The organism is Parasphingopyxis sp., assembly GCF_028279465.1.
Lineage (GTDB): Bacteria > Pseudomonadota > Alphaproteobacteria > Sphingomonadales > Sphingomonadaceae > Parasphingopyxis.
The window spans coordinates 57,202-248,352 of sequence record NZ_JANQNS010000014.1 but is presented as its reverse complement, the minus strand read 5'-3'; the positions used below and the strand labels follow the sequence as shown (position 1 = coordinate 248,352).

Genomic DNA, 191,151 nt, shown 5'->3' with positions numbered 1-191,151 from the left:
ATCACTTACGGACCGGGAATGTAGTTTCTGGGCATGTAAGTGTTGGCGCGAGCCACAACAGAAGAGGGGCTGGTCGCAAGACCGGCCCCTTTTTCTTTGTACACCAGATAGTTAGGCCTGCGTCAGCGCATCGCGAAAATATCGATCGTCCGGTCGACCATGGCCGTCATCGAGAAACGATCCGCTGCCCATGCCTTGAGAGCTTTACCGGCATCTTTGCGGTCTTCATCGCTTTGCGCGGCGAGTTTCGCGAGATGATCCGCCGCTTCCGCTACATCGGGCGATGCCGCATCGGCGAGAACGCGATTGGCCGGATGCGGCGCGACCGCTTCGGCCGCCCCGCCGGCCGGCGTCGTGACCACCGGCAATCCTGCGAGTTGCGCTTCGATCAGGGCATTGGGCACGCCTTCATGGCGCGATGTCAGGGTCAGCGCATCCATGGTATTGAGCCAATAGCCGACATGCGATGTGCGCCCGACGAATAGCGTGCGATCCGCAATACCGGCTGCACGGGCGAATTGCTCGGCGGCCGGCCGTATCGGCCCGTGCCCGGCGATCACGAAACGCGCATCGGGCAGACGCTCCGCCAGCGCCGCGCATATCTCCAGCCATAATAGTGGCCGTTTGTTGTCGTCGAAGCGCATGACGCCGCCCAGCACGAACCCCTCGGAGCCGGTCGCGCGATCGAAGCGCCGCCACACGCCCTGCTCGGCTTTGGGCGCGTCGGTAGCAAGCGGCGCGACGCCGTTCGCGACGGTGAATAGGCTGTTCTGCGGCAGATCCAGCCAGTCCTCATAGGCCCGGGCGGCGATGCGCGAATTGGCGGTCAGCGACACGCCCTCCGCCTGCAACAATCCGCGATAGAGGGTCCGCTGCTCGGGACGCTGCCGGTCCGTCCGCGCATTGGGCGGCATGGTCCGCACATTGAGTATGATGCGCGGCACATCGGCCATCACGGCGGCGAGCCCGGCCGCGAATATCATGCCGTCCTGCCAGATCTGCACGACCTCGGGCGATTCATAGCGCAAAATGTCGGTCAGCCGGATGATGCCCTCGCGCATTCGGTCCGGCAGCGCGGCGATCAGGCGGGCCGAATCCGCTGGGGCGCTGACCTCCCGGTCACCGCCCCAGGGCTGCGCCGAGAGATAGTCGGCGACGCGAATATTCGCTTGTTCCAGCCGCGACAGGTAAAAATCGTTGCGGCGGCGGCGGTCGAGCTTGCGGCAGAAAATGCTCACCGGGCCGTGCAAGCTATCGCTCTTTTTCGCCCGTTCGGCGAGGCCGAGCGCGGTATTTGCGAGTTGCCGCTCGGCACCGCCGCCGCCCAGCGTTCCGCCAATCAACACTATACTGCCCAATATACTCTCGGGCCGGGCGGGTGGCCGCTCCGATCTGCGTTCCAGGGCGTTCTCCAGCACCATCTCCAGCGCGGCAAGGCTCGGCGGTCCATGCGTATGCCGTCCGCGAAACAGTGTCGCCGCGCGCTTAATGTCCTTCGCCAGTGCTGGGTCGTGCGCGGCGGTGTCACCGTCTTTCAGCAGGTTTAGCGCTTCGTCGAACTGGCCCGACATACGCAATATCTTTGCCTTCTCGACCGCGATCCGGGGTGCATAATCTGTATTGCCGTCGACCGCGTCGAGCGTGGCAAGCGCGCGTTCGGGTTCACCGCTCAGCACCCGGCATCGCGCGATCAATATTGCCCGTTCGGGATCGGCGCGGGCGGCGCCGTCGCGCTCATAGCTGTCGAGAATCGCCATCGCGACAGGTGGGTCGAATGCCTCCAGAGTCATCCGAAAATATTCGGGTAAAATATTGGGCGAATTGGGAAATCTCTCGGCGATCCCGCGCCAGCACAGCCGCGCGCTATCGCGATCGCCGGTCAGCTCCATGAGCTTGCCGACATGCCATTGCAGCGCCTCGCTATCCGGATGCTGGACGGTGAGGTCGATGGCGCGCGAGAGCAGCCAGCGCGAATAATCGCCGCGATTGGCCTCTTCGAGCAGCGCGGCCGCTTCGGCCAGCGCTTCGCTTTCGGTGAGGCGCGAAACGACGGGCTCGAGCGCGCCGCGGGCCAGCGCATCGCTGAGCATGTCCTCCATCGGCGGCGCGGCCGGGCGTTGCACGGGGGCGGGTAAGCTGCCAGTCACGCGCAGAGCAATAGGATGCGGCGGCGCGCGCCGCAATTCCGACAGGAGAGGGATTCTGCCGCGATTTCTCAGTGACAGGCTGCTCACCGGGCTTGGGGCCTTGCCGATGCCGCCGATCCGGACATGGGCGGCGCGCAAGGCGGCGGAGCGGACGATGCACTGGGCGGCTCTGGCCGGGGAGCCCGACGACCCCTATGTGCTCGCCCGTCTCGGCCTGTACCCGCTAGCGCTGGATTGTCCTGAGCCCGATGCGAAGGCCCGGTTCGGCCGCAATCTGGCCAAGGCCGCGCTCGGTCACGCCGATGCTTCCACGCGGCGCGCACTTGCGTCTGCCGATCGCGGTCAACGGAAACTGGCGGCGAAGCTGCTCGCGCTGCACGATTGCCGGGCCGCGCTCGAACTGCTCGAACCGAATGATTATGCGGCGCGCGCCTCCTGCCATCTAGCGCTCGATGACCCGGCAAAGGCGCTGCAGCTTATCCATGCGGTCCCGGCCGAGACGCGGGAGACCGCTGCTATCCGGGCGAATGCAGCAGTCGGGCTGAACGATCATGGCGCCGCGCGCAAGGCGCTGAACGCGATGTTCGCGCATGACAGGCTCGGCGCGGTGCTCTCCGATGGAACCGGTCCGTTCGGTCTTGACGATCTTGGCGGTGATACCGCGGCCGTGGGGGAGGGGCCGAAAGTCTCGGTCATAATCCCCTATCGCGATGCGGAGGCGACGCTCGAAACGGCGATCCGATCCATAGCCCGGCAAAGCTGGCGCAACGTCGAAATCCTCGCCGTCGATGATCGATCGACCGATACTGGCCCGGGGATCGCGCAGCGGCTCGCGGAATCGGATGAGCGGATCGTCGCCTTGTCGAACCGGCGCGGGGCGGGGGTCTATGGCGCGCGCAATACGGCCATCGATGCGGCGACGGGCACGTACATCACTTTTCTCGATGCCGATGACTGGTCGCCGCCCGAGCGCATAGCTCGGCAGCTTGAAGGGCTATGTGATCACGCCGTTGCCATCGCCAACCATATTCGCATGGACGAGGCCGGGCGACCAGTCGCACCGCGCATATTCCCGATCGTCCGGCCCGTGCCGATCACGATGTGTTTGCGTCGCGAGACGCTGATCGCCGCCGGGCCGTTTGAGGAAGTGGCGACGGGTGCGGATACCGAAATGCTGGGGCGCCTCGAAATGATCGGCGGCAAGCAGTCAGTCTATCGCGACAGGGCCGTGCTGCTCGTCGCGCGCTGGCAATCCGGATCGCTGAGCCGCGCGGCCGAGGGCGGCCTGTTCGGCCAAGAGCGCTATGCCTATCGCGCCGAATGGATGTTCCGGCATGCGGGGCTGGACGCGCCGCGCTTGCCAGAGGCGCCGAGGGCGGCATAGACACGCGCACCGGGGACATCGAGGACATAAGCGATTAGTGAAGACGAGAACAGCAAGCGCGAAAACCCGCCATCCAAGGACGCGCTGGAGCAGGAGCGGGCGGCGCGTGAAGCGGCGGAGCGCCAGCTTCTGGCGCTGACCGCGGAGAAGCGCATCCTCGAACATCGCGTTATCAATGCCCGCCGTACGCTGGCCTATGGTCTGGGCCGGGCCTTTATCGAGGCGCGCAGCATCAAGGGCATTGTCGCGCTGCCCGGCAAAATCCGGCAGTTGCGGATCAAGCAGAAGGCGAAACGCCGGGAACGTGTGCCCAACAGTTTCGTCGAGAATCCGGCGGCATTGATGCAACTCGTCGATCCGGCGCTTGAGCGCGCCGCAGGCGATGGTCCTGAAGCCGCCGAGAGCTGGATTGCCGCGCAGAATGGTACGTCCGAGGCCAAGGCGCGCGCGCTTGCCGAACTGGCGCATTGGGTGCTCGATAACGATCCGGATACTGCCGGACGAATTGCGCTCGACGCGGCAGCTCTATCGCCGGGCGACCCACGCCTGTTCCCACTGGCGATCCGATTGTACGAGACGGGCCTCGTAGCGGCGCCGGCGCGTTTGTGCGCGACCATCCGCGATCATCTGACGCTCTCCGATGCGCAGCTTCGAACATGCGATTATATTGCAGAGGACGCCGCGCTTCTGAATCGCGGCGTTTGGGAGATGCCGCCGCGTTCCGCCACCGATGATGCGGTGCGCGAAACCGATCTCGCGATACTGTGCGCACCGCGATGGGCGGCTTCGCCGCAGATTGCGGCGGCGCGAGCGGCTGCGTCTGCGGCCGGCATGTCGGTCGCGGTGATCGACCCTACGGAAAAGGGCGATCTCTCCTGCTACGCCTGCGCACATATCTTCGTCGATACGCTCGCCATGGCGTGTGCCTTAGCAACCGATGCCTGCGCAGCGGGATGCCAGATACTCGTCGATCTTGCGCACCCGCCTTTGCCGCTGGTCAAATTGCCGGATAGCGAACGCGCGAAAGCGGATTCGCTCCGATTACGGGGTTTGGGCGGCGGCGCTGATGCGATCCTGACGCGGAGCCGGTCGATGGCGCGTCATCTGGATACTCTGGGTGTCGAGCACAGCCTAGTGAACAATGGCGACGAAACAGCCGTCCCGCAGGTCAGCGACGAGGCGGTCGCCGCGGCGCTGACAGAATATGGCGCGCGACCCGGCGTGCGGACGATCGGCTGTATCGCGACGCTCGACGCGGACCCGGGGCTACAGGTATGCCTTGAGAGCTTCAATGCGATCACGCAGGACGACGAAGCGGTTCAGCTGATCATATTCGGACGAGGCTCCGGCAGCGCATCTCCTGCGCGCGAGGCCCGGCGTCTCGGCATAGATGATCGCGTGCATTTTGTCGGACTTCCGCCACCGGCCCGCTGGCCGGCGCTGCTTGCGGCGTGTGATTTCCTACTCGCGCCGCGTTTTGGCGAGGAAGTGCTCGGTTCAGAAACCGGATCGATCATGGAGATCGCGATTGGCTTGGGTCGGCCGCTTCTCGCGACCCGGGCTGGCTGGGATGCCCAAGCAATCTGGAACGCCGATGCAGTCTCGATCCTGCCGGACACAGGCGAATGGCATAAAATCCTGCGAAAGCGTCTGGACGAGCCGGAAAGCGGTCGCCCGATACGGGCCAAGGATGGCATATCTCTCGCTGCCGTTTATCAATCGATCTTCAAGGTATAGCAGTTGACCTCTATGCTTGCCGGGGTGGCGCTCTTTTGGCGCCTGTTGTAACAGCGGCCGGGTTTTTCTAGGACATTGACGATGCGTATTGCGATGATTGGCACGGGCTATGTGGGGCTCGTCTCAGGGGCTTGTTTTTCGGATTTCGGCCATCAGGTCGTCTGCGTCGACAAAGATGCGGACAAGATAGCCGCGCTGCACAAGGGCGTGATGCCGATCTACGAACCGGGTCTGGAGGCACTGGTCGAGCATAATGTGCGCGGCGGGCGACTGACTTTCACGACCGAACTGGCCGAGGCCGTGGCCGGGGCCGATGCGATTTTCATCGCGGTTGGCACGCCATCGCGGCGCGGCGACGGGCATGCCGACCTATCCTATGTCCATGCGGCTGCGCGCGAAATCGCCACAGCGCTGACCGGTCCGGCGGTCGTCGTCACCAAATCGACGGTGCCCGTTGGCACGGGCGACGAGGTGGAGCGGCTGATCCGCGAAACTGCGCCGGAAGCTCAGGTTTCCGTCGCCTCCAACCCGGAATTTCTGCGCGAGGGCGCCGCTATCAATGATTTCAAACATCCCGACCGCATTGTTGTGGGCGTCGAGGATGACCATGCGCGCGATGTGCTTGAGGCGATCTACCGGCCGCTCAATCTCAACAAGGCCCCGCTGCTCTTCACGACACGGCGCACGGCCGAGGTTATCAAATATGCGGCCAACGCCTTTCTCGCGACCAAGATCACTTTTATCAACGAGATGGCGGATCTCTGCGAAGTCGTCGGCGCGGATGTTCAGTCCGTATCGCGCGGCATAGGCCTCGATAACCGCATCGGCCCGAAGTTCCTGCATGCCGGACCGGGTTATGGCGGTTCCTGCTTTCCCAAGGATACGCTAGCGCTGTTGAAGACGGCCGAAGACGTGCAGGTGCCGTTGCGGATCGTCGAATCGGTGGTGAAGGTCAACGATGCGCGCAAACGTGCGATGGGACGCAAGGTCATAAAAGCGATGAACGGAGATGTGCGCGGGAAGACAATCGCGCTATTGGGCCTTACGTTCAAGCCGAACACCGACGATATGCGCGATTCGCCGTCCATATCGATCGTCCAGGCGCTGCAGGACGAAGGGGCCCGGGTCCGGGCTTATGATCCCGAAGGCGTGGAACAGGCCAAGCTGGTGCTGGAAAATGTTGAGTTTTGCGAAGATCCCTATGTCGCGGCCGAAGGCGCGGACTCGCTCGTGATTGTGACCGAGTGGGACCAGTTCCGGGCGCTCGACCTTTCGCGTATGGCGGACATATTGAACCAGCCCATTCTCGTCGATCTGCGTAACATCTATTCCGGCGAGGAGGCGGCCCAAGCAGGCCTACGCTATGTTGGCGTCGGTCAGCCGAGTATAACCGCGTAAGAGAATGGTCGATCCGCTTCCCAGCAGAGATGTAGACCGCGCTCCGTTCAGCGCGGCATGGTTCTCCGAGTTGAGCCGATCGCTCGCGGTCATGGGCCGCGTAATCCACGCAATCATGATACGCGAGGCGCGTACGCGCTATGGCAGTTCCAAAATCGGCTATACCTGGGCGATCATCGATCCACTGGTCACGACCGCCATTTTTGTCGCGATTTTCTCGCTGCTCGGCCGGTCGTCTCCGATCCCCGGCCCAATTGTCGTATTCTTCGTGAGCGGTATCATTCCGCTATTCTTTTGGCGTGGTGCCGTTGGGCAGGCTGCCAGTGCCGTCAGCGCCAGCCTTGGCTTGTTGACCTATCCGCAGGTTATGCCGGCGGACGTCGTAATCGGCCGGTTGCTCCTCGAAGCGGCGACGACGGTGATCGTGTTCGTCCTTTTCTTGATCGGGCTCAACATTCTCCTCGGCATTTCGCCGACATGGTTCTTTGGCGATCCGCCGCGATTGCTTCTCGCTACGCTTGGTTTGCTCTATTTCACGCTCGGTTGCTGTTTTTTGAGCTCCAGCCTCGCGCGCATATTGCCCGTCTGGCAGAATATATGGTCGTATATGAGCCGCCCGATCTGGATATTGTCCGGGATCTTTTTTACGCTGGAGCAGCTCCCGAGCGGTTTCAGGCAATATATGGCCTACAACCCGGTTGCGCATATGGTCGAATGGTTGCGTTCAGCGATGATCCCGACGTTCGACAGTTCTGTCTATTCCATTCTGTTTCCCATGACCTTCGCCACGATCGCCCTGATTATCGGTCTGATTATAGATCGTATGCTGCTGCTTACCGGCGACGAAGAGATTGTAAGCTGACCATCATGGCTATCGAACTTCATAATATCACTAAGGTATATCGATCCAGGCGCGCGGGTAAGAAGACTGTATTGAACGATGTAAATGCGGTGTTCGAGCGCGGGCACAGCTATGGCATTCTCGGCATTAACGGCGCTGGCAAGTCGACCTTGTTGCGCATTATCTGTGGAGCCGAGCGGCCGACCTTCGGTGATGTGCGCAAAGACGTGTCGATCAGCTGGCGGCTGGGTTTCGTCTCCTCGTTCAACAGCTCGCTGACGGGTATGGAGAATTTGCGTTTCGTCTGTCGCATCTATGATGCTGATATTAAGGAAATATCTGATTTCGTGGAAGACTTTGCCGAAATCGGTAACGCGATTCACGAACCGCTTAGAACCTATTCTTCAGGCATGAAGTCTCGATTGGCATTCGGTCTCAGCATGGCTATCAGATTTCAGGTTTATGTGATCGACGAGTCGCTGGCCGCAGGCGATTACAGATTTCAGGAAAAATGCCGGGCTGAGTTCGAGCGCCGCAGGGAAGAATCCGACATATTGATGACCTCTCACATGCCGAATGCGATCCGTAATTTTTGCGATCGTGGAGGTGTCGTCCATAAGGGCCAGTTAAAATTGTTCGATAGCGTCGAAGAAGCAACCGATTATTATGAAGAGGTAACGGCTTGATGAATCGCGCCGAACTGCTCGATCGCGCAAAAGCGTGGTTTCGAGTCTCGCCGGACGAGGCAGGCGATCGTCACGCCCGGCGCCGCGTGCGTTTTCGCATCGTTGCAGCTGGCATCGCGATACCGACATTGCTGGTGTTCATCTACTATGCCCTTATGGCCCGTCCCGAATATCGCACGGAGATGATGTTCACGGTTCAGGGTCTCGATCAGCAACCGCCCGATCTGCTTGGCGGCATCGGGTTGCCTGCGGTTACGCCGACGGCCAATGACGGGCTCGTCATCACCGAATTTGTTATGTCGAGTGCGCTGGTCCGACGGCTCGAGGCAGATTACGGTTTCGATGCCGCGTTCGGCAATTGGAGCTTTGATCCCTTTGCCCGCGTTTCGCCTTCGGCTGCGATCGAGGACAAGACCCAATTCTGGCGCGGTCAGGTCGTCGCCAATTATGATGCGACTTCTCGAATTATTACCGTCGATGTGCGGGCGTTCACGCCACAGGATTCGCTGCGCCTTGCCGAGGGCGTGCTAACCGAAACGGAAAATGTGGTGAATGCGTTGAACGGTCGGGTGCAAGACGAAGCCGTCCGTGTGGCAGGCGAAGAGGTCGCATCTCGCCGCGACGCTTACAATGAAGCGCGGCAGCGCGTGATCGAATCGCGTGCCACTCGCGCCACGACATTGGAAGGCGAGGCCGCGCAGCAAGTCGGGCTGGTCGGGCAGATCGAAGGGCAGCTCGCCAATGCGCGTGTCGAGCGCGCGGCCGCAATCGCCCAATTCCGACCGGATTCTCCACAAATCCGGGCGATGGATGAGCGCATCGCGGCGCTGGAACGGCAGCGCGAGGTTGCGCTCGATGACGCGCGGGGCGGTTTCGGCGTGTCCGAGGCATCGCGAGACGTGCGCGCGCAGACCGCCTTGCTCGACTATGAATTCGCTCAACAGGCCTATTATGCCGCGATCCAGGCGGAGCGCCAGGCCATCGCGCAAAGGGCCAACGAACGGCGCTATCTCGTCGCGTTCGTGCCGCCGCGCCTTGCCGAGATTTCCAATTATTGGGAACGGTTCATCAACATATTCGCTTTTGCTCTCGGGGCGGCTGTGTTGATGGCTATCGCGATGCTCGGCTATTCCGTCGTCAAGGACCATATGGAATGACCCTGTTTGTGCATCTCTTTGCCCGCTTGTCCGCCCTGCTAATTGGCTTGATCCTCGCATCCTCTGCGGTTCCGGCCATTGCCCAGATTGACGATGACTCGGGGGCCAGTGCGGTTGGCGCGGGTTCGGCACCGGCCGCAGTGATTACCGACGACCAGCGCGGCGCGGAACGTCAGCAGCGGACTTTGCGGCAGGACCAGCTGGCTGGGCGTCGCCCTCCGCCGTTCGGGTCCGAGCTGTTTCAGAATAATACTGCCGCTTCCGCAGAAGGCGTTTCCGATCCGAATTATGTGATCCAGCCCGGCGATGTCGTGTCGGTCACGACCTACGGGTTGGTCAACGAAACGGCGAGCCTCGTCGTAGACCCGGAAGGCAATATCGCCCTGCCCAATGTAGGGCCAGTTCAGATTGCCGGAACCCGGGCGGCCGATGTCGACAGCGTCGTTGGCGCTGCCGCCTCGCAAGTCTATCAGTCGACCGTTCAGGTCTATGCGACAGTCGCCAATGCGGGCGAGATCCAGGTGTTCGTCACCGGCCCCGTTCTCCGGCCCGGCGGTCATACGGCGACCAGCCAGGCATCCGCCATCGGGTTTCTGCAGAATGCCGGCGGAATCGATCCTGATCGCGGCAGCTATAGGCACATCATCATCCGCCGGAACGGCGAAACGATGGCATCGATCGACCTGTATGACTTCCTGCTTAACGGCGATCTCGCGGCCGTAGACCTGCGCAATGGCGATGTGATCGTGGTCGGCCAGCAAGGGCCGGTCGTATCGGTGAGCGGCGATGCCCGTGCGCCCTACACATTCGAATTCGCAAATCTCGCGGCAACTGGCGCGGAACTGCTGCAATATTCGCGGCCGCGGCCAGAGGTCACCCATGTGTCGATATTGGGCACGCGCGACGGGGTGCCGTTCAATGCCTATGTGACGCGTGAGGAGTTCGCCATGATGGCGCTCGCCGATGGCGATCGTGTTCAATATGAGGCCGATGCCCCGTCCGGCACCTTTATAGTCCGCGTAATGGGCGCGCATGACGGGCCGTCGGCCTATGTCGTGCAGCGCGGAGACTATCTTGGGCCGCTGCTCGCGCGGATCCCACTCGATGTCTTGGCCGATGTGCCGATGATCCATCTCGAACGGCAGAGTATTGCGGAAACGCAGCGTGTGTTGCTGCAGGAGAATCTCGCGCGGCTGGAACGCGCGATTTACACCGCGCCATCCACCTCTGCGGCATCCGCGCAGGCGCGTGCAGCGCAGGCGTCGGCGCTGGGCGAGTTTATCCAGCGGGCTCGGCTGGTCGAACCGCGTGGCCTCGTGGCCTTTCCCGATGACGCCGATCTCAACGGCGTTTTGCTCGAACCCGACGATGTGATCGTGATTCCCTATATCAATCAGACGGTTGTGGTTGCCGGTGAGGTCGAACTGCCGCAGACGTTGCTGTGGACGCCGGGCAACGATGCGCGCGACTATGTGCGCAGGGCAGGGGGCTTCACCAATCTGGCGAACCGGTCCGACACGCTCGTGATCCATCCGGATGGCAGCGTCCAGCGCGGCGGGGCCGTGCGCGCTGGCGACCGCATTCTGGTGCCGCCGAAAGCGCCGGGCCAGACCTTGCAATTCATCCGGGATATCACGCAGGTCTTTGCCCAGGTCGGCATCGCTGCCGCCGCAGTATTCCGCTAGTTTTTCGAGACTTGCTTCGCGCTATTTCCCGCGGGTCCAGTCGATACCGGCGAGTGTACCGGGGATCTTGAGACGACGGTAGAAATTGCCGTTGAGCTGGGTCCGGTAGATGATCTGGCTACGGAAATTGCGATACAGCTCCGGGTGCACCGTAAATGCATCGGCTGTCGTCCAGAAGGCATCGAGCGAGGTCGATGCGGTCAGGCCGTCGATACAATAGACGGCGTCCCCAAGCGCGAGCGTCGGCTTGCCATGATGGATCGACGACAGGCCCGTGGTGCTGTTGATCGTGACCATGCCCTTCGCGTTCTGGATGAGCGTCGGCAGATGGGGATCGTGAACATAGATGAGCCGCCGTCCCAGCCCCGATTTTTCGCGTAAAGACCGGACCAAGCGGGAATAATCGGCATATGGCCGATCCATCGGATGGTGCTTAAGCACCAGCAGCGTATCCTCTGGCGCATGATCCGCGAACGAACGGACGACGTACCGGATAAAATCCTCGACCGTTTCGAACTCTGAATGCACCCCGATCTGCGCGTCGTTATGCACTTGCAGCGGCACGAGGAAGAAGGGCGGCGGCGCATCGCCGGACAGCATCGCGATGTCCGAACTGTTTTTCCAGCGGTACCAAAATTTGCGCCCGGCGCCGAGCACCCAGGCTAGCCCCTCGAACCAGCTCAGCGGCCTATGGTGCCGGTAGCGCGGGAAGAAGGGCCAGAGGATGATCGCCCAGAAATAATAGGTGAACGCCCAGCCTGTCGCATGCCAGATCGATTTGCCGACCGTATTGGTCTGGGGTGGCTCGGGCGCATGCGCATTGAGATAGAAAATTCCCGATCGCGGCATATTGCTGCGGCCGTTCACGCCATGGCTTTCCATCGTGATGTAATCGGGCCGGATATACCCTTCTTCGAACACGAGAACTTCGATATCGCGCTCGGCCGCCACCTCGCTCGCCAACCGGTGCATTTTTCGGCAATCGCCGAACAGTATGATCGTATCGATCCGCTTTTCTTCGCAGACCCGGTTCAGAAATTTGGGAAATTTGTCGAGCGAATCGGAAAAACTTGTCGCATTGGCCGGAAAATAGAACCAGTCGCCGCCATTGAAATTGATCTTGTGGACATTGGCGCCCGCCCATTGCAGGTCTTTGGCCAAGCGCAGGAAAAACGGCCCCACGGGGCCCTGAAGCATCAAAATGTTGCGGTCGCGAAAACAGTAAGGCGCATCTTCCGGGATCGCCGGGAGGGTATCGGGAAGCGGATCCTGTTGTGTGGATATCGCGCTATTGTCGGATACCAGCTTGGGCGGTAGCGCTGAGCTACGCATAATCACTCACTCCCTCTGCGCCCGCGAGGTCATGTACTATTGTTGCGCAACGGCAAAGTCATCAGTAGAAGCTGCAAAAGTCAGTAATTTATCGATTAGATCGGCGAATTGTGGCTAAAATGCTGCAGACCGGTCGCTAAAGGGGCCCGAATGACCGACTCAGTAGTGCGTACTCATATTGATTCGCGGGACCGACTCACAAGTCCGATCAAGGTCGCCGCACACGCGCTTTCGATAAATGCGGCCGCCGTTGCAACGCTTGCGAGCCGGATCGACGATCATTTCGGCGAGGCCGTGAACCTGATTCTGGGGCGCAGCGGCCGCGTCGTCGTCTCGGGCATGGGCAAATCCGGGCTCGTGGCGCGCAAGATCAGCGCGACGCTAGCCTCTCTCGGAACACCGAGCATCTTCGTGCACAGCGCGGACGCCGGCCATGGCGATCTCGGCATGATTACGCGCGGTGACAGCGCGCTCCTGATTTCGGCGAGTGGCGAGACCGACGAGGTGCTCGGCCTCATTCCCTATCTCCGGTCTCTCAAAGTGCCGATCATTTCGATTACCGGCAATTTGCGTTCCACGCTGGCCCGACAGTCGGACATCGTGCTCGACGGATCGGTCGAGCGCGAAGCCTGCATGCACAATCTGGCACCGACAACGTCGACGATCGTCGCCATGGCGATGGGCGACGCGCTGGCGATCGCGCTCGGCGAAGCAAGCGGCTTCCGGGCATCGGATTTTGCGCAATATCATCCGGGCGGAAAACTTGGGAAACGCCTCAAGACGCCGGTGCGCGATGCGATGCACAAAACGGATCTTCCGCTCTGTGCGCCCGATATGACGGTAAAAGAAATGCTCCCGATCATGTCGGATGGCAGCCTTGGCCTTGTGTTGGTCATGGCGGATCAAACGCTCTGCGGCATCGTCACCGATGGCGATTTGCGGCGCGGGCTGGAGCAGACCGAAGAGTTCGGTCAAATGCAGGCCAAGGATATCATGACGCCTGATCCGCTGACGATCGGACCTGATGCGACGCTTTACGAAGCCGATGCGAAGATGCACGAAGCGCGTATCACAGCGCTCGTCGTCGCCGATCCGGCGAAAAAAGTGCTGGGCGTCATCCAGATCCATGACTGATCCGCTGCCCTCGCCCTGGGCGGGGGAAAATCTTTTCGTACTCGCCGGGCCATGCGCCATCGAATCGCGCGGTTTCGCGCTGGAAACGGCCGAGCAGCTGCGCGATATCTTCGCCGATGCCGGTGTGGGGCTCGTTTATAAATCCTCCTTTGACAAAGCGAACCGGACGTCCGCGAGCAGTTTTCGGGGGGTCGGGCTTGATGAAGGGCTTTCGATCCTCGCCGAAATCCGGGAAACGCTGGGCGTTCCCGTTATCACCGATGTGCATGATACGAGCCAGGTCGCGCCAGCGGCCGAAGTGGTCGATATGCTCCAGACGCCGGCCTTTTTGTGCCGCCAGTCCGATTTCATTGCGGCGGTTGCAGCTGCAGGCAAGCCGGTGAATATCAAGAAAGGCCAGTTTCTCGCGCCCTGGGATATGGCCAAGGTCATTGAGAAGGCGAATATCGCGGCCGACGAAGCCGGCGTGCCACGCAGTTTCTTCGTCTGCGAGCGTGGTTCGACCTTCGGCTATGGCAATCTCGTCGTCGATATGCGCGGACTGACGATTATGCGCGAGACAAGCGGTTGCCCGGTTGTTTTCGATGCGACCCATTCGGTGCAATTGCCGGGCGCCAAGGGCGAAAGCAGTGGCGGTGAACGCCAACACGCTCCCGCTCTGGCGCGCGCGGCGGTGGCTACGGGCGCTGTGTCTGGCGTTTTCATGGAAACGCATCCCGATCCCGATAACGCGCCGTGCGACGGACCGAATATGCTACCGTTCGAATGGCTGCCCGATCTTCTGGCGGACCTCAAAGCCATCGCGGCGATCTCGAAAAGCCGGTAAAGGCCCGGCGATGAAAGTCGTTGCCATCATCCCGACGCGCTGGGCATCCTCGCGCTTTCCCGGCAAGGCGCTGACGCCGATAGCCGGAACGCCGATGATCGAGCGCGTGTGGAACATAGTATGCGCGGCGAAGGAAATAGACGCGGTGATCGTCGCTACCGATGATGACCGGATTGCATCGGTCGTGCAGGATTTCGGCGGGCAGGTGGAAATGACCCGCGCCGACCATGAAAGCGGCAGCGACCGCATCGCCGAAGTTGCCGCGTGTATCGATGCCGATGTGGTTATCAACGTGCAGGGCGACGAACCGCTGGTGCGTCCGAGCGATCTCGATCGGCTGGCGATGCTGATGCGCAGTGATGCGGCGGTCGAGGTTGCGAGCCTCTGCCATCCGCTATCGGCGGAGGAGGCCGAGAATCCGAACCGCGTGAAGGTCGTTCGCGATGCGATGGGCGATGCCCTCTATTTCAGCCGTGCGCGCATACCCCATCCGCGCCATGCCGAGGATGCGCGCTATTTCCAGCATGCCGGGATTTACGCTTATCGCCGGGATGCCTTGCTCGGTTTCGCTAAGCTCCCGGTTCCGGCCGAGGAACGCGCCGAAGCGCTCGAGCAATTACGCTATCTGGCGGCGGGCACGAAGATCCGCCTCATCGAGACCGAACCGACCGGGCCGGGCGTGGATACGCCCGAGGATGTTGCCGTCGTCGAAGCCTTGCTGGAGCGCTAGAGCGTCCAGCGATCGACTCCGCCGAAATTCCGGTCGCGCCACATATTTTTCAGGTCAGCGATGAGCCCGGCCTCTCGGACGAGTCCGATAATCGCCTCGTCGGGCATCTCGCGATAGGTCCGGTGCGGCACAGCAGCGAAAACCAGATCGTGAGTGCCCGCAGGTGCTCCGGTTTCCAGTGCGACCCCATATTCCGCTTCAGCCTCGTCCGGATCGGCGAGCGGATCATGCGCGCGCACATCATGGCCCAGCGATTTGAGCCGCTCGATCACATCGATCACCCGTGAATTGCGCAGGTCCGGCACATCTTCCTTGAACGTAAGGCCTAGCACCAGAACAGTGCCAGCCTCTCCGCTGCGCCGCGCATGAAGCTGATCCGCGACCCATGCGCCCATCGAGTCGTTGATGCTCCGGCCCGCCAATATGACCTGCGGATCATGGCCGAGCTGCTCCGCGCAATGGCTGAGATAATAGGGGTCGACGCCGATACAGTGGCCGCCGACCAGCCCCGGCGTGAAAGGCAGGAAGTTCCATTTGGTCTGCGCTGCCTCCAAAACATCCCATGTCGACAGGCCCAAAGGCCCGAACACCCGCGCGATTTCGTTCATGAAGGCGATATTGATGTCGCGCTGCGCGTTCTCGATAACCTTGGCCGCCTCCGCCGCCTTGATCGAAGCGGCCTTGAACGCGCCGGCCTCGGTGATTGCGCCGTAGATGCCCGCGAGCCGATCGGTGACCTCCGCATTTTCGCCCGCGACGACTTTGACGATCCTATCGATGCTGTGTTCGCGATCGCCGGGATTGATGCGCTCGGGCGAATAGCCGAGGAAGAAATCGGAACCGCGCGTGAGCCCCGATTCCTGTTCGAGCGCAGGCCCGCAGATGTCCTCGGTCACACCCGGATAGACAGTCGATTCGTAAACGATGATCGGATGGTTCGCGGCGTCGAGCAGCGGCGCGACCAGCCGTGTTGCTGCGCGCAGGGCGGTCAGATCGGGCTGTTTGTCGGCATCGACCGGCGTCGGTACGGCAACGATGAAGATGTCCGCCCCGGCCGCTTCGTTCGGCTCCGCGCAAATCTGTAAGGTCGAGCCGCTGAGAACGGCATCGTCAATCTCCCCGGTGCGGTCGTGCCCGTCGCGCAATTCTGCGATCCGGCTGGCGCTTGTATCGATCCCGAGGACCGTGAATTTCTCGGCCAGGGCGATCGCCAGCGGCAGGCCGACATAGCCGAGGCCGATCACGGCAATGCGCAAATCCGGCGCTGCGTTCATTCTGTTGTCCTTGTTCTGCAGCGAAACTCTGTCGCGCGACCCTATAGCGTCCGGGTGCCGGAAAATGCCATAGGCGATCGTTGCCGACGCCAAGGCCGCTTCCGCGAGGGGTTATCGCCGCAGGTCAGACATCGATTTCTTCGCCAGCCGCTTTGGCGCGTTCCACGACGGTGCGCTCCGCTTCGGGCACAGTCCGGATTGCGATCAAGAGCAATACCGTGCCGATAGGCGCAGCGACCAGCAGGCTCAGCACGCCGGTAGAGAGGCTGCCCGTTGCCGTGGAAACCTGGCCAGCCAAATATGGTCCAAGCGCGAGTCCGATCAACGTGGTCGACAGGAAGAAGGTTGCCGTGGCCGTACCGCGCATGCGCGGCAGCACGAGATCCTGCGTCGTTGCCGCGGCAGCGCCGAGCGCCGTGCTGGCGAGCAGGCTAATAACGAAGCTGAGCACGTAAAAGGCGATCAGGCTTGATGTCGTAAAGGCGATGATCAGCGGGATGACGGGCGCGAGCAGGCCGAACAATATCACATAGATGCGGCCGGCATCGCTCTTTTGCCGCAGCCAGTCCGCCATGCGGCCGCCAAGGATCACACCGAGGAAACCGGCCAGCGCGGCCGGGCCGCCGATCAGGAAGCCGACCATGCTGGGCGATTCACCGAGCACGCGCATCGCATAGGGCGCGGTCCAGAAGCCGACGGCATAGGCGATGAAAGCGACCATGCCGTAGCCGAGGATCGTCGTCATAAAGGCGCGGCTGCCCCAGATCAGGGCAAAAGCCGGTGGATCGCGATGCCGCAAGCTGACCGCCCAAGAGAAGATCGCATAATAGCCGACGCCGACCGCGATCCATTGCGGCAGGTTGCCGGTGACCTGCACCATCGCATAGGCGATCGCTGCGGCGACCAGCGCGGCAGTCACGTTGACCATCAGCGCCTTCGGGCTGCGCTGGGCCGCTGCGATAAGTGTGAAGGGCGGAATGATTGCGTAAAGTTCGCGGAAAAAACCGCGGAACGGATCAGGCGGGGGCGGGGTCGGTAAACCCTCGCTCTCCCCGCGCATCGGTTCGCGCAGGGTGAGGACGAGCAGCGCCAGTAGAAGACCCGGCAGGCCGACGATAAGAAAGGCCGCCTGCCAACCGGCCAGCCCCAGCGGCGCATCGACCGGATAGGCGGCGTTCCAACGCTCGACGATCAGGCCGCCGATCAGCAGCGATATACCGCCGCCGATATACAGGCCGGACGAATAGATGGCGAGCGCCGTCGCCCGCATCTTCTTCGGAAAATAGTCGGAAATCAGGGAGTAAGCGCTTGGGCTGGCGCTCGCTTCGCCGACGCCGACGCCGATCCGCGCGACCGACAGGATAGTGAAATTCTTCGCAAAACCTGACAGCGCGGTCATCGCCGACCAGAGCGCAAGCCCCGCCGTCATCAGCCGGACGCGGTGCCAGCTGTCCGCCAGCTTGCCGAGCGGAATGCCGAACAGCGCGTAGAATACGCCGAAAGCCGTGCCGTAGAGAAAGCCGAGCGCCGCATCCGAAATACCGAGATCGGCTTTGATATCTTCGGCAAGGATCGCAAGGATCTGCCGGTCGATGAAGTTCAGGATATAGATAACAACCAGAACGGACAGGACATACCAGGCATAAGGCGTGGCTTTTTCGGGGTCTTGCGCGGCCGCGTCGGGCGCAGGACTTTCCGCTTCGGCGCCGTCGCGCCCGTCAACCGTATCCGTCATGAAGCAATCCCACTCTCAGATTTTTCTTTTTCGTGTAACAGCGTCAGCGGCTTTGGCAAAAACTTTATGGAGATTCGCGCGCAATGGCCCAGTCGATCCTGTTCGTCTGTCTCGGCAATATCTGCCGCTCTCCGCTCGCCGAAGGCGCATTGCAGGCGGCCGCCAGGGATGGAGAGGCGACGCTCGAGATCGACTCCGCCGGTACGGGCAGTTGGCATGTCGGTCATCCGCCGGACGGGCGGGCGCGGGCGGTGGCACTGGCCAATGGTGTGGACATCGGCGCGCAGCGTGCCCGTCAGGTCCGGGCTGCGGACTTCGACATGTTCGACCATATCGTCGCAATGGACCGGTCGGTCCTCAACGATCTGAAAGCGCTGCAACCGAGCGGATCTTCGGCCCGGCTCTCACTGTTTCTCGATCATGTCGCGGGCAGGGAAGGGGAAGATGTCACCGATCCCTATTATGGCGAGGATGAGGGCTTTGCGACCACCTGGGACGATGTGACGAAAGGCGCAGAGGCCCTGCTGGCGGCTATTATACGCAGCTAGCCCTTCGCGTTGAGCGGATAACGCGCGATGCTCTCATAATGCGCGCCGGCGCGGCCAAGATGGCTCTCGAACAGATGGAATTCGCCGACGGCGAAGTTCGGGCCAACCAGCCCCGCATTATGTTCGAGGAAATTTTCGATCGGGCCGGTCGACGCGTTGAGCCGGGCGATCGTGATATGCGGCAGGAAGTTGCGATGCTCGACGTCGAGCCCAACCCGCCGGCAACAGCGTTCGATCTTGGCCTGCAGTTTTTTGAGCGAGTCAGACGGAGCGATACCGGCCCAAAGCGCTGAAGGCCGGCCTTTGCGTTCGAAAAAACCAATGCCATCGAGTGCGATTTCGAACGCTGGCACGCTCACGCCTTCGAGCGCCATGGCGATATCCTCCGCCGGCCGCGGCTCGACTTCGCCGATAAAGCGCAATGTCAGATGCAATTGCCCGTCATTCTGCCAGCGCGCGCCGCGCACGCCCTGCATCAACATCGACAGTCGCTCGCGGACGGGCCGTGGCGGGCGGATAGCGGCGAACAGTCTATGCATCGCGATACTGATAGAGATATTCTATCCCGGCGATAGGGGCGATTCGCCTTGAAAAACCGCCCTCAATCACCGATATTACCGAGAAATCGGTGATTTTGCGCCGATCTCATTAGGAGAATAGTTCACATGGCTAATTGGTCCGACCAGAATGCCGGCCTTCAGGGCCAAGCCCGTGGCGGGCTCGATGCCGGCACTCGGGACGTCGCGTTCGACGCGGGTCTCCGATCCTACATGCTCAAAGTCTATAATTATATGGCTTCGGGCATCCTGCTCACCGGCATCGTCGCGATGGCGTTTGCGATGGGAGGCGATCAATCGCCTGCCTACCAGATCATCATGTCCGGCGGTATCTTGAGCTGGGTTATCATGCTTTCGCCGCTCGCTTTCATCCTCGTGATGAGCTTCGGTCTCAATCGCCTGTCGACGGGCGCGCTACAGGCCTGCTTCTGGGCCTTTGCGGTCGTGATGGGTCTCTCACTGTCGACGATCTTCCTGCGCTACACAGGAACATCGATCGCACAGACCTTCTTCGCCACGTCGGCGGCCTTCGTCAGCCTTAGCCTTTGGGGCTACACGACGAAAAAGGATCTGAGCGGTTGGGGTACCTTCCTGATTATGGGCGTTGTCGGCCTGCTGGTCGCGATGGTGATCAACATCTTCCTGCAGTCCGCGGCGATGGCCTATGTCATCAGCGGCATCGGCGTGCTCGTGTTCGCCGGTCTCACCGCCTATGACACGCAGAAGATCAAGTCGATGTATGCGCATGTCGCAGGCACGGACATGATGGGCAAGACGATCATCATGGGCGCGCTCAACCTCTATCTCGACTTCATCAACATGTTCCTGTTCCTGCTGCAGTTCCTGGGCAGCCGCGAATAGAACAACGAAGTTTCGCAAGAACGCGAAGGCCCGGCGGGGAGACCTGCCGGGCCTTTTTCGTGCGCCGAACGGACGCTAGAATTCGAAGGACAGTCCGATCGAGGCCGATGTCGCGTCGCCGAACCGCAACCCGGCGGTGCGCGATAGGAAGAGGTCGAGGAAAATGGCGTCTGAGAGGCCGAAGCTCGCGCTCGCGCCATATTCGAACCAGCTGTCACCGTCATCGGCACCTGCGACCGGCCGTGCGGCGTTAGCCGCCGATCCTGCGCCGCCGATCCGGGTCGTGGACGCGGCGTTGGATGTCGTGACAAAGGCGGCATATAGCCCGAGGCTGTGCTGGAAATTCTGCCCGAGCGCATATTGCAGTGTGCCGCCGCCTGAACCCGTGACGCCCGATTCCTCGACCCGGCGGCCGACAATCTCGCCGGTCGGCCCGACAAGCGCCTGCACCGTATCGATCTCGCTATAATCCAGCGCCAGGAACGGCGCGAGAAACCAGCGTCCGCCGAGCGGCGCCTGATAGGTGATCGCCGCGCCGGTCGCCCAGCTGCTGCCATCGGCCTCGAACTGCAGCGGTGTGCCGTTCGGGCCTCTGAGGTCGATACTGTCGAAATCCCGGTCGCCGAACGCGACATAAGCGTCGATACCCAGCGCATCGGTCTCATAGCCGATCCCGATCACCGCCTGGCGGGTTGTCGCCGGTATCGTGTCGCCGATCGCCGGGGCAGGGCCGTCATAGCCCACCAGAACGCCGCCAAGGCTGACATAGATGTCGCCGAACGAATGGCGCAGCGATGCCGAGACATAGGGCTGATCTTGGTCTCCCGCGAAGGTCGTGATGCCGCCGGAGATATCGAGGCGCCAATCACGATCGTCGTCGGTTTGCGCATGGGCGGTGTGCGAAAGTGTTGCGAGCATCAGCGCGGTACACGGCGTGATAAGGCGCATGAATTCCCCCTTTTTCGGCGTCGACATGCTCCATTAACGTCGCACAGCATAAAAACCTTCGCGCAGAACGAAGGAAAAATGCCGCTCGCGCGTTGAAAGGGGGAATACGAGGCGCAGTGTTGAAATATGACCCGAGCCGAATGACGCCGGATTCGGAACCGGCGAGTGCGGCTCCCGAGGGAGCCGAACCAACCGATCGCGCGCTCATGGCGCGCGTCCGGACCGGCGACGCTGTGGCCTTCGGCGCTCTGGTCGAACGGCATTCGCCTCTCATCTATCGCGTCGCCTATCGCCTGCTGGGCGACGGCCACGAAGCGGAGGATGTGGTGCAGGAGACTTTCACCCGGCTTTGGACCAATGCGCCGCAATGGAAACCGAATGGCGGTGGGCTTGGCGCATGGCTGCGCCGCGTCGGCATGAATCTGTGTTTCGACCGGCTGCGCAAGACGAAGCGAATCGCGCCGGAAGAGCCGCCCGAAGCGCCGGACGATACGCCGCGGGCGGATGCGGCGATGGTGTCGGACGAAATCGGCAAGACGGTCGACAAGTGCCTGCGCGAACTGCCCGAGCGCCAGGCCGCGGCGTTAGTGCTCAGCTATTATGAGGGTCTTTCGAACATCGAGTCGGCCCAGGCACTGGAAGTAAAGGTGAAGGCGCTGGAATCGCTGCTTGTACGCGCGCGCAAGAAGATGCGCGAGCTACTCGAGCGCGAAGGCGTTCTCGCCGCCGATGTGGAGCAACTGACATGACCGGCGACCCGCACATGACCGATAAAACACTCGATAGCGCGCTCGCAAAGTCTCGCGATCCCATGGTTCCGGCGGGTCTTGCGCAGCGAGTTGCGGCCGAGGCGATGGCGCAGCCGCAGCGGTCCATAGAAGGGCCGTTCCAGGCGCGCCGGACGCGCCGTCCTGCACGCAAGAGGCGGGCGCGGCGACCGATCGTTCTGGGTGCGATCGGCGGCGGCCTGATGGCGGCGAGCGCGGTGGCGGCGGCGCTGGTCAGTGACGGCACGTTCGAACTTGCCCGCATCACCAAGCCCGTGGTCGAGCTTTTCGTTCCGGAAGCACCGCGTGAGACGGTCGAAGCGCCGGCTACACCTGCTGCGCCACCGGTACGCGCTGCGGCGGATGCCGAAATGGATGCGCCTTTGGCCGAGCGAGCGGTAGTCGCTCAGCGCCCGGGATGGCGGATCCGCCAAGTGCGGCGGGCCATGATCGTACGGCAAAGGCTCGAACGTTTGCGGCAGGCGCGCGCCGAAGGGACAGTGTCCCCGGAACAAGGCCTGCCGCGGCGGACGGTTGCGCCCGTTCGTGCGTTAAGCCCCGAACAGCGCGCACGGGTCCGGCAGCGGATCGAATCGCTGACGCCTGAGCAGCGTCAGCGTCTCCGCGAGGTGCGCGAGCGACGCATGGCGGCACCGCCGGCCGTTCGCGAACGCATAATCGAGCGGCGCCGGGATCGTATCGGTGAGCGGCTGCGCGATCGGGGACTGGACGCGCCCGTGCAACGCCCCGGATCAGCAACGCCGGATACGCCCGATCGGCCGGCCGCGACCCAGCCTTCGCGCACTGCGCCGGCTGCGTCAGAAGCGCCGGCGGCATCCAATGCGCGGCGCTCGATGACCATCGAGAATACGCCGCCCGGACCCGAAGCGGCGCCGCTTGATCAGATACGTCCCGAGCTTCCGGCGGCCGACATGCCGGCGGCGACCAGCGCGCGCCGGGACGCCATTCAGCAAAGAATCCGCGCCGCCCGGGCGGCCGAACGCGCCCGGGCGGCGCAGCGGCGCAACGGCGCGCAACGCCCCGCACGACCGCGCGTTCCGCCGCGTCGCAGATAGCCGCGAAGGGAATCCGACACTCCCGCGTTAAACTGGATGAGACAGCGAGAGACGCTGTCGCGTATCCAGTTAGGAGAGTAGGAATGAAGCCCACATTTTTGACGACCGTTGCGATTGCCATGCTGTTGCCGGCTCCGGCGTTAGCCGATCCCGTGACACGCACCTACACCGTCGATACGCCGCGGGTGGAAGGCGAGCGCGTCGTAACCCGCGATCGTGATGCCGGGTCGCGTTCGGTCGATTCAACGCTGATCCGCAAGGAAGACGGGGCGATCGCCACGCGTAACCGGAATTCGCAGCGGACCGATACGGGCCGCACATTCTCCGGCACGACGACCCGTTTCAACGGCGATACGCGCAGCTATGAGGCCGAGCGCGTGCGCGACGGAAACCGCTACCGCACGACGGGCTCGGGCGTCGGATATAACGGCAATGAATATACTTATGACGCGCGGGGCCGGGCGACCCCGAACGGGTTCAACCGGCAACAGCGGGTCCGCAACGCCGATGGCGAGGTCGTTGCGGGCCGCAATATCCGGGTCCGCGAGCGCGGCAATACGCGCGTGCGCCGCGCGACAGTCGGCAATGGTGATGGAGCTCGGCGGACGACCACGACACGGCGTACGGTCAACCGTCGATCGCGTGGGGGGCGGTAAGTCCGGCGCATAGCAGCCGGAATAGTCCTCCAGCTGGCCCGCTCTCCTCCACGATGCCCGTGGGAGAGCGGGCCTTTCTTTTGGGCCTACGACCGTAATTTCCGAGCGCGCGAAGGGAATTCCGCACCAGCGCGTTAGATGGATAGGGCGGCAAGACCGACACAATGCCGCTCCTGGGCCGACCCCCAAGGCCTGCAAGACCCTGTGCCGGGCGTCTCGCCTTGACCCCGATATGCCCGTGCGCGACCCGGTCCGCTCTCTCACAGCCTCCTGGAGAGAGCGGACTTTGTCTTTGGGAACGGGGTCTTTTCTAGCCGGCTGCCGGTTGTTCCGGCATCAGGGCGGCGTCGATCGCCTTCGCGCTCTTATAGGCATCGCGTTCCCGCAACCGCGCGGCATAAGCTTCGAAGGCGGGCGTCTTTGGCAGTGTTTCGAACTGTATGCCCCAATCGATCTGCGATCCGACATAGACATCGGCGGCGGTAAACCGGTCTCCGCAAATATAGTCGCGCCCGGTTACCGCCGTTCCAAGCGCGGCCACCGCGAGGTCGTAATTGCCATAGCCGGCCATGCGCTCCTGCTCGTCATCGGTTTTGAATCCGAAATTCCGGTTGGTGATCGCCTGTTCGACCGGACCGGAGGCGAAGAACATCCAGCGATAATAATCCGCGCGCTCCGCATCGTCCTTCGGCGCCAACTCGGCTTCGGGAAAGGCGTCGGCAAGATAGGCGCAGATCGCCGCGCATTCGGTCACCACCTTGCCGTCATGCCGGATTGCCGGGACTTTCCCCATGGGATTGACCGCGAGATAATCGTCGCCCTTCATCGTCGTGCCATATTCGAGCAGCACCTGCTCATAGGGCACGCCGACCTCTTCGAGCATCCAGCGGACGATCTGCCCGCGCGACATGGGATTGGTGTAGAATGTGAGTCCGGCCATTGTTGCGTCCCTCCATAGCTTTGCCCGTATTGCGACGAGCCTAGAGCAATATGCTCTGCACCGGAATGATTGCAGCAGGATTACCGGCCGGACTGTTCGGTTTCCTCGCCCGTGCGTTCGAACTGATCGCCGACCCGCTCCAGTTCGTCGAGCCGCCGGCGCGTTTCCTCGCCCGGTTCCACGGCCACGCGATCGCCCTCGATGGTGATGCGGGCATCGGCAATCCCGGCGTCGATGGCGATGCTGCCATCGGGTTCGATCGAGATTTCCGGCTTGTCGAGCGCGGGTTCCTCTTCCGCGGGCACCGCCGCGCGACGCGGGGCAGGGCGGGGGACCGTGCCGGGTATCGCTTCGCCCATAAAGGCGCGCCAGATCCGCGCCGGCGCGCCGCCGCCGCTTGCATTGCCAAGCGGGCTGTTATCGTCATTGCCGATCCATACGCCGACGACGAGATCGCCCGCAAACCCGACAAACACGGCATCGCGGGCGTTCTGCGTGGTGCCCGTTTTCCCGAAAGCCGGAATGTTGAGCCGCGCTGCGGTGCCTGTGCCTTCACCGATCACGGCTTCGAGCATTTCCAGCAGCTGATCGCGATGGCGGCTGCCGATCACGGGCCGTGTATCGAGCAGCCATTCGAAAAAGCCGCGGCGGCCGCGATCGAGCCCATGCGGCTCGACCGGCACGTCGCCATTGGCGACCGACGCATAGGCGGTGACGAGCTCTATCAGCGTCATCTCGCCGCTGCCGAGCGCGACGCTGGCATTGGCCGGAAATTCGCGCTCTAAGCCCAGTGTGCGCGCGGCTTCGGCGATCGCCTCGCTGCCGAGCTGCCGGTAGAGCCGCACGGCGACGACATTGCTCGAATGGGCAAAAGCCTCGCGCAGCGTGATCTCGCCGCGATAGCGCTCGCCGGCATTGGCGGGGCGATAATCGCCGGTCTCGATCGGGCTGTCGTCGACCAGCGTGTCCGGGTCCATGCCGCTTTGCAGCGCGGCCAGATAGACGAACAGTTTGAACGTCGAACCCGGCTGGCGTTCGGCCTGGGTCGCCCGGTTGAACGGTGAGGTCGCATAATCGCGCCCGCCGACCATCGCGACGACCTCGCCATTGGTGCGCATGGCGACGAGCGCGACCTGCGCGCCGGGGGGCGCACCGCTGCGCGTCACCCGTTCGGCCAGCGTTTGCAGCTCCCAGTCGAGCGTGGTCGCGACTTCGATGGTCTCATAGCCGGTGCCATACGCAGCCCGCGCTTCCTCGATGACCCATTCGGCAAAATGGCTGCCGCGCGGCATGGGCGGCGGCGGGCGGTGATCAACGGTCGCAAGCGGGATCTCGCTGGCCTCCTCGGGCGCAAGATAGCCGGCGTCCACCATGGCGGCGATCACCACGCGCTGGCGCTCCTGCGCGCCTTCCAGATTGGTCGTCGGGGCCAGCCGGGACGGCGCGCGCACCAGTCCTGCGAGCATCGTCGCCTGGCTCAGCGTCAGGTTTTCGGGATGCCGGTAGAAATAGTGGAGCGACGCCGCGCGCAAGCCATAGACATTGTCGCCGAAATAAGCGTTGGAGAGATAGCGCTCCAATATCTCATCCTTGCTCAGCCAGATTTCGAGCCACAGCGCGATCGGCACCTCCTGCGCCTTGCGGAACAGCGTCTGGTCCGAGCTGAGATAGGTGAGCTTGGCGAGCTGCTGCGTGATCGTGCTCCCGCCATGGCGCGCATCGGATGTGAGGTTGGTCCATAGCGCCCGGGCGATGCCGCGTGGGTCGATGCCCCAATGATCGTCGAACCGCCGGTCTTCGATGGAGAGGAAGGCCTCGCGCACATAGGGCGGCAGCTCGGCCATCTCGACCGGGCGGTCCATCACCGGGCCCATTCGCGCAATCGGATTACCGTTCGAGGCCGTCAGCACCATCGGCGGGGGGACGAGCGGCTCGGCGGTGCGCGAAATCGGCGCGAAGACGATCAGCCAGAGCAGCAGCAGCGCGAACAGGCCGAGCGCGATGCGGAATCCCCATTTGAGAATGATCCAGCGCTTCTTGCGCCGTGGCGGCTCTTCGTCGGTCTCCGGATAATCGGGCCCGGGCGGATAGTCGCCATAGTCCTCATATCCATATTCGTCCGCATAATCCGGCTCGCGCGCATATTCGGTATAGCCCTGATAATCGGGATCGACAGGCTGCGGGTCCGGCTGGCGGCGTGGATCGCTGCGATAATAGGGGTCGAATGCCGGGTCGTCGGCATAGGGGCCGATCAGCCGCGAATGCCGCTCTTGATAGCTTTTGCGCCGGAACGGGTCGTCGGATTCGGCCATAGTGTATTAGTCATATACTACACAGAAAGGCATAATGCCAGTTGTGCTGCCCCAGATCGCGACCCAAGGGAAGGTGTAACGGCAGAATGTGAAGCTGGGCTGTACGAGTGCCGTACCGCGATTTCGGCGATCAATCGCCTGCCAGCGCCGCCTCGATCTTGGCGATGTCGATTTTCTGCATCTCCATCATGGCCTCGAAAGCGCGCTTGGCGGCCGCCGGATCGGGATGAGAGAGCGCCTCGGTCAACACCTTCGGCGTGATCTGCCAGCTCAGCCCCCATTTATCCTTGCACCAGCCGCACATGCTCTCCGCGCCGTCATTGGAGACGATCGCGTTCCAATAGCGGTCCGTCTCTTCCTGCGTCTCGGTCGCGACCTGAAAGGAAAAAGCCTTGCTATGTGTGAACGTCGATCCCCCGTTAAGGCTAAGGCAGGGGATGCCGAGCACGGTGAAATCGACGGTGATGACATCACCTTCCTCGCCCGACGGATAGTCGCCCGGTGCCCGCGTCACCCGGCCGACTGCGCTGTTGGGGAACGTCTCGGCGTAGAAGCGGGCGGCTTCCTCCGCATCTCCGTCATACCAGAGGCAGATCCTGTTCTTTGCTGTCATGGCGGGGCCTGTCTAAAGGCGTTTGCCGACGAGCGCGAAGGGCGCACCTTGCGGGTCCATGGCGCTGATCGTGAATTCGTCGCCGGGAATTTCCATCGGTTCGGTGAACGGCTGGCCGCCTTTTTCCTTCACGGTGGCGAGCGCCGCATCGATATCGGGCACGCGGAAATAGAAGGTCCAGGCCGATACCGGCATCTGCTCGGGCTTCTGCATGACGCCGCCGAGGCCATAGCCATGGCCGAGCATGTGATATTTGCCCATTGGCGGCATATCCATCTCCTCGGTCTTCTCCCAGCCGAACTGCGCACCGTAAAAGGCGATCGCGGCTTCCGGATCGGTGGTGAGTAGCTCGTTCCAGGCGCAATGACCGACCTTGGGTTCGGTGGCGGCGAAGCTATCGCTTTCCTCGTCCGATGCGCCGCGCATGATATAGAAGAATGCGCCCTGCGGATCGTTGACCATGGCGAAGCGGCCGACATCGGGAATGTCGGTGGGCGGAATATGGACGGCGCCCCCGGCAGCCGCGATCGCCTCGGCGCTCTTATCGACATCGTCGACGCCGATATAGCCGAGCCAGGCGGGCACCGCGCCATTTTCGCGCATCTCGTCGGTCAGCGCCATCATCCCGCCGACTTGCGTGCCGTTCATCGAAAAGAGGTAGTAGGGCATATCGGGCTGCCCTTCGGACGTCTCCCAAGTCCAGCCGAGCACTGCGCTGTAGAAATCCTTGGCCGCATCGGCGTCCGACGTCGTCAGTTCATACCAGATGAAATCGCCATGTTTGTTGGGCATTATCTCTCTCCTGTCATATTGCGTCTTTGAAACCGCCTTCAGGGGCGTCATGGGGAATGTTCCAGCCGAAATAGACTTCGGCGGCGACGAGCTGGCCGTTCTCCACGGTCAGGATTTCCGTGTTTCGGAACGTCCTGCCGTCGTGCATCTCCAGTTCGTAGGTAACCATCACTTCTGCGCCAATCTCGATAGCGCGAGGGAAGCGATAGTCTTTCACATTTTTGTGTGTCGGCCAGCAGCGCGCCAAATATGTCTCGCGATCGAGTCCATTGTCATAGGGGCTCATGAAACGAAAATTCGGCGCGATCAGTTTCTCGATCGCTTCCCTGTCGTCGTCGGCATAGGCACGGAACACGCCCTTTGCGATTGCGACGGGCGACACGTTGTTCATGCCGCTGGTTCCTGTTGCGGTGTGTGTTTTTCGAAAGCGGCCAACTGATCGGCCAGCGCTTTCTCGAAGCTGGGCCGCGCCAGACAGCGATCGACATAGGCGGCGAGGGCAGGGCGGGTGGCAACGAGATCGGTATCGCCCGCCTCGCGTAAAACGGTCGCCATCGCGATATCGGCGACGGTGAAATCGCCGACCAGATAGCCCTTCTCGCCCAGCGCATCTGTGAGCCGGTCGAACCGCGCGCCGATCGTCTCCAAAAGGCTCGGGCGGCGCAGCTCCGCCCATTCCTCGCCCTTCGCGAAGATATCGACGGTCGCCAGTTCGAACATCCAGGGTTCTATACTGTTGAACGCCGCGAACAGCCAACTGATCGTGCTCGCCCGGCCCTGGGGATCGCGCGGCATCAGCCGTTCGTCCTTTTCCGCCAGATGCATCAGGATCGCGCCGCTTTCGAACAGATGCACGCCGGTATCGTCGAGTACGGGCACCTGGCCCCAAGGCTGTTCACTGAAATAGCTTTCGGGTTTCGGATCGCTGTCGATGAGCCGCTCTTCATAATCGAGGCCGATCTCATGGCAGGCCCAGCGCGGCCGGAGATCGCGGACATAGCCCTGGGCAAAATCCGGTACCCATTTGAAGGCGGTGATGGTGACGGTCATCGCGTCGCTCCTGTTTTTCGCCTATTTTTCGAGCGTGACGACAGGCGTGAAACCGCCATAGATGAGCCGCGCGCCGTCGAACGGCATCGGGTTCTTCTCCGGGTCCATGCGCGGATCGGCCGTTGGGTTTTCCATCATCTCTTCCATCTTCTGCATGGCCGCGTCGCGCGTCGCCTTGTCGGGCCATTCTATCCAGGAAAAGATGACGGCCTCGCCATCTTCGGCTTTCACAGCCTTGAAGAAATCGGTGGTCTTGCCCTCCGAGACGTCGTCCTGCCAGCATTCGAGAATGCGCGTGGCCCCAAGGTCCATGAAGACCTGATCGGCCGTTTCCGCATGGCGGACAAAAGCGTCCTTGTTGTCCTCCCGACAGGCGATCACGAATCCGTCGATATAGCTCATTCTGTCTCTCCCTTAGCGTCGTTCGGTTACGGTTTGGGGGCAGTCGTCCCGGTCGCCTCCCAACGACTCGCTCTTGGCATATGATGACAGAGTAGTTATCAAAAACAACTGTGAAGTTAGAAAAAAGAACCAAAAGCGATGAATCGAACCGAAAACGCTGGTATAACGATGCGTGTGGGACAGCCTTCGCGCTCGATCTGATCGGCGAACGCTGGTCGATCCTGATTTTGCGCGAGCTGATGTTTGGGCCGCGGCGGTTTTCCGAACTCCGCGCCGGGCTACCGGACATCAGTGCGAATATTCTGACGCAGCGGCTGGAGCGGCTCGAAGCGAACCGTATTCTCACGAAGCGCAAGCTGCCGTCGCCGGCCTTGGTGCAGGTCTATGAACTGACGGAGTGGGGCTATGAGGCGGAACCGCTCGTGCAGATGCTCGGCCGCTGGGCGACGCGGCACCCCGAACACGATCCGAGCCTGCCACTGAGTGCGGCGTCGATCATGATGTCGTTTCGCACGATGATCGATGCCGAACGAGCGGGGGAAATGGATGCGCGGTTCGGTTTCCGGCTCGGCGACGACAGCTTCGTCGCGCATGTCCGCGACGGCGATATCGCCGTTGAGCGGGGCGATCCGGACACGGCGGATGTCCGCGTGGCGGGTGCGCCGACGATGCTGGCGGCGGTCGTCTATGGCGGCGAAGCGCTTGGCGATCTGGAGACGAACGGCCTGCTCACAGTCGATGGGGACCGCGCGCTGTTCGAGCGGTTCGTCACACTGTTCGTCTTGCCGGACAAGCTTTCCGAACAGGGCTAGATACAGTTCGGGCGAGCGGCCCGAAGAACCGCTCGCCCGAACACATGATCAAAATGGCTGTGGCCTAGCTCTCTTTGGCCGCCTTCTTTTTCTTTTTCTTCGGCGGTTTGCGCTTGGGCGGGGCCGGGGTGAGCTGGAAGTCGAGCGCGTCGTCCTTCACGGTCACATCGACTTCGCCGCCATTGACGAGTTTGCCGAACAACAGCTCTTCGGCGAGCGGCTGTTTGACCTTTTCCTGGATCAGCCGGCCCATCGGGCGGGCGCCATAAAGCTTGTCATAGCCGCGCTCGGTCAGCCAGGTCTTTGCCTCGTCGTCGAGCTTGATATGCACTTCACGGTCGGCGAGCTGCAGTTCGAGTTCGAGGATGAACTTGTCGACGACGCGGGCGACCACGGCCGGCGGCAGATAGCCAAAGGGCACGATTGCATCGAGACGGTTGCGGAATTCGGGGGTGAACATCTTTTTCACCGCTTCTTCGCTTGCATCCTCTTTCGAGATATCACCGAAACCGATGCCTTCGCTCGCCATGTCTGCGGCGCCCGCATTGGTCGTCATGATCAGGATAACGTTGCGGAAATCGACCGTCTTGCCGTGATGATCGGTGAGCTTGCCATTATCCATGACCTGCAACAGCACGTTGAACAGGTCTGGATGGGCTTTCTCGATCTCGTCGAGCAGCAGCACGCAATGCGGATGCTGATCGACGGCGTCGGTCAGCAGGCCGCCCTGATCGTAACCGACATAGCCGGGAGGCGCGCCGATGAGGCGGCTCACGCTGTGCCGCTCCATATATTCGCTCATATCGAACCGCTCGAGCGGAATGCCCATGATCGAGGAGAGCTGGCGCGCAACCTCGGTCTTGCCGACGCCGGTCGGGCCGGTGAACAGATAATTGCCGATCGGCTTGTGGGGCTCGCGCAGACCCGCGCGGCTGAGCTTGATCGCCGAGGCGAGAGTCTCGATCGCCAGATCCTGACCGAAAACGACGCGCTTGAGATCGGTATCGAGCGATTCCAGCGCCTGCTTGTCATCGGTTGACACTTGTTTGGGTGGAATCCGCGCCATCATCGAAATAACCTGCTCGATCTCGTTCGGTGTGATCATCTTGCGGCGCTTGGACGGCGCAACAAGCATCTGGCTCGCACCGGTTTCGTCGATCACGTCGATCGCCTTGTCCGGCAGCTTCCGGTCGTTGATGTAGCGCGAGGAAAGTTCCACCGCGGCCTTGATCGCATCCTGCGTATATTTGACGTTGTGGTGCTCCTCATAATGCGGGCGCAGGCCCTGGAGGATCTTGACGGTTTCGTCGATCGTCGGCTCGTTGATGTCGATCTTCTGGAAGCGCCGGAGCAGGGCCCGGTCCTTCTCGAAATGGTTGCGGAACTCCTTGTACGTCGTCGAGCCGATACAGCGGATAGTGCCGCTCGACAGGGCGGGTTTCAGGAGGTTGGACGCATCCATCGCTCCGCCCGAAGTGGCGCCAGCGCCGATAACGGTGTGAATCTCGTCGATAAACAGGATCGCATGCGGCTTTTTCTCCAGCTCGGCGACAACGGCCTTCAAGCGTTCCTCGAAATCGCCACGGTAACGCGTGCCCGCGAGTAGCGCCCCCATGTCGAGCGCATAGATCACGGCGGGTTCGAGCACATCGGGCACGTCGCCTTCGGTGATACGGCGGGCGAGTCCTTCGGCGATGGCGGTCTTCCCGACGCCCGGTTCGCCCACATAGAGCGGATTGTTCTTCGAACGGCGGCAGAGAATCTGCACGGTCCGGTCGACTTCGGTCGTGCGGCCGATCAGCGGGTCGATTTTGCCCGCCTCGGCTTTCTCGTTGAGATTGACGCAGAACTGTTTGAGCGCGCTTTCGGTCTTTTTCTTGCCGCCGGTTTTCTGTTCGGGCTGCTCTTCCTCTTCGGTGCCGCTGATCTCGCGGCTCTCGCTGATCGCTTCGCCCTTGCCGACGCCGTGCGAGATATAGCTGACCGCGTCGAGCCGGCTCATATCCTGCTGTTGAAGGAAATAGACGGCATAGCTTTCGCGCTCGGAGAAAAGCGCGACGAGCACGTTCGCGCCCGTCACCTCATCGCGGCCGGAAGACTGCACGTGCAGGATCGCGCGTTGGACGACGCGCTGAAAACCGCTTGTGGGGGAGGGGTCGGTCGCGCCATCGATGCGCAGCGCCTCAAGCTCGTTGTCCAGATAGACGGCGACGGCTTCCTGCAGTTCGGAAATCTCGACCCCGCACGCGGTCATCACTTGGGCGGCATGGTCGTCGTCCGTCAGCGCGAGCAGCAGATGTTCGAGCGTCGCATATTCATGTTTGCGGTTCGCGGCTTCCGCGAGCGCATTATGCAGCGTCTGTTCCAGTTCACGAGCAAAAGAGGGCATTAGTTAACTCCTTGCCGGTCTCTACACAGCTGAGACGCGGTAAAGCCTATATGGGAATGGTTAACGAAAAAGTTAACAAAAGGAATATTTTCAGTCGGAAAAGTCCCGGAATTCGCCGGTTTCGGCGAGATTTCGGCGCCTGTCCTCATCGCTTGAACAGCTCGTCCGCGGCTTTGCGATGGGATACGGCCCCATCGATTTGAGCCTTTACCCGCGCGATTTCGCCCTTGAGCGCTTCGACTCTCGCTTCCAGTTCGTCGACGGACAGCGGGTCGAGATCCTCCTTGCACAACAGGGTCAGGGGATCGCCGGGCCTTTTGGCGAAAAGTTCGTCCAAATCCATGTGCCTAACGTTGACCCTCGACCCCCGCCTGTCAATATGGCAGCGCGCGCTCGACGTGCAGAACAGGGGGGACAGGCATGGCGGCGCTGCCCGAACAGATGACGGCTATCGACATGGAAGATCCGGGCGGACCCGGGGTGCTTCAGCCGGTGACGCGCTCCGTGCCAGAGCCTGCCGCAGGCGAGGTGCTCGTCCAGGTGGCGGCCGCCGGCGTCAACCGTCCCGATATCGTGCAACGCAAGGGTTTTTATCCGCCGCCGCCCGGCGCGCCATCGATCCCAGGTCTCGAGATCGCCGGTACGGTCGTTGCACTGGGCGAGGGCGTCGACGATGCGGTGATGGGGCAGCAGGTCTGCGCGCTCGTCGCCGGCGGTGGTTATGCCGAATATTGCGTAGCGCCTGTCGTGCAATGCCTGCCCGTGCCGGAGGGCCTGTCGCTGCAGGAAGCGGCCGCCTTGCCGGAAACGCTGTTCACCGTGTGGCACAATCTGTTCGAACGCGCCTATGCGCGCGAAGGCGAAACCGCGCTCGTCCATGGCGGCACAAGCGGTATCGGCTCGATGGCGATCATGCTCGGCAAGCTGTTCGGGCTGACGATCATCGTAACCTGTGGCAGCGACGAGAAGTGCGATGCGGCCAAGGAGATCGGCGCGGCGCATGCGATCAACTATAAGAGCCAGGATTTCGTCGAAGAGGTGAAGCGCATCACCGACGGCGCAGGCGTCGAGATCGTTATCGACATGGTCGCGGGCGACTATGTGGCCCGCAATCTTCAATGCCTGAAAGAGGATGGCCGACATGTGACGATCGCTGTCCAAGGTGGTCTCGAAGCCACGATCAACATGGCGCAGGTCATGAGCCGACGGCTGACCCTGACCGGATCGACGCTCCGGGCGCGGTCGGCAGAGTTTAAGGGCCTGCTCGCGGATGAAATCGAAAAGACGGCTTGGCCCTATGTCATCGACGGCAAGCTACGGCCCGTGATGGATCAAAGCTTCCCGCTGGTTGATGCCGCTGCCGCGCATGAACGTATGGAAGCGGGCGCGCATATCGGGAAGATCATATTGGTCACATGATGCCGAAACGGGGACTAATTTCGGTTATTTGCTGCGTTCGCTGAGCATCTCTTCGGCCTCTGCGCGAATCGACCGGATGGCGCGCTTTTGCGGGTCGGTTTCGGGAGCGCATTCCCGCAGGGTGTCTATAGCAGCCTCCGGATTACCCGCGGCGAGCTGACACTGGGCCAGTTCGATAAACGCCATGATCTTCGCGAGCGGAGAGTCGGCAGCGCGTTCGAGCCGATCGAGTGCGGCGTCGAGAAAACCCGAGTCGCGCATTGCCACGCCGCAATGCAGCTGCACGACATGGGGTATGCCGATCGCGGCGGCGCGCCATTTCTCTTCGATCGCTTCCAGTTCGTCCAATGCGGCACCGCGCTTGGTGATCGCCTCCAGCAGAACCCGCCATTGCGGCACGCCCTTATGGCCCGCGTCGCAGACCCGTTCGGCGGCCTCCGTCGCTGCCTGATAATCGCCGGCGTCGATAAAGCATCTCGCCCGGAGCAGCTGTGCTTCTACACTGTCATGCGGCGCGAGAACCGCGACGGCTTCGTCATATGCTTGGGATTTCTTCAAGAGCCGGGCATATTCGATGGCGAAGGCAGCCGACGAATCGACGGCGTCACGATGCTCTTCGAAAAAGGCATTGTCGCCGCGTAGACGGGCGTGCCGGGCCTCCTCGGCGAGAAAGCTTGCCTTGACGTCCGGCGCCGTCTCCCGCGCGGGCAGGGGTAGGGCGATTTCGGCGCGTTTCCCGGTGCCGGAAAAGGCTTCGACCATCCGGTCGACATTGAAGGCGACCATCTCGTCCCGCACATGGACAAGATCGTCCATCCAGGCGAGCTGCCGGTCGCTGATCGTCACCGTCTCATAGCTCGGGAAATAGCTAACGCGCTCATATTTCTGAACGATATATTCGGACACCACACGCAGTACGGATTTGGAGTAGGCATTGGCTGTCATCACATCGACCGGTCGGTGGGTCGCGGTCATCGGTACCGGCGACACGGTGAGGATGACGCGGCTGTCTGCGCGGCCGTTGCGGAAGATCGTGTCGAGCGCCCGTTCGAGATAGTCCATGCATTGCGCGACATCGAGCACGTGCAGTGAAAAGCGGTCGGGCGATTTGCGCTGGACCGCGCGTGGCGGCTGGGTGTTAAGATATAGCTGAGTCTCCTCGTCCCACCAGATCTCGACGAGTCCGAGCGTCATGATGATGACACGGCAATCCGCGAGTGCGCGGGTTGCCGTGAACAGTCCCTCACGTCGCGCCCGCAGCGTTTCGAGCGGCGCCGGGCGCAATGACGAGACCATATGCAGGTCGATATATTTGTTCCGGCCAAGTTGCAGAAACGCCTTGTCTTCGTCGAACCGCTCCTCGCCGAAGGCCCAGGCGATTTCGTGATAGATGGAGGGCGTCCCGAAATTGTTGACGATCGCCGGTTCCAGTCCCTCGAACGCGGGCGTGCTGAACAGCCTGCGCACCGGCAGCTCATATCCCTTCCGGATCAGCGCGGTTTCGACATTGCGCGCGAAGCAGGAACCGATCGTGTAGATCTTTTCGCCCGGCTCCAGTTGGAACGGAACCTCGAATGCGGGCGCGGCGATGGGTTCGACACGATTGGCGATCGATCGATTGCCCCAACTCGCCGCCTTGTTCTGCTTCAGATAGCGTAGCGCCTGCTTGCCCGGGATTTCGACGATGGCCATGCGCGCACTGCTATGGGCGCGAGCGCGCGATGGCAACATGACAGAACGAAGACAGTACGTCGCTTAGCTGTAACAGAGAATCGGCATAGGCTCTGAGGCGGAGCAACGAACGGAGTTCGTCATGGATGCACCGCAGGATTATCTGAAAGACGCAGCGATATTCAATCTGGCGGACAAGCGTCTGTCAGGTCCCGAGCCGGATTCGAAAACGGGGCGCGAACGCAAGAAATACCGGACGATCTGGGTGTCCGACATTCATCTGGGCACCAAGGGTTGCAATGCCGAGATGCTGATCGATTTCCTCGACAGCACGGATAGCGATACCATGTATCTCGTCGGCGACATCATCGATGGCTGGCGGATGAAGAAGAAATTCTACTGGCCGCCCGAGCATAATGACGTGATCTGGCGCGTGCTGAAACGCGCGCGACGCGGCACGCGCATCGTCTATATTCCGGGCAATCACGACGAAATGTTTCGGCAGTTTACGGGCCTTAACTTCGGGAAGGTCGAGATTCGGCGCAAAGCAATCCATGAAACGGCGGATGGGCGGCGCCTGCTCGTTCTGCACGGCGACGAGTTCGACGCGATCATGCTCTCGCATCGCTGGCTCGCCTATCTCGGCGACATCGCCTATACGACCGTGATGGCGCTGAACCGCTGGGTCAATGCGGCGCGCAACCGGCTCGGGCTCCCCTATTGGTCGCTCTCGAAGCACGCCAAGCACAAGGTGAAGAACGCGGTCGAGTTTATCTCGAAATTCGAGGAAATTGTCGCCGAAGAGGCCGGCAAACGCGGCGTCGATGGCGTCGTCTGCGGCCATATCCACACCGCCGAAATCCGCGATATCGATGGCGTTGAATATTATAATGACGGCGACTGGGTCGAGGGGTGCACGGCGCTTGTCGAACATTTCGACGGCCGGATGGAAATCCTCCACTGGGCCGACGAAATGGCTGCGCGCGACGCTGAGGATGCGCCGATACCGGCTGCGGCATAGAGTGGCGAGAGAAGGAGACGGCCGATGCGGATCGTGATTGTGACCGATGCCTGGAGTCCGCAGGTCAACGGCGTCGTCCGCACCTTGCAATCGGTCCGGCGCGAACTCGAAAAAATGGGTCATGACGTGACCGTCTTTTCGCCCGACCAGTTTCCCTCGGTGCCGCTCCCTACCTATTCGGAGATCAAGCTCGCGCTTGTCACGGCAGATAAACTGGGCGCTTCGCTCGCCGCAGCCGCGCCGGATGCACTGCATATCGCGACCGAAGGCCCGCTCGGCTATGCCGCACGGCGCTGGTGCCGCCGCACCGATTTTCCCTTCACCACTGCCTATCACACGCAATTTCCCGACTATGTTTCCAAGCGCACGGGTGTGCCGTCGAGCTGGATCTGGCCGCTGATGCGCCGCTTCCACGCGCCGTCCCAAGCCGTGATGACAGCGACGGACTCCATCCGGCGGGAGTTGCGAGCGAACGGCATCCACCATGTCGTCCCTTGGGGGCGTGGTGTCGATCTGGAAGCCTTTTCGCCCGACGCATCGCCGCATCCGGCCTTTGCCGGTCTGCCCCGGCCGATCATGCTCTATGTCGGCCGGGTGGCGGTGGAAAAGAATATCGCGGCGTTTCTCGAATGCGGCCATCCGGGTTCGAAGGTGATCGTCGGAGATGGGCCGGCCCGGGCCGCGCTCGAAGCGCGCTATCCGGACGCCAATTTTCTGGGCGCGCTGTCTGGCGCGCCGCTGGCGGGCGCCTATGCCGGCGCCGACGTTTTCGTTTTTCCGAGCAAGACCGATACGTTCGGCCTGGTGATGATCGAAGCGCTCGCCTCGGGCACGCCGGTCGCCGCCTATCCCGTCACCGGTCCGGTCGATGTGGTTACGGACGCCGTCGCCTGCCTCGATCCCGACCTCGATACCGCGATCGCCGGCGCGCTGACCCGGGATCGGGCCGAATGCGCGCGCTATGGTGCGCAATTCACCTGGGAACGCAGCGCGCGCGAGTTTCTCGCCGCATTGACCCCGGTTTCGGAAACATTCGACCAGGCTGCCTGACTCGCGCTCCCGGCGCGTCGCTCTTGCCCTAGCGCCCGTGTCGGCCTAAATGATCCTCATATTCGGCCGTCCCGTGAGGGGCGGCCCTTTTATTATCCGGAGTTCATCATGGCCCATCCTTTGATGCCGCATGCCACCGCGAGCTGGCTGGTCGACAATACGGCGCTGTCTTTCGAGCAGATCGCCGAATTTTGCGGTTTGCATATCCTCGAAGTCCAGGCGATCGCCGACGATACCGCCGCGACCAAGCTCACGGGGCGCGATCCCATCGCCGCACACGAAGTGACGATGGACGAGATCGAAAAGGGCCAGGCCGACCCCGAATATCGGCTTGAAATGCTCAAGGGCCCGGAACAGGTCCGCCGTACCAAGGGCCCGCGCTATACGCCGGTCTCGAAGCGGCAGGACAAGCCGGACGGCATCGCGTGGCTGCTGCGCAACCACCCGGAAATTTCAGACGCGCAGATCGGCAAGCTGATCGGCACGACGCGCAATACGATCAACGCGATCCGGGACCGCACGCATTGGAACATTGCCGAGATTACGCCGAAGGACCCGGTGACCCTCGGCCTGTGTTCGCAGCGCGAGCTCGACGCCGTCGTCGCCAAGGCGGCGAAGAAGGCCGGTATCGAAGCGCCGAAGGACGAGACGATCGAAGGCGATCGCGAGGCGCTGATCGAAGAGTTGCGCAACGAACGCCGGGTTGCCGCGGCCGAAGCCGAAGCCGCGCTTGCCGCGGAAGCCGCCGAAGCGGCGGGCGAGGCCGCACCCGAAGCCGAACCGGAAGCCGGATCGGCCTGGCCCGAACTGCCGGCCGAAGATGCACCGGCCAAGCCGCTGCCCGAAGGCGCCGAGGAACTGTTCAAAAAAAAGGACGAATAGAGGGACTTCGCCCTACTTACAGGGCTGTAAGTAGCTTGATTTGTGGCGGCGCCTTGGTATAGCTTCGCCATGGTCGACATTCCCGATATTTGGCGCACCGATTTCCGGCATCCCGGCACCTGGGACAAGAGTTTTGCGCCGCTCACCGTGCCGCAGATGTTCGCCGAAAGCGCGGCGAAGCATCCCGACGCCTATCTCGCCGATTTCATGGGGCGGAAATATAGCTATGCCGATGTTCGGCTCGGCGTGAATCGCGTCGCGCGCGGGCTGCAGAAGCTTGGCATCAAGAAGGGCGACCGGGTCGGTCTCTTCCTGCCCAACGTGCCGCATTATCTCGCCGGCTATTATGGCGCGATGAAGATGGGCGCGACGGTGGTGAACTTTTCACCGCTATACACGGTCGACGAGCTCACGCATCAGGTCGAGGATTCGGGAACGAAACTGCTCTTGACACTGTCGGCGAAAGCGTTGCTGCCGACCGCGCTCGAAGTGCTCGACAAGAGCTCGCTCGAAAAGCTCGTCGTCGGTACGGTTGTCGAAGCCCTGCCGCTGGCCAAATCGCTGATGTTCCGCGTCTTCAAGGGCGGGGAGTCGGTCGATATTCCGAAGCGTCGGGACGTTATTCCGTTCAGCGAGCTGGTCGACAATAGCGGCGATTGCGGCCGCGTGCCGATCGATCCACGCAAGGATGTCGCGCTCATCCAGTATACAGGCGGCACGACCGGCGTGCCCAAGGGCGCGATGCTGACGCACCAGAACATTACCGCCAACGCCCGACAGATTCAGGCGCTCGACCCCGATCCCGAGGCCGAAGACCGGATCATGGGCGTGCTGCCTTTCTTCCACGTCTTCGCCAACGCAACGGTGCTCAACCGCACGGTGCTGCGCGGTGGCGAGATCATCATGCTGCCGCGCTGGAACGCGGCGCAGGCGCTGAAGGCCATCGAACGCACCAAGGCGACGGCGCTGCCGGGCGTGCCGACCATGTATACGGCGCTGCTCGAGCATCCGCAGACCGCGAAAACCGATTTTTCGTCGTTGCGCGTTTGCATTTCCGGCGGCGCGCCGCTGCCGGCGGAGACCAAAACCAAGTTCGAGGATCTGACGGGCGCCAAGCTCGTCGAGGGTTATGGACTGACCGAGAGCTCGGGCGTCGTCTCCTGCAATCCCTATGATGGCGAGAACAAGACAGGCTCGATCGGCCAGCCCGCGTCGGCGACCATCGTCAAGCTCGTCGACAAGGAAAATCCGAACGAACCCGCGCCGGAGGGCGAGCCGGGCGAAATCGTGATCGCGGGCCCGCAGATCATGTACGGCTATTGGAACCGGCCCGATGCCGACGATCAGATCCTGCATGACGGCTTCCTGCGCACCGGCGATGTCGGCACGATCGACGAGGACGGCTATATCTTCATCGTCGACCGACTGAAGGACATGATCGCCGTCTCCGGCTTCAAGGTCTTCCCGAGCCAGCTCGAGGATATTCTCTACAAGAATCCGGCCGTGAAAGAGGCGCTCGTGATCGGCGTTCCGGATACCTATACGGGCGAAAAACCCAAGGCTTTCGTGGCCTTAAGCGGAGACGCGACGGTCACGGGCGAAGAGCTTACGGCGTGGCTCAACCCGCAGCTTGGCAAGCATGAGCAGGTGACCGAAGTCGTGGTGCGGGACGAACTGCCCAAAACGATGATCGGCAAGCTCGACCGCAAGGCCCTGCGCGCGGAAGAGGGCGTCTAGCCGCGCTGCGCCATCAGGCGATTGTGCGTGGATTCCACTTCGCGAAACGCCGCGAAAACAGAGCGTTCCGGTGCGGTCCTGCCTTCGCGTCCGAGCGCGTAGAGCTGGCTGTAGAACCAATATTGCGTGGCGAATCCGTCAATCGCCTTGAGCATTTGCAGGCGCTTCAGAAAGCCCAGCCAACCGGGGATCAGCGCAAGTTCGTCTTCGGGCGTCGGTAGCTTTTCGGCGCCTTCGAACAGCCGGTTCGCCGCATCAGGCGTGTGGCAGAAGGGGCGGCCGATGCCGATCACATCGGCCGCGCCGCTGTCCAGCGCATAGTCCATGGCCTCCCGGCTCCGGAACCCGCCCGTCACCATGAGCGGGATCGAGACCTTCTCCTCCATCGCTAGCGCAAAATCGACGAAATAGGCCTCGCGTCGCGCGGTCGAGGGCGCGACATTCTGTTTCTCTTCGGACTCCATGCCTTCGATGCCGAGCAGCTTGGGTTGCTCATAATTGCCGCCCGAAATTTCCAGTAGATCAATGCCGGCATCCGCGAGCCATTCGGCCACCTGCAGGCTGTCCTCGAACTGGAATCCGCCGCGCTGGAAATCGGCGCTGTTGAGCTTGACCGAAATCGGGAAATCCGCACCGACCGCGTCGCGCACCGCCGCGACCGTCTCCATCAGGAAGCGCGCGCGGTTTTCGAGCGATCTGCCATACTCATCGTCGCGCTGATTGGCGCGCGGCGAGAGAAATGACGACAGCAGATAGCCGTGAGCCGCGTGAATCTGCACGCCCGTAAAACCTGCATCGCGGACCGCTTTCGCGGCGATGGCGAAGCGATCCCGAATGTCGACGATCTCCGGCACTGTAAGCGCGACCGGCTCGCCAAACTGGCCGCCGGGCAGGCCGAGCTTGACCGCGGATGGCGCCTTGGGATGCGGATTGACCATTGCCTGAGTCTGTCGCCCGCCATGGCTGAGTTGCGCCCAGAAATGATTGCCGTTCCGCGTCGCCGCCCTGGCCCAGTCCTTGAGCCGCGTCATGAGTTCGGCATTCGGTGAGTCATGCATGACGACATTGCCGGGTCGCTCCAGATGATCGCGATCGACCTGGATATTGCCCGAGAGCAGCATGCCCGCGCCGCCGTCCGACCAGATGCCGTAGAGCCGCTCGAGCGCTTCGGTCGGCACGCCATGAGGCGTCCCCAGCCCCTCCGTCATCGCCGCCTTGGCGATCCGGTTGGGCAGCGTCGCGCCGCAGGGGAGGCTGAGCGGAGAGCTAAGCGCGGGCTCGCTCATTCGGGCAGCATTACGTTTTTGAGATTCATGAATTCATGCAGGCCATGCGAACCGAGTTCGCGGCCATGGCCGGATCGTTTGACGCCACCGAACGGCGCATAGGGATCGGAGGCGAGCATCTGGTTGATCGCCGTCATGCCCGCCTCGATATCGCGGATGAAGCGGGCCTTTTCAGCCTCGTCGTTCGTCCAGGCGCTCGACCCGAGACCAAAGGGGATATCGTTCGCGACCTGAATCGCTTCGTCGATATCCTTCACCTTGAAGACCATGGCAACAGGCCCGAAAAACTCCTCGCGCGCGACCGGGGCGTCTTCGGGAATATCGGTGAGGATCGCCGGCGTCATCCAGGCGCCCGGTTTATCCGGAATATCGCCGCCATAGAGCTTGGTCGCGCCCGACTGGACGGCCTTTTCGAGCTGTTCGGCGATATCGTTGCGCGCATCTTCGCTCGATAGCGGACCCATCTCGGTATCTTCCGCGGTCGGATCGCCGATCCGAATCGTCTTCACGCCCTCGACGAAGATCTCCATGAATTCGTCATAGACATCCTCATGAACGACCATGCGCTTGCCGCAGATGCAGCTTTGCCCGGCATTTTGCAGCCGCGCGGTCACAGCGGTTTCGGCCGCCATTTTGACGTCCGCGCTCGGCATGACGATGAACGGATCGGAGCCGCCCAGCTCGAGCACCACCTTTTTGAGGTTATGCCCGGCCGCTTCGGCAACTTTGATGCCCGCACCCTCGCTGCCGGTGATGGTCACGGCGACGATCCGGTCGTCGGCAATGATGCCCGCGACCTTCGACGCGCTGATATGCAGGTTTTGAAACAGCCCCTCTGGTCCGCCCGCGCCAATGACCAGCTCTTCGAGCGCGGCGGCACAGCCGGGGGTAGAGCTCGCATGTTTCAACACGCCGACATTGCCCGCCATGATTGTCGGCGCCATGAAGCGCACGACCTGCCACAGCGGATAGTTCCACGGCATGACGGCCAGCACCGGCCCTTGGGGCAGCCAGTGCGAGACGGATCGGCCGCTAACCAGCTCCTGCTCGACCGGTTCGAGCATGGCGGGGCCGTTCGCGGCATAGAAGCGGAACGCTTTTTCGCATTTGTCGACTTCGGCCCGGGCTTGCGTCACGGGTTTGCCCATTTCGGTCGTGATCGTCGCGGCCAGCTCATCCTTGCGCCGTGCGAATTCGTCGGCGATTTTCGAGAGCAGATCGGTGCGCGTCGCCATGTCCGTAACGCGCCATTTGCGGAACGTTGCGGCCGCCCTGGCGAGTTTCGCCTCGATCTCTTCGTCGCTCAATGCCGGAAAGTTTTTCCCTGTCTCGCCTGTGGCCGGATTGACTTGGGTGGGCATCATCCTCTCCTTCAAATGCTGACCGGGAACTGCCGAGCGCGTCGAATCGGATATAGCGTGCGGCTCTTGCTTGACCATAGCTCGCTCGCTCGCCCATAGCGACTGCATGACTGACGAAAGCGCCACCGATATCGGCTCCCTTTCTTTCGAGGCCGCGCTCGAAGAACTCGAGGCGATTGTCCGCAAGCTGGAGACGGGCGAAGCGCCGCTCGACGAATCGATCGATCTCTACACACGCGGGGACAAGCTGCGCGCGCAGTGCGAGGCCCGGCTCAAGGCCGCAAAAGCGCGGATCGACAAGATCCAGCTCGATTCCGATGGCAAACCGACCGGCGTCGAGCCGCTCGATCCCGCATAGCCGATGCCAGTCGTTTCCATCGGATTGAAACCGGCGCTCGAGCGCATGGCCAAGGATGTCGATATCCTGTTCGACACTTGGCTGCCCGTGCCGGACGATTCGCGCGCCAAGCTTTACGAGGCGATGCGCTATGCCGGGATAGGGGGCGGCAAGCGGTTGCGCCCGATGCTGGTCGTGGCGGCATCCGAAGTCTTCAATGTCGATCGCGACAGCGCGATGCGCGCCGGGTTCGCGGTCGAGTGCATCCATGTCTATTCGCTGATCCATGACGATCTGCCGTGCATGGACGATGACGATATGCGCCGCGGCAAGCCGACCGTGCATAAGCAGTTCGACGAGGCGACGGCGGTGCTGGCCGGCGATTGCCTGCTCGCGCTCGCCTTCGAGATATTGGGCGACGAGGCGACGCACTCTGATCCGTTCGTACGCGCCGAACTGATGGCGGCGCTTGCCCAGGCGAGCGGCCCGGCGGGCATGGGCGGCGGTCAGATGATGGACCTCGAGGCCGAGCACCGGCAGCTCGACCTTCCGGCAGTCACCCGGCTGCAGCGGCTGAAGACGGGCGCGCTAATGGGCTTTTGCCTCGAAGCGGCCTGCATCATGGGCCATATTCCACCCGAAAACCGGACGCATCTGCGCGGCTATGCGCGCGATCTGGGCCTCGCCTTCCAGATTGCCGACGATCTGCTCGATGTCGAGGGTGACGAAGCGGTGACCGGCAAGCGCGTCGGCAAGGATGCCGAGGCCGGCAAAGCGACCTTCGTCTCGCTGCTTGGCGTCGAGCGGGCGCGGCAACAAGCCCAGATGCTCGTCGACCAGGCGATCGATCATCTGCGCGATTATGGCGAGGAGGCCGATATGCTCCGCGCCATCGCACGATTTTCCATTGAGAGGACACATTGATGGGGGCCAACAGGGTAGGGGTGTATCCCGGAACGTTCGATCCGATCACGCTCGGGCATATGGACATCATCCGGCGCGGCGCGAAACTCGTCGACACGCTGATCATCGGCGTGACGACTAATCCCAGCAAATCGCCGATGTTTACCGATGACGAGCGGCTGGAGACGGTGAAACGGGAGGTTGCTGCCTGCAATGGCGATATCCGCGTCGTCCATTTCAACTCGCTGCTGATGGACTTTGCCGAGCGGGAGGGCGCGACCGTTATCGTGCGCGGCCTGCGCGCCGTTGCCGATTTCGAATATGAGTTTCAGATGGCGGGCATGAACCAGCAGCTGAACGATGATATCGAAACGCTGTTCCTGATGGCCGATGTCGCGCTGCAGCCCATTGCTTCGCGGCTTGTGAAAGAGATCGCCATGTATGGGGGCGATATCCACAAATTCGTGACGCCTGCAGTCGAGGCCGAGGTGAAGGCGCGGGTCGAAAAAATCGGTCGAAAGGGCGACTAGGAATCATTCCCTTCGTCATCGTCCGACCATTCGAAATCGAGAATATCGCCGGGTTTGCAGTCGAGCGCCGCGCAGATTTTGGCCAGCGTTTCAAAGCGAATACCGCGCACCTTGCCCGTCCTCAGCAGTGACAGGTTGGTCTCGCTCATGCCGATCTGCGCCGCGAGATCCTTGGCGAGCCGCTTACGCCGCGCCAGCATCACATCGAGTCGGACGACGATCTTCAAGGCCTAGAGAATCTCATCATTCTCGCGCTTGAGCGCCAGTGCGGCCTCGACGACGGATTCCATGATCCGCCCGATCATGACCAGCAGCAAGCCGACGCCGGCCAAGGCTAGCCAGCCCGGATCGAGCGAAAATTCGAACCCGTCGCCGCGCACCCAGATGACCAGGGGTCTGGCGGCCAGGCCGAGCAGGCCCGCTGCGACAAGGCCGCCGCCGATTCCAAGCAGCGTCCGCTGGGTCGCCGGCAACCAGATTTCGCCCTTGCGCAGACGCGCGAGATATCCGCGCGTTTCCCACAACACCCATAGCAGCGCATAGGCCGGCAGCGCCGCGAGGACATTGTCGCGGACATGCACCAGGGCGAGCTCCATCGGATAATAGCCGTTCGAACTCATCGACCATATGATCGGCTGTAATATCGCGTCTCCGATCAGCAGGAAGACCACTATGGTAAGAACGCCGGTCGCCCAAGGTTCGCACCGGCCGGCAATTGCGGCGGTGCTGCCGCCATCCTGCTGTGCATTATCCGTCATCGTCGAAGACATCGCGTATCCCGGGAATGCGTTCCTTGACGGCATTAGGCGCAAAGGGTCGCTCCATAAAGGCCCCGCCCGGAAGCGGTGTGTAATACTCCACCGAGAAACGCTCCGGCCGGCCGGCGACCGGATCGTCGAACATGGAAGCATCGAGCGCACCACGTCTTGCCGGATAGGCAACGGAGGCGATGACGAGTATCGGGCCGACTTCGTTCCCGAAATGCTCAGCGGCGATACCGTCTTCGGGCCGGCCGGCGTCGCGCAAGAGCTGGCGATGGTAGGAATGGTCGTACCAACGCAGCACCGCCGCGCGGTCTTCGAACCAGGCCAGGATCAATTCCGATCCGTCATGTGAACGGGCGGTGTGCACGCCCAGGCATCCGTCGACCGACTCGATTGCAGCGACCAGTCTGGTGCTGGCGGTTCTCGCTTGCTCATAGGCATCGGGCAGTGCTTGCGCGGCGCCCGGAATCGGCATCGCGGCGAGCACTGTTGCCGCGAGGCCGTAGCGCAGGCAACCGGCGATTCTTTTGACCTGAACCATCAACAATCTCCATGTAATTTAAATAATACGTAAATTACTTTACGATTTATGTTGATTCGTCAACCGCCCTTACCGCCACAGCCTTTATGCGCCGGGGATATTCAGCGGGCTTTCAGCCACGGTCTGGTTGGGCTAAAGCATCGACAACCCGATCCGCCGCACCATGAATCGGGCGGCGTCTGAAGTTTACGAGGATAGTATGCGTTTGAAGATATTCCTGTTTTCCGTGCTTGCGATGGCCATGGGCGGAGCTGCCCATGCGCAGGACGATGAGGGCGGCGTTACCGATGTTAGCGCGACGTCTGACATTCAATATGCGTCTGGTGAGACGCCCGCTGCCGATCCCGAAAATACGCTGCTGCTCGATCTGTCCACGGGCGGACGCGTCACGATCCGGCTGCGGCCCGATGCCGCGCCGAACCATGTCGAACGGGTCAAAACGCTGGCGCGGCAGGGCTTCTACAATGGCGTCATCTTCCATCGCGTGATCGACGGCTTCATGGCGCAGACCGGCGATCCGACCGGCACGGGGCAGGGCGGTTCGCAGCTCCCCGATCTCAACGCGGAATTCACGACGCTGCCGCATGTGCGCGGCACCGTGTCGATGGCGCGCGCGACCAATCCGAACAGCGCGAACAGCCAATTCTACATTATGTTCATGCCCAATCTTGGTCTCGACCGGAACTATACGGCGTTCGGCCGGGTGACGGATGGCATGCAATATGTCGACGCCATTCCGCGCGGTGAGCCGCCGGCGAACCCAGCGCTCATAATCCGCGCTTCGATCGCGGCGGACAATGTACCGCCGCCGACAGCGGCCGAGATAGCTGCGATCACGCGGCCGGCCGCTAACGATCAGGCAGCGGCGCTCGAAGCCGCGCTCGGCGAGCTGTCGGGCGATACACCGCAATAACGCTTTCGTGCGCGTCGATCTTTTCGATTTCGCGCTCCCCGAAGACCGCATAGCGCTCCGCCCGGCCAGCCCGCGTGACAGTGCGCGAATGCTGGTTCTGGAGGGAGACGCGACGCTTGACCGGCTCGCCCGCGACCTGCCGGACTGTTTGCGGCCGGGCGACATTCTCGTGTTTAACGACACCAAGGTGATCCCGGCGCAGCTCGAAGGGCGACGGGGAGCGGCGAAGATCAGCGCGACGCTGCACAAGCGCGAGGGGTTGCGGCAATGGCGTGCCTTTATCCGCAATGCGAAGCGCGTGCGCGAGGGCGACCGCGTGGAATTCGGCGGGGGTGTCGCCGCGATTGCCTCGGATCGCGGCCGAGACGGCAGTTTCCTGCTGAGTTTCGAAGGCGACGAACCGGTCGAGCTGCTGCTCGAACGTGCGGGCACCATGCCGCTGCCGCCCTATATCGCCGGCAAACGGCCCACCGATGAGCGCGACGCCGAAGATTATCAGACGATGTTCGCGAAAGAGAAGGGGGCTGTCGCCGCGCCGACCGCTGCGCTCCATTTCACCCCGGAGCTGATCGAGCGCCTCGAAGTGGCCGGGATCGGCCATGTCACGCTGACCCTGCATGTCGGCGCGGGCACCTTTCTGCCGGTGAAGGCCGAGGATAGCGACGATCACGAGATGCATTCCGAATGGGGCCGGATCGATGCGGATACGGCGAAGCGCCTCAACGATGTGCGTGCGGCGGGCGGGCGCATCATCTCGATCGGTACAACAAGCCTGCGCCTGCTGGAGAGCGCGGCCGATGACGACCGCGTGATCCATCCCTTCGAAGGCGACACCGATATCTTCATCACGCCGGGTTACCGCTTCAAGGCGATCGACGGGCTGATGACCAATTTCCATCTCCCGCGCTCGACGCTGTTCATGCTGGTGAGCGCGCTCATGGGGCGCGAACGGATGCTGGCGGCGTACGAGCACGCAATTGCCGAAAACTACCGCTTCTACAGCTATGGTGACGCGAGCCTCTTGCTGCCTAATGGCGACTCGGCGGCATCGCCTGCACAAGCATGACGCGCGCCGCGAAAGCAGGGGTCTTCTATTTTCTGTGCGTGTTCGCTGCGGGTTTCGTACTCGGAACGATCCGCGTTCTCATGCTTGTGCCGGCGCTCGGCGAGTGGCCGGCGAATCTGATCGAACTGCCGATAATTCTGACGATCTGCTGGTTTGCTTGCGGATGGGCGATCCGGCGTTACGCCGTAGACACGGCCTTCGCGGCGCGCGCGACGATGGGTGCGATTGGGTTCGGCCTGTTGATGCTGGTCGAAGTGGCGCTCGCCACGCTGCTGCTCGGTGAATCGATCGCCGAATATGGCGCGCGCCTCACCGCGCCGCTCGGGCTAGCAGGGTTGGCTGGTCAGTTGTGTTTCGCGCTTTTTCCGCTGTTACGCTTGCGCTAACGACTGTCGAGTTCCCTTCCGCTAGTCGAGAATTCATGTCCGAAACCCGCTTCGCCTTTTCGATTGCCGCGACCGACGGTGTCGCGCGTACCGGTGCTATACGGATGCAGCGTGGTGAAATACGCACCCCGGCCTTTATGCCGGTCGGTACGGCGGCGACCGTGAAGGCGATGAAACCCGCCGATGTGCGCGCGGCGGGCGCGGATATCATCCTCGGCAACACCTATCACCTGATGCTCCGGCCCGGTGCGGAACGGATCGCGAAGCTGGGCGGACTGCACGATTTCATGGGCTGGGAGCGGCCGATCCTCACCGATAGCGGTGGCTATCAGGTGATGAGCCTCTCCGATCTCACCAAGGTCAGCGAGGAGGGGGTCGCCTTTGCCAGCCATCTCGACGGATCGCGGCACATGCTGAGCCCCGAACGTTCGATGGAAATCCAGACCCTGCTCGGATCGGATATCGTTATGGCCTTCGACCAGCTCGTGAAGACGACCGATACCCCCGAGGCACAGGCCGAGGCCATGGAGCGCTCCATGCGCTGGGCGAAGCGCTCGCGCGACGCGTTCGACGATCTCGGCAATGAAGGTGCGCTGTTCGGCATTCAGCAGGGTGGGTTGGATGAGGCCCTACGCAAGCAATCCGCCGATGCGCTGTGCGATATCGGTTTCGACGGTTATGCGGTGGGCGGATTGGCGGTCGGCGAAGGGCAGGAGGCGATGTTCGGCTGTCTCGATTTCGCGCCGGCGCAGTTTCCCGAGGACGTGCCCCGCTATCTGATGGGCGTCGGCAAGCCCGACGATCTGGTCGGCGCGGTCGCGCGCGGCATAGATATGTTCGATTGCGTGCTGCCGACGCGCAGCGGACGAACCGGCCAGGCATTCACGGCCGACGGACCGATCAACATCAGGAATGCGCGTTTCGCCGAGGATAAGGAGCCGCTCGATCCTGAATGCGACTGCCCGGTCTGCCGCCAATGGTCGCGCGCCTATATCCACCATCTCGTCCGCTCAGGCGAAATTCTTGGCGCAATGCTGATGACCGAGCATAATATCTGTTTCTATCAGTCGCTGATGGCGAAGATGCGGGATGCTATCGCCGAAGGGCGGTTCGCGGCATTCGCGAGCGACTTTGTTGGCCGTTACACACAGGAGAAATAGGCGATGGCGCTTATCGAAATCGAACGCTGCGATGGCTATGCGGTGCTGACGCTCAACCGGCCCGAGGCGATGAATGCGCTGTCGGCGGCCTTGCGGGCAGAACTGGCGCGCACGGTGCTCGATATGGAAGCCGACACCGACATTCGCGTGTTGATCCTGACCGGTGCCGGGGAGCGCGCCTTTACCGCCGGGCTCGACCTCAAGGAACTCGGGTCGGGTGCATCGAGCATCGGCGAAGCGGTCGATGTCGAGGATCCGGTGACCGCGTTAGGCCGTTTTTACGGCCCTGTGATCGGCGCGATCAACGGTGTCGCGATCACCGGCGGGTTCGAGCTGGCGCTGGCCTGCGACGTACTGATCGCGAGTGAGAATGCGCGCTTCGCCGATACCCATGCGCGGGTTGGCATCATGCCGGGCTGGGGTCTGAGCCAGAAGCTGAGCCGCGCCATCGGCATTTCGCGGGCCAAGGAATTGTCGCTGACCGGCAATTTCATATCCGCCGAACAGGCCGAGCGCTGGGGCCTCGTCAATCGCGTCGTACCGGCGGCAGAGCTGCTCCCGCAGGCGCGCCAGCTTGCCGAAGACATGTTGTCGGTCGAGCCCGATATGCTCGTCAGTTATCGCAAGCTGATCGACGATGGCTTCGCCGCAACGTTTGGCGAGGGGCTGGAGCTCGAGCAGGAGCGCGCATCGGCCAATGCCGGGGTGTCCGCCGAAGAGATCGAAAAACGCCGCGCCGCGGTCCAAGCACGCGGACGCGGGCAGAGCGGCTAAGCGCTATTCCGCCGCGATGGCCTCGGGCTCTTCCGACTGGCTGGGGCCTAAGGAGATCGACCCGGCCTTGGCGAACACCATCGCTTCATCGGCGATCGGCGCTTCGCGTATCTCTTTCACATCCTTGCGGTAATTCTGCAGGTTGCGCCAGACACCGCGATCGCCCTGCGCGGGCAGCTTTTTCTCGGCGCGCTTGAAATAGCCCGACGAGAAATCGACCCAGGGCAGTCGCTCGATCCGCTCATGCTCCGGCAGGCGCGGTACGGCGATATCGATATCCTTCTCGTCCATATAGTTGAGAAGCCGGGCGACATACTCGCAGGTCAGATCGGCGCGCAACGTCCAGGAGGCGTTCGTATAGCCGAACGAGAAAGCCATGTTCGGCACATCGTCGAACATCATCGCCTTGTAAGTGATCTTGTCGTGGAAATTCACCGCCTCGCCATCGACGACAAGATTGGCCCCACCGGCCATCTGCAGATCGAGGCCGGTCGCCGTGACGACAATATCAGCATCGATCTTCTCGCCCGATTTCAGCAATATGCCGTCCTCGGTGAACCGGTCGATATGGCCGGTGGCGACCGAAGCCTGGCCGTCGCGAATAACGCGGAAGAAATCGCTGTCGGGCACGAGGCACAGCCGCTGTTCCCAAGGGTTGTAGCTCGGCGTGAAGTGCGTTTCGATATCGTAATCGGGGCCGAGTTCTTCCTCGACCTTGTTCAGCAGAAAATCGCGGACCTTTTCCGGCTTATTACGCGCCCGCCGGAAGATGATGTGCTGGAGCAGGGTGTTGCGCCACCGGATCAGTTTGTAGGCCATCTTGCTCGGCAGCCATTTGCGCAGCGTATTGGCGATCGCATCCTCCGACGGGCGCGACACCATGTAGGTCGGCGAGCGCTGGAGCATGGTCATATACGCGGGCGGCCCTTCACCGTCGATCATCGCCGGGACGAGCGTAACGGCCGTCGCGCCGGAGCCGATCACGACGATCTTCTTGCCCGCATAGTCGAGATCCTGCGGCCAGTGCTGGGGATGGACGACCGTGCCCTCGTAACTCTCGAACCCGTTCCAGTCCGGCGTGTAGCCGGCGTCGTAATTGTAATAGCCGGTGCACATGAAGAGGAAATCGCAGCTGATCCAGACAATCTCGCCGTCGCGCTCGGCCTCGACGCGCCATTTGGCTTCTTCTGACGACCATTCCGCGCCGTTCACATGGTGCTTGAACCGGATTTTGTCGTAGAGATTATTCTCGCTTGCCGTTTCGTCGAGATAATCGAGGATCGAGGGGCCGTCGGCGATCGCCTTTTGCGCGGTCCAGGGTTTGAAGTCGTAGCCCAGCGTGAACATGTCGGAATCCGAACGGATGCCCGGATAGCGAAACAGATCCCAGGTTCCGCCGATATTCTCGCGTCCTTCGAGGATAATGAAGTTTTTCTCAGGGCAATCGCGCTGCAGATAATAACCAGCGCCGATGCCGGAAATGCCCGCGCCGACAATGATGACGTCAAAATGTTCGGGTGCGTCTTCGCGCGCCATGAGCCAGCCTCCATGAAATCCGTTGCAATGTAGAACGGATTGACGTTAACGGCAAGTTGGCCCCGGCGGGCGCGGCGAGCGTCTCTAGTCGCCCAGTTTCACGCTTAGAAAATCCGGCATCGGGCCGTTCCAGTCTTCGTCGTCCGTTTGGCTGCTGGCGGCAGTGGCAGGCGCCGCTTTTCGGCTACTTTTTTTCGGTTGCGGCTTTTTCGGCTTCGGCGGAGCGGGTTTATTTCCGGCGCTCTTGGTTTTCGCGCGCGATGTGCGCTTTGGTTTCGGCGGTTCGTTCTTATCCGACGGTTCGGATTTCGGTTTTTCTTTGGGCGCGCCTTTGTCGCCGCGTGCGATCGTCTGCCCGGTTAGTTTCTCTATATTCTCGATGGCTTCCGCATCGGCGGGCGTGACGAGGGTGATCGCCGTTCCTGTCGCACCGGCGCGGCCCGTGCGGCCGATGCGGTGGACATAGTCGTCGGGATGCCAGGGCGCGTCGAAATTGAACACATGGCTGACGCCCTTGATATCGAGCCCGCGTGCGGCGACGTCGGAGGCGACGAGAATGTTGATCTCGCCGGTTTTGAACAGATCGAGTTCGCGCATCCGTTCCGGCTGACTCATATCGCCATGAATCTGGCCGGTGCGAAAGCCGTCCTTCTTCAGCTGCCCTTGCAGGTCGCGCACCGTCGTCTTGCGGTTGGCGAAGATGATCGCGGTGCTGATATCTTCCGAGCGCAGCAGTTTCTTGAGTGTCGTTTTTTTCGAACGCGCGCTGGTTTCCACTAGCCGCTGGTCGATATTCGTCGCAGCGGTTGCTGGGCGGGCCACCTCGATATGCTTGGGATTGCTGAGAAATTTGTCGGAGAGTTTCTTGATCGGCGGCGGCATCGTTGCCGAAAAAAGCAATGTCTGGCGGTTCGTCGGCAGTTTTTGGCAGATGCTCTCAATGTCCGGGATGAAGCCCATGTCGAGCATCCGGTCCGCCTCGTCGATCACGAGCAGGCTGCAGCCGGACAGCAGAATCTTGCCGCGATCGAACAGGTCCATGAGCCGGCCAGGCGTCGCGATCAGCACGTCGACACCCTTTTCCAGATCCTTCATCTGGTCGCCCATGCTGACCCCGCCGATCAACAGCGTCATTTCGAGCTTCTGATATTTGCCGTACTTTTCGAAATTCTCGGCAACCTGAGCTGCGAGCTCGCGTGTCGGTTCCAATATGAGAGAGCGTGGCATCAGCGCGCGGCTGCGGCCATGGCTCAATATGTCGATCATCGGCAGCACGAAACTGGCCGTCTTGCCGGTTCCCGTCTGCGCGATGCCGACTAGGTCTTTCATCATCAGGATCGGCGGGATCGCTTCGGCCTGGATCGGCGTCGGCTCGGTATATCCCGCGTCGTCGACGGCGCGCAGTAACTCATTGGAAAGGCCGAGATCGGCAAACTTCATGTAATATCCGAAATGGTTGATAATGCGCGGTCTCTACGCGGCGCGCTTGTGGCGCTGGCGATTGGGCGTTGGGGGTCGAAAAGTCAAGCGAAAGCGGCGTTTTTCCGGGATATCGCTATGGATCAGTTGCCCGATCGCGGTTCGAGTATATGGAATCCGGAAATCGCGCATTCATTGCCGGCGCGCGAGACGATATTGTCGCGCGATGCGCATATCTGCCCATCCTCGCCGGGCACCATGTAGAAAGCCGAATAATAGCCGAGCGTCACGCACTCGGAATCGAGCCGGGCGCGGATCAGTCGCCGGTCATGCGTCAGGAGGTCCACGACGCCGGGGCGCGTGAACCGGGCGCGAGCGATTGCGGAAACGGGCTGGCAGCTGTTCGTCTCCCGCTCGCGCCAGACGATGCCGGACGGCGCCCGGCGGCGCGGACGCAGGGTGCGGCGGGTCGGGATACGGATGATAATCCGCTGCTCGACCGTCTGCATAGCGAATTGCAGCGAGACTGCCGGCACCGGTCCGGAAGACGCACTCAACATCAGCAATGCAGGTCCCAAGATCGACACGGATGTTCCCATGATTTGCGGTTCTGTCGCCTCTTGCCGTTTAACCGAAGATGAATTGGCCGCGCGCGCCGTTGCCGCTATCGTCGGTGCGATGACGCAAGACGCAATTCTCGAACGGCTCAGCGCTGCGCTCGGGCCGAAAGGCGTGACGGCCGATAACGAGACGCTTGCGCCATGGCTGACCGATTGGCGTGGCCGGATAACGGGCAGCGCGATCGCGCTCGTTTCGCCGAAAAACCGCGAGGAAGTGCAGTCGGTTGTCCGGATCGCTGGGGAGGCAGGCGTCCCGATCGTACCGCAAGGCGGCAATACTGGGATGGTCGCGGGCGGAGTACCGCGGCCGCACGACCAGGCAATTCTGCTATCCCTGCGCAAGATGGATGCGATCCGCTCTGTCGATCCGGGCGACAACAGCATCACCGTCGAAGCGGGAACGATACTGAGCCGGGTACATGCGACCGCGGCCGAGCATGACCGGCGCTTCCCGCTCTCGCTGGGTGCCAAGGACAGCGCGACGGTCGGCGGGCTGATCGCGACCAATGCCGGCGGCACGCAGGTGTTGCGCTTCGGATCGATGCGGGCGCTAACGCTCGGGATAGAGGCCGTCTTGCCTGATGGCAGCCTGTTTGAAGGCCTGTCCACGCTGCGCAAGGACAATCGCGGTTACGATCTGCGGCAGCTGCTGGCCGGCGCCGAGGGTACGCTGGGCGTGATCACCGCAGCCAGTCTCCGCTTGGTGCCGGCCGCGCCGCATCGCTGCGTTGCCTGGCTCGGATTGGAGACTGCGCCGAATGCGCTGGCAACGTTGCGCAGGCTGGAAGCGGCGCTCGGCGATGCGGTCGAGAGTTTCGAGCTTGTCCCTGAAGCGGCGCTTGCGCTGGTCCTGCAGCATATCGCCGATACGCGCGCGCCGCTTGAGAAAGCCCATCGCTGGAACGTGCTGGTAGAACTCCGCGCCGCCAGCGATCCGGAGGGTCTGCGCACGCGTTTCGAAACGGCGCTCGGCGAGATACTCAGTACGGGTCTGATCGCCGACGCCGCCATTGCCGAGAGCGAAGCACAGGCTGACGCGCTGTGGAAATTGCGCGAAACGATAGCGGAGGCCGAGCGGATCGACGGGATGGCCGCCAAACATGATGTATCGGTGCCCGTATCGGCCATGCCGGATTTCGTCGAAGACGCCACGAAAGCTGTTGAACAGCGTTTCGCCGGTGCCCGGGTTGTCGCCTTCGGCCATCTCGGCGATGGCAACGTCCATTTCAATGTCCGCGCGCCGGCCGGTGCCGACGACAAAGCCTGGTTCGCGGAAACAGGGGGTGCGGTGAACCGCTTCGTCCATGATCTCACCCATGCAGCGGGCGGGTCGCTGTCCGCCGAACATGGTATCGGGCAGCTCAAACTGGCGGAATTTGCGCGGCTCGCCGATCCCGCGCGGCTGGCGGCTCTGCGCGCGATCAAGCAGGCGCTCGATCCCGGTAACATTATGAACCCGGGCAAGCTCATACCGCTTGATAATTCTGCGGAGAATCCATAGAGGGCAGTGCAATCGGCGCGGCCAAGTCAGTGGCCGCCCATATATCTCGTCCATAGGAGACTTTTCATGGCCAGCGCTGCCCCGCAGCAGAATTTCCCGCTATTGTATAATGACGTCATTCCGCTTTCGAGCCAGCAGCATGCGGAATACAAGCTGCAGGTCCGGCCGAAAATGCCGTTCCTCGCCGATACGCACGCGGTGCCGGTGACGATCGACGAATTCGTCATGGTGCAGCGCCATATGCCGATCGTGTTCTCCTCGGGCGACAATGCGGTGCCGCTCGCGCTGATGGGTCTCAACCAGGGCGTGAATGTGTTCCTCAACGAAGAAGGCGAGTTGGCCGGCAATCCGGTTTACATGCCGGCCTATGCGCGGCGCTATCCGTTCCTGCTCGCCCGGCTGCGCGAAGATTCCGAAGAACTGTCTCTCTGCTTCGATCCGACGACCGATATCGTTGGCGAATATGACGAGGGTGAAGCGCTCTTCGACGGCGCCGAAGCGACCGAAACGACGAAAAGCCTTTTGCAGTTTTGCGAGCAGGTCGAAACGTCCGGTCATCGTACGGTCGCTTTCGTCAACGAGCTTGTTGAGGCCGAGTTGCTGATGGAAGGCGAAGTGGCGATCGATACGCCGAATTCCGACAAGCCGTTCGTCTATCGCGGCTTCCAGATGGTGAACGAAGAGAAGCTCAAGGAAATACGCGGCGATCAGGCGCGCAAATGGGTGCAGAATGGCATGATGGCGCTGATCTACGCGCATATGATGTCGCTTCAGCTCGTCCGCGATATTTTCGCGATGCAGCTTCAGCAGGGCAAGGTTCCGCCGCAGCCGGACGCGAATGTCCCGCAAGGCATGCCGGAAAGCTAAATGCGTTTCTTTTCATGCGGTTGTCAGTTGCCGCTTGAAACTGTTACGGGCTGTTAATATCTTAATAGGGCACATCGCTGCGTGCCCCCCTTTCGCAGCTTTGTGCGGGCGCATCCCTGATGCGTCCCCTCCCTGAACCTGGCCGCCTCGCGCAATTCGCGCGGGGCGGTTTTTTATTCGGCCGCCAGAGACTGAGGCGGGGAAAGCGCTTCCTCAGCTAGCCCGCGCGCGATCGCCCGGACCGTATCGGCGATCCGTTCGAACTCCGGCCCCAGCCCGTCATGCGCCGGATCGAGGTAGAGCGAGCGGCAAATTTCCAGCTGAAGGCCGTGAATGTCGCGTTCGGGTTTGCCGTGGCGCGCCAGGATATGCCCGCCGGCATAAGGCGTATTGATCGTCGTCCGGAGGCCGGCCCGACGGGCGATGTCGACGGCGCGTGCCGCGAAGGAGGGCGCCGCACTCCGCCCGTTTCGGTCACCGATCACGATTTGGGCTGGGGCCGTGCCGCGTGCCGGGCGGAGCGGCGGCATAGAGTGGCAATCGAGCAGAACGGCGATGCCGAAGCGCCGACGCGCGGCATCCAGCAAGTCCGAAATGAGCATGTGATAAGGCCGGTGAGCCCGGGCGATGCGCTCGGAAAGGTCGGACTGCGCGATCGGCTGGCGATAGATGTCGCCATGTCCGGCCAGCCGTCTCGGCACCAGGCCAAGCCCGCCGCGCACCTTGGCGGTCAGTTCTGTAGCGGCGCGCGCCGGGCGCGGCCGGATCATGGCGGGATCGATCTCGCGCTCGGAACGATTGAGGTCGATCCAGGCGCGCGCGGCGGTGCCGACGACCAGCGTGAATCCATCGTCCGCCAGCGGCGCGACGAGGCTGTCGACATGCCGGTCTTCGAGCGTTTGCAAATCGGCCTGTGCAATCCGGCTCTGTTCGATCAGCGAACCGGGATAGAGGCGCCCGGCATGCGGGACGGACAGGATTACTGGCGATTCGATCTCGTCCGGCCCGTACCGGCAGAGATAATTGCTTGTGGAACCGCCTTTTTCCATGATTTCAGGCCTATTGCGGGCCCGGTGCGAAGGCAAGCGGCATAAATTTGGCGCGAGGCTGGAAATTTTTAAGGCCTGTGCCCTATAGTGGTCGCAAGAGAGCGCCAGGGGGTTGGCGTGCAGACAGGCGATGGGACCAAGATGATCCGTATCCTTTTGGCAGAGGACGACACATCGATGCGCGAATATCTGAAGCGCGCGCTCGAACGGACCGGCTATGCGGTGGATGCCGCCGATTCCGGGCTTTCCGCGATGCCCATGCTGGAAAAGGAAAAATATGACCTGTTGCTGACCGATATCGTCATGCCGGGCATGGACGGGATCGAACTGGCGCAGGAAGCCGGAAAGATCGCGCCTGATATGCGCGTCATGTTCATTACGGGTTTCGCCGCCGTTGCGCTCAAGAACGGCAAGACACCGCCAAACGCCAAAGTCCTGTCCAAGCCATTCCATCTGCGCGATCTGGTTCTTGAAGTGGACCGCATGTTCGAAGTCGGGGATGCATCGGGACTGTAGTTGCCGGGCGCGCGTACGCCGGCTCCCAATCGTGTAAATCAGCAGTTGCGCATGGCGGGCCGCTCTACTAAATAGCCCGTTCGCGTGGGCGCGTAGCTCAGTGGTAGAGCACTGTGTTGACATCGCAGGGGTCGCTGGTTCAATCCCAGCCGTGCCCACCATTTTTCCTGAAAATCAACAAAAAGCTGCCGGGTCAGGCAGTTTTCCGGTTTAACGGAAAAACGGCCATCATGGTGTCCGGCCGGGTCGCATAAAACCGGATGAACCATGATGGCCTTGGCGATGGTGCTTTGGAGTGTCGCTACCGCCGCAAACAGCTATCGGCGACCCGCGCGATTCGCTCTGTGACGTACGTCACACAATCTCGAAAAGACCGGCCGCGCCCATGCCGCCGGCCGTACACATTGATACGACGACATAGCGGACCCCGCGCCGCCGGCCCTCGATCAGCGCATGGCCGACAAGGCGGCTGCCCGTCATGCCGAAGGGATGGCCGATGGCGATCGCGCCGCCATCGACGTTGAGCTTTTCCCGATCGATGCCCAGCGTATCGCGGCAATAGAGGCACTGGCTGGCGAACGCCTCGTTGATCTCGAACAGGCCGATTTCGTCCATCGTCACACCTGTACGCTCCAGCAGCTTCGGAATCGCGAAGACCGGGCCGATACCCATTTCCTCCGGATCGCATCCCGCCACCTGGAAACCGCGATAGATGCCGAGAATATCCTTGCCCTCGGCCTCCGCCGTGGCGCGATCCATCAGTATCTGCGCCGAAGCGCCGTCGGAGAGCTGACTCGCATTGCCGGCGGTGATGTGCTGGCCTTCCTTGATGACCGCGCCGTCCGACCAGACGGTCTTGAGCCCGGTCAGCGCCTCGGCCGTTGTGCCCGGACGTAGGCCCTCGTCGCGGTCGAGCGTGACCGTTTCGGTGCCCGCCTTGCTGCCGTCCTTTTCGTAAAGCTGTTTCTCTACCGTGATCGGCACGATCTCGGCGTCGAGCCGCCCGGCCTCGGTCGCTTCGACGGCGCGTTGCTGGCTCATCGCGCCGAACGCGTCCTGAGCCTCGCGGCTGATGCCATAGCGTTCGGCAACGATCTCGGCCGTTTCTATCATCGGCATATAGGCGTGCGGCACATTTTCGACGACGGATTCGTTTACATAGCGCGGGGCATCCTTGGTAACGGTATGGGTGATGCTCTCCATGCCGCCGGCCATGGCGACATCCATTTCGTCGCAGATGATGGCGCGGGCGGCGAGCGCGACGGCGGTGAGCCCTGAACCGCATTTCCGATCGAGCGTGAAGGCCGGGACGCTATTGGGCAGGCCAGCCGCGAACAGCGTCATGCGCCCCAGATTACCGCCCTGTGTGCCCCATTGGTTGCCCGCGCCGAAGAAGAAATCGTCGATCCGTTCGGGATCGATACCGGCCCGTTCGATTGCGGCATTGACGACATGGGCACCGAGCACCGGGGCCTCGGTGGCGTTGAACGCACCGCGATAGGCTTTGCCGATCGGCGTACGGGCGGTCGAGACGATAGCGGCTTCACGCATGGCACTTCTCCTTTGCCGGACGCTCCTAGGCCATGGCGTTTCGAAAAGCACGGGCCATTGACGGTCACGGCTGCGCGGCTAGACGCAAAGCGCGAGGGAAGGAGATGCGATGATCAGCACGATCGGCCTGATAGGCGCATTGGCGCTGCTCATCTGGATGACGGTGCGCGGGGTGAATATCCTGATCGCCGGTCCGGTTGCCGCTGCCATCGTCGCCGCAACCAGCGGAATCGCCTGGCTGCCGCCGCTGGCTGAGACTGATGCCCCCGATTTTGCGACCAGCTATATGGCCGGCTTCACCCGCTTTTTCGCCGACTGGTTCTTCATGTTCCTGTTGGGTGCGATCTTCGGCGAGGTGATGGGCGCCTCCGGCGCCGCCGCCAGCGTCGCGCACTGGATCATCGAGAAGATCGGGATCAAACATGCTGTGCTTGCCGTTGTCGCAGCCTGCGCGCTGCTCACCTATGGCGGGGTGAGCGTCTTTATTGTCGCCTTTTCGGTCTATTCGCTTGCGGTCGGGCTGTTCCGCGAGGCCAATCTCCCGCGCCGCTTCATTCCGGCGGCGCTCTGCTTCGGCTCCGTCACCTTCACCATGACGAGCGCGGGCTCGCCGGAAATCCAAAACCTTATTCCCATGCAATATCTTGGCACGACGGCTTATGCGGCGTGGGAGGTGAGCCTCGTCGTGGCGATCCTGATGGCGGTGCTCGGCTTTGTCTGGCTGCAATGGATGGTGAAACGCGCAGTGGCGCGCGGGGAGACTTTCGAGGGACGCGATAGCGACGATGTAATCGAGGATGACCGGGTGCTGCCCAATCCGTTTCTCTGCCTCCTGCCGCTGGTCGCCGTGCTCGGCGTATTTCTGATCTTCCAATACCCGCAGCGCCTGGGGCCGCTGTCCGCGATCATGCCGGCGGATTCGCTCGACAAATGGGCGCTCGTCGCGGCGCTCGGCGCGGGAACGATCGTCGCCCTGCTGGTCGGTTTCCGGAGCAAAGCGAAGATGCCAGAAGCCTTTTCGAAGGGTGCGACGGGTGCGGTCGTCGCGATTACCAATACCTGCGCGGTGGTGGGTTTCGGTGCAGTCGCGGCGCTCTCTCCTGCCTTTCAGGAAGCGCTCGTGCTCGTCCAGAATCTGCCCGGCGACCCGCTGATCGGCGCGGCCATTGCGGTGACGGTGATTGCCGGGCTGACCGGCTCGGCATCCGGCGGCCAGACCATCGCGCTGCCGCTGATCGCGCCGCATTATCTCGATGCCGGGGCCAGCGCCGACGAACTCCACCGCACGGTCGCCATCGCCTCGGGCGCGCTCGATAGCCTGCCGCATAACGGCTATGTCGTGACAACAATCCGCGCGATCTGCGGTGAAACCCATGCCGCCGCCTATGGCGCTGTGGGCGCGCTGACGGTGATCGTGCCGCTGATCGGATTGGTGGTCGCGCTCGCGCTGTTCGCGATCTTCTGATCGGTATCTATTTCGATGGGGGCTCGGGCTCCGGTCCGGGCGGCACGGGCGGGCCATAATAGTCAGGATTGGCCAGTTCCTCCCGATAACGGTCGAGCGTCTGGCGGGTCATTGCGCGCTGACCGGTACAACCGCGCGCCTCGAGTTGACCTTCGATCGCGCTCAGCTTTTCGATGACCTGACGGACGAAGGCGGACCGCTCGAGCGTCGGATCGATACCCTCGAACGGATCGATATCGAGCTGATGGAAGGTGAGGGTGACGGTCTCGGGCCTTTCCGACGGCGCGTTGGTCGCAAATTCGATCCGGAACCGGTCACCCGGTTCTATGCCCAGCCCGACCGGCCAGCCTTGCAGCCAGCCCCGGTCGTTGACCAGTCCGTCCATATCTGCGTCGTAGCGGAACACCGAAACCGCATCGTCCCGCTCACGCCGGAACGTGACGGCGCGCAGGCCTTCGATCTGATAGCTGCGTAACTGCGTCTCGATTAGGCCCTCGAAGGCGTAGCAAATATCGGCCGATTGGTTCAGGTCGATCCGCCACAGATAGGCGAAGGAGCGCAGGATATCGGGCGCTGGTGGCCCGATTTCCATACGCGCGACGGCGACCCGGGGCCGTTCCGTCTGGCGGCCCAGCAACCAGAAGAAATTTTCGGCGAGGCTCGGCAGGTCGGCGACAACGAAGCGGCCCGGCCCATCAAAGCGCCGCGTGCCTATATTGGTGAGCAATGTCACGCGATCGCCGGCGACCAGTTCCAACACGCTGTCCACCGGTATTCGGATGCCCTGCGGATATTCACGCGCGATTTCGCCCGAAGACCGGGTGACGAGAAATTCCGCATGGGCGGCCGGTGCGATCGCGCCGCACGCCAGAGCCAATGCGAGGCCTTTGCCAAAAAAGCCGATCCGCATGATATTCCCCTCCATGCGCATATGTATCGCAGCGCTGCGCGTTCCGAAAGGCGGCGCTATCCGCCCGTGAAAAACTCATATCTTCTTAACCATGTTTGCGATAGAATCCGTGGCCATGGGGACGGTGATCGACTTTGAAACCGGTGCGGTCGCGCAATTGCAGCGCCGCGTGGCGCAGGCCGAAGAGGATAATCGCGATCTGCTCGCCTTTGCGCGCGGCCATTCGGGCGCGACGGCGGCGATCCATAGCGCCGTTCTGGCGGCGATCGAGGCTGACGGGCTCGACCATCTGCTGCATATCGTCACCCAGCAATGGCCCGATATTCTCGGCGTCGATGCGGTCAGTCTCGCCCTTTATGTCGGCGATACAGGCATTCGCGCCGATATCGCTGGTATGCAATTTGTCGAGCGGCGCCTGATCGAAAAGGCAGCCGCCGATATCGACGGGGTCGTGCTGCGCGATTGCGATAAGGGACATCCGTTGCTGGGTCCGGCTTCCGAATTCGTGCGGGCCGAGGCGCTCGTGCGGATCGTCAACGACGCGCCGCTGCCTTCGGGCCTGTTGGCGCTCGGACAACGCGAGAGCCAGAATATGGAAACGCATGAGGGCGCGGAGCTGCTGGGCTTTCTCGGCGACAGCCTCGCGCGACTATTGGGCCGGTGGCTGCTGCCCTGATCCCCGACGATCATCCGGCGACTGCGCTGGCTGAAGACTGGGCGGCGCATCTCGGCCGCGACCGCCGCCGCTCTCCGCATACGATCCGGGCCTACACGGCCTCAGCGCATCGGCTGATCGCGTTTCTTGGCAAGCATCGGGGCGAAGCGGTGACGGGCGCAACGTTGCGGCAACTGGACGTCGCCGATTTGCGCGCTTTTCTCGCGGACCGACGGCAGGATGGACTGACGAACCGCTCGACGGCGCGGGAGCTTTCGGCGTTGCGCGGTTTTCTTGCCTTTGCGGCCCAAAGGTCAGGGGAGCAGGCCGACATTCCGCGGATCAAGGGGCCGAAGCTCAAGCCCGGCGTACCGCGCCCGGTATCTCCTGATGAGGCCGTGGCACTCGCCGAAGATGTCGCGGCGCAGGCCGACGAGCCCTGGATCGCTGCGCGCGACTGGGCGGTGTTGCTATTGCTTTATGGCGCGGGACTGCGTGTTGGCGAGGCGCTGGGGCTTACAGGCGCGGTGCTGCCGCTCGGCGAGACGCTGTCCGTGACCGGCAAGCGCGACAAGACGCGCGTCGTGCCGCTGCTCGACAAGGTCCGCGAAGCGATCGAGGACTATGTAAAACTCTGCCCCTATGCGATCGAGCCAAGCGATCCACTGTTTCGCGGCGCGCGCGGCGGCCCGCTCGGCAGCGATATCGTGCGGCGGGCAGTGCGCGGAGCGCGGGCGCGGCTTGGCCTGTCCGGTCGCACGACGCCGCATGCCTTACGCCACAGCTTCGCAACGCATCTGCTGGCGCGTGGTGCGGACTTGCGTTCGTTGCAGGAGTTGCTCGGCCATGCCAGCCTCAGCTCGACGCAGATTTACACGTCCGTCGATGCGGCCCATTTGCTCGACGTCTATCGCAACGCCCATCCCCGGGCTTGAACACACGGAGCAACAATGCCGACGGTAACGGTGACATCCATTTTTGACACCCCGGCGGATCGCGTCTGGGAGGAGGTTCGCACGTCGCAGCTGCTCACCTATGTCACGCACGGCCGAATCGCATTCGACCCTGTCGACCCGCCGCAATTTCCCGAGGAGTGGGCGGAAGGCGAGTATCGGGTTGCGATGCGCGGTTTCGGTTTCGTGCCGCTGGGGCAGCAGACCATCGGTATCGAGTTTCCGCCGCCCGAGGGCGAGACGCGTATCCTGCGCGACAATGGCGGAGGCGGGTTATTTCGCAAATGGGATCACTGGATATTCGTTGAGCCGCTGGATGATGGCCGCACCAAATATACCGATCGTGTGGAATTCGATGCCGGTCTGCTGAGTGGGGTCGCCAAGCCGTTCGTGCGGGACTTTTACCGCCACCGCCAAAGCCGCTGGAAAAAGCTGATCGCCAACGATTTCCGCTACTAGAGCTTCGCCTCGATCGCGTCCCAGATTTTGCCGCCGGTATCCGTGCCGTTGAACGCGTCGATCGAAACGATGCCCGTGGGTGAGGTCACGTTGATCTCGGTCAGATAGCCGCCGATCACATCGATCCCGACGAAGAGCAGCCCGCGCTTCTTCAGTTCCGGCCCGAGCGCCTCGCAGATTTCCAGTTCGCGCGGGGTAAGTTCGGATGCCGCGCCCGATCCGCCGACCGCGAAGTTGGAGCGGATTTCACCTTTCTTGGGCAGCCGATTGACACCGCCGGTCGGTTCGCCATCGACGAGGATGATCCGCTTGTCGCCCGCGCTGACATCGGGGAGGAAGGCTTGCACCATGAAGGGTTCGACCCACACATCGCCGAACAACTCGGTCAGCGCGGCGAGATTTTTGTCGTCATCGCCGACGAAGAAGACCGCCGATCCGGCATTGCCGTAGAGCGGCTTCACGACGATCGCGCCATGCTCGCGCTGGAAAGCGCGCGTATCGTCCAGGCTGCGCGTGATCATCGTCGGTGGCATGAACTCGGCGAAATCGAGCACGAACAGTTTTTCGGGTGCATTGCGCACCGATGCGGGGTCGTTGACCACAAGTGTATCGGGCTGGATGCGCTCTAGCAGATGCGTCGCGGTAATGTAGGACAGGTCGAACGGCGGGTCCTGCCGCATCAGCACGACATCGATATCGGCGCGCAGGTCTATCGTCTCGAAATCGCCGAAGCTGTAATGATCGCCCTCGACACGCTGAACCGTGACCGGACGTGCGCGCGCCGTCAGCCGCCCGTCTGTATGATGGGTGAGGGCGCCGACATCATAGTGCCAGAGCCGATGTCCGCGCGCCTGCCCCGCGAGCATGATGGCGAAGCTCGAATCCCCGGCGATATTCACCTTTTCCATGGGATCCATCTGGATCGCGACATTGAGCGGCATCGGCGTCTCCTGTTCGGCGCGTATCCGGCTTTAGCGCGGCCCGGCGCGCTTTCAATAAAATCCTGCTTAGGGTTCGGACCCCGTACCAATACCGCTGCGGCGTCAAAATGGCGAACATATCGGGCGGAAATGCACGCCGGGAACAGTGGTTCTGTTTCCAAGTGGATTTCCGTTCGAGATGGAAGCCATTTTGTCGTCCCTTCGGGATTTGACCGATTTGACCCATTGCTGCGTTGGGAAGGCTTGAAATATGCCGATATTCCATCGCTTCCCCGCCTTGCACTGAGCCAAATCGCCTCAAACCGCAGTGGAATTGGTACGGGGTCCGAACCCTAACCCATCCAAGCATTCTCGATATGGCGCGGCTTGTGGCGCGGGGCGATCAGGATCACGTCGATCCGGATATCCTCGCCATTGGGCGCAAATTTCGGCGCCAGTATTTCCGCCGCCGCCGCGACTCGCTCCAGTCGATACTCGTCGATCGCGAAATCAAGTTCGGCTGGCGTTGCGCGCGTTTTGACCTCGACGAACACGATGAGATTGCGGCGGCGCGCGACGATATCGATCTCACCGCGCGGGGTCCGTTCGCGCCGGGCGAGGATGCGATAGCCCTTGCGGCGCAGAAACCAGGCCGCGCGCGTTTCCCCGCGCCGACCGCTTTTTTCGGCTTTCTGGCGCTTCATCCGCCGGTCTTGAGGGCCATGGCGCGTTCGTAGAGCCCCTCGCTTGGCAAATGGAGCGCCTTGGCGACTTCACGCGCTGCTTTACCGGGCGGCAATCGCTCAAGCGCTTCGGCCAGGGCAGCATCTATGTCCGCCTCGCTCGCCGCATCGGCTTCACCGGGCGGCCCGACGACGATCACGATCTCGCCCTTGGGCGGCGCATCGGCATAGCGCGCCGCCAGTTCGTCCAATGTCCCGGTCACGCACTCTTCGAAGGCCTTGCTGATCTCGCGCGCAACCGCCGCCTCGCGGTCGCCCAGTTCTGCCGAAAGGGCCTGCAGCGATTTGGCGAGCCGCGGTCCGGAATCGTAGAAGATCAGCGTGGCGCGGATGGCAGCCAGTTCGCGGATCGCGTCGGTCCGCGCCTTGGCCTTGGCCGGCAGAAATCCCGCGAAGACGAAGCGATCGGTCGGCAGTCCGGCCAAAGTCAGCGCGGCAATGGCAGCGCAGGGCCCGGGCACTGTCGTCACCAGATAACCGGCCGCGCGCGCATCGCGCACCAGCTTGTAGCCGGGATCCGATATCAGCGGCGTGCCCGCATCGGAGACGAGCGCGATGGCCTTGTCGCCAAGCTTTTCGACGAGCCCGGCGCGGACGGACTCGTCGACATGATCATGATAAGCTGTGATGCGTTTCTTGATGCCCAGATGGTTGAGCAGCTTGGCCGTAACCCGGCTATCTTCAGCCGCAATAATGTCGGCTTCCCGCAAAGTTATTTCCTGCCGTTTGGACACATCTTGCAAGTTGCCGATTGGGGTGGCGACGATGTAAAGACCAGGCGGTAGCGTATCGTTCATAGGATTCTCGTCATGGCATCACAGCGGCACCCGGGGCAACGGCAGTCGTATCTTTCTCGCTTCTGCATCGTCTTCATGGCAGTCGCGCTCGCAGGTTGCGAGGCGATCCTGCCCGGCGGCAGCCGTCCGGACGAAACGCCTCCGCCGACCCAGCCGGAAATCACCACGGGCATTCCCGAAGACGGATTGCGCCGCGTGGCGCTGCTCGTGCCGACATCGGGCAACAATGCGGGCGTCGGCCAGTCGATCGCCAATGCCGCGAACATGGCGATCCTCGATACGGGCGGGGAAGGCGTTCGCATCACCACATATAACACGGCAGGGGCCGGCGGCGCGCGAGCCGCGGCGAACCAGGCGCTTGCCGATGGCAGCCGCCTGATCCTCGGCCCGCTGCTCGCCGACAATGTCCGCACGACCGCGCCGGTGGCGCGCAGCGCGAGCGTGCCCATCATCGCATTTTCCAACGATACGAGCGTTGCGGGCAATGGGACCTATCTAATGGGGTTCACGCCGACCCAGTCGATCGCGCGGGTGACCAGTTATGCCGCGGGCCGGGGCGCACGCCGCTTTGCCGCACTCATTCCCGAAGGTCTGTATGGCCAGCGGGCATCGGCCGCCTTTGCACGGGCGGTCCGCGATGCCGGTGGTACTATGATCGGCACGCGTACCTATGAGCGGTCGCGCCGTTCACTGCAGCTTGCCGTGACCCAGCTCAACGGGGAGGGCCCGTTCGATGCCGTGTTGATCGCCGATAGCGGATCGACGGCGCGCGAAGCGGCGCAGATGCTACGCGATCGCGGGGCGACGGACACGCAAATCCTCGGCACCGAATTGTGGAACAATCAGCCGGACCTCGCGCGCGATCCCGCCATGCATGGCGCGCTATTCGCGAGCGTGTCCGACCGGATGTTCAACACGCTGAGCAACCGGTACCGCTCGCGCTTCAATTCCGATCCCTATCGCCTGTCGAGCCTCGGCTATGATGCGGCGCTGCTGGTGGTCCGGATCGCGCGCGAATGGTCGATTGAGCGGCCATTCCCGCTCGGCGAATTGCGCGATGCGGGCGGGTTCTCCGGTGTCGATGGCGCGTTCCGCTTCGGTAGCGATGGCGTGGCTGAACGCGCGCTGGAAGTGCAGCAGATCCGGCCGAACGGCTTTACGGTCGTATCACCGGCCCCGAGCGGTTTTGGCGGCTAGGCCGCGACGGGCTCGTCGGCGACGATCTCGGCGAGAAGGCTGTTGAGAACCAGCCGTCCGGTCGGCGTAGCGACAATGCGGTCGGTCCGGGGTTCGAGCAATCCGTGATCCGTCAGGCGCGCGATTGCGTCACTATCGAGTCTGTTGGCGGGAATCCGGTCGCGCGAAACGCCTTCGGAAAGCCGCAGGCCCATCATCAGCATTTCGGTCGTCTGCTCATGGTCAGGCAGGACCGTTTCGGTCTGCAGCCCATGGTCGTTGCGATCGACGGCGGACAGCCAGTTCTCGGGCTTCTTATGGCGGGTCGTCGCCATACCGCCGCGTCGGCCATGCGCACCCGGTCCGATCCCCGCATAGGGTTCGTAGCACCAATAGGTCAGATTGTGCCGGCTTTCCGCGCCCGGTCGGGCATGATTCGAAATCTCATAAGCCGGCATGCCCGCCGCCTCGGTGAGGTCTTGGGTGCGTTCGTACAGCGCTGCCCCGTGGTCGGGTTCCGCTTCGCCCAGCGCGCCCTGGGCCGCTAACGTCGCGAAGCGCGTGCCCGGTTCGATGGTGAGCTGATAGAGCGAGAGATGCTCGGTTCCGAAAGCCAGGGCGCGCTCCAGTTCGAACTGCCAGTCTGCGACACTCTGGTCGGGTAGCGCATAGATCAGATCGAAGCTCGTCCGCGCGAACACCGACTGCGCAGTATCGAGCGCGGCTAGGCCCTCGTCGACCGTGTGCGCGCGACCCAGAAAGCGCAGAGCCGTGTCGTCGAGCGATTGCAGGCCGAGCGAAACGCGGTTGACGCCGGCACGCGCCAGATCGGCGAAACGCGCGGCTTCGACCGACGAGGGGTTGGCTTCGAGCGTGATTTCGATATCGGGCGCGAAGCCCCAATGCGTTTCGGCCGCCTCGATCAGCGCGGCGACCGTTTCGGGCGGCATCAGCGAAGGCGTTCCGCCGCCGAAGAAGATCGATGTTAGCTCTGTGCCGTCCGTCAGCGCGGCCTCGTACGCCATTTCTGCGAGCAACGCCGTGCGCCATGCATCCTGATCGACGCTTTCCCGGACATGGCTGTTAAAGTCGCAGTAAGGGCATTTGGAAACGCAGAACGGCCAATGGATATAGAGGGCCAGACCGGTCATTGCGCTCAGAACACCGCTTTCATCATCTTGGCGAAGGCGTCGGCGCGGTGGCTGATTGCATGCTTTTCGGCAGGGTCGATTTCCGCGAAGGTTTGATTGCGGCCCTCTGGCACGAACACCGGATCGTAGCCGAAACCGAGAATGCCGCGCGGTGGCCAAGTGAGGCTGCCCGGTGCGCGTCCTTCGAAGATTTCGCTGTGGCCGTCCGGCCATGCGAGCGCCAGCGTGCAGGCGAAATAGGCGCTGCGATCGGTGTCGGGCCCGAGTTCGGAGAGTTTCCCCTCGACCTTGCCCATCGCCATATACCAGTCGCGCCCCGGACCGCCTTCGAACGTGTCGGCCTCGGCCCAGTCCGCCGTATAGACGCCGGGGGCACCGCCAAGCGCCTCCACGCACAGCCCGCTGTCATCGGCCAGCGCAACGATGCCGCAACCCTCCGCACCGGCATGCGCCTTGATCAGCGCATTCTCGGCGAAGGTCGTGCCGGTCTCTTCGGGCTCGGGCAGATCGAGTTCGGCGGCGCTGACGACCTCCATGCCGTGCGGCCGCACCAGTTCCCCGATTTCGCGTACCTTACCCGCATTGTGGCTGGCGATCAGCAACTTGCCGGGTTCGAGCGTGCGGCTCACGAGATGGCGGCATCCTGCGCCGCGAAAATCTCGTCGCAGCCGATCCGCGCCAGGCGGAGGAGACGGAGAAGCGCTTCCTCATCATAGGTTTCGCCCTCGGCCGTGCATTGCGCCTCGGCGATGTTGCCGTCGCCGGTCAGCACGAAATTGGCGTCGGCGCCCGCATTGCTGTCCTCGGCATAATCGAGATCGAGGACTGGTTCGCCCTTATAGATGCCGCAGGATATCGCGGCGATCTTCTGGCTCATCGGGTCCTGCTCGATCTTGCCCTCGGCGATCAGCACGTTGATCGCGAGCCGCAATGCGACCCAGCCGCCCGAGATCGATGCCGTGCGCGTGCCGCCATCGGCCTGGATCACGTCGCAATCGACAGTAATCTGGCGCTCGCCGAGCAGCGTGAGGTCCGTCACGGCGCGCAGCGAGCGGCCGATCAGGCGCTGGATTTCCTGGGTCCGGCCCGATTGCTTGCCCCGCGCCGCCTCGCGATTGCCACGCGTATGGGTGGAGCGGGGCAGCATGCCATATTCGCCGGTCACCCAGCCGCTGCCCTTGCCGCGCATCCAGGGCGGGACGCGGTCCTCGACGCTGGCCGTGCAGAGCACGCGGGTTTCGCCGAAGCTGATCAGGCAGGAGCCTTCGGCATGTTTGGTGAAACCGGGTTCGATGGTGATCGCCCGCATCTGATCGGGCGCGCGGCCGGAAGGGCGCATGGGCATAGGTCCTTTGCGGATTGTGTCGGGTCTGCCCCTATCGCCCGCGCGGGCGTGCGTCCAGCCGAAACCGGGCGGGCGAACTGTCTGCTATGGCTTAGCCGGGGTCGCCGGTCGTCGCTGCGGCGAGACGGAGGACCGGCGCTGGGCGTGGCGTCTCGTTGTCGGAACCTTGGATATAGAAGCTGATCGTGATCGTTGGTGCCGGGGGCTCGGGCGGAGCGGGAGGCGCCGGCGGTGTGACGGAGCGATAGCGCTGCCTGTCACGCTGTGCGCGTTGCACGCGCTGCTGGATGCGTTCGCGATGGCTTTCGAGGCGGCTCTGCAGTTCCGATCCCAGAACCGACATGCGCGCGGTAAGCTGCTGCATTTCGCGCTGGAAACTCGCCGAGCGCACATGCTCGCTCTGCTCCATCTGCTGTTCGACGCGCGCCATTTCGCGTTCCACGCGCGTCATCTCGCGCTCTATCTCGCGTTCGGCGCGGGCCATTTCCCGCTCGACCTGCGCAATCTCACGCTCGGCCTGTGCTTCCATCCGGGCGATTTCGCGATCGCGCTGTGCTTCTGCGCGTTCCATGCGCGTTGCCCGGCGGGCGGCTTCACGGCTGCGTTGCTCGGCGATCATCTCGGCCTTGTCTTCGCACTGCTCGTCATGCGCGTCTTCGGCGATTTCGGTCTCGGTTTCGAAGATGGCGGCGCGGATGACGGCGTTTTCGAGGAAATTCCGGTCATGGCCGACGGCTGCGCGGCGGAAAGCGCCGCCGAGATTCTTGGTGGCTTCGGGGCGGAAATCGCGGAAGTCGTCGGCCCAGTTCGGCGCGATTTCGAAGGCCCAGCTTCCGGTATTCGCGGAGGCCCAGCGATCCTCGGACGGAGCGTGAGCCTTCGGAGCGGCATCACTTCTGGCGCGATCGGGTCGCGACGCATGGACTTCACGCGCGCTTTCTTCGACGATCTCGACTTCCGCGACCGCTTCTCCTTCGGAAGCGGCCATGGGCTCTTCGGCCGCAGCGGCAGGGTCTTTGGCGTCTTCGCCGTCTTTTTCGCCCGAAGAGAAGGTCGTGTCGGCCGTGGCTGCGACCGTCAGGCATCCGGCGAGCACGAGCGTCAATGCGGCGGGCATCGTCGTGCCATGCTCGCGGCGGAAAGGCCGTTCGCGCAGCCGGGCGATGCGGTTCATCAGCGGCGTCTTGCTGCCATCGGCCGCCATCGCGAAGCCGGGCAGCATGTCGTGGCTTTCCAGCGCAACCTTGCCAAGGCCCTGCGCCAGCGCGTTGGCGTTGCCGGTTTCGGCGACGACACGGGCGTCGCACGCATATTCGCGTTCGATATCGATCTGACGCGAGAGATAGGCGATCGCTGGATGGAAGAAGAAGATGTTGCAGATCAGCGCCTGGATCAGGCCGAGCAGATAATCCTGGCGGCAGATATGGGCGATCTCGTGCACGAGCACGGCTTCGGCCTGTTCGATCGGCATGCGCAGGAAAAAGCCGGCGGGCACGAGCACGACGGGCTTAAGCGTTCCGATCGTCAGCGGCGTCGTGATGCGCGAGGATTGGAGGATCGCGGCCCTGCCGTCTGCGCCGAGTCGTTCGACCCAAAGGCGGAAACGCGTTTCCCATTCGGCCGGGACGGGCCCGGTGCCCTCGTGGCGCAGTCGGTTTGTCGCGCGCAGGGCCTGCAGGTAGCGGATGCCGAGCCAGCTAAAGCCCAGGGCCCAGAATGCCGAGATGAAGCCTGTCGTTTGACCGAGCGTCGCGATTACCGCATCCCAGCCCTGGGCGGGCGGCGCATAGGCCATGGCGAGCGGCTCGACCGCGCCGATCGTCCGATAGCTGATGATCCAGGTGCCGATAAACAACAGCAATGTCGCGGCAAGCCCGCCATAGGCGAGCAGAAAGCGCAGCTGGGCCTGATGACGCGGCGTAATCCGGAGCGCGGCCCAGACCAGGGCGGCGACGAGGCCGATTTGCCAGATGCTGTGCAAGAGGGCCCAGCCAAGGCTGTCGACCATTACTCCCGGATCAATCGGCATCCTCATTTCTCCCCTGCTCGGCTTCCAGTTCGGCGATGAAAGCCTTGAGTTGTTCTATTTCGTCCGCGGACACGTCTTCGCGGCCCAGCGCATGCATGACGAGGCTGGTCTTCGAATTACCGAAAACCGTCCGCACCAGCCGATTCAGCAGCGTCGTGCGCGTTTCCGATGCCGGCTGCGTCGCCACATAATCGAAGGATTTGCCCTTGCCCGGAATGCGATCGACAAGCCCCTTGTCGAGCATGCGCTGCAATTGTTTGAGCACGGTCGTGTAGCCAACATCGCGAACCAGCTTGATCTGTTCGTGCACGGTGCGCACCGATACAGGCTGACGCTCCCAGACAATCTGGAGAATCTCCGCTTCGGCCTCGGAAGGCGGGGGGAGGGGCGTCTTGCTCTCGGGCATCGGTCTTTTCGCGCGATCTTGTACCGCTGCCCGGTATTTACGGCAAGTGTCGTGACCTTGCTGTCGACCAACTGCATATAAGACACGACGAACGGCATCCGCGGGCGGGGCTGGCGAAGGCGCGCCGGAGTTTCTACATCCCCGGCATGGCGAATCCGACCGTTAACGAACTGTCCGAACGCGCGCGTGACGTGTTCCGCACCGTCGTCGAGAGCTATCTCGAAAACGGCGCGCCGGTGGGTTCGCGGACGATCTCGAAAATGTCGGGCCTGAACCTTTCGCCGGCATCGATCCGCAATGTCATGCAGGACCTCGAAGAACTCGACCTGCTCGCCGCGCCGCATACGAGCGCCGGGCGCATGCCGACGGAGACCGGGCTCAGGCTGTTCGTCGACGGGATGATGCAGGCCGGCCGGCTGACCGTTGCGGAGCAGCAGGCGATTGCGGCCGAGATCGATGGCGACGGGCCGGTCGAAGAGGCGGTGGCCAATACGACGGCGGCGCTATCGGGCCTGTCGGCCTGTGCCGGTATCGTACATGTGACGAAGCGTGAGCCGGTGCTTAACCAGTTCGGTTTCGTCCCGCTGTCCGAGCGGCAGGCGCTCGCCGTGCTCGTCGGCAATGACGGTTCGGTGGAGAACCGGATTGTCGATCTGCCGCATGCGATGCCGGCATCGACGCTGAACGAGGCTGCCAATTATATGAGCCAGCGTCTGTCCGGCCTCACGCTCGAACAGGCGCGCGTGCGATTGCAGGAGGAGATCGGCCGCGGCAAGGCAGCGCTCGATGCGGCGGCGCAGGATCTGATCGCGCGGGGCCTGGCGACCTGGTCGCAGGATAGCGCGGATCGGCCTGTGCTCATCGTGCGCGGTCAGGCGAACCTGCTTGACGAGACGGCGGCGGCCGATCTCGATCGCGTGCGCAATCTGCTCGGCGAGCTGGAGGGCAAGGAGGAAATCGCGCAGTTGCTCGATCATGCGCGGGACGCGCGCGCGACAAAGATTTTCATCGGATCGGAGAACAAGCTGTTCGCTTTGTCCGGGTCTTCGGTTATCGCCGCGCCCTATCATGACGGGGAAGGGCAGGTGGTTGGCGTTGTGGGTGTTATCGGCCCCACACGCTTGAACTATGCGCGAGTCGTTCCCATGGTGGATTTCACGGCAAAGACCCTATCGAAACTGGTGAGTTGAATAGAAAAATGGACGGCGAAAAGACCGAAAACACGGAAACACTGTCGGACGAGGCGGAGGCCGAACTGGCCGGCGTGCCCGAGAGCATGCGCGACGCGGGCGAAACGAGCGACGAGGCCGAGCAGGTTTCGGACGCCGATCGCGTTGCAGAACTGGAAGAAGAACTCGCCGCGGCGAAACAGGAAGTGCTCTACGCAAAGGCCGAGGAGCAGAATACGCGCCGCCGTCTCGAACAGGAGAAGCAGAATGCGAGCGCCTATGCCGCGACCGGCTTTTCGCGCGATATTCTCTCCGTCGCCGACAATCTCGAACGCGCACTAGAAGCGATCCCGCAGGAACTGCGTGATGACGAGAAGTTCAAGGGGCTGGTCGCCGGCCTCGACGCAACGGGCCGCGAATTGCTTACCGTATTCGCCAAACACGGCATCGAACCGGTCGACGCGATGGGAGAAGAACTCGATCCGAACCGGCATCAGGCGATGGTCGAAATCCCGACCGATGAGGCCGAGCCCGGCATCATCGTGCAGCAGATGCAGCGCGGTTACATGATCAAGGACCGGCTGTTGCGGCCTGCGCTGGTCGGCGTGGCCAAAAAGCCCGACTAGGGTTCGGATCCATTACCAATGTCGCTGCGGCGTCAAAATGGCGAACATATCGGGCGGAAATGCACGCCGGGAACAGTCATTCTGTTGCCAAGTGTATTTGCGTTCGAGATGGAAGCCATTTTGTCGTCCCTTCGGGATTTGACCGATTTGGCCCATTGCTGCGTTGGAAAGGCTTGAAATATGCCCATATTCCATCGCCTCCCCGCCTTGCACTGAGCCAAATCGCCTCAAACCGAAGCGATATTGGTAATGGATCCGAACCCTAGAGCTCAAGAACCAGTTGCGCGTTGCAGCGGCCATAGGGCGTCGGCCAGAACGCATCGTCATCGAGATCGCGAAATCCCGATGTGCGATACAGGTGCTGGGCGGCGGCGAGCTTGTTGCTGGTTTCGAGCCAGATGCCATCCGCGCCCATCTCTCTCGCGTCTTCGATAAGCCGATCCAGTACGGCCCGTCCGATGCCCCGGCCGCGCATATCCTCCGCGGCTGCCATTTTGACGATCTCGACATAATATTTGTCCGGCACCGGCTGGATATGGGCAGGCAGCACGGCCCCGCATCCGCAGACTCGCCCGTCGATTTCGGCAATTGCGATACGCCCGCCCTTGGCGATGATCGCGCTTTGCGGGTCCTCGAGCTGCGCGCGATCGGATGGTTCCACCTCGAAAATCTCGTCGATCCAGGCGAGGTTGAGAGCGGCGAATGCGGGGGCGTCGTCCGGCTGGAAATCGCGGATGCGCACCGTCATGCCGCCAGCGTGTAGCGGGATTCTCCCGGGCCACGGCACATGCGCTTCGAGATCCGCGTTTCCTCGCCTTCGACGATGATGACGTCGGTCACGTCCATGCAGGCCGCGCCATTTGGCTGGGAGGTCATCGCCGTGACGGTCGAGGATCCCGAGACATCGGCGCGCGTCGGGCTGACCCATTCCGCCGTGGCGCCGACTTCTTCCTGTTCGGTCACGGTTTCGGTGGCCTCGGCCATGCGCTCCTGCTCTTCCGGTTGAAGCTGACAGGCGATTTCGGCGACGAGCACACCGGTAAACTGCCCGGCGATAAAGCCGCCGATCGCACCGATGCCGGCGGCTTCTCCGATCACGCCGCCGAGAATGCCGCCGAGAATGCCGCCGCCCGCACGGCCCGTATCGCAGGCATTCCCGCGATTGCGGGCTTCTTCGCGGCGGGCGCGCTGTTCGGTGCCGTCCGCGCGGTCCCGCTCAGCGGTTTCGGCCGTGCGTTGATAGTTGGCGCAGGTGCCCGAATAGCGGCAGAAGCGTTCCTGCAGGAATGCGCGGTCCTCCGCATAGCGGGCTTCCAGTTCCCGGTGCGTTGCCATGTGCCGGCCGTCGGGATTGGAATCCGCATGCTCCTGCGTGATGGCCGCGAAAAAGCCGTCGGCCTGTTCCTGCGTATAATCGAAATCGTTCATCACCTGCGCCTCATAGAGCGCGGAAATGGCCTCCTGATGCGCGATCATCCGTACCCGGAAATCGGCCAGCACTTCGGCATGATAGGCGTCGAGCCGTTCAATGCATCGCGTTGTTTCGTCGGCCATCTCGAAGGGCTCGACATGGCGGCGATAATCGTAGCGGCAATCGGGATAAGTCACCCCGCTCATCACCGGCGTTGCCGGGATTTCGGGCAATGGCGGCGGAGCGGACCGTTGCGCCTGAGCCCCGTACGGCATGACCGCGCAGGCCATAATCGTCATCATCGCCGCTATGCGTGTTGCGATACCAGTTTTCATCACTTCCCTCATCTTTCGCGGGAAAACTAGCCCCCACCAATGCGGCGGGCAATGATCTGGATCACGCCTGGTGGCACGTTTCCCGCCGCTCTCAGCAGGTGCCCGCATTCTGGCAGAAAGTCCGCCGGAGAAAGGCGCGATCGTCGCGATAGCGCCGGATCATCTCCTGATAGCGCGCCATATGCCGCCCGTCCGGGTTGGAGTCTGCATGCTCCTGCATGATCTGCGCGTAAAAGCCGTCGGCCTGCTCCTGCGTATAATCGAAATCATTCATCACTTGCGATTCGTAGAGTTCGGTAATCCGCTCCTGATGGCGCAGCATGGTGCGGACGAAGGGCGCCATCACCTGGTTGTGATAGGCATCGATCCGGCGCGTGCAGCGATTGGTCGCCTCGGCGCGCGCAAAGGCTTCCGAATAGTTGCGATAATCGTTGCGGCAATTGGGATAAGGCGTCGATGGATATTGCGGCGTGGCGGGCATGTCGGGCAGCGGCGGCGGTGGGGGTCTCTGCGCAAATGCGCCTGCGGACAGAAGCAAAGCGGCGGCTGCCATCGCATGCACGCCCATACGCGACACCTTCATAGATATTCCCCCTCGGCAATGGCTTAGACCTGCCTTTGCCGGGGGGCAATATCGTTCGCGAGCACCCGTCAGACGCGCTCGGCGCATTGGTCGCGAAGGCGCGCAAGCTGCTTGCGGCGGCCAGATCTTCGATGAACTTGCGATGCGGCACCGGGCGATAGGCGTGCAGCTCGTCCAGATATTCGCGCAGCGGATCATTCTCGTGGCTAACGTTGAACAGCGCGTCCATCGCTGGGACGATCGAGTTTTGCGAGCCGGTTCCTCGTCCCAGACAATAGGCCTGCGTCATGAACGAGTAACGGACCATCGCGACCCGGGTCTGCGCGTCGCTGGCTTCGGCGAGAAAGCCGGTCTGTCGGGCTGCGGAAGCTGTTCCAGCAGATACCGCGGACGGCCTGAAGTAAGGATGGCGGAGAGGGTATCTGCCGCGTCGACGATGGCGTCGAATTCGGGCGGCAGCGCGATGGCGTCGATTTCGAAGTCGGAAAGATAGCCGCGTTCCCGCGACATGCCGTAGGATGAAAGCTCCATTTCTGTCTCTATGGTCCGGGCGCGGGTTGGGCCGCCCGGTGCCCGATCGTCACGCCGCGCGATGCGATTGTTCAAGCGCGATGCCGTAGCGTCAGGGGGCGGTTTCCGGTTGACACTGGTTGACACGGGCCAGGGGTGGCGGGGCGCCTTGCTGCTTAAGCCTGTCCTGAGCGTGCCTGCACTCGCGCAGGCGGGTGTCGAAGGGTTGACAAAGTGGACACACAACGTTGCTTCCGCGCGCAATTTAATTTCCTACGCCGTTCGGAAAGTCACAAAGATCACACACCTCAAAGGCGGAACATCCTTCCGATGCGGCGAGCGGAAACGGTTGGGAGGGTGGACGGGGTCAAAGAGCCTGTGCGAGCCTTGGGGCTCGCAGGGATGATCCTGAGGGAGGGTTTCCTATTTTGCGAGGGAAATCGGATTTGGGATTTGCTTAACTATCTCCGTAGTTGCAAAACAATCCTGTCCGAAACGATTACCCTCGACGTAGATGTCCACGCAGTTGGTGCGCAAAGTAGTCGCCATAGTCGCCTCTGTTATCAAACGTGCTTAGCGGTAGAGCCTCTTCCTGAACGCTCATTGCTTGCCTAATCATTGCCTTGCCGCGCTGCATCCACTCGTCTTCATCTCCAAGCATGTACGAGGCAATATTTACCATTATCCCGGCAGCAAAAAGAAACTCGATATCGTTGGACGAATCACCTCCGAAATGAGCAAAAATGCTTTTCCACAGACCCACTGCCTGAGAATCTTCCTCAAAATCTGTGAGGAAGGAGGGTTCTGCCCAATGATACCAGGCCAGAAACATCAGATTGAGATTGCGTTCGCGATCCCGATCCCCGGCTAACCATTGTGCTTTGAGCTCCTTGTACGTCTCTTCCATTTCTAACTCGCCTTAAACGGCAAGATCGCCTCGAAGCTTTCCAGCGGCGGGGCGCCCGCAATCGTCTCGCCCTGCCGTAGCAGAAACGTATGCCGCACGATCTCCGCCTGCTGCTCGATGCCATAGCGTTTGAGCGGCCAGCCGGGTTTCAGGCTGTAATGATAGCGGCAGAAGGCGTGGCGGCGCAGCGGGAGGAAGATGCCGCTCTGCCACTGCCAGACATGGGTCATCTCATGAAGGAACAGGCCCTGCAGCTTGCGCGGCGCGGTGCCGAAATCCTCGCGCCAATAGGGGCCTTTGGGATGGAACCAGATGCCCCCAGTCGGCGCCATCAGCGTGTTGACCGGCTGGAAGGGAAACCATTTCTTCCGGTGCAGCTTGACCCGGTCGTAATCGATCGCATTGCCGAACATGCTGCCGACAAGCTTGCGTTCGGCCGGGGTCAGGGAGCGGGCGGTGTTATCGGTCATCGCCCGCTCTTTCGGCGAATGGAGCACGCCAAGGCAAGCCGCTTATGGACGGCTTGCCCCGGATCGCGATCAGTTGCTGTAGAGTTCGGATATATCGAGGATCGCGGATTCGAGCCGCGCGCTGCCATAGGTACCGACCCAGATATCGTACTGGCCGGAAAGCGGTGTATCGAACAGGAGCGCCGGGTTGAGTCCGCCGCCGCTGTCATCGTCGCAATACCAGTTGCCGTTCGGGTCGTTGACGACGAGCGTGGTATCCGAACTCGACTGGACCGAGATATTCAGCGGCAGCCGGCCGCTCGTATAGTTGACGCGGTAATCAGGCGCGCGGGACACATAGCCGCGGCACGGGCTGCCGAGCACCGAGGCGTCGATCGAACCGCCCGATTGGAGGCGGACGCGGTGCGGATCGGGCGTAAAGCCCGAGCGCAGATTGGCGGTGCCGTAATTCGGATCGAGGCTGAAATCGGGCCGTCCGCCGGAGCTGCTACTGCCGCCGCTCTCCGCCAGTTCGGCGATATCGTCATAGAGTTCGGAAATACCGAGCACGGCCGTCCGCAGGCTGGAGCTACCATAGGTGCCGACCCAGACCTCGTACCGGCCCGAACTCGGATTATCGAAACGGATCGACGGATTGAGGCCGCTTGCGCCATCGTCATTGCAATACCAGCGGCCATTGGGCGCGTTGATCACGAGGGTCGTATCGGCGCTTGAGGCGACCGAGAACAGGAGCGGCAGGCTGCCGGCGGAATAGTTTACGCGGACATCCGGCGCATTGGCGATATAGCCGCGACAGCTGCTGGAAATCGTGGACGCTTCGATCTGCCCGCCTGAGGACAGTTCGACGAGCCGCGGATCGTCGCTGAACCCGGCGCGCAGGTTGACCGTGCCATAGGTCGGATCGAGATTGACATTCTGCGCGCTGGCAGGCGCGAAGGCGATGGTCGCGGCAGCGGCTGCGACGCTAAATCTGGCGAGTGCGGACATTGGCTTTCCCCCAAAAGGACTGGTCACCGGGCTCCGAAAAAGCCCGACGGCGTTGAAACTGCGACCATTTCTTACGGATACCGCGCCGTTCGCGACATTTCCAGCAAAATGATGCGGTGGTGCCCGATCGATTCCGCCGATCAGCAGCCGCTACCTGTCGTGGCTGGAGTAGTTCTCGCTAATGTTCGTGGCCGGAGTGATCATCGCTGCCATGGTCATGACCGGAATGATCTTCGCTATCATGGTCGTGACCGGAGTGATCGTGATCGTGACCGTCATGGTCGTGCTCCGAATGGTCCGCATCGCTATCGTGGCCGCCGAAGGGTGGTTCGTCGCCCGCCGCGATCGTCACGGCGTCGACGCTGACGTCCCGGCCGCTATCGAAGCGGAAGTTGAGCGTTAGGGACGTGCCCGGCGTGATTTCCGGATCGACGCCGAACAACATGCCGTGCATGCCGCCCGGTTCGAAGGACAGCGTGCTGCCCGCCGGTATCTCGGCGGACATGATCGCGCGCATCCGCATCGCGCCGTCTTCCATCACCGTTTCATGGAGTTCGATGGTCTCGACGCGCTCGCTATCGATCGCGAGCAGGGTGTCGCCGGCTTCGCCGCCATTGAGTTCGAAATAGGCAGCCGCCGGGCGGCCTTCGACGGCGGGCAGCCTGACCCAGACATCTTCGACGGTTTCGACGGGCTCGGCTTCTTCGGCCTGGCTACAGGCGACGAGGGCGAAGGCGGCAGTCGCGGCAAGGATCGGAAAGCGCATGAGAAATCCCAAATGTGAACAGAAGCTTTTCTTTAGTCCGCGCGAATGGTTGCAGCAAGCAAAACCCCACCTATATCGCCCGTGTAAAACACCGCGCCGGCGGTTCTTGCTTCATAGTGAGGGGAGCCACCGGCTCCGCCTGTTATTGGGGAACATTGAGGGAAAAAATGGCAAAAGTTATTGGTATTGATTTGGGCACGACCAACTCGTGCGTCGCCGTCATGGAAGGCGGGAAACCCAAAGTTATCGAAAATTCGGAGGGCGAGCGGACGACCGCGTCGATGGTAGCCTTCACCAAGGATGGCGAGCGCCTGATCGGCCAGCCGGCCAAGCGCCAGGCCGTCACCAATCCGGACAATACGGTTTTCGCGGTCAAGCGCCTGATCGGCCGCCGTTTCGACGACCCCATGACGAAAAAGGATATGGAGCTCGTTCCGTATAATATCGTCAAGGGCGGCAATGGCGATGCCTGGGTACAGGCCGGCGGCGAAGATTACAGCCCGTCGCAGATTTCGGCGTTCATTCTGCAGAAGATGAAAGAGACGGCCGAAAGCTATCTCGGCGAAACGGTCGAGCAGGCCGTCATTACGGTTCCCGCTTATTTCAACGACGCCCAGCGTCAGGCGACCAAGGACGCCGGCAAGATCGCCGGGCTCGAAGTGCTGCGTATCATTAACGAGCCGACAGCGGCGGCGCTCGCCTATGGTCTCGAAAAGAATGACGGCAAGACGATCGCCGTTTACGACCTTGGCGGCGGCACGTTCGACATCTCGATCCTCGAGATCGGCGATGGCGTGTTCGAAGTGAAGTCGACCAATGGCGACACCTTCCTCGGTGGTGAGGATTTCGACAGCAAGGTCGTCGAGTTCCTGGCCGACGGTTTCAAGAAGGACGAAGGCATCGACCTGCGCAGCGACAAGCTGGCGCTGCAGCGGCTCAAGGAAGCCGCCGAAAAGGCGAAGATCGAGCTGTCCTCGGCCCAGTCGACCGAAGTGAACTTGCCGTTTATCACGGCCGATCAGAACGGCCCGAAGCATCTCGTGAAGACGATCACGCGCTCCGACCTCGAACAGATGGTCGGCGATCTGATCAAGCGCACGCTCGATCCGTGCAAAAAGGCGCTCGAAGATGCTGGCGTGAAAGCGGGCGATATCGACGAGGTAATCCTTGTCGGCGGCATGACCCGCATGCCCAAGGTGCGCTCTGTCGTTGAAGATTTCTTCGGCAAAGAGCCGCATACAGGCGTGAACCCGGACGAGGTCGTTGCCATGGGCGCGGCGATCCAGGCCGGCGTGCTGCAGGGCGATGTGAAAGATGTGCTGCTGCTCGATGTGACCCCGCTCTCGCTCGGTATCGAAACGCTGGGCGGCGTTTTCACCCGGATGATCGACCGCAACACGACGATCCCGACTAAGAAGACGCAGGTTTATTCGACGGCCGATGACAATCAGAATGCCGTTACGATCCGCGTCTTCCAGGGCGAGCGCGAAATGGCGTCGGACAACAAGCTACTCGGCCAGTTCGACCTGGTCGGCATTCCGCCGGCGCCGCGCGGTGTTCCGCAGATCGAAGTGACCTTCGATATCGATGCGAACGGCATCGTGAACGTGTCTGCCAAGGACAAGGGGACGGGCAAGGAACAGCAGATCAAGATCCAGGCCTCGGGCGGTCTCGACGATAGCGATATCGAAAAGATGGTGCAGGAAGCCGAGCAGTTCGCCGAGGAGGACAAGCAGCGGCGCGAGGTTGCGGAAACGAAGAACCAGGCCGAAAGCCTCGTTCACACGACCGAACAGCAGCTTGCCGAACATGGCGACAAGATCGACGCGAACCTCAAGTCCGACATCGAGAGCAAGATCGCCGAGACCAAGTCGGCCATCGAAGCCGAAGATGGCGACGCCATGAAGACCAAGTCGGAAGAATTGGCGCAGGCCGCGATGCAGATGGGCCAGAAGATCTACGAAGCCCAGCAGGCCGAAGCCGGCGCCGCCGAAGGCGATGCCGCGGCCGATACCGGCGGTTCGAGCGAAGACGAAGATGTCGTCGACGCCGAATTCTCCGAGGTCGATGAAAAGGCCGACACGGACGAAGAGACCAAGGCTTAATCGGATGCTCCCTGTTGCGCTCACCCTGAGCTTGGCGAAGGGTCGGTGCGACAGGGGGCTTCGACACGCTCAGCCTGAACGCTGTTTGTCGGGGGCAATGGTCGCATGACCGAAGTCGATTATTACGAAGTCTTGCAGGTGGACCGGGGCGCCGATGGCGCGACCCTGAAATCCGCCTATCGCAAGCTCGCCATGCAATATCATCCGGACCGCAATCCGGGCGATGCCGATTGCGAGGCAAAGTTCAAATCGATCAACGAAGCCTATGAATGTCTGAAGGACCCGCAAAAGCGCGCGGCCTATGACCGGTTCGGTCATGCCGCCTTCCAGAACGGGGCCGGCGGCGGTCACCAGCAGGATGGCTTCAGCGCCTTTTCAGATATATTCGAGAATATCTTCGGCGAGGATTTCATGGGCGCCGGACGCGGCCGGGGCCGTAGTCGGGACGTCCGCCGCGGAGCGGATCTGCGTTACGATTATGAGATCACGCTCGAAGAGGCGTTCAACGGCAAGGAAGCCGAGCTAACCCTCGATGTTTCGACCATCTGCGAGGTCTGCGAAGGGTCTGGCGCCAAACCGGGCACCAGCGCGCAAACCTGCCCAACCTGTCATGGCCATGGGAAAGTGCGCGCGCAGCAAGGACTGTTTCTCGTCGAGCAGACCTGCCCGACATGCCATGGCATGGGTCAGATTATCACCGATCCCTGCGAGCATTGCCATGGCGAGGGACGGGTCGATACGACCAAGACTATCGAAGTGAAAATCCCGCCCGGCGTCGATGACGGCACGCGTATCCGCGTATCGGGTGAAGGCGAGGCAGGCGCGCGCGGCGGTCCGGCCGGCGATCTCTACATCTTCATCCATCTCGAGCGGCACGAACTGTTCCAGCGCGAAGGCACGACGCTGTTCGCGCGCTGCCCGATTTCCTTCACCACCGCGACTCTGGGCGGCTCGATCGATGTCCCGGGCCTCGATGGCGAAGTGCACACATTCCAAATCCCGGCCGGGATGCAGAGCGGCAAGCAGCTGCGCAAACGCGGCGCGGGCATGCCGGTCCTGCAGGGCAGGGGCTTTGGCGATCTCGTTGCCCAATTCGACGTCGAAACGCCGACCAAGCTGTCAGCCAAACAGAAAGAATTGCTCCGCGAGTTTCGCGAAACGGAAACCGGCGAGGAATGCCCCCAAAGCGCAGGCTTCTTCGACAAGCTGAAAACGATGTTCGGCGAATAGGCGGGTTGCATGGCGGGGGCAGGCTCGGATGACGCGCAGGCCCAACGCAATGCTGCTATCGAAGCCTATCATCGCGGCGAAGCAAATGCGCTATCGCTGATTTCCGACGCGCTCGCGCGAAATCCGCATGATGGCGGTCTGCTGATCAGCGACGCAGCGCTGCGCCTCTCGCGCGGCGAACCCGATGCGCTGTCCAGAATGGAGCGGATGATTGCGCAAGCTCCCGATTGGGTAGACGGGCAGGTTGCACTGGCCGGTTTTCGCTGGGAAAGCGGCGATACCGATGGTTACCTTTCCGGCATAGAAACGGCACTCGCGAAGCTGCCGCGCCATGCAGGGCTCTGGAAATCCTATATCTCGCTGCTCGCCGGAAGCGGCAAGCTGATCGCGGCGGCGGATGCGGCCCGGATGGCGCGCCAAAAGGGTTTCGATATGCCGATGCTGCGCCTGATCGAGGCGATGCACAGCGGCGCGGGCGGCGATCTGGATCGGGCCGAGGCGCTGCTGGCGGACTTGCCACGCGAGATTCCCGATCTGCCGCAACAGCTCGCGCGGCATTTGCTCCGCACGGGCGAAGCAGACGCGGCTGTTGTCGAACTGGACGAGGCACGCCGCCGTCACCCGGACGATATCTCCAACTGGGCGCTTACCGAGATTGCCTGGCGGCTGACCGAAGACGAACGGCATGACTGGCTGGTCGGCGAGGGTAAACTCGCCGGGCCGCTGGATCTGGGCCCAGCCGAAACCGACCTGTCCGCGCTCGCCGATTGCCTGCGCGATCTGCACGCATCGGGCGCGGCGCCCATCGGCCAGAGCGTGCGCAGCGGCACACAGACGCGCGGTGACATCTTCAAGCGCATGGAACCGCCAATTGCCGAGTTGCGGAAACGGCTTAAAGCGGCCGTTGCCGAATTCTGGAGCGGCCTGCCGCAGATCGATCCCGCGCATCCCCTGCTGCGGCATCGCGATGCTACGCCGCGCTTCGTTACCGGCTGGTCGATCCGTATCCTGGGCGGCGGTTTCCATGTCAGCCATATCCATCCGGGCGGTGTGCTTAGCTCGGCATTCTATGTCGCGGTACCGGATACGCTCGATGCCAAAACGCGCGAAGGTTGGATCGAGCTGGGCCGCCCACCGGACGATTTACAGCTCGATCTCGGGCCGTTCACGGCCTTCGGGCCGAAACCCGGCCGTCTTGTCCTGTTTCCGAGCTATCTTTATCACGGCACCCGGCCCTTTTCCGCCGGGGAGAGGATGTCCGTCGCCTTCGATATTGCACCTGCTTGAAAGGTCTCGGCAAGCAGATACGAAAGAGGCGCCGACGATGCGTCAGCGCCTCCGTTTCGATCCTTGCTAGCTGCCGAAAACGGCTTCTACAAAAAGCAGTTGAGCGGCAATAACGGCGGCAAGGCTCGTAATTCTTGCGAATACGGACATGGTGAATTCCTTCCCTTCGTCATGGAACGGTCATTCGTTCCGGCACTGAAATGGGGTCGGAAAACCGGGCTTCCATCGCCCAGTACGCACCTACGGTTGCATGTTTTGCAATCGTATTTTTCGGCTATTTTTCGCCGAAAACCCGCGTGAAAATCGTGTCGATATGTTTGAAATGATAGTCGAGATCGAACTTCTCCTCGATCTCGCTATCGCTGAGCGCGGCGGTCACCTCTGCATCGGCCTTGAGCAGTTCCATCAGCGATAGCTGGCCGTCCGACTCCCAGACTTTCATCGCATTGCGTTGGACGAGCCGATAGGCATCTTCGCGGCTGACCCCGGCCTGGGTGAGCGCGAGCAGGACGCGCTGCGAATGGACGAGCCCGCCCATCCGGTCGAGATTCTTCTGCATCCGCTCGGGATAGACGAGCAGCTTATCGACGACGCCGTTGAGACGGCCCAGCGCGAAATCGAGCGTGATGGTCGCGTCCGGCGCGATATAGCGCTCGACCGAGGAATGGCTGATATCCCGCTCGTGCCACAGCGCGACATTCTCCATCGCCGGCACGGCATAGCCGCGCACCATGCGGGCGAGGCCGGTGAGATTTTCGGTCAGGATCGGGTTGCGCTTGTGCGGCATTGCCGACGAACCCTTCTGGCCCGGCGAGAAATATTCCTCGGCTTCCAAGACCTCCGTGCGCTGGAGATGGCGGATTTCGACCGCCAGCCGCTCGACCGATGAGGCGATAACGCCGAGTGTCGCGAAGAACATCGCATGGCGGTCGCGCGGGATGACCTGGGTCGAGATCGGTTCGACGGTCAGCCCCATCTTTTCTGCGACATGCGCTTCGACGCGCGGATCGATATTGGCGAAGGTGCCGACCGCGCCGGAAATGGCGCAGGTCGCGATCTCGGCGCGTGCCGCGACGAGCCGGTCCTTGCAGCGATCGAACTCGGCATAGGCCTGGGCGAGCTTCAGCCCGAACGTTACCGGTTCGGCATGGATGCCATGGCTGCGGCCGATCGTGGGCGTCAGTTTGTGCTCCATCGCGCGGCGTTTCAGCGCGTCGAGCAGCGTATCGAGATCGGCGAGCAATATGTCCGAGGCGCGGGCGAGCTGCACGGCGAGGCAGGTGTCGAGCACATCGGAACTCGTCATCCCCTGATGCATGAAACGCGCTTCTTCGCCGACCTGCTCGGCCACCCAGGTCAGGAAGGCGATTACATCATGCTTGGTGACGGCCTCGATCGCATCGATGGCCAGCACGTCGATCTCGGGCTCGGTCGCCCACCAGTCCCACAGCGCTTTGGCCGCGCTTTCCGGCACTACGCCGAGATCGGCCAGCGCCTCTGTCGCATGCGCCTCGATCTCGAACCAGATACGGAACTTCGATTCCGGTTCCCAGATGGTGGTCATTTCGGGCCGGGCGTAGCGCGGAATCATTCTTGGTCTCTCATCCTTCGACAGCGGAGCCGGGCGATTAGCAGCGGAACTGGCGGGGGACAAATGCGATCATCCACCGTTGAGCGCCCGATTTCACAATTTTTCGGGCTTTGATGCAGATCAAGGGATGATTCTGCCGACTCGCTAAGGCAGCCTCGACAATAACTGTCAGATCCGAGGGGGAACTCATGACAGAACGCAATAGTGCAGCCATCGATGGCGCAGCCGATTCACAAGAAACGGCACCGCCGCCGAACGGCGTAGCAAGCAACGGATTGGCGGCCGATATCGTCGCGCCGGCACCGGAAACGCCCGATATTGCGGCCGATCAGCCGGGTGAGCCGCGCAATGCGAAAACCGTGCTGCCCAAGGTAACACCGGATAGAATCCGCGAAGCTTTTGAGACCGGGCGCTATCCGTACGATACGAAAATGTCGCGGAGACGCTATGAACGGCAGAAAGCGAGGCTTCAGGCGGAATTGCTCAAAGTTCAGCTCTGGGCGCAGGACATGGGCGAAAAGTTCGTGTTGTTGTTCGAGGGGCGCGATGCGGCCGGCAAGGGCGGCACGATCAAGCGTTTCACCGAACATCTCAATCCGCGCACGATGAACGTTGTGGCGCTGGCCAAGCCCGACGATCGCGAGCGCGGCCAATGGTTCTTCCAGCGTTATCTTCAGCACCTGCCGACGGCTGGCGAAATGGCGTTTTTCGACCGGAGCTGGTATAATCGCGCGGGCGTCGAGCGGGTCATGGGGTTCTGCTCGCCGAACGAATATCTCGAATTTATGCGCCAGGTGCCTGAAGTCGAGCGGATGCTCGTCCGGTCTGGTATCCGCCTGTTCAAATACTGGTTTTCGGTCACGCAGGACGAGCAGTTCAACCGGTTCGAATCGCGCAAGACCGATCCCCTGAAACGCTGGAAGCTGTCACCGATCGATCAGGCCAGCCTCAGCAAGTGGGACGACTATACCGAAGCCAAGGAGGCGATGTTCTTCTACTCCGATACCGCCGACGCGCCCTGGACGATTGTAAAGTCGAACGACAAAAAACGCGCGCGGATAAACTGCATGATGCACTTTCTCGACAGCATCGATTATCCGGACAAGGATAAGAGCATAGCAAGAAAGCCCGACCCGCTGATCGTGGGGCAGGCGCATCATGTGATCCACAGAGCCGATCACATTTTGGGAACATCGCTGCATCCGGAATTGCGTCGCGGCAGCGCCTGACGGCGCGCCCGGACGTTCCAGGCTAGGGCGCGATCACGACGCGCCCGACGACTTCGCGATTGCGCATCATCTCGAATGCGTCGCGCCAGTGATCGAGCGATAGCGCGGCATGGACATGGGGCGTGACCTTGCCCGCTTCGGCCAATGCCCAGATCGCATTGAAATTCTCTTCGCCGCGTTCCGGATAGCGGCGGCCATATTCGCCGGCGCGCACGCCGACGACCGAGAAGCCCTTGATCAGCGGGATATTGGTCGGAACGGTCGCGATCCGGCCCGAGGTGAAGCCGACGACGAGCAGCCGGCCGCCGAAGGCGATGCAGCGCGTACTCTCGTCGAAAATATCGCCGCCGACCGGATCGTAGATGACGTCGGCTCTGCCGCCGGTCAGTTCCTTGACCTTTTCGCGAAAGCCGTCGGTGACGTTGATCGTCGCCTCGGGCGCGTATTTCTCCGCGATCACGGCAAGCTTCTCGTCGGACGCCGAGGCGGCGATCACCTTTGCGCCCAGCGCCTTGCCGAGATCGACTGCCGCCAGTCCAACACCGCCCGCCGCGCCATGCACCAGCAGCCATTCGCCCGGCTGGATGTCGGCCCGGCGCACGAGCGAGACATAGGCGGTCAGATAGGCAACGCCGAAGGCGGCCGCCGCGTCGAAATCCATGCCGTCCGGCTTGCGGCGCAGCGCTGCAACGGGGCAGAGCGCATAGTCCGCGAAACCGCCGGTGCCGAGCGTCGCGACGACCGCATCGCCGATAGCGAAATCCGTGTGCTCCTCGCCGAGCGCGACAATCTCGCCCGCGATATCGTTCCCGGGCGTGAACGGCAGTTCGGGGCGATGCTGATATTTCCCCTCCGTCATCAGCAAGTCTGGAAAACCGAGCGCCGCCGCGCGTACGCGAAGCAGTGCCTGACCCGGACCGGGCTCCGGCACCGGAACATCGGCAACCGTACACCCGGCGAAATCGGGCGCGAGATCGGCCACTTGAAGGGCGCGCATCGTCTTCTGCAGGCTCATATCAAATCAGTCCCTGGCTTCTGAGGCTCGTCTGCCCCTTGGTGCCGACAATCAGATGATCGTGCACGGCAATGCCCAGCGGCCGCGCTGCCTCCACCACTTCGCGGGTCAGGCGGATATCGGCCTTGCTGGGGGAGGGGTCGCCGGACGGGTGATTATGCACGAGGATCATCCCGCTCGCGTGGAGATCAATCGCGCGGCGGATGATCTCGCGGACGTAAATTGCCGCCTGGTCGATCGAGCCCTCGGTCACGATCTCGTCGCGGATCAGCACATTCTTGCTGTCGAGATGCAGCACGCGGACGCGTTCGATCGGCTCATGCGCCATATCGGCGTGCAGATAATCGATCAGCGCCTGCCAGTTAGACAGGATCGGCTTCTCGCGGACCTCTTCGGAAAGCAGCCGGAGCGCCGAAGCCTTGGCGATCATCAGCGCCGCGATCGCGCCCTCGCTCAGTCCACCGATCCGCGCGAGCGCCTCGGGTTCCGCCGAGAGCAGCGCGCCGAGCCCGCCAAACTCGCCGATCAGCCGCTTGGCGAGCGGTTTCGTATCGCGCCGCGGAATGGCCAGCGCCAACAGATATTCGACAAGCTCATGATCGAGCAGCGCGTCATGCCCGCCCTCGATCAGGCGCTTGCGCAGCCGGGCCCGGTGCCCTGTCCCGTCTGTCGGTGCCTTCGTCATGCGGCGGACGCTATCGGGATGGCGGCACGGGTGCAATCGCGCTAGTCAGGGTCAGAACCTATTAGTGGCACCGGCACGGTTTGAAGTGAAATGGCTCAGTGCAAGGAGGAGAGGCGCAGGAATATGTCAATATTTCAAGCCTCTCCGACGCAGCAATGGGCCATTTCGGTCAAATCCCGAAAGGGACGCCCAAATGGCTTCCATCTCGAACCGAAAAACGCTTGCAGGGGCAACCAGCCCCTGCAGCGCGTCTTTCGGCCCGATATGTTCGCCATTTGGACGCCGTTCCGGTGCCACTAATAGGTTCTGACCCTAGCATGGAGGAAACGGCGCCTGTTCGGAAATCCGGCTGGAAACGGCGGCGCTACTGGCTGGGCGGATTGGCCGGCACTGTGGCGCTCGGCCTCGGTATCGCCTGGATCCAGCGCGAAGACCTCGCGACCCGCTATATCGACGGACTGCTCGACGCGGCCGAAGCGCAGGGCAGCTATGAGATCGTCGAGATCGGTCTCGGGCGGCAGCGTATACGCAATCTCGTGATCGGCGATCCGGGCAGTCCGGACCTGACGGTCGAACAGGCGGATATCTATCTCGATTTCGGTTTCGGCTATCCCGAAGTCAGCAGCGTCTCGGTGCGGGGCGTGCGGCTCGACGGGCGGCTGGTCGATGGCGCGTTCGATTTCGGACAGCTCGGCGGTTTTTTGCCGGAGCCGACCGGCGAACCTTTTGTCCTGCCCGAACTGGACCTCGAACTGCGTGACGCCGTGATGCGGCTGGAGACGCCCTATGGGCCGGTGGCGCTGGCGGCGACCGGATCGGGGCCGCTGCATAACGGCTTTAGCGGCTATCTCGCTGCGGCCAGTCCGGGCCTAGTCTATCAGGGCTGCACGGCCGGCGCACCGCGATTAGACGTCGCGATCCGGACCGAAGACCGGCGCCCGATTGTCGAAGGGCCGCTTCGCGCCGCGCGCGTCGCTTGCCCCGATCAGGACATGGCGCTCGCCGCGCCCGAGGTCGCGATTAGCGCCATATTCTCGGAGAGCTTCGATCGCTGGGGCGGGGACGCGCTGCTGACGGCGGCATCGCTGACACATGAAAGCGGGCAGGCTGGAAATGCCCGGCTGGCCATGACCTTCGACGGCGAGGCTGGCGGTCAGACAGCCGGCACGATGCGGCTGCGCTTGGCCGACGCGCGGGGCTTCGATATCGACGCTCAAGGCGTGCGGATGATCGGCCATTACCGCGTCCGCGATGGCGGCGGCACTATCGGATTCGATGGCGATGTCGAGCTGCGCGATGCACGGCTGGGGGCGACACGGCTTGCGGGAATCACAGAAACACTGCGCGGGGCAGAGGGCACACCGCTCGGTCCAGTCGGCGCAATGCTCGCCCGCGCGGTCCAGGCGGCCGGCCGCGATTTCGATGCGCAGTTTGCGATGACGGCTGCCTATGGTGAGCGCGGTGGCGCGATCCGCTTTGCCGAAGTTCGCGGGACGAGCGAGAGCGGCGCGCGGCTGACATTGGAGCGCGGAGAGGGTGTGCAATATGGCTGGCCCGATCGCGGTTTTCGCTTCGCCGGCGCGATGCGGCTCGCAGGCGGCGGTTTTCCGCAAAGCTATATCACCATCGATCAACCGCGTGCGGGCGCTCCGCTCGAAGGCCTGGCGGAGATCGCACCGATCCGCGCCGGCGATGCGCTGCTGTACCTCGAGCCCGTGCGCTTCACGGCAGCTGGAGACGCGACCCGGATCGCGACCCAAGTCGAGATGAGCGGGCCGCTGGCCGATGGGCGGGTCGAGCGCCTGCGCCTGCCGATTGCCGGACTATTGGGGCAGGGTGGTCGCCTGACCGTCGGCGAGGGCTGCACGCCGGTCCGCTGGGACAGGATGATGGTCGCCGGGATGGTGCTGGGGCCGACCGAACTGCCCTTCTGCCCGATTACCGGTGGTGCGCTGGTCCGCTACACGCCGGGTGCAGGGGTGAGCGGCGGCGGGCGGCTGATCCAGCCGCGGCTGCGTGGGCGTATCGGAGACTCCCCGCTGACGATCACCGCCGCCGATTTCCGGCTGCCGCTCGCCCGGCCATCCTTCGTCACCAACGGTGTTGCGGTCCGGCTCGGTCCGCAAGGCGCGCAGTCCGAACTCGACATAGCCCGGCTCTCCGCCGATTTCGTATCGGGCGGCGTGGATGGGGACTATGCGGGCGCCGCGGGGCAGCTTGCCAATGTACCGCTGCGGCTTAGCGAGGGATCGGGGGGCTGGCGTTTCACGAACGGCGTGTTGACTGTCGATGGTGCGGCCGGGCTGACCAACACTTCGCCCGATCCCCAGTTCGAGCCGCTGGCGGTGCGCGAGATAGCGATGCGCCTCGAAAACAGCATTATCGGTGCGACCGCCGAATTGCGCGCGCCGGCAAGCGATGTCCGCGTCGCGGATGTCAATCTCATGCATGATCTGCGCGACGGCACGGGCGCGGTGGTGCTCGACACCGACAATCTCGCTTTTAACGACCGCATTCAGCCGACCGACCTGACCCGTCTCGTGCTCGGTATCGTGGCCGACGTCAGGGGGCTGGTCAGCGGCACGGGCACGATCCGTTGGGACGCAGCGGGCGTTACCAGCGATGGCGTCTACCAGCTGACCGATATCGACCTCGCCGCGCCGTTCGGGCCGGTGCGCGGACTGAGCACAGAGATTCACTTCACCGATCTGCTCGGCATGAATACCGAGCCGGGGCAGGTGGCGAGTGTGCGCGAGATCAATCCCGGCGTGCTCGTGCCGAATGGAACGGTGCGCTACCAGTTTCTTTCCGCCAACCGGGTGCAGGTGGAAGGCGCGACCTGGCCGTTCGCGGGCGGCCAACTGATCCTTCAGCCGACGATCCTCGACTTCCGCGTCGATCAGGAGCGCAAGCTCGTCTTCATGGTGCGCGGCGTCGATGCGTTGCAGTTTCTCGAAGCGCGGGAGTTCGAAAATATCATCGCGACCGGCACGTTCGACGGGAAGCTCCCAATGATCTTCGACCGGAATGGCGGACGGATCGAGGGCGGTTTGCTGGTCTCGCGGGCAGGCGGCGGGACGTTCTCGTACGAGGGCGAGATCAGCGACGTAAATCTCGGCATGTTCGGCAGTCTCGCCTTTAACGCGCTCGAGCTGATCCGCTACAGCGAACTCGCGATCGCGTTCGACGGTGCGATCGACGGCGAAATGGTCACGAGTATCGAATTTACCGGCGTCTCACCCAATCTCGCTCGTGAAGGGCAGGGGCTGATTATCGGCGGCTTCACTCGCGAACTCGCCGAAATCCCGATCCGCTTCGACATCACCATGAACGCGCCGTTCAACCGGATGCTTTATTCCTTCCGCCTGCTCGACGACCCCGGTTTCCTCGTCAACCAGGCGATCCGCGCACGGATAAACCGAACCCAGGCCGAACAGGATGTTCAGCCTCCCGAAAGCGATATTATGCCATGAAGACTGCAATATTGACGAAGAAGGAGCATGATGCGACCGACGGATGGATGAGACGGACACAGCTACTCGCAGCGGCGATATTTGCCGCGATGACAAGTGGTTGCGTTCAGGTTTCGGCGCCCGAAGAGCCCATCGTGATCGAATTGAACATTAATGTGCAGCAGACTGTCGACGTGAATTTGCAGGAAGATGTCGAAAATCTGATCGAGAATAATCCGGAGCTGTTTCCAGAATGATCAAGCGTAAAGCCAGCATCGCCGCCATTTTCGCCGTCGCATTGGGCGGCATCGCGACCATGGCGCCCGCCCAGAACAGTGCAGTCCAGCAGGCGATCGCCCAGGGCGTCGTCGGCGAAACGGCGACCGGCTATCTCGGTTTCGCGCAGACGCCGTCACCGCAATTGCGCGCGCAAGTCGATGCGATCAATCTCGGTCGGCGTTCCGCCTTCGCCGATCTCGCCCAGCAGCGCGGCACGACGCGCCAGCAAGTCGCCGAGGAAACCGCCTGCAACCGCCTCTCCAGAGTCGATCCGGGCGAAGCCTATCAGCTGCGCGACGGCGTGTGGCGCACCCGCGGCTCCGCCCCGATCCCGACGCCGCCTTATTGCTGAGCGGATCTAGTTCGCGACGATTTCGGTACGTCGGATCGAGTCCGGGCCGACAGATACTGTCGACACAATGGCGGATTTCAGGAGCAAATCTGAAAGAGTCTTGATCCGGGGTCCAATGGCTTTTGGATTGACCTTAGCGCCCCAGTTGGCGAGAAGAATGACATGAAAAATCATCTCTTCAGCGCCCGAGCGCTCACCCCCGTCCTGTCTTCCGTCTGCGCATTGGCCCTGCTGGCTGGCGGAGCAACCATATCCCACGCGGCGCAGCCAAGCGCTTCGCAAGAGCAGGCGTCTGCCGCTGCGATGCCGGAAGGCACAGGCTATTTCGCGTCCAACAGTTCGCTGCCCTTCATGGCGCCGGACTTCACCCAGATTTCCGAAGACGATTATCTTCCCGCCTTTGCGCAGGGCATGGCGATCCACAACGCCGAAGTGCAGGCCATTATCGACGACCCGGCAGAACCGACCTTCGACAACACAATTGTCGCGCTGGAGCGCAGCGGGCGTATGCTCAGCCGGGTGAGCCGCGTATTCTTTGCGTTGACCAGCGCCAACACCACGGACCGGCTGGACGAGATCAACACCGAAATCAGCCCGCAGCTTTCCGATCATTATACCGCCATCAGCCTGAACCCCGACCTGTTTGCGCGCGTCAGTGCTGTCTATGAACAGCGCGACGCGCTGGACCTGTCGGTCGAGCGCGCACGCCTGCTTCACAACACCTATACGGGCATGGTCCATGCCGGCGCCGAGCTCACAGAGGCCGAGCGCGAACGCGTCATGGTGATCAATAGCGAGATCAGCGCGCTGACCACCGAGTTCAGCCAGACGGTGCGCGCCGCGACCAACCAGCAGCCGTTGATCGTCGAGACGCGCGAAGAGCTGGCCGGCCTGTCGGAAAGCGAAATCGCCGCCGCTGCCGCCGCCGCGACCGAGATGGGGATGGACGGCCAATACGCGCTCGTCCTGCAGAACACGACGCAGCAGCCGTTGATCCCGAAGCTCGAAAATCGCGAGATACGCGAACGCTTCCTCGCCCTCAGCCTGCACCGCGCTGACGGGACCAATCCGGAATATGACACGCGGATGATCGTCGCGCAGATTTCGGTGCTGCGCGCGGAAAAGGCGGCGCTGTTCGGCGAGCCCAACTGGGCGAGCTATAGCATGTATCGCAACATGGCGGACGAGCCGCAGCTCGCGCTCGATTTTATGGAACAGATGGTCCCCGCGCTTGCCGCAACGCAGAGGCGCGAAGCCGCGATCCTCAACGCCGAAATCGCCGAGAGCGGTGGCGATTTCACCGTGCAGCCGCATGATTGGTACCGTTTTGCCAACCAGGTCCGCGAAGAGCGTTTCCAGTATAGCGAAGATGAGGTGACCGAGTATCTCCAGCTCGAAAGGGTGCTGGAAGGCGGCGTCTTCTACATGGCGAATGAACTCTATGGCCTCACCTTCGAGCGGCGCACCGACATCCCGACCTATCACGAGGATGTGTGGGTCTATACGATCCGCGAAGAGGATGGCACGGAGCTCGCGTTATTCTATTTCGATCCGTTCCAGCGGCCGTCCAAGCGCGGTGGCGCGTGGATGGGCAGCTTCGTTCCACAGTCCTATCTGCTCGATCAGCGGCCGGTCATCTATAACGTGCTCAACATCCCCAAGACCAATGAGGGCGAGACGCAGCTTGTCAGTTTCTACTGGGTGAACACGATCTTCCACGAATTCGGCCATGCCCTGCATGGCATGTTCGCTGAACAGGAATTTGCCAGCCTTGCGGGCACAGCGACACCGCGCGATTTCGTCGAATATCCGGCCCAGGTCCATGAAATGTGGCGGGAATATCCCCAAGTCCTGCAAAATTATACGGCTCATGTCGAGACGGGCGAGCCCATGCCGATGGAGCTGTTCGAGCGTATCCAGGCAGCCTCACGCTGGAACCAGGGCTATGATTTCGGCGAGGTCATGGAAGCCGCGCTGCTCGACATGCGCTGGCATTCGCTGTCCGCCGAGGAAGCCGCCGAGATCGATACGCCCGAAGAGGTCATAGCCTTCGAGCAGGGCGCCCTGTCCGAACTGGGTCTCGAGGTCGAACTGGTGCCGCCGCGCTATTACAGTACCTATTTCAACCACATCTTCTCCAGCCCGTCCGGCTATTCGGCCGGCTATTACAGCTATCTGTGGACGCAGATGCTGGACCATGACAGCCGCGACTATATCATCCAGAATGGCGGTCTGACGCGGGCCAACGGCACCCGGCTTCGCGAAACCGTGTTGAGCCGGGGCGGGACGATGGATTATCACGAGGTCTACCGCAATTTCGCCGGCCGCGATCCGGATGTGCGCTACATGCTCGAATATCTTGGCCTCGTTCCGGAAGACGCGGAGGCAGAAGCCCAGGCGTCGGACTAGGCAGCGCGTCCGGTTTGCAGTGACCGGGACTTCAGGTTACCGCGAACTGAAAATAGCGACATAGTGTAATGGTGAGCAACCTGTGATGCAGGCTCGCAGATATGGGGTAAGATCGCTGCTGTCGGTACCAGTTCGTTAGTTAGCCGCCAGAGCAAAACTGCTCCGATATTCGGGTTTGAGCGCTCCGAGCATCTCGGTTGTCACCGCTACGTCGACATCAAAGCTACCGGCCGCGTAAGGGCCGGCGATATAGGGCGGAACGCGTACGCGGAACGATGTGAACAGGCCTGTGTCGCTTCCCATGGGTGCGATCGCGACCTGGTCGAACGGCGGGCAGTCGGCCCAGAAATCGTCACTCGAAATATCGCCCATCCGCTCGATCTGCTGTTCACGCAGGCCTTCGCAGAAAGGCTGGTCGATCATCGACAGGCCGAGATAGCGGTTCGTGAAAAGCCCGAGCACGCCGATCAGGCGGTCGCTCGCCACGTCCCAGACCAGTGCGTTGAAAAAGCTGTTGCCGTGCGCGCCGCCCGTATAGCTGTAGGTTTCGCTGCCGAGGCCGATCAGCGCGTCTGTCTGTCCGGCGATCGTCCATTGCTGACTATGCTGATAGCCGGCGACCATTGCCGAGCCTTCGGGCATCATTTCGGCGAGTTGCGCGCGGCCCGCGTCATACGCAGCGCGCGCCTGCGCCCGTCGCGATTCGAGGTGTCTCGCGAGTAACGGAACGGTTTCTGGCAGGGCCGGCAGTTCATATGTAAACCCGCTGGTTTCGGCCTCTTGCTGTGCCGCCTGAGCGGGTGAGGCGGACAGCCCCGCAGCAAGGCCGAGCATGATTGCGCCGGTGGCAGCCATCGACCGTCCAACTGTTTGAATTCTGGCCTTCATATCCGTCTCCTCCGGCGGTTTTCCGATGATTGTTTTTCTCGCCGATTTGGGCCGCGCAAACAATCCCCAAATGCCATGCCGCACTGCATCATATGCGGTTGACTTGGATAGGGGCGCTCACTAAACGGGCCGTGCCTTGGCGGGGTCGATCGCCACCATGCGCGCGTCCGGCTTTTGGGCCAACAGGAGCAGGCATGGCGGAGAAAGACACCGGGCGGGAATCCTCTGTCGCGGAAGATGCGCGGCTTCAGGCGCTGGAAGAGCGACTGGAAGCGGCAAAGCGCACAGAGGCTCTCAAATCGGCCAAGCGGAACCGGCGGAGTGGCGGCGCAAATTACGCCCATCGCGCGGTGAGCGAGCTGATCGGAGGTCCTGTCGGTGGCGCCGTTGTCGGCTGGTTTTTCGACTGGCTGTTCGGCACCTACCCTTGGCTGATGCTGTCGATGATGTTCCTCGGGTTCATCGTCGCGGTGCGGAATGTATATGTGATGACGAGTAAGCGCCCCGATTAGGGGCGCTTTGCTCAGGAAGAGACGGGATTTTACTGTGGCGGAAGCGGAAGGCGGCGGCATCGATCCGATGTCCCAGTTCAAGATCGAGCCGATAGCCGGCACTCTTGAGCAGGGCCAGATTGCGTTCACCAACAGCTCGATCTGGATGCTGCTGACGCTCGCGCTCGTCTGGCTCTTCATGATCGGCGGCATGAAGCGCGAGCTCGTGCCCGGCCGCTGGCAGCTCGCCGTCGAGAGCGTGACCGGCTTTATCGATAATATGCTGACCAGCAATATCGGGCCGGCGGGCAAGAAATATGTGCCCTATATCTTCACGATCTTCATCTTCATCTTGTTCGCCAACCTGCTAGGCCTTTTGCCGATCGGCTTTACCGGCATCCATCCGTTCACGGTCACCAGCCATATCCTGATTACCGGCGTGATGGCCGTGATGAGCTTCTCCATCGTCCTCGCCGTCGGTTTCTGGAAGCACAAGCTCAAATTCTTCACCCTGTTCGTGCCGCATGGCACGCCGCTGCCGATGGTGCCGCTGCTGTTCGTGATCGAACTGGTATCGTTCATGGTCCGCCCGTTCAGTCTCGCGCTGCGACTGTTTATCGCGATGACCGCCGGCCATGTGCTGCTCAAGGTGTTCGCGAGCTTCGTGATTTCCGGCATCAATGCCGGCCCTGAAATCGGCCTGCTGGTCGCCGTGCCGAGTTTCCTTCTGATGCTCTTCGTCAGCGCGCTCGAACTGCTGATCTGCGCCATCCAGGCCTATGTCTTCGCGCTCCTGTCGGCGCTCTACATCAACGATGCGGAAAATCTGCATTAATCCGAATTTCTCACCAACACTAATTTTCACAAGGGAGTTTTTTCAATGGAAGTCGAAGCTGCACGTTTGATCGGTGCCGGTCTCGCTGCAATCGGCGCAGGCGCCGCTGCTGCGGGTGTGGGCTATATCTGGGGTTCGTTCCTTCAGGGCGCCCTGCGCAATCCGGAAGCCGCCGATGGCGAACAGGCCCGCCTCTATATCGGCTTTGCCGTGACCGAGCTGCTCGGTCTGATCGCGGCCGTTATCGGCTTCATTCTGCTGTTCGGTTAATTCCGGACCGGCCGGTTCCGCTCACAGGCAAGGGAGGCTGAGGCCATGCCACAGCTCGATCAGATTGCCATCAGCTATGCGTCGCAGATCGTGTGGCTGGTCGGCGTTCTCGCCATCATCTATTTCGGCATCGCCCGGACGATGGTGCCCAAGGTGCAGGGCACGATCGAGGCGCGCGCGAAACGCGTGTCCGACGATCTTGCCGCGGCGGACAAGGCCCATGAACGGGCTGACGAGATCGAGGAGGATTATCGTCAGCAGATGAACGAAGCCCGGTCCGAAGCCGGAACGGTGACGACCGAGGCCAAAGCGAAGGCCAATGCCGACCGCGAACAGCGGGTTGCCGCCGAGGATGAGAAGATCGCGGCGAAGCTGGCCGAGGCCGAAACCGCTCTGGCAGACGCTCGCAAGGCCGCGCTGGCCGAGATCGAAGGCGTGGCCGTGGATGCGACGCAGGATATCGTGACCAAGGTTTCGGGCGGCTCCGTCTCGGAAAGCGAAGCGCGGTCGGCGGTGAAAGAGGCGATGGCCCATGGATGAAGAGCTCGAACCCGTAATTAACGAGGACACCGAGCCGGTAACGGCCGAGACCGCGGCGCAGGACGATGCGCAGGCGGGCGGGTACGAGACCGCCTTCGGCCTCGATACCTATGGCTGGGTCGCGGTCGCGATGATCGTCGTCATCCTCATCATGCTGTGGCGCAAGGTGCCCAGCATTATTGCCGGTGCGATGGACAGGCGGATCGCCGAAATCCGCGGCGAGATTGACGAGGCCGCGAAGCTGCGGTCGGAAGCCGAGGCGCTGAAGGCCGAATATGAGGCCAAGACGGCCAATGCTGACAAGGAAGCCGCTACGATGCTCGACCGGGCGCGCGAGGAGGCCGACCAGATCGTCGCCCAGGCCGAATCCGACGCCAACGACCTGATCGAGCGCCGCCAGCGGCTGGCCGAAGAAAAGATCGCCGCCGCCGAACGCAGCGCGGTCGCCGAAGTCCGCGCCAAGGCCGCGAGCGCCGCAACCGCCGCCGCCGCCGCGCTGATCGAGCAGAAGCATGATGCGGATGCAGACAAGGCGCTGATCGACCGCACGATCTCCAGCATGGACGCGCGGCTGAATTAGCCTTTCTTCCTTCTCCCTTGATGGGAGAAGGATATGGAGCCTTCGCGAGGTACGAGCCTAGGCGGAGTTGGATGAGGGTGATCCAACCGCCAGCCGTATCGCTTGCCGATAGATCACCCTCATCCAACTTCAACTAGCTTCTCCTTCGACAAGCTCAGGATCAGCAAGTTTTCGTATCCTTCTCCCATCAAAGGAGAAGGTTTGCCGTGCGCACCTCCAGCGCCTAAATCCTCCCCGTGAGCAAAGCCGACCGTCCCGATCATCCGCGCGCTGCCGAGCGCTTCAACGAGGAAAAGGCGGCCTACACGGTGAAGGGCGCCGATGCGCCGGATCTCGAGGCCGGGGTCGCGGCGATCCGCGATGTCGTGAAGACACTGCCCGCGCGGCCGGGCGTCTATCGGATGCTCGATGCGCGCAGCGATGTCCTCTATGTCGGCAAGGCGGCAAGCCTCAAATCGCGCGTGCCCAACTATACGCAGATCGCCCAGCTGCCGAAGCGGCTCCAGCGTATGGTCGCGCAGACCCGGGCGATGACGATTGTCACGACCGAGACCGAGGCCGAGGCGCTGCTGCTCGAGGCGCAGCTGATCAAGCGCTATCGTCCGCCCTACAACGTCCTGCTGCGCGACGACAAAAGCTTCCCGTTCATCCTGCTGCGCGAGGATCACGACTTTCCGCGCATCATGAAGCATCGCGGCGCGCGCCGCGCCAAGGGCCAATATTTCGGCCCGTTCGCCAGCGCCGGTTCGGTCAACCGGACGATCAACGCGCTGCAGAAGATGTTCCTGATCCGCAACTGCACGGACAGCTTTTTCGCCAATCGCGACCGGCCCTGTCTGCTCTACCAGATCCGCCGGTGCTCGGCGCCCTGCGTCGGACGCATCAGTGAGGCCGACTATGACGAGCTGGTCGAGGACGCGAAGGCGTTTCTCTCGGGCAAGAGCACGCGCGTGCAGCAGAAGCTCGGTGCGCAGATGGAGAAGGCGTCGGAGGAACTCGATTTCGAGATGGCCGCCATCTATCGCGACCGGCTTAAAGCACTGACCTTTATCCAGGGCAGCCAGGCGATCACGGCCCAAGGCGTCTCCGATGCCGATGTTTTCGCGCTGGCGAGCAAGGGCGGCACGGTCGGTATCCAGGCCTTTTTCATTCGCGGCGGCCAGAATTGGGGCCATCGCAGCTTTTTCCCCGCGCATGTCAAAGATGTGCCGGAAGAGGAGGCGCTGCAGGCCTTTCTCATGCAATTTTACGAGGAAGTGCCGCCACCCAAGCTGGTGCTGGTCGATAGAGAGTTGCCCGAGACCGAGCTGCTCGCCGAGGCGCTGGCCGAACGCGCGAACCGCAAGGTGACGATCAAAATTCCGCAGCGCGGGGATCAGCGGAAACTGCGCGATCAGGCCGCGCGCAATGCCGAAGAGGCGCTCGAACGGCGGCTGGCGGAATCTTCATCCCAGGCGAAGATCATGCGACAGATGGCCGAGCTGTTCGAACTGGACGAGCCGCCCGACCGGATCGAGATATACGACAACAGCCATGTTTCCGGCACCAATGCGGTCGGCGCGATGGTGGTCGCGGGACCGGAGGGCTATCGCAAATCCAACTATCGCAAGTTCAACATCAAGAACCCGGAAACCGCGCCGGGCGACGATTTCGCGATGATGCGCGAAGTGTTTCAGCGCCGCTTCGCCCGCGCCGAAAAGGAAGACCCGGAGCGCCGCAAGGGCGAATGGCCCGATCTCGTGCTGATCGACGGCGGCAGGGGGCAGGTCAGCGCGGCAGCCGAGACGCTGGAGGAAATGGGGATCGGCGATGTTGCGCTGATCGGTATTTCGAAAGGCCCGGACCGCAATGCCGGACGCGAGCATTTCCATTTCCCCGACGGGCGCGAACAGATGCTGCCGACGAACAGCCCGTTGCTCTTTTACCTGCAGCGCCTGCGCGACGAGGCGCACCGTTTCGCGATCGGCGCGCATCGGCAGAAACGCGCCAAGGCGATGGGCACAAGCCCGCTCGATCAGGTGCCTGGGATCGGCCCGGCACGCAAACGCGCGCTACTCCTCCATTTCGGCACGGCGCGCGCAGTCAAATCTGCAGGCCTTGACGATCTGGCGCGTGTGCCCGGCGTGTCCAAGACGATGGCGCAGACGATTTACGATCATTTCCACGCCAGCGGCTGACAACGCGAGCTAGGCGTCAGCCGCCGCCGTTTTCTGCGCGCGATGAAATTGCCAGGCGAAACAGGCAAGGCCGAGCGCGATGAAGAATTCGCGATATTCGGTGGCGTCGAAAATCTCGATCATCGACGGGCCAAAGGTGAGCACCGCAAGCTGTCCGATCGCGACCGCCGCTCCCATCGTCGCGAACAGCGTGGCTTCGTCACGCTTGCCGCGTCGCCAAGCCGATCGGGCGAAGATCACCATGGTCATGATCCCGAAAAAGGCGAGCCACTGGATCGGCAGGAGGTTCCAATGCCCATAGCTGAGAAACAGCATCGGCGCGCTGACGAGTGCGGTCATGCGGTCGGGTATGAAAGCCGCAAATCGACGGATCGGGGCCCAGTTCGGCATCGCATCGCGAACCAGCGGCAGGACGATGAGCAGGATACCCGCGCCCGCATAATAGCCGAGTTCCGAAATATCGGTCTGGAGATTGTGGAAGTTGAACTCATTCTGCCAGTTCGCCTCGGCCATTGCTTCGGGCGTGGCAAAACCGATCACGCGCTGACCCCAGGAAATCTCTTCCATAGCGATCAGCAGGAACAGGCCGCCAAAGCCGAGCATGACGAGCAGATCGAAGCGGTTTCTTCCGGTCTTCCAGCCATTGGCAGCAGCGGCGAGGAATAGCGCGCCGCCGGCGAAGATCAGCAAGGCCGACGCCCATTCGAGCGCCAGATCTTCCGCCGCCATGGCGTGGAACAGCGGGCGGTTGGCGGCGAGCAGCGCGATAACACCGATCGCCATGGCGAGGCTGACCGTACCCATCTGGCGTTCGCGATCGGTCAGCGATGGCGTATCGTCGAGTTCGGGCTGCGCGCCGACTGCGCGCGCCAGCATCGCGGCAAGGGCGAGCGTTATCGCCATGCGCATCCAGTGATACACGGTGTAGAGCGCGGGCTCTTCGCGCGCCGGATGCCAGTCCAATGCAACATATTCATAGAGGCTCAGCGCGACGAGCATCGCGCCGGCGAAGATCGCGGCCGTCCAGATTGGGATCGGCAGGGTCGCGCCGAGCGCGCGATCGTGAGCAATATGTGTATGAGACGTCATGACCGGGTCTCCTCATCATGGTGCGCGCCGCGCATCAGCAGCGGGCGGAGCAGCGCGGCGAGCGGTCGGCCGCGTACGAAAAACAGATCGCTGATTTCGGGGCCGGGTTCGGCGCCCATCTCGGACTTGTAACCGGCATCGCCCGCGCCCCAGCTTATGAGGCGTATTCCAGCATCCGCCGCACGCTCGAAATCGGCGTAAAGAAGCAGCTTGCCGGGTCCGAATTTCGAAAAATGCGCGTCATAATTGTTGGCGATATAGTAGCGCGTGTCACCGGCCTCGACGCCGAAGGCGAAGGCGGCCGGCCGGTCGCCGATCCACATCAGGCTGCCGAACAGCATCGGCGCGAGGTCGTCGTCCGCGGCTATACGCTGCCAGACCTCCCGTATCGCCGGATTGAGGAATTTGGTGTCGCCGCCGTCATTGAGATCGGCGAGCCAGGAATTTTTCTCGATCTCGGCCATCGCATCGCAGCATTCGGCGGTCAGATCGCGGCCGGTCAGAAATTCGTACCGCACCTCGCCGTCGCTCGCCAATCGGCGCTCGCGCCAGCGATTCTTCCGCAGCGTCTTGGTGCGCGGCCAAGGGCCGTCCTGCCGTTGCGCCTGCAGATCGAGTTCGTACACCCTGGCCGTCGGCCGTTGGATGACATTCCACCCGGCTTCGGGCGCTGCCTTGAGCAACCGCCGCGCGGTCGGATCGTCGCTATAGACCGGTCCCAGACGCCAGATACGGCCGAGCTCTTTCGCAGTCTGTTTGTTTTCGAGGACTGCCTTGAGCTCGGTCATGCTCGCATCGCTTGAAAGAGCGAAACTGCGAAATGGCCAATAGCCGCCAGCGACTTCGCGCAGCCGCAGCGGGCCGATCCGGCGATGGCCATAGGGCAGGGCGAGGATCGGGCTGCCGTCCGGCCGCTCGGCGGACAGGATCTGCAGGTTTGGCGACGCAGCGCGAAACCAGCCCGCTCGCAAGAAGCGACGAGCGGGCGGCGATGCGGAGGCGAGTGTGTCGATGTCCGCATCGGCGCCGTCCGATATCCGGACGTCGCGGTAACCATTTCTGTTAACGTGTTGCAAAAGCATGACAATATTAATGCATGGGAATGCACCTATTGTCGCGAACATTCATGATTAACGGGGTCGGCGGTTTAGCTAAACCCTTGTTAAGACTGTGATCAGCGGAATCGCCGCCAGCCGCGCCGCGAGAGAATCGTGCTCGCCAGCGGTTCGATCCAACTGGCCTTGTCGAGGAAGAGCTGATCGACGATCTCCGGCCCGGGCTCCGCGCCGTAGCGCGACTTGTACCCGGCATCGCCCGCGCCCCAGTTGATGACGGGGACGCCGCGCTCGGCCGCATCGGCATAGTTCATCGTCAGGATGATCCGGCCGGGACTGCATTCCTTGAATGCTTCGTTGAAATTATTCGCGATCTGATAGCGGATCGAGCCGATCTCGAGGCCGAAGGTGAAGGCCGCTGGTATGCCGTCGACCCGCATGATGCTGCAGAAAACGAACGGCGCGAGAGCCGGATCGTCGGCCACCGCTTCCCACATCGCGCGCGCGGCCGGATCGCGGAACTTCGTATCCGCATCGTCGCCCTGATCGGCGAGCCAGCTCTTCGCCTCGATTTCGGCCATCGCATCGCGATCCTCGGCGGTCCAGTCGGCGCCGGTCGCGTGGCGATAGTCGACCTCGCCGATGCGCGCGAGCCGGTTCGCATAGTTGCGGCTTTGCCGGATCGCAGATTTGCTCGGCCACGGCTTTTTCGCCTGCAGCGTCGCAACATCGATATCGAAGCTGTGGGCAATGGAACGGCGGAACATCGTCCATCCGCCCTTGCGCGCGGCTGGCAGCAGGCGCGTCAGCGCGGGATCGTTATCCTGAACCGGGCCGAGCCGCCAAGCACTGCCCAGTGCATCGCGCGCAGCGCTTCCGGACAGCATTGCGGATATCTCGGTGTCCGAAGCGTCTTGGGCGAGCGGGATGCTGCGGAATGGCCAATAGGGTCCGGCGACTTCCTGGACTGTGAACGGTCCCATTTTGCGCGGTGTCAGCGGAAAGGCGGCGATCAGCCGTCCGCTGCTCTCGAAACCGTGAAACACGACATCGGCATGTGAGGCTTCATACCAGCGCGGCCGCAGAAAGACGTGCAGCGGATCGGCCGCTTCGGTCAGCCGCTCCAGCGCCGCACGCTCCGGCCGTACCCAGCCGCCGCCAATCGCCTGGCCGTCCTTTATGCGCTGCATGAAAATGGCGCGTCTCCGCACATGCTTGTCTTTGGTTCGCAGGGGCATAGCCGATCAGGCTTAATATGGTGTTTAGGCGCGCGGGCGCGCCAATGGTTTACCGAATGTTATCGGCCTGAGGCTATGCGATAGTCATGAACACGCGCGTGCTTCTGACGATCGATACGGAGCTGACCTGGCGGCATCATCTGGCCGGTTCGGGCTGGGAGGAGAATTACGCGCACAGTATCGAATCCGCCGGAGTCGGCCTTAGCTATCAGTTAGACGTCGTGAACCGGCACGGCCTGAAGGCCTGTTTCTTTATCGATCCGATGCCCGCGAAGCTCTACGGCCTCGATCCGGTCAAGCGCATGGTCGATACTGTGCTATCGGCGGGGCAAGAGGTGCAGCTCCATCTCCATCCGATGTGGGAGCAGGCGCGGGCCGACGGCACGGTCGCGCCCGATACGGTGTTCGAGCTGATCGATCATTCCTATGAGAAACAGCGCGATTTAATCGCCGAAGCACGCGATTTGCTCGTTGCCGCCGGCGCGCCCGAACCGACTGCCTTCCGTTCGGGCAGCTATGCGGTGAATGACGATAGTCTGAAGGCGCTGACCGATATCGGCATCGCCATCGATTCCAGCCATAATGGCTGCGAGGGGCCATGGCCGAGCGCATTGTCGCTGCCACTCGATCAGGTCGCACCGGTTGCGCATGAAGGCGTGATCGAAATTCCGGTATCGCAGATACGGCTCGGTAATGGCGGGTTGCGGCATTTGCAGATTTGCGCGGTCTCGCTGGCCGAGATGGAGCATGCGCTCGATCATGCCGTCGCCAATGCCCATCCGGTCGTCACCATCGTTGGCCACAGCTTCGAGCTTGCCACACGCGGCGGCGCGCGACCGAACCCGGTCGTCAAGAACCGCTTCGATGGTCTGTGCGCGTTGCTTGAGCGCCGGGCGTCCGATGCGCCGACCGCGCGTTTCTCCGTGCTGCACGACGTCCCGCTGGATTGCGAGATCGAGCCTGTACCGGCGTCGGCATCTTTGGTCGCCGGCCGCATGATTGGCCAGCTCTGGGCGAACCTCATCGAACGGCGTGCGGCATGACGACCGCGATCTCTCTGCCCCTGCGCTTTCGTATTGGCGCCCGCACCATGTTTTCGGTGCGGCGCAAGCTGGTCCGCGTCGGCCTTTCGCTCGACGAGGCGATGGCCGGGGAGGGGATCGACCTGCCGGTCTTGCCTGCCGCTGCCGATGGCTATTTCGTCACATCGCTGCCCGAGGCGCAGCTTGCTGCGCTGATGGCCCGCGATGACGACACGATCGCGCTCGTCCGCCAGCGCTATGCGCGCCGCTATGCCGACCTGTCGGGCAGTTTCGACGATTATCTCGCGACCTTCTCCGGCAAGAGCCGCTCGACGCTGCGCCGCAAGGTCCGCAAATTCGCCAAGCTCTTCGGCGGTACGCTCGATTTTCGTACCTATCGCACGCCGGACGAGATGGTCGAATTTCACGATCTCGCCCGGCGGCTTTCGGCGAAAACCTATCAGGAGAAGTTGCTCGATTACGGCCTGCCCGAGGATGCGGAGTTCGTGGCCGATATGAACCGCGCGGCGGCGCGGGATCAGGTGCGCGGCTGGCTGCTGTTCGCGGAGGGCAAGCCGGTCAGCTATCTCTATGCGCCGGCGGGCGGCGATACGTTGATCTACGCCTATCTCGGCTACGATCCCGCATGGTCGCGCCATTCGCCGGGCACGGTACTCCTGATGGAAGCGCTGCGGCAGATCATCGAAGAAAGCCGCTTCCGCCGGTTCGACTTTACCGAGGGCGATGGGCAGCAGAAGCGCCGTTTCGCGACCGGCAAGCTCGATTGCGCAGATCTGCTACTGTTGCGGAGAACGCCGGCCAATCGCGCGCTCGTTACGGCGCTCAGCAGTTTCGACCGCATGGTCGCGTTCGCCAAGCGCTTGCGGGCGGCCGAATAGAGCATGATTATTTCAGACTGAAACACCGTCATTGCGAGCGCAGCGAAGCAATCCAGAGCTGCAGGCGATGTCGCTAGCCGCTCTGGATTGCTTCGTCGCCCCGAAACAAGTTTGGGCCTCCTCGCAATGACGATTTATTCGAAATTGTTCGCTCGCTAGCCGATTTCCGTTTCGATCTGATCCATCAGCGGCTGGATATAGGTGAGGCGGGGGCGTTCCTCTTCGAGCACGGCGCGAAAGGCGCGTTTCTTGAATTCTGCGACGTCGAGTTCGGATAGGCCTTCGCCCTCGGGTATCGCCGAGAGCAGGATGTCGATCAGCCGCTCCGCGCCATGGAGCCGCCCCCAGAGAAAATCATTCTCGCGATAGCTGCGGCTGAAAAAGGCGCCGAAGCTGTTGAATTCGAGGCCCTTGAGCGTCGCCTCGGCCCCGCCTTCGCGGATCGATTGCGCATCCTCGGGGGCGATCCGGTCGACCTTGACCGGATCGAACTCGTCCAACCCTTCGCCCTGCAACAGCGGCAGCGTCGCGACATCGTAAAAAGGAAAGCCCAGATAGGCGAAGAGCATCGTGCGCCGCTCGGCCTTGGGCAGGGCGCTCAGTGCTTCGGCCAACAGCTCCTCGCCGCGTGCATCGGCGGCCTGCAGATCGCGCGCCGTGGCCAGCCGCTCCAGCGCTTCGCCCGGTTCCGCCATTGCGTCGCGCGCCGCGTCCGCCATGGCGTCATCATAATATTCGGGCCGTTCGCGATCGAGATAGTCGCCGAGCGTATCGTAGATCGCATTGCGCGCCGCGTTGATCGCTTCGGGTTCACACTGCCCGCCTTCCTCGATCTGGTGGAGCGTACGCAGCAGGAAGCGCAGGCGGCGCGTGCGGAACAGCAGATCATGCGCGCGGAAAAAGGCGATGGCCTCCTCATTCGTGCTGTCGAGCGTGATCGCATCGGCTTTGCCCAGTCCTTGCTTGCCGATATCTTCCCATATCGCGCGCCGTATCTCGTGCGGCTTTATGCTGTCTTCGGCGAGAGCGGCGAGGATTTCGGCCAGTTCCTCGACGATGCCGGACAGTTTGAGCTGGGCATAGGAGGCATAGGCATAGCCGGCCTCCTTCACCGCGAAATTCTGCGCCTTGGCGCGCCATCCGGCGAGCCGTTGCGGTGTCGGCCGGTTGAGGAATAGCGTCCGGCCGAAATCGTCGGCAATCGCGGTTTCGACCTGCGGCCGGATTGCCTCGACAATCCGCCGCATGCGCATGATCCGGCGCGAATGTTCCTCGATCGCCTCGAGATTGTCGCGGATCGGCTGTTCGCGCGGGATGTCGGACAGGGCGCCGAAAATCGCGCGGAAAAAGCCGGGCGGCTCCTCGCTATCCTCGCCCATGCGGATGCTGCGTATGCCGGGCTTGGGGTCGATATAAACGAAGCGGCGGTCGACCTCGCGATGCGCGGGCCGGTCTCGCAAGGCGTCGATTGCCGGGCCGAACGGTGCATTGGCGAGCACCGACCCGTCGATCAGCGCCGTCGTTTCCGCCGTGCCGGCCGCGAACTGCTTGGGCAATACGCGCTTCAGAAACGCATCGCGGCCCGGCCAGGCAATGCCGCGCTCCTCCAGCACCGTATCGAGTTCCTGCACGGTGAAGGGCGGAAAGGCGCCGGGAAAACTGGCCGTCGCGCGCACGGCAAAGGCGAGTTCGGCGATGCTGCCCAGATCGCGCTCTTCGCTGCCATGGTCGGTGAAGGACAGGGTCAGCCGGTGCTCGGTCTCGGTAATCTCGGGCGGCGAGTTCAGCCGGAGTTTCTGCGGATGGCCGTGAAAATCGGTGACGGTGACGAACAGATCGAGCGGCTGCCCGTCCGGCAGCAGCGGCGCGCCCGCCGTCATCGTTTCCATCGATTCCAGCGCATCGAGGGCGAGATTGGCAAAGCCCTTGCCGCCAAAGGGTGGCTGAAACCATTTGGCGCGCACGAAGCGCGAGAGCTTTGCGCTGACCTCGTCCTGCGCTTCGGGGTCGACGGTCGTCGCCACCGCGCCACCACGCCGCCGCGCCACGGCCCAGGCGATCGGCGTCGCCCAGAATTTCGAGAAGCGCGAGATCGGCCGTTTGTCAGGCGCCAGCAAGACGTCGACATCGGCCTTGTCGAGCCAGAGCTGGGTCAGCGGATCGAGCGATTTGCCCGAGGTTATCGCCTCGGCGAGAAATACGCCGTTGATCCCGCCTGCGCTCGCGCCGGCGATGATGTCGACCATCGCGCGCAGCTTGACGCCGCATTCCCGCTCGATTGTCTCGAAGAGTTCCCGGTAGAGGCGCTGCGAAGTATCGGCTGGCGCAAGATCGTCGTGAAAGGCGCGGCTGGCGCGCAGCAGCCGCCAGATCTCCTTGGTGATGCCGTGCATGTAGATTGCGAGGCTGATGCCGCCATAACAGACCAGGGCCAGGCGCAGCTCTTTCTCGCGCATGCGCGGTTAGGTGACAGGAGAGGCTGGGTTTGTCGAGCGCGCTATGCGTCGCCGCGATCGGCGCAGGTTGGCAGATAGAGTTTGATCGTCGTCCCGACGCCGGGCTCCGAGCTGATCTCGGCATGGCCGCCAGATTGTTTCAGAAAACCGTAGATCATCGAGAGGCCGAGGCCCGTGCCCTTGCCGACATCCTTGGTCGTGAAAAAGGGTTCGAAAGCGTGGGCGATGGTGTCTTCGTCCATGCCGATGCCCGTATCGATGACGGAGATAACGGCATAGTCGCCCGCTGCGAGATTGGCATCGGCGTCGCCGATCCGTGTCTCTTCGGTTTTTAGCCATAGCTGTCCGCCCTGCGGCATGGCGTCGCGGGCGTTGAGCGAGAGATTGAGCAGCACATTTTCGAGCTGATTGCGATCGACGAATATGGCGCGCATGTCCGCGGTCAGTTCCGTGTTGAAGACGATCGCCTCGCCGATGGTGCGCCGGATCATATCGCCGAGTTCATCGATCAGTGCGCTGAGGTTTGTTGGTTTTGGCGCGAGCGACTGGCGACGCGAAAAGGCGAGCAGCCTCTGAGTCAGGGCGGCCGCGCGTTGCGTGGCGCCGGAAATGCCGTCGAGATGCCGGTGGACCTTTTCATCGTCCGTATCTTTCAACCGCAATTCGAGCAGCTGTATGCTGCCCGAGATCACTGTCAGCAGATTGTTGAAATCATGCGCGATGCCGCCGGTCAGTTGGCCAACGGCTTCCATCTTCTGCGCCTGAACGAGCGCCTCCTCCGCGATGGCGCGTTCTTCTATCGCTTCTGTGACGCGCGTCTCGAGCGTCTCGTTGAGCAACGCAAGCTGTTCTTCCGCGCCATGGCGTGCGGTGTCGTCACGCATCGTCAGGACGCCACCCTGCTGATTGCCCTCCGAATCGTAAAGCGGCCGCGCCGTGCCTATCGCGAGAATTTCGGTACCGTCGGGCCGCTGGATGCGCCAGCGGGTATCTTCGACCGTTTCGCCTCGAAGGACGGCCCGGGAGAGCGGTAGTTCGAGCGGCGGGTAGGGGGCGCCGTCGACGGTGAACAGGCGATAGCTGTCCGTATAGTTTTCCGGCTCGACATTGAGGCTTTTGACGCCATGCAGTTCGACAGCCTTGTCGTTGACGAACACGATCTGGCCGAGTGCATCGGTGACGATCACACCTTCGCCGAGCTGGTTCATGATCGTTGAGGATTCGAGCGGCGGCAGTTCGGCGGTTTCGAGCGGTACGACCTTTTCGCGGCTGTTCGGCCGGAGGTCGGTGATGTCGGAATGGATTGCCGTCCATGAGAGGATTGCACCGTCGTCATCGATCTGCGGTACGGCTTTCACCGCGAAACGCCGCCACTCGCCGTCGCGGCTGCGGATCCGGTGCGTGCGCAGCATCTGATACCCGCCGTCGCGCGCTATCTCCCATTCGCGTTTCGTGATCTCGATATCGTCGGGGTGGATCGCGTCCATCCAGCCATGGCCGTCATATTCGGGCCGGGCCTGGCCGGTCAGCGCGGCCCAGTCGGGCTGCGCCTCGTCGAAGCCGACATCGGCGGTAAAGCGGCAGACGAAACTCTGGGTTTCGGCGTACATCCGGCGCAAGGCCTTGTGCCGCGCCGTGTCGAGCGTCGCCTCGGCTGACAAATCCGCCATTGATGTACCCCCGGCTGAATAGCTCTTGTCCCTAGCATCGCTTCTCGCGGCACATGGTTAATTTTCGGTAAAATTCGGGCTGATTTCGCCAATTTTTCAAATGCCAAAGGGGACGATGCGGTTGGCGGCGTCATGACCGATATCGGCGGAGCCCAGAAAGGGGATTCCGGACCGCTCGCACCAATGGTGGACAATCTCTTCGGCGGTCATGCCGAAATCCGTGTCATTCTGGATCATATCGCTGCACCGGCCGAGGCGAATGCCGGCCGCTTTTCGGATGCCCGGATTGGCCGTGATATGGTACATGGTTCTGTCAATTTTATACAGATATTCAGATATTTCTTCAATCATTATCACATGATTTGCGAAGTCTGGCTGGAGCGGCGTGCCGAGGATCTGGCTCAGCGTGATCATGTTGAAGGCCGCGGCGGGCGTGGCGCCGTCCAGCGAGGGTTCGAGCGCGGTCGGGTCCTTATCCACAAGCCAGCGCAGGGCTCGCGCGATTGCCGCTTCGCCACCGTCGCGCACGATGTCCTGGCACATCGGCCCATGCGCGACACGATAGCCCTCTCGATAAAGCGCGGCGAGCATCACGCCGGCATCGCTATAGCCGAGATAGACTTTATTGCGCGCCGCTGGTTCAAGCCCGGCCAGTGCCGCCTCGGCGACCCGGCACGCCCCATAACCGCCCCGGGCGAACCAGAGCGCATCGATACCAGGATCGTTAGCGATATCGAGGAAAGCTTCGGTGCGCGCTCTATCGGGCCCCGCGAAATGGCCGTGTCGCAGGAAACTGTTGGGATGGACGATAAGCTCGGGCGGATTCCCGGGGAACAGCGATGCGGCCAGGGCCTTCACACGATCCGCGATGTCAGGATCGAACGGCGAACCGGCCGCGACAATGCCGATGCGCATCGCATTTATTCCCATCGCCCGCATCTCCGAAATTGAAAAACTGCGCCGCTCCCCATAGCGAGGCGGGATGACCGAGGACAAATCCTATTTCTTCTGCGGAATCGGCGGCAGCGGGATGCTGCCGCTCGCAAGCATCCTGAGCGGGCGCGGTTTCACGGTCGCAGGATCGGACCGGGCGCTCGACCAGGGGCGGACGGCGGACAAATTCGACTGGTTGCGGGGGCAGGGCATCGATCTGTTCCCGCAGGATGGCAGCGGATTGACCGATAAGAATCAGATACTTGTGGCGTCCGCCGCCGTGGAAGACACGGTGCCTGACGTCATGGCGTCACGCGCACTCGGGCTGGACCGGATGACTCGCCCGGAGCTGCTCGCCAGCCTGTTCAATGCAGCGTCGCGCAGCATCGGCGTCGCGGGCACCAGCGGGAAATCGACGGTCACCGGCATGATCGGCTGGATCCTGCACGATTGCGGGCGCGACCCCACCGTCATGAACGGCGCGGTCATGAAGAATTTCATTTCCGACGAAACGCCCTTCGCCAGTGCGCTGGTGGGGCAGGGCGATGCGTTTGTCAGCGAGGTGGACGAGAGTGACGGTTCCATCGCCTTGTACGCGCCGGATATCGCGATCCTCAACAATATCTCGCTCGATCATAAATCGATGGAGGAATTGCGCACGCTGTTCGGCGGGTTTCTCGAGCGCGCGGGTCGCGCGATCGTCAATATCGACGATGCCGAAAGCGCCGCGCTGGCCGAAACGGTCGCGCCGGATCGGTTGTGCCGCGTCGGTTTCGGCGAGAGAGCCGATATCCGGGGCGCCAATGTCGTCGAGCGGCCGTTGTCGGTGACGTTCGACGTCATCGAGGGCGCGGAAAGCCGCCATGTCGAGCTGGCCGTCCCCGGCCTGCACAATGCGGCGAACGCGCTGGCGGCGATTGCCGCGGCGCGCGCTTGCGATATCCCGCTGGCGGACGCGGCCGCCTCGATCGGCCGTTTTCTGGGGCTCCGGCGGCGGTTCGAGATTGTCGGCACGGCGCATGACGTCACCGTGATCGACGATTTCGGGCATAATCCGGACAAGATCGCCGCGACCCTCAAGACGCTCCACGCCTTTCCTGGCCGGCTGCTCGTCTTTTTCCAGCCGCACGGCTATGGCCCGCTCAAGCAGATGGGCACCGAGCTGATCGCCTGTTTTGCTGATAATATTTCTGAAGAAGATCACTTAATCCTATGTAATCCTGTCTATTTTGGAGGTACGACAGATCGCAGTATAGGCAGTGACGTCATCGTCGACGGCGTGGTGCGGGCCGGGCGGCAGGCGGCGCATATCCCGGATCGCAAGGACTGTGGCGTGCGGCTGACCGAACTGGCGCGGCCGGGGGATCGGATTATCGTGATGGGCGCGCGCGACGATACATTGTCGTCATTCGCGGCGGATTTGCTGGGCTGGATCAAATCCTGACTTCGTCATTCCCGCGAAGGCGGGAATCCAGTTCCAACGTCCGATCTGGATTCCCGCCTTCGCGGGAATGACATACACACCGATACGCACACCCTCTAGTATTCCCCTTTTGTTCTCGCTATGGAATCGCCATGGCCAAACCGAAAAAACGCTATGTCTGCCAGTCCTGCGGGGCCGTTGCGTCCAAATGGCAGGGCCAGTGCGCGGACTGCGGGGAATGGAATACGCTGGTCGAGGATGCAGGCGGCGTGGTGACACCGTTCCAGGCCAAACATAACCTGCAATCGGGCGGGAAAGCCGTCGATCTCGTCGGCCTCGACGCCGATATCGCGCTGCCGGAGCGGATCACGACCGGCATTGCCGAACTCGATCGCGCGCTCGGCGGGGGGCTGGTCGAAGGCTCCGCAACTTTGCTCGGCGGCGATCCGGGTATCGGCAAATCGACGCTGCTCCTCCAGGCAAGCGCGATTATTGCCAAACGGGGCCATGACGTCACCTATATTTCGGGCGAGGAAGCGGCGGATCAGATCCGGCTGCGCGCCCGGCGGCTGGGGCTTGGCGAAGCGCCGATGAAGCTCGCCGCAGCCACATCGGTGCGCGATATCCTGACAACGCTTGGCGAGGGCGGTGCGAAGCCGCCGGCGCTGCTCGTGATCGATTCGATCCAGACCATGCACAGCGACCTGATCGAAGGCGCGCCGGGCACGGTGAGCCAGGTGCGCGCCTCGGCGCAGGAGCTGATCCGTTTCGCCAAGGAGCGCGGCACGGCCATGGTGCTGGTCGGGCATGTCACCAAGGACGGTGCGATCGCGGGCCCGCGCGTGCTCGAACATATGGTCGATACGGTGCTGAGCTTCGAAGGCGAGCGCAGCCATCAATATCGCATCCTGCGCGCGATCAAGAACCGGTTCGGCGGCACCGACGAGATCGGCGTCTTCGCGATGGCCGAGCAGGGGCTTGAAGAGGTCGCCAATCCCTCCTCGCTGTTCCTGACCAACCGGCAGGACGATGTCAGCGGCGCGGTCGTCTTCCCGGCACTTGAAGGGACACGGCCGGTGCTGGTCGAGATACAGGCCTTGGTCGTGCGGCTGGCGAGCGGGGCGACGCCGCGCCGCGCCGTCGTCGGATGGGATTCGGGGCGGCTGGCGATGATCCTCGCCGTGTTGGAGGCGCGCTGTGGTCTGAGTTTTGCGACATCGGAAGTCTATCTGAACGTCGCCGGCGGCTATCGCGTTGCCGATCCGGCCGCTGATCTCGCGGTGGCGGCGGCGCTGATTTCGGCGTTGGCCGAGCGGCCGGTCGATGCCGATACGGTCGCGTTCGGCGAGATATCTCTGTCGGGCGAGGTGCGGACGGTCGCCCATGCCGGATTGCGGCTGCGCGAGGCCTCCAAGCTCGGTTTTGCCAAGGCGCTTCTGCCGTCGGCCGTCGATAGCCGGGAGAGCGGCACGGCGCTCAACGGCTTCTCCACACTTCGCGCGCTGGTTGACCATCTGTTGGACCGCGCCTAGCGGACGACATCATGACCGCGCTTGATGCGATTGTTCTGATTCTGGCCGGCGGCGGCGCGATCCGCGGCTTTATGCGCGGTTTCACCTTCGAAGTGATGACGCTGCTTTCCTGGCTGATCGCCGTGATTGCGCTCCGGCTCTTCCATGGCGATGCGACAATCCTGTTCGAGGCGCTGACCGGCCCCGGCGGCGCGGCGCCGATCCTGGCCTTCGCGCTCGTGTTCGGCGGTTTCTTTTTCGGCAGTCGTTTCATCGGCCGCAAGCTCGGCATCGGCGTGCGTGAATCGATCATCGGTCCGTTCGATCGGCTGCTCGGGATCGGGTTCGGCGCGATCAAGGGGCTTATCGCAATCACATTGCTGTTCCTGCTCGCCAATCTGGCCGTGGACATCGTCTATGGCGGCCGGGCTGATCGCCCGGCATGGATGGAAGATTCCGCAACTTATCCGCTCCTCAACGCCAGCAGCCGCGCGATCGTCGATTTCGTCGAGATGCGTCAGGACACGGGCGAAGAGGCCGAGTAGCGCACCGCTTACTGGCAATTGCCGGCGAAGCAGCTACATCGGGCCTATGTCCGCCGCGCTCTACAATGCCGAAATCCTGAGGCTCGCGACCGAGATCCCGCATCAGGCGCGGCTCGATGCGCCCCATGCCAGCGTTGAGAAACGCTCGCCGGTCTGTGGCAGCCGGGTGATCGTCGATGTGTGCGTGGATAGCGAGGGCCGGATCGCCGCGCTGGGTCAAGAGGTGCGCGCTTGCGCGCTCGGTCAGGCGTCGGCGGCGTTGATGGCGCGCCATGCTTTGGGTCGCAGCGCCATCGAACTTGCCGCGGCGCGCGATGCGCTGACCGCCTATCTCGCCGGCGAGCGCGACGATCCCGGTGATTGGCCGGGGCTTGATATTTTGGCGCCCGCACTGCCGCACAAGGCGCGTCACGCCTCGATCCGGCTCGCCTTTGAGGCTGTCGCGGATGCCGCCGCTCAGGCCCGGATCGCCGCCTGATGGCCGGGGAAAGCGCGGAGGAGCATGGCGGCGGTCACGGCCTGACCGGTGAATTGCTGCTCGACGGGTTTATCCTGCTCGGCGCGGCGCTCGCCTTCGTTTTGCTGTTTCGCCGGATCGGCCTCGGCGCGGTTCTTGGCTATCTGATCGCCGGCATCGTCGTCGGTCCGTTCGGGCTTGGGCTCATAGAGAGCGGCGAATCGATATTGGCCGTCGCCGAAATCGGCATCGTGTTGCTGCTGTTTCTTGTCGGGCTGGAACTCGCGCCGGCCCGGCTCTGGCGCTTGCGCCGCGACATTTTCGGGCTCGGCCTGTTGCAGGTCGTGGTGAGTGGCGTCGCGATTACCGGGCTGGTGCTGGCAGGCACGAGCTTTACGGTTGCCGCGGCGATCGCGATCGGCATGGCGCTGGCGCTCTCCTCGACCGCACAGGTGTTGCCGCTGCTCCAGTCAGAGGGACGGCTCAACACGCCGCTCGGCGAGCGCGCCTTTTCCGTACTGCTCTTTCAGGATCTGTCCATCGTTCCCTTGCTGACGCTCGTTGCCGTGCTTTCGCGCGCGCCGGCCGATCCGGGCGCGCCGCCGGGCTGGCTGCTCGCAATCTATGCCGTCGTCGCGATTGTTGGGCTGGTCGCCGCGGGACGCTTCGTGCTCAGCCCCTTGCTCAACCTGGTCGGCCGGTTTGCCGAGCGCGAGCTGTTCATCGTCACAGGCCTGTTCACGGTATTCGCCGCTGCCGCCTTGATGGACGCGCTGGGCCTGTCCATGGCGCTCGGGGCTTTCGTCGCGGGCGTGATGCTCGCCAACTCGCCCTATCGGCATGAGCTCGAAGCCGATGTCGATCCGTTTCGCTCGATCCTGCTCGGCCTGTTCTTCCTTGCGGTCGGCATGATGCTCGATGTTGGCGTTGTGCTTGCCGAACCGCTCTTCGTGATCGGTATGGCCGCAGCGCTGGTGGCGACCAAGGTAGCTGTCATCTTCGGGCTGGCGATGCTGTTCGGGGTCAAAGCGCGGGCCGCCTTCGTCATGGGCCTGCTGCTCAGTCAGGGCGGCGAATTCGCCTTTGTCCTCTTTGCCGAAGCGGAGCGCGCGCTGCTCGTGACCGAAACCGCGACCAGCCTGTTCGGCGCGGTAGTCACCCTGTCCATGGCGACGACGCCGTTCCTGATGGCGCTGGCGAAGCGCTTTGGCGGCGTGAAGGCATCAACCCGCGACGATCTGGATGGTCCTGATGCCGCGCCGCCGGCTGGCGCGATAGTTGTCGGCCATGGCCGTTTCGGTCAGACGGTCTCGCAGATGCTGATGGGCGCGAACATCCCGGTCACGCTCATCGACTCCAAACCCGACCAGATTGATCTCTCGGGCGAATTCGGGCGCAAAGTCTATTATGGCGACGGGCTACGCGTCGATCTGCTGCGCGAGGCGGGCGGGGACGAAGCGCGCGCTATCCTGTTTTGCAACGATGGCACGGGACTCGACGAGGAGCGGCTCGAAGCGATCCGCATGGCCTTCCCCAAGACGAAGATCCTCGGCCGCGCATTCGACCGCCGCCATCTGCTCGCGATGGGCGAGGGCGAGCTGGACGGCGCGTTCCGGGAAGTTCTGGAGTCGGCGATCGCCATGGCGCGCAAGGCGATGGAGCTGGTCGATCTCGACGAGACTTTGATCGATCGGGTCGAGGAGGAATTTCGCAAGCGCGATTGCGACCGGCTGGCGATGCAGCGCGAGGAAGGCGATATGCATGCGGGCGCGGAGATGAGCTTCGGCGGCCCGGAATCGCTGGACTTCGATGGGGCCGAGCCGCGTTAAGCAGGGCCTGGTTGCTGAGTGCCAAGTAACGTCATTGCGAGCGGAGCGAAGCAATCCAGAGCTGCAAAAGATGTCGCTTGCAGCTCTGGATTGCCGCGTCGGCCCGAACCGAGTTCGGACCTCCTGGCAATGACGTTTCGGCTAATCACATTCGGCGCTAGTCGACCTCGTCCAGAAACGCCGCCACATCGCTTAGATCGACATCGCGCGCCAGAAACGTCTCGCCAATGCCGCGCGCGAGCAGGAAGGGCAGGGTGCCGCCCTCCATCTTCTTGTCGTGCATCATATGGGCGGTGAGCGTTGCGCCGTCGGTCTGCACGCCCGCTGCGGCGAGTCCGTTTGGCAGTCCGGCGTCGGAGAAATGCGCGGCGACGCGTTCGGCGTCCGCCGCGCTGCACAGGTCGCGCCGTGCGGAATAGGCGAAGGCGAGGCAGATGCCGGCCGCCACGGCTTCGCCATGCAGCAGTGCATCGGAAAAACCCGTTTCGGCCTCCAGCGCATGGCCGAAGGTATGGCCGAGATTGAGCAATGCCCGGCGGCCGCTGCGTTCGGTTTCGTCCTCGGCGACGATCCGTGCCTTGGCGGTCACGCTGCGGCGGATGGCTTCAGTCTGCGCAGCGCGGTCTCCGGCGAGCAGGTCCGCGCCATGCGCCTCGCACCATGCGAAGAAATCCGCATCGTCGATCAGGCCATATTTCACGACCTCGGCATAGCCGGCCCGCAATTCGCGTGGCGGCAGCGTATCGAGGACGGAGGGGTCGATGAGTACGAAGCCCGGCTGGTGGAACGCGCCGATCAGATTCTTGCCCGCGCGGCTGTTAATCGCCGTCTTGCCACCGACCGAACTGTCGACCTGGGCGAGCAGGGTGGTCGGGATCTGCACAAAGCCGCAGCCGCGCTTGACGATTGCCGCGGCAAAGCCCGTGAGATCGCCGATCACGCCGCCGCCCAGCGCGACAATATGATCACCGCGCTCGACACCCAGTGCAAGGAGCTGATCCGTGAGCGTTTCGAGCTGTATCCAATTCTTCGTCGCTTCGCCCGGTGGCAGGATGATGGGATGCAGTGTGACGCCCGCCGCCCCCGCCGTCTCGGTAAGCCGGGGTAGCTGGAGCTTCGCCACATTCTCGTCGGTAACGACGATCATCCGGTCGCGGCCGGCATAATCCGCAAGGCTGTCCATCGCCGTGTCGAGCAGCCCATCGGCAATCGCGATTGCATAGCTGCGCGCTCCGAGCGCGACGGTGACTCGATTGTTAGCACCAGCATTCATTGGGCGAGCGCCTCCATGATCCGGTCGACCGTATCCTCATGCGCGCCTTCGCCGCTCTGCACATGGATGGGGGCCTGGGCGTAATATTGGTTGCGCTTCGCCGCGAGTTCGCTGAGCACCATCTTCGGATCGGTATCGCGCACGAGCGGGCGCGTATCGCGCCGCGACACCCGTTCGGCCAGCACGTCGATATCGGCATCCAGCCAGATCGCCATCGCGTCCTTGAGGATCAGCGAGCGGGTTTCGTCATTGACGAACGCACCGCCACCCGTCGCGATGACCTTGACCGAGCCGTCGATCAGCCGCGCGATCACGCGACGCTCGCCATCGCGGAAATAGTCCTCGCCGTAATTTTCGAAAAGTTCGCCGACCTGCATGCCGGCGGCGGCCTCGATCTCGTCGTCCGAGTCGACAAAAGGCAGGCCGAGCCGGTTTGCGAGCCGCCGGCCGATCGTCGATTTGCCCACACCCATCAACCCGACCAGCACTATCGGCTTGTCGATAGGGGTTTTTCCGGCCGTCACCGGGGTTTTTCGGGATGGGGTAGGCGTCATGGGAATAGCGGTATAAACAGACGCCCGGTCGCAGCAAAAGCTCAAAAAGAGCTGGTCTTAACGAGGTAACTGTCGAATATGTCGCGTTCGCTACTGCTTTTTCTCGTGTTTATAGTGGGTTTGGCGATTTTCATCTATTATCTCTCCACCATCGACACCGAGGTCGAAACGCAGACGATCGAAGAGCCCGTGGCCGATGAAGTATTGGAAAACTAAGTCTCTGATAGCTTTGGGAATCGGGGCCAGTGCCTATGCGCTGATCGTCCCCGCATTCGGGCAGGACGCGCCGGAATCGTTGCTGCCGGAAGGATTCGGCGACCCCGTGCCGGCCGCGCCGCCGCCGCCACCTCCGCCGCCGGCGGCTCCCGCTCCCGCCGCGCCGACAGCGCCGTCCGCCGCGCCATCTCCGTCCCCGGCCGCGCCGCGCGCGAGCAGCGATATCGTCGTTGGAGACGAAGAGGGATTTGACGAGTTCGACATTGGCGATATCGATCTCGGTTTCGAAACTATCCCGACCGAATATGAGCTGCCGGCCCAGGCGCGGCGCTCGCTGGCGGAGATAGGCCCGCTGACGCCGGATATTGGCGGCTATGGCGAAGACGCCTTTGCGGGGGCCGATGGCCGCTACATTTCGCGCCTGATGCGCGAGCTGGATGCGCCGGGGCCGTCGCGCTGGCTGCATATCAGCTTGCGGCGTGCGCTGCTGAGCCGGGTGCCGACGCCCGAGGGCGTCGTCGCGCCGGATTGGGTCGCCGAACGCGCCTGGCTGCTCTTGCGCATGGGCGAAGTCGATGGCGCGCAGATGCTGGCCCAGCGCGTCGACAGCGATCGTCATACGCCCAAACTCTATGCGGTCGCGATGCAGACCAATCTCGCTAGCGGTGACCTTGCCGGTTTCTGCCCTTTGGTCACGGGCGCGCGACAGACCGCGGAATCCCCGGCCTGGGTGATGGCGGACGCGATTTGCGCAGGGCTTGCCGGGGAAAGCGCGCGGGCGACGGCCCAGATGGCCAGTATTCGCAACGCCGAACTCACCAACGGTTTCGACATGTTGCTCGGCGACCGCGCGGTGAATGCCGGCGGCAGCGCCCGGGCCGTCCCTGTCGAGTGGGAGGGCGTGGAGCGGCTTAACGCCTGGCGCTTCGGTGTCTCGCACGCCACCGGCGTCGAGATACCGGATGAGCTGTACGAAAATTCAGGGCGGCAAGTGCAAGCCTGGCGTGCGCGCTCGCCCACCGTCGATCTGGCCGACCGGATCGCGCCCGCGCGGACGGCGGCGGTGATCGGCGTGCTGTCCAACCAGGCGCTCGTGTCGATGTATAGCGCCTTGCTGGCCGAGCTCGATCCGTCGGCCATTCCGGGATCGACGACCGACATTCTGCGCACCGCCTATGTCGAGGCGGACCCGGGCGAGCGGATCGCGGCGATGGAGACATTGTGGACCGAGGGCGATAGCGCAGACGGCCGCTATGCCGGGCAGATTCTTACAGCCCGCGCCGCGGCCCGTATCCAGCCCAATGCCGATCTCGTCGATTCCGCGGACGGGTTGATCGCGGCGATGATGACGGCCGGGCTCGACATTCAGGCGGCGCGCTGGTCGGCGCTGGTCGACGATGCCGACAATGATCAGGCTTGGGCCCTGCTGGCCGTCGGTGCGCCCCGGCCCGTGGTCGATATCGATTACGGGCGGCTCGACGACTATGCCGATAATGCCGGCGCGGACGGCCGCCATCGCGCGCGCCTGTTGGCTGCGGCTCTGGCGGGTCTTGGCCGTCTCGATGCGGGCGATATTCAGCAGGCAGATGGGGCGTTCGATCTCCGCCTCGACCGAGAGAATATCTGGACCCGGCAGCTTGAGCGGGTCGCGCGCGGCCGACGGGTCGGGCTCGTCGCGCTGATTTCGGCGATCGGCATGCAGGCCGATAGCTGGGCTGGCATCCCGCCCAATCATCTTTACCATATCGTGCGCGCCTATCGCCTGGCGGGCCGCGAACCCGAAGCCCGGATGATCGCCGCGGAGGCGGTCACGCGCGCCTGATCGCGTGGCCGAACCGCGCCCCGCTCCAGCGCCCGGAGAGGATGCGCTGCTGATCGCGCGCTTTCTCGAAATGCTCGCCGCCGAAGCCGGGGCCTCGCGCAACACATTAACCGCCTACGAGACCGATTTGCGCGGATCGTCGGTGACATTGGAGGGCGAGCTGGCGAGCGCGGGGCGGGCGGAACTCGAAACGCTTGGCGAAAGCTGGCGCGATCTGGCGCGCGCCACTGTGGCCCGTAAATCCGCAGCGTTACGGCGCTTTTTCGGCTTTCTCGCCGATGAGGGGCTGCGCGCGGATGACCCCTCCGCCGCTCTGCCGCGGCCGGGTTCGGCGCGCAGCCTGCCCAAATCGCTGAGCCATGCCGATATCGAACGGATTTTCGAAACGCTCGACCGGGATGTCGCGACGGACAAGCCGCTGGCCTTGCGCATGGCGGCTTTGGTCGAGCTGCTCTACGGATCGGGTATGCGCGCCAGTGAGCTTGTGGCGCTGCCGCGATCCTCGGTTCGCCCGGAATCCCCATTTCTGATACTGCGCGGGAAGGGCGGACGCGAGCGGCTTGTGCCGATTTCGGACCGGGCGCAGGCGGCCGTTGCGCGCTGGCGCGAGCATGTGCCGTCCGACAGCCGCTGGCTCTTCCCCTCGCGCACCAGCCATCTGAGCCGCATTCGCCTCTATCAGCTCGTCAAGGAACTTGCCGCCAAGGCCGGCGTCCCACCTGATCGCGTGAGCCCCCATGTGCTGCGCCATGCCTTTGCCACGCATCTGCTCGAAGGGGGCGCGGACTTGCGGACACTGCAGACCTTGCTCGGCCATGCCGATATCGCGACGACGCAGATTTATACCCATGTCGAGAGCGCGCGGCTCGTCGCGCTCGTCAATGCGCGCCATCCTCTCGTTGACGCGCCCTCTCGGGAGGCTTAACCGCGCGGCTATGCAGCATTTTCTCGACTTCGAAAAACCTATCGCCGATCTGCAGGCCCAGCTCGCCGAGTTGCGCGACATGGCGAATTCCGGCGATCTCAATATCGATACGGAGATCAAGCGGCTCGAGAAAAAGTCGGAAAAGATGCTGCGCGAGACCTATGAGCGTTTGACGCCCTGGCAGAAGACGCAGGTCGCCCGCCATCCGGACCGGCCGCATTTCAAAGATTATGTCGCTGGTTTCGTGGAGGATTTCATGCCGCTCGCCGGCGACCGCGCCTTTTCGGACGATCTGGCGATCATGGGCGGTTTCGGCCGCATCCACGGCCATCGCGTGCTCGTCATGGGTCATGAAAAGGGTGACGATACCGAGAGCCGGCTGCGGCACAATTTCGGGATGGCCAAGCCCGAGGGCTATCGCAAGGCGATCCGGCTGATGAAACTCGCCGACCGGTTCGGCCTGCCGGTCGTCACCCTGGTCGATACGCCCGGCGCTTTCCCGGGCATTCAGGCCGAGGAGCGTGCTCAGGCCGAAGCGATCGCGCGCTCGACCCAGGCGTGTCTGCAATTGAATGTTCCCATTATCGCGGCAATCGTTGGCGAAGGTGGGTCGGGCGGCGCGATCGCGCTCTCCAGCGCAAACTCGGTGCTGATGTTCGAACACGCCATCTATTCGGTGATTTCGCCCGAAGGCTGCGCCTCAATCCTGTGGCGCACTGCAGACAAGGCGGCCGATGCCGCCGAAGCGATGCGGATCAGCGCCAGCGAACTGAAAAAACTTGGCGTGATCGACAAGGTGATCGGCGAGCCGGTCGGCGGCGCGCATCGCCAGCCGGAGGTCGCGATCGAAGCGCTCGGCAAGGCGCTGGCTGACGAGTTGAGGAAATTATCGGGTGTACCGGCTGAAAAATTGCGTCTCGCCCGCCGCGCCAAATTCCTCGATATGGGAAAATAAGCGGCGGCAGATAGTTGCGGAACGAAATCGCCTGCGACACGGTTATACCGGCATGGACAAGCAGTGGAGGCGAATCGTGAAGCTCAGACTGGCATTTCTGATTTCGACGGCCGCGCTGGCCGGCAGCTGCGCGGGGCTCCCGTTCCCGGGCTCGGGGCCCGGCCCCGGCGATGCGATTACCGAGCGCGAACGCCAGCAGGGCGCGCAAGTCCATGCCCAATTGCTCCAGCAGTTCGGCGATTCCTATTCCGGGCCGCAATCGGCCTATGTCGTGCGGGTCGGCCGGAATATCGCCTTACAGTCCGGGCTTTCCAACGCACAAACCGATTTTACGGTGACGCTCCTCAATTCCCCCGTGCACAATGCCTTCGCAGTGCCCGGCGGCTATATCTATATCACGCGCAACCTGGTCGGGCTGATGAACAGCGAGGCCGAACTGGCCTCGGTGCTGGGGCACGAAGTCGCGCATGTTGCCCTGCGTCATTCGGCCGCCCGCCAGTCGCGCAATACGATTGGCCAGATTCTCGCCGTCGGGCTCGGTATCCTGACCGGATCGGGTGAGATCACAAATCTCGCCGGACAGGCGGCGCAGCTCTACACGCTCAGCTACTCACGCGAACAGGAATATGAAGCCGACCAGGTCGGAGTCCGCTATCTGAGCGGTGCCGGCTACGACCCCTATGCGTCCGCGTCGATCCTCGCCTCGCTTGCCGCACAGACGAATCTCCAGGCCTCGATCCAGGGGCGCAATGCACGCGCGCTGCCGGAATGGGCGAGCACCCACCCCAATACCGCCGAACGCGTCTCGCGGGCGCGCACTCTCGCAGCCCAATATGCTCCACGGCCCGGAACCGGCATCACCAACAGCGATACGTTTCTGAACGCCATCGACGGCATGCTCTATGGCGAGGATCCGGCGCAGGGCATAATCGAAGGCAACACCTTCCGGCACCCGGATCTGCGCCTGCAATTCACCGTACCGCGGGGTTACACCATGCAGAACGGCACGAGTGCGGTTGTCGTCACCGGCCCCAACGGTCAGGCGCAGTTCGGCGGCGGCCAGTCTTCGGCCAGCCTGGAAGCCTATCTTGGCCAGGTCTTCCGTCAGCTCGGCGGCAATAATCAGCGGATCAATTATGGCAATATACGCTCTGGCACGATCAATGGCTTGCCGAGCGCGCAGGCCAGCGCCCGGGTCAACAGCGGCTCGAACCAGGTCGATGTCACCGTCACCGCCTATGATTTCGGCGGCAACCGCAAATATCATTTCCTCACGGTCACGCGGGCCGGGCAGGGCATCGGGCCGTTCGTATCGATGCTGGGATCGGTCTCGCGGCTCTCGGCCAGCGAAGCCGCGGAGATCCGGCCGCGCGTGATCGATGTCGTCACGGTGCAGCGCGGCGATACGATCAGCGGCCTCGCTTCGCGCATGGCCTATAGCAATTATCGGGAAGAACGGTTCCGGGTGCTCAACGCGCTGGGCTCCGGCGACACGTTGCGCGCCGGGCAGCGGGTCAAGCTCGTCGTCTACGGCCGCCGTTAGGCGCATGTAACGCGGACAAAAGAAAACGGGCGGCGAATTGCTTCGCCGCCCGTCTCCTTTTTACGATGAAGCGGAGTTTACTCCATTTCATCCGATACGTTGTTGAACGTATTGCCGAGCGTGTTACCCAGCGTGCTCATCGCGGTGATGGCAGCAACAGCGATCAGAGCAGCGATCAGGCCATATTCAATAGCCGTGGCGCCCTTGCTGTCTTTCAGCATCTTACGGAAATTTTTCATTTCTGGTCTCCTTAGGTTCCAAATGCAGGTTTCCAAATACCCCGCCAGTCCAACTTGTTCGAACCGACTGAAGGGGTTTTAGGCGGCAGGTCTTGCGAAACCCTTAAAGTCGGCACTTTTCGTGCAATTAACCTTTGCGAGCGGCGCAAAACCCTGTTTCTCGACGGATCAGGAGCTTTCCGACACATTGTCCGACACATTGTTCCACATGCCGGTCGTCGAATTGGCGACATTCGTCAGCGCGGCGAGCATCGCGAGCACGACCAAAGATATGATCAGCCCATACTCAACCGCGGTGGCGCCGCGTTCATCAGATACAATTCTGCCAAGCCATTTTTTCATGGCGTCATACCCCGTTTTTCCATACCCGCTGTGAGGCATCGCATGCCCGGTTTAAGAAAGTGATAACAACTCACATGAATCCCAGCTTTCTCAACGTTGCCGCAGCCGCTTTGGTCGATCGGGATGGCCGCATTCTCGTCCAGAAACGGCCCGAGGGGAGGCCGATGGCCGGGCTGTGGGAGTTTCCGGGCGGGAAATGCGAACCCGGCGAAACACCAGAGACCGCGCTGATCCGCGAACTGAAGGAGGAGCTCGGCGTCGAAACCGAGCAATCCTGCCTTGCGCCGGCCTGTTTTGCGAGTGAGCCGCTCGGCGATAAGCATCTGTTATTGCTCATATATGTCTGCCGCAAATGGACCGGGATACCGCAGCCGAAAGAGGCACCCGAACTCAAATGGGTCTATCCGCACGAGCTGCACGGGCTCGATATGCCACCGGCGGACAAGCCATTGATCGGCCTGCTGGAGGCGCTGCTTTAGAGCATGATGCTATCAGGCTGAAAACCGTCATTGCGAGCGCAGCGAAGCAATCCAGAGCAGCTAGCGGCAGCGTCTGCGGCTCTGGATTGCTTCGTCGCTTTGCTCCTCGCAATGACGATTCTATCAAATCACCGACCCGCTAGCCGCGCTTTTTAAGGACATTGGCCAGCGAAGCGGTGCCGCTGCCCCGCGCGGCGGGCTTGGGTTGATCGGGCGCTGGCGCCCAACCTGTCAGATAGACGATTTCGAAGGTTTCGGCCGTCTTGCCCTCACTTTGCTGTGCTTCGAAAACGGCATGGGCGGCTGCGAGCGCCATGCGCGTGGGTGGCGGTCCGCGTAACAGGCTCGAACTTGCCGAGCCGCGTAGATCGGACACCAGACGCATTAATCCCGGATAGCGCACGGTCAGCGTCTCGCCATCGGCCACCTGCAGTGCGAATCCGGCTCGCCCGAGCAGATCGCCGGCCGCCCGGATATCGATCTGCGGATGGATGCGCGGCGCGCTGATATCGCCAGTGAGATCGCCCTCCATCATTGCCCGGCGCAGCATAGGCAGGCTGCCCGAGCCCAGAAACGCGCCGAGAAACAGGCCGTCGGGCTTCAACGATCGCCGAATCAGCGCGAGCGCGCCGGGCAGATCGTTGACCGTGTCGAGCGTGCCTGCCGAGAGGACGAGATCGAAGCTCGCATCGGCGAAGGGCAGGCGGTCTTCATCGCACTGAACGCCGCCCGCGCCCCGGGCGAGCCGATAGCCGGGATCGGCGGTGACGGTATCGATCCCCATCGCCGAGAGTCTTTCGGGCAATTCCTCGCCCGCATAACCGAGGATCAGCGCACGCGAAAAATCCCGCTGGACCATCGCCAGCCGCTCGAGCAATTCCGCCGCCATGTGCGCTTGCAGAAAGGCATGCTCCGCCCAGCGCGCCGCCGCGCGATCCCGGCGCACGCGGCGCAGCGCGCGGTCGAAGGGCGTATCGGCGGGCGCGGAATCCATGGCGGGGCTTGTGCCCGGCCGCACAGTGCGGGACAAGATGGTCATGGCGGCCCCTTCGCACCTTCTGCCCGAGATGGTCACCCGAATTGCCAAACCCGTGCTCGATTTCGCGCTGCCGACGCGTTGCCCGTCCTGCGGTGTGATCGTCGATGGCGCGGATCGCTTCTGTATCGATTGCTGGAGCCAGCTCGAGCATCTGGACCAGGGCTGCCATCAGTGCGGCGTTCCGCTGGCGACGCCGGCCGGCGATGGTGTGATCTGCGGCGCGTGCCTCGCCGACCCGCCACCTTTTGATACGATGCGGGCAGCGGTCCGCTATGGCGATGTCGAGCGAACGATTGCCCTGCGGCTCAAATATGGCGGGCGGATCGGGCTGGCCAGGCTCATAGCCGGATCGATGCAGCGACATATGGACGAGTTGGAGCATGCGCCGATCGTGCCCGTGCCACTGCATCGCGGCCGGCTCTGGCGGCGCGGGTTCAACCAGTCGGCGCTGATCGCCCGGGCGCTGGCCGGAGAAGACCGGGGCAGGCTGCATCTCAATGCGCTGGAGCGGACACGCGCGACGCCCTATTTACGAGCGATGGGGGCGAAAGAGCGGGCAAAAACGGTGCGCGGTGCCTTTGCCGTCAATCCCCGGCATCGCGACGCGCTGGACGGCAAAGCCGTGGTTTTGGTCGACGATGTCTATACGAGCGGGGCGACCGCATCGGCCTGTGCGAAGGCGTTGAAAAAGGCGGGCGCGGCTGAAGTGCACGTCCGCTGCTGGGCGCGGGTCTGCACGGCGGAAGAGGCCGACTATTGACGCGTACCGCCGCACTCCACACATTGCGGACATGGCGAAGGTCGAAATCTATACGAAATTTCTTTGCGGCTACTGCGCGCGCGCGAAGAATTTGCTCGCGTCGAAAGGCGTCGAGTTTGAGGAAACCGACATCACCATGAACGCGGCCAAGCGCGACGAGATGCTCGGCCGCAGCAATGGCGCGCGCACCGTGCCACAGATTTTCATCGACGACCGGCATATCGGCGGGTCGGACGATCTCGCCGCGCTCGACGCGGCCGGGGAGCTGGACCCGCTGCTCGCGGGCTAAGGGTCAGAACCTATCAATCACACCGGCGTGGTTTGAGGCGAAATGGCCCAGTGCAAGGAAGAAAGGCGTAGGAATATGTCGATATTTCAAGACTTTTTGACGCCGCAATGGGCCATTTCGGTCAAATCCCGTAGGGACGTCCAAATGGCTTTCATCTCGAACCGAAGAACGCTTGCAAAGGCATTAAGCCTTCGCGGCGCGTCCTTCGGCCCGATATGTTCGCCATTTGGACGCCACGCCGGTGTGATTGATAGGTTCTGACCCTTATATGCGTATCGCGCTCCTTCAGATGAATGGCGGGATCGATCCCGACGCGAACGCTGCAACGCTGGTGGACGGTATCGCCGAGGCCAAGGCGGGCGGCGCGGCCATGCTGTTCACGCCCGAAATGAGCGGGCTGCTCGACCAGAAGCGCAAGCGCGCCGCGGCGCATCTCGCAACCGAGAGCGACGACATGGTGCTCGCGGCCGTTCGCGAGGCGGCGGCGGAGCAGGGCATCTGGATGCATCTCGGTTCGCTGGCCCTGCGCGCGGATAACGACCCGGCCCGCCTCGTCAATCGCGGCTTTGTGATCGACGATACCGGCGCAATCCGCGCGCGCTATGACAAGATCCATCTGTTCGATGTCGATCTCGATACCGGCGAGAGCTGGCGCGAATCCTCCACCTATGATGCGGGCGAACGGGCCGTGATCGCCGATACGCCGCTCGGGCCACTCGGCCTCTCGGTGTGTTACGATCTGCGCTTCGCCGATCTCTATCGCGCGCTGAGCGACGGCGGGGCGACCATGCTCGCCATCCCCGCCGCCTTCACCGTGCCGACGGGAAAAGCGCACTGGCATGTGCTGATGCGCGCCCGCGCCATCGAGTCCGCGGGCTTCGTGATCGCCGCCGCGCAATATGGGCATCACGAGGATGGCCGCGATACGTTCGGCCATAGCCTCGTCGTCGATCCCTGGGGCGAGATAGTGCTCGACATGGGCGAGGGGACGGGCGTCGGCTTTGCCGAGATCGACCTGGCTCTCCTCGACGAGGTTCGCAAGCGTATCCCGGTCCTTCGCCACCGCCGCGCCTTTGCCGTGCCGGAGCCTGCGGTATGATCGTGTTCGACCTGCAATGCGGCGACAACCATGTCTTCGAAGCCTGGTTCGGCTCGAGCGCGGACTATGAGGAGCAGCGCGAGAAAGGGCTGGTCAGTTGCCCGATCTGCGGTTCGGGCGATATCTCCAAAGCGCTGATGGCCCCGGCGGTCGGCACGAAGGGTAATCGCAAAAAGGACGGTTCCGGCGTGGCAGGGGACAAAGCCGTTTCCGTCTCTAACACGAACCCCGACCCGGCGCAGATGAAGGCCGTGCTGGAAAGTCTCGCCAAAGAGCAGGCCAAGGCGCTCGAAAATTCAGATTATGTCGGCGACAAGTTCGCGGACGAGGCGCGCGCCATGCATGATGGCGAAATCGACGAACGCCCGATCCACGGCCAGACGACGATCGAGGACGCCAAATCCCTGGTCGAAGACGGCGTGCCAGTCGCTCCGCTCCCCTTACCTGTCCGGCCGCCCAAAAGCGACAATTGACCCGCTGGCGGGGCAGGCCTAACAGCGCCTCGGAAGCGCCCGTAGCTCAGTCGGATAGAGCATCGGATTCCTAATCCGGGGGCCACAGGTTCGAATCCTGTCGGGCGCACCAGAGTTTCGTCCCAAAGTCCCTCGCTGCGCTCGGTATACTTTGGGCCGGAGCGGTCTCTCTCGCCATGCCGGTTTTACCAAGGAAAGCTGTTCATGTCCTGTCGGTCGCGGATAGTGTAGGCCGGTGGAGCGAGAGACTATTGGGGGGTAAATGGCATGAAATATCTGGTTCTGGCGGCGGCTGCTTCCATCATCTCCAGCACGGCGCATGCGCAGATAGCGGATATTGCGGTCGAGATCGTCGATCATTTTCCGGATACCCAGATCAGGATCGTCGATCATTTCGAAGACGAACGCTGGCAGGTGGTCGGCACATGCTCCTCGTCGCCCGATATGGCAGTCCAGATTGTCGAGCATTTCGAGGATCTGAAGGTCCGGATCGTCGAGCATTTTCCCGACAGGATCGTCTGCATCACCCGGGCCGATGGCCTGGATGCCGGGACCCGTAGCCTGCTGAATTTGAACGATTGACGCGTCGCGATATCGCCTGCGGCTCTGGATTGCCGCAGTCCTGCGGCCCTCGCAATGACGATGCTACTGTCCTACACATAACCAAATAGGTTATTCCGGTCGCATGACTGAGAAAACCGAATCCGTATCCGCCCTTCAACCCGTCGATAACGCGTCCGCGGCGCCGCCCGAGCTTCCAACCCCCGATTACGCGACCGACGCCGAGACCCAGGCCTTTTGGGATGGCGTCACCCATGGCGTCCGCTCGGCCGGCGGGGTGTCGCCCGAGGATGAGGCGAAGCTCAGGTGGCGGACGGACGGGTGGACGCCGGAGCGGCAGCGGGCGTTCGTCGTTATGCTTTCGCCGACGGGTTCGGTGAAGGCGGCCGCGGACGAGGTCGGGCTGTCGCGCGAATCCGCCTATCATCTGCGCCGCAAGCCCGAGGGGCGGCTTTTCGCAAGGCTTTGGGATGCGGCGCGTCTGATCGCGCGGGACCGGCTGGCCGACGAGGCGATGGAGCGGGCGATGAACGGCACGACCGAAACGATCGTCTATCATGGCGAGGAGACGGGCCACCGGCTGCGCCATGACAATCGCCATCTGCAATGGACGCTGTCGCGGCTCGACCGCGAACTTTCGCGTTTCGAGGAGACCATGGCGCCGGCGCGGCGCGCGGCCTCGGCCTTCGATGCGCTGGCCGATGCGCTGGGCGCGGGGCCGGAAGATGCAGAGGCGATGCTGGCCATAGTCGACGAACCCATGGATCACAGGGAGCTCGTTGCGGCGCTCGATGAAAAAGCCTTGATCGCGCAGTTCGACAAGGCGCGCGAGCTGCTGCGCATCGCACGCACCGACCCGGCCGATATCCACATTTCCGATCTCGATCCGGAGCAGAGCGAGAGCTGGACAGACCTCGACTGGGCCCGCGCCGAGCGCTCCAGGCAGTTTCAGATTATCGACGAACGCGACGAGGCGGATCGGCGGTGAGGAGAGGCGTGGTGCGCGTATCGCTGAAATTTGCGCCATGGGGTGTGTGAAGCGGTGTGAAGTTATGGGCGTTTGTTTGTCAGAATTTTTCCTCGGCGGAAAAATCGCGGCACCGGCCCGCTCCCCCTCCCGACCTCCCATTAAGTGTACCCTGTGGGAGGTCGGGAGGGGGAGCGGGCCGGTGCGGCGCTCGACCGACAGGTCGAGTCTGACAAATCACGCCGCCAGCGCGCAGCCTTCGAGTGTGATCCGATGCATCAGGCGGCGTTCGCCCTGATAATCGTTGAGCGCATAATGCCAGGTCGCCCGATTGTCCCAGAAGGCGATCGAACCGGGCTTCCACTCGAAGCGGGTGACGAATTCGTCTTGCATCGCATGCCCGTAAAGCGGGCCGAGCAGCGCGAGGCTGGCTTCGGGAGTCCAGCCCTTGATCCGCAGCGTGAAGGCCGGGTTCACATACAGTATTTTCTTGCCCGAGAGCGGGTGGGTGATGACGACCGGGTGGACGACATCGTCGAGCGCATCGGCGGCATCGGCATTGTGCAGCCGCTCGCCGACATCGCCGCTATCCTTATAGGCCGATTCGCCGCCGAAAATATGCTTGCTCGAATGCACGGCCTCGAGCCCGTCGAGCTTGGCCTTGGTCTCCGCGTCCAGAGCGTCATAGGCGGCAGCCATATCGGCGAACATCGTGTCGCCGCCTGCAGGCGGCAGCTCGCGCGCGACGAGAATGGAGCCCATGGCGGGTTCCTGATCATAGCTATGATCGGTGTGCCAGCCGCCGCCGATATTGGTCTTCTGATCGGGCTCTTTGCGGACCTCCGCGATCTCAGGATAGCCATCGACGGGCGTGAAGAAGCGGTTGACGTTGATATCGCCCCAGCGCTCGGCAAAGGCGATATGCTGTTCCGGGGTGATCGTCTGATCGCGGAAGAAAATGAGGCCGTGATCGGCAAAGGCCTGACGGATCGTGGCGAAATCTTCATCGCTGAGCGGCTGCGACAGGTCGACATTGCCGATCTCGGCGCCGGGGCCGGTGCAGGGGGTGACGGTGATTGCGGTCATGGCATCCTCCTTTGCCACTGTACGTTCGGCCAGCTTTACGTTCGCGTCAAGAGTACCTAGCTCTGGTATGAAAGCGCTATTTCTGGGAAAAGAGACATTATGAGCGATTATGATCCATTGGTGGACGGCGATATCGTCGAGGCGCCGGGCAAGATTCCCGTGCCGGACGATGTGCAGGACGCGATCCGCACATTGATTCGCTGGGCCGGCGACGATCCGGAGCGCGAGGGGCTGATCGATACGCCCAAGCGCGTGGCGCGGGCCTGGCGCGAATATTGCCAGGGTTATGAGGAAGATCCGGCCACGCATCTCGCGCGCACCTTCGAGGAAGTGGGCGGCTATGACGAGCTTGTGCTGTTGAAAGACATTCCGTTTCAATCGCATTGCGAACATCATATGGCGCCGATCATCGGCAAGGCGTCGATTGCCTATATGCCAACGAACCGCGTCGTCGGGATTTCGAAGCTGGCGCGGGTGTTGAACGGCTTCGCACGGCGGCTGCAGGTGCAGGAACGGCTGACCGCAGAGGTTGCCAAGTGCATCTGGGATAATCTCGAGCCGCATGGCGTCGCTGTTGTCATCGAGGCCAGCCATAGCTGCATGACGGCGCGGGGCGTGCGCACGCCAGGCGTTGGAATGACCACAAGTCGGTTGCTCGGATGCTTTCTTGACGACGACAGAAGCCGTAAGGAAGTCCTCTCATTGATGGGCTACTAGGGAAGCGAACGAACATATGAGGCGAGTGTTGCGTATCTCCGGCAGGAGCTGGGTCGTCATGGCCGGCGCCTTGGCGTTGGCGGCCTGTGGTGACGGCCAGCTCAGCGAAACCGAAGTCACGACCAATGGTGTGACGGATGAGGGTGTCGAGGACGAACAGCCGCTGCTGACACCCGTCGATGCGCCGCCTGAAGAACCCCAGGAGCCAGTGCTCGCGCCGATCTCCTACGCCATTATCGAGGCCGAACTGGAGCCGGGCGCAGGCTGCAGCGTCGTCGAGGATGGCAAAGCGCTGCTCGTCGCCGTCGAAGGCGATGCGATCGCGCTGCCGAACGGCACGATGCGCCATTTCGAGTTCGGCGGCGAGGCCGATACGCTATGGGATGGCGGCACCTTCACCGCTGGCGCGATCGCGATCGAAGTGACGCCGGAAGAGGGCGACGGTGAGATGGTCGAAACGGTCAATGTGAAACCGGCGACGGTCGTAGTGCGCGAAGAGGGCCAGGAGGGCGAAACCGAAATGCGCGCCGAATGGCATTGCGGGGCTTAAAGGGAGCTTAGCACTCGCCCCAGCGGCGGAAGAGGTTTTGCTGAACCGTCTGTATACGCGTGAAATTGTCGGCGGACATGTTCGCGCCTTCGAGCGCCGCGACGTCGTTGAGTTCGTGGAGAATTTCGCGCTTGGCCGGATCGGCGACCTGGCTCTCGATAAAGGTGATGCCGACGATCCGCTCGCCCTTCGTCACCTCTTCGACCTCATGCAGGGTCGTTGACGGATAGACGATTGCCGAGCCGAGTTCGCCCTTGAAGCGCATATGGCCGTCCGCCTGCTTCACGTGCAGCGAGCCGCCTTCATAGGTGCTCGGATCGGCGAGAAAGATGGTGCAGCTGACATCGGAGCGCACCGGGCCGTCGACCGATTGCATGAAGGCCATGTCGGGATGGAGCCCGTAATGCATGCCCTTCTCGTAGCGCGTGATCAGCGGCGGGGCGATCTTGCGCGGAAAGGCAAAGTTGCGGAACTCCTCGTTGCGCACAAGGGCGTTCGACATGATGGTCGAGGATCGCTCATAGGCCTTCTCGTCGTTGAGATGCAGATTGTTCTTTACCAGCGAATGCGGATTGCTGATCTTGCCGTCGACAAAGGTGGCGGTTTCGATGATCTCGCGCAGTTCCTTGATATCCTGCCCGTTGAGCAGGCCGTAAATCATCTTGAACATTCTTACGTCTCCGTATCTCGACTCGCATGCCGCGCCATCATCGCGGCAATTGGCGGATGTCGGTCCGCCGCGTCATTGAGCCAGGTCAAGGCCTCGGCGATGCCGTCCGCATGCGTCGCGCGCGCCTCGGCAAGCAGCGATTCCCGCATGTCGCGACTATAGCCATGTTCGGGCGCCTTGGAATATTGCGTCATGATCGGGCCGCCGGTTAGCGACGTTATCGTCGGCTTGTCAGCGGCGATGCCGAAGAACGCGGCCGTTTCGGCGAGACGATCCACGGGATTTCCGAGAAAGTCGTCGAAATCGAGCCAATGGATATGACCATTAGGCGTGGCCGTTGCGGCCGCGTCCATCGCCATCATCTCGCTCAACCAGCTCATGGCCGCGCGGGTAGCTTCGGGCAGCTCCCAGAGCCGCCAGCTCTCGCTGCCCAACCGCACGTGCAACCTGCGCAATCGCTGCGAGGCGAGCATGGCGAGTTCTTGCCGGGAGTTATCGCCGGCAAGGATCGTTTCGATATAGCGCTGCGGCGATACGCGCAGCATCAGCGCCTTGAGATCGGGGCCAATCAACTGCTCGGCAATCTCGCTGACGAAACTGCTGGCCTTGATCTGCGCACGGTCGTTCGGCGCGAAGGTGCGGGATAGCCAGCCGATCACCGTTTCAAGGCGTGCATCGAAAACTTCCGGGGACCAGACTGCATGCGGCTGTCCATAATCCGCTGCGAGATCGGCGAAGTTGCGCAGGATCTGCGGTTCGCGCAGCGCAAAGACGCCATCCAGTTCGCCCAGCAGCCGTGCGATCAGCGTCGAGCCGACATGGCCGATATGGAAGATGAAGTGCGCATCGCGCCGCGTCGCCTGATCGGCAGCTCCCAATTCGCTCCAACTCGCCCATTGGGCCTGGCTTTGCTGGGTGAGCATGCGCTGATCGAGAAAGCTCGCCGTGCGATACGCCTCTTCGCTCATTCGGACGAGCAGGACCCGGTCCGTGGCGGCATCCATCTGTTGCGGAAACCAGCCGGGACCCTGTGCGAATGCCTGGGCCAAGGGGGAGAGGGGAGGGCCGTCGTTCATTACGCCGCTACCCCTAAAAAAGAAGCGGGCGCGGCGCCAGTCCGGAAGACTATTGCGCCGCGCCCGCCTCGATACTCGCGTCTCGCGAAGACTTACGCCTTGTCTTCGCTCTCTTCGCCTTCTGGTGCCGCTTCGGCATCGGCCGTTGCTTCGGCTTCCGCGTCAGTTTCCGCGCCGTCCTCGTCAGAGGCTTCCGCGTCTTCATCGCTGGCTTCGTCAGCCGCGTCCGCGGCCGCCTCTTCGGCGTCCGCTTCGGTTTCGGCTTCTTCTTCCGCACCGATTTCGGCAGCAGCGATCTCGGCCTGTTCCTTCTCGAACATCTCGGCGATGACGTCGATGCCCTCGGCCTGACGCTCTGCCTCTTCGGGCGAGCGGGCCACATTGACCTTGATCGTCGCTTCGACCTCGGCGTGCAGAACGATCGTCACCTCGTGCATGCCGATCTCCTTGATCGGCCGTTCGAGGATGACCTGCTTCTTGGTGATCGCTTCGCCGCGTTCTTCGAGATCGGCGACGATATCGCGTACCGAAACCGAGCCATAGAGCTGGCCGGTCTGCGAGGCCTGACGGATCAGTTCGATCGTCATGCCGTCGATCTTCTCGCCTTCCGTTGCGGCGGCCGCGCGGCGCTCTTCGTTCTCTTTTTCGAGGCGTTCGCGATTGGCTTCGAAGATTTCCTTGTTCGCCTTGTTGGCGCGCAGGGCCTTCTTGTTCGGCAGCAGGAAGTTGCGCGCATAACCGTCTTTCACGGTCACGACATCGCCGATGGTGCCGAGATTGCCGACGCGTTCGAGCAGAATGATATCCATGTGTCCGCTCCTATTTCACGATGTAGGGCAAGAGGCCGATATGCCGGGCGCGTTTGATCGCCTTGGCCAGCTCGCGCTGCTTCTTCGCCGAAACGGCGGTGATGCGGGACGGGACGATCTTGCCGCGCTCGGAGAGGAACCCCTGCAGCAGCTTGACGTCCTTGTAATCGATGACCGGCGCGTCGTTGCCCGAAAAGGGGCAGCTCTTGCGGCGGCGGAAAAATGGGCGTGCCATGATCTGTGTCTCCTTGTCGCCGGTCTAGTCGTCGTCGCGGCTGCGCCGCTTCGAATCGCGCTCATTCTTGCGCATCATGATCGACGGGCCTTCTTCATGCTCGTCGACGCGGATCGTCATATAGCGGATGACGTCTTCGTTGATGCGCGTCTGGCGTTCGAGTTCCTCGACGACAGTGCCCGGAGCATCGACATGGAGCATCACATAATGCGCCTTGCGATTCTTCTGGATCGGGTAGGCGAGGGACTTGAGACCCCAGGTCTCGGTCCGCGTGACCTTGCCGTCATTGGCTTCGATGATTTTGGTTGCTTCCTCGGCAAGACCGTCCACCTGGGCCTGAGCCAGGTCCTGACGCGCGAGGAAGACATGCTCGTAAAGAGCCATGCTTCATTTTACCTTTCTGGCCGATCGCTGACGCCGCACCATGCAAACGCCCCTCCGGCTTTCTTCAAAAATCAGGGGCAAGACGCTTAGCGTCTCACCCCGGAAGCGCGCCATTTAGGGGTTTTGCGCACCAATGGCAAGCCTCACGCCTTGGCCGGTCGCCACAAGGGACCGACCGCAATCAGCAGCACAATCACATTGAACAATGCGTTGATCGCATTGCCGGATGCTATCGATCCGGCGCTGTCGAGGACGAACCAGGCGAGCAGGCCTGTCAGCACCACTTTGCGTACAGCTTCAGGTGCGGCGTCGTACACGGTGCCCGACAGGCACCAAATCATCACGCCCCAACCGAACAGGAATCCGCCCGTCAACGCCGAGAGAAAGCGCGTATCGCCGGACGCGAAGGTTTGCGCACCGTCGACTGGCCAGGCCAGCAGGTCGAGGCTCCAGCGCGCCGGTTCCAAGGTCGCTTCCATTGTACCGAGAAAGAAGACCGGGCCGAACGAGCCGACGACGATGGCCGTGACCTTGAGCCAGAATTTGTGAAAGTCCTGCGTCATGCCTCTTCTCCGATCCGCTGCACTGCGCGTAGTTCGGACATCGCTGCGCCAAAACCAATTACCCAGCAGGTAATGAAATTGCGCGCGCCGACCGGAGTTTCGCCAAATATGGCGATGACAGCAGGGCCCATTTGGCGCTAAGACAGGGCGAAATAGTGAGGAGATTGGCAATGGCGACGGCAGTGAAGGAAACGGCAACGGCTCTGGAAGTGGAACAGGGCTTCAACATCCCCGATCCGACCGAGATCGACCGGCTCGAGGGCAAGGTATCGGATATCGAATGGAAGCTGCGCTGCGATCTGGCGGCCACCTATCGGCTGTGCGCCGTCTATGGCTGGACCGATCTCGTCTTCACGCACATTTCCGTCCGCCTGCCGGATGAGGATGGCGAAGAGCGCTTCCTGATCAATCCCTATGGCGTGATGTTCGACGAAATGACGGCCTCATCGCTTGTGAAGATCGGCCTGGACGGCAATCCCAAAGAGGAAACGCCATATTTCGTGAACGCCGCCGGGTTCACTATCCACAGCGCCGTGCACAGCGCGCGCGAGGATGCGGGCTGCGTCATCCATGTGCATACGCCCTATGGCGTGGCCGTCTCGGTGCAGAAGGAGGGGCTGCGGCGCTACACCCAATTCTCGATGCAGGTTTACGACGATCTCGCCTATCACGATTATGAAGGCATCGCGCTCGATCTCGACGAACGCGAGCGGCTGATCGCGGATATCGGCGAGAAGAATCTGCTCATGCTGCGCAACCATGGGACGCTGACCATCGGCGAGAATTGTCCGATCGCGTTCCTGCGCATGTATCTGCTCGAAAACAGCTGCAAGACGCAGATCCTGGCGCAGTCGATCGGCGGGACGGAGCATCTGCACGAGGAAAGCGAAGACATGGCGCATCGTGTGTTCCAGCAGGCAGCGCCGGCCTTCACCAAAGGACTCGGCGACAATCTCATCTGGCCGGGGCTGATCCGGAAGCTGAACCGCACCAACCCCGGTTTCGATTATTGAGGCCAAGCCGGACGGCACGCTGAAATCGGTCGGGCGGCCATGGCGCGGCTGATCCTGTTCAACAAACCCTATGGCGTGCTCTCCCAGTTCACCGACCGGGGGACACAAACCGCGCGCCGGACGCTGTCGGACTATATCGACGTGCCGCGCGTCTACCCGGCCGGGCGGCTGGACCGGGACAGCGAAGGGCTGTTGCTGCTGACCGACGACGGAAAGCTGCAGGCCCGGATCGCCGATCCGAAGCACAAGATGGCGAAGACTTATCTTGCGCAGGTCGAGGGCGAACCGGACGAAGCGAGCCTTGTACGGTTGCGAAAAGGCGTCCGGCTGAAGGACGGCATGACACGTCCGGCCGAAGTGGAACGTGTCGCCGCGCCCGATCTCTGGCCCCGCGATCCGCCGATCCGTGTGCGCAAGACCGTTCCCGATAGCTGGCTCAGGCTCACGATCCGCGAAGGCCGCAACCGGCAGGTGCGGCGGATGACGGCGGCGATCGGCTACCCGACGCTGCGGCTCGTGCGCTGGCGGATCGGCGAGTGGACGGTGGACGGTATCCCGCTCGGCGAATGGCGCGACGCTGATGGCTGATTCCTATGACGTTATCGTGCTGGGTGCGGGCGCGGCAGGCATGTTTTGCGCGGCGTTGGCCGGCCAGCGGGGGCGGCGTGTGCTGCTGATCGAACGCGCTGAGGCGCCAGGCAAAAAGATCCTGATATCGGGCGGCGGCCGTTGCAATTTCACGAATATCCATACCGCACCGGATCGCTATCTCTCGGCCAATCCGCATTTCGCGAAATCCGCGCTTAGCCGGTATACGGCGCAGGATTTCATCGATCTTGTCGAACGCCACGGCATCGCCTGGCACGAAAAGACGCTAGGTCAGCTATTCTGCGATGGCTCGGCGAAGCAGATCGTCGCGATGCTGCGCGACGAGGGCGCGAAGGGCGGGGTGGAAATGGTGCTTGGCGCGGACATCACCGATGTTGTGCGCGCCGATGGCCGCTTCCGGGTGACTGCGGATCGGCGGATGGCGGAAGCGGCTGCGCTGGTGATTGCTACGGGTGGACCGTCCATCCCGAAAATGGGCGCGACCGGTTTCGCCTATGATCTCGCGCGCCAGTTCGGGCTGAAAGTCGTCGAGCCGCGCCCTGCGCTCGTACCGCTCACGCTGGGCGGCGAGGATGTCTTGTTCCGCGAGCTCTCTGGCGTTGCCGCCGATGTCGAGGCGCGATGCGGCAAGACCACCTTTCGCGAGGCGGCGCTGTTCACCCATCGCGGGCTTTCCGGCCCGGCGATCCTGCAAATTTCGTCTTATTGGCGGCATGGCGAGGAGATCGGTATCGATTTCCTGCCGGAGCAGGAGCAAGGCTGGCTGACCGAGGCGAAGCGAAACCATCCGTCCGGCACGGTGCGCACGCTATTGCGCGATGCGCTTCCCGACCGGCTGGCGACGACGCTGGCGGAGCGGCTGGGCGCGGACGGCGATCTTGGCAACCTACCGGACAAAGCCCTGTCGGCGGCTGAAGCACGTTTGGCCGACTGGCGTTTCCGCCCGAACGGCACGGAAGGTTTCGCCAAGGCTGAGGTCACGATCGGCGGGATCAGCACGGCGGAGCTGTCGTCGAAAACGATGGAATCAAAGCGCGCGCCCGGCCTGTATGCGATCGGCGAAGCCGTCGACGTCACCGGCTGGCTCGGCGGCTATAATTTCCAATGGGCCTGGGCCAGCGGCTGGGCGGCCGCGCAGGCACTGTGACACGTCCTATTCGTCGCCGAAAGCAACGCTCCCACTGTTAACGAGATCGACAATGAGCGCGATGAAATCGTTCGACAGGCCGACCTCGTTTTCCAACGCCATCGTCTCGTTTGCGCAAATCCGCGCGGCGAATTCGATGATTTGACCGCTGCACGTGAAGCATTCGCCATCGACGAACAGCAACAGCGTATCTGCGTTTTGCCGGATGAAGGAGAAACGGCTGGCCGGGTTGCGACGTAGCGGCACGCCTTCGCCTATCCTCGCGTGGACGATCTCGGCATTGATCGGCTCCTCCGGCCGCCAGTCGATTTCCGGATATTTGGGCGCCGAACTATATTCGCCGAACCAGCGGGCGAAATCGTCGCGGTCGGCCAGCGTTTCGGTGACCATGGCGTGAAGCCGGTCGATTGCGGCGGTGGAAATCTCGCCCGGATTGTCCGGAGCGGTGAGATCCGGGTCGGCATAGCGATCGTCGTCCGACAGGTCCGTAAGCCGGTGATCGACCCAATGCGCGATCAGCTCGCTGCGGGATGGTGCGCGGAAACCGACGGAATAGGTCATGCAATCGTCGCCGACCGCCACGCCGTCATGCGCGATGCCGGGCGGCACGTATAGGATATCGCCCGGTTCCAGCACCCATTCGTCTGTCGCTTCGAAATCGGCGAGCAGGCGGAGCTCATCATGGGGGCGCAGCGCGGTCGTCTCGTCGCAACGCTGGCCGATCCGCCAGCGGCGCTTTCCCAGCCCTTGGACCAGGAAAACATCATATTGGTCGAAATGCGGCCCGACCCCGCCGCCGTCGCTCGCATAGCTGACCATCACATCGTCGATCCGCCAATTGGGCACGAAGCGGAATGGTTCGATCAGCGCCGCGACGGCCGGCATATGATGATCGACGGCCTGGACAAGCAGGGTCCAAGGGTTTTCGCCCAATGCCTCGAACCGTGTTTCGGGCAGAGGGCTGTGCTCGACCGCCCAACCACCGTTCGTCTGCACGACAAGTCGCGATTCGATTTCCTCTTCACAGGCCAGCCCCGCCAGTTCCTCGGGAGCGAGTGGATTCTCCCAAGCCGCCCAGGGATTGCGGATCAGCGCCGGGGCCTTCTGCCAATGATCGCGCAGAAAGCTATCGCTGTCGAAATCGCGAAGCTGCATGAGCCGCCGGGTCAGGCCGCCCAGTCCAGAATGACCTTGCCGGACTTGCCCGTATTGATCGTCTCGAAGCCGGTCTGGAAATCGTCGGCACCCATCCGATGCGTGATGATCGGATCGATATTGAGACCGCTCTTGATCATCGCGCTCATCTTGTACCAGGTTTCGAACATCCGGCGGCCGTAAATGCCGCGGATTTCCAGACCTTTGAAGATCACATGATCCCAGTTGATGCCCGTGCCTTCGGGCAACAGGCCGAGCAGCGCGATCCTGCCGCCATGGTTCATGACATCGAGCATCTGTTCGAAGCCGGACGGGGCGCCCGACATTTCGAGGCCGACATCGAAGCCTTCGGTCATGCCTAGCTCGGCCATCACATTGCGCAGGTCTTCGTTCGCCACGTTGACCGTCCGCGTCGCCCCGAGCGTACTCGCGAGATCGAGCCGGTAGTCGTTGACGTCGGTGACTACGACATTCTGCGCCCCGACATGCTTCGAAACCGCAGCCGCCATCGCCCCGATTGGGCCGGCACCTGTGATCAGCACATCTTCACCGACCATGTCCTGCGCCAGCGCCGTATGCACGGCATTGCCGTACGGATCGAACAGTGCGGCGATATCGTCGGACACTTGGTCGGGCAGCTTGTAGGCGTTGAAGGCCGGAACCGAGATATATTCGGCGAACGCGCCCGTCCGGTTGACGCCGATGCCTTCGGTGTTGCGGCACAGATGCCGGTTGCCGGCCCGGCAGTTCCGGCAATGGCCGCAGGTGATATGGCCCTCCGCCGACACACGGTCGCCAATGGCGAAGCCGCGCACCTCCGATCCCATCTCGACAATCTCACCCATAAACTCATGGCCGACGATCATCGGAACGGGGATCGTGCGCTGCGCCCATTCGTCCCAGTTATAAATGTGCATGTCGGTGCCGCAGATCGCGGTTTTCTTCACGCGGATCAGAACGTCGTTGGGCCCGGCCGTCGGCATGGGGCTGTCTTCCATCCAAAGGCCCGGCTCGTTCTTCGCTTTGACGAGGGACTTCATGCGGCTGCTCCTTCCGGCACAAGGCCGAGTTCCTCGCCCACCTTGGTGAAGGCAGCGATCGCGCGGTCGATTTGTTCGTCCGTGTGCGCGGCAGACATCTGCGTGCGGATGCGCGCCTCGCCCTTGGGCACGACGGGGAAGGAAAAGCCGATCACATAGATGCCTTCTTCGAGTAGCCGCGCGGCTATATCCTGTGCGAGTTTCGCATCGCCGAGCATGACCGGGATGATCGGATGCTCACCGGGCAGTAGGGTGAAACCGGCCGCTTCCATGCCGGCCCGGAAGTGCTGCGAATTGCGGATCAGCTTTGCGCGCAGATCGTCACCCTGTTCGACGAGATCGAACACCTTGATCGAAGCCGCGACGAGGGGCGGGGCGATCGCGTTGGAGAAAAGATAGGGCCGCGCACGCTGCTTGAGCAAGTCGATGACATTCTGCCGCGCGCAGATAAAGCCGCCCATGCCGCCGCCCAGCGCCTTGCCGAGCGTGCCCGTCAGGATATCGATCCGGCCTTCGACGCCGCGATATTCGGCAGAGCCACGACCGTTCGTCCCGAGAAAGCCGCTCGCATGGCAATCGTCGATCATCGTCAGCGCGTCGTGCTCCTCGGCGAGATCACAGATCGCGGGCAGGTTCGCGATCGTGCCGTCCATCGAGAACACGCCGTCCGTAACGATCAGGATCGTGCGCGCGCCGTTCGACCGGGCTTCATCGAGCTTGGCTTTCAGATCGTCCATATCGTTATTGGCGAAGCGATAACGCGCCGCCTTGCACAGCCGGACGCCGTCGATGATCGAGGCATGGTTGAGGCTGTCGGAAATAATCGCGTCGTCCGGGCCAAGCAGGGGCTCGAACACGGCGGCGTTGGCGTCGAAACAGGCGGCGAAAGTGACGGCATCATCATAGCCGAAAAAGCCGGCGATCCGCTGTTCGAGTTCGCGGTGCAGGTCCTGCGTCCCGCAAATGAAGCGCACGGATGCCATGCCGAAACCGCGGCTGTCCATCGCCTGCGCGGCAGCCTCCTTCAGCGCGGGATGATCAGCGAGGCCAAGATAATTATTCGCGCAGAAATTGACGACGGAACGGGTCTCGCCGTCCTGTTGCACCATAATCTCGGCGCTCTGATGCGACGCCAATATCCGTTCGGGCTTGGTCAGCCCTTGATCCGCGATATCCTGCAACGTGTCGTCGACCCGCGCGTAAAATCCGGCAGACATTTATTCTTTTCCCTTTCGCCAAACGTCTCGCGCTCCCTTTACAGCGCTTTATGTCGTCAGGCGAGCCGGTGATCCAGATTCAGCGGAAGTCACGCAGTGGCACGCTCAGCCCTTTGCCCGTGCGTGCAGCCAGATCGCAATGCCCGTCGTTACAGCGGCCACGGTGCCGGCTGCGCCGGCCATGAACACCATCGCCAGGCCCTGTGGAATGGCGAGAATATTGATTACCGCCGCGCCAAGACCGACCACTATGCTCAACAGCCCGACCGCCTTTATCGCCGTGTTGCCCTGCGCGACCAGCGCGAATCCGAAACCGATTCCCGCTAGCCCGATCAGAACCTTGGCGAGGAAATAGAAGAAAAAGGCGCCAGCCAGAACGGTAGTGAGCAGCGGGGAAAGGGCCTCGCCGGCGGTCGCGGCGGGCGCGAACATCGTTAGTCCAATGCCAAGCTGAACGACGTTGAAAATGCCTGCCAGCGCGAGCGCCGCCCAAGTGGTTGGCAGCGTATTACCCCGCGCAAGGGCGACGAACGCGGCGGCGGCGAGGCCAGTGAAAAGCGCCAGCTCAATGGTCCAGACCATTGCGATTTCGGCCCAGCGATCCGTGAAATAGGCCGCGCGATCGGCATTGGTGACGCCCACGCTGGGATCGGATGCCGAAGGCCCGCCGAGCGCGAGCATATAGATGATTTGCGTAACGACACTGAGGATGAGGGCGACCGCAACGAAGGTGGCGGCGCGACGAGTTGTTGAGTCCATGAAATTGCCCCTGCTGGAGAGATGTGATGGCCGAGCTTCGGTCTGCACTAGCAAAAGGTTACGGCCAGAGGGAAATGGGATTGTGCTCTTGCCATATTAGCGACTAGCTTTCCGGCGTTCATGCATCAGAAATTGTCTTTCACGCTGCATCGCTCCCGTATCCGGTTGTGTTTTGCCCATGAGAGTTGCGTTGGATAGCGCGAACGATCGGATGGTGCGCCGTGTAGTGATTATCGGCGGCGGCACGGCGGGCTGGATGACCGCGGCGGCGCTCGCGCATCGGCTCGGCCCGACAGGCGTGACGATCACGCTGGTAGAGTCGGCTGAAATCGGGACCGTCGGTGTTGGCGAGGCGACCTTGCCGCAAATGCGCTATTTCAACAGCGCACTCGGCATCGACGAGGCCGAGATGATGCGTCGGACTGCCGCAACGATAAAGCTGGGTATCGAGTTTCGCGACTGGGGCAGTCCGGGCGACCGTTACATTCATCCGTTCGGCGCGCATGGCGAGCGTATCGGCCCAGCGGATTTTCACCATTATTGGGTAAAGCAGCACAAGGCGGGAGATGCTGCGGCTTTCGGGCGATATTGCTACCCGATCGTGGCGGCCTGGAACGATCGGTTCGCGCTGCCGGAGGACGATCCGGTGTCTCCGCTTTCGGCTTTCTCTTATGCTTTCCAGTTCGATGCGAGCCTCTATGGCGCCTTTCTGGCCGACTATGCGCAGAAACGCGGCGCCGAGCGCGTGGAAGGGAAGGTCGTCAGCGTCCAATCGAACGGCGAGAGCGGCTTTATCGAGACTGTCACGCTTGAATCCGACGCGGAGATAGCCGGCGATCTTTTCATCGACTGTTCGGGATTTCGCGGCCTGCTGATCGAGCAGGAGCTGGAAACCGGTTACAAAGACTGGAGCGCCTATCTCCCCTGCAATCGCGCCTATGCCGTTCCCTGTACAACTGAAGATGCTGTCGGCCCGTATACGCGTGCAACGGCGCGCAGCGGTGGCTGGCAGTGGCGCATTCCGCTCCAGCACCGCGTGGGTAACGGCCATGTCTATTGCGATCGGTACATCAGCGACCAGGACGCGGTCGATCAGCTGATGACGAATCTGGAAGGCGAGCCGCTTGCCGATCCCAAACAGCTTTTCTTCAAAACGGGTAAACGGCGGAAGCTGTGGAATCGGAACTGCATTGCAATCGGCCTCTCCGGCGGATTTCTCGAGCCGTTGGAATCAACGAGCATCGATCTGATCCAAAGCGGCATCACAAATTTGCTCGAACTCTGGCCGCAACGCGATTGCGCGGCCAGCGATGCGGACGAGTATAACCGGCTGATGGACCTGGAGTTTACGCGTATCCGGGATTTCCTGATGCTGCATTATGTCGCCACAGAGCGCGATACGCCGCTGTGGCAGGATATGCGCGAGATGGAATGGCCCGACAGTCTTGCGCACAAGATCGAGGCCTTCCGCCTGCGCGGGATCGTGCCCGAATATGAAAGCGGCCTGTTTCAGCCGCCGAGCTGGCTGTCTGTGTTTATCGGGCAGAATATCATTCCTGAACACTGCGATCCGCGTGTCGAGCGGCTGGATGATGGCGCGCGCGCTGCGGCGCTTGGCCGCATCGAGGCGGATATTGCCGCGCATGTCGACCGGACGACCGGCCATCTGGATTTCATCGCAAGCTATGGTGCCGCATATGGCGGCGCACAAACAGGCGGCAGCTGATGGCGGACACGACACCGGTTTCGCGCATCGCGATCTTCGGCCACAACCATTGTCTCTGGCCCGCCGCGACGTTGCTCGCGAAGAACCTGCCCGAAGGCATGCGCCTCGCCGTGATCGAGGACGATGGCGATCCGGCTGAGCCGGTTGCGCTGACGCTGCCTTGGGAAAGCCCTTTGCACGATGCGATTGATGTCACCGCGCACGACCTTGCCGAACATTGTAACGGCGTTTTCGGCCTGGGCGTGGATCTTCACGATTGGCGGGGCGATGGCAGCCACTTCTTTTCCGCGCCTTCGGGTACGTTGCCCGCGATCAACGGAGTGGCGCTTCACCATGTTATGCTGCGCGCCGCCTCTATGTATGAGGAGCCCGAACGGCTCGACTACCTGCTCCAACCGTTCCGTTTTGCCGCGCGCGCAGCCGCGGCCTGCAAGTTTTCCGAAGCGGCAGGCGATCCGCAATCGCCTCTCGCGATGCTCGGGCCGACCGTCCAGTTCGAAAGCGCCGCTTATGGCGCGATGCTGCGCGAGAGATTTACCGACTCCGCCGCAACGATCGATCGCGGCACCGTTGCGAGTGTCAGCCTCGATTCCGACCGCAGCAGGATTGATAGCGTGACGCTGACGGATGGTCGGCAGATCGATGCGAATCTCTTTGTCGATGTTTCCGGGTGCCTGTCAGAGCTTGCGCCGGTCAGTCTCGATCCGGGCCGACAATCGCTTGCCGATATTCTGGCATTCGATCTATATATTTCCGGAAGCCGCAGCGCGCGCGAAGATGGCGGCCATGCGAGTGCGCGTGCGATTGCCGGCGGGCTATTGGTCGAAACGCCGGTACGCGGTCGCCACTTCTCCGAATTGCTGTTTTCGGCGCGCGACATGGTGGAAGACCATGCGCGCACCCGTGTTGGTTCGGACAACGATTCCGTGCCTTTTTCCGCCCATTTCGCCCGTACGCCATGGACCGGCAATCTTGTCAGGCTCGGTCCGGCGTCGGCTCGCTTCGGTCCCTATCTTTCGCCTGATATGCGGCTGTTGCATGAACAGGCCCTGCTGCTGGTCCGCCATCTGCCTGCTGTCGGGCGGATGACCGTCGAAGCGGCGGAATTCAACGCCAAACAGCTCAATGTCGCGCGACAGTTGCGGGACTTTTTGGCCATCCCGTTCCTCCTCAATGCGCGGGACGAAATGCCATGGGCCAGCGTTCGGGGTGCGAGCTTACCCCAGAGTCTCGCAATCCGGCTCGAACAGTTTCGCAGCCGCGGCCGCTTCGTGACTTTCGATAGCGAACAGTTCGATCGCCAGACCTGGATCGATCTGATGATCGGCTTCGGTGTCGTTCCGTGCCGCTACGATTCTCAGGTCGATGCCATGGATATGCGCCGCATCGCGCCCGCCCTGAAACAAATGACCGATCGTTTTACGCAGACGATCGCGGCCATGCCTGATCGCGCGGAGTATCTTGCGACGATAGACTCGCCGGGCAGCTAATCAGAAAACCGCATGGTCGCCGCGCTCGGCCGAAACCTCGCCAGCGACCAGCTTTGTATAATAGTCGAACAGTGTTTCGGTGCCGGTGGAGGGTGTAGCGTCGGCGTCGTAGCGGCCGGTATCCGTGTTCAGCACAAGCATCGATTCTGTCGCGTAATAGTGGCCTATGCGGGCAAGTTCGGCCTTGCGCGCGGCTGCGGGCACGATCTTGCCGACAAAGCCCAGCGTTCCCGCAATGGCATCGAGCATCCGTACCGGCACATGCCGGAAGTGCGGTTCCTGCCCGAGCAAGGCGAAGAGATGTTCGCCCTGTTGTCTTGGGGTAATCGCGGCGCTCGGCCCGCCGATCGGCAATATGCGGTTATGCTTAGCGGGATCATCGATACAGTCGGCGAGATAGGCCGCGAGATCGCCATCGCTGATCGGCTTGCAGGCGGTCAGTTCGCCATCGCCAAATAGCAGGTACGGTTTTCCGGCCCTCACGCGCTCCACTTGCCCCGACAATGATTTGAAAAACGCCGTCGGACGGACGATGGAATAGGTAAGGCCGGACTCGATCAGCGCTTGTTCGAAGGCAAGCTTGGCATGCTGAAAGGCGAGCAACGGTTTCTGCACGCAAATCGCCGACAGCAAGATCATATGCGAAACGCCAGCATTTTTGGCTGCGGCCAGCGCTTTGAGATGTGCAGCATGATCGATCGCCCAGGCGTCGTCCGGCACGCCCGTGCGTGACGCCATGCAGGACAGCAACACATCGAACCGTTCGCCGCGAAAGCCGTCCCGCGCAATGGATTGGGGATCGGTAACATCGCCGAATCGCAACTCCGCTTCGTCGGGGATGGAGAGATTGGCCGCGTCCGCGCCGCGCGTCCGCGCGAAACAGGTAACATGGTGGCCACGTTCCAGGAGCTTGCGGACTGTGGCGCGCCCGATGGTCCCGGTTGCGCCGAGCATGAAGATACGGCGTGGTTCTGTGGACTGTCGAAGCGTTGCCGATGCCGGTGAATCGTTCATTGCCTATGTTTAGCGGAAGCCTGCATCCGATACGACTGATGGGAACCGACGCTCGCTGATCAGCGCTGCGGCCCATATTTCGCTTCGATCTGGCGCAGACACTCTGCGAGTGAGCGTTCAGGTGAGGGGCGATAAGTGCGACCGGCGGCCCGGACGTTCGCCATCCGGTCGAGCCGGAACATGCGGAAATCCTCCCGTAACTCGCACCAGGCCATCACGGTCCAGACCTTGCCCCAGAACCAGAGGCCAAGCGGCTGGATGTCGCGGCTGGTCGCCGCTCCGCCTTCGTCGCGATAGTCGAAGGTCAACACCTTCCGTGCCTCCACCGCCGCCTCGCAACGGTCGATCAAGGCGCGCACGGCGTTGCTGATTCCCATATAGGGCGCGAATATCTTGGCATTCGCCACACGGTCGCGTTCCGCTTCGGGGAGAATCGCCTCTATCTTCACGAGCGCTTCCTCCGCAGCGCGCGCCATCGCGATACCGCCCCAGGAGCGCACGACGCGCGCGCCGGCGACGAGCGCGACAATTTCGTCATGGGTGAACATCAGGGGTGGGAGATCGAAACCGCTCCGCATGACATAGCCGACGCCGGCTTCGCCATCGATCGGGACGCCGGTCGACTGGAGATCGGCGATATCGCGATAGATGGTGCGCTCGGACACTTCGAGCCGTTCGGCAAGCATCGCGGCGGTGACGAGCCGACCACCGCGCAGATATTGCACGATCTGAAACAGGCGGTCGGCGCGTCGCATGGGTAGGATGGTAACGTCAGATCTTGAAGATGCCGAGCGAATTGCCTTCGGTATCGATGGCATAGAAGAACGACCCTGCGGGAATCGTGATAACATCCGACACGATTTCGCCACCGGCCTCGCCGATCCGCGCCATGGCATCGTCCAGTTCGAACGGCACGGCCAGATGGACTGTCGTGCCTTCGCCCTTCGGGGCAGGCTTGCCGGGATAGAGATGGCCGGAGGCCGCGCCGAGTTCACCGGAATAGGGCAGCATCGCCATGGGATTGGGGCCGGTATCGTCGCGCTTTAGCGGTTCGCCGAGAACTTTCTCATAGAATGCCATGGCGCGATCCAGATCGGTGACGGGGATTTCCGTCCAGACGAGACGGTTGGAGGCTTGGGTCATCTGCGTGTTCCTTTTGCTATGGGACCACGCCTTTATTGCCACACCCCTCCTGACAGCCTGGTGTCAGGAGTGTTCAGTACTTGGTATCAGGCTTTTGCAATCGCGATATGTGTCGTCATCGGCGCCAGCAGCGAGTTGTCGTCCTGGACGTAGTCGCTCAGCGCTTCTTCCATCTCCGCGATCATCTCCCGAATGGGTTCGTCAGCTGCGGGATCGTCAGGCGCAACGATCGGCTGAAGCGCACCGTCAGCGCCGGGTCTTCCGATGAAGATCAGGTCGAAAAGGATGAAGGATCGGATGTCCGGGAGCCTGGCATTGGCCTCGCGCCGCTCGAGCGATTGCAGGGTGAAGCCGGATTCCTCGAAGAGGGACTGCAACGCGTCCTTGTCCCCGAATGCGAACGGCCCGAGCGGAACAAGATCTTCCCCGAACCGGCGGGCCAGAGCCTCTTCGAATGTTCCGAAAACCGGGTTGCCATCCGAAGCGGCGGTCCAGACTGCCGCTGCGAAACGACCGCCCGGTTTCAGCACGCGGCGCGCTTCGCGCAGCGCCTGCAATCGATCGGGGAAGAACTGGACGCCTTGCTGGCAATAGGCGGTTTCGAATTCATCTTTGGCGAAGGGCAAATCCAGGGCGCTGGCGACAGAATATTCGATTCGATCAGCTAGGTCTTCGTTCGCGGCCAGCGCTGTCGCGTGCGCGATCATCGGTTCCGCGATGTCGATGGCGGATATGCGTTTCACCGCACCATTTCGTGCAAGCTTCCGCGATATTACCCCTGTACCGCACGCGATATCGAGGCATGTCCCTGAGGGCGGCAGTCTAGCCAACAGATCATCGGCAAAAGGCGAGAACAGGCCCGGCGCGAGATAGGTTTCGTAGAGCTCGGGCGGGGACCTACCGGCGATAAAATCGCTGATTAACGTCATGATCGTTCTCCTCACGCCCGCAGCAGTCAATCGTTCGGCGTACCGGCCCAGACTGAAGTGCAACGCCTAGATATAGCCAAACAGATGCCCGCCGATCTTGCGCATCTGGATTTCCTCCGCACCCTCGGTGATCCGGTAGCGGCGGTGGTGGCGGTAGATATGTTCGAACGGCTTGTGACGCGAATAACCGATGCCGCCATGGACCTGCATGGCCCGGTCCGCGGCGTCGCAGACCAGCCGGTTCGCGCGATAATTGCACATGCTGACCTTGTCGGAGAGCCGCTTGGCGACTTCCGGCTTGGGCATCGTGTCCATTGCTGCCGCGACGCTGTAGATCAGCTGACGCAGCATAGCGGCCTCGGTGTGGAGTTCGACGAGCGGGAACTGGATCGCCTGGTTTGCGGATAGTGGTTTGCCGAAGGGCTTGCGTTCGCGTGCATATTGGACCGCCTCGTCGATGCAATATTGCGCCGCGCCCAGCGAGCTGGCGGCCTGCCGGATCCGGTTTTCGTGCACGAAATGCTGGGCGCAGGCGAGGCCAAGATCGGGATCGCCGAGCACCGCGCCTTCCGGGATCCAGACATCGGTGAACTTCACCTTCGGATGATCGGTCGGCATGTTGAAGGTCCACAGATATTCGCCGATTTCGACGCCTTCCGCATCATAGGGGACGAGGAAACAGCCAATCCCGCGCGCATCGCCATCCTCACCCGCATGGCGCGCGAAGCACATGCAATGCGTCGCGATATGGCTGCCCGTGGTCCACATCTTATTACCGTTAATCAGCCAGCCCGGCTTGCCGTCGCGCGTCTCTTTGACGGCCCGGGTATCCATCCAGGTCGCATCCGACCCGTGATCTTCTTCCGTCAGCCCGAACGTCCAGATCATCTTGCCTTCGAGCATGGCCGGGATGAAATCGCGCCGCTGCTCCTCCGTACCGAAATCGCGGACCATCAGCGGCTGGACGAGATTGCCGACGATCGAGCTTTCATTCTGCAAATCGTTGTGGAGACCGAGCCCCTTCGCGGCGAGATGCTCGCGGATGCGCGCCATGGCGAGGTTGGAGCCGTCCTTGCCGCCAAATTCCTTCGGCAGCGCAAAACGAAAATGCCCGGCGGCGTCCGCGCGGCGGCGCATTTCGCGCAGGAGCCCCTCCCACTCTTCGTTCGGCAGGCCGTCATTCTCCCAATCGGTGCGCGCATGTTCGCGGCGATGGTCGAAAAAGCGGATATTGTCGTCTTGCTGCTCGAGCGGCTTGATCTCGGCCTCGATGAACGCATCCAGTTCGGCGAGATAGTCCTCGATGTCCTGCGGGATTTCGAAACTCATGAGCGGCTCCATTTTTCGAGGGCGGCAGCAAGGCCAGGATATTTGGGCTGGTCGATCGACAGGCGTTCGAGCGCGGTCAGGCGCAGATGATCGAGCAAGGCGGGGTCTACGAGGGAGAGGCTGCCGTCCGCGAGTCCGCCGCGCAGTTCGTCGTCCGAAAGCCCGAGCGCATCGAGCCGAGCGGCTTGGCGGTCCGCGAAGATCGGGTCGAGCTCAGCCTCCCGCTGCAGCATGCCCATTGCGTTTTTCGCCACGCGGGCCTGGAAGAGGTCACGGCCCTTGGCATCGGGAATAACGTCCTCGCTGTCCCAGCCGATCAGCGCTTCGAGCAATTCGCCGGCATGCGTTTCGCCGTCATGTTTCGGCCGATCCGGTGCGTGCCAGTCGATGCGCCGCGCCGCGCTGTCGCCCAGTAACGGATCGAAGAGCAGTAGCAAATCGACTTCGACTTCGCTGACCCGGCGCCCGATCACGATACGCTCGAGTGTCCGGTCGGCGCCCGAGCGCCAGATTTGCGTCATGCCGAGGCAGCAGACGCCCCACCACAGCGTCGAATAGATGAGCCAGAAATCGAACCGCGGGTGATCGACCGCTGCGCCGCTGGCCTCGGCATAGGCATCGAGAAACGCGTCGATATCGCCGAATCCGCCGACCGGCCGGTCGTGCCGGATGAAACGCCAGCTTGGCGTGCAGATATAGGCAAGATCCTGCGCCGGATCGCCGATATGGACGAGCTCCCAGTCGAGAATGGCGGCGATACCTTGGCTGTCGATCATCAGATTGCCCATGCGGAAATCGCCGTGCAGCAGGCGCGGCTCCGCGGGTTCGGGTAGATGATCAGCAAGCCAGCGCAGCGTGTAGTCGAACAGCGGGATCTTCGCACCGGATTCGCGGTATCGCTGGCCGAGCCCGTCGAGCAGAGTAGCCGCATCTTCGCGCGGTATGTCGTCAGGTAGCGTGTCCAGCGGAATCGCATGGATTTTGGCGAGCTCGCGCGCGCACTGGCCGGTCAGCGCCGTTTCCGCGTCGGCGAAATCGGGATTGCCCAAAATCTTGTGGGGCAGCGTTTCACCCCCGATCCGCTGCATCAGATAGCCTTGACCGAGCCCATCATCGGGTTCGAGAATGCCGAGCATCGGCGGGGCCGTGATGTCGTGCTCGCACGCCAGCGCGATCAGCCGCGCCTCGCTTTCCATCGATATCCGCGCCAGCTCCTCGCTGCGCTCGCCGCTACCTGGCGCGCGCCGCAGGACCAGTGCGTGCGCGCCATAATTGAAGCCCCAGCTTTCCATATTGGCGCCGCCGGTCAGCCTCCGCAGTCCCGCTATTTCCCCATCCTCGCCAAGCACGCGCAGGCAAAAGGCGGCGAGCTCGGGCTGGAAATCGGTGTCGGACATAAGTTGACGCTAGCGGCAAGCGTAGCACCCTTCAACGCTTGCATCGCGATGCCGCGCTGCCTAGTCGGAAACCGCAACAACAGGGGTCGGACATGCGGGCATTCATCTTTCCGGGACAGGGCAGTCAGGCGGTCGGCATGGGCGCGGCGCTCGCCGAAGCGAGCCCTGTCGCGCGCGAAACTTTCGAAGAGGTCGACGAGGCACTCGAACAGAGTCTTTCGCGGCTGATGCGTGAGGGGCCCGAAGACGAACTGACGCTCACCGAAAACGCGCAGCCTGCTATCATGGCAAACGCCATTGCCACGCTGCGCGTGCTCGAAAAAGAGGGCGGCGTAACGCTGGCCGATAAGGCCGATTTTGTGGCGGGGCACAGCCTCGGCGAATATACGGCGCTGTGCGCGGCCGGCGGTTTCGATCTGGCGACCACGGCGCGGTTGCTGAAACGGCGCGGACAGGCGATGCAGGCGGCGGTGCCGGTGGGCGAGGGGACAATGGCCGTGTTTCTGGGCCTCGATTTCGATCCAGCGTCCGAAATCGTCGAAGAGGCTGCCCAGGGCGAGGTTTGTGTGATCGCAAACGACAATGCGCCGGGTCAGATCGTGATTTCGGGCCATGCGGCGGCGGTCGACCGGGCGTGCGAACTGGGCAAGGAGAAGGGCGCGCGCCGCGCCATGCCGCTGGCCGTATCCGCGCCGTTCCACTGCCCGCTCATGAAGCCGGCGGCCGATGCAATGGAGGAAGCGCTGAGCAACGTCGAAATCCATCCATTGTCTGCGATGCTCTATGCCAATGTGACGGCGACGGCGGTTGGCGAACATGAGGCGATCCGTGGGCTGCTCGTGGAGCAGGTGACCGCGATGGTCCGCTGGCGCGAGAGTATCGCGGCGATGGCGGACGAGGGCGTGAGCGAATTCATCGAATTTGGCGGCAAGGTTGTCGCGCCGATGGTCAAGCGTATCGCGCCTCAGGCAGATCAGAAGAGCGTCGTTTCGATGGACGATATCGAGGCATTGGCGAAAGACTTGTAGGGAGCAACCATGTTCGATCTTTCAGGCAAAACCGCGCTGGTGACCGGCGCTTCGGGCGGTATCGGATCCGCGATAGCGAAAGGGCTGGCGGCCCAGGGGGCCAAGGTTGCGTTGTCCGGCACCCGGGAAGACGCGCTCAAGGCCGTTGCCGGTGAAATCCAGGGCGAAACCGTCATTCTGCCGTGCAATCTGTCCGACGCGGAAGCCGTCGATGCGCTGATCCCGTCCGCGGTCGAGGCGCTGGGGCAACTCGATATCCTCGTCAACAACGCCGGGGTGACACGGGACAATCTCGCGATGCGCATGAAGGACGAGGAATGGGATCAGGTGATCCGCGTGAACCTCGAAGCCGCTTTCCGGCTGGCGCGCGCGTCGCTGCGGCCGATGATGCGGGCCAAGGGCGGGCGGATCATATCGATTACGTCAGTGGTCGGTGCCACCGGCAATCCGGGCCAGGCCAATTATGCGGCGTCGAAAGCGGGGCTGGTAGGCATGTCAAAAGCCCTGGCGCAGGAAGTCGCCAGCCGCGGAATCACGGTCAACTGCGTTGCGCCGGGCTTCATCCGCTCGGCCATGACGGACGAGCTGCCCGAGGCGCAGAAAGACGCGCTGATGACGCGGATTCCAGCTGGAAAGCTGGGAGAGGGCGACGATATCGCCGCGGCCGTGGTCTACCTCGCATCGGACGAAGCTGCCTATATCACCGGCGAAACCTTGCATGTGAACGGCGGAATGGCGATGCTGTGACCATGAAACATCTACTTGTCATCGCAGCGACGCTGCTCATGGCTTCGGCACCACTACGGGCCGCCGACCTTGCAACCATCAATTGCCCGCTGGAAGGCATGACCGATATCGAGGTCGCCGGCCTTGTCGATTATGTCGTCGAACAGGGCGATCGTGACGATCCGCGCGCCGAACCGCTTTCCCGCGCCTATGGGGACTGTGCCGCCCGCCATGGCTGGTCGGTCGAACAAGGCGAGTTGGTAACGATGTTTACGCTAAGCGTGGTCGGCCAGACAGGAACCGAACGGATATTGGCGGCGAACGATATCGATATGTCGCAAATCGAACAAGCGGTGCTGAACGATGCCGAATTTTTCGCTGCCATCCGTTCGAGGGATATGTCCGACGCTGCGATCGACGCGATGGTGAACCGACATCTTCCGCTTATAGAAGAAGCAGTTAGCGGGCATCCCGATCCGGAGCCATTCTACGAGACGATCGGCCAGTTCATGATGTTTCGGGCCATGACCGAGGTAGCGGCACTGCAATTCGCGGAAAGCTAGGCGCAGGTCCGGAAATTTGACGAGCCATGGGCGGACCGGATTTCGTGGCTCTTGCGCAATGGCGCCGGAGTTCCGATGTTACAGCTTGCCTCAAGATGAACGGGCTTGCGCCAGAAAGCGCTGCCCTTTAGGAAAACCGGGAATCATAAAAGTAAAGGATATTCCATGAGCGATACTGCCGATCGGGTGAAAAAGATCGTCACCGAGCATCTGGGCGTAGAAGCCGACAAGGTCACCGAAGATGCGGCCTTTATCGACGATCTGGGCGCGGACAGCCTCGATATCGTCGAGCTGGTTATGGCCTTCGAAGAGGAATTCGGCGTCGAAATCCCCGACGATGCTGCCGAGGATATCACGACCGTCAAGGACGCGATCTCCTATATCGACAAGCAAACCGCCTGATCGCGTTCGCGATACGGGAGCCCGGCCGGTCGGCCGAGCCAAAAAGGATTGGAACGGCTCCCCGGTTCGAAACCCGGGGGGCCGTTTTGACGTATAATCGGGCCGCAAGTTAGGGAGCTGTTACATGCGCCGCGTAGTTGTCACCGGACTGGGACTCGTAACGCCGTTGGGCGGCGATGTGGATACCAGTTGGAAGAACCTGCTCGCATCCAAATCGGGCGCGGGCCAGATCGAACGATTCGATACCTCGGACCAGAAATGCACGATCGCGTGCGAAGTGAAGTCGCCGGATCATGAATATGGCTTCGATCCAGCGCTGCGGGTCGATCACAAGGTGCAGCGGCAGGTTGATCCGTTCATTGTTTACGGCATCGATGCGGCTGGACAGGCGCTGGAAGATGCCGGCCTTACCGATATGAGCGACGAAGAGAAGCTGCGCGCGGGTTGTTCGATCGGTTCTGGTATCGGTGGCCTTCCGGGGATCGAGAGCGAATCGCTGGTGCTCGACCGGCGCGGACCGGGGCGGGTCAGCCCGCACTTCGTGCATGGCCGCCTGATCAACCTGATCTCGGGCCAAGTCAGCATCAAATATGGCCTGATGGGCCCCAACCACGCGGTCGTCACCGCCTGTTCGACCGGCGCGCATTCGATCGGCGATGCGGCGCGGATGATCGCGCTGGACGATGCGGACGTCATGCTGGCGGGCGGCGCGGAAGGCGCGGTCTGCCCGATCGGCATAGCGGGCTTCGCGCAGGCCAAAGCGCTCTGCACCAATCGCAACGACGAACCGGAAAAGGCGAGCCGTCCCTACGACAAGGATCGCAGCGGCTTCGTGATGGGCGAGGGCGCGGGTGTCGTTGTGCTTGAGGAATATGAGCGGGCGAAGGCGCGTGGTGCGACCATCTATGCCGAAGTGACCGGCTATGGTCTCTCCGGCGATGCCTACCACGTCACCGCGCCGCATCCGGACGGCGTCGGCGCCTATCGCTCGATGGAGATGGCGGTCGCCAAATCAGGTCTCAGCCTCGGTGATATCGATTATATCAACGCCCATGGCACGTCGACGATGGCCGATCTGATCGAGTTGGACGCCGTCAAACGCTTGTTCGGCGATGCGGCCAACTCCCTGTCGATGAGTTCGACCAAATCGGCGATCGGCCATCTGCTGGGTGGGGCTGGTGCGGTGGAATCCATCTTCTGCATTCTTGCATTGCGCGACCAGGTCGTTCCACCGACGCTCAATCTCGATAATCCGGAAGACGGCACAGAAGGCATGGACCTTGTCCCGCATGAAGCCAGGCAACGCGAGGTTAAGGCGGTGCTCAATAACAGTTTCGGCTTTGGCGGCACCAACGCCAGCCTCGTGATGCAGGCAGTCTAGGGTCCAGGTTTCAAAGGAAGAAGGCCATGCGTAAGCTCGGTTGTCTGGGTCTGATTGTCGCGATCCTGCTGGCAATCGGGCTGGTCGCCGCGCTGCGCGATTGGGGTGGCGCCGGCCCGCTCGAGGAGCCCGTCGCTGTCAGCATTCCGGACGGCGCGACGCTCACCGATGCGGCCGGGATGCTCGAAGATCAGGGCGTGATCCGCTCGCAAAGCCGGTTCCTCTTCTTTGCTCGTATCCTGGGCAGCGATGCGCCGATCCGGGCCGGGGAATATGAGATGCCGGCTGAGGTCAGCCAGTCAGAGGCCTTACGTATCCTGCAGGAAGAGCCCGCAGTTCAGCGTTTCGTGACGATCCCGGAAGGTATGCCGGCCGTGCTGGTGCATGAGCGGCTGATGGCGACGGAGTTGCTGACTGGCGAGATACCGGTTCCGGAAGAAGGCTCGGTGCTGGCGGACAGCTATGCGTATGAGCGTGGCGAGAGCCGCGCTGACGTCCTGGCCCGAATGCAGCTGGCACTAGACGAAGAGCTATCGGCGCTATGGGCAGCGAGGAGTTCAGACACGGCTGTTTCAACGCCCGAGGAGGCGATTATTCTCGCTTCCATCGTCGAAAAGGAAACGGCCGAACCGTCCGAGCGCCCTTTGATCGCCGGTGTTTATTCCAACCGGTTACGGATCGGGATGCGGCTCCAGGCCGACCCGACGATCATCTATCCGATCACGCGGGGCAGGGCGCTCGGTCGCCGCATTCGGCGCTCAGAGATCAACGATCGCAACGATTACAACACTTACGCAATGGCGGGTTTGCCACGCGGGCCGATCGCCAATGTCGGACGGGACGCAATCGAGGCGGTACTGAACCCGGCGGAAACCGAAGCGCTATTCTTCGTGGCCGACGGGACGGGCGGGCATGCGTTCGCCGAAACCTATGCCGAGCATCGGGAAAATGTGGAGCGCTGGTACGATCTGCGCCGTCAGCGCGGCGAAATGGATTAGCGCAGCCAGCCGCGCTTCGTGCTCTGATTGGCGTACCAGATCTGGAAGATACAAATCAGCACGACGATGATCGGCATGATCGCCCGGTCGAGGCCAACGATATCGAGCAATCCGCTGAGAAAGAATGTCCAGAAATGCTGGGCTAAAACGGCGATCAGCGAGATTCCGAACATCAGGCGCGCCCAGCTTTTCTTCGCGAGGAGGGCGATCACGCCGGAGAGGCCGGCGAATACCGCGATCGCGAAAGCGCCTGTTACCCATCCGGGCATGGACGCGATGATAGCGATTTCTTCGGGCGGATAATTTTGGGCGAGTTGATCGCTATCGGCGGTGGCTTGCGCCAAATAGGCGAACACGCCCATGCCGTTCCAGATCAGTAAAAGAATGGATATCGCCCAGAAAGAACCGGGCGGCTTCCTCGCCAAGACCTTGTTCACTGCGACCCCGCCTATTCAGCGACTCACATACTCTATTTCACATCGATTGTTAACAAAGTGTGGATAAGTCCGGGCTAGAATTTCAGGCCTTCATATTCGTTGAACCCCGCCATCAGATTGAGATTCTGAACGGCAGAACCTGCCGCGCCTTTTCCGAGATTGTCGAGTGTCGCACAGAGCCGGATGTGTTCACCATCGGGGCTCGCGAAAACGAAAATCTCCATCCGGTCGGTATCGGCGCAGCGTTCGATGGTCAGCGTTTCGAGCGCTGCCATGTCTGCTACGTTGTGCACGGTAATGAGCGCGCAGTCGGCATAGTGCTCCCGGAGGACGGAACGCACTTCTTCGACAGTCGTATTTTCGCGTAACTGGCTGATATGCAGTGGGATTTCGACGAGCATTCCCCGATAGACATTAGCCACCGATGGCGAAAAGAGCGGGCGGCTTGCAAGGCCGCTATGCTCCTGCATCTCCGGCAAATGCTTGTGCGCCAGCGCCAGCGCATAGTTGCGGAACGCGGTGGGCGCTTCGGCCTGTTCAAACTCTTCGATCATCGCCCGGCCACCGCCCGAATAGCCTGAAGTAGCATTGACGGTCAGCTTGGCGTCACCGGGCAGAATGGACGACGCAATCAGTGGATGGACGAGCGCCACGAATGTCTGGGCGTAGCAGCCCGGATTGGCGGCATGGCGGCTCGCGGCAATCGTGGCGCGGTGTCCGGGTTCCCATTCGGGAAAACCATATGCCCAGTCGGGCGACACCCGATGCGCGGTCGATGCGTCGATCAAGCGGGTGTCGCTGTCGCCAGCCATCGCCACGGCCTCACGCGCCGCCGCATCGGGGAGACACAGGATAGCAATGTCCGCACTGCGCAGCGCTTCTGTGCGCGCGTCATCATCCTTCCGGCTGGCATCATCAAGCGTGATCAGGCTTATCTCGGAACGGCCCGACAGCCGTTCGCGGATTTCGAGGCCAGTCGTGCCATGGCCGCCATCGATGAACACCGAAAGCACCATCAGCTTGGCCGGCGACGGGCGAGAATAGGCGTGTCATGCTCTTCCGATATCCGCGCGGCGACATCGGCCAACGCTTCGGTGCAGACCGCGCCGCGATGGCCGCTGGCATGAAGCAGCGTCTCCGCGTTAGTCATGACGCCGACATGCTCGGGGAAGAAGATAAGATCGCCGCGCTGCAACGCTGTATCGGCATCGAGTTCGATGCCAGCAGTGGCGCGCTGCAGGTCGGAATCCCGCTGAAATGCGTGGCCGCCAAGAGCGAAAGCCAGCTGGACGAGACCGGAACAGTCCATGCCATCTATGCTGCGCCCGCCAAGCAGATAGGGAGCGCCGATGAATAGCTCGGCGACGGCCACTGGATCCTCGGCGATGTGGTCAATTGCGCTGACATCGCTAATCGGGACCTGTCCGCGCTCGGTCATCAAATGATCGCCGTCCGGTTCTCCGATGATCCGGCTGCCCAGGTAGAGTGCGGCCGAATCCGAACCATTGACCAAAGCTGTTTTCGGCGTGGAAACGATATGCGTGGCGGTTGCGTGCGGCGCGAGCGTCTCCTGGCGAACAAAGCCGACGAAATGATCATGAAGCCCATAGCCCCAGGCCCAGCCATCCTCGAAGTCGAGCAGAGCGAAGCCCTCGCCGTAGAGTAGCTGTGATCCGAGTTCGGAATCGTCGGACGGCTCGGCGCGCAGGTCCGCGATCACACTCCCGATCGTCCGCATAACGGGTTCGACATAATGGGGGAGGGCGATTTTGTCGGCGAGCGCAATATCGGCGATTTCGTGCCGGAATGCGTGGATGCGCGGATCGAGACCGTCCGCGGTCTCGCCCAGCTGCACGCTAGCCCGTATGGGTCCTTTGGATGTCGGGACTTCGGCCGTCGAATTGGGATGGCCGCTTTTGGCCGATGAGTTTTTCAAACCGTTCAAGAAAACGCGCCCCACTAGATGTTTGCGCGATGAAGATGTTGCGGCGATCGCTTTCATCGCGTTCGCGCCGCAGATAGCCGAGTGCGGAGAGAGTATTCAAGGCACGTGTAACAACCGGCTTGGAAACCTGGAGTTTTTCGGCCAGTCCGCGCACTGTATGCGGGCCCGGTGAGGCGTAGATCAGCAGGAGCAGCGCCATCTGGCGGTTGCTGAGATCGGGCTCGCCGGATTGCACATATCCGATGAGTGCGTTCATCCAGTCTCCAAGCGCGTCGCTCGGCATCCCAAAACTCCCTAGCTATCGGGCTGGCTTCAGCCCAATCCTCAACAAGCCAACGCATGCCGCGCGCGCTTGGTTTCAAGATTCTGAAGATTTGTATCCAGAATCATCAGCTTGTGGAGATGGTAACGATATTCAGGAAGCGGAATAGCGATTTTTCAACATTTCCCAATGCGCCCGTAAACCCAGCGCTTCCCCGCCCTTCGGCCGGCCCGGTTTGGGCTGGTTGCGCCAGGCAAAGGTGTCGAGATGCGTCCAGGCGATATCCTTGTTCACGAAATTGCGCAGGAACAGCGCCGCCGTGGTTGCGCCGGCCATGGGGACTGACGACGTATTGCTGAGATCGGCCACCGGCGATTTCATCCATTCGTCATACCCGTCCCAAAGCGGGAGCCGCCAGACCGGATCGTCGATCGCAAGGCCAGCCTCGGCAATCTCATCAGCAAGGTCTTCGTCATCGGTGAAGAGGGCGGGGAGATCGGGCCCGAGTGCGACCCGCGCCGCGCCGGTGAGCGTGGCGAAATCGACGATCAACTCGGGATCGTCTTCGCATGCCCGCCATAGAGCATCGCCAAGGATCAACCGGCCTTCGGCGTCCGTGTTGCCGATTTCAACGCTCAAACCCTTGCGGCTGGCGAGAATATCGCCGGGGCGAAAGGCATTGCCGGCAATCGCGTTTTCGACGGCCGGGACCAGCAGATGGAGCCGCACCGGCAGCTTTTGGCTCATGACGAGCCCCGCGAGCGCCAGCGCGTGCGCCGCGCCGCCCATATCCTTCTTCATCCAGCGCATGCCGGTGGCGCTTTTGATGTCGAGCCCTCCGGAATCGAAGCACACGCCCTTGCCGACGATGGCGATACGCGGATGATCCGCTTCGCCCCATTCCAGCTCGATCAGGCGCGGCGCGCGATCGGTCGTCGCCGCCCGGCCCACGGCCTCGACCATCGGATAGCCCTCTACGAGCTCCGTGCCGTGCGTGATCGAAACCTCGGCGCCATGGCGCGTCGCAAGCTCTTCGGCAGCCTGCTGCAGTTCGGCGGGGCCCATATCGCCCGCCGGGACGTTGACCAGTGTCCGCACCATGTCAGTCGCTTCGGCCAGTGCGATCATCTCCTCGATCGCGCCCGGCTTGTCGGTCAGCAGGACTTTGGGGCCATCGCCATTCGGTTCTTTTTTGTACCGGTCGAAACGATATTGCGCGCATAGCCAGCCGAACGCGGCCTGGCCGCGATTGCCATCCGCCAGACGGTATTCCGATGTCGGCAACGCTTCGGCGGCCTTGGCGAGGCACCAACTCGTGAGTTTGTCGGGATTGACTACGCCGACCGCGACAGACCAGCTGTCCGCATCTTCGCCGGCGACGATCGCGATTTCGCCCTCTTTGCCGGAAAACCCCTGTGCCTTTACCGACTGACGTTCGCGATCCGGCAGGTCTTTGAGCCAGTCGTCGAAACTGTCCGTGCTGACGGGATGAAGCGTATGGGCGGTTTGGCCCTTGTCGGGCTGGAGCATGGTGTCATAATCGGTCATAATCCGAGCCTTAGCCAGAAGTGATGACAAAGGCCAAGGCCGGCGACGGGTAGGGGGAGGAATGATGGGGCTTTCGATAATCCGGTATCTGATGGCGTTGCTCGCGCTTGGCGCGCTCACCGCCTGCTCGATGGACAATATGATCGAGACGATGACCTCGGAAGAGGATCGGGCGATGGCGCAGGAGTTTGTGGACAATATCCGGACTGGCAACAGTGCCGATATCGAGCCGATGGTCGATCCCGAAGTATGGCGGAATAGCGCCGGGCAGTTCGACCAGGCAGCCGATCTGTTCCCCCGTGGTGACGTAGAAACCCGGATTATCGCCTACAGCATGAATAGCGATGGGCTGGGCGAGGGCGCGCGCACGGAAAAGGATTTCACCCTCGTCACGACCGACGATCAGCACTGGACGACCACGCGTTTTTCGACGCTTCAGGAAGGCGGCGATCCAGTGATCGTTTCATGGAGCGTGGACGGTTCCAGCGAGCCGCCCGCCGATCTCGAAGTCATGGAGACGGTGGGTAGTGTCTTTATGTGGGCGGGGATTATCGCGCTCGTGTTTTTTGTCGGGATCGTGGTGCTGATCATCTGGCTGGTGCGGCGTTCGCGGCGCAAAAGCCAGGAACGTGCCGGGATCAGCTAGGCCGAGCCGCTGACCACACCGAACAGGTCGTGTGCATCGGCGTCTTCGATCTCAACGGATACGATATCGCCCGGCGCGAGGCCCTGCGTGTCACGCAGATGCACTTCGCCATCAATTTCCGGTGCATCTGCCTGTGAGCGGCCGGTAGCGCCGCCATCTTCGTCCACAAGGTCGATAATGACCTTTTGCGTCGTCCCGATCTTTGCCTGCAGCTTGGCGGCCGAAATCGCCGCGCATTTGTCCATCAGCCGCTTGTAGCGCTCTTCCTTAAGCTCTTCGGGCACCGGGTCGGGCAGCGCGTTCGCACGCGCGCCTTCTACCGGCTCGAAGCGGAATGCGCCGACGCGGTCGAGCTGTGCTTCCTCGAGCCAGTCGAGCAGATATTGGAAATCCTCTTCGGTTTCACCGGGAAAACCGGTGATGAAGGTCGAGCGGATCGTGATGTCCGGGCAGATTTCGCGCCAGGCGGCGATGCGCTCGAGCACTTTCGCTTCATTGGCCGGGCGACGCATCGCTTTCAGGATGCGCGGGCTCGCATGCTGGAACGGGATGTCGAGGTAAGGCGTGATGAGCCCGTCTGCCATGAGCGGGATGACCTGATCCACATGCGGATAGGGGTAGACGTAATGGAGCCGCACCCAGGCACCGAACTGGCCCAGCTCGCGCGCCAGATCCGTCATATGCGGCTGGACGGTGCGGCCTTTCCACTCGCGCTCTTCCTTGCGGATATCGACGCCATAGGCCGATGTGTCCTGGCTGATGATCAGCAATTCCTTCGTGCCGGCCGCGACCAGTTTCTCCGCTTCGCGCAGGATCGCATCGGGTCGCCGGCTAATCAGATCGCCGCGGATCGAGGGGATGATGCAGAAGGCGCAGCGATGGTTGCAGCCCTCCGATATCTTCACATAGCTATAGTGGCGCGGTGTGAGCTTGAGTCCGGTCTCGGGCACGAGGTCGATATAGGGCGAGGGTGGCATGGGCGCGGCTTCATGCACCGCGCCGACGACTTCCTCATATTGCTGCGGTCCCGATATGGCGAGCACGCTTGGGAAACGTTCGCGGATGATATCTGCTTCCTTGCCCATGCATCCGGTGACGATCACCCGACCATTTTCGGCGATGGCTTCGCCGATCGCCTCGAGGCTTTCCTCCTTGGCGCTGTCGAGGAATCCGCAGGTGTTGACGAGCACGACATCGGCATCGTCATAATCGGGCGACAAGCCATAGCCGTCCGAGCGCAGCTTGGTCAGGATGCGTTCGCTGTCCACCAGGGCCTTGGGACAGCCGAGCGAGACCATGCCGACCTTGGGCGGGGAGGGGAGACGCGTTGCCATGGTGCGCCGCGACATAGGGATTGTGGCGGAGATTGTCATCTCCATTGTCCTCGGTTAGCGCGCGCCCGAGGAGGGTTGCATGGATATCGTCATAGCCAAGGGGACAGATCGAGACTGGCTGACCGTCACGCGCGATGACGGTTCCGAGGCGCGGCTGACCTTCCCGAAGAAGGGCCATATCCCGCATGATGCGGTGCATTTCTTCGCTGAGAAAGCGCTTGGTTTCGATGCCGGATTTTGGGGTTCGGTAGCGGCGGGCCGCGATCCGGATTCGATCCAGGAGATGGCGAAACAGGCCGGCCATGCCAGCGCGAAACGCGCGGTCACGCCGGACGCGGATATCGTGCAGCTGCTCCAGGCGGAACGGCTGGTCGAGTGTTTCGAAGCCGCTTTATGGGCCGATGAGCTGGATTTTGACGCGTTTCTAGATACTTACCGAGCAGCCTGCGAGTCTTCGCACGTGCCGATGCCCGATCTTTCCAGCGACGCGATTCTTGCGCTATTTTTGCGGCTGCGGACATTCGCCGATGACTGGCGCAATCTGTCGACAGGGCAGTCGATCACGCTGGTCTGGTAGTGTAAGGCGTGTCGCGCAGAAAAGGGGGGATGTGTCATGGAATTCTATGCTGACAACTGGCTGGCGATCATCGCGGCTGCTGCCGCGGGCTTTGTGGTCGGCGGCATCTGGTATGGTCCGGTTATGGGCAAGAAGTGGATGGGCGCGGTTGGCCTGACCGAAGAGGATGTGCAGTCCGGCAATATGGGGCTGATCTACGGCACGACTTTCGTGTTGAGCCTCGTCGCGTCGACGACGCTTGCGCATTTGCTCACCTATTTTCCCGATGCGGGACTGAGCACGGCGCTGCTGATCGCGGTCGGCGTGGCTGCGGGCTTCATCGTGCCCGCGATCGGGACAAACTATCTGTTTTCGCAGAAAAGCCGGACGCTGTTCCTGATCGATGCGACCTATTGGCTGCTATTCTACGCGGCGATGGGGCTCGTCCACGCGCTTTTGTAGGGCGATCTATTCCTCGTCGTCGGGCTTGCCGACAATCTCGACGATGAGGTCGCCTTCGAGGATTTGCTTGGCCTCTTCTTCCCAGAAGCCATAAGGCTTGCCGTTGCGGTAGATGCGGACGCCGAGGCCGGTCTGAATTGCGCCCAAGGGCAGGCCTTCCTCCATATGCGTCGCCATACGCTCTCTAAGGGCAACACGGCCTGTCGCGGAGGCGAGATCGGCCATATAGTCGGAAATATGCGGCCCGTGGCAGGAGCCCGCAAGCAGCAGTCCGGCGAAGCTGACCGGGTTGATCACGTTGCTGGCGCCAGCCTGACGGGCCAGCTGTTCGTTGTCCGATGCACGTACGAGGACGCTGATTGCGAGCTTCGGCGCCAGCGCCCGCGCCGTCAGGACGACGAGGATCGACGTGTCATCACGCCCGGCTGAGACGATCATGGAGCGCGCACGGGACACGCGCACCTGATTCAGGGTCTTATCGCGCGACGCATCGCCCTCCATAACGTTGCAGCCCCGCTTTTCGGCTGCTTCAAGCCGGCCATGATCCTGATCGATGACGACGATCTCGGACGGGTCGATGCCGCGCTCGAGCAGTTCGTCCACGGCTTCCGATCCGCTGATCCCGAAACCGGCGACGACGATATGGTTGTGAAGGTTTTTCTGGATGATGCTCATGCGCCACCTTTCCCAAGTTCTCTTCAGCACGAAATCATAGGCCGTGCCGACAAATATCAGGATCACGAAAATCCGGAGCGGCGTGACGATCAGTGCATCGAACATGCGTGCGCGATCGGTCACAGGCGTAATATCGCCATAGCCCGTCGTCGTGATACTGATCATCGTGAAATAGACGACGTCGCTGAAGCTGACATGGCCGTCCACCGAATCTACGAGTCCTTCGCGGTCGAACCAGTGTACGGCCACCGCAATACCGATCAGTCCGACGACTGCGCTCACCCGAAGCCAGAGCGAGCCCCAGCGCGACAGACCAGTCTTGCGCCGCAACTCGCCCGTGCGGTCTGACGGGGCCTGGGGAAGACGGGCCATCAGCTCAGATCCGGCAAATGTTGGGCCGGATCGACCGGTTGCCGATTACGGCGGATTTCGAAATGGAGTTGCGGTTGCGCGACCTGACCGGTGTCGCTGGCCCGCGCGATCATCTGGCCGCGCTCGACGCGCTGGCCGCGCGCGACCTGCAGATCGTCCATATTGGCATAGGCCGTGATCCAGCCATCGCCATGATTGAGCAGGACGAGCCCGCCATGGACCTGGATTTCGTTCCCGGCATAGAGCACCACGCCGTCTGCGGCTGCGAGGACCGGTGTTCCGCGCTCCGCCGCGATATCGATGCCGTTATTGACCTGGCCTTCACCGCCCTGTCCGAACGGTGCGAGGATGCGGCCTGTCAGCGGCCATCCGAAACGCCCGGTGAAATTGGCTGGTGATCGCACAGCGGCATCGGCGGGCAATACGCGCTCGGCGGTCCGGGTAGGCGGCGTCGGGGCTTCGTTTTCGGCCAGCGCCGGTTCGCCACCGGTTACGATATCGTCGATATCGATGTCGAAAGCGGCCGCGCGCTGCTGCAGAGTCATCTCTGAAACAGCGACGGTTCCCGGCAGCAAGATGCGTTGCCCGGCGCGCAAGATAAACGGTTCCTCGAGTCTGTTCAGCGTGGCCACGTCCGACCAGTCGACGCCATAGGTGCGCGCGATCCCGATGCCGGTCTCGCCGCGCTGCACTTCATGATAACGGCCCGCCGGGATTTCGAGCCGCTGCCCTGGGCGAATGAGATAGGGCGGGTCGATCGCATTGGCATTGGCAATAGCATCCACGCTGGCGCCGGTTCGCCGCGCGATAGCGCTCAGCGTGTCGCCTGATCGGACGGTGTAGACAGTGGCATCGATCTCAACCGCGTTGGCAGCGACCGTCTGGCGCTCCCATGGTGTCAGATCGGTTGGCGGGGGAGTAGGGCGCGCGACAGGCGGTTGCGGCGTACTGCGCGGACCGGACGGAGCGGGAATACAGGCGCTAAGCATGAGTGCCGGAATGGTGAACGCCAAGACGGGCGGCTGCATCCATGGGCGTTGCGCGCGCATGCAGCGCTCTTACCACGAAATTCGCGGCTTTCCAGCGTTCAAGAGCCATCAGGATGGAACAACTTTTGCCCGCGAAACTAGTCGAAAATGGCACTCAGGGCCTTCAGTGATTCATGATGGGTCATATCGAGATGGAGCGGCGAGACGGCGATATAGCCGTCTTCGATGGCTTCCAGATCGGTCAAATGTTCAGGCGTGCCGACCATCGGGCCGAGGCCAAACCAGTAATAGGGATAGCCGCGTGGGTCCCTATTCTCGATAATCTGCAGCCGGCCATAATCGCGCATACCCTGGCTGACGGTGCGGATGCCCTTTACCTGATCGGGCGGACGGGCCGGGAAGTTGATGTTGATGAGCGTACGCGCTGGAAAATCGTAGGCGAGCAGCTTTTCCAGCACTTTACCGCCCCATTCGCGCGCGGCAGCGAAAGGGACATCGTCGCCTTTGGCGTCCGGGCCGTAAGTCTGGCTTAGCGCGATCGAGGGGACGCCGGCCAGCGCACCTTCCATCGCGGCGGACACCGTGCCCGAATAGGTGACGTCCTCAGCGAGATTGGCGCCGCGATTGACGCCGGAGAGCAGCAGATCGGGCGGATTGTCCTTCATCACGCGATTGATGCCGAGCATGACGGCATCGGTCGGCGTGCCGGTGACCGAAAAGCGGCGGTCATTATGTTCGCGCAGGCGCAATGGCGCTGTGAGGGTTAGCGAATGGCCGGCGCCCGATTGTTCTTCGGCCGGGGCTACCACCCAGATATCGTCGCTCAGCGTCACGGCGATCGCTTCGAGCACCGCGAACCCCGGGGCATTGATGCCATCGTCATTGGTCAACAGAATACGCATCAACCTGCCGCCTCCAACCTGTCCATGCCGTTCATATAGGGGCGTAATGCGTCCGGAACGATGACAGACCCGTTAGCCTGCTGATAATTTTCGAGAATGGCGACCAGAGTCCGCCCGACGACGAGTCCGGAACCGTTCAGCGTATGGACGAAGCGCGTGCCCTTGGTCTCACCATCGGGCCGGTAACGCGCATTCATCCGGCGCGCCTGAAAATCCCGGCAGGTCGAACAGCTCGAAATCTCGCGATAGGTATCCTGTCCGGGCAGCCAGACTTCGATATCGTAGGTCCGTGCCGCGCCGAAACCGAGATCGCCGGTCGAGAGATTCATCCGCCGGAACGGCAGCTCGAGCCGGGTCAGAACGTCTTCGGCACAGTCGGTCATGCGCGCATGTTCGGCTTCGGATTCCTCGGGCGTCGTGATCGAGACCATCTCGACCTTTTCGAACTGATGCTGGCGAATATAGCCGCGCGTATCCTTGCCTGCCGCCCCGGCTTCGGAGCGGAAGCAGGAGGTCAATGCAACAAAGCGCATCGGCAGTTCGGCTTCGGCCACGATATCGCCGCGCACGATATTGGCGAGGCTGACCTCGGCGGTCGGTATCAGCCAGCGATCGTCGGTCGTACGGAAAAGATCGTCCGCGAATTTCGGCAGCTTGTCCGCGCCATACATCGTCTCGTCATTCACGAGCATCGGCGGGAAGACCTCTTCATAGCCATGCTCGCGCGTCAGGATATCGAGCCCGAACTGGCCGAGCGCGCGGTGCAGTTTCGCGATCGGCCCGCGCACCAGCGTAAACCGCGCGCCGGAAATCTTCGCGCCGGTTTCGAAGTCGAGACCGAGCGGCGGGCCGAGATCGGCATGATCCTTGATCTCGAAATCGAAGGACGGCGGATCGCCAACGCGCTTCAGTTCGACATTGTCGTCCTCGTCCTCGCCCATCGGCACATCGTCGGCCGGAAGGTTGGGCAGGCCGGACAGGTGTGCTTCGATCTCGGCGGCGAGCGCCTTTTGGCGGTCCTCGAGTTCAGGCAGCTTGGTCTTGAGTTCGCCGACTTCGGTCATCAGCGCCTGCGCCTGCTCCTCGTCGCCCTGCGCTTTGGCCTGACCGATGGCCTTGGACGCTTCGTTACGGCACGCCTGTGCAGTTTGTACCTCGGTCAGCAGAGCACGATTCTGTTCGTCAAGCGCGAGGATTTCCGCCGCGACCGGTGCACCGCCGCGTTTCGCCATAGCGGCGTCGAACGCGTCCGGATTTTCGCGTATCTGTTTCAGGTCATGCATGACCGGCGCTATGGCTGGCACAGTCTTTTGGCGCAACCCACAAACAGAAGCGGCGCGATCCAAGGGGCTGGATCGCGCCGCTTCCCGTCTGTCAGACGGTACTGCTAAGCCGCAGCGTCTTTCTTTTTCTTCCAACGCCTGCGGGCAACGAGTGCTGCCACGCCGCCGCCAAAGAGCAGGAGCATCGGCGGAGCGGGCACTTCGGTGCCGCCTGTCGAACTGCTGCCTCCGCTCGAAGACGAGGAGGAGCTGCTGGACGAGCTGGAACTCGAAGAAGAGCTGCTGCTTGACGAGCCGCTGCTACCGAAGCTGCTGGAGCCGCCCGTCGCACCCGAAGATGTGGACGAAGACGAACCGCCCGAACTTGAAGAGCTGCTGCTCGACGATGAGGAACTGCTGGAGCTGCTTGAACCAGACGACCCCGAAGACCCGCTGGAACCAGACGAACCGCTCGAACCGGAAGAGCCACTCGATCCTGTGGAGCCACCGCCCGTGCTGCCGGTGCTGCCCGGATGGCCGCCGGTCGAGCCGGTGCTGCCATTCGATCCGCCGCCCGACGAGCTTGAGCTCGAGCTGGACGAACTGGAAGAGCTGCTCGAAGAACTCGAGCTGGACGAACTCGACGAACCCCCTGTCGAAGAGGTCGACGTGCTGCTGATCCCGCCGGTCGACGTGGTCGAGCTGATCCCGCCGGTGGAGGTCGAACTACCGCCAGTCGATGTGGAACTGCCGCCGGTCGAGGTTGAGCTGCCACCCGTTGAGGTGGAGCCGCTATTATCATTCTTGATAACGATATCGCCTTCGCGAACGAAGAACCCGCCGCCGCCGGACGAACCGCCGCCGCCGAAGAAACCGCCGCCGACAAAGCCGCCTCCGCCGATGAAGCCACCGCCGCCGATCAGGCCGACATCACCGCCGCCCCCAAAAGCCGGAATCTCGTTGATGATCGGCGCGGGCGGCGGAATATCAAACACCGCTGGAGCAGGAGCTGCGACCTGGTTCGTTACGCTGACGACCGTGGGCGCCGGCGCGCATGTCGTCGTCCGCGTGATCGTGCGCACCTGGCGCGCCTTGCGATGCACGCGCGGGCGGTTGCCAATGCTGCGCGCCGCCATGCGCGGCTGTTCGGTGCGGATTTCAGCCGGACCGCCTGCGGGCGCTTCGGCGACATGCACCGCCCCGCCGCCGACGATAGCCCCTCCGCATGCGCAGGCCGATAACTTTGCTAGAGCCATTCTGACAGACATTGGCTTTCTCTTTCCTGTTGTTCAGAACATCGGATCGACGCCGTTTCGCGGTCAAATTCCGGTGCTCAACACCGGCACAAGGCATCAACGAAAGATTAATCGCAATATCGTTAACCATGTTTACGATGGTTAATCAGGGATTTGCGCTGTCCCATTCCGAACATTCGCGGTTAATGACCCATTGAGGGACAGTTTTGACCGCCGCACGCTGTTGGATCGCCTCCATCGGCTGCGCGCCGTCTGTATCGCGGATGACGATCCAGTACGATTCCCGCCGAATCGCGCTTGTGTGCGCTGCGGCCTGTGAGTATAGGCCCGCGCGATGGCAGTGCGCCGGATCACCCATTGATTCGTCAGCGTTTTCGCGCCGCAATATCTGAGTTCGGTCTAGTGGTGGGGGAACGTCATATGGCAACAGCCGCGCGATCATCCGAAAAGCGCGATACCGGAGAGGGTGTTGCCGACGAAGCCGGCGAAGGCGCGCCATCTGGCACCGCCCTCGAACTCGATCACGATGCGCCGTTCATGGGAGACGCGCATCAGGTCTATTTCCGCGAAAAGCTTCTCGACTGGAAGGCGAGCATATTGCGCGATGTCGACGGGACGCGCGAACAGCTGCGCGAGGGGCCGATCCGCGAACCGGATGCCACGGACCGTGCATCAAGCGAGACGGATTGGTCCATCGAACTGCGCCGCCGGGACCGCCAACGGAAGCTTGTCGCCAAGATCGACGCGGCGCTGCGTCGCCTCGATGAAGGGGAATTCGGCTATTGCATCGTGACCGGGGAGCCGATTTCGCTTGCCCGATTGGATGCCCGGCCGATTGCAACCATGACGATCGAGGCGCAAGAGCGCCACGAGCGCAATGAGCGGATCACCCGCGACGAATAATCGCCAAGCTGTTTCGGCGCGCTAGTGCGTGACCAGCCGCTCCTTGATCTTCAGTTTCTGTTTTTTGAGTTCGGCGATCTTGATCTGGTCGGGTGAGGGGCGCTGCATTTCCGCTGCTATCTTTGCATCCAGGCCGGCATGCTTGGCTTCAAGGGCGGACTCACGAGCATTATCCATCACTCTCTCCTCAATTTGGAGAAACAAGCTACCTATTTCGATGGGTCTTGTCTGCCCCCAAAATCGCCAAGCGCGGCGGATCGTGGCCTTGCAACCGTAAGGCGTTGATGACATCGGATATTGTCATGGAAGAGGCGATATTGAGAGTGAAGCTGGCGGCGCTCAAGTCCGAGCATCGCGATCTTGACGGTGCGATCGAAGCCCTGCTCGAAGCGCCGGCCAAGGACCAGCTGCAGCTTGCCCGTCTGAAAAAACGTAAACTACGCCTGAAGGACGAGATCGCCGGGATCGAGGACCGGTTGCTGCCGGACATCATCGCCTGAACGCGAGTTTTTGAAAAGCAAAAGGGCCGGCCCGGCGATCCGGACCGACCCCATATTCGGACCTTAAGGCCGCTTAGGCGGCAGCGCGATCCTCATCGTTGTGCGCATCGATAGTCTTCGGGGCATTGTCGCCACCGATTGCAATCTTGCGCGGCTTCTTCTCTTCGGGAATTTCGCGCGCCAGCTCGATGTTGAGCAGGCCGTTCGCGTAGTTCGCACCCGTCACCTTGATGGTGTCGGCCAGCTCGAAGCGGCGTTCGAATGCGCGCGTGCCGATGCCACGATGCAGGAATTCGCGGGTCTCTTCCTCTTCGCGCTCGGCGACACGGCCGCTGATGATCAGCACATTTTCATGCACCGTCACGTCGAGCTCGTCTTCGGCAAAGCCAGCAACCGCCATCGAAATGCGGTAGGCGTCATCGCCGAGCTTCTCGATATTGTAAGGCGGATAGGCATTGCCTTCGCCGCGGGTCGCAGCATCCATAAGCCGGTTCAGATTCTCGAATCCGACCGAAGAGCGGAGGAGGGGGGTAAAATCAATAGTACGCATGGTCAAAAATCCTTTCAGTAAGCGATTTAAGAGTGTTGTGGGCCCGCGGATCGTCCGCGCGGCCTGTCTTAAGCTGTCCCGAAATCGGCGACGGCATCGACAGCAATGAGATGGGATTTCAGCGCCGCATTTCAAGAGGTCGAACGCCGCCCCGTAACGGGACATTGGCGGTTAACCAGCAACGCTCACCTTGTTTGGACTTTGCGTCGGGACGGGCCTGTGCCAAGGGGGCGGCAGAGGGAAATTATGTCGACAATTGTTGCGCAAGCTGGGCTTGCTCGAAAGCTGGTGGATTCGCTCTATGTCGAAGCGATGGTGCTGGCGGACGAGGCGCGCGCTTATTTCGAAGATCATGGCGTCGAGGCGCGGGACAAACTGCCGCCGTCCGTGCGCGTGGGTTATGCGGTCGAATCGCTCAAGGTCACCACGCGGATGATGCACGTCATCGCCTGGCTGTTGACTTGGCGCGGCGAGGCGAAGGGTGAGATTACGGCAGATGCGGCTCGCCATCCGGATCGCCGTCTCGGGCTGACCGGGAAGAGTGACCGCACGGTCGTCGATCAACTCCCCGAAGGCGCGCAGAAATTGATCGCGGCGAGCGAGGAACTCTACAAGCGCGTCAGCCGATTGGAGCAGGATCTTCTCAATCCGTCGGAAGCTCCGCAGCCCAGCCCCGCCCGCAGCCTGATCGGGCGGCTGGAGCGCGCTTTTTGATCGTCAGAATTTTTCCTTAGCGGAAAAATCGCGGCACCGGCCCGCACCCCCCTCCCGGCTTCCCAATAAGTTTACCCTGTGGGAGGCCGGGAGGGGGGTGCGGGCCGGTGCCGCGCCTGAGCAAAGCGAAGGTCTGACAAATCAGTAAAGCCGGTCGAGCAGGCTCTCCTTTGCCGCCCGATACTCAGCTTCAAGCCGGTCCACGCGATCGGCGATACTCTCCACCTTTTCGACCGCGCCGACGCCTTGGCCCGCACCCCAGATATCTTTCCAGGCCTTTTTCTCCTGGTTTCCGCCAGAACCGAAATTCATGGTCGAAATATCGCCGTCGGGCAGATTGTCGGGATCGAGACCAGCATTTTCGATCGACTGGCGCAGATAATTGCCTTTCACCCCCGTAAAGAGGTCTGAATAGACGATGTCGGCGGCGCGGCCTTCGACGACGCCCTGTTTGTAACCGTCCACCGCATTGGCTTCCTCGGTCGCGATGAAGGCCGAACCGATATAAGCGAGGTCGGCACCCATCGCCTGCGCACCGAGAATGGCCCCGCCCGTGGCCATCGATCCCGAAAGCAACAGCGGACCGTCGAACCATTCGCGGATTTCCGTCACCAGCGCGAAGGGCGAGATCGTGCCGGCATGGCCACCTGCGCCCGCCGCCACCGCGATGATCCCGTCCGCGCCTTTTTCGACGGCTTTGCGCGCGAAGCGGTCGTTGATGATATCGTGCAGCGTGATTCCGCCCCAATTATGGACAGCATCGTTGAGCTCGACCCTCGCGCCCAGCGACGTGATCGTGATCGGCACCTGCCACTTTTCGCAGGTCGCCAGATCGTCTTCGAGGCGGTTGTTCGATCTGTGCACGATCTGATTGACCGCGAAGGGCGCGGCCGGGCGCTCGGGATTGTCGCGATTGTGCGCGGCCAGCTCCTCGGTGATCTGGTGCAGCCACTCGTCGAGCATCGTCTGTGGCCGGGCATTCAGCGCCGGGAAAGAGCCGACAATCCCGGCCTTGCATTGCGCGATCACGAGTTCCGGACCCGAAATGATGAAAAGAGGCGCGCCGACCAGCGGCAGGCGCAGCGTATCGAAAAGCGGGCTGGGCAAAGTCATTTCGGTTTCCTAGCGAAACGGATTTTGCTGTCCACCCGATATTTGGGACAGGGCCGCGATTTGCGCTTTTGCCATCCGCGGCAAAGCGGCTAGGCCATTGCGATGCCGCAGCTCGCTGCCCTCTTCGCACTGACCGCTTTGCTCTACGCTTCGGTCGGGTTTGGGGGCGGCTCGACCTATAATGCGTTGCTCGTGCTCGACGGTACTGATTACCGGATACTCCCGGCGATCGCGCTGATCTGCAACATTATCGTGGTGGCAGGTGGAAGCTGGCGCTTTTGGCGAGCCGGGCACGTGCGCTTCTCCCGGATGCTGCCCTGGATGGTCCTGTCGGTTCCGGCGGCATGGCTTGGCGGACGGCTACCCGTATCCGAAACGCTGTTCGTCGGTCTGCTCGGCGGGTCGCTATTGCTCGCGGGCGCGCAACTGCTGCGCGATACCAAGCAGACGGAAAACGCAGAACAACGACATGTCGCAAGACCGGTCAGCTATGCGGCGGGCGGCGGCATCGGCTTTCTGTCCGGCATCGTCGGGATAGGCGGCGGGATATTCCTGGCGCCGTTGCTCTATCTCCTGCGTTGGGGCGGGCCGCGCGAGATCGCGGGGACCGCGAGCATCTTCATTCTTGTCAATTCGGTAGCGGGCCTTGCCGGGCAATTGACCAAGCTGGAAGCCGAATATGGAATCGCTAGCGCAACCGATTTGCTGAACGACTATTGGCTGCTCTTTCCCGCTGTGCTGATCGGCGGTCAGATCGGTTCGCGGCTCGGCAGCACGCGAATCCCGCCATTGTTGGTCAAGCGGCTTACGGCGGTGCTGATTCTCTATGTGGCCGCGCGCTTGTTGTGGCGCTGGTATGGCCTCATAAGCTGAAGCCGTCGCAAGGGGGATAATGCAGTGACAATGCCAGAGATTCGCGTCGCGGGAGACGATGATCGCACACGGGCAATTGACACTATGACACTCGGTTTCGCCAACGATCCACTTGTGCGCTGGATGTTGCCCGATGCGGTGTCTTATTTGCGCGTTTTTCCGGAAATCATCGATGCTTTCGGCGGCGGTGCGATCGCGGCGGGATCTGCCTATGTAGCGGACGAGGGCAATGCGGTTGCCTTGTGGTTGCCGCCTGGAGAAAGTCCCGACGATGAGCGGATGGAACAGTTGATGGGCGAGAATATAGCGCCCGACATGCTCGACGAGGTTGTTGCGGTGTTCGAGGAGATGGAGGCGTATCACCCGCATGACGAACCGTGCTGGTATCTACCGTTGATTGCGGCTGACCCTGCATGGTTGGGGCGCGGGCTCGGTGGCATGCTAATGAAACATGCGCTGCGCCGCGTCGATGAGGATGGGCTGCCCGCCTATCTGGAATCGTCCAATCCGCGCAATATTTCGCTTTACGAGCGCCACGGTTTCGCGGTGATGGGCGAGATACAGCGCGGAACATCGCCCGTCGTTACACCGATGCTGCGACCCGCGCGAAGCTAGGCTGCGCCCCCTATTCCGGCGCCTGATGGACGCGGCGGACGGCCTCGATCAGGAAGGCGGTGATAAGGCTGAACAGGATCAGCCCGTTGGCCGCGATGAAACCGGATAGAAGGCGCCACGGTTTATCCAGCAATACATCTCCGAAGCCGAGCGTCGTGAAGGATACGGCCGAGAAATAGAGCGCGCCCTCGGGTGTTTTGAACACGCCGATAAGCATGAAAGCAACCGCCCACAGCCAGACGGCGATGCTCAGCGCCGCGACCATCCACAACGTCATTGCGGTAATAAAGGCGACGAGCCGCAGCATCCGGTGGCCTTTCAGCAATCGATCGCCAATGCGGTGCCCGGCCGCAATCGCGACGCCGATAAACCCGGCGGTGACAAGAATAGTCAAAGTTATCAGGATCGAACCGATGGCAATCTGGGCGAACATCCGCGCTTTTTATGCGCTGCTCGCCGGTGGCACAATATCGCGTGCTATGCCGGAGCTGCGGAGAGGGGAGTGGTGGACGCACCAGGGCTCGAACCTGGGACCCGCTGATTAAGAGTCAGATAGCGCCTTCTATATCTTTTTGAAATGACTTGATTAAAAACAACCGACTTACACAGTGTGTAAAAAAGTGTGTAAGTTTCGACTCGATTTCTGGCTCAATCTGACCGGAAATAGCGCTCGATATGCGGTGGGCTGACTCTATTGTGAGTCCAAATGTCGCCAGACCACAACCGACCCTGCGAGAGGTCGTAGGGGGTCGTTAAGGGGTCGTTCCTAAGAACGACCCCCAGCCTGTTCGCTTTCCTACAGAAAACAAACAGGTTTCCCGAAATTGTTGCCGCCTCTCGCGAGGCGACCAAACGTCTTTCTCCTATTCGATACCATAGTCACCCCATGACTATGGTATCGAATTACGCCTTTACCGGCGGTGCACCGGCGAAAGCCGTTTGGTCGCCTCACTCGATTTGTCTTCCATATGACCGTTCGCCTGACGGCTCCGCTCCTCTGGGACAAAGCGGCGGGCAACAATTTCGGTATTTTGCGCTTGGCTAATCGCCGGTGCGCGAACCCCTCACTCAAGGTGAGGGATTCAGATCCCGCCGGAGGCGGCGCACGATGGCAAGCCATCGTGATGGACTTTGCGCAAAGGCAAAGGCCGAATTTGTCGGTTCGTCGCGATGTCCGATACTGGCCGACTTCGGATGGACGGCTTTCGGAAAAGAACAGTGAAGTATCAGACAGCCCATTCGAGCACACCGTCGTCGTTATGTAGCAGCATCAGGCCGGTCTCTTCAAATATCTCCATCGCGCGGATTAGCGCCATGCCGACATCCCAACCCTCCTGGGCTAAGACTGCCTGATTCGATGGCAGGACGACATTCATCCTGCGCAACATGCTGAGCGCAATCGCCGTTTCGAACAGCTGTCCATCGCGCCGATAGAGGCCGCGTAGGCGATCGGGCTGCAAAAGTGCGTCGGCAGCGGCGTCGCTTGCAGGATGCGACCAGCGACGTAGGAATGCGCGGCACTGGTCCCCCCATTCGGCATCGACCGCGGTATGGAAGCGCTCCAGAACCTCGCGCGCCGATGGCGGCGCATTCTCAAAATAATCGCGCAGATAGTTGCCGATGCCCTCAGCCTCACGCTCGATATAAGGTGCCGTGTTGATCGGATCGCATAGCCAGCGAGTTAAGCCCGGTTCCGGCTCTTCCCCTTCTGAACGCCACCTTATCGCAACCACCGTATTACCAACGCCGACGACCGTAGCGATCGTAGGCACATGCGGGAGCAGAACTAGCGAATACCAGCCAGGGTGGAGGTCCGGCGACTGTGGCAGGCCATGGTCGATGTTCGTGCCTATCACAGCAAGAAAATGCTCTTCGTCGTGTGGGTCAGGCCAGACCGTCACGCTGCTAGGGCCGATTTTGACGAGCACCGGTTCTGATAGGACCGTTGCAATAGAACGCCGCGCGAGCCAACCGCGCCGTAGATCGAGAAACTGTCGGCGGGACGCGGACAAGTTCGAGTCGTCGTGGAGTCGCGTCAACATGCGCGCAAGTCCGGCACGCGCGCTGTCGATGTCGGTCTGCGTTGCCCTGATCCCGGGAATGGCGAAATCGTGCCGAAAGCCAGGCGGCTTATCGCACCCATTGTTGAACGCAGCGATATCGGCCGAGAAATCGTCGTTGCGCAAAACTTCGAGCCGTTGGCGAAATCGCAGCAAAAGCTGAAGCAGAAGTTTGTTTAGCGGCTCTTGTGACGTGAGGATCGCGATGAGGCCGGGGTCCTCGAACAAGTAAGCTCTGAGGTAACCTAGGAAGAGGTCGGTGTCGTCCAACAGGTCACACTGAGCCAGGAGGTCGAAATAGATGCGTTTGACGACCAGATAACCTTCATAATATGTATCATCGAGCGGCGTGAACGAGCGCGACAGAAAACCCATTTTTCGCCGAAGCGATGTCCGTGCGAGCCGCATGTTGACCAGTCGCTCGGCCAGTACCTTTGCGTCAGCGGGATCATTGATGTTGAACATGGTCTGATCCGGCGCGAACATCAGGCTCGCCCATGTCATCGGTGTCGTGGCGATGCGCGAAGCGCCAGGGTTCATGTCATATTCTGCGAAGAGCGCGAGGCCCTCTGACAGGGGACGCAGAAAGCGCAGGATCGAATCCACGGTTGCCAGGCCGAAGAAGAGTTCGGACGCCTCCGCGTCGTCGATCGGACCTTCTTCGTCATGGAAGACATGCGCGAGCGCTTCGCCGCGGATGAGCGACAGAACGGTGCCGAGCGGCGAATGGAAACACCAATGGTGCGTGAGCTCGTGGAGGAAGCTCTGCGCGTGCTCCTGTGGCCAGGGTCCAACGATGAAACCCCTGATGTTGTGCCGCAAGTCGAGCCGCCGCGGCCGAATGAGGTTTGCGAGCGGATCAATGCTCGCGCGGGTCACTGGTCCTCAGCTGGCGCCAGCAGTTTAGCCAGATCCGACGCGGAGGTCCCGGTCATACCGGCGAGTTCGTTGAGTTCGGCTGCGCTCGGCGGCTTGGCCGCGCCGACCGAGATCTTGACCACCCGCCTAAATGTAGTTCCGTCGGGCAGCGTCACTTCTTGGACGTCGGAGGAGCGGAACCACTTCTTGCGTCTAGCCAGCCAGACCAATAACGGCGGCATCGCGACGGTGCCAATCGCGGCGATGATAGCAATCGTCCCAGGTTCGCCTAGCCGCTGATCATCGTCACCCAGCGTTTCGGCCGCGAAGTGATCCTCGCCCAGGCCCTCAACCAGTTCGAGAGCGTCAATCCTATCCAGACCTTCGACGATTAGCGCATATGAATTGTCTTCCATCACAAATCCCTCAGCATCAATGTCTGCCTAAATAGCAAGATTCTTGGCACAATCTAACCGGAATGTGCCAAGGCAGTGCAAATGGATCGCAATCCTGCATAAGCCAGCGGGCTTTGATATCCCCTCTTGGAAGCGCAATTGAACGACTGGGTAGAGCGCAAAGCGGACTTTGATGTATGGCCGAAAGCGGACATTCGGATTGGCCGCACGCGCAGACAGTCTCGATGTCCTGCCCGTGGCGGGAGAAGTCTCTAAGCGATTGATTGACATTGGAGCTCAATCACTTAGCTCAGATTTCGCAGCGAATCAGGGCACGCGATTATGAGATCAGATGCGGAACAAGATCAAATGGGGGTAGCCAAAATGACGACGGCGGAGCAGACTCAAGACGAACGATAACTGAAAAAGAGAGATGGCTGCCATGACATGGGAAAGAATCTATGCGCACGACGCAAGTGGAAACTCGACGTATGGCGAATTGTCCGACTTGAGGGACGCCGCGTTGAACGGAGCGGACCTCAAAGTGAGGCTATTTCACGGCGTACGCCAAACAATCACTGGTGACCGCGTATTAATCGACGAGAAGAGTGATCATGTTGGTCTGGCGACCAAATTGACTATCTACAATGTCACAAACGATGGCACGGTTGACTACCGCAACAACAAGTCAAAATTCAAATACTTCTTGATTGATAATCGAGCGGTCTTTTGCACGGACGGGACCGAGACAGTCTCCGTGTCGAGAAACTCAGAGAAAAAATTTAAACACATGACCTGGGTCAATCCCGCCGCTCTGGACTGGTTTGTGCGAAGATAGTCAATTTCGTCGCTCGGTGACGTCCAATTTATCCTACGTGTGTTCAATTTTGATAAATATATGAAATATGGAAGAAAAATGGTGGGCGCACCAAGGCTCGAACCTGGGACCCGCTGATTAAGAGTCAGATAGGGCCTGTTCCATCTATCTGAAATAAAGAGATTAAAATCATCCAACTTACACAGTGTGAAACAAAGTGTGTAAGTAAGGGGCAAGTTGACGGTCATTTTTGGACGGTGAATATCCACAGAAGACGATATGCAACCCGTCCAAGACTACCCGGCATAGAAGCCCAACGGTTATTACCGTAGGGGGTCTTGAAGAGGTCGTTCCTAGGAACGCCCCCCAGCCTGTTCGGTTTCCTACGGAAAACAAACAGGTTTTCCAGAATTGTTGCCGCCTCTCGCGAGGCGACCAAACGTCCGCCTAGCCTATTCAGTTCTTCCGTCACCCCATGACGGTAGCTGAATTGCGCTAGGGCAGGGCGCACCGGCGGCGGCCGTTTGGTCGCCTCGCTCGATTTGCCGGGCCATGATTTCCTTCGCCTGACGGCTCAGCGCTCATGGGGCAAAGCGGCAGGCAACAATTCTGGAGAGAGTTTTGCGGCACGGCTAATCGCCGGTGCGCGAACCCCTCATCATGGTGAGGGGTTCAGATACCGCCTATGGCGGTGCACGATGGCAGGCCATCGTGGCGGTCTTTGCCCGGCCGGGCAAAGGGAGGCTTCGATGCGCCACCATTGGTTATTCGTCGCCGAAAAGTTCAGTCGTTCGCTCCATTTTTTGCCCACGGTATTTGTCGAGATATTGTTGGGCATCGGGTGTTATCGTCCCTTGTTCCCAACAATCGTTCGCAAGTGTCACTACCTCTCTACGAACAGCCTCAATTTTCTCTTTTTCCTCGTCCGGCAGCGGCATATCTTGAAGCCGATCACGAGTAAGTGTCGCCATATCGGCCAAGCGAGGGTCGTTCGAAGGGTCGCTAGACCATTCGACGTTTTGAAATCTGTATCTTTGGGCAACGCCTCGAAGTCTTTGATACTCGTCGTCCGAGGGATCTATTGGTTTTCCAGCGTGATATTGGGACAGCGCCTCGTTGGCCAGAGCCTGGTGTTTGCGCATTCTCGAGGCGACAACGGAGTCAAACACATTGAAGAGGTCGAAGGCCAGAAGGGAAAGAAATGGCCCTTTCAATGCCGTAGCTTGATCGGCGTCGATCTCTAATCGTTCGAGCACTGCATCAAGATCGGCGATCATGTCCCGCTTAGATTCCCAACTCATACTGCCAAGCCTGTTCATCCAAGCCATATGCGCGAACTGGAATCTTGCGGAAGCGCGGAAGCTAAACTGGAGATCGTTAAACAACCGATCGAACTCCTCAATCCGGCGGTTGAAGCGCGCTTCCATTGAAAAGGCTTTGAAGCTTTCGAGAATCGGCAATTTTTCGAGAACGATTAACGCGAGACTTAACGCTGCCGCCACTGCCGCGGTCGCTGTTCGATCCAGCACAATTGAGTAGCAAGCCAGCCCAAACGCTCCGATGGCTCCAAGGCCGAACAGAAAAGAGAGCCAGCGCGATCCTCGTTTACTATCCCGTGACTGTGACACTTGGTGATAGTTCAGAGTTTGTGTCCCCTTTGTCAATCTTGGCGGAAACTGGGGAGGCGTTACGGTGACTAGGTTTGTTGCGGGCTAACTACCGGCGCTCAATTAGCTCGATTGCGCTATCGAATGTCGATACTGTCACAAAATGCAGACTTACTGGAACAGTCAATTTGACCGGCGAAGAGACGTTCTCTGCATGTATTTCGCAGGTCACAGCTCCTTCAGCATGTGGATCGTCACCATCAGCATACAGGACAAAATCGAAGAACTCAGGATCGATACCGTGTCGCCAGTTGTCGCATGTTAGCGCTACCGTGTCCTGCGGAGAAATTGGCTTAACGTCTTTCCAGTAAAATCCGTCCGGGTTATGAGGTTTTGGCATGTGTGGCAGCAGCGGCCCAATATGATCGGTGACTTGGTCGGCATAGAGTGCCCGATCAATTTGCCTGGCCACATCTTGGTGCGACAGCCCTGACAACAAGTTGTCAATCGCCTGTCGTGCGCCGCGCTCTTGAGATACCCAGCGACCGCTTGGCGCTGTCGGGGGCCGTGGTAGCCTGAGCGGCTTCTCGGATGCTGCTTCGTCGGTATCATCGCCCTCAGATTTGGGAAGACAACCGAATATCGGACCATTGAAATCAAACTGAATCAGACAACCTTTTGCTGGTCTGATGCCATGATTTTGCGCCTTAAACCCTATTGCAGGACGCTCAGTGCGACGATTTAGCTCACTATGAAGCCTTCGAAGGCTGATGCGAGTCTTATCGATCCACTCTGGATACTTCCGATCATTGTAATCCCGAACCTGTTTGGGGTCAGCCGGCTCAAATGTGAGAACGCTGAAGGGTGCGAAGGAAACCGGCAGTTCAGGTTTTGGGGTTGTTTCTGGCGAACCGTAATCTGTGACTCGCGGATGCAAAGTCTTTAGCCGTTCGATCAACTCTTCGATTTCAGTTTCACTCAGCTCTTCGTAGACTTCAATCGATGCTTCAAGCCCTTCAATAGTTTCGCCGTTTTTGTCGATTGCCACGAGTGAAAAATCTGGCTCTTGCCGTTGTAGTGTCTTCAGTTCGTCCCGAAGACGGATGTTTTCCCGCGCAACCGGATCGTTTTGCGGTGGCAGAAGCCAATGATCCGGAATGGCTTTGTACTCGATGTTCAGTGCTTTGGCGGTTGCCATTGGGCCACTGTCGTGTGTGAGCAAGACTACCGACTCTGTGGGATTCTGAGTCGCATACGCCGGCACACAACCAACAATCACGTCGTCGGGCACGGCTAGATCAAGACTGTCTACGATTTCTCCGACCGGCTTCAACAATGGAGCAAGAGACAGCGTTACACGCGGGGTTTCTTTTTGAATAACCAGCTCGTCTACATCGTCAGTAACCAGAGTTCGAAGTAACTGGACTGCCTTAAGAGCCTTTTTGAATGTCCGGCCATTTCGGTTCTTCTTGTGATTGTCGAGCTCGCGCTGAGCTGCCCGAGTTACAATAATCCGAACGTGATCAACGCCAAGCTCTGACCACGGCAACTCGTCCAGTGGTTGGCACTCCAAAAAGAGATTGGTGTCGGCGATGACAGCCAACGTGGTTTGGTCTGTTTCTTCGCTAGGCATTTTGGCAATCCGTTTCCGACCAATTCACTTCCGTCTCGTCATCAGACCAAATAGGATATGAAACTTCGATTGCCAGAACCATTGAGTAGACTGCAAAAATGGCACTAACTGAATTGGATGAGTCAGCAATGCCGCCAAGAATTGTTCACCTCTTGGGAGGTCTGCGAGCAGTGGATGACCGGCAGGGCAAAGTTTTCGTTCAAGCCGGGAGAGACTGCAAATTTTGCGAATTTCCTGTGCCAAACTACGCCAAGCTATACGCCGCGCTTCGCGCGCTAAAGCTTGAAACCGTCGGCGCCGAATTTGTGAACGACCACAGCTATCAAGGCCTCGATACACCGGATTGGCAGTGTGCCGCGCCGAGCGGTCAGTTTTCGATGCGCTTGGAACGACATGCTTGGGCTGATGTGCGACACGCAGCAATTCAAGACCGCAATCCCGAAATCGCAGACGGTGCGGCTCGAGCGAAGACCTATGTCGATCTTTTGGCAGTTAGAATCTTCCAGCTCAGCGGAGAATACAATGGGTGTCTGCGCGCATGGCATTTGGGAGCGGGTGACCCAAACGGAACCTTCTTCGAAAACGGCTTTGTTCGGAATATTGATGCTGCGATTCACGCTTTTGCAGCTGACGCAGCCTCCTTGAGAGACCTAATTGCTGAGTTGGTCTGGCGCGATGTGCAAGGGGAAGTCGAGGAAGTTAGAACGCTTGGAACTTTTTTGAAGCGAAATCGCGACAACCAAGATCCGTTGGTTTCGGAAATCGTTGCAGAAGGCCAAAATGGCGGCTGGATTAAGCAACTAACTGATCTCCGAAATCATATCACTCACGTTGCCCCAGTGGGTCGCGGTCACGCCCTTCACTTCTGTGAAGCTCGGAAACGAAATATTGGTGACATCCCAGACATACCCACTCTGCATTATCCGTTGTTGGGCGATGATGGTAGCATCTTGGAAATATTGGATTCGTCGATCGACTATGACGACGCTGGGGCGTTCAAGGCTGCGATTCGAGAATATCAGAATATCGTCTCCCAAAGTATCGACGCACTTCAATATGCGTGGGAAACTGTAGCGAGGCTCGTCGACCTATTGGGCGATGTTCGGCAACGCGCGGGCTATCGCACGGAGACGCCGCACCTGACCGAAGACGATATCGTCAACGTGGAACAGCTGTAGGTTTGTGTTTCTCTATCAAGAGTCGGTCTTGAAGAGCGACCCGTAGTCCGAAACTTTATCAAGATAACCTGAAACACTCGCCAACGGGCGCGAGCTAATCGGCGCTCTGCGGGACGCAGGGGCGAGGTCTTGTTTCGGTTTGGGCCATATCCTAGAGGCTGACATGGCATGAGCCGGGCACTGCAAAAGCCGATAGTCGCGGGTAACATCCGGCTAACCGAGCGTGATAAACTCTGGATCAGAGCCGTGCACCGCTTCCGCTTCATCACTACCGACCAGGCACAATTGCTGTGCGGTTCTAAGAGCCGTGACAAGATCAATAAACGGCTGCGCCAACTTATGGCACACGACTATCTTGACCGGCCCGCTATACAGCGGGCGGCCTTCGGCTACGCCAAGAAACGACATACCGTCCATGCGCTGGGTCAGCGCGGGGCGAAGTGGTTGGCTGAGCATGACGGTGCAGAGTTTCCCAAAGGGAAGGGGTGGCGCACCGCTAATAACCTCAAGAGTGCTGAGCGCTTGGTGCACCAGATCGGCGTCGTCGATACGGTACTCCACTTTGAGCGGGCGATTAGTGAGCGCGCCGAACTCGATCTAACGCACCAAGACGAATTGCTGGCGTCGCGCGATTGGCCGGCTGAACTCAAGCCGTATCGGTTGCCAACAAGGGTTAAGCAGCAAGGCCGCGTGATCGATCGGGCGACCGACCCTGACTACACCTTTGTTATTGGCCGCACCGTATCCGGTCGGCGGCAACAAAGCCTGTGCTTTCTTGAATGGGATAACAGTAGCGAGGACTTCATCAAGGCTAATCGTCTGGCCTCGTCTATAGCTCAAAAGCACCGCTGCTATGCCGACGCCTTTAAGCGCAAGCTACACTCTGAACTGTATGGCTTCAGATATTTCCGGGTGCTGTTTGTGGTCAACGGCGCGGGCGGTCGGGTCGCAAAAATGCGGGAGGTTTGCGACCGGGTCGTATCGGACGCGCCTAAGGGCGTGTTCTGGTACACGACAACAGCCGAGCTTGAGGCGAATGGGCCGCTGGCAGATATTTGGGTTACGGGCGACGGGAAACGCCGATCATTAGTGTAACCTACGGGAAGCAATAAGCCGGTTCGGCGCTCAGGATAAATGACGATTCCAACGACTCGTCACGCCAATGGAACGCTTCACGCCAAAAAACAAAGCCGCGTTTTCTAAACGCGGCCCAAACACATTATAATAAATGGTCCCCCAGAACAAATCCTAACCGGTCAAATTCTGAGGGACCGACTAGGCAAACTGTTTGGCACAGTTCTAGTACTATAGATAGACTATTACGGAAGGGAATTTGTGTCAAGAAAGTAGCCTCCGTCGGTTGTCATTGAATGCTAACCGAGAAAGGAGGCCCAGCATGGGCACGAAGAGTAGAGTTGATGATAATCACTATCGCGTGACGAATGACAGCGGAACGACGAGCTGGCTGTATGAAGAAACCGGCAGCATTGTTCCCTCGTCAAAATGCGTCGAGGTAGCTGATCATCACGATGACGGCACAACAACTGCCTACGAATATGATTCTTCCGTTTCGTCAAATCTGTTTGACGGAAACCGTGGAAGCAAGAAGTAAGCCGCTTTTTGATGCGGCGATTGGACGGCCTCGGGGGTGTAAACTCGGGGCCGTTCAATGTTTGGTCTTGGGCGCAGGATAGGCTTCGCTCGCTCACGGGGGCCTGCCTGATCCTATATAGAAATAAACGCCGATTCAGGGATGCGGTGGGTTGTTGCGCTGCTCAGAGAATCTGTGATGTGCTGATTGACGATATTTCTCCCGCTCAGCCTGAGTCATTCGAGCTTGCGACATCTGACACAGCATATCTGATGTTAGTTCAATCCCCGCATTTCTGGCGATGACGTTAAGCGCCGTCTGAGCGCTGGTCCCCCGAATATACCGTGCATGGTGATCGCTATACGCGTTCTCCATCGGGTCTTGCACTACGCGCCAGAATTCATCGTAAGCGGAGCGATCCGATACGCCGCTCATCGTGAACAGCCACGCCAAAATAAATCGCAGTCCGGCGGAAGGCGAGACTGGTTTTTGGCGGCTTTGTTCCACAATCTCAGTCAAAGCGACGAGCGCCTTGAATGTGAGCTGTTGCTTCGATAGACCCATCATGACTAAAAGAACACAACAGGAACAAAATTGGAAGAGTTGTTTGCGGCTGCAAGAGTGTTGTCCGGACGCGGGCTTGCTCTCTCCCTGCCATGCAAAAAGAAGTGTACGGTGATAAAATCTAATCAATGGAAAATGAAACCATGAACCGCTGGCAAGAACAACTCACAAATCACCAAATCCATGAAACCCTGCGCGAAGCAAAAGAGCTTCTGGAAGCAAAACACAAAGATGTGACGGCAGAAACCGAGCGCGAGAAGCTGAGATTCTTGAAAATCTTGGAGAAGATCGAAGCCGCGATTTCTCAGATTGATCCCGACACCTTTCCGTTTAGCTTCCTCGACGGAATCAACAACGGAATTCGACACCAAAATGTTTGGAACGAACTCGAATCGTACGCCAGCAACGGGAACGGTGCCCACCTAACCAATGCGAACAATCATATGGCGTCCCACCTGCCGACACTCGCGCAGCTTGAAGGTTTGGTTTTGCCACCTGACGTCAAGAAGCTCACAAAATCGGTCGAACGTTCGGTCGATTCGTTTATTGAGAGTCTAGCTGAGCGCAAAGAGGAGCTTGCAGGCGATCTAGGCAAACTCGCCAAGGCGAAAACGTCTTTTGAATCCGACCTTGAAGCATTGACGCAGCAAATCCGCGACAAGCGAGAAGAGAACGATCAGATTGTTTCTGATTTTTCGAGACAGTTCCAAGAGAGTGAGACCGAACGGGATAGCGCCTACGAGGAGTGGCGAAAAGCGCACGAAGAAGACGCGCGAACCCAGGTCAGAGAACTCATTGAAACACAATCGACCGCGCTTGCGAGCAAGCAAAAATCGTTTTCGACCGAATCGCAACGGTTGCTCGATGAAGCCAAGCAAAAGCACAAGGAAATTTTGGAGCTGCACGAAATTGTAGCGAGCGATAGTGTTTCGGCGGGCTACATGAAGAATGCGAAGGACGAAAAAGTTCAAGCAAACTTTTGGCGCTGGGCTTCAATCCTCTTCATCGTTGCTACTGCTGGTTGGACAATCTTCGCCTATCTGACGGTGGCCGATTCCACCGATAGCTCGAATTTGAGTTACTGGGGACAGGCGCTCAAAGCGCTTTCGGTAGCTGCTGTTTTGCTGTTCGGTGCCGTCTATGCGTCCAAGCAATCAAATCTGCATCGTATTAGCGAGCAGCGAACGAGGTGGTTGGCACTGGAGGTCAAAGCTATTGACCCATTCATTGCGTCATTGTCGCCGGAAGAACAAACGGAACTTAAGAAGAGGCTGAGCGAAAAGCTGTTTGGCCAGCGCGGTGAATTGGAGGGCAGTGACGAAAACACGGTCAACGAACACGTTCTCGAAACAGTGCTCAAAAGCGCGACGGATATTGTGAAGGCCAGTCGATCTTAGGGGGCAATCAGATTTTGAAGCGTTTCGATATTCGATCTTATGTATTCTCGGCGATCTATATGTTCTGAAAGTCGAGACATGGGGAATTTGGCCGGCCCCGTTCACGTGCGGAAACGGGATTGGTGGCTTTGGCAATACTGTCTGTTCGTGTACCATTTCAGTCATGGCAAAAAGACCAGAAATAGTAACGAGCGAGAAGACCGGTCAGGTCGTCCAGCAAATCTACGCTGATCAAAGAAAGATAATTTATCGGCTGCACGTCCCTGACGAACCGACGGGTCGGACTGAGCAACATGAATTGGCTTCGGTGATCTACTTTCATGGGTTCGACAAATTGCCGAGCGGTTTTTACCGAGACGGCTACGGCTTCACCACTGGATATGCCGTTCTAAAGGCCCTGCACGAGAAATATGGAAAGAAGCTGGAACTGCATTTTGATAAGATCAAAAAAAGCGGTGTCCAGAAGCTCAAAACGAAAACTAAAGTCACGATCAATTTCAACCAGTTCGACACTCTGCAAAAGACGATTCGACGTATACGGAAGGAGCGGAACGATGAGATCGGCGACAACACCAATGCCTTCCTCAAATCGCAATTCCCCAACACATTCCGGTCGCTCAAAACAACGACAGAGCTGGTTCCGGAATACCAGGGCGATCAATTGGCCGAGATTCTTCGCGACCCGAAAGTGCTAAAATCACTGTCGAAATCCGATGTCGAAGCGCTGGCCGAGTTCTATCCCAAGTTTGTCAAAAAGGAATCTACCGGCGTTCGCACGATTGCGCTGCTCGATATGGCTGGGAAGACCAAGAGCCGAACGGAACGGGTTTATCTCTCAAAGGTGCTCAAAGAGTTTGAGAACAAGATCGGACGCGCCAACCTTTCGGAGAATGATTGGCAGAAATTTCTCCGCACATACATTCTGCTGTTCAATACCAATTATGTGAAGTCGATTGAAAAGCTAAGCGTGTCGTTAGGTGGGAAATATCCAGATTTCCTGCTGCTAAACACGTTCGGCTACCTTGATATATTCGAGATAAAGAAGCCTACGACCCAACTGCTCCGTTATGATAAGAGCCGTGACAACTATTTCTGGGATCCGGAGATTGCGAAAGCGATCTCGCAGACGGAAAATTATATTAACAGCTTGCAACAAAATGCGGACGCGTTCTGCAACGAGATGCGCAAACGACACAATCTTGAGATCAAGGTTGTTCGCCCGCGAGGGTTCATAATTGCTGGTCGAAGCGAGCAACTGACCGACGAGAAGATGAGAGATGATTTTCGACTGCTTGGCGACGCTCTCAAAAATATCGATCTCATTCTTTACGACGAGTTCCTTGAACGGTTGAAAAATCTCGAAGGACGGCTTGCTGAAGGCGAGAAGTAAGGCCTTTCCGCTACGCCTCGATCAGAGATCGAAGCGCAGCGATACTCAATCGCATCTGCTCTCGGCCATGGAGATGTTCTGAAAGCCAAGACATGGGGGAGCCCATGGCAGATATTCGATCTGCAAACGGTTCAAATCCCTTTTGAACCTTATATTCAAGCCCATTTTCCGAGAGATAGAGTTCTGAAAAGATAATCTGAATGATCTCCTCTTTTTTGTACGGATCAGCAAAATCGTAATAGCCCACAACGCCTTTTAGGAGTTCTGAAAGGGTGGTTACGTCTTTCATCATATCCCGCATGGCTCGTTCGGAAATGGTCTCCTTTTCCAATAAGTCATCATACTTCCGTTCCAGCTCTTTCTGCTGCTCGACAATTTCCTCAGCTGAGTAGGCCCCGGATTTTATCAGACTGAGTTTGTTGGAGCGCAGGAACGCCAGTTCTTCGCGGAGTTGTTTTTTGCGGCCCTCGAAGCTTCGAATTTCACCGTCACGCCTTTTTTCCAACAATGCGATTTCGGTTCCAATTTGCGCTTCGATTGCGGACAATTCTTCGTCCGAGAATTGCAGCCCTTCGATCCGCTTGCGAATTTCGTCGGTAATCTGTGTCAGGCTGTAGCTTTTGACCGGATTGGTGCAGCCAGGAACGCAGCGCGAATAGAAATACAAAATGCCCTTTTTGGTATATGGCGTGTACACTCGATTGCATGAGGTGCAGCGCACTTTGCCGCGCAGCGGGTGGTTTATCAGTTTCTCGTAGTGAATGCTGACGGTACGTTTCCCGAGCAGTTCTTGCACACGGGCGAAAGTCTCATCATCGACAAGCGGATCGTGGCAGTTGCTCATGATCCAGTTTCGTTCCGGATCGAGTACGCGACCCGTGTAAAACGGATTGCGAAGAATGTGACTGACATAGTTGGTTCTGATCGGCTTGGTCTTTTTCGGTAGCCTGATCTCCTCTTGCGCCAGCATCTGTTCTTTTGTGCGCGGAGTACGGAGCGGCGGTATTGTCAGCCCCTTGTCATTGGCGATCCGCGCGAGATCAGACAGGCTGTAGGTGCCGGTGGCGTACAGCTCGAATAGTTCCTTGATG

The 191,151-nt window shown here is 61.6% G+C and carries 195 protein-coding genes, 2 tRNA genes and 1 pseudogene (1 of these 198 only partly in view); 102 read left to right on the top strand and 96 right to left on the bottom strand.

What is annotated here, in order from left to right; all coding sequences use genetic code 11:
- Positions 1-122: 122 nt before the first annotated feature.
- Entirely contained in the window at positions 123-2,147 is a 2,025-nt protein-coding gene (locus Q0974_RS09335; RefSeq protein WP_299326851.1) for a glycosyltransferase, read from the bottom strand.
- A gap of 106 nt (positions 2,148-2,253) precedes the next feature.
- Here Q0974_RS09335 and Q0974_RS09330 point away from each other — a divergent pair, with 106 nt between their 5' ends.
- From Q0974_RS09330 to Q0974_RS09300, 7 genes are all read left to right on the top strand, one after another.
- On the top strand, positions 2,254-3,531 hold the full coding sequence (locus Q0974_RS09330; protein ID WP_299326849.1) for a glycosyltransferase family A protein: 1,278 nt from the start codon (positions 2,254-2,256) through the stop codon (positions 3,529-3,531).
- Positions 3,532-3,801: 270 nt separating this feature from the next.
- Positions 3,802-5,268 (top strand): glycosyltransferase, encoded by a 1,467-nt coding sequence (locus Q0974_RS09325; RefSeq protein WP_299326847.1) that lies wholly within the window; start codon positions 3,802-3,804, stop codon positions 5,266-5,268.
- 81 nt (positions 5,269-5,349) lie between these two features.
- On the top strand, positions 5,350-6,666 hold the full coding sequence (locus Q0974_RS09320; protein ID WP_299326845.1) for a UDP-glucose/GDP-mannose dehydrogenase family protein: 1,317 nt from the start codon (positions 5,350-5,352) through the stop codon (positions 6,664-6,666).
- A 91-nt stretch (positions 6,667-6,757) separates the two neighbouring features.
- On the top strand, positions 6,758-7,528 hold the full coding sequence (locus tag Q0974_RS09315; protein WP_299326843.1) for an ABC transporter permease: 771 nt from the start codon (positions 6,758-6,760) through the stop codon (positions 7,526-7,528).
- Positions 7,529-7,533: 5 nt separating this feature from the next.
- Positions 7,534-8,193: an ABC transporter ATP-binding protein gene (locus Q0974_RS09310; protein WP_299326841.1), complete on the top strand. Its 660-nt coding sequence runs from the start codon at positions 7,534-7,536 to the stop codon at positions 8,191-8,193.
- Positions 8,190-9,350, top strand: coding sequence for a hypothetical protein (locus tag Q0974_RS09305; RefSeq protein ID WP_299326839.1), 1,161 nt, complete (start codon positions 8,190-8,192; stop codon positions 9,348-9,350). Before Q0974_RS09310 ends, Q0974_RS09305 begins: the two co-directional genes overlap by 4 nt.
- The gene (locus tag Q0974_RS09300) at positions 9,347-11,035 is read left to right on the top strand and encodes a polysaccharide biosynthesis/export family protein (protein WP_299326837.1); all 1,689 of its coding nucleotides are present in this window, start codon (positions 9,347-9,349) and stop codon (positions 11,033-11,035) included. The genes Q0974_RS09305 and Q0974_RS09300 overlap by 4 nt, the downstream gene beginning before the upstream one ends.
- Before the next feature lie 21 nt (positions 11,036-11,056).
- Here Q0974_RS09300 and Q0974_RS09295 read toward each other — a convergent pair whose 3' ends face one another.
- Positions 11,057-12,367, bottom strand: coding sequence for a capsular biosynthesis protein (locus Q0974_RS09295; RefSeq protein ID WP_299326835.1), 1,311 nt, complete (start codon positions 12,365-12,367; stop codon positions 11,057-11,059).
- 150 nt (positions 12,368-12,517) lie between these two features.
- Here Q0974_RS09295 and Q0974_RS09290 point away from each other — a divergent pair, with 150 nt between their 5' ends.
- Genes Q0974_RS09290 through kdsB form a run of 3 tightly spaced genes read left to right on the top strand, consistent with a single transcriptional unit; the run spans position 12,518 to position 15,057 of the window.
- Complete coding sequence (locus Q0974_RS09290; RefSeq protein WP_299326833.1) at positions 12,518-13,501, top strand: KpsF/GutQ family sugar-phosphate isomerase; 984 nt, start codon at positions 12,518-12,520, stop codon at positions 13,499-13,501.
- On the top strand, positions 13,494-14,327 hold the full coding sequence (kdsA, locus tag Q0974_RS09285) for a 3-deoxy-8-phosphooctulonate synthase (RefSeq protein WP_299326831.1): 834 nt from the start codon (positions 13,494-13,496) through the stop codon (positions 14,325-14,327). The genes Q0974_RS09290 and kdsA overlap by 8 nt, the downstream gene beginning before the upstream one ends.
- Positions 14,328-14,337: 10 nt before the next feature.
- Complete coding sequence (kdsB, locus tag Q0974_RS09280) at positions 14,338-15,057, top strand: 3-deoxy-manno-octulosonate cytidylyltransferase (protein WP_299326829.1); 720 nt, start codon at positions 14,338-14,340, stop codon at positions 15,055-15,057.
- On the opposite strand, the gene Q0974_RS09275 is transcribed toward kdsB, so the two are convergent.
- Both Q0974_RS09275 and Q0974_RS09270 read right to left on the bottom strand, forming a co-directional pair.
- Positions 15,054-16,331 carry a nucleotide sugar dehydrogenase gene (locus Q0974_RS09275; RefSeq protein WP_299326827.1) on the bottom strand — a complete coding sequence of 426 codons (1,278 nt, stop codon included), beginning with the start codon at positions 16,329-16,331 and terminating at the stop codon, positions 15,054-15,056. The two genes, kdsB and Q0974_RS09275, sit on opposite strands and share 4 nt — an antisense overlap.
- Positions 16,332-16,455: 124 nt before the next feature.
- Positions 16,456-18,066 (bottom strand): MFS transporter, encoded by a 1,611-nt coding sequence (locus Q0974_RS09270; protein WP_299326825.1) that lies wholly within the window; start codon positions 18,064-18,066, stop codon positions 16,456-16,458.
- A gap of 83 nt (positions 18,067-18,149) precedes the next feature.
- Here Q0974_RS09270 and Q0974_RS09265 point away from each other — a divergent pair, with 83 nt between their 5' ends.
- Complete coding sequence (locus Q0974_RS09265; RefSeq protein WP_299326823.1) at positions 18,150-18,614, top strand: low molecular weight protein-tyrosine-phosphatase; 465 nt, start codon at positions 18,150-18,152, stop codon at positions 18,612-18,614.
- Here the strand turns inward: Q0974_RS09265 and thpR are convergent.
- Positions 18,611-19,153 carry an RNA 2',3'-cyclic phosphodiesterase gene (gene thpR, locus Q0974_RS09260; RefSeq protein WP_299326821.1) on the bottom strand — a complete coding sequence of 181 codons (543 nt, stop codon included), beginning with the start codon at positions 19,151-19,153 and terminating at the stop codon, positions 18,611-18,613. The two genes, Q0974_RS09265 and thpR, sit on opposite strands and share 4 nt — an antisense overlap.
- A 126-nt stretch (positions 19,154-19,279) precedes the next feature.
- Here thpR and Q0974_RS09255 point away from each other — a divergent pair, with 126 nt between their 5' ends.
- Positions 19,280-20,032, top strand: coding sequence for a Bax inhibitor-1/YccA family protein (locus tag Q0974_RS09255; RefSeq protein ID WP_299326819.1), 753 nt, complete (start codon positions 19,280-19,282; stop codon positions 20,030-20,032).
- Between the two features lie 75 nt (positions 20,033-20,107).
- Here Q0974_RS09255 and Q0974_RS09250 read toward each other — a convergent pair whose 3' ends face one another.
- Positions 20,108-20,980 (bottom strand): autotransporter domain-containing protein, encoded by an 873-nt coding sequence (locus Q0974_RS09250; RefSeq protein WP_299326817.1) that lies wholly within the window; start codon positions 20,978-20,980, stop codon positions 20,108-20,110.
- A gap of 140 nt (positions 20,981-21,120) precedes the next feature.
- Between Q0974_RS09250 and Q0974_RS09245 the strand changes: the two genes are divergently transcribed.
- From Q0974_RS09245 to Q0974_RS09235, 3 genes are all read left to right on the top strand, one after another.
- Positions 21,121-21,729 (top strand): RNA polymerase sigma factor, encoded by a 609-nt coding sequence (locus Q0974_RS09245; RefSeq protein WP_299326815.1) that lies wholly within the window; start codon positions 21,121-21,123, stop codon positions 21,727-21,729.
- Between the two features lie 14 nt (positions 21,730-21,743).
- On the top strand, positions 21,744-22,823 hold the full coding sequence (locus Q0974_RS09240; RefSeq protein WP_299326813.1) for a hypothetical protein: 1,080 nt from the start codon (positions 21,744-21,746) through the stop codon (positions 22,821-22,823).
- Positions 22,824-22,906: 83 nt separating this feature from the next.
- Complete coding sequence (locus Q0974_RS09235; RefSeq protein ID WP_299326811.1) at positions 22,907-23,479, top strand: hypothetical protein; 573 nt, start codon at positions 22,907-22,909, stop codon at positions 23,477-23,479.
- A gap of 310 nt (positions 23,480-23,789) precedes the next feature.
- On the opposite strand, the gene Q0974_RS09230 is transcribed toward Q0974_RS09235, so the two are convergent.
- The 7 genes from Q0974_RS09230 to Q0974_RS09200 form a co-directional block, all read right to left on the bottom strand.
- Positions 23,790-24,419, bottom strand: coding sequence for a glutathione S-transferase family protein (locus Q0974_RS09230; RefSeq protein ID WP_299326809.1), 630 nt, complete (start codon positions 24,417-24,419; stop codon positions 23,790-23,792).
- Between the two features lie 80 nt (positions 24,420-24,499).
- Positions 24,500-26,731 carry a transglycosylase domain-containing protein gene (locus Q0974_RS09225; protein ID WP_299326806.1) on the bottom strand — a complete coding sequence of 744 codons (2,232 nt, stop codon included), beginning with the start codon at positions 26,729-26,731 and terminating at the stop codon, positions 24,500-24,502.
- Between the two features lie 130 nt (positions 26,732-26,861).
- Positions 26,862-27,344: a VOC family protein gene (locus Q0974_RS09220; RefSeq protein WP_299326804.1), complete on the bottom strand. Its 483-nt coding sequence runs from the start codon at positions 27,342-27,344 to the stop codon at positions 26,862-26,864.
- 12 nt (positions 27,345-27,356) lie between these two features.
- Positions 27,357-28,136, bottom strand: coding sequence for a VOC family protein (locus tag Q0974_RS09215; RefSeq protein ID WP_299326802.1), 780 nt, complete (start codon positions 28,134-28,136; stop codon positions 27,357-27,359).
- Between the two features lie 13 nt (positions 28,137-28,149).
- Positions 28,150-28,527: a nuclear transport factor 2 family protein gene (locus Q0974_RS09210; RefSeq protein ID WP_299326800.1), complete on the bottom strand. Its 378-nt coding sequence runs from the start codon at positions 28,525-28,527 to the stop codon at positions 28,150-28,152.
- On the bottom strand, positions 28,524-29,186 hold the full coding sequence (locus Q0974_RS09205; RefSeq protein ID WP_299326798.1) for a glutathione S-transferase family protein: 663 nt from the start codon (positions 29,184-29,186) through the stop codon (positions 28,524-28,526). The genes Q0974_RS09210 and Q0974_RS09205 overlap by 4 nt, the downstream gene beginning before the upstream one ends.
- Before the next feature lie 21 nt (positions 29,187-29,207).
- Positions 29,208-29,588, bottom strand: coding sequence for a DUF1428 domain-containing protein (locus Q0974_RS09200; protein WP_299326796.1), 381 nt, complete (start codon positions 29,586-29,588; stop codon positions 29,208-29,210).
- 110 nt (positions 29,589-29,698) lie between these two features.
- Between Q0974_RS09200 and Q0974_RS09195 the strand changes: the two genes are divergently transcribed.
- Entirely contained in the window at positions 29,699-30,400 is a 702-nt protein-coding gene (locus tag Q0974_RS09195; RefSeq protein ID WP_299326794.1) for a winged helix-turn-helix transcriptional regulator, read from the top strand.
- A 64-nt stretch (positions 30,401-30,464) separates the two neighbouring features.
- On the opposite strand, the gene clpA is transcribed toward Q0974_RS09195, so the two are convergent.
- Both clpA and Q0974_RS09185 read right to left on the bottom strand, forming a co-directional pair.
- Positions 30,465-32,789 carry an ATP-dependent Clp protease ATP-binding subunit ClpA gene (gene clpA / locus Q0974_RS09190; protein ID WP_299326792.1) on the bottom strand — a complete coding sequence of 775 codons (2,325 nt, stop codon included), beginning with the start codon at positions 32,787-32,789 and terminating at the stop codon, positions 30,465-30,467.
- 145 nt (positions 32,790-32,934) lie between these two features.
- Positions 32,935-33,132 carry a DUF1192 domain-containing protein gene (locus tag Q0974_RS09185; protein ID WP_299326790.1) on the bottom strand — a complete coding sequence of 66 codons (198 nt, stop codon included), beginning with the start codon at positions 33,130-33,132 and terminating at the stop codon, positions 32,935-32,937.
- A gap of 77 nt (positions 33,133-33,209) precedes the next feature.
- Here Q0974_RS09185 and Q0974_RS09180 point away from each other — a divergent pair, with 77 nt between their 5' ends.
- On the top strand, positions 33,210-34,208 hold the full coding sequence (locus tag Q0974_RS09180) for an NAD(P)H-quinone oxidoreductase (protein WP_299326788.1): 999 nt from the start codon (positions 33,210-33,212) through the stop codon (positions 34,206-34,208).
- A gap of 24 nt (positions 34,209-34,232) precedes the next feature.
- Here the strand turns inward: Q0974_RS09180 and Q0974_RS09175 are convergent, their stop codons facing one another.
- On the bottom strand, positions 34,233-35,900 hold the full coding sequence (locus Q0974_RS09175; RefSeq protein WP_299326786.1) for a GSCFA domain-containing protein: 1,668 nt from the start codon (positions 35,898-35,900) through the stop codon (positions 34,233-34,235).
- Positions 35,901-36,021: 121 nt separating this feature from the next.
- On the opposite strand from Q0974_RS09175, the gene Q0974_RS09170 reads away from it, so the two are divergent.
- The 4 genes from Q0974_RS09170 to Q0974_RS09155 all read left to right on the top strand — a co-directional run bounded on the left by Q0974_RS09170 (position 36,022) and on the right by Q0974_RS09155 (position 40,569).
- Complete coding sequence (locus tag Q0974_RS09170; RefSeq protein WP_299326784.1) at positions 36,022-36,900, top strand: UDP-2,3-diacylglucosamine diphosphatase; 879 nt, start codon at positions 36,022-36,024, stop codon at positions 36,898-36,900.
- A gap of 24 nt (positions 36,901-36,924) precedes the next feature.
- Complete coding sequence (locus Q0974_RS09165; RefSeq protein WP_299326783.1) at positions 36,925-37,950, top strand: glycosyltransferase family 1 protein; 1,026 nt, start codon at positions 36,925-36,927, stop codon at positions 37,948-37,950.
- A 123-nt stretch (positions 37,951-38,073) separates the two neighbouring features.
- Positions 38,074-38,832, top strand: a complete 759-nt coding sequence (locus Q0974_RS09160; protein WP_299326871.1) for a DUF1013 domain-containing protein — start codon at positions 38,074-38,076, stop codon at positions 38,830-38,832.
- 69 nt (positions 38,833-38,901) lie between these two features.
- A complete protein-coding gene (locus Q0974_RS09155; RefSeq protein ID WP_299326782.1) occupies positions 38,902-40,569 on the top strand; it encodes a long-chain fatty acid--CoA ligase in 1,668 nt (555 codons plus the stop codon).
- Here Q0974_RS09155 and Q0974_RS09150 read toward each other — a convergent pair.
- Both Q0974_RS09150 and Q0974_RS09145 read right to left on the bottom strand, forming a co-directional pair.
- Positions 40,566-41,855, bottom strand: coding sequence for an NADH:flavin oxidoreductase/NADH oxidase family protein (locus tag Q0974_RS09150; protein ID WP_299326780.1), 1,290 nt, complete (start codon positions 41,853-41,855; stop codon positions 40,566-40,568). The genes Q0974_RS09155 and Q0974_RS09150 overlap by 4 nt on opposite strands.
- The gene (locus Q0974_RS09145; protein WP_299326869.1) at positions 41,852-43,216 is read right to left on the bottom strand and encodes an NAD-dependent succinate-semialdehyde dehydrogenase; all 1,365 of its coding nucleotides are present in this window, start codon (positions 43,214-43,216) and stop codon (positions 41,852-41,854) included. Before Q0974_RS09145 ends, Q0974_RS09150 begins: the two co-directional genes overlap by 4 nt.
- Before the next feature lie 106 nt (positions 43,217-43,322).
- On the opposite strand from Q0974_RS09145, the gene Q0974_RS09140 reads away from it, so the two are divergent.
- From Q0974_RS09140 to coaD, 3 genes are read left to right on the top strand one after another with little or no spacing between them, the layout of a single operon-like run.
- Positions 43,323-43,574, top strand: a complete 252-nt coding sequence (locus tag Q0974_RS09140) for an exodeoxyribonuclease VII small subunit (protein ID WP_299326778.1) — start codon at positions 43,323-43,325, stop codon at positions 43,572-43,574.
- Between the two features lie 3 nt (positions 43,575-43,577).
- Positions 43,578-44,477 (top strand): polyprenyl synthetase family protein, encoded by a 900-nt coding sequence (locus tag Q0974_RS09135; RefSeq protein WP_299326777.1) that lies wholly within the window; start codon positions 43,578-43,580, stop codon positions 44,475-44,477.
- Positions 44,477-44,986 carry a pantetheine-phosphate adenylyltransferase gene (gene coaD / locus Q0974_RS09130; protein ID WP_299326775.1) on the top strand — a complete coding sequence of 170 codons (510 nt, stop codon included), beginning with the start codon at positions 44,477-44,479 and terminating at the stop codon, positions 44,984-44,986. Before Q0974_RS09135 ends, coaD begins: the two co-directional genes overlap by 1 nt.
- Here coaD and Q0974_RS09125 read toward each other — a convergent pair.
- The 3 genes from Q0974_RS09125 to Q0974_RS09115 are packed head-to-tail and all read right to left on the bottom strand — an operon-like array spanning position 44,983 to position 46,291.
- Entirely contained in the window at positions 44,983-45,213 is a 231-nt protein-coding gene (locus Q0974_RS09125; RefSeq protein WP_299326773.1) for a helix-turn-helix transcriptional regulator, read from the bottom strand. The genes coaD and Q0974_RS09125 overlap by 4 nt on opposite strands.
- A gap of 3 nt (positions 45,214-45,216) precedes the next feature.
- A complete protein-coding gene (locus tag Q0974_RS09120; protein ID WP_299326771.1) occupies positions 45,217-45,744 on the bottom strand; it encodes a DUF2975 domain-containing protein in 528 nt (175 codons plus the stop codon).
- On the bottom strand, positions 45,734-46,291 hold the full coding sequence (locus tag Q0974_RS09115) for an antibiotic biosynthesis monooxygenase (RefSeq protein WP_299326769.1): 558 nt from the start codon (positions 46,289-46,291) through the stop codon (positions 45,734-45,736). The genes Q0974_RS09120 and Q0974_RS09115 overlap by 11 nt, the downstream gene beginning before the upstream one ends.
- A 199-nt stretch (positions 46,292-46,490) precedes the next feature.
- On the opposite strand from Q0974_RS09115, the gene Q0974_RS09110 reads away from it, so the two are divergent.
- The 5 genes from Q0974_RS09110 to Q0974_RS09090 are packed head-to-tail and all read left to right on the top strand — an operon-like array spanning position 46,491 to position 50,590.
- Positions 46,491-47,204, top strand: coding sequence for a peptidylprolyl isomerase (locus tag Q0974_RS09110; RefSeq protein ID WP_299326767.1), 714 nt, complete (start codon positions 46,491-46,493; stop codon positions 47,202-47,204).
- Positions 47,205-47,211: 7 nt separating this feature from the next.
- A complete protein-coding gene (queA, locus tag Q0974_RS09105; RefSeq protein ID WP_299326766.1) occupies positions 47,212-48,270 on the top strand; it encodes a tRNA preQ1(34) S-adenosylmethionine ribosyltransferase-isomerase QueA in 1,059 nt (352 codons plus the stop codon).
- A complete protein-coding gene (locus Q0974_RS09100; RefSeq protein WP_299326765.1) occupies positions 48,267-48,656 on the top strand; it encodes a hypothetical protein in 390 nt (129 codons plus the stop codon). The genes queA and Q0974_RS09100 overlap by 4 nt, the downstream gene beginning before the upstream one ends.
- A gap of 35 nt (positions 48,657-48,691) precedes the next feature.
- Complete coding sequence (gene tgt, locus Q0974_RS09095) at positions 48,692-49,816, top strand: tRNA guanosine(34) transglycosylase Tgt (protein WP_299326764.1); 1,125 nt, start codon at positions 48,692-48,694, stop codon at positions 49,814-49,816.
- Positions 49,817-49,819: 3 nt separating this feature from the next.
- Positions 49,820-50,590: an enoyl-CoA hydratase gene (locus tag Q0974_RS09090; RefSeq protein ID WP_299326762.1), complete on the top strand. Its 771-nt coding sequence runs from the start codon at positions 49,820-49,822 to the stop codon at positions 50,588-50,590.
- A gap of 3 nt (positions 50,591-50,593) precedes the next feature.
- On the opposite strand, the gene Q0974_RS09085 is transcribed toward Q0974_RS09090, so the two are convergent.
- From Q0974_RS09085 to Q0974_RS09075, 3 genes are all read right to left on the bottom strand, one after another.
- On the bottom strand, positions 50,594-52,126 hold the full coding sequence (locus tag Q0974_RS09085) for an NAD(P)/FAD-dependent oxidoreductase (protein ID WP_299326760.1): 1,533 nt from the start codon (positions 52,124-52,126) through the stop codon (positions 50,594-50,596).
- 84 nt (positions 52,127-52,210) lie between these two features.
- Positions 52,211-53,566 carry a DEAD/DEAH box helicase gene (locus Q0974_RS09080; protein WP_299326758.1) on the bottom strand — a complete coding sequence of 452 codons (1,356 nt, stop codon included), beginning with the start codon at positions 53,564-53,566 and terminating at the stop codon, positions 52,211-52,213.
- 122 nt (positions 53,567-53,688) lie between these two features.
- Positions 53,689-54,144 (bottom strand): hypothetical protein, encoded by a 456-nt coding sequence (locus Q0974_RS09075; RefSeq protein ID WP_299326757.1) that lies wholly within the window; start codon positions 54,142-54,144, stop codon positions 53,689-53,691.
- Positions 54,145-54,223: 79 nt separating this feature from the next.
- On the opposite strand from Q0974_RS09075, the gene Q0974_RS09070 reads away from it, so the two are divergent.
- On the top strand, positions 54,224-55,666 hold the full coding sequence (locus Q0974_RS09070) for an FAD-binding oxidoreductase (RefSeq protein ID WP_299326755.1): 1,443 nt from the start codon (positions 54,224-54,226) through the stop codon (positions 55,664-55,666).
- 66 nt (positions 55,667-55,732) lie between these two features.
- Positions 55,733-56,533, top strand: a complete 801-nt coding sequence (locus Q0974_RS09065) for a SapC family protein (RefSeq protein ID WP_299326753.1) — start codon at positions 55,733-55,735, stop codon at positions 56,531-56,533.
- 173 nt (positions 56,534-56,706) lie between these two features.
- On the opposite strand, the gene Q0974_RS09060 is transcribed toward Q0974_RS09065, so the two are convergent.
- Positions 56,707-57,582, bottom strand: a complete 876-nt coding sequence (locus Q0974_RS09060; RefSeq protein WP_299326751.1) for an N-formylglutamate amidohydrolase — start codon at positions 57,580-57,582, stop codon at positions 56,707-56,709.
- Positions 57,583-57,723: 141 nt separating this feature from the next.
- Here Q0974_RS09060 and cpdR point away from each other — a divergent pair, with 141 nt between their 5' ends.
- Together cpdR and Q0974_RS09050 are read left to right on the top strand one after the other, a co-directional pair.
- On the top strand, positions 57,724-58,098 hold the full coding sequence (gene cpdR / locus Q0974_RS09055) for a cell cycle two-component system response regulator CpdR (protein ID WP_299326749.1): 375 nt from the start codon (positions 57,724-57,726) through the stop codon (positions 58,096-58,098).
- An 86-nt stretch (positions 58,099-58,184) separates the two neighbouring features.
- Positions 58,185-58,259 (top strand) — tRNA-Val (locus Q0974_RS09050).
- Between the two features lie 193 nt (positions 58,260-58,452).
- Here the strand turns inward: Q0974_RS09050 and Q0974_RS09045 are convergent.
- Complete coding sequence (locus Q0974_RS09045) at positions 58,453-59,649, bottom strand: thiolase family protein (RefSeq protein ID WP_299326747.1); 1,197 nt, start codon at positions 59,647-59,649, stop codon at positions 58,453-58,455.
- A gap of 109 nt (positions 59,650-59,758) precedes the next feature.
- Between Q0974_RS09045 and Q0974_RS09040 the strand changes: the two genes are divergently transcribed.
- Entirely contained in the window at positions 59,759-61,114 is a 1,356-nt protein-coding gene (locus tag Q0974_RS09040) for a GntP family permease (protein ID WP_299326745.1), read from the top strand.
- A 7-nt stretch (positions 61,115-61,121) separates the two neighbouring features.
- Here the strand turns inward: Q0974_RS09040 and Q0974_RS09035 are convergent, their stop codons facing one another.
- Positions 61,122-62,039: a hypothetical protein gene (locus tag Q0974_RS09035; RefSeq protein ID WP_299326743.1), complete on the bottom strand. Its 918-nt coding sequence runs from the start codon at positions 62,037-62,039 to the stop codon at positions 61,122-61,124.
- A 76-nt stretch (positions 62,040-62,115) separates the two neighbouring features.
- Here Q0974_RS09035 and Q0974_RS09030 point away from each other — a divergent pair, with 76 nt between their 5' ends.
- Genes Q0974_RS09030 through Q0974_RS09020 form a run of 3 tightly spaced genes read left to right on the top strand, consistent with a single transcriptional unit; the run spans position 62,116 to position 64,091 of the window.
- Entirely contained in the window at positions 62,116-62,700 is a 585-nt protein-coding gene (locus Q0974_RS09030; protein ID WP_299326741.1) for a DUF484 family protein, read from the top strand.
- A complete protein-coding gene (locus Q0974_RS09025) occupies positions 62,700-63,614 on the top strand; it encodes a tyrosine recombinase XerC (protein WP_299326867.1) in 915 nt (304 codons plus the stop codon). Before Q0974_RS09030 ends, Q0974_RS09025 begins: the two co-directional genes overlap by 1 nt.
- Before the next feature lie 15 nt (positions 63,615-63,629).
- Positions 63,630-64,091 (top strand): hypothetical protein, encoded by a 462-nt coding sequence (locus Q0974_RS09020; protein WP_299326739.1) that lies wholly within the window; start codon positions 63,630-63,632, stop codon positions 64,089-64,091.
- On the opposite strand, the gene gshB is transcribed toward Q0974_RS09020, so the two are convergent.
- From gshB to rsmI, 3 genes are all read right to left on the bottom strand, one after another.
- Complete coding sequence (gene gshB, locus Q0974_RS09015; protein ID WP_299326737.1) at positions 64,088-65,032, bottom strand: glutathione synthase; 945 nt, start codon at positions 65,030-65,032, stop codon at positions 64,088-64,090. The genes Q0974_RS09020 and gshB overlap by 4 nt on opposite strands.
- A gap of 332 nt (positions 65,033-65,364) precedes the next feature.
- Positions 65,365-65,715 carry a YraN family protein gene (locus Q0974_RS09010; protein WP_299326735.1) on the bottom strand — a complete coding sequence of 117 codons (351 nt, stop codon included), beginning with the start codon at positions 65,713-65,715 and terminating at the stop codon, positions 65,365-65,367.
- A complete protein-coding gene (gene rsmI, locus Q0974_RS09005; protein WP_299326733.1) occupies positions 65,712-66,551 on the bottom strand; it encodes a 16S rRNA (cytidine(1402)-2'-O)-methyltransferase in 840 nt (279 codons plus the stop codon). Before rsmI ends, Q0974_RS09010 begins: the two co-directional genes overlap by 4 nt.
- Before the next feature lie 75 nt (positions 66,552-66,626).
- Between rsmI and Q0974_RS09000 the strand changes: the two genes are divergently transcribed.
- The gene (locus tag Q0974_RS09000) at positions 66,627-67,748 is read left to right on the top strand and encodes a penicillin-binding protein activator (RefSeq protein WP_299326731.1); all 1,122 of its coding nucleotides are present in this window, start codon (positions 66,627-66,629) and stop codon (positions 67,746-67,748) included.
- Here the strand turns inward: Q0974_RS09000 and hemW are convergent.
- The 5 genes from hemW to Q0974_RS08975 form a co-directional block, all read right to left on the bottom strand.
- Entirely contained in the window at positions 67,745-68,878 is a 1,134-nt protein-coding gene (hemW, locus tag Q0974_RS08995; protein ID WP_299326706.1) for a radical SAM family heme chaperone HemW, read from the bottom strand. The two genes, Q0974_RS09000 and hemW, sit on opposite strands and share 4 nt — an antisense overlap.
- Positions 68,879-68,883: 5 nt before the next feature.
- Positions 68,884-69,507, bottom strand: coding sequence for an RdgB/HAM1 family non-canonical purine NTP pyrophosphatase (rdgB, locus tag Q0974_RS08990; RefSeq protein ID WP_299326704.1), 624 nt, complete (start codon positions 69,505-69,507; stop codon positions 68,884-68,886).
- On the bottom strand, positions 69,504-70,217 hold the full coding sequence (rph, locus tag Q0974_RS08985) for a ribonuclease PH (RefSeq protein WP_299326702.1): 714 nt from the start codon (positions 70,215-70,217) through the stop codon (positions 69,504-69,506). The genes rdgB and rph overlap by 4 nt, the downstream gene beginning before the upstream one ends.
- A 97-nt stretch (positions 70,218-70,314) precedes the next feature.
- Positions 70,315-72,252, bottom strand: a complete 1,938-nt coding sequence (locus Q0974_RS08980; protein ID WP_299326699.1) for a M56 family metallopeptidase — start codon at positions 72,250-72,252, stop codon at positions 70,315-70,317.
- Positions 72,242-72,658, bottom strand: coding sequence for a BlaI/MecI/CopY family transcriptional regulator (locus Q0974_RS08975; RefSeq protein WP_299326697.1), 417 nt, complete (start codon positions 72,656-72,658; stop codon positions 72,242-72,244). Before Q0974_RS08975 ends, Q0974_RS08980 begins: the two co-directional genes overlap by 11 nt.
- Positions 72,659-72,804: 146 nt before the next feature.
- Between Q0974_RS08975 and hrcA the strand changes: the two genes are divergently transcribed.
- Both hrcA and grpE read left to right on the top strand, forming a co-directional pair.
- Positions 72,805-73,848, top strand: a complete 1,044-nt coding sequence (gene hrcA, locus Q0974_RS08970) for a heat-inducible transcriptional repressor HrcA (RefSeq protein WP_299326695.1) — start codon at positions 72,805-72,807, stop codon at positions 73,846-73,848.
- 8 nt (positions 73,849-73,856) lie between these two features.
- The gene (gene grpE / locus Q0974_RS08965) at positions 73,857-74,453 is read left to right on the top strand and encodes a nucleotide exchange factor GrpE (protein ID WP_299326693.1); all 597 of its coding nucleotides are present in this window, start codon (positions 73,857-73,859) and stop codon (positions 74,451-74,453) included.
- Between the two features lie 262 nt (positions 74,454-74,715).
- Here the strand turns inward: grpE and Q0974_RS08960 are convergent, their stop codons facing one another.
- The 9 genes and pseudogenes from Q0974_RS08960 to Q0974_RS08920 form a co-directional block, all read right to left on the bottom strand.
- On the bottom strand, positions 74,716-75,201 hold the full coding sequence (locus tag Q0974_RS08960) for a GNAT family N-acetyltransferase (RefSeq protein WP_299326691.1): 486 nt from the start codon (positions 75,199-75,201) through the stop codon (positions 74,716-74,718).
- A complete protein-coding gene (locus Q0974_RS08955; protein WP_299326689.1) occupies positions 75,198-76,199 on the bottom strand; it encodes a hypothetical protein in 1,002 nt (333 codons plus the stop codon). Before Q0974_RS08955 ends, Q0974_RS08960 begins: the two co-directional genes overlap by 4 nt.
- 91 nt (positions 76,200-76,290) lie before the next feature.
- A complete protein-coding gene (locus tag Q0974_RS08950) occupies positions 76,291-76,782 on the bottom strand; it encodes a hypothetical protein (protein WP_299326872.1) in 492 nt (163 codons plus the stop codon).
- A 133-nt stretch (positions 76,783-76,915) separates the two neighbouring features.
- Positions 76,916-77,011, bottom strand: a pseudogene (locus Q0974_RS08945) (hypothetical protein); the annotation flags it as partial.
- A gap of 56 nt (positions 77,012-77,067) precedes the next feature.
- Positions 77,068-77,388 (bottom strand): hypothetical protein, encoded by a 321-nt coding sequence (locus tag Q0974_RS08940; RefSeq protein WP_299326687.1) that lies wholly within the window; start codon positions 77,386-77,388, stop codon positions 77,068-77,070.
- 403 nt (positions 77,389-77,791) lie between these two features.
- On the bottom strand, positions 77,792-78,199 hold the full coding sequence (locus Q0974_RS08935) for a hypothetical protein (protein ID WP_299326685.1): 408 nt from the start codon (positions 78,197-78,199) through the stop codon (positions 77,792-77,794).
- 2 nt (positions 78,200-78,201) lie between these two features.
- Positions 78,202-78,669 carry a vgr related protein gene (locus Q0974_RS08930; protein WP_299326683.1) on the bottom strand — a complete coding sequence of 156 codons (468 nt, stop codon included), beginning with the start codon at positions 78,667-78,669 and terminating at the stop codon, positions 78,202-78,204.
- Positions 78,670-78,738: 69 nt separating this feature from the next.
- The gene (locus Q0974_RS08925; protein ID WP_299326681.1) at positions 78,739-79,656 is read right to left on the bottom strand and encodes a hypothetical protein; all 918 of its coding nucleotides are present in this window, start codon (positions 79,654-79,656) and stop codon (positions 78,739-78,741) included.
- A 178-nt stretch (positions 79,657-79,834) separates the two neighbouring features.
- Entirely contained in the window at positions 79,835-80,422 is a 588-nt protein-coding gene (locus tag Q0974_RS08920; RefSeq protein WP_299326679.1) for a copper chaperone PCu(A)C, read from the bottom strand.
- A 167-nt stretch (positions 80,423-80,589) separates the two neighbouring features.
- On the opposite strand from Q0974_RS08920, the gene dnaK reads away from it, so the two are divergent.
- The 3 genes from dnaK (at position 80,590) to Q0974_RS08905 (ending at position 85,044) form a co-directional block, all read left to right on the top strand.
- A complete protein-coding gene (gene dnaK / locus Q0974_RS08915; RefSeq protein WP_299326677.1) occupies positions 80,590-82,527 on the top strand; it encodes a molecular chaperone DnaK in 1,938 nt (645 codons plus the stop codon).
- 105 nt (positions 82,528-82,632) lie between these two features.
- Positions 82,633-83,757, top strand: a complete 1,125-nt coding sequence (dnaJ, locus tag Q0974_RS08910) for a molecular chaperone DnaJ (protein WP_299326675.1) — start codon at positions 82,633-82,635, stop codon at positions 83,755-83,757.
- A 9-nt stretch (positions 83,758-83,766) separates the two neighbouring features.
- Complete coding sequence (locus Q0974_RS08905; RefSeq protein WP_299326673.1) at positions 83,767-85,044, top strand: putative 2OG-Fe(II) oxygenase; 1,278 nt, start codon at positions 83,767-83,769, stop codon at positions 85,042-85,044.
- A gap of 274 nt (positions 85,045-85,318) precedes the next feature.
- Here Q0974_RS08905 and purB read toward each other — a convergent pair whose 3' ends face one another.
- Entirely contained in the window at positions 85,319-86,635 is a 1,317-nt protein-coding gene (purB, locus tag Q0974_RS08900; RefSeq protein ID WP_299326671.1) for an adenylosuccinate lyase, read from the bottom strand.
- 188 nt (positions 86,636-86,823) lie between these two features.
- On the opposite strand from purB, the gene ppk2 reads away from it, so the two are divergent.
- Positions 86,824-87,864, top strand: coding sequence for a polyphosphate kinase 2 (gene ppk2 / locus Q0974_RS08895; protein ID WP_299326669.1), 1,041 nt, complete (start codon positions 86,824-86,826; stop codon positions 87,862-87,864).
- Positions 87,865-87,886: 22 nt separating this feature from the next.
- On the opposite strand, the gene Q0974_RS08890 is transcribed toward ppk2, so the two are convergent.
- Together Q0974_RS08890 and radC are read right to left on the bottom strand one after the other, a co-directional pair.
- Positions 87,887-88,879 (bottom strand): NADPH:quinone oxidoreductase family protein, encoded by a 993-nt coding sequence (locus Q0974_RS08890; RefSeq protein ID WP_366943589.1) that lies wholly within the window; start codon positions 88,877-88,879, stop codon positions 87,887-87,889.
- Position 88,880: 1 nt separating this feature from the next.
- Entirely contained in the window at positions 88,881-89,564 is a 684-nt protein-coding gene (gene radC, locus Q0974_RS08885; protein ID WP_299326667.1) for a DNA repair protein RadC, read from the bottom strand.
- 317 nt (positions 89,565-89,881) lie between these two features.
- Here radC and Q0974_RS08880 point away from each other — a divergent pair, with 317 nt between their 5' ends.
- The 4 genes from Q0974_RS08880 to Q0974_RS08865 all read left to right on the top strand — a co-directional run bounded on the left by Q0974_RS08880 (position 89,882) and on the right by Q0974_RS08865 (position 96,056).
- Positions 89,882-93,037 (top strand): YdbH domain-containing protein, encoded by a 3,156-nt coding sequence (locus Q0974_RS08880; protein WP_299326665.1) that lies wholly within the window; start codon positions 89,882-89,884, stop codon positions 93,035-93,037.
- Positions 93,034-93,273 (top strand): YnbE family lipoprotein, encoded by a 240-nt coding sequence (locus tag Q0974_RS08875; protein ID WP_299326663.1) that lies wholly within the window; start codon positions 93,034-93,036, stop codon positions 93,271-93,273. The genes Q0974_RS08880 and Q0974_RS08875 overlap by 4 nt, the downstream gene beginning before the upstream one ends.
- On the top strand, positions 93,270-93,647 hold the full coding sequence (locus tag Q0974_RS08870; RefSeq protein ID WP_299326661.1) for a YdbL family protein: 378 nt from the start codon (positions 93,270-93,272) through the stop codon (positions 93,645-93,647). Before Q0974_RS08875 ends, Q0974_RS08870 begins: the two co-directional genes overlap by 4 nt.
- Positions 93,648-93,809: 162 nt before the next feature.
- Positions 93,810-96,056 (top strand): M3 family metallopeptidase, encoded by a 2,247-nt coding sequence (locus Q0974_RS08865; protein ID WP_299326659.1) that lies wholly within the window; start codon positions 93,810-93,812, stop codon positions 96,054-96,056.
- 135 nt (positions 96,057-96,191) lie between these two features.
- Here Q0974_RS08865 and Q0974_RS08860 read toward each other — a convergent pair whose 3' ends face one another.
- Positions 96,192-96,944, bottom strand: coding sequence for a hypothetical protein (locus Q0974_RS08860; RefSeq protein ID WP_299326657.1), 753 nt, complete (start codon positions 96,942-96,944; stop codon positions 96,192-96,194).
- Positions 96,945-97,138: 194 nt separating this feature from the next.
- Here Q0974_RS08860 and Q0974_RS08855 point away from each other — a divergent pair, with 194 nt between their 5' ends.
- The 6 genes from Q0974_RS08855 (at position 97,139) to uvrC (ending at position 101,837) form a co-directional block, all read left to right on the top strand.
- Entirely contained in the window at positions 97,139-97,456 is a 318-nt protein-coding gene (locus tag Q0974_RS08855) for an AtpZ/AtpI family protein (RefSeq protein ID WP_299326655.1), read from the top strand.
- A 67-nt stretch (positions 97,457-97,523) separates the two neighbouring features.
- Positions 97,524-98,270, top strand: a complete 747-nt coding sequence (locus Q0974_RS08850) for a F0F1 ATP synthase subunit A (RefSeq protein WP_299326863.1) — start codon at positions 97,524-97,526, stop codon at positions 98,268-98,270.
- A 45-nt stretch (positions 98,271-98,315) separates the two neighbouring features.
- Positions 98,316-98,540: a F0F1 ATP synthase subunit C gene (locus tag Q0974_RS08845; RefSeq protein WP_176874193.1), complete on the top strand. Its 225-nt coding sequence runs from the start codon at positions 98,316-98,318 to the stop codon at positions 98,538-98,540.
- 45 nt (positions 98,541-98,585) lie between these two features.
- The gene (locus Q0974_RS08840) at positions 98,586-99,080 is read left to right on the top strand and encodes an ATPase (RefSeq protein WP_299326651.1); all 495 of its coding nucleotides are present in this window, start codon (positions 98,586-98,588) and stop codon (positions 99,078-99,080) included.
- A complete protein-coding gene (locus tag Q0974_RS08835) occupies positions 99,073-99,660 on the top strand; it encodes a F0F1 ATP synthase subunit B (RefSeq protein ID WP_299326649.1) in 588 nt (195 codons plus the stop codon). Before Q0974_RS08840 ends, Q0974_RS08835 begins: the two co-directional genes overlap by 8 nt.
- A gap of 236 nt (positions 99,661-99,896) precedes the next feature.
- On the top strand, positions 99,897-101,837 hold the full coding sequence (uvrC, locus tag Q0974_RS08830) for an excinuclease ABC subunit UvrC (protein WP_299326647.1): 1,941 nt from the start codon (positions 99,897-99,899) through the stop codon (positions 101,835-101,837).
- 9 nt (positions 101,838-101,846) lie between these two features.
- Here the strand turns inward: uvrC and Q0974_RS08825 are convergent, their stop codons facing one another.
- The 3 genes from Q0974_RS08825 to Q0974_RS08815 form a co-directional block, all read right to left on the bottom strand.
- A complete protein-coding gene (locus Q0974_RS08825; protein ID WP_299326645.1) occupies positions 101,847-102,926 on the bottom strand; it encodes a hypothetical protein in 1,080 nt (359 codons plus the stop codon).
- Positions 102,923-104,008 (bottom strand): GNAT family N-acetyltransferase, encoded by a 1,086-nt coding sequence (locus Q0974_RS08820; protein WP_299326643.1) that lies wholly within the window; start codon positions 104,006-104,008, stop codon positions 102,923-102,925. The genes Q0974_RS08825 and Q0974_RS08820 overlap by 4 nt, the downstream gene beginning before the upstream one ends.
- Positions 104,009-104,100: 92 nt before the next feature.
- Entirely contained in the window at positions 104,101-105,171 is a 1,071-nt protein-coding gene (locus Q0974_RS08815; RefSeq protein ID WP_299326641.1) for a GNAT family N-acetyltransferase, read from the bottom strand.
- Positions 105,172-105,305: 134 nt separating this feature from the next.
- Here Q0974_RS08815 and Q0974_RS08810 point away from each other — a divergent pair, with 134 nt between their 5' ends.
- Complete coding sequence (locus Q0974_RS08810) at positions 105,306-106,262, top strand: polysaccharide deacetylase (RefSeq protein ID WP_299326639.1); 957 nt, start codon at positions 105,306-105,308, stop codon at positions 106,260-106,262.
- Positions 106,259-107,140, top strand: a complete 882-nt coding sequence (locus Q0974_RS08805) for a GNAT family N-acetyltransferase (RefSeq protein WP_299326637.1) — start codon at positions 106,259-106,261, stop codon at positions 107,138-107,140. The genes Q0974_RS08810 and Q0974_RS08805 overlap by 4 nt, the downstream gene beginning before the upstream one ends.
- Before the next feature lie 155 nt (positions 107,141-107,295).
- Here Q0974_RS08805 and Q0974_RS08800 read toward each other — a convergent pair whose 3' ends face one another.
- The 3 genes from Q0974_RS08800 to Q0974_RS08790 form a co-directional block, all read right to left on the bottom strand.
- Complete coding sequence (locus tag Q0974_RS08800; protein WP_299326635.1) at positions 107,296-109,596, bottom strand: patatin-like protein; 2,301 nt, start codon at positions 109,594-109,596, stop codon at positions 107,296-107,298.
- A gap of 41 nt (positions 109,597-109,637) precedes the next feature.
- Positions 109,638-111,266 carry an ATP-binding protein gene (locus Q0974_RS08795; protein ID WP_299326633.1) on the bottom strand — a complete coding sequence of 543 codons (1,629 nt, stop codon included), beginning with the start codon at positions 111,264-111,266 and terminating at the stop codon, positions 109,638-109,640.
- A gap of 96 nt (positions 111,267-111,362) precedes the next feature.
- The gene (locus Q0974_RS08790) at positions 111,363-112,181 is read right to left on the bottom strand and encodes an LD-carboxypeptidase (protein WP_299326631.1); all 819 of its coding nucleotides are present in this window, start codon (positions 112,179-112,181) and stop codon (positions 111,363-111,365) included.
- Positions 112,182-112,248: 67 nt separating this feature from the next.
- Between Q0974_RS08790 and Q0974_RS08785 the strand changes: the two genes are divergently transcribed.
- From Q0974_RS08785 to Q0974_RS08765, 5 genes are all read left to right on the top strand, one after another.
- Positions 112,249-113,643, top strand: a complete 1,395-nt coding sequence (locus tag Q0974_RS08785; protein ID WP_299326628.1) for a Mur ligase family protein — start codon at positions 112,249-112,251, stop codon at positions 113,641-113,643.
- A 131-nt stretch (positions 113,644-113,774) separates the two neighbouring features.
- Positions 113,775-115,154 carry a DNA repair protein RadA gene (radA, locus tag Q0974_RS08780; RefSeq protein WP_299326625.1) on the top strand — a complete coding sequence of 460 codons (1,380 nt, stop codon included), beginning with the start codon at positions 113,775-113,777 and terminating at the stop codon, positions 115,152-115,154.
- 11 nt (positions 115,155-115,165) lie between these two features.
- A complete protein-coding gene (locus Q0974_RS08775; protein ID WP_299326622.1) occupies positions 115,166-115,678 on the top strand; it encodes a CvpA family protein in 513 nt (170 codons plus the stop codon).
- Positions 115,679-115,724: 46 nt separating this feature from the next.
- The gene (locus Q0974_RS08770; RefSeq protein ID WP_299326619.1) at positions 115,725-116,156 is read left to right on the top strand and encodes an iron-sulfur cluster assembly scaffold protein; all 432 of its coding nucleotides are present in this window, start codon (positions 115,725-115,727) and stop codon (positions 116,154-116,156) included.
- Positions 116,156-117,964, top strand: coding sequence for a monovalent cation:proton antiporter-2 (CPA2) family protein (locus Q0974_RS08765; RefSeq protein ID WP_299326616.1), 1,809 nt, complete (start codon positions 116,156-116,158; stop codon positions 117,962-117,964). The genes Q0974_RS08770 and Q0974_RS08765 overlap by 1 nt, the downstream gene beginning before the upstream one ends.
- A 157-nt stretch (positions 117,965-118,121) precedes the next feature.
- Here the strand turns inward: Q0974_RS08765 and aroB are convergent, their stop codons facing one another.
- Entirely contained in the window at positions 118,122-119,237 is a 1,116-nt protein-coding gene (gene aroB / locus Q0974_RS08760) for a 3-dehydroquinate synthase (protein ID WP_299326613.1), read from the bottom strand.
- Positions 119,234-119,761, bottom strand: coding sequence for a shikimate kinase (locus Q0974_RS08755; protein WP_299326610.1), 528 nt, complete (start codon positions 119,759-119,761; stop codon positions 119,234-119,236). Before Q0974_RS08755 ends, aroB begins: the two co-directional genes overlap by 4 nt.
- A 108-nt stretch (positions 119,762-119,869) precedes the next feature.
- On the opposite strand from Q0974_RS08755, the gene Q0974_RS08750 reads away from it, so the two are divergent.
- The 5 genes from Q0974_RS08750 to Q0974_RS08730 all read left to right on the top strand — a co-directional run bounded on the left by Q0974_RS08750 (position 119,870) and on the right by Q0974_RS08730 (position 125,252).
- Complete coding sequence (locus tag Q0974_RS08750) at positions 119,870-120,007, top strand: hypothetical protein (protein ID WP_299326607.1); 138 nt, start codon at positions 119,870-119,872, stop codon at positions 120,005-120,007.
- A complete protein-coding gene (locus Q0974_RS08745; RefSeq protein ID WP_299326604.1) occupies positions 119,988-121,829 on the top strand; it encodes a hypothetical protein in 1,842 nt (613 codons plus the stop codon). The genes Q0974_RS08750 and Q0974_RS08745 overlap by 20 nt, the downstream gene beginning before the upstream one ends.
- 4 nt (positions 121,830-121,833) lie before the next feature.
- The gene (locus tag Q0974_RS08740) at positions 121,834-122,754 is read left to right on the top strand and encodes a tyrosine recombinase (RefSeq protein WP_299326602.1); all 921 of its coding nucleotides are present in this window, start codon (positions 121,834-121,836) and stop codon (positions 122,752-122,754) included.
- Positions 122,755-122,764: 10 nt separating this feature from the next.
- On the top strand, positions 122,765-123,709 hold the full coding sequence (locus tag Q0974_RS08735) for an acetyl-CoA carboxylase carboxyltransferase subunit alpha (RefSeq protein ID WP_299326600.1): 945 nt from the start codon (positions 122,765-122,767) through the stop codon (positions 123,707-123,709).
- A 76-nt stretch (positions 123,710-123,785) separates the two neighbouring features.
- Complete coding sequence (locus tag Q0974_RS08730) at positions 123,786-125,252, top strand: M48 family metalloprotease (RefSeq protein ID WP_299326598.1); 1,467 nt, start codon at positions 123,786-123,788, stop codon at positions 125,250-125,252.
- 77 nt (positions 125,253-125,329) lie between these two features.
- On the opposite strand, the gene Q0974_RS08725 is transcribed toward Q0974_RS08730, so the two are convergent.
- Positions 125,330-125,491, bottom strand: coding sequence for a Flp family type IVb pilin (locus Q0974_RS08725; RefSeq protein ID WP_299326596.1), 162 nt, complete (start codon positions 125,489-125,491; stop codon positions 125,330-125,332).
- 168 nt (positions 125,492-125,659) lie between these two features.
- Positions 125,660-125,833: a Flp family type IVb pilin gene (locus Q0974_RS08720; protein WP_299326593.1), complete on the bottom strand. Its 174-nt coding sequence runs from the start codon at positions 125,831-125,833 to the stop codon at positions 125,660-125,662.
- A 74-nt stretch (positions 125,834-125,907) separates the two neighbouring features.
- Here Q0974_RS08720 and Q0974_RS08715 point away from each other — a divergent pair, with 74 nt between their 5' ends.
- A complete protein-coding gene (locus tag Q0974_RS08715; RefSeq protein WP_299326590.1) occupies positions 125,908-126,312 on the top strand; it encodes a (deoxy)nucleoside triphosphate pyrophosphohydrolase in 405 nt (134 codons plus the stop codon).
- Between the two features lie 139 nt (positions 126,313-126,451).
- Here the strand turns inward: Q0974_RS08715 and Q0974_RS08710 are convergent, their stop codons facing one another.
- Entirely contained in the window at positions 126,452-127,306 is an 855-nt protein-coding gene (locus tag Q0974_RS08710) for a methyltransferase domain-containing protein (protein ID WP_299326861.1), read from the bottom strand.
- A gap of 43 nt (positions 127,307-127,349) precedes the next feature.
- On the opposite strand from Q0974_RS08710, the gene Q0974_RS08705 reads away from it, so the two are divergent.
- The 7 genes from Q0974_RS08705 (at position 127,350) to Q0974_RS08675 (ending at position 131,521) form a co-directional block, all read left to right on the top strand.
- Positions 127,350-128,111, top strand: coding sequence for a ComF family protein (locus Q0974_RS08705; RefSeq protein ID WP_299326586.1), 762 nt, complete (start codon positions 127,350-127,352; stop codon positions 128,109-128,111).
- Between the two features lie 31 nt (positions 128,112-128,142).
- The gene (grxC, locus tag Q0974_RS08700) at positions 128,143-128,400 is read left to right on the top strand and encodes a glutaredoxin 3 (RefSeq protein WP_299326583.1); all 258 of its coding nucleotides are present in this window, start codon (positions 128,143-128,145) and stop codon (positions 128,398-128,400) included.
- A gap of 268 nt (positions 128,401-128,668) precedes the next feature.
- Positions 128,669-129,499, top strand: coding sequence for a carbon-nitrogen hydrolase family protein (locus tag Q0974_RS08695; protein ID WP_299326580.1), 831 nt, complete (start codon positions 128,669-128,671; stop codon positions 129,497-129,499).
- Positions 129,496-129,972 carry a DUF1178 family protein gene (locus Q0974_RS08690; protein WP_299326577.1) on the top strand — a complete coding sequence of 159 codons (477 nt, stop codon included), beginning with the start codon at positions 129,496-129,498 and terminating at the stop codon, positions 129,970-129,972. Before Q0974_RS08695 ends, Q0974_RS08690 begins: the two co-directional genes overlap by 4 nt.
- 35 nt (positions 129,973-130,007) lie before the next feature.
- A tRNA-Arg gene (locus Q0974_RS08685) sits at positions 130,008-130,084 on the top strand.
- A gap of 155 nt (positions 130,085-130,239) precedes the next feature.
- Positions 130,240-130,554 (top strand): hypothetical protein, encoded by a 315-nt coding sequence (locus tag Q0974_RS08680; protein WP_299326574.1) that lies wholly within the window; start codon positions 130,240-130,242, stop codon positions 130,552-130,554.
- Between the two features lie 103 nt (positions 130,555-130,657).
- Positions 130,658-131,521 (top strand): hypothetical protein, encoded by an 864-nt coding sequence (locus Q0974_RS08675; RefSeq protein WP_299326571.1) that lies wholly within the window; start codon positions 130,658-130,660, stop codon positions 131,519-131,521.
- A 216-nt stretch (positions 131,522-131,737) separates the two neighbouring features.
- Here the strand turns inward: Q0974_RS08675 and Q0974_RS08670 are convergent, their stop codons facing one another.
- A complete protein-coding gene (locus Q0974_RS08670) occupies positions 131,738-132,586 on the bottom strand; it encodes a TauD/TfdA family dioxygenase (RefSeq protein ID WP_299326568.1) in 849 nt (282 codons plus the stop codon).
- A gap of 99 nt (positions 132,587-132,685) precedes the next feature.
- Here Q0974_RS08670 and folE point away from each other — a divergent pair, with 99 nt between their 5' ends.
- Complete coding sequence (gene folE / locus Q0974_RS08665; protein WP_299326565.1) at positions 132,686-133,303, top strand: GTP cyclohydrolase I FolE; 618 nt, start codon at positions 132,686-132,688, stop codon at positions 133,301-133,303.
- Positions 133,304-133,361: 58 nt separating this feature from the next.
- Positions 133,362-133,853, top strand: coding sequence for a hypothetical protein (locus Q0974_RS08660; protein WP_299326562.1), 492 nt, complete (start codon positions 133,362-133,364; stop codon positions 133,851-133,853).
- Between the two features lie 7 nt (positions 133,854-133,860).
- Here the strand turns inward: Q0974_RS08660 and Q0974_RS08655 are convergent, their stop codons facing one another.
- The 6 genes from Q0974_RS08655 to Q0974_RS08630 form a co-directional block, all read right to left on the bottom strand.
- Positions 133,861-134,523, bottom strand: coding sequence for a Fe2+-dependent dioxygenase (locus Q0974_RS08655; RefSeq protein ID WP_299326559.1), 663 nt, complete (start codon positions 134,521-134,523; stop codon positions 133,861-133,863).
- Between the two features lie 2 nt (positions 134,524-134,525).
- The gene (locus tag Q0974_RS08650) at positions 134,526-135,599 is read right to left on the bottom strand and encodes a hypothetical protein (protein ID WP_299326556.1); all 1,074 of its coding nucleotides are present in this window, start codon (positions 135,597-135,599) and stop codon (positions 134,526-134,528) included.
- Positions 135,600-135,691: 92 nt separating this feature from the next.
- Positions 135,692-136,408, bottom strand: a complete 717-nt coding sequence (gene rplI, locus Q0974_RS08645; RefSeq protein WP_299326553.1) for a 50S ribosomal protein L9 — start codon at positions 136,406-136,408, stop codon at positions 135,692-135,694.
- Between the two features lie 10 nt (positions 136,409-136,418).
- Positions 136,419-136,643 carry a 30S ribosomal protein S18 gene (rpsR, locus tag Q0974_RS08640; protein ID WP_299326550.1) on the bottom strand — a complete coding sequence of 75 codons (225 nt, stop codon included), beginning with the start codon at positions 136,641-136,643 and terminating at the stop codon, positions 136,419-136,421.
- Positions 136,644-136,667: 24 nt separating this feature from the next.
- Positions 136,668-137,027 (bottom strand): 30S ribosomal protein S6, encoded by a 360-nt coding sequence (gene rpsF, locus Q0974_RS08635; RefSeq protein WP_299326547.1) that lies wholly within the window; start codon positions 137,025-137,027, stop codon positions 136,668-136,670.
- Positions 137,028-137,170: 143 nt separating this feature from the next.
- Positions 137,171-137,590: a hypothetical protein gene (locus Q0974_RS08630; RefSeq protein WP_299326545.1), complete on the bottom strand. Its 420-nt coding sequence runs from the start codon at positions 137,588-137,590 to the stop codon at positions 137,171-137,173.
- A gap of 170 nt (positions 137,591-137,760) precedes the next feature.
- Here Q0974_RS08630 and Q0974_RS08625 point away from each other — a divergent pair, with 170 nt between their 5' ends.
- Genes Q0974_RS08625 through Q0974_RS08615 form a run of 3 tightly spaced genes read left to right on the top strand, consistent with a single transcriptional unit; the run spans position 137,761 to position 140,359 of the window.
- Positions 137,761-138,603, top strand: a complete 843-nt coding sequence (locus Q0974_RS08625; protein ID WP_299326542.1) for a class II aldolase/adducin family protein — start codon at positions 137,761-137,763, stop codon at positions 138,601-138,603.
- A gap of 39 nt (positions 138,604-138,642) precedes the next feature.
- Positions 138,643-139,191: a pseudouridine synthase gene (locus Q0974_RS08620; protein WP_299326539.1), complete on the top strand. Its 549-nt coding sequence runs from the start codon at positions 138,643-138,645 to the stop codon at positions 139,189-139,191.
- Entirely contained in the window at positions 139,184-140,359 is a 1,176-nt protein-coding gene (locus tag Q0974_RS08615; RefSeq protein WP_299326537.1) for an NAD(P)/FAD-dependent oxidoreductase, read from the top strand. Before Q0974_RS08620 ends, Q0974_RS08615 begins: the two co-directional genes overlap by 8 nt.
- 6 nt (positions 140,360-140,365) lie before the next feature.
- Here Q0974_RS08615 and Q0974_RS08610 read toward each other — a convergent pair whose 3' ends face one another.
- From Q0974_RS08610 to Q0974_RS08595, 4 genes are all read right to left on the bottom strand, one after another.
- Positions 140,366-141,514 carry a cupin domain-containing protein gene (locus Q0974_RS08610; protein WP_299326535.1) on the bottom strand — a complete coding sequence of 383 codons (1,149 nt, stop codon included), beginning with the start codon at positions 141,512-141,514 and terminating at the stop codon, positions 140,366-140,368.
- Between the two features lie 11 nt (positions 141,515-141,525).
- Entirely contained in the window at positions 141,526-142,554 is a 1,029-nt protein-coding gene (gene tdh, locus Q0974_RS08605) for an L-threonine 3-dehydrogenase (RefSeq protein ID WP_299326533.1), read from the bottom strand.
- Positions 142,551-143,771 carry a glycine C-acetyltransferase gene (locus tag Q0974_RS08600; RefSeq protein ID WP_299326530.1) on the bottom strand — a complete coding sequence of 407 codons (1,221 nt, stop codon included), beginning with the start codon at positions 143,769-143,771 and terminating at the stop codon, positions 142,551-142,553. Before Q0974_RS08600 ends, tdh begins: the two co-directional genes overlap by 4 nt.
- 105 nt (positions 143,772-143,876) lie before the next feature.
- Positions 143,877-144,530, bottom strand: a complete 654-nt coding sequence (locus tag Q0974_RS08595; RefSeq protein ID WP_299326527.1) for a hypothetical protein — start codon at positions 144,528-144,530, stop codon at positions 143,877-143,879.
- Positions 144,531-144,708: 178 nt separating this feature from the next.
- Between Q0974_RS08595 and Q0974_RS08590 the strand changes: the two genes are divergently transcribed.
- Together Q0974_RS08590 and Q0974_RS08585 are read left to right on the top strand one after the other, a co-directional pair.
- Entirely contained in the window at positions 144,709-146,256 is a 1,548-nt protein-coding gene (locus tag Q0974_RS08590) for a tryptophan halogenase family protein (RefSeq protein ID WP_299326524.1), read from the top strand.
- Positions 146,256-147,746: a tryptophan 7-halogenase gene (locus tag Q0974_RS08585; RefSeq protein WP_299326521.1), complete on the top strand. Its 1,491-nt coding sequence runs from the start codon at positions 146,256-146,258 to the stop codon at positions 147,744-147,746. Before Q0974_RS08590 ends, Q0974_RS08585 begins: the two co-directional genes overlap by 1 nt.
- Here the strand turns inward: Q0974_RS08585 and Q0974_RS08580 are convergent, their stop codons facing one another.
- From Q0974_RS08580 to Q0974_RS08555, 6 genes are all read right to left on the bottom strand, one after another.
- Positions 147,747-148,760, bottom strand: coding sequence for an NAD(P)H-binding protein (locus Q0974_RS08580; protein WP_299326518.1), 1,014 nt, complete (start codon positions 148,758-148,760; stop codon positions 147,747-147,749).
- Between the two features lie 59 nt (positions 148,761-148,819).
- Positions 148,820-149,515, bottom strand: a complete 696-nt coding sequence (locus Q0974_RS08575; protein WP_299326515.1) for a YafY family protein — start codon at positions 149,513-149,515, stop codon at positions 148,820-148,822.
- 16 nt (positions 149,516-149,531) lie between these two features.
- On the bottom strand, positions 149,532-149,903 hold the full coding sequence (locus Q0974_RS08570) for a VOC family protein (protein ID WP_299326512.1): 372 nt from the start codon (positions 149,901-149,903) through the stop codon (positions 149,532-149,534).
- An 86-nt stretch (positions 149,904-149,989) separates the two neighbouring features.
- Positions 149,990-150,832 carry a class I SAM-dependent methyltransferase gene (locus tag Q0974_RS08565; RefSeq protein ID WP_299326509.1) on the bottom strand — a complete coding sequence of 281 codons (843 nt, stop codon included), beginning with the start codon at positions 150,830-150,832 and terminating at the stop codon, positions 149,990-149,992.
- A 66-nt stretch (positions 150,833-150,898) separates the two neighbouring features.
- The gene (locus Q0974_RS08560; RefSeq protein WP_299326506.1) at positions 150,899-152,161 is read right to left on the bottom strand and encodes an acyl-CoA dehydrogenase family protein; all 1,263 of its coding nucleotides are present in this window, start codon (positions 152,159-152,161) and stop codon (positions 150,899-150,901) included.
- The gene (locus Q0974_RS08555) at positions 152,158-153,558 is read right to left on the bottom strand and encodes a phosphotransferase family protein (RefSeq protein WP_299326504.1); all 1,401 of its coding nucleotides are present in this window, start codon (positions 153,556-153,558) and stop codon (positions 152,158-152,160) included. The genes Q0974_RS08560 and Q0974_RS08555 overlap by 4 nt, the downstream gene beginning before the upstream one ends.
- A 92-nt stretch (positions 153,559-153,650) precedes the next feature.
- Here Q0974_RS08555 and fabD point away from each other — a divergent pair, with 92 nt between their 5' ends.
- From fabD to mltG, 6 genes are all read left to right on the top strand, one after another.
- Positions 153,651-154,586 carry an ACP S-malonyltransferase gene (gene fabD, locus Q0974_RS08550; RefSeq protein ID WP_299326502.1) on the top strand — a complete coding sequence of 312 codons (936 nt, stop codon included), beginning with the start codon at positions 153,651-153,653 and terminating at the stop codon, positions 154,584-154,586.
- A 9-nt stretch (positions 154,587-154,595) separates the two neighbouring features.
- Positions 154,596-155,333, top strand: a complete 738-nt coding sequence (fabG, locus tag Q0974_RS08545; protein ID WP_299326499.1) for a 3-oxoacyl-ACP reductase FabG — start codon at positions 154,596-154,598, stop codon at positions 155,331-155,333.
- Between the two features lie 2 nt (positions 155,334-155,335).
- Positions 155,336-155,875: a hypothetical protein gene (locus Q0974_RS08540; RefSeq protein WP_299326496.1), complete on the top strand. Its 540-nt coding sequence runs from the start codon at positions 155,336-155,338 to the stop codon at positions 155,873-155,875.
- Positions 155,876-156,040: 165 nt separating this feature from the next.
- Entirely contained in the window at positions 156,041-156,277 is a 237-nt protein-coding gene (locus Q0974_RS08535) for an acyl carrier protein (protein ID WP_299326493.1), read from the top strand.
- A 124-nt stretch (positions 156,278-156,401) separates the two neighbouring features.
- The gene (gene fabF / locus Q0974_RS08530; RefSeq protein ID WP_299326490.1) at positions 156,402-157,658 is read left to right on the top strand and encodes a beta-ketoacyl-ACP synthase II; all 1,257 of its coding nucleotides are present in this window, start codon (positions 156,402-156,404) and stop codon (positions 157,656-157,658) included.
- Positions 157,659-157,684: 26 nt separating this feature from the next.
- Positions 157,685-158,656 (top strand): endolytic transglycosylase MltG, encoded by a 972-nt coding sequence (mltG, locus tag Q0974_RS08525; protein ID WP_299326488.1) that lies wholly within the window; start codon positions 157,685-157,687, stop codon positions 158,654-158,656.
- On the opposite strand, the gene Q0974_RS08520 is transcribed toward mltG, so the two are convergent.
- The 5 genes from Q0974_RS08520 to Q0974_RS08500 all read right to left on the bottom strand — a co-directional run bounded on the left by Q0974_RS08520 (position 158,653) and on the right by Q0974_RS08500 (position 162,848).
- Complete coding sequence (locus tag Q0974_RS08520; protein ID WP_299326485.1) at positions 158,653-159,093, bottom strand: hypothetical protein; 441 nt, start codon at positions 159,091-159,093, stop codon at positions 158,653-158,655. The genes mltG and Q0974_RS08520 overlap by 4 nt on opposite strands.
- A 74-nt stretch (positions 159,094-159,167) precedes the next feature.
- The gene (gene argC / locus Q0974_RS08515; protein ID WP_299326482.1) at positions 159,168-160,109 is read right to left on the bottom strand and encodes an N-acetyl-gamma-glutamyl-phosphate reductase; all 942 of its coding nucleotides are present in this window, start codon (positions 160,107-160,109) and stop codon (positions 159,168-159,170) included.
- Positions 160,109-160,948 (bottom strand): NlpC/P60 family protein, encoded by an 840-nt coding sequence (locus Q0974_RS08510; RefSeq protein WP_299326479.1) that lies wholly within the window; start codon positions 160,946-160,948, stop codon positions 160,109-160,111. The genes argC and Q0974_RS08510 overlap by 1 nt, the downstream gene beginning before the upstream one ends.
- A gap of 1 nt (position 160,949) precedes the next feature.
- On the bottom strand, positions 160,950-161,321 hold the full coding sequence (locus Q0974_RS08505; protein WP_366943587.1) for a MarR family transcriptional regulator: 372 nt from the start codon (positions 161,319-161,321) through the stop codon (positions 160,950-160,952).
- A gap of 132 nt (positions 161,322-161,453) precedes the next feature.
- Complete coding sequence (locus Q0974_RS08500; protein WP_299326473.1) at positions 161,454-162,848, bottom strand: M17 family metallopeptidase; 1,395 nt, start codon at positions 162,846-162,848, stop codon at positions 161,454-161,456.
- 61 nt (positions 162,849-162,909) lie between these two features.
- Between Q0974_RS08500 and Q0974_RS08495 the strand changes: the two genes are divergently transcribed.
- Entirely contained in the window at positions 162,910-163,494 is a 585-nt protein-coding gene (locus Q0974_RS08495; RefSeq protein WP_299326470.1) for a hypothetical protein, read from the top strand.
- Here the strand turns inward: Q0974_RS08495 and rimO are convergent.
- Positions 163,491-164,828 carry a 30S ribosomal protein S12 methylthiotransferase RimO gene (gene rimO, locus Q0974_RS08490; RefSeq protein WP_299326467.1) on the bottom strand — a complete coding sequence of 446 codons (1,338 nt, stop codon included), beginning with the start codon at positions 164,826-164,828 and terminating at the stop codon, positions 163,491-163,493. The two genes, Q0974_RS08495 and rimO, sit on opposite strands and share 4 nt — an antisense overlap.
- A 79-nt stretch (positions 164,829-164,907) precedes the next feature.
- Here rimO and Q0974_RS08485 point away from each other — a divergent pair, with 79 nt between their 5' ends.
- A complete protein-coding gene (locus tag Q0974_RS08485) occupies positions 164,908-165,405 on the top strand; it encodes a hypothetical protein (RefSeq protein ID WP_299326464.1) in 498 nt (165 codons plus the stop codon).
- Positions 165,406-165,441: 36 nt separating this feature from the next.
- Positions 165,442-165,846: a DUF1761 domain-containing protein gene (locus tag Q0974_RS08480; RefSeq protein ID WP_299326461.1), complete on the top strand. Its 405-nt coding sequence runs from the start codon at positions 165,442-165,444 to the stop codon at positions 165,844-165,846.
- 6 nt (positions 165,847-165,852) lie between these two features.
- Here Q0974_RS08480 and Q0974_RS08475 read toward each other — a convergent pair whose 3' ends face one another.
- The 4 genes from Q0974_RS08475 to serS all read right to left on the bottom strand — a co-directional run bounded on the left by Q0974_RS08475 (position 165,853) and on the right by serS (position 170,067).
- Positions 165,853-166,893 carry a TrkA family potassium uptake protein gene (locus Q0974_RS08475; RefSeq protein ID WP_299326458.1) on the bottom strand — a complete coding sequence of 347 codons (1,041 nt, stop codon included), beginning with the start codon at positions 166,891-166,893 and terminating at the stop codon, positions 165,853-165,855.
- A complete protein-coding gene (locus Q0974_RS08470; protein WP_299326456.1) occupies positions 166,893-167,942 on the bottom strand; it encodes a M23 family metallopeptidase in 1,050 nt (349 codons plus the stop codon). The genes Q0974_RS08475 and Q0974_RS08470 overlap by 1 nt, the downstream gene beginning before the upstream one ends.
- Positions 167,943-168,019: 77 nt before the next feature.
- Positions 168,020-168,784 carry a 5'/3'-nucleotidase SurE gene (gene surE, locus Q0974_RS08465; protein ID WP_299326454.1) on the bottom strand — a complete coding sequence of 255 codons (765 nt, stop codon included), beginning with the start codon at positions 168,782-168,784 and terminating at the stop codon, positions 168,020-168,022.
- Positions 168,784-170,067, bottom strand: a complete 1,284-nt coding sequence (gene serS, locus Q0974_RS08460; RefSeq protein ID WP_299326452.1) for a serine--tRNA ligase — start codon at positions 170,065-170,067, stop codon at positions 168,784-168,786. Before serS ends, surE begins: the two co-directional genes overlap by 1 nt.
- Before the next feature lie 204 nt (positions 170,068-170,271).
- On the opposite strand from serS, the gene Q0974_RS08455 reads away from it, so the two are divergent.
- Positions 170,272-171,447, top strand: coding sequence for a hypothetical protein (locus Q0974_RS08455; protein ID WP_299326449.1), 1,176 nt, complete (start codon positions 170,272-170,274; stop codon positions 171,445-171,447).
- 275 nt (positions 171,448-171,722) lie between these two features.
- Entirely contained in the window at positions 171,723-172,205 is a 483-nt protein-coding gene (dksA, locus tag Q0974_RS08450; RefSeq protein ID WP_299326446.1) for an RNA polymerase-binding protein DksA, read from the top strand.
- Between the two features lie 21 nt (positions 172,206-172,226).
- Here dksA and Q0974_RS08445 read toward each other — a convergent pair whose 3' ends face one another.
- The gene (locus tag Q0974_RS08445; RefSeq protein ID WP_299326443.1) at positions 172,227-172,382 is read right to left on the bottom strand and encodes a YdcH family protein; all 156 of its coding nucleotides are present in this window, start codon (positions 172,380-172,382) and stop codon (positions 172,227-172,229) included.
- Positions 172,383-172,507: 125 nt separating this feature from the next.
- Between Q0974_RS08445 and Q0974_RS08440 the strand changes: the two genes are divergently transcribed.
- Positions 172,508-172,705 carry a DUF465 domain-containing protein gene (locus Q0974_RS08440; RefSeq protein WP_299326859.1) on the top strand — a complete coding sequence of 66 codons (198 nt, stop codon included), beginning with the start codon at positions 172,508-172,510 and terminating at the stop codon, positions 172,703-172,705.
- A gap of 73 nt (positions 172,706-172,778) precedes the next feature.
- Here Q0974_RS08440 and Q0974_RS08435 read toward each other — a convergent pair whose 3' ends face one another.
- A complete protein-coding gene (locus tag Q0974_RS08435; protein ID WP_299326440.1) occupies positions 172,779-173,255 on the bottom strand; it encodes an Hsp20 family protein in 477 nt (158 codons plus the stop codon).
- A gap of 246 nt (positions 173,256-173,501) precedes the next feature.
- On the opposite strand from Q0974_RS08435, the gene Q0974_RS08430 reads away from it, so the two are divergent.
- On the top strand, positions 173,502-173,969 hold the full coding sequence (locus Q0974_RS08430; protein WP_299326438.1) for a DUF1465 family protein: 468 nt from the start codon (positions 173,502-173,504) through the stop codon (positions 173,967-173,969).
- Positions 173,970-174,110: 141 nt separating this feature from the next.
- Here the strand turns inward: Q0974_RS08430 and Q0974_RS08425 are convergent, their stop codons facing one another.
- Positions 174,111-175,082, bottom strand: coding sequence for a nitronate monooxygenase family protein (locus tag Q0974_RS08425; protein ID WP_299326435.1), 972 nt, complete (start codon positions 175,080-175,082; stop codon positions 174,111-174,113).
- 102 nt (positions 175,083-175,184) lie between these two features.
- On the opposite strand from Q0974_RS08425, the gene Q0974_RS08420 reads away from it, so the two are divergent.
- Positions 175,185-175,955 (top strand): sulfite exporter TauE/SafE family protein, encoded by a 771-nt coding sequence (locus Q0974_RS08420; RefSeq protein ID WP_299326432.1) that lies wholly within the window; start codon positions 175,185-175,187, stop codon positions 175,953-175,955.
- Positions 175,956-176,039: 84 nt separating this feature from the next.
- Positions 176,040-176,570: a GNAT family N-acetyltransferase gene (locus Q0974_RS08415; RefSeq protein WP_299326429.1), complete on the top strand. Its 531-nt coding sequence runs from the start codon at positions 176,040-176,042 to the stop codon at positions 176,568-176,570.
- A 10-nt stretch (positions 176,571-176,580) separates the two neighbouring features.
- Here the strand turns inward: Q0974_RS08415 and Q0974_RS08410 are convergent, their stop codons facing one another.
- From Q0974_RS08410 to Q0974_RS08400, 3 genes are all read right to left on the bottom strand, one after another.
- Positions 176,581-177,003 carry an ion channel gene (locus Q0974_RS08410; protein WP_299326426.1) on the bottom strand — a complete coding sequence of 141 codons (423 nt, stop codon included), beginning with the start codon at positions 177,001-177,003 and terminating at the stop codon, positions 176,581-176,583.
- Positions 177,004-177,796: 793 nt separating this feature from the next.
- Complete coding sequence (locus Q0974_RS08405; RefSeq protein ID WP_299326423.1) at positions 177,797-179,116, bottom strand: hypothetical protein; 1,320 nt, start codon at positions 179,114-179,116, stop codon at positions 177,797-177,799.
- A 389-nt stretch (positions 179,117-179,505) separates the two neighbouring features.
- A complete protein-coding gene (locus Q0974_RS08400) occupies positions 179,506-179,904 on the bottom strand; it encodes a hypothetical protein (protein WP_299326420.1) in 399 nt (132 codons plus the stop codon).
- 412 nt (positions 179,905-180,316) lie between these two features.
- Between Q0974_RS08400 and Q0974_RS08395 the strand changes: the two genes are divergently transcribed.
- Complete coding sequence (locus Q0974_RS08395) at positions 180,317-180,721, top strand: hypothetical protein (protein ID WP_299326418.1); 405 nt, start codon at positions 180,317-180,319, stop codon at positions 180,719-180,721.
- 743 nt (positions 180,722-181,464) lie between these two features.
- On the opposite strand, the gene Q0974_RS08390 is transcribed toward Q0974_RS08395, so the two are convergent.
- Positions 181,465-182,328, bottom strand: a complete 864-nt coding sequence (locus Q0974_RS08390) for a hypothetical protein (protein WP_299326415.1) — start codon at positions 182,326-182,328, stop codon at positions 181,465-181,467.
- 88 nt (positions 182,329-182,416) lie between these two features.
- Positions 182,417-183,940 (bottom strand): PIN domain-containing protein, encoded by a 1,524-nt coding sequence (locus Q0974_RS08385; protein ID WP_299326413.1) that lies wholly within the window; start codon positions 183,938-183,940, stop codon positions 182,417-182,419.
- A gap of 98 nt (positions 183,941-184,038) precedes the next feature.
- Between Q0974_RS08385 and Q0974_RS08380 the strand changes: the two genes are divergently transcribed.
- The 3 genes from Q0974_RS08380 to Q0974_RS08370 all read left to right on the top strand — a co-directional run bounded on the left by Q0974_RS08380 (position 184,039) and on the right by Q0974_RS08370 (position 186,730).
- A complete protein-coding gene (locus Q0974_RS08380) occupies positions 184,039-185,118 on the top strand; it encodes a hypothetical protein (RefSeq protein WP_299326410.1) in 1,080 nt (359 codons plus the stop codon).
- A gap of 168 nt (positions 185,119-185,286) precedes the next feature.
- Positions 185,287-186,213 (top strand): replication-relaxation family protein, encoded by a 927-nt coding sequence (locus tag Q0974_RS08375; protein ID WP_299326408.1) that lies wholly within the window; start codon positions 185,287-185,289, stop codon positions 186,211-186,213.
- A gap of 301 nt (positions 186,214-186,514) precedes the next feature.
- Positions 186,515-186,730, top strand: a complete 216-nt coding sequence (locus tag Q0974_RS08370; protein ID WP_299326406.1) for a hypothetical protein — start codon at positions 186,515-186,517, stop codon at positions 186,728-186,730.
- Positions 186,731-186,865: 135 nt separating this feature from the next.
- On the opposite strand, the gene Q0974_RS08365 is transcribed toward Q0974_RS08370, so the two are convergent.
- Complete coding sequence (locus Q0974_RS08365; protein WP_299326403.1) at positions 186,866-187,276, bottom strand: hypothetical protein; 411 nt, start codon at positions 187,274-187,276, stop codon at positions 186,866-186,868.
- Between the two features lie 125 nt (positions 187,277-187,401).
- Here Q0974_RS08365 and Q0974_RS08360 point away from each other — a divergent pair, with 125 nt between their 5' ends.
- The gene (locus Q0974_RS08360) at positions 187,402-188,670 is read left to right on the top strand and encodes a hypothetical protein (protein ID WP_299326400.1); all 1,269 of its coding nucleotides are present in this window, start codon (positions 187,402-187,404) and stop codon (positions 188,668-188,670) included.
- Between the two features lie 163 nt (positions 188,671-188,833).
- Positions 188,834-190,060, top strand: coding sequence for a Shedu immune nuclease family protein (locus Q0974_RS08355; protein WP_299326397.1), 1,227 nt, complete (start codon positions 188,834-188,836; stop codon positions 190,058-190,060).
- A gap of 10 nt (positions 190,061-190,070) precedes the next feature.
- Here the strand turns inward: Q0974_RS08355 and Q0974_RS08350 are convergent, their stop codons facing one another.
- Positions 190,071-191,151: the 3' portion of a recombinase family protein gene (locus Q0974_RS08350; protein ID WP_299326394.1), read on the bottom strand. Its footprint extends 662 nt past the window's final position; 1,081 of the gene's 1,743 nt are visible here — the last part of the coding sequence; its start codon lies off the right edge, out of view; its stop codon occupies positions 190,071-190,073.

Excerpts from the sequence above, each read along its gene's own strand:
- aroB (WP_299326613.1), bottom strand. The coding sequence starts at position 119,237 with ATGAATGCTGGTGCTAACAATCGAGTCACCGTCGCGCTCGGAGCGCGC.
- dnaK (WP_299326677.1), top strand. The coding sequence starts at position 80,590 with ATGGCAAAAGTTATTGGTATTGATTTGGGCACGACCAACTCGTGCGTC.
- Q0974_RS09115 (WP_299326769.1), bottom strand. The coding sequence starts at position 46,291 with ATGGTTCAGGTCAAAAGAATCGCCGGTTGCCTGCGCTACGGCCTCGCG.
- Q0974_RS08785 (WP_299326628.1), top strand. The coding sequence starts at position 112,249 with ATGACCGAGGACAAATCCTATTTCTTCTGCGGAATCGGCGGCAGCGGG.
- Q0974_RS09220 (WP_299326804.1), bottom strand. The coding sequence starts at position 27,344 with ATGACAGCAAAGAACAGGATCTGCCTCTGGTATGACGGAGATGCGGAG.
- Q0974_RS09120 (WP_299326771.1), bottom strand. The coding sequence starts at position 45,744 with ATGACGGATAATGCACAGCAGGATGGCGGCAGCACCGCCGCAATTGCC.
- Q0974_RS09270 (WP_299326825.1), bottom strand. The coding sequence starts at position 18,066 with ATGACGGATACGGTTGACGGGCGCGACGGCGCCGAAGCGGAAAGTCCT.
- Q0974_RS08800 (WP_299326635.1), bottom strand. The coding sequence starts at position 109,596 with ATGCGCGAGAAAGAGCTGCGCCTGGCCCTGGTCTGTTATGGCGGCATC.
- Q0974_RS08445 (WP_299326443.1), bottom strand. The coding sequence starts at position 172,382 with ATGGATAATGCTCGTGAGTCCGCCCTTGAAGCCAAGCATGCCGGCCTG.
- grxC (WP_299326583.1), top strand. The coding sequence starts at position 128,143 with ATGGCGAAGGTCGAAATCTATACGAAATTTCTTTGCGGCTACTGCGCG.
- Q0974_RS08695 (WP_299326580.1), top strand. The coding sequence starts at position 128,669 with ATGCGTATCGCGCTCCTTCAGATGAATGGCGGGATCGATCCCGACGCG.
- radC (WP_299326667.1), bottom strand. The coding sequence starts at position 89,564 with ATGACGAAGGCACCGACAGACGGGACAGGGCACCGGGCCCGGCTGCGC.
- fabF (WP_299326490.1), top strand. The coding sequence starts at position 156,402 with ATGCGCCGCGTAGTTGTCACCGGACTGGGACTCGTAACGCCGTTGGGC.
- Q0974_RS09210 (WP_299326800.1), bottom strand. The coding sequence starts at position 28,527 with ATGAACAACGTGTCGCCCGTCGCAATCGCAAAGGGCGTGTTCCGTGCC.
- Q0974_RS09000 (WP_299326731.1), top strand. The coding sequence starts at position 66,627 with ATGGCAGTCGCGCTCGCAGGTTGCGAGGCGATCCTGCCCGGCGGCAGC.
- Q0974_RS08680 (WP_299326574.1), top strand. The coding sequence starts at position 130,240 with ATGAAATATCTGGTTCTGGCGGCGGCTGCTTCCATCATCTCCAGCACG.
- coaD (WP_299326775.1), top strand. The coding sequence starts at position 44,477 with ATGGGGGCCAACAGGGTAGGGGTGTATCCCGGAACGTTCGATCCGATC.
- Q0974_RS08960 (WP_299326691.1), bottom strand. The coding sequence starts at position 75,201 with ATGACGGTGCGCATCCGCGATTTCCAGCCGGACGACGCCCCCGCATTC.
- kdsB (WP_299326829.1), top strand. The coding sequence starts at position 14,338 with ATGAAAGTCGTTGCCATCATCCCGACGCGCTGGGCATCCTCGCGCTTT.
- Q0974_RS08920 (WP_299326679.1), bottom strand. The coding sequence starts at position 80,422 with ATGCGCTTTCCGATCCTTGCCGCGACTGCCGCCTTCGCCCTCGTCGCC.
- Q0974_RS08835 (WP_299326649.1), top strand. The coding sequence starts at position 99,073 with ATGGATGAAGAGCTCGAACCCGTAATTAACGAGGACACCGAGCCGGTA.
- Q0974_RS09035 (WP_299326743.1), bottom strand. The coding sequence starts at position 62,039 with ATGGAGGGGAATATCATGCGGATCGGCTTTTTTGGCAAAGGCCTCGCA.
- Q0974_RS08825 (WP_299326645.1), bottom strand. The coding sequence starts at position 102,926 with ATGACGTCTCATACACATATTGCTCACGATCGCGCGCTCGGCGCGACC.
- Q0974_RS08795 (WP_299326633.1), bottom strand. The coding sequence starts at position 111,266 with ATGGCGGATTTGTCAGCCGAGGCGACGCTCGACACGGCGCGGCACAAG.
- Q0974_RS08705 (WP_299326586.1), top strand. The coding sequence starts at position 127,350 with ATGGCGGCCCCTTCGCACCTTCTGCCCGAGATGGTCACCCGAATTGCC.
- Q0974_RS08935 (WP_299326685.1), bottom strand. The coding sequence starts at position 78,199 with ATGGAAGAGACGTACAAGGAGCTCAAAGCACAATGGTTAGCCGGGGAT.
- Q0974_RS08365 (WP_299326403.1), bottom strand. The coding sequence starts at position 187,276 with ATGATGGGTCTATCGAAGCAACAGCTCACATTCAAGGCGCTCGTCGCT.
- Q0974_RS08905 (WP_299326673.1), top strand. The coding sequence starts at position 83,767 with ATGGCGGGGGCAGGCTCGGATGACGCGCAGGCCCAACGCAATGCTGCT.
- Q0974_RS08865 (WP_299326659.1), top strand. The coding sequence starts at position 93,810 with ATGAAAAATCATCTCTTCAGCGCCCGAGCGCTCACCCCCGTCCTGTCT.
- Q0974_RS08625 (WP_299326542.1), top strand. The coding sequence starts at position 137,761 with ATGGCGACGGCAGTGAAGGAAACGGCAACGGCTCTGGAAGTGGAACAG.
- Q0974_RS09110 (WP_299326767.1), top strand. The coding sequence starts at position 46,491 with ATGCGTTTGAAGATATTCCTGTTTTCCGTGCTTGCGATGGCCATGGGC.
- Q0974_RS09160 (WP_299326871.1), top strand. The coding sequence starts at position 38,074 with ATGCCGCATGCCACCGCGAGCTGGCTGGTCGACAATACGGCGCTGTCT.
- Q0974_RS08875 (WP_299326663.1), top strand. The coding sequence starts at position 93,034 with ATGAAGACTGCAATATTGACGAAGAAGGAGCATGATGCGACCGACGGA.
- Q0974_RS08850 (WP_299326863.1), top strand. The coding sequence starts at position 97,524 with ATGTCCCAGTTCAAGATCGAGCCGATAGCCGGCACTCTTGAGCAGGGC.
- Q0974_RS08955 (WP_299326689.1), bottom strand. The coding sequence starts at position 76,199 with ATGAAAACTGGTATCGCAACACGCATAGCGGCGATGATGACGATTATG.
- Q0974_RS09170 (WP_299326784.1), top strand. The coding sequence starts at position 36,022 with ATGGATGCACCGCAGGATTATCTGAAAGACGCAGCGATATTCAATCTG.
- Q0974_RS09010 (WP_299326735.1), bottom strand. The coding sequence starts at position 65,715 with ATGAAGCGCCAGAAAGCCGAAAAAAGCGGTCGGCGCGGGGAAACGCGC.
- Q0974_RS08870 (WP_299326661.1), top strand. The coding sequence starts at position 93,270 with ATGATCAAGCGTAAAGCCAGCATCGCCGCCATTTTCGCCGTCGCATTG.
- Q0974_RS08980 (WP_299326699.1), bottom strand. The coding sequence starts at position 72,252 with ATGCCGATTGATCCGGGAGTAATGGTCGACAGCCTTGGCTGGGCCCTC.
- Q0974_RS08410 (WP_299326426.1), bottom strand. The coding sequence starts at position 177,003 with ATGTTCGCCCAGATTGCCATCGGTTCGATCCTGATAACTTTGACTATT.
- Q0974_RS08810 (WP_299326639.1), top strand. The coding sequence starts at position 105,306 with ATGAACACGCGCGTGCTTCTGACGATCGATACGGAGCTGACCTGGCGG.
- Q0974_RS09250 (WP_299326817.1), bottom strand. The coding sequence starts at position 20,980 with ATGCGCCTTATCACGCCGTGTACCGCGCTGATGCTCGCAACACTTTCG.
- Q0974_RS08750 (WP_299326607.1), top strand. The coding sequence starts at position 119,870 with ATGTCGCGTTCGCTACTGCTTTTTCTCGTGTTTATAGTGGGTTTGGCG.
- Q0974_RS08595 (WP_299326527.1), bottom strand. The coding sequence starts at position 144,530 with ATGGACTCAACAACTCGTCGCGCCGCCACCTTCGTTGCGGTCGCCCTC.
- Q0974_RS08660 (WP_299326562.1), top strand. The coding sequence starts at position 133,362 with ATGGCCGGCGCCTTGGCGTTGGCGGCCTGTGGTGACGGCCAGCTCAGC.
- serS (WP_299326452.1), bottom strand. The coding sequence starts at position 170,067 with ATGCATGACCTGAAACAGATACGCGAAAATCCGGACGCGTTCGACGCC.
- Q0974_RS08505 (WP_366943587.1), bottom strand. The coding sequence starts at position 161,321 with ATGCCGAGCGACGCGCTTGGAGACTGGATGAACGCACTCATCGGATAT.
- dksA (WP_299326446.1), top strand. The coding sequence starts at position 171,723 with ATGGCAACAGCCGCGCGATCATCCGAAAAGCGCGATACCGGAGAGGGT.
- Q0974_RS09060 (WP_299326751.1), bottom strand. The coding sequence starts at position 57,582 with ATGGAAAAAGGCGGTTCCACAAGCAATTATCTCTGCCGGTACGGGCCG.
- Q0974_RS08735 (WP_299326600.1), top strand. The coding sequence starts at position 122,765 with ATGCAGCATTTTCTCGACTTCGAAAAACCTATCGCCGATCTGCAGGCC.
- Q0974_RS09205 (WP_299326798.1), bottom strand. The coding sequence starts at position 29,186 with ATGACCGTCACCATCACCGCCTTCAAATGGGTACCGGATTTTGCCCAG.
- Q0974_RS08860 (WP_299326657.1), bottom strand. The coding sequence starts at position 96,944 with ATGAAGGCCAGAATTCAAACAGTTGGACGGTCGATGGCTGCCACCGGC.
- Q0974_RS08495 (WP_299326470.1), top strand. The coding sequence starts at position 162,910 with ATGATGGGGCTTTCGATAATCCGGTATCTGATGGCGTTGCTCGCGCTT.
- Q0974_RS08385 (WP_299326413.1), bottom strand. The coding sequence starts at position 183,940 with ATGCCTAGCGAAGAAACAGACCAAACCACGTTGGCTGTCATCGCCGAC.
- Q0974_RS08540 (WP_299326496.1), top strand. The coding sequence starts at position 155,336 with ATGAAACATCTACTTGTCATCGCAGCGACGCTGCTCATGGCTTCGGCA.
- Q0974_RS09180 (WP_299326788.1), top strand. The coding sequence starts at position 33,210 with ATGGCGGCGCTGCCCGAACAGATGACGGCTATCGACATGGAAGATCCG.
- fabD (WP_299326502.1), top strand. The coding sequence starts at position 153,651 with ATGCGGGCATTCATCTTTCCGGGACAGGGCAGTCAGGCGGTCGGCATG.
- cpdR (WP_299326749.1), top strand. The coding sequence starts at position 57,724 with ATGATCCGTATCCTTTTGGCAGAGGACGACACATCGATGCGCGAATAT.
- rsmI (WP_299326733.1), bottom strand. The coding sequence starts at position 66,551 with ATGAACGATACGCTACCGCCTGGTCTTTACATCGTCGCCACCCCAATC.
- Q0974_RS08950 (WP_299326872.1), bottom strand. The coding sequence starts at position 76,782 with ATGAAGGTGTCGCGTATGGGCGTGCATGCGATGGCAGCCGCCGCTTTG.
- Q0974_RS08805 (WP_299326637.1), top strand. The coding sequence starts at position 106,259 with ATGACGACCGCGATCTCTCTGCCCCTGCGCTTTCGTATTGGCGCCCGC.
- Q0974_RS09080 (WP_299326758.1), bottom strand. The coding sequence starts at position 53,566 with ATGAAGTTTGCCGATCTCGGCCTTTCCAATGAGTTACTGCGCGCCGTC.
- Q0974_RS08925 (WP_299326681.1), bottom strand. The coding sequence starts at position 79,656 with ATGTCCGCACTCGCCAGATTTAGCGTCGCAGCCGCTGCCGCGACCATC.
- Q0974_RS09330 (WP_299326849.1), top strand. The coding sequence starts at position 2,254 with ATGCCGCCGATCCGGACATGGGCGGCGCGCAAGGCGGCGGAGCGGACG.
- Q0974_RS08565 (WP_299326509.1), bottom strand. The coding sequence starts at position 150,832 with ATGACGTTAATCAGCGATTTTATCGCCGGTAGGTCCCCGCCCGAGCTC.
- Q0974_RS09310 (WP_299326841.1), top strand. The coding sequence starts at position 7,534 with ATGGCTATCGAACTTCATAATATCACTAAGGTATATCGATCCAGGCGC.
- Q0974_RS09230 (WP_299326809.1), bottom strand. The coding sequence starts at position 24,419 with ATGGCCGGACTCACATTCTACACCAATCCCATGTCGCGCGGGCAGATC.
- Q0974_RS09165 (WP_299326783.1), top strand. The coding sequence starts at position 36,925 with ATGCGGATCGTGATTGTGACCGATGCCTGGAGTCCGCAGGTCAACGGC.
- Q0974_RS08375 (WP_299326408.1), top strand. The coding sequence starts at position 185,287 with ATGAGCCGGGCACTGCAAAAGCCGATAGTCGCGGGTAACATCCGGCTA.
- Q0974_RS08480 (WP_299326461.1), top strand. The coding sequence starts at position 165,442 with ATGGAATTCTATGCTGACAACTGGCTGGCGATCATCGCGGCTGCTGCC.
- Q0974_RS09090 (WP_299326762.1), top strand. The coding sequence starts at position 49,820 with ATGGCGCTTATCGAAATCGAACGCTGCGATGGCTATGCGGTGCTGACG.
- Q0974_RS08650 (WP_299326556.1), bottom strand. The coding sequence starts at position 135,599 with ATGAACGACGGCCCTCCCCTCTCCCCCTTGGCCCAGGCATTCGCACAG.
- Q0974_RS08615 (WP_299326537.1), top strand. The coding sequence starts at position 139,184 with ATGGCTGATTCCTATGACGTTATCGTGCTGGGTGCGGGCGCGGCAGGC.
- Q0974_RS08690 (WP_299326577.1), top strand. The coding sequence starts at position 129,496 with ATGATCGTGTTCGACCTGCAATGCGGCGACAACCATGTCTTCGAAGCC.
- Q0974_RS09315 (WP_299326843.1), top strand. The coding sequence starts at position 6,758 with ATGGGCCGCGTAATCCACGCAATCATGATACGCGAGGCGCGTACGCGC.
- fabG (WP_299326499.1), top strand. The coding sequence starts at position 154,596 with ATGTTCGATCTTTCAGGCAAAACCGCGCTGGTGACCGGCGCTTCGGGC.
- Q0974_RS09215 (WP_299326802.1), bottom strand. The coding sequence starts at position 28,136 with ATGCCCAACAAACATGGCGATTTCATCTGGTATGAACTGACGACGTCG.
- Q0974_RS08355 (WP_299326397.1), top strand. The coding sequence starts at position 188,834 with ATGGCAAAAAGACCAGAAATAGTAACGAGCGAGAAGACCGGTCAGGTC.
- Q0974_RS08535 (WP_299326493.1), top strand. The coding sequence starts at position 156,041 with ATGAGCGATACTGCCGATCGGGTGAAAAAGATCGTCACCGAGCATCTG.
- surE (WP_299326454.1), bottom strand. The coding sequence starts at position 168,784 with ATGCGTATTCTGTTGACCAATGACGATGGCATCAATGCCCCGGGGTTC.
- Q0974_RS08710 (WP_299326861.1), bottom strand. The coding sequence starts at position 127,306 with ATGGATTCCGCGCCCGCCGATACGCCCTTCGACCGCGCGCTGCGCCGC.
- Q0974_RS09225 (WP_299326806.1), bottom strand. The coding sequence starts at position 26,731 with ATGGCCGAATCCGACGACCCGTTCCGGCGCAAAAGCTATCAAGAGCGG.
- Q0974_RS09295 (WP_299326835.1), bottom strand. The coding sequence starts at position 12,367 with ATGCGTAGCTCAGCGCTACCGCCCAAGCTGGTATCCGACAATAGCGCG.
- Q0974_RS08585 (WP_299326521.1), top strand. The coding sequence starts at position 146,256 with ATGGCGGACACGACACCGGTTTCGCGCATCGCGATCTTCGGCCACAAC.
- Q0974_RS08370 (WP_299326406.1), top strand. The coding sequence starts at position 186,515 with ATGGGCACGAAGAGTAGAGTTGATGATAATCACTATCGCGTGACGAAT.
- Q0974_RS08395 (WP_299326418.1), top strand. The coding sequence starts at position 180,317 with ATGGCTGCCATGACATGGGAAAGAATCTATGCGCACGACGCAAGTGGA.
- ppk2 (WP_299326669.1), top strand. The coding sequence starts at position 86,824 with ATGACAGAACGCAATAGTGCAGCCATCGATGGCGCAGCCGATTCACAA.
- Q0974_RS09075 (WP_299326757.1), bottom strand. The coding sequence starts at position 54,144 with ATGGGAACATCCGTGTCGATCTTGGGACCTGCATTGCTGATGTTGAGT.
- Q0974_RS09065 (WP_299326753.1), top strand. The coding sequence starts at position 55,733 with ATGGCCAGCGCTGCCCCGCAGCAGAATTTCCCGCTATTGTATAATGAC.
- Q0974_RS08815 (WP_299326641.1), bottom strand. The coding sequence starts at position 105,171 with ATGCAGCGCATAAAGGACGGCCAGGCGATTGGCGGCGGCTGGGTACGG.
- Q0974_RS08775 (WP_299326622.1), top strand. The coding sequence starts at position 115,166 with ATGACCGCGCTTGATGCGATTGTTCTGATTCTGGCCGGCGGCGGCGCG.
- Q0974_RS09045 (WP_299326747.1), bottom strand. The coding sequence starts at position 59,649 with ATGCGTGAAGCCGCTATCGTCTCGACCGCCCGTACGCCGATCGGCAAA.
- Q0974_RS09235 (WP_299326811.1), top strand. The coding sequence starts at position 22,907 with ATGAAGCCCACATTTTTGACGACCGTTGCGATTGCCATGCTGTTGCCG.
- thpR (WP_299326821.1), bottom strand. The coding sequence starts at position 19,153 with ATGCATAGACTGTTCGCCGCTATCCGCCCGCCACGGCCCGTCCGCGAG.
- Q0974_RS08440 (WP_299326859.1), top strand. The coding sequence starts at position 172,508 with ATGGAAGAGGCGATATTGAGAGTGAAGCTGGCGGCGCTCAAGTCCGAG.
- Q0974_RS08415 (WP_299326429.1), top strand. The coding sequence starts at position 176,040 with ATGACACTCGGTTTCGCCAACGATCCACTTGTGCGCTGGATGTTGCCC.
- Q0974_RS08420 (WP_299326432.1), top strand. The coding sequence starts at position 175,185 with ATGCCGCAGCTCGCTGCCCTCTTCGCACTGACCGCTTTGCTCTACGCT.
- clpA (WP_299326792.1), bottom strand. The coding sequence starts at position 32,789 with ATGCCCTCTTTTGCTCGTGAACTGGAACAGACGCTGCATAATGCGCTC.
- Q0974_RS09255 (WP_299326819.1), top strand. The coding sequence starts at position 19,280 with ATGGCTAATTGGTCCGACCAGAATGCCGGCCTTCAGGGCCAAGCCCGT.
- Q0974_RS09290 (WP_299326833.1), top strand. The coding sequence starts at position 12,518 with ATGACCGACTCAGTAGTGCGTACTCATATTGATTCGCGGGACCGACTC.
- Q0974_RS09265 (WP_299326823.1), top strand. The coding sequence starts at position 18,150 with ATGGCCCAGTCGATCCTGTTCGTCTGTCTCGGCAATATCTGCCGCTCT.
- Q0974_RS09155 (WP_299326782.1), top strand. The coding sequence starts at position 38,902 with ATGGTCGACATTCCCGATATTTGGCGCACCGATTTCCGGCATCCCGGC.
- Q0974_RS09145 (WP_299326869.1), bottom strand. The coding sequence starts at position 43,216 with ATGCCCACCCAAGTCAATCCGGCCACAGGCGAGACAGGGAAAAACTTT.
- Q0974_RS08570 (WP_299326512.1), bottom strand. The coding sequence starts at position 149,903 with ATGACCCAAGCCTCCAACCGTCTCGTCTGGACGGAAATCCCCGTCACC.
- Q0974_RS08770 (WP_299326619.1), top strand. The coding sequence starts at position 115,725 with ATGTCCGCCGCGCTCTACAATGCCGAAATCCTGAGGCTCGCGACCGAG.
- Q0974_RS08575 (WP_299326515.1), bottom strand. The coding sequence starts at position 149,515 with ATGCGACGCGCCGACCGCCTGTTTCAGATCGTGCAATATCTGCGCGGT.
- Q0974_RS08820 (WP_299326643.1), bottom strand. The coding sequence starts at position 104,008 with ATGCTTTTGCAACACGTTAACAGAAATGGTTACCGCGACGTCCGGATA.
- Q0974_RS09020 (WP_299326739.1), top strand. The coding sequence starts at position 63,630 with ATGCCGACGGTAACGGTGACATCCATTTTTGACACCCCGGCGGATCGC.
- Q0974_RS08975 (WP_299326697.1), bottom strand. The coding sequence starts at position 72,658 with ATGCCCGAGAGCAAGACGCCCCTCCCCCCGCCTTCCGAGGCCGAAGCG.
- Q0974_RS08675 (WP_299326571.1), top strand. The coding sequence starts at position 130,658 with ATGACTGAGAAAACCGAATCCGTATCCGCCCTTCAACCCGTCGATAAC.
- Q0974_RS08790 (WP_299326631.1), bottom strand. The coding sequence starts at position 112,181 with ATGCGCATCGGCATTGTCGCGGCCGGTTCGCCGTTCGATCCTGACATC.
- Q0974_RS08670 (WP_299326568.1), bottom strand. The coding sequence starts at position 132,586 with ATGACCGCAATCACCGTCACCCCCTGCACCGGCCCCGGCGCCGAGATC.
- Q0974_RS08765 (WP_299326616.1), top strand. The coding sequence starts at position 116,156 with ATGGCCGGGGAAAGCGCGGAGGAGCATGGCGGCGGTCACGGCCTGACC.
- Q0974_RS08610 (WP_299326535.1), bottom strand. The coding sequence starts at position 141,514 with ATGCAGCTTCGCGATTTCGACAGCGATAGCTTTCTGCGCGATCATTGG.
- Q0974_RS08400 (WP_299326420.1), bottom strand. The coding sequence starts at position 179,904 with ATGGAAGACAATTCATATGCGCTAATCGTCGAAGGTCTGGATAGGATT.
- Q0974_RS08725 (WP_299326596.1), bottom strand. The coding sequence starts at position 125,491 with ATGAAAAATTTCCGTAAGATGCTGAAAGACAGCAAGGGCGCCACGGCT.
- Q0974_RS09100 (WP_299326765.1), top strand. The coding sequence starts at position 48,267 with ATGACGCGCGCCGCGAAAGCAGGGGTCTTCTATTTTCTGTGCGTGTTC.
- mltG (WP_299326488.1), top strand. The coding sequence starts at position 157,685 with ATGCGTAAGCTCGGTTGTCTGGGTCTGATTGTCGCGATCCTGCTGGCA.
- Q0974_RS09200 (WP_299326796.1), bottom strand. The coding sequence starts at position 29,588 with ATGAGCTATATCGACGGATTCGTGATCGCCTGTCGGGAGGACAACAAG.
- Q0974_RS08360 (WP_299326400.1), top strand. The coding sequence starts at position 187,402 with ATGGAAAATGAAACCATGAACCGCTGGCAAGAACAACTCACAAATCAC.
- Q0974_RS09150 (WP_299326780.1), bottom strand. The coding sequence starts at position 41,855 with ATGAGCGAGCCCGCGCTTAGCTCTCCGCTCAGCCTCCCCTGCGGCGCG.
- Q0974_RS09175 (WP_299326786.1), bottom strand. The coding sequence starts at position 35,900 with ATGGCCATCGTCGAAATCCCGGGCAAGCAGGCGCTACGCTATCTGAAG.
- Q0974_RS08745 (WP_299326604.1), top strand. The coding sequence starts at position 119,988 with ATGAAGTATTGGAAAACTAAGTCTCTGATAGCTTTGGGAATCGGGGCC.
- Q0974_RS09040 (WP_299326745.1), top strand. The coding sequence starts at position 59,759 with ATGATCAGCACGATCGGCCTGATAGGCGCATTGGCGCTGCTCATCTGG.
- Q0974_RS08880 (WP_299326665.1), top strand. The coding sequence starts at position 89,882 with ATGGAGGAAACGGCGCCTGTTCGGAAATCCGGCTGGAAACGGCGGCGC.
- Q0974_RS09185 (WP_299326790.1), bottom strand. The coding sequence starts at position 33,132 with ATGGATTTGGACGAACTTTTCGCCAAAAGGCCCGGCGATCCCCTGACC.
- rplI (WP_299326553.1), bottom strand. The coding sequence starts at position 136,408 with ATGGATATCATTCTGCTCGAACGCGTCGGCAATCTCGGCACCATCGGC.
- Q0974_RS08590 (WP_299326524.1), top strand. The coding sequence starts at position 144,709 with ATGAGAGTTGCGTTGGATAGCGCGAACGATCGGATGGTGCGCCGTGTA.
- rph (WP_299326702.1), bottom strand. The coding sequence starts at position 70,217 with ATGCGCCCTTCCGGCCGCGCGCCCGATCAGATGCGGGCGATCACCATC.
- Q0974_RS08620 (WP_299326539.1), top strand. The coding sequence starts at position 138,643 with ATGGCGCGGCTGATCCTGTTCAACAAACCCTATGGCGTGCTCTCCCAG.
- Q0974_RS08580 (WP_299326518.1), bottom strand. The coding sequence starts at position 148,760 with ATGAACGATTCACCGGCATCGGCAACGCTTCGACAGTCCACAGAACCA.
- folE (WP_299326565.1), top strand. The coding sequence starts at position 132,686 with ATGAGCGATTATGATCCATTGGTGGACGGCGATATCGTCGAGGCGCCG.
- Q0974_RS08405 (WP_299326423.1), bottom strand. The coding sequence starts at position 179,116 with ATGTTCGCGCCGGATCAGACCATGTTCAACATCAATGATCCCGCTGAC.
- Q0974_RS08380 (WP_299326410.1), top strand. The coding sequence starts at position 184,039 with ATGGCACTAACTGAATTGGATGAGTCAGCAATGCCGCCAAGAATTGTT.
- Q0974_RS08425 (WP_299326435.1), bottom strand. The coding sequence starts at position 175,082 with ATGACTTTGCCCAGCCCGCTTTTCGATACGCTGCGCCTGCCGCTGGTC.
- Q0974_RS08435 (WP_299326440.1), bottom strand. The coding sequence starts at position 173,255 with ATGCGTACTATTGATTTTACCCCCCTCCTCCGCTCTTCGGTCGGATTC.
- Q0974_RS09085 (WP_299326760.1), bottom strand. The coding sequence starts at position 52,126 with ATGGCGCGCGAAGACGCACCCGAACATTTTGACGTCATCATTGTCGGC.
- Q0974_RS08720 (WP_299326593.1), bottom strand. The coding sequence starts at position 125,833 with ATGAAAAAATGGCTTGGCAGAATTGTATCTGATGAACGCGGCGCCACC.
- rpsR (WP_299326550.1), bottom strand. The coding sequence starts at position 136,643 with ATGGCACGCCCATTTTTCCGCCGCCGCAAGAGCTGCCCCTTTTCGGGC.
- Q0974_RS08560 (WP_299326506.1), bottom strand. The coding sequence starts at position 152,161 with ATGAGTTTCGAAATCCCGCAGGACATCGAGGACTATCTCGCCGAACTG.
- argC (WP_299326482.1), bottom strand. The coding sequence starts at position 160,109 with ATGGTGCTTTCGGTGTTCATCGATGGCGGCCATGGCACGACTGGCCTC.
- Q0974_RS08855 (WP_299326655.1), top strand. The coding sequence starts at position 97,139 with ATGGCGGAGAAAGACACCGGGCGGGAATCCTCTGTCGCGGAAGATGCG.
- radA (WP_299326625.1), top strand. The coding sequence starts at position 113,775 with ATGGCCAAACCGAAAAAACGCTATGTCTGCCAGTCCTGCGGGGCCGTT.
- Q0974_RS08840 (WP_299326651.1), top strand. The coding sequence starts at position 98,586 with ATGCCACAGCTCGATCAGATTGCCATCAGCTATGCGTCGCAGATCGTG.
- rimO (WP_299326467.1), bottom strand. The coding sequence starts at position 164,828 with ATGGCAACGCGTCTCCCCTCCCCGCCCAAGGTCGGCATGGTCTCGCTC.
- Q0974_RS08500 (WP_299326473.1), bottom strand. The coding sequence starts at position 162,848 with ATGACCGATTATGACACCATGCTCCAGCCCGACAAGGGCCAAACCGCC.
- Q0974_RS09275 (WP_299326827.1), bottom strand. The coding sequence starts at position 16,331 with ATGAACGCAGCGCCGGATTTGCGCATTGCCGTGATCGGCCTCGGCTAT.
- tdh (WP_299326533.1), bottom strand. The coding sequence starts at position 142,554 with ATGAAGTCCCTCGTCAAAGCGAAGAACGAGCCGGGCCTTTGGATGGAA.
- Q0974_RS08470 (WP_299326456.1), bottom strand. The coding sequence starts at position 167,942 with ATGCGCGCGCAACGCCCATGGATGCAGCCGCCCGTCTTGGCGTTCACC.
- rpsF (WP_299326547.1), bottom strand. The coding sequence starts at position 137,027 with ATGGCTCTTTACGAGCATGTCTTCCTCGCGCGTCAGGACCTGGCTCAG.
- Q0974_RS09320 (WP_299326845.1), top strand. The coding sequence starts at position 5,350 with ATGCGTATTGCGATGATTGGCACGGGCTATGTGGGGCTCGTCTCAGGG.
- Q0974_RS08715 (WP_299326590.1), top strand. The coding sequence starts at position 125,908 with ATGAATCCCAGCTTTCTCAACGTTGCCGCAGCCGCTTTGGTCGATCGG.
- Q0974_RS08600 (WP_299326530.1), bottom strand. The coding sequence starts at position 143,771 with ATGTCTGCCGGATTTTACGCGCGGGTCGACGACACGTTGCAGGATATC.
- Q0974_RS08475 (WP_299326458.1), bottom strand. The coding sequence starts at position 166,893 with ATGGCCCGTCTTCCCCAGGCCCCGTCAGACCGCACGGGCGAGTTGCGG.
- Q0974_RS09070 (WP_299326755.1), top strand. The coding sequence starts at position 54,224 with ATGACGCAAGACGCAATTCTCGAACGGCTCAGCGCTGCGCTCGGGCCG.
- Q0974_RS08430 (WP_299326438.1), top strand. The coding sequence starts at position 173,502 with ATGTCGACAATTGTTGCGCAAGCTGGGCTTGCTCGAAAGCTGGTGGAT.
- grpE (WP_299326693.1), top strand. The coding sequence starts at position 73,857 with ATGGACGGCGAAAAGACCGAAAACACGGAAACACTGTCGGACGAGGCG.
- hemW (WP_299326706.1), bottom strand. The coding sequence starts at position 68,878 with ATGACCGGTCTGGCCCTCTATATCCATTGGCCGTTCTGCGTTTCCAAA.
- Q0974_RS09300 (WP_299326837.1), top strand. The coding sequence starts at position 9,347 with ATGACCCTGTTTGTGCATCTCTTTGCCCGCTTGTCCGCCCTGCTAATT.
- Q0974_RS09240 (WP_299326813.1), top strand. The coding sequence starts at position 21,744 with ATGACCGATAAAACACTCGATAGCGCGCTCGCAAAGTCTCGCGATCCC.
- dnaJ (WP_299326675.1), top strand. The coding sequence starts at position 82,633 with ATGACCGAAGTCGATTATTACGAAGTCTTGCAGGTGGACCGGGGCGCC.
- Q0974_RS08485 (WP_299326464.1), top strand. The coding sequence starts at position 164,908 with ATGGATATCGTCATAGCCAAGGGGACAGATCGAGACTGGCTGACCGTC.
- Q0974_RS08930 (WP_299326683.1), bottom strand. The coding sequence starts at position 78,669 with ATGACCGATAACACCGCCCGCTCCCTGACCCCGGCCGAACGCAAGCTT.
- hrcA (WP_299326695.1), top strand. The coding sequence starts at position 72,805 with ATGGCGAATCCGACCGTTAACGAACTGTCCGAACGCGCGCGTGACGTG.
- Q0974_RS08890 (WP_366943589.1), bottom strand. The coding sequence starts at position 88,879 with ATGAGCCTGCAGAAGACGATGCGCGCCCTTCAAGTGGCCGATCTCGCG.
- Q0974_RS09135 (WP_299326777.1), top strand. The coding sequence starts at position 43,578 with ATGCCAGTCGTTTCCATCGGATTGAAACCGGCGCTCGAGCGCATGGCC.
- Q0974_RS08555 (WP_299326504.1), bottom strand. The coding sequence starts at position 153,558 with ATGTCCGACACCGATTTCCAGCCCGAGCTCGCCGCCTTTTGCCTGCGC.
- gshB (WP_299326737.1), bottom strand. The coding sequence starts at position 65,032 with ATGCCGCTCAATGTCGCGATCCAGATGGATCCCATGGAAAAGGTGAAT.
- kdsA (WP_299326831.1), top strand. The coding sequence starts at position 13,494 with ATGACTGATCCGCTGCCCTCGCCCTGGGCGGGGGAAAATCTTTTCGTA.
- Q0974_RS08845 (WP_176874193.1), top strand. The coding sequence starts at position 98,316 with ATGGAAGTCGAAGCTGCACGTTTGATCGGTGCCGGTCTCGCTGCAATC.
- Q0974_RS09140 (WP_299326778.1), top strand. The coding sequence starts at position 43,323 with ATGACTGACGAAAGCGCCACCGATATCGGCTCCCTTTCTTTCGAGGCC.
- tgt (WP_299326764.1), top strand. The coding sequence starts at position 48,692 with ATGTCCGAAACCCGCTTCGCCTTTTCGATTGCCGCGACCGACGGTGTC.
- Q0974_RS09030 (WP_299326741.1), top strand. The coding sequence starts at position 62,116 with ATGTTTGCGATAGAATCCGTGGCCATGGGGACGGTGATCGACTTTGAA.
- Q0974_RS08630 (WP_299326545.1), bottom strand. The coding sequence starts at position 137,590 with ATGACGCAGGACTTTCACAAATTCTGGCTCAAGGTCACGGCCATCGTC.
- Q0974_RS09245 (WP_299326815.1), top strand. The coding sequence starts at position 21,121 with ATGACGCCGGATTCGGAACCGGCGAGTGCGGCTCCCGAGGGAGCCGAA.
- purB (WP_299326671.1), bottom strand. The coding sequence starts at position 86,635 with ATGATTCCGCGCTACGCCCGGCCCGAAATGACCACCATCTGGGAACCG.
- Q0974_RS08655 (WP_299326559.1), bottom strand. The coding sequence starts at position 134,523 with ATGTTCAAGATGATTTACGGCCTGCTCAACGGGCAGGATATCAAGGAA.